203 protein-coding genes, 9 tRNA genes, 1 rRNA gene, 1 other RNA gene, 3 pseudogenes, 1 CRISPR repeat array and 1 riboswitch (1 of these 219 cut by a window edge) are annotated in these 230,686 nt (G+C 51.9%); of the genes and pseudogenes, 164 read left to right on the top strand and 53 right to left on the bottom strand.

The annotated features are described in order from the left end of the window. The 15 genes from FRY98_RS18015 to FRY98_RS18085 all read left to right on the top strand — a co-directional run. Nucleotides 1-91: ribosomal RNA gene (locus tag FRY98_RS18015) — 23S ribosomal RNA — on the top strand; the annotation flags it as partial. Nucleotides 92-159: 68 nt separating this feature from the next. After that, nucleotides 160-251, top strand: a tRNA-Ser gene (locus FRY98_RS18020). 18 nt (nucleotides 252-269) lie between these two features. Further along, nucleotides 270-346: transfer RNA gene (locus tag FRY98_RS18025), tRNA-Met, on the top strand. 7 nt (nucleotides 347-353) lie between these two features. Beyond that, nucleotides 354-429: transfer RNA gene (locus FRY98_RS18030), tRNA-Val, on the top strand. 22 nt (nucleotides 430-451) lie between these two features. Further along, nucleotides 452-527: transfer RNA gene (locus FRY98_RS18035), tRNA-Thr, on the top strand. A gap of 13 nt (nucleotides 528-540) precedes the next feature. Then, a tRNA-Asp gene (locus tag FRY98_RS18040) sits at nucleotides 541-617 on the top strand. Nucleotides 618-697: 80 nt separating this feature from the next. Then, a tRNA-Phe gene (locus FRY98_RS18045) sits at nucleotides 698-770 on the top strand. A gap of 12 nt (nucleotides 771-782) precedes the next feature. Then, nucleotides 783-868: transfer RNA gene (locus tag FRY98_RS18050), tRNA-Tyr, on the top strand. A gap of 6 nt (nucleotides 869-874) precedes the next feature. Beyond that, nucleotides 875-947 (top strand) — tRNA-Lys (locus FRY98_RS18055). Nucleotides 948-1,059: 112 nt separating this feature from the next. Further along, a complete protein-coding gene (locus tag FRY98_RS18060; RefSeq protein ID WP_148454603.1) occupies nucleotides 1,060-2,169 on the top strand; it encodes a PucR family transcriptional regulator in 1,110 nt (369 codons plus the stop codon). Nucleotides 2,170-2,291: 122 nt separating this feature from the next. Continuing rightward, a complete protein-coding gene (locus tag FRY98_RS18065; protein ID WP_148454605.1) occupies nucleotides 2,292-3,410 on the top strand; it encodes an ABC transporter ATP-binding protein in 1,119 nt (372 codons plus the stop codon). 236 nt (nucleotides 3,411-3,646) lie between these two features. Further along, nucleotides 3,647-4,588: an HPr(Ser) kinase/phosphatase gene (gene hprK, locus FRY98_RS18070; protein ID WP_148454607.1), complete on the top strand. Its 942-nt coding sequence runs from the start codon at nucleotides 3,647-3,649 to the stop codon at nucleotides 4,586-4,588. Nucleotides 4,589-4,599: 11 nt separating this feature from the next. After that, nucleotides 4,600-5,634: a prolipoprotein diacylglyceryl transferase gene (lgt, locus tag FRY98_RS18075; protein ID WP_148454609.1), complete on the top strand. Its 1,035-nt coding sequence runs from the start codon at nucleotides 4,600-4,602 to the stop codon at nucleotides 5,632-5,634. 19 nt (nucleotides 5,635-5,653) lie between these two features. After that, entirely contained in the window at nucleotides 5,654-6,310 is a 657-nt protein-coding gene (gene ppaX / locus FRY98_RS18080; RefSeq protein WP_148454611.1) for a pyrophosphatase PpaX, read from the top strand. After that, complete coding sequence (locus FRY98_RS18085) at nucleotides 6,307-6,828, top strand: acyltransferase (protein WP_211373328.1); 522 nt, start codon at nucleotides 6,307-6,309, stop codon at nucleotides 6,826-6,828. The genes ppaX and FRY98_RS18085 overlap by 4 nt, the downstream gene beginning before the upstream one ends. Before the next feature lie 68 nt (nucleotides 6,829-6,896). On the opposite strand, the gene FRY98_RS18090 is transcribed toward FRY98_RS18085, so the two are convergent. Continuing rightward, nucleotides 6,897-8,288: a DUF4179 domain-containing protein gene (locus tag FRY98_RS18090; protein ID WP_148454615.1), complete on the bottom strand. Its 1,392-nt coding sequence runs from the start codon at nucleotides 8,286-8,288 to the stop codon at nucleotides 6,897-6,899. Next, nucleotides 8,281-8,805 (bottom strand): sigma-70 family RNA polymerase sigma factor, encoded by a 525-nt coding sequence (locus FRY98_RS18095; RefSeq protein ID WP_148454617.1) that lies wholly within the window; start codon nucleotides 8,803-8,805, stop codon nucleotides 8,281-8,283. Before FRY98_RS18095 ends, FRY98_RS18090 begins: the two co-directional genes overlap by 8 nt. A gap of 314 nt (nucleotides 8,806-9,119) precedes the next feature. Here FRY98_RS18095 and FRY98_RS18100 point away from each other — a divergent pair, with 314 nt between their 5' ends. Beyond that, nucleotides 9,120-10,337 (top strand): acyltransferase, encoded by a 1,218-nt coding sequence (locus FRY98_RS18100; protein WP_249043455.1) that lies wholly within the window; start codon nucleotides 9,120-9,122, stop codon nucleotides 10,335-10,337. Between the two features lie 73 nt (nucleotides 10,338-10,410). Here the strand turns inward: FRY98_RS18100 and FRY98_RS18105 are convergent, their stop codons facing one another. Then, nucleotides 10,411-12,453: a methyl-accepting chemotaxis protein gene (locus FRY98_RS18105; RefSeq protein ID WP_148454621.1), complete on the bottom strand. Its 2,043-nt coding sequence runs from the start codon at nucleotides 12,451-12,453 to the stop codon at nucleotides 10,411-10,413. Nucleotides 12,454-13,283: 830 nt separating this feature from the next. On the opposite strand from FRY98_RS18105, the gene FRY98_RS18110 reads away from it, so the two are divergent. The 11 genes from FRY98_RS18110 (at nucleotide 13,284) to trxB (ending at nucleotide 25,135) form a co-directional block, all read left to right on the top strand. Then, nucleotides 13,284-14,489, top strand: a complete 1,206-nt coding sequence (locus FRY98_RS18110) for an ATP phosphoribosyltransferase regulatory subunit (protein WP_148454623.1) — start codon at nucleotides 13,284-13,286, stop codon at nucleotides 14,487-14,489. A gap of 290 nt (nucleotides 14,490-14,779) precedes the next feature. After that, entirely contained in the window at nucleotides 14,780-15,415 is a 636-nt protein-coding gene (gene hisG / locus FRY98_RS18115) for an ATP phosphoribosyltransferase (protein WP_148454625.1), read from the top strand. A 38-nt stretch (nucleotides 15,416-15,453) separates the two neighbouring features. Then, nucleotides 15,454-16,764 carry a histidinol dehydrogenase gene (hisD, locus tag FRY98_RS18120; protein ID WP_148454628.1) on the top strand — a complete coding sequence of 437 codons (1,311 nt, stop codon included), beginning with the start codon at nucleotides 15,454-15,456 and terminating at the stop codon, nucleotides 16,762-16,764. Next, nucleotides 16,751-17,380 (top strand): imidazoleglycerol-phosphate dehydratase HisB, encoded by a 630-nt coding sequence (hisB, locus tag FRY98_RS18125; RefSeq protein WP_148454630.1) that lies wholly within the window; start codon nucleotides 16,751-16,753, stop codon nucleotides 17,378-17,380. Before hisD ends, hisB begins: the two co-directional genes overlap by 14 nt. Further along, a complete protein-coding gene (hisH, locus tag FRY98_RS18130) occupies nucleotides 17,381-18,061 on the top strand; it encodes an imidazole glycerol phosphate synthase subunit HisH (RefSeq protein WP_148454632.1) in 681 nt (226 codons plus the stop codon). It begins immediately after the preceding gene. Nucleotides 18,062-18,378: 317 nt separating this feature from the next. Continuing rightward, nucleotides 18,379-19,122 carry a 1-(5-phosphoribosyl)-5-[(5-phosphoribosylamino)methylideneamino]imidazole-4-carboxamide isomerase gene (hisA, locus tag FRY98_RS18135; RefSeq protein ID WP_148454634.1) on the top strand — a complete coding sequence of 248 codons (744 nt, stop codon included), beginning with the start codon at nucleotides 18,379-18,381 and terminating at the stop codon, nucleotides 19,120-19,122. A gap of 18 nt (nucleotides 19,123-19,140) precedes the next feature. Beyond that, on the top strand, nucleotides 19,141-19,899 hold the full coding sequence (hisF, locus tag FRY98_RS18140) for an imidazole glycerol phosphate synthase subunit HisF (protein ID WP_148454636.1): 759 nt from the start codon (nucleotides 19,141-19,143) through the stop codon (nucleotides 19,897-19,899). Beyond that, on the top strand, nucleotides 19,896-20,636 hold the full coding sequence (gene hisIE / locus FRY98_RS18145; protein ID WP_148454638.1) for a bifunctional phosphoribosyl-AMP cyclohydrolase/phosphoribosyl-ATP diphosphatase HisIE: 741 nt from the start codon (nucleotides 19,896-19,898) through the stop codon (nucleotides 20,634-20,636). Before hisF ends, hisIE begins: the two co-directional genes overlap by 4 nt. Before the next feature lie 15 nt (nucleotides 20,637-20,651). Beyond that, on the top strand, nucleotides 20,652-21,476 hold the full coding sequence (gene hisJ / locus FRY98_RS18150; RefSeq protein ID WP_148454640.1) for a histidinol-phosphatase HisJ: 825 nt from the start codon (nucleotides 20,652-20,654) through the stop codon (nucleotides 21,474-21,476). 857 nt (nucleotides 21,477-22,333) lie between these two features. Continuing rightward, nucleotides 22,334-24,046 (top strand): tetratricopeptide repeat protein, encoded by a 1,713-nt coding sequence (locus tag FRY98_RS18155; protein WP_148455836.1) that lies wholly within the window; start codon nucleotides 22,334-22,336, stop codon nucleotides 24,044-24,046. A 132-nt stretch (nucleotides 24,047-24,178) separates the two neighbouring features. Next, entirely contained in the window at nucleotides 24,179-25,135 is a 957-nt protein-coding gene (gene trxB, locus FRY98_RS18160; RefSeq protein ID WP_148454642.1) for a thioredoxin-disulfide reductase, read from the top strand. Nucleotides 25,136-25,198: 63 nt separating this feature from the next. Here the strand turns inward: trxB and FRY98_RS18165 are convergent, their stop codons facing one another. The 9 genes from FRY98_RS18165 to FRY98_RS18205 all read right to left on the bottom strand — a co-directional run bounded on the left by FRY98_RS18165 (nucleotide 25,199) and on the right by FRY98_RS18205 (nucleotide 33,644). Beyond that, nucleotides 25,199-25,801 (bottom strand): response regulator transcription factor, encoded by a 603-nt coding sequence (locus tag FRY98_RS18165; protein ID WP_148454644.1) that lies wholly within the window; start codon nucleotides 25,799-25,801, stop codon nucleotides 25,199-25,201. After that, the gene (locus tag FRY98_RS18170) at nucleotides 25,798-26,964 is read right to left on the bottom strand and encodes a sensor histidine kinase (RefSeq protein WP_249043456.1); all 1,167 of its coding nucleotides are present in this window, start codon (nucleotides 26,962-26,964) and stop codon (nucleotides 25,798-25,800) included. The genes FRY98_RS18165 and FRY98_RS18170 overlap by 4 nt, the downstream gene beginning before the upstream one ends. Nucleotides 26,965-26,966: 2 nt before the next feature. After that, the gene (locus FRY98_RS18175; RefSeq protein WP_148454646.1) at nucleotides 26,967-27,704 is read right to left on the bottom strand and encodes an ABC transporter permease; all 738 of its coding nucleotides are present in this window, start codon (nucleotides 27,702-27,704) and stop codon (nucleotides 26,967-26,969) included. Between the two features lie 2 nt (nucleotides 27,705-27,706). Next, on the bottom strand, nucleotides 27,707-28,615 hold the full coding sequence (locus FRY98_RS18180; RefSeq protein ID WP_148454648.1) for an ABC transporter ATP-binding protein: 909 nt from the start codon (nucleotides 28,613-28,615) through the stop codon (nucleotides 27,707-27,709). A 186-nt stretch (nucleotides 28,616-28,801) separates the two neighbouring features. Continuing rightward, the gene (locus tag FRY98_RS18185) at nucleotides 28,802-29,536 is read right to left on the bottom strand and encodes an ABC transporter permease (RefSeq protein ID WP_148454650.1); all 735 of its coding nucleotides are present in this window, start codon (nucleotides 29,534-29,536) and stop codon (nucleotides 28,802-28,804) included. Further along, the gene (locus FRY98_RS18190; protein ID WP_148454652.1) at nucleotides 29,537-30,250 is read right to left on the bottom strand and encodes an ABC transporter permease; all 714 of its coding nucleotides are present in this window, start codon (nucleotides 30,248-30,250) and stop codon (nucleotides 29,537-29,539) included. Then, nucleotides 30,247-31,161: an ABC transporter ATP-binding protein gene (locus FRY98_RS18195; RefSeq protein WP_148454654.1), complete on the bottom strand. Its 915-nt coding sequence runs from the start codon at nucleotides 31,159-31,161 to the stop codon at nucleotides 30,247-30,249. The genes FRY98_RS18190 and FRY98_RS18195 overlap by 4 nt, the downstream gene beginning before the upstream one ends. 384 nt (nucleotides 31,162-31,545) lie before the next feature. After that, on the bottom strand, nucleotides 31,546-32,967 hold the full coding sequence (locus tag FRY98_RS18200; RefSeq protein ID WP_148454656.1) for a sensor histidine kinase: 1,422 nt from the start codon (nucleotides 32,965-32,967) through the stop codon (nucleotides 31,546-31,548). After that, entirely contained in the window at nucleotides 32,964-33,644 is a 681-nt protein-coding gene (locus tag FRY98_RS18205; protein WP_148454659.1) for a response regulator transcription factor, read from the bottom strand. Before FRY98_RS18205 ends, FRY98_RS18200 begins: the two co-directional genes overlap by 4 nt. Nucleotides 33,645-34,099: 455 nt before the next feature. Here FRY98_RS18205 and FRY98_RS18210 point away from each other — a divergent pair, with 455 nt between their 5' ends. The 16 genes from FRY98_RS18210 (at nucleotide 34,100) to FRY98_RS18285 (ending at nucleotide 51,460) form a co-directional block, all read left to right on the top strand. Then, nucleotides 34,100-35,380 carry a DUF438 domain-containing protein gene (locus tag FRY98_RS18210; RefSeq protein ID WP_148454661.1) on the top strand — a complete coding sequence of 427 codons (1,281 nt, stop codon included), beginning with the start codon at nucleotides 34,100-34,102 and terminating at the stop codon, nucleotides 35,378-35,380. A 216-nt stretch (nucleotides 35,381-35,596) separates the two neighbouring features. Further along, the gene (locus FRY98_RS18215) at nucleotides 35,597-36,547 is read left to right on the top strand and encodes an ROK family glucokinase (RefSeq protein ID WP_148454663.1); all 951 of its coding nucleotides are present in this window, start codon (nucleotides 35,597-35,599) and stop codon (nucleotides 36,545-36,547) included. 70 nt (nucleotides 36,548-36,617) lie between these two features. Then, nucleotides 36,618-37,511, top strand: coding sequence for an RNase adapter RapZ (gene rapZ / locus FRY98_RS18220; protein WP_148454665.1), 894 nt, complete (start codon nucleotides 36,618-36,620; stop codon nucleotides 37,509-37,511). A 78-nt stretch (nucleotides 37,512-37,589) separates the two neighbouring features. Further along, on the top strand, nucleotides 37,590-38,534 hold the full coding sequence (locus FRY98_RS18225) for a gluconeogenesis factor YvcK family protein (protein ID WP_148455840.1): 945 nt from the start codon (nucleotides 37,590-37,592) through the stop codon (nucleotides 38,532-38,534). A 5-nt stretch (nucleotides 38,535-38,539) separates the two neighbouring features. Further along, entirely contained in the window at nucleotides 38,540-39,469 is a 930-nt protein-coding gene (gene whiA / locus FRY98_RS18230) for a DNA-binding protein WhiA (RefSeq protein ID WP_148454667.1), read from the top strand. A 107-nt stretch (nucleotides 39,470-39,576) separates the two neighbouring features. Continuing rightward, complete coding sequence (locus FRY98_RS18235) at nucleotides 39,577-39,846, top strand: HPr family phosphocarrier protein (RefSeq protein ID WP_114497387.1); 270 nt, start codon at nucleotides 39,577-39,579, stop codon at nucleotides 39,844-39,846. Between the two features lie 785 nt (nucleotides 39,847-40,631). Beyond that, the gene (locus FRY98_RS18240; protein ID WP_148454669.1) at nucleotides 40,632-41,387 is read left to right on the top strand and encodes an SIMPL domain-containing protein; all 756 of its coding nucleotides are present in this window, start codon (nucleotides 40,632-40,634) and stop codon (nucleotides 41,385-41,387) included. A 264-nt stretch (nucleotides 41,388-41,651) separates the two neighbouring features. Next, complete coding sequence (locus tag FRY98_RS18245) at nucleotides 41,652-42,620, top strand: ABC transporter ATP-binding protein (protein WP_148454671.1); 969 nt, start codon at nucleotides 41,652-41,654, stop codon at nucleotides 42,618-42,620. After that, the gene (locus tag FRY98_RS18250) at nucleotides 42,617-43,465 is read left to right on the top strand and encodes an ABC transporter permease (protein ID WP_148454673.1); all 849 of its coding nucleotides are present in this window, start codon (nucleotides 42,617-42,619) and stop codon (nucleotides 43,463-43,465) included. The genes FRY98_RS18245 and FRY98_RS18250 overlap by 4 nt, the downstream gene beginning before the upstream one ends. Then, nucleotides 43,465-44,271, top strand: coding sequence for an ABC transporter permease (locus FRY98_RS18255; RefSeq protein WP_148454675.1), 807 nt, complete (start codon nucleotides 43,465-43,467; stop codon nucleotides 44,269-44,271). Before FRY98_RS18250 ends, FRY98_RS18255 begins: the two co-directional genes overlap by 1 nt. 70 nt (nucleotides 44,272-44,341) lie before the next feature. Then, a complete protein-coding gene (locus FRY98_RS18260; protein ID WP_276508705.1) occupies nucleotides 44,342-45,391 on the top strand; it encodes an ABC transporter substrate-binding protein in 1,050 nt (349 codons plus the stop codon). Nucleotides 45,392-45,557: 166 nt separating this feature from the next. Continuing rightward, entirely contained in the window at nucleotides 45,558-46,535 is a 978-nt protein-coding gene (locus FRY98_RS18265) for an MTP-1 family protein (protein WP_148454677.1), read from the top strand. Nucleotides 46,536-46,794: 259 nt separating this feature from the next. Then, on the top strand, nucleotides 46,795-47,838 hold the full coding sequence (locus FRY98_RS18270; protein ID WP_148454679.1) for a nucleotidyltransferase family protein: 1,044 nt from the start codon (nucleotides 46,795-46,797) through the stop codon (nucleotides 47,836-47,838). Continuing rightward, nucleotides 47,835-48,998, top strand: coding sequence for a glycosyltransferase family 4 protein (locus FRY98_RS18275; protein ID WP_148454681.1), 1,164 nt, complete (start codon nucleotides 47,835-47,837; stop codon nucleotides 48,996-48,998). Before FRY98_RS18270 ends, FRY98_RS18275 begins: the two co-directional genes overlap by 4 nt. A 24-nt stretch (nucleotides 48,999-49,022) precedes the next feature. After that, nucleotides 49,023-50,219, top strand: a complete 1,197-nt coding sequence (locus FRY98_RS18280; protein ID WP_249043457.1) for a glycosyl transferase — start codon at nucleotides 49,023-49,025, stop codon at nucleotides 50,217-50,219. Between the two features lie 140 nt (nucleotides 50,220-50,359). Beyond that, nucleotides 50,360-51,460: a PdaC/SigV domain-containing protein gene (locus tag FRY98_RS18285; protein WP_148454683.1), complete on the top strand. Its 1,101-nt coding sequence runs from the start codon at nucleotides 50,360-50,362 to the stop codon at nucleotides 51,458-51,460. A 410-nt stretch (nucleotides 51,461-51,870) separates the two neighbouring features. On the opposite strand, the gene ade is transcribed toward FRY98_RS18285, so the two are convergent. From ade to FRY98_RS18300, 3 genes are all read right to left on the bottom strand, one after another. Beyond that, nucleotides 51,871-53,670 carry an adenine deaminase gene (gene ade, locus FRY98_RS18290; protein ID WP_148454685.1) on the bottom strand — a complete coding sequence of 600 codons (1,800 nt, stop codon included), beginning with the start codon at nucleotides 53,668-53,670 and terminating at the stop codon, nucleotides 51,871-51,873. A gap of 133 nt (nucleotides 53,671-53,803) precedes the next feature. Next, the gene (clpP, locus tag FRY98_RS18295) at nucleotides 53,804-54,400 is read right to left on the bottom strand and encodes an ATP-dependent Clp endopeptidase proteolytic subunit ClpP (RefSeq protein ID WP_148454687.1); all 597 of its coding nucleotides are present in this window, start codon (nucleotides 54,398-54,400) and stop codon (nucleotides 53,804-53,806) included. A gap of 293 nt (nucleotides 54,401-54,693) precedes the next feature. After that, a tRNA-Arg gene (locus FRY98_RS18300) sits at nucleotides 54,694-54,768 on the bottom strand. A gap of 350 nt (nucleotides 54,769-55,118) precedes the next feature. Between FRY98_RS18300 and FRY98_RS18305 the strand changes: the two genes are divergently transcribed. From FRY98_RS18305 to FRY98_RS18375, 15 genes are all read left to right on the top strand, one after another. Further along, a complete protein-coding gene (locus FRY98_RS18305) occupies nucleotides 55,119-56,084 on the top strand; it encodes a glycosyl hydrolase (protein WP_148454689.1) in 966 nt (321 codons plus the stop codon). An 88-nt stretch (nucleotides 56,085-56,172) separates the two neighbouring features. Then, complete coding sequence (locus FRY98_RS18310) at nucleotides 56,173-57,975, top strand: sensor histidine kinase (RefSeq protein ID WP_148454691.1); 1,803 nt, start codon at nucleotides 56,173-56,175, stop codon at nucleotides 57,973-57,975. Continuing rightward, nucleotides 57,953-59,500 (top strand): response regulator transcription factor, encoded by a 1,548-nt coding sequence (locus FRY98_RS18315; protein ID WP_170287122.1) that lies wholly within the window; start codon nucleotides 57,953-57,955, stop codon nucleotides 59,498-59,500. The genes FRY98_RS18310 and FRY98_RS18315 overlap by 23 nt, the downstream gene beginning before the upstream one ends. 175 nt (nucleotides 59,501-59,675) lie before the next feature. Beyond that, nucleotides 59,676-60,623, top strand: a complete 948-nt coding sequence (locus tag FRY98_RS18320) for a glycosyl hydrolase (protein WP_148454695.1) — start codon at nucleotides 59,676-59,678, stop codon at nucleotides 60,621-60,623. A 150-nt stretch (nucleotides 60,624-60,773) separates the two neighbouring features. Next, nucleotides 60,774-61,733 (top strand): ABC transporter permease, encoded by a 960-nt coding sequence (locus FRY98_RS18325; protein WP_148454697.1) that lies wholly within the window; start codon nucleotides 60,774-60,776, stop codon nucleotides 61,731-61,733. 17 nt (nucleotides 61,734-61,750) lie between these two features. Next, complete coding sequence (locus FRY98_RS18330) at nucleotides 61,751-62,689, top strand: carbohydrate ABC transporter permease (RefSeq protein WP_148454699.1); 939 nt, start codon at nucleotides 61,751-61,753, stop codon at nucleotides 62,687-62,689. Nucleotides 62,690-62,739: 50 nt separating this feature from the next. Next, entirely contained in the window at nucleotides 62,740-64,446 is a 1,707-nt protein-coding gene (locus FRY98_RS18335; protein WP_148454701.1) for an ABC transporter substrate-binding protein, read from the top strand. Between the two features lie 367 nt (nucleotides 64,447-64,813). Beyond that, on the top strand, nucleotides 64,814-65,878 hold the full coding sequence (locus FRY98_RS18340) for a sugar-binding transcriptional regulator (RefSeq protein ID WP_148454703.1): 1,065 nt from the start codon (nucleotides 64,814-64,816) through the stop codon (nucleotides 65,876-65,878). Nucleotides 65,879-65,966: 88 nt separating this feature from the next. Further along, entirely contained in the window at nucleotides 65,967-66,977 is a 1,011-nt protein-coding gene (gene gap / locus FRY98_RS18345) for a type I glyceraldehyde-3-phosphate dehydrogenase (protein ID WP_148454705.1), read from the top strand. A 238-nt stretch (nucleotides 66,978-67,215) separates the two neighbouring features. Next, nucleotides 67,216-68,397 (top strand): phosphoglycerate kinase, encoded by a 1,182-nt coding sequence (locus FRY98_RS18350; RefSeq protein WP_148454707.1) that lies wholly within the window; start codon nucleotides 67,216-67,218, stop codon nucleotides 68,395-68,397. A 45-nt stretch (nucleotides 68,398-68,442) separates the two neighbouring features. Continuing rightward, complete coding sequence (gene tpiA, locus FRY98_RS18355; RefSeq protein WP_148454709.1) at nucleotides 68,443-69,195, top strand: triose-phosphate isomerase; 753 nt, start codon at nucleotides 68,443-68,445, stop codon at nucleotides 69,193-69,195. A gap of 1 nt (nucleotide 69,196) precedes the next feature. After that, on the top strand, nucleotides 69,197-70,744 hold the full coding sequence (gpmI, locus tag FRY98_RS18360) for a 2,3-bisphosphoglycerate-independent phosphoglycerate mutase (RefSeq protein WP_148454711.1): 1,548 nt from the start codon (nucleotides 69,197-69,199) through the stop codon (nucleotides 70,742-70,744). A 66-nt stretch (nucleotides 70,745-70,810) separates the two neighbouring features. Continuing rightward, nucleotides 70,811-72,100: a phosphopyruvate hydratase gene (gene eno / locus FRY98_RS18365; protein ID WP_148454713.1), complete on the top strand. Its 1,290-nt coding sequence runs from the start codon at nucleotides 70,811-70,813 to the stop codon at nucleotides 72,098-72,100. A 240-nt stretch (nucleotides 72,101-72,340) separates the two neighbouring features. Continuing rightward, nucleotides 72,341-72,697, top strand: coding sequence for a hypothetical protein (locus tag FRY98_RS18370; RefSeq protein WP_148454715.1), 357 nt, complete (start codon nucleotides 72,341-72,343; stop codon nucleotides 72,695-72,697). A gap of 165 nt (nucleotides 72,698-72,862) precedes the next feature. After that, the gene (locus FRY98_RS18375; RefSeq protein WP_148454717.1) at nucleotides 72,863-73,144 is read left to right on the top strand and encodes a hypothetical protein; all 282 of its coding nucleotides are present in this window, start codon (nucleotides 72,863-72,865) and stop codon (nucleotides 73,142-73,144) included. Between the two features lie 168 nt (nucleotides 73,145-73,312). Here the strand turns inward: FRY98_RS18375 and FRY98_RS18385 are convergent, their stop codons facing one another. The 5 genes from FRY98_RS18385 to FRY98_RS18405 form a co-directional block, all read right to left on the bottom strand. Then, nucleotides 73,313-75,706, bottom strand: a complete 2,394-nt coding sequence (locus FRY98_RS18385) for an FAD-dependent oxidoreductase (protein WP_249043458.1) — start codon at nucleotides 75,704-75,706, stop codon at nucleotides 73,313-73,315. A 30-nt stretch (nucleotides 75,707-75,736) separates the two neighbouring features. Next, a complete protein-coding gene (locus FRY98_RS18390) occupies nucleotides 75,737-76,564 on the bottom strand; it encodes a carbohydrate ABC transporter permease (protein WP_148454719.1) in 828 nt (275 codons plus the stop codon). 16 nt (nucleotides 76,565-76,580) lie between these two features. Next, nucleotides 76,581-77,462 (bottom strand): carbohydrate ABC transporter permease, encoded by an 882-nt coding sequence (locus tag FRY98_RS18395; RefSeq protein WP_148454721.1) that lies wholly within the window; start codon nucleotides 77,460-77,462, stop codon nucleotides 76,581-76,583. A 130-nt stretch (nucleotides 77,463-77,592) separates the two neighbouring features. Then, a complete protein-coding gene (locus FRY98_RS18400) occupies nucleotides 77,593-78,405 on the bottom strand; it encodes a response regulator (RefSeq protein WP_148454723.1) in 813 nt (270 codons plus the stop codon). Between the two features lie 17 nt (nucleotides 78,406-78,422). Then, nucleotides 78,423-80,216, bottom strand: coding sequence for a cache domain-containing sensor histidine kinase (locus FRY98_RS18405; protein WP_148454725.1), 1,794 nt, complete (start codon nucleotides 80,214-80,216; stop codon nucleotides 78,423-78,425). Nucleotides 80,217-80,427: 211 nt separating this feature from the next. Here FRY98_RS18405 and FRY98_RS18410 point away from each other — a divergent pair, with 211 nt between their 5' ends. Continuing rightward, complete coding sequence (locus FRY98_RS18410) at nucleotides 80,428-81,291, top strand: phosphotransferase (protein ID WP_225038638.1); 864 nt, start codon at nucleotides 80,428-80,430, stop codon at nucleotides 81,289-81,291. Between the two features lie 164 nt (nucleotides 81,292-81,455). Beyond that, entirely contained in the window at nucleotides 81,456-82,532 is a 1,077-nt protein-coding gene (locus tag FRY98_RS18415) for an acyl-CoA dehydrogenase family protein (protein WP_148454727.1), read from the top strand. Between the two features lie 110 nt (nucleotides 82,533-82,642). On the opposite strand, the gene FRY98_RS18420 is transcribed toward FRY98_RS18415, so the two are convergent. From FRY98_RS18420 to FRY98_RS18445, 6 genes are all read right to left on the bottom strand, one after another. Then, a complete protein-coding gene (locus FRY98_RS18420; protein WP_148454729.1) occupies nucleotides 82,643-82,885 on the bottom strand; it encodes a hypothetical protein in 243 nt (80 codons plus the stop codon). Further along, complete coding sequence (locus FRY98_RS18425; protein ID WP_148455844.1) at nucleotides 82,837-83,103, bottom strand: sigma factor-like helix-turn-helix DNA-binding protein; 267 nt, start codon at nucleotides 83,101-83,103, stop codon at nucleotides 82,837-82,839. Before FRY98_RS18425 ends, FRY98_RS18420 begins: the two co-directional genes overlap by 49 nt. 277 nt (nucleotides 83,104-83,380) lie before the next feature. Continuing rightward, nucleotides 83,381-84,037, bottom strand: coding sequence for a formylglycine-generating enzyme family protein (locus FRY98_RS18430; RefSeq protein WP_148455846.1), 657 nt, complete (start codon nucleotides 84,035-84,037; stop codon nucleotides 83,381-83,383). 127 nt (nucleotides 84,038-84,164) lie between these two features. After that, nucleotides 84,165-85,205 (bottom strand): GDSL-type esterase/lipase family protein, encoded by a 1,041-nt coding sequence (locus FRY98_RS18435; protein WP_148454731.1) that lies wholly within the window; start codon nucleotides 85,203-85,205, stop codon nucleotides 84,165-84,167. Nucleotides 85,206-85,297: 92 nt separating this feature from the next. After that, entirely contained in the window at nucleotides 85,298-86,638 is a 1,341-nt protein-coding gene (locus FRY98_RS18440; protein ID WP_249043459.1) for an ABC transporter substrate-binding protein, read from the bottom strand. 584 nt (nucleotides 86,639-87,222) lie between these two features. Next, nucleotides 87,223-88,242, bottom strand: a complete 1,020-nt coding sequence (locus FRY98_RS18445; RefSeq protein ID WP_148454733.1) for a LacI family DNA-binding transcriptional regulator — start codon at nucleotides 88,240-88,242, stop codon at nucleotides 87,223-87,225. A gap of 248 nt (nucleotides 88,243-88,490) precedes the next feature. Here FRY98_RS18445 and FRY98_RS18450 point away from each other — a divergent pair, with 248 nt between their 5' ends. Genes FRY98_RS18450 through FRY98_RS18470 form a run of 5 tightly spaced genes read left to right on the top strand, consistent with a single transcriptional unit; the run spans nucleotide 88,491 to nucleotide 93,605 of the window. After that, nucleotides 88,491-89,822, top strand: coding sequence for an ABC transporter substrate-binding protein (locus FRY98_RS18450; RefSeq protein ID WP_148454735.1), 1,332 nt, complete (start codon nucleotides 88,491-88,493; stop codon nucleotides 89,820-89,822). Between the two features lie 14 nt (nucleotides 89,823-89,836). Next, nucleotides 89,837-90,712 carry a carbohydrate ABC transporter permease gene (locus tag FRY98_RS18455; protein WP_148454737.1) on the top strand — a complete coding sequence of 292 codons (876 nt, stop codon included), beginning with the start codon at nucleotides 89,837-89,839 and terminating at the stop codon, nucleotides 90,710-90,712. Continuing rightward, nucleotides 90,699-91,538 carry a carbohydrate ABC transporter permease gene (locus FRY98_RS18460; RefSeq protein ID WP_148454739.1) on the top strand — a complete coding sequence of 280 codons (840 nt, stop codon included), beginning with the start codon at nucleotides 90,699-90,701 and terminating at the stop codon, nucleotides 91,536-91,538. The genes FRY98_RS18455 and FRY98_RS18460 overlap by 14 nt, the downstream gene beginning before the upstream one ends. Nucleotides 91,539-91,563: 25 nt before the next feature. Next, nucleotides 91,564-92,541 carry a DUF1861 family protein gene (locus FRY98_RS18465; RefSeq protein ID WP_211373329.1) on the top strand — a complete coding sequence of 326 codons (978 nt, stop codon included), beginning with the start codon at nucleotides 91,564-91,566 and terminating at the stop codon, nucleotides 92,539-92,541. Nucleotides 92,542-92,543: 2 nt separating this feature from the next. After that, the gene (locus tag FRY98_RS18470) at nucleotides 92,544-93,605 is read left to right on the top strand and encodes a BtaManbiosPhlase (RefSeq protein WP_148454741.1); all 1,062 of its coding nucleotides are present in this window, start codon (nucleotides 92,544-92,546) and stop codon (nucleotides 93,603-93,605) included. A 56-nt stretch (nucleotides 93,606-93,661) separates the two neighbouring features. On the opposite strand, the gene FRY98_RS18475 is transcribed toward FRY98_RS18470, so the two are convergent. Next, nucleotides 93,662-94,702: a hypothetical protein gene (locus tag FRY98_RS18475; protein ID WP_148454743.1), complete on the bottom strand. Its 1,041-nt coding sequence runs from the start codon at nucleotides 94,700-94,702 to the stop codon at nucleotides 93,662-93,664. Between the two features lie 249 nt (nucleotides 94,703-94,951). Here FRY98_RS18475 and FRY98_RS29320 point away from each other — a divergent pair, with 249 nt between their 5' ends. Both FRY98_RS29320 and FRY98_RS18490 read left to right on the top strand, forming a co-directional pair. Further along, nucleotides 94,952-95,596: an ASCH domain-containing protein gene (locus FRY98_RS29320; protein ID WP_338114606.1), complete on the top strand. Its 645-nt coding sequence runs from the start codon at nucleotides 94,952-94,954 to the stop codon at nucleotides 95,594-95,596. A gap of 1,007 nt (nucleotides 95,597-96,603) precedes the next feature. Next, nucleotides 96,604-98,268 carry a glycoside hydrolase family 13 protein gene (locus FRY98_RS18490; protein ID WP_148454745.1) on the top strand — a complete coding sequence of 555 codons (1,665 nt, stop codon included), beginning with the start codon at nucleotides 96,604-96,606 and terminating at the stop codon, nucleotides 98,266-98,268. A gap of 57 nt (nucleotides 98,269-98,325) precedes the next feature. On the opposite strand, the gene FRY98_RS18495 is transcribed toward FRY98_RS18490, so the two are convergent. Then, complete coding sequence (locus FRY98_RS18495) at nucleotides 98,326-100,353, bottom strand: methyl-accepting chemotaxis protein (RefSeq protein WP_148454747.1); 2,028 nt, start codon at nucleotides 100,351-100,353, stop codon at nucleotides 98,326-98,328. 250 nt (nucleotides 100,354-100,603) lie between these two features. Between FRY98_RS18495 and secG the strand changes: the two genes are divergently transcribed. The 17 genes from secG (at nucleotide 100,604) to FRY98_RS29000 (ending at nucleotide 122,159) form a co-directional block, all read left to right on the top strand. Further along, on the top strand, nucleotides 100,604-100,837 hold the full coding sequence (gene secG, locus FRY98_RS18500; protein ID WP_148454749.1) for a preprotein translocase subunit SecG: 234 nt from the start codon (nucleotides 100,604-100,606) through the stop codon (nucleotides 100,835-100,837). Between the two features lie 276 nt (nucleotides 100,838-101,113). After that, a complete protein-coding gene (locus tag FRY98_RS18505; protein ID WP_148454751.1) occupies nucleotides 101,114-102,841 on the top strand; it encodes an ABC transporter ATP-binding protein in 1,728 nt (575 codons plus the stop codon). 171 nt (nucleotides 102,842-103,012) lie between these two features. Then, entirely contained in the window at nucleotides 103,013-103,141 is a 129-nt protein-coding gene (locus tag FRY98_RS29210) for a hypothetical protein (protein ID WP_263639022.1), read from the top strand. Between the two features lie 211 nt (nucleotides 103,142-103,352). Next, a complete protein-coding gene (locus tag FRY98_RS18510) occupies nucleotides 103,353-104,687 on the top strand; it encodes a radical SAM/SPASM domain-containing protein (RefSeq protein WP_170287123.1) in 1,335 nt (444 codons plus the stop codon). Nucleotides 104,688-104,711: 24 nt separating this feature from the next. Further along, nucleotides 104,712-106,019, top strand: coding sequence for a radical SAM/SPASM domain-containing protein (locus tag FRY98_RS18515; protein WP_211373330.1), 1,308 nt, complete (start codon nucleotides 104,712-104,714; stop codon nucleotides 106,017-106,019). Between the two features lie 22 nt (nucleotides 106,020-106,041). After that, on the top strand, nucleotides 106,042-107,496 hold the full coding sequence (locus FRY98_RS18520) for a radical SAM/SPASM domain-containing protein (RefSeq protein WP_170287124.1): 1,455 nt from the start codon (nucleotides 106,042-106,044) through the stop codon (nucleotides 107,494-107,496). A 5-nt stretch (nucleotides 107,497-107,501) separates the two neighbouring features. Further along, nucleotides 107,502-108,866: a radical SAM/SPASM domain-containing protein gene (locus FRY98_RS18525; protein WP_170287125.1), complete on the top strand. Its 1,365-nt coding sequence runs from the start codon at nucleotides 107,502-107,504 to the stop codon at nucleotides 108,864-108,866. A gap of 3 nt (nucleotides 108,867-108,869) precedes the next feature. Next, complete coding sequence (locus FRY98_RS18530; RefSeq protein ID WP_148454761.1) at nucleotides 108,870-109,817, top strand: radical SAM protein; 948 nt, start codon at nucleotides 108,870-108,872, stop codon at nucleotides 109,815-109,817. Then, the gene (locus tag FRY98_RS18535) at nucleotides 109,814-112,594 is read left to right on the top strand and encodes an insulinase family protein (RefSeq protein WP_148454763.1); all 2,781 of its coding nucleotides are present in this window, start codon (nucleotides 109,814-109,816) and stop codon (nucleotides 112,592-112,594) included. The genes FRY98_RS18530 and FRY98_RS18535 overlap by 4 nt, the downstream gene beginning before the upstream one ends. A 42-nt stretch (nucleotides 112,595-112,636) precedes the next feature. Next, on the top strand, nucleotides 112,637-113,335 hold the full coding sequence (locus tag FRY98_RS18540) for a response regulator transcription factor (RefSeq protein ID WP_148454765.1): 699 nt from the start codon (nucleotides 112,637-112,639) through the stop codon (nucleotides 113,333-113,335). A 10-nt stretch (nucleotides 113,336-113,345) separates the two neighbouring features. Then, nucleotides 113,346-114,596, top strand: a complete 1,251-nt coding sequence (locus FRY98_RS18545; protein WP_148454767.1) for a HAMP domain-containing sensor histidine kinase — start codon at nucleotides 113,346-113,348, stop codon at nucleotides 114,594-114,596. A 95-nt stretch (nucleotides 114,597-114,691) separates the two neighbouring features. Next, entirely contained in the window at nucleotides 114,692-115,375 is a 684-nt protein-coding gene (locus FRY98_RS18550) for an ABC transporter ATP-binding protein (RefSeq protein ID WP_148455853.1), read from the top strand. Continuing rightward, the gene (locus FRY98_RS18555; RefSeq protein ID WP_148454769.1) at nucleotides 115,372-117,738 is read left to right on the top strand and encodes an ABC transporter permease; all 2,367 of its coding nucleotides are present in this window, start codon (nucleotides 115,372-115,374) and stop codon (nucleotides 117,736-117,738) included. The genes FRY98_RS18550 and FRY98_RS18555 overlap by 4 nt, the downstream gene beginning before the upstream one ends. A 190-nt stretch (nucleotides 117,739-117,928) precedes the next feature. Then, entirely contained in the window at nucleotides 117,929-120,562 is a 2,634-nt protein-coding gene (gene rnr / locus FRY98_RS18560) for a ribonuclease R (protein ID WP_148455855.1), read from the top strand. 268 nt (nucleotides 120,563-120,830) lie between these two features. Next, nucleotides 120,831-121,511, top strand: coding sequence for a response regulator transcription factor (locus tag FRY98_RS18565; protein WP_148454771.1), 681 nt, complete (start codon nucleotides 120,831-120,833; stop codon nucleotides 121,509-121,511). A 265-nt stretch (nucleotides 121,512-121,776) separates the two neighbouring features. Beyond that, nucleotides 121,777-121,962: a histidine kinase dimerization/phospho-acceptor domain-containing protein gene (locus tag FRY98_RS28995; RefSeq protein WP_249043460.1), complete on the top strand. Its 186-nt coding sequence runs from the start codon at nucleotides 121,777-121,779 to the stop codon at nucleotides 121,960-121,962. After that, nucleotides 121,902-122,159, top strand: a complete 258-nt coding sequence (locus tag FRY98_RS29000; protein ID WP_249043461.1) for a histidine kinase — start codon at nucleotides 121,902-121,904, stop codon at nucleotides 122,157-122,159. The genes FRY98_RS28995 and FRY98_RS29000 overlap by 61 nt, the downstream gene beginning before the upstream one ends. Nucleotides 122,160-122,940: 781 nt before the next feature. Here the strand turns inward: FRY98_RS29000 and FRY98_RS18575 are convergent. From FRY98_RS18575 to FRY98_RS18590, 4 genes are all read right to left on the bottom strand, one after another. Continuing rightward, the gene (locus tag FRY98_RS18575; RefSeq protein ID WP_148454773.1) at nucleotides 122,941-123,753 is read right to left on the bottom strand and encodes a PHP domain-containing protein; all 813 of its coding nucleotides are present in this window, start codon (nucleotides 123,751-123,753) and stop codon (nucleotides 122,941-122,943) included. A 590-nt stretch (nucleotides 123,754-124,343) separates the two neighbouring features. Next, complete coding sequence (locus tag FRY98_RS18580; protein ID WP_148454775.1) at nucleotides 124,344-125,153, bottom strand: energy-coupling factor transporter transmembrane component T family protein; 810 nt, start codon at nucleotides 125,151-125,153, stop codon at nucleotides 124,344-124,346. Further along, nucleotides 125,128-127,113 carry an ABC transporter ATP-binding protein gene (locus FRY98_RS18585; RefSeq protein WP_420819708.1) on the bottom strand — a complete coding sequence of 662 codons (1,986 nt, stop codon included), beginning with the start codon at nucleotides 127,111-127,113 and terminating at the stop codon, nucleotides 125,128-125,130. The genes FRY98_RS18580 and FRY98_RS18585 overlap by 26 nt, the downstream gene beginning before the upstream one ends. Continuing rightward, nucleotides 127,106-127,993: a DUF8171 family membrane protein gene (locus FRY98_RS18590; protein ID WP_148454777.1), complete on the bottom strand. Its 888-nt coding sequence runs from the start codon at nucleotides 127,991-127,993 to the stop codon at nucleotides 127,106-127,108. The genes FRY98_RS18585 and FRY98_RS18590 overlap by 8 nt, the downstream gene beginning before the upstream one ends. A 193-nt stretch (nucleotides 127,994-128,186) precedes the next feature. Between FRY98_RS18590 and FRY98_RS18595 the strand changes: the two genes are divergently transcribed. Then, nucleotides 128,187-129,056 carry a MurR/RpiR family transcriptional regulator gene (locus tag FRY98_RS18595; RefSeq protein WP_249043462.1) on the top strand — a complete coding sequence of 290 codons (870 nt, stop codon included), beginning with the start codon at nucleotides 128,187-128,189 and terminating at the stop codon, nucleotides 129,054-129,056. Between the two features lie 23 nt (nucleotides 129,057-129,079). Here FRY98_RS18595 and FRY98_RS18600 read toward each other — a convergent pair whose 3' ends face one another. After that, nucleotides 129,080-129,478, bottom strand: a complete 399-nt coding sequence (locus FRY98_RS18600; protein ID WP_148454779.1) for a hypothetical protein — start codon at nucleotides 129,476-129,478, stop codon at nucleotides 129,080-129,082. 98 nt (nucleotides 129,479-129,576) lie between these two features. Between FRY98_RS18600 and FRY98_RS28470 the strand changes: the two genes are divergently transcribed. From FRY98_RS28470 to ssrA, 4 genes are all read left to right on the top strand, one after another. Further along, nucleotides 129,577-129,741 carry a hypothetical protein gene (locus tag FRY98_RS28470; RefSeq protein WP_170287126.1) on the top strand — a complete coding sequence of 55 codons (165 nt, stop codon included), beginning with the start codon at nucleotides 129,577-129,579 and terminating at the stop codon, nucleotides 129,739-129,741. Then, nucleotides 129,738-130,547, top strand: coding sequence for an ABC transporter permease subunit (locus FRY98_RS18605; RefSeq protein ID WP_148454781.1), 810 nt, complete (start codon nucleotides 129,738-129,740; stop codon nucleotides 130,545-130,547). Before FRY98_RS28470 ends, FRY98_RS18605 begins: the two co-directional genes overlap by 4 nt. Nucleotides 130,548-130,661: 114 nt before the next feature. Beyond that, on the top strand, nucleotides 130,662-131,141 hold the full coding sequence (gene smpB / locus FRY98_RS18610) for an SsrA-binding protein SmpB (RefSeq protein WP_148454783.1): 480 nt from the start codon (nucleotides 130,662-130,664) through the stop codon (nucleotides 131,139-131,141). A gap of 251 nt (nucleotides 131,142-131,392) precedes the next feature. Further along, nucleotides 131,393-131,756, top strand: a transfer-messenger RNA (tmRNA) gene (ssrA, locus tag FRY98_RS18615). A 97-nt stretch (nucleotides 131,757-131,853) separates the two neighbouring features. On the opposite strand, the gene FRY98_RS18620 is transcribed toward ssrA, so the two are convergent. Then, nucleotides 131,854-132,255, bottom strand: a complete 402-nt coding sequence (locus FRY98_RS18620; RefSeq protein WP_148454785.1) for a type II toxin-antitoxin system death-on-curing family toxin — start codon at nucleotides 132,253-132,255, stop codon at nucleotides 131,854-131,856. Beyond that, nucleotides 132,252-132,515, bottom strand: a complete 264-nt coding sequence (locus FRY98_RS18625; RefSeq protein ID WP_148454787.1) for an AbrB/MazE/SpoVT family DNA-binding domain-containing protein — start codon at nucleotides 132,513-132,515, stop codon at nucleotides 132,252-132,254. Before FRY98_RS18625 ends, FRY98_RS18620 begins: the two co-directional genes overlap by 4 nt. 164 nt (nucleotides 132,516-132,679) lie before the next feature. On the opposite strand from FRY98_RS18625, the gene FRY98_RS18630 reads away from it, so the two are divergent. Then, nucleotides 132,680-132,883: a hypothetical protein gene (locus FRY98_RS18630; protein WP_148454789.1), complete on the top strand. Its 204-nt coding sequence runs from the start codon at nucleotides 132,680-132,682 to the stop codon at nucleotides 132,881-132,883. Nucleotides 132,884-133,073: 190 nt separating this feature from the next. Here FRY98_RS18630 and FRY98_RS18635 read toward each other — a convergent pair whose 3' ends face one another. The 3 genes from FRY98_RS18635 to FRY98_RS18645 all read right to left on the bottom strand — a co-directional run bounded on the left by FRY98_RS18635 (nucleotide 133,074) and on the right by FRY98_RS18645 (nucleotide 135,987). Next, nucleotides 133,074-134,318 carry a serine hydrolase domain-containing protein gene (locus tag FRY98_RS18635; RefSeq protein WP_420819709.1) on the bottom strand — a complete coding sequence of 415 codons (1,245 nt, stop codon included), beginning with the start codon at nucleotides 134,316-134,318 and terminating at the stop codon, nucleotides 133,074-133,076. A gap of 133 nt (nucleotides 134,319-134,451) precedes the next feature. Further along, entirely contained in the window at nucleotides 134,452-135,117 is a 666-nt protein-coding gene (locus FRY98_RS18640) for a TetR/AcrR family transcriptional regulator (protein ID WP_148454791.1), read from the bottom strand. A 120-nt stretch (nucleotides 135,118-135,237) separates the two neighbouring features. Continuing rightward, a complete protein-coding gene (locus FRY98_RS18645; RefSeq protein WP_148454793.1) occupies nucleotides 135,238-135,987 on the bottom strand; it encodes an NADPH-dependent oxidoreductase in 750 nt (249 codons plus the stop codon). Between the two features lie 155 nt (nucleotides 135,988-136,142). Here FRY98_RS18645 and FRY98_RS18650 point away from each other — a divergent pair, with 155 nt between their 5' ends. The 11 genes from FRY98_RS18650 (at nucleotide 136,143) to FRY98_RS18695 (ending at nucleotide 142,248) form a co-directional block, all read left to right on the top strand. After that, nucleotides 136,143-136,646, top strand: coding sequence for a MarR family transcriptional regulator (locus tag FRY98_RS18650; protein ID WP_148454795.1), 504 nt, complete (start codon nucleotides 136,143-136,145; stop codon nucleotides 136,644-136,646). Between the two features lie 131 nt (nucleotides 136,647-136,777). Next, complete coding sequence (locus FRY98_RS18655) at nucleotides 136,778-137,362, top strand: TetR/AcrR family transcriptional regulator (RefSeq protein WP_148454797.1); 585 nt, start codon at nucleotides 136,778-136,780, stop codon at nucleotides 137,360-137,362. Nucleotides 137,363-137,395: 33 nt separating this feature from the next. Further along, a riboswitch (guanidine-I (ykkC/yxkD leader) is annotated at nucleotides 137,396-137,491 on the top strand. A gap of 103 nt (nucleotides 137,492-137,594) precedes the next feature. Further along, nucleotides 137,595-137,936 (top strand): DMT family transporter, encoded by a 342-nt coding sequence (locus FRY98_RS18660; protein ID WP_148454799.1) that lies wholly within the window; start codon nucleotides 137,595-137,597, stop codon nucleotides 137,934-137,936. Then, nucleotides 137,933-138,247, top strand: coding sequence for a DMT family transporter (locus tag FRY98_RS18665; protein ID WP_148454801.1), 315 nt, complete (start codon nucleotides 137,933-137,935; stop codon nucleotides 138,245-138,247). Before FRY98_RS18660 ends, FRY98_RS18665 begins: the two co-directional genes overlap by 4 nt. 170 nt (nucleotides 138,248-138,417) lie before the next feature. Further along, entirely contained in the window at nucleotides 138,418-138,537 is a 120-nt protein-coding gene (locus FRY98_RS29005; RefSeq protein WP_276508706.1) for a putative holin-like toxin, read from the top strand. Between the two features lie 286 nt (nucleotides 138,538-138,823). After that, complete coding sequence (locus FRY98_RS18670; RefSeq protein ID WP_148454803.1) at nucleotides 138,824-139,615, top strand: sensor domain-containing protein; 792 nt, start codon at nucleotides 138,824-138,826, stop codon at nucleotides 139,613-139,615. Nucleotides 139,616-139,887: 272 nt separating this feature from the next. Further along, entirely contained in the window at nucleotides 139,888-140,523 is a 636-nt protein-coding gene (gene hxlA / locus FRY98_RS18675) for a 3-hexulose-6-phosphate synthase (RefSeq protein ID WP_148454805.1), read from the top strand. A gap of 6 nt (nucleotides 140,524-140,529) precedes the next feature. Then, the gene (gene hxlB / locus FRY98_RS18680) at nucleotides 140,530-141,087 is read left to right on the top strand and encodes a 6-phospho-3-hexuloisomerase (RefSeq protein ID WP_148454807.1); all 558 of its coding nucleotides are present in this window, start codon (nucleotides 140,530-140,532) and stop codon (nucleotides 141,085-141,087) included. Between the two features lie 131 nt (nucleotides 141,088-141,218). Continuing rightward, the gene (locus tag FRY98_RS18685) at nucleotides 141,219-141,587 is read left to right on the top strand and encodes a winged helix-turn-helix transcriptional regulator (protein ID WP_148454809.1); all 369 of its coding nucleotides are present in this window, start codon (nucleotides 141,219-141,221) and stop codon (nucleotides 141,585-141,587) included. 166 nt (nucleotides 141,588-141,753) lie between these two features. Continuing rightward, a complete protein-coding gene (locus FRY98_RS18690; protein ID WP_148454811.1) occupies nucleotides 141,754-141,954 on the top strand; it encodes a cold-shock protein in 201 nt (66 codons plus the stop codon). A 51-nt stretch (nucleotides 141,955-142,005) separates the two neighbouring features. Next, nucleotides 142,006-142,248, top strand: coding sequence for a cold-shock protein (locus FRY98_RS18695; protein ID WP_412066988.1), 243 nt, complete (start codon nucleotides 142,006-142,008; stop codon nucleotides 142,246-142,248). Between the two features lie 104 nt (nucleotides 142,249-142,352). On the opposite strand, the gene FRY98_RS18700 is transcribed toward FRY98_RS18695, so the two are convergent. Next, nucleotides 142,353-144,680 carry an ABC transporter permease gene (locus FRY98_RS18700; protein ID WP_148454813.1) on the bottom strand — a complete coding sequence of 776 codons (2,328 nt, stop codon included), beginning with the start codon at nucleotides 144,678-144,680 and terminating at the stop codon, nucleotides 142,353-142,355. A gap of 2 nt (nucleotides 144,681-144,682) precedes the next feature. Next, nucleotides 144,683-145,387, bottom strand: a complete 705-nt coding sequence (locus tag FRY98_RS18705; protein WP_148454816.1) for an ABC transporter ATP-binding protein — start codon at nucleotides 145,385-145,387, stop codon at nucleotides 144,683-144,685. Nucleotides 145,388-145,789: 402 nt separating this feature from the next. Between FRY98_RS18705 and FRY98_RS18710 the strand changes: the two genes are divergently transcribed. Further along, nucleotides 145,790-146,554, top strand: a complete 765-nt coding sequence (locus tag FRY98_RS18710; RefSeq protein ID WP_148454818.1) for an SDR family oxidoreductase — start codon at nucleotides 145,790-145,792, stop codon at nucleotides 146,552-146,554. A 561-nt stretch (nucleotides 146,555-147,115) separates the two neighbouring features. On the opposite strand, the gene FRY98_RS18720 is transcribed toward FRY98_RS18710, so the two are convergent. Beyond that, a complete protein-coding gene (locus FRY98_RS18720) occupies nucleotides 147,116-147,421 on the bottom strand; it encodes a hypothetical protein (RefSeq protein ID WP_148454822.1) in 306 nt (101 codons plus the stop codon). Between the two features lie 354 nt (nucleotides 147,422-147,775). Between FRY98_RS18720 and FRY98_RS18725 the strand changes: the two genes are divergently transcribed. From FRY98_RS18725 to FRY98_RS18830, 12 genes are all read left to right on the top strand, one after another. Next, on the top strand, nucleotides 147,776-148,612 hold the full coding sequence (locus FRY98_RS18725) for a YitT family protein (RefSeq protein ID WP_148454824.1): 837 nt from the start codon (nucleotides 147,776-147,778) through the stop codon (nucleotides 148,610-148,612). 1,895 nt (nucleotides 148,613-150,507) lie between these two features. Further along, nucleotides 150,508-152,436 carry an S-layer homology domain-containing protein gene (locus tag FRY98_RS18730; RefSeq protein ID WP_170287127.1) on the top strand — a complete coding sequence of 643 codons (1,929 nt, stop codon included), beginning with the start codon at nucleotides 150,508-150,510 and terminating at the stop codon, nucleotides 152,434-152,436. A gap of 36 nt (nucleotides 152,437-152,472) precedes the next feature. Beyond that, a complete protein-coding gene (locus FRY98_RS29010) occupies nucleotides 152,473-159,999 on the top strand; it encodes a polymorphic toxin-type HINT domain-containing protein (protein WP_249043463.1) in 7,527 nt (2,508 codons plus the stop codon). Nucleotides 160,000-160,013: 14 nt separating this feature from the next. Then, the gene (locus FRY98_RS28675; RefSeq protein WP_249043464.1) at nucleotides 160,014-160,523 is read left to right on the top strand and encodes a hypothetical protein; all 510 of its coding nucleotides are present in this window, start codon (nucleotides 160,014-160,016) and stop codon (nucleotides 160,521-160,523) included. A gap of 356 nt (nucleotides 160,524-160,879) precedes the next feature. Beyond that, nucleotides 160,880-161,137 (top strand): hypothetical protein, encoded by a 258-nt coding sequence (locus FRY98_RS18795; RefSeq protein ID WP_148454828.1) that lies wholly within the window; start codon nucleotides 160,880-160,882, stop codon nucleotides 161,135-161,137. A 230-nt stretch (nucleotides 161,138-161,367) separates the two neighbouring features. After that, a complete protein-coding gene (locus tag FRY98_RS29325; RefSeq protein ID WP_338114617.1) occupies nucleotides 161,368-162,132 on the top strand; it encodes a polymorphic toxin-type HINT domain-containing protein in 765 nt (254 codons plus the stop codon). Nucleotides 162,133-162,157: 25 nt separating this feature from the next. Then, the gene (locus tag FRY98_RS18805) at nucleotides 162,158-162,508 is read left to right on the top strand and encodes a hypothetical protein (RefSeq protein ID WP_148454830.1); all 351 of its coding nucleotides are present in this window, start codon (nucleotides 162,158-162,160) and stop codon (nucleotides 162,506-162,508) included. 855 nt (nucleotides 162,509-163,363) lie between these two features. After that, a complete protein-coding gene (locus tag FRY98_RS18810) occupies nucleotides 163,364-163,870 on the top strand; it encodes a hypothetical protein (protein WP_148454833.1) in 507 nt (168 codons plus the stop codon). 1,635 nt (nucleotides 163,871-165,505) lie between these two features. Further along, entirely contained in the window at nucleotides 165,506-165,730 is a 225-nt protein-coding gene (locus FRY98_RS18815) for a hypothetical protein (protein ID WP_148454835.1), read from the top strand. A 188-nt stretch (nucleotides 165,731-165,918) separates the two neighbouring features. Further along, on the top strand, nucleotides 165,919-166,428 hold the full coding sequence (locus FRY98_RS18820; RefSeq protein WP_148454837.1) for a hypothetical protein: 510 nt from the start codon (nucleotides 165,919-165,921) through the stop codon (nucleotides 166,426-166,428). 371 nt (nucleotides 166,429-166,799) lie between these two features. Beyond that, the gene (locus FRY98_RS18825) at nucleotides 166,800-167,183 is read left to right on the top strand and encodes a hypothetical protein (RefSeq protein ID WP_148454839.1); all 384 of its coding nucleotides are present in this window, start codon (nucleotides 166,800-166,802) and stop codon (nucleotides 167,181-167,183) included. Between the two features lie 40 nt (nucleotides 167,184-167,223). Further along, nucleotides 167,224-167,559 (top strand): DUF3969 family protein, encoded by a 336-nt coding sequence (locus FRY98_RS18830; protein WP_148454841.1) that lies wholly within the window; start codon nucleotides 167,224-167,226, stop codon nucleotides 167,557-167,559. Nucleotides 167,560-168,708: 1,149 nt separating this feature from the next. Here the strand turns inward: FRY98_RS18830 and FRY98_RS18835 are convergent. Then, nucleotides 168,709-169,905, bottom strand: a complete 1,197-nt coding sequence (locus FRY98_RS18835) for an acyltransferase family protein (protein WP_148454844.1) — start codon at nucleotides 169,903-169,905, stop codon at nucleotides 168,709-168,711. 886 nt (nucleotides 169,906-170,791) lie between these two features. Here FRY98_RS18835 and FRY98_RS18840 point away from each other — a divergent pair. The 4 genes from FRY98_RS18840 (at nucleotide 170,792) to FRY98_RS18855 (ending at nucleotide 174,872) form a co-directional block, all read left to right on the top strand. Then, on the top strand, nucleotides 170,792-172,372 hold the full coding sequence (locus tag FRY98_RS18840; RefSeq protein WP_148454846.1) for a limonene hydroxylase: 1,581 nt from the start codon (nucleotides 170,792-170,794) through the stop codon (nucleotides 172,370-172,372). Between the two features lie 230 nt (nucleotides 172,373-172,602). Beyond that, nucleotides 172,603-173,829, top strand: a complete 1,227-nt coding sequence (locus FRY98_RS18845; RefSeq protein ID WP_148454847.1) for an RtcB family protein — start codon at nucleotides 172,603-172,605, stop codon at nucleotides 173,827-173,829. Between the two features lie 153 nt (nucleotides 173,830-173,982). After that, on the top strand, nucleotides 173,983-174,393 hold the full coding sequence (locus tag FRY98_RS18850; protein WP_148454849.1) for a DUF1259 domain-containing protein: 411 nt from the start codon (nucleotides 173,983-173,985) through the stop codon (nucleotides 174,391-174,393). Nucleotides 174,394-174,452: 59 nt separating this feature from the next. Further along, nucleotides 174,453-174,872, top strand: coding sequence for a DUF1259 domain-containing protein (locus FRY98_RS18855; RefSeq protein WP_148454851.1), 420 nt, complete (start codon nucleotides 174,453-174,455; stop codon nucleotides 174,870-174,872). 198 nt (nucleotides 174,873-175,070) lie between these two features. Here the strand turns inward: FRY98_RS18855 and FRY98_RS18860 are convergent, their stop codons facing one another. Next, nucleotides 175,071-175,976 carry an AraC family transcriptional regulator gene (locus FRY98_RS18860; protein WP_148454853.1) on the bottom strand — a complete coding sequence of 302 codons (906 nt, stop codon included), beginning with the start codon at nucleotides 175,974-175,976 and terminating at the stop codon, nucleotides 175,071-175,073. 209 nt (nucleotides 175,977-176,185) lie between these two features. On the opposite strand from FRY98_RS18860, the gene FRY98_RS18865 reads away from it, so the two are divergent. Genes FRY98_RS18865 through FRY98_RS18895 form a run of 7 tightly spaced genes read left to right on the top strand, consistent with a single transcriptional unit; the run spans nucleotide 176,186 to nucleotide 182,744 of the window. Further along, the gene (locus tag FRY98_RS18865) at nucleotides 176,186-177,370 is read left to right on the top strand and encodes an acyl-CoA dehydrogenase family protein (RefSeq protein WP_148454855.1); all 1,185 of its coding nucleotides are present in this window, start codon (nucleotides 176,186-176,188) and stop codon (nucleotides 177,368-177,370) included. Then, complete coding sequence (locus tag FRY98_RS18870) at nucleotides 177,363-178,325, top strand: methionine ABC transporter ATP-binding protein (RefSeq protein ID WP_148454857.1); 963 nt, start codon at nucleotides 177,363-177,365, stop codon at nucleotides 178,323-178,325. Before FRY98_RS18865 ends, FRY98_RS18870 begins: the two co-directional genes overlap by 8 nt. 1 nt (nucleotide 178,326) lies before the next feature. Continuing rightward, nucleotides 178,327-178,989 carry a methionine ABC transporter permease gene (locus FRY98_RS18875; protein WP_211373332.1) on the top strand — a complete coding sequence of 221 codons (663 nt, stop codon included), beginning with the start codon at nucleotides 178,327-178,329 and terminating at the stop codon, nucleotides 178,987-178,989. Nucleotides 178,990-179,030: 41 nt separating this feature from the next. Beyond that, nucleotides 179,031-179,900: a MetQ/NlpA family ABC transporter substrate-binding protein gene (locus FRY98_RS18880; protein WP_170287128.1), complete on the top strand. Its 870-nt coding sequence runs from the start codon at nucleotides 179,031-179,033 to the stop codon at nucleotides 179,898-179,900. Nucleotides 179,901-179,947: 47 nt separating this feature from the next. Further along, nucleotides 179,948-180,307 carry a tautomerase family protein gene (locus FRY98_RS18885; RefSeq protein ID WP_148454861.1) on the top strand — a complete coding sequence of 120 codons (360 nt, stop codon included), beginning with the start codon at nucleotides 179,948-179,950 and terminating at the stop codon, nucleotides 180,305-180,307. A 17-nt stretch (nucleotides 180,308-180,324) separates the two neighbouring features. Continuing rightward, nucleotides 180,325-181,329: an aldo/keto reductase gene (locus FRY98_RS18890; protein ID WP_170287129.1), complete on the top strand. Its 1,005-nt coding sequence runs from the start codon at nucleotides 180,325-180,327 to the stop codon at nucleotides 181,327-181,329. After that, complete coding sequence (locus tag FRY98_RS18895) at nucleotides 181,326-182,744, top strand: Sapep family Mn(2+)-dependent dipeptidase (RefSeq protein ID WP_148454865.1); 1,419 nt, start codon at nucleotides 181,326-181,328, stop codon at nucleotides 182,742-182,744. The genes FRY98_RS18890 and FRY98_RS18895 overlap by 4 nt, the downstream gene beginning before the upstream one ends. 119 nt (nucleotides 182,745-182,863) lie before the next feature. Here FRY98_RS18895 and FRY98_RS18900 read toward each other — a convergent pair whose 3' ends face one another. Beyond that, nucleotides 182,864-183,412 carry a hypothetical protein gene (locus tag FRY98_RS18900; RefSeq protein ID WP_148454867.1) on the bottom strand — a complete coding sequence of 183 codons (549 nt, stop codon included), beginning with the start codon at nucleotides 183,410-183,412 and terminating at the stop codon, nucleotides 182,864-182,866. Nucleotides 183,413-183,771: 359 nt separating this feature from the next. Between FRY98_RS18900 and cas3 the strand changes: the two genes are divergently transcribed. The 15 genes and pseudogenes from cas3 to FRY98_RS18965 all read left to right on the top strand — a co-directional run bounded on the left by cas3 (nucleotide 183,772) and on the right by FRY98_RS18965 (nucleotide 203,849). Then, a complete protein-coding gene (cas3, locus tag FRY98_RS18905; RefSeq protein WP_148454869.1) occupies nucleotides 183,772-186,039 on the top strand; it encodes a CRISPR-associated helicase Cas3' in 2,268 nt (755 codons plus the stop codon). 2 nt (nucleotides 186,040-186,041) lie between these two features. Beyond that, nucleotides 186,042-186,731, top strand: a complete 690-nt coding sequence (gene cas5c / locus FRY98_RS18910) for a type I-C CRISPR-associated protein Cas5c (protein WP_148454871.1) — start codon at nucleotides 186,042-186,044, stop codon at nucleotides 186,729-186,731. Next, nucleotides 186,728-188,563: a type I-C CRISPR-associated protein Cas8c/Csd1 gene (gene cas8c / locus FRY98_RS18915; protein WP_148454873.1), complete on the top strand. Its 1,836-nt coding sequence runs from the start codon at nucleotides 186,728-186,730 to the stop codon at nucleotides 188,561-188,563. The genes cas5c and cas8c overlap by 4 nt, the downstream gene beginning before the upstream one ends. A gap of 55 nt (nucleotides 188,564-188,618) precedes the next feature. Then, nucleotides 188,619-189,476, top strand: a complete 858-nt coding sequence (gene cas7c, locus FRY98_RS18920) for a type I-C CRISPR-associated protein Cas7/Csd2 (protein WP_148454875.1) — start codon at nucleotides 188,619-188,621, stop codon at nucleotides 189,474-189,476. A gap of 362 nt (nucleotides 189,477-189,838) precedes the next feature. Further along, a CRISPR array of direct repeats spans nucleotides 189,839-190,198; the repeat unit is 29 nt; unit sequence GTCGCACCCCATGTGGGTGTGTGGATTGA. Nucleotides 190,199-190,366: 168 nt separating this feature from the next. Then, complete coding sequence (locus FRY98_RS18925; RefSeq protein WP_148454877.1) at nucleotides 190,367-191,305, top strand: 5'-nucleotidase; 939 nt, start codon at nucleotides 190,367-190,369, stop codon at nucleotides 191,303-191,305. 93 nt (nucleotides 191,306-191,398) lie between these two features. Then, nucleotides 191,399-191,559: pseudogene (locus tag FRY98_RS29460) on the top strand (RtcB family protein); the annotation flags it as partial. A 449-nt stretch (nucleotides 191,560-192,008) separates the two neighbouring features. Further along, nucleotides 192,009-193,538: pseudogene (locus tag FRY98_RS29465) on the top strand (P-loop ATPase, Sll1717 family); the annotation flags it as partial. A gap of 96 nt (nucleotides 193,539-193,634) precedes the next feature. Further along, a pseudogene (locus FRY98_RS29015) lies at nucleotides 193,635-193,868 on the top strand (cold shock domain-containing protein); the annotation flags it as partial. Nucleotides 193,869-194,908: 1,040 nt separating this feature from the next. After that, nucleotides 194,909-195,772, top strand: coding sequence for a ParA family protein (locus FRY98_RS18935; protein WP_148454879.1), 864 nt, complete (start codon nucleotides 194,909-194,911; stop codon nucleotides 195,770-195,772). Beyond that, a complete protein-coding gene (locus tag FRY98_RS18940) occupies nucleotides 195,762-196,175 on the top strand; it encodes a hypothetical protein (RefSeq protein WP_148454881.1) in 414 nt (137 codons plus the stop codon). The genes FRY98_RS18935 and FRY98_RS18940 overlap by 11 nt, the downstream gene beginning before the upstream one ends. Nucleotides 196,176-196,181: 6 nt before the next feature. Continuing rightward, nucleotides 196,182-196,868: a hypothetical protein gene (locus FRY98_RS18945; RefSeq protein WP_148454883.1), complete on the top strand. Its 687-nt coding sequence runs from the start codon at nucleotides 196,182-196,184 to the stop codon at nucleotides 196,866-196,868. Nucleotides 196,869-197,188: 320 nt separating this feature from the next. Continuing rightward, a complete protein-coding gene (locus FRY98_RS18950) occupies nucleotides 197,189-199,411 on the top strand; it encodes an MrcB family domain-containing protein (protein ID WP_148454885.1) in 2,223 nt (740 codons plus the stop codon). Further along, nucleotides 199,383-201,758, top strand: a complete 2,376-nt coding sequence (locus tag FRY98_RS18955) for a DUF2357 domain-containing protein (protein ID WP_148454888.1) — start codon at nucleotides 199,383-199,385, stop codon at nucleotides 201,756-201,758. Before FRY98_RS18950 ends, FRY98_RS18955 begins: the two co-directional genes overlap by 29 nt. A gap of 199 nt (nucleotides 201,759-201,957) precedes the next feature. Then, nucleotides 201,958-202,797, top strand: coding sequence for a copper amine oxidase N-terminal domain-containing protein (locus FRY98_RS18960; protein ID WP_148454890.1), 840 nt, complete (start codon nucleotides 201,958-201,960; stop codon nucleotides 202,795-202,797). 209 nt (nucleotides 202,798-203,006) lie between these two features. Beyond that, nucleotides 203,007-203,849: a copper amine oxidase N-terminal domain-containing protein gene (locus FRY98_RS18965; protein ID WP_148454892.1), complete on the top strand. Its 843-nt coding sequence runs from the start codon at nucleotides 203,007-203,009 to the stop codon at nucleotides 203,847-203,849. Nucleotides 203,850-204,135: 286 nt separating this feature from the next. Here FRY98_RS18965 and FRY98_RS18970 read toward each other — a convergent pair whose 3' ends face one another. After that, complete coding sequence (locus tag FRY98_RS18970) at nucleotides 204,136-204,351, bottom strand: helix-turn-helix domain-containing protein (protein ID WP_148454894.1); 216 nt, start codon at nucleotides 204,349-204,351, stop codon at nucleotides 204,136-204,138. A gap of 108 nt (nucleotides 204,352-204,459) precedes the next feature. Here FRY98_RS18970 and FRY98_RS18975 point away from each other — a divergent pair, with 108 nt between their 5' ends. From FRY98_RS18975 to FRY98_RS18990, 4 genes are all read left to right on the top strand, one after another. Further along, nucleotides 204,460-204,735, top strand: a complete 276-nt coding sequence (locus FRY98_RS18975; RefSeq protein WP_148454896.1) for a DUF6809 family protein — start codon at nucleotides 204,460-204,462, stop codon at nucleotides 204,733-204,735. A 247-nt stretch (nucleotides 204,736-204,982) separates the two neighbouring features. Beyond that, the gene (locus FRY98_RS18980) at nucleotides 204,983-205,456 is read left to right on the top strand and encodes a DUF2975 domain-containing protein (protein WP_148454898.1); all 474 of its coding nucleotides are present in this window, start codon (nucleotides 204,983-204,985) and stop codon (nucleotides 205,454-205,456) included. Nucleotides 205,457-205,465: 9 nt separating this feature from the next. Further along, nucleotides 205,466-205,741: a helix-turn-helix domain-containing protein gene (locus FRY98_RS18985; protein ID WP_148454900.1), complete on the top strand. Its 276-nt coding sequence runs from the start codon at nucleotides 205,466-205,468 to the stop codon at nucleotides 205,739-205,741. After that, nucleotides 205,704-206,228, top strand: a complete 525-nt coding sequence (locus tag FRY98_RS18990) for a hypothetical protein (RefSeq protein WP_148454903.1) — start codon at nucleotides 205,704-205,706, stop codon at nucleotides 206,226-206,228. The genes FRY98_RS18985 and FRY98_RS18990 overlap by 38 nt, the downstream gene beginning before the upstream one ends. A gap of 19 nt (nucleotides 206,229-206,247) precedes the next feature. Here the strand turns inward: FRY98_RS18990 and FRY98_RS18995 are convergent, their stop codons facing one another. After that, nucleotides 206,248-206,715 (bottom strand): hypothetical protein, encoded by a 468-nt coding sequence (locus FRY98_RS18995; RefSeq protein WP_148454905.1) that lies wholly within the window; start codon nucleotides 206,713-206,715, stop codon nucleotides 206,248-206,250. Between the two features lie 40 nt (nucleotides 206,716-206,755). Between FRY98_RS18995 and FRY98_RS19000 the strand changes: the two genes are divergently transcribed. Further along, nucleotides 206,756-207,301 (top strand): TetR/AcrR family transcriptional regulator, encoded by a 546-nt coding sequence (locus FRY98_RS19000; RefSeq protein ID WP_148454907.1) that lies wholly within the window; start codon nucleotides 206,756-206,758, stop codon nucleotides 207,299-207,301. Between the two features lie 28 nt (nucleotides 207,302-207,329). Here FRY98_RS19000 and FRY98_RS19005 read toward each other — a convergent pair whose 3' ends face one another. Further along, a complete protein-coding gene (locus FRY98_RS19005) occupies nucleotides 207,330-207,707 on the bottom strand; it encodes a hypothetical protein (protein ID WP_148454909.1) in 378 nt (125 codons plus the stop codon). Nucleotides 207,708-207,901: 194 nt separating this feature from the next. Here FRY98_RS19005 and FRY98_RS19010 point away from each other — a divergent pair, with 194 nt between their 5' ends. The 11 genes from FRY98_RS19010 to FRY98_RS19065 all read left to right on the top strand — a co-directional run bounded on the left by FRY98_RS19010 (nucleotide 207,902) and on the right by FRY98_RS19065 (nucleotide 219,377). Continuing rightward, nucleotides 207,902-208,483 (top strand): TetR/AcrR family transcriptional regulator, encoded by a 582-nt coding sequence (locus tag FRY98_RS19010; RefSeq protein ID WP_148454910.1) that lies wholly within the window; start codon nucleotides 207,902-207,904, stop codon nucleotides 208,481-208,483. 1 nt (nucleotide 208,484) lies between these two features. After that, nucleotides 208,485-209,225, top strand: a complete 741-nt coding sequence (locus FRY98_RS19015) for a CPBP family intramembrane glutamic endopeptidase (RefSeq protein ID WP_148454913.1) — start codon at nucleotides 208,485-208,487, stop codon at nucleotides 209,223-209,225. Between the two features lie 76 nt (nucleotides 209,226-209,301). Beyond that, the gene (locus FRY98_RS19020; protein WP_148454915.1) at nucleotides 209,302-210,144 is read left to right on the top strand and encodes an aldo/keto reductase; all 843 of its coding nucleotides are present in this window, start codon (nucleotides 209,302-209,304) and stop codon (nucleotides 210,142-210,144) included. A 491-nt stretch (nucleotides 210,145-210,635) separates the two neighbouring features. Next, nucleotides 210,636-211,718 carry an SGNH/GDSL hydrolase family protein gene (locus FRY98_RS19025; protein ID WP_148454917.1) on the top strand — a complete coding sequence of 361 codons (1,083 nt, stop codon included), beginning with the start codon at nucleotides 210,636-210,638 and terminating at the stop codon, nucleotides 211,716-211,718. Nucleotides 211,719-211,905: 187 nt separating this feature from the next. Next, entirely contained in the window at nucleotides 211,906-214,182 is a 2,277-nt protein-coding gene (locus tag FRY98_RS19030; protein ID WP_148454919.1) for a hypothetical protein, read from the top strand. An 18-nt stretch (nucleotides 214,183-214,200) separates the two neighbouring features. Then, the gene (locus tag FRY98_RS19035; protein ID WP_148454920.1) at nucleotides 214,201-214,812 is read left to right on the top strand and encodes a pentapeptide repeat-containing protein; all 612 of its coding nucleotides are present in this window, start codon (nucleotides 214,201-214,203) and stop codon (nucleotides 214,810-214,812) included. A gap of 246 nt (nucleotides 214,813-215,058) precedes the next feature. Next, entirely contained in the window at nucleotides 215,059-215,190 is a 132-nt protein-coding gene (locus FRY98_RS29470) for a deaminase domain-containing protein (protein ID WP_148455872.1), read from the top strand. A 5-nt stretch (nucleotides 215,191-215,195) separates the two neighbouring features. Then, a complete protein-coding gene (locus FRY98_RS19045) occupies nucleotides 215,196-215,549 on the top strand; it encodes an Imm3 family immunity protein (RefSeq protein WP_148454923.1) in 354 nt (117 codons plus the stop codon). Between the two features lie 1,401 nt (nucleotides 215,550-216,950). Continuing rightward, nucleotides 216,951-217,472, top strand: coding sequence for a hypothetical protein (locus FRY98_RS19055; RefSeq protein ID WP_148454925.1), 522 nt, complete (start codon nucleotides 216,951-216,953; stop codon nucleotides 217,470-217,472). A gap of 110 nt (nucleotides 217,473-217,582) precedes the next feature. Continuing rightward, nucleotides 217,583-217,738, top strand: a complete 156-nt coding sequence (locus FRY98_RS28480; protein WP_170287130.1) for a hypothetical protein — start codon at nucleotides 217,583-217,585, stop codon at nucleotides 217,736-217,738. A 1,138-nt stretch (nucleotides 217,739-218,876) separates the two neighbouring features. After that, the gene (locus FRY98_RS19065) at nucleotides 218,877-219,377 is read left to right on the top strand and encodes a hypothetical protein (protein ID WP_148454927.1); all 501 of its coding nucleotides are present in this window, start codon (nucleotides 218,877-218,879) and stop codon (nucleotides 219,375-219,377) included. A gap of 196 nt (nucleotides 219,378-219,573) precedes the next feature. Here FRY98_RS19065 and FRY98_RS19070 read toward each other — a convergent pair whose 3' ends face one another. Both FRY98_RS19070 and FRY98_RS19075 read right to left on the bottom strand, forming a co-directional pair. Further along, nucleotides 219,574-221,007, bottom strand: coding sequence for a hypothetical protein (locus FRY98_RS19070; protein WP_249043465.1), 1,434 nt, complete (start codon nucleotides 221,005-221,007; stop codon nucleotides 219,574-219,576). A gap of 55 nt (nucleotides 221,008-221,062) precedes the next feature. Further along, nucleotides 221,063-221,617, bottom strand: coding sequence for a histidine phosphatase family protein (locus FRY98_RS19075; protein ID WP_170287131.1), 555 nt, complete (start codon nucleotides 221,615-221,617; stop codon nucleotides 221,063-221,065). A 168-nt stretch (nucleotides 221,618-221,785) separates the two neighbouring features. Here FRY98_RS19075 and FRY98_RS19080 point away from each other — a divergent pair, with 168 nt between their 5' ends. Further along, nucleotides 221,786-222,874, top strand: a complete 1,089-nt coding sequence (locus FRY98_RS19080; protein ID WP_148454931.1) for a hypothetical protein — start codon at nucleotides 221,786-221,788, stop codon at nucleotides 222,872-222,874. A gap of 97 nt (nucleotides 222,875-222,971) precedes the next feature. Beyond that, complete coding sequence (gene hemH, locus FRY98_RS19085; protein WP_211373333.1) at nucleotides 222,972-223,988, top strand: ferrochelatase; 1,017 nt, start codon at nucleotides 222,972-222,974, stop codon at nucleotides 223,986-223,988. 94 nt (nucleotides 223,989-224,082) lie between these two features. On the opposite strand, the gene FRY98_RS19090 is transcribed toward hemH, so the two are convergent. Further along, nucleotides 224,083-224,466 (bottom strand): RidA family protein, encoded by a 384-nt coding sequence (locus tag FRY98_RS19090; RefSeq protein WP_148454935.1) that lies wholly within the window; start codon nucleotides 224,464-224,466, stop codon nucleotides 224,083-224,085. 256 nt (nucleotides 224,467-224,722) lie between these two features. Continuing rightward, nucleotides 224,723-225,388 (bottom strand): DUF2306 domain-containing protein, encoded by a 666-nt coding sequence (locus FRY98_RS19095; RefSeq protein ID WP_148454937.1) that lies wholly within the window; start codon nucleotides 225,386-225,388, stop codon nucleotides 224,723-224,725. Between the two features lie 320 nt (nucleotides 225,389-225,708). Here FRY98_RS19095 and FRY98_RS19100 point away from each other — a divergent pair, with 320 nt between their 5' ends. Continuing rightward, a complete protein-coding gene (locus tag FRY98_RS19100; protein WP_148454939.1) occupies nucleotides 225,709-225,825 on the top strand; it encodes a putative holin-like toxin in 117 nt (38 codons plus the stop codon). Between the two features lie 172 nt (nucleotides 225,826-225,997). Here the strand turns inward: FRY98_RS19100 and FRY98_RS19105 are convergent, their stop codons facing one another. Further along, nucleotides 225,998-226,375 (bottom strand): DUF1634 domain-containing protein, encoded by a 378-nt coding sequence (locus tag FRY98_RS19105; RefSeq protein ID WP_148454941.1) that lies wholly within the window; start codon nucleotides 226,373-226,375, stop codon nucleotides 225,998-226,000. 1 nt (nucleotide 226,376) lies between these two features. After that, entirely contained in the window at nucleotides 226,377-227,183 is an 807-nt protein-coding gene (locus tag FRY98_RS19110) for a sulfite exporter TauE/SafE family protein (RefSeq protein ID WP_420819711.1), read from the bottom strand. A 401-nt stretch (nucleotides 227,184-227,584) separates the two neighbouring features. Here FRY98_RS19110 and FRY98_RS19115 point away from each other — a divergent pair, with 401 nt between their 5' ends. From FRY98_RS19115 to FRY98_RS19135, 5 genes are all read left to right on the top strand, one after another. After that, nucleotides 227,585-228,403 (top strand): acetoacetate decarboxylase family protein, encoded by an 819-nt coding sequence (locus FRY98_RS19115; protein WP_148454945.1) that lies wholly within the window; start codon nucleotides 227,585-227,587, stop codon nucleotides 228,401-228,403. Beyond that, nucleotides 228,400-229,167, top strand: coding sequence for an SDR family NAD(P)-dependent oxidoreductase (locus tag FRY98_RS19120; protein WP_148454947.1), 768 nt, complete (start codon nucleotides 228,400-228,402; stop codon nucleotides 229,165-229,167). Before FRY98_RS19115 ends, FRY98_RS19120 begins: the two co-directional genes overlap by 4 nt. A gap of 55 nt (nucleotides 229,168-229,222) precedes the next feature. Further along, nucleotides 229,223-229,606, top strand: a complete 384-nt coding sequence (locus FRY98_RS19125) for a YmaF family protein (protein WP_148454949.1) — start codon at nucleotides 229,223-229,225, stop codon at nucleotides 229,604-229,606. Between the two features lie 169 nt (nucleotides 229,607-229,775). Beyond that, a complete protein-coding gene (locus FRY98_RS19130) occupies nucleotides 229,776-229,994 on the top strand; it encodes a hypothetical protein (RefSeq protein WP_148454951.1) in 219 nt (72 codons plus the stop codon). A gap of 493 nt (nucleotides 229,995-230,487) precedes the next feature. Next, nucleotides 230,488-230,686, top strand: partial view of a bifunctional transcriptional activator/DNA repair enzyme AdaA gene (locus FRY98_RS19135; protein ID WP_148454953.1) — the start only. 854 nt of this gene lie beyond the right edge of the window; the window shows 199 of its 1,053 coding nt (coding positions 1-199); its start codon is at nucleotides 230,488-230,490; its stop codon lies off the right edge, out of view.

Consider the following 230,686-nt stretch of genomic DNA (forward strand, 5'->3'; position numbering starts at 1 on the left):
CCCCTTGAAGACGACGAGGTTGATAGGCCTGAGGTGGAAGTGCAGCAATGTATGGAGCTGACAGGTACTAATCGGTCGAGGGCTTATCCAAAAACAACTAAAATGCAAATTTGTTTCGTATCCAGTTTTCAAGGATTAACGCCTTGAATTTATGGCTTTGGAGAGATACCCAAGTGGCTATAAGGGGACCCTCTGCTAAGGGGTTAGACTGCGTAAGCGGTGCGAGGGTTCGAATCCCTCTCTCTCCGCCATTTGAATAAATTTAATATGGCGGCGTAGCTCAGCTGGCTAGAGCGTACGGTTCATACCCGTGAGGTCGGGGGTTCGATCCCCTCCGCCGCTACCATATTTCCGGAGGCTTAGCTCAGCTGGGAGAGCATCTGCCTTACAAGCAGAGGGTCGGGGGTTCGATCCCCTCAGCCTCCACCATGATTGATTCACAACTTGATATGCCGGTGTAGCTCAATTGGTAGAGCAACTGACTTGTAATCAGTAGGTTGGGGGTTCAAGTCCTCTCGCCGGCACCATTTTCACCAGCGCGGAGCCGTGGTGTAGAGGCCTAACATGCCTGCCTGTCACGCAGGAGACCGCGGGTTCGAATCCCGTCGGCTCCGCCATTTATTACAACTTCTATATTTCCACAGCAAAGTGGGAAAGTTACCAACTTAACCGCTTTATTTTTTTGCCAATTTCATATGGCTCGGTAGCTCAGTCGGTAGAGCAGAGGACTGAAAATCCTCGTGTCGGCGGTTCGATTCCGTCCCGAGCCACCTTTTAAGCTTGGAGGCTTAGCGAAGTGGCCAAACGCAGCAGACTGTAAATCTGTTCTCTTACGAGTTCGGTGGTTCGAATCCATCAGCCTCCACCAGATTTTGAGCCATTAGCTCAGTTGGTAGAGCACCTGACTTTTAATCAGGGTGTCGAAGGTTCGAGTCCTTCATGGCTCATGCCGAATGATCGTCAATCGAAAGATTGGCGGTCTTTTTTATGTTTTGAGGTCATTTATTTTGTTGTGATACAATAATATAAAATCTTTAAATTGGATAGGAAAGGCACTCCATGACAAATACCAACTGGCTGAAGCAACAAATAGAGCAGATTCTCGAGGCTCCCCTCTTAATAACGGAAATGGAGCTCGGTGCGTGGAATGAAATGACGAAGACGTCGGGTCAACCCGATTCGGCTGTAGTACGGGAGGATGGGAAGCTGCTGGGCTTATGGAAAAGCGGCACATCCACCGTCGAACTGCTTGAAGTGGAGACTGCGGCGCTTTCGGAGCGGGAACTTCGGCTGATCGAACTATTGTTGTCATACGCACGGGATGGACGGGAGCCAAAATCTTCAGGGCATTCCAGACGAGAGGATGAAGCTCGTAGTGTGGAAATGGGGGATTGGCTCCAAAATCAAATCGACCGCGGGGACTTGGATTGTCCGGTTCCGGATAACATGGGCTTAAAATCGCGCCTGCAAGGGACGATGCTCCCTTTTTTGCTAAGCGCGGAGAGCAGTTCGGGAGGCGGTATCCAGTTCGCTAAACTGAATAAGCTGCTTCGCAGTTATTTTGGCGGGGAGATCGTGCTTCTTCCGCTTAAAGAGGATTGGCTGATCCTGGTTGATGAAGGGATTCTACAGGACTTTCGCGAGGAAAGCGAACCAGGACAGGAAGCGGAACGGGACCTGCTGGATGCGTTGTGCCAAGGGCTGTATGAACTGATTACGAATGAATGGGTTGGCGGAGGCCTTCAATTGGCTGCGGGCGATCCGTTTACCGGAGACCGGTATATGGCTGCAGTGGCGGTGTCTTTACGCGAAACCCTTCAGCTTGGCCGGGTGTTTTACGTCACGGAGCATATCTATTTTCCCTGGAAGCTTCGCTTGGAGCGGCTGATTTACAGCATTCCCGACAACCAGCGTTCGAAATTTGTAGAGGAGATCGGACGTCACTCGGAACTTTTAAAAGATGAAGAGACGAGAGCGACGCTGCAGACCTTTTTTAAAATGGATTGCAATGTCAGTGAAACGGCGAAACGGTTATATATCCACCGTAATACGCTTTTGTATCGGATCGATAAGTTCAAACAAGAGACCGGGCTTGACGTACGGAGCTTTCAGGACGCGGTTTTGGTCAAGCTGGGTTTGTTATTGTACAAATTGACAAAAAGGGCGTAGGATTTTTGTGCAGTTTGTGTATAGCGCTTTCTTGCCCAGGGAGGTAAGATAGAAACATGAATTGAATTCGATTTCATTTTTGCATATCTCTTTAATATTCATTTTATTAGGAGGCTAACAATATGGCAGGCGTACGCTTAGAACACATTTACAAGAAATACCCGGGTGCTGATAAAGCAACTGTAATCGACGTTAACTTGGATATCGCGGATAAGGAGTTCCTCGTACTGGTAGGTCCATCCGGTTGCGGTAAGTCGACAACGCTTCGGATGATTGCAGGTCTGGAAGAAATCTCCGAAGGTAAATTGTACATCGGGGACCGCGTCGTGAACGACGTAGCTCCGAAAGACCGCGATATCGCGATGGTATTCCAATCCTACGCTTTGTATCCGCATATGAACGTATACCAAAACATGGCGTTCGGTCTGAAATTGCGCAAAGTGAAAAAGGAAGAAATCGATCAACGCGTTCGTGAGGCCGCTAAGATTCTCGATATCGAGCACTTGCTTGATCGTAAACCAAAGGCGCTTTCCGGTGGTCAGCGTCAACGGGTTGCCTTGGGCCGCGCGATCGTCCGCGATCCTCAAGTCTTCCTCATGGACGAACCGCTCTCGAACTTGGATGCCAAGCTGCGCGGTCAAATGCGCGCCGAAATCACGAAGCTGGTTAAACGTCTTGAAACGACTTGTATCTACGTAACGCATGACCAAACCGAGGCCATGACGATGGGTGACCGGATCGTCGTTATGCAAGACGGTATCATTCAACAAGCGGCTTCTCCGGAAGAACTGTACAACCAACCGCAAAATATTTTCGTTGCCGGATTCATCGGATCCCCGACGATGAACTTTATCAACGGTAAGATCGTTGAGCAAAACGGTGCCGTATACTTCCAAGCCGACAACATGAAGGTGGAAGTACCGCAAGGGAAAGCCGTAACTCTGAAAGAAAAAGGCTATGTGAACGGGAAGGAAGTCATCATGGGCGTGCGTCCGGAAGACATTCATGAAGAGCCGATTTTCCTGGAAGGTTCCCCGAACACGGTATTTAACGCTACGGTAGACGTAACCGAGAACCTCGGTCACGAAATGCTGTTATACTTGAACAGCTCCTCTCCGTTGATCGCTCGCGTAGACGGACGTTCCAATACGCGTGAAGGCGACAACGTGAAATTGGCAATCGATATGAACAAAATTCATATCTTTGATAAGGAATCCGAATTGAACGTATTCTTCTCTTAATTGATAAGAGTTACGAACGGTACAGAGCCGCCCCGAATTGGGGCGGTTTTTTTATGCGGGTGCGGAGCCGCGATTGATTTACGGAGGAATTTCCTTTACGATGAATACAATGACAGCGAGAAGTAAAAGGTTGCGGTTTTTCTTTACATATTATTGCAGGCCGACTTCGGAAAAGAGCTGACTTCTCGGAAGTTAGCTATGGACTACCGTAGGCCATTTGGGAAAGGAAGAGCAGCATGGCTAAAAAAGTAAAAGTATCCGAATTGGTAAATCAATTCGGCCTGGAGGTTGTGTCCGGCGAACAGGGGCTGAAACGGTCCATTACGGTTGACGACCTCTATCGTCCGGGATTGGAGATGGCCGGTTATTTCGAATATCATCCGCCGGAGCGGGTACAGATTCTGGGGAAAACCGAGCTGGCGTTCTATGAGATGCTTCCGCTGGCGGAACGAAAGGACCGGATGGAGCGCCTTTGCAGCAGTGAGGAGACGCCCTGCATTATCGTGACGAGATCCTGGGAGGTTCCGCAAGAGTTGGTCGACATCAGCTCGGAGAAGAATATCCCGGTATTGCGCAGCAGCATGGCGACCACGATCCTGTCCAGCCGGATTACCAGCTTCCTGGAGCGGAAGCTGGCGCCGACCGCAACGATCCATGGGGTACTCGTGGACGTGTACGGGGTCGGCATGCTGATTACCGGCAGCAGCGGGATCGGAAAGAGCGAGACGGCGCTGGAGCTGGTCAAACGCGGCCATCGCCTCATTGCCGACGATGCGGTGGAAATCCGCCAGACGTCCGATAACCAGCTCCATGGGACAGCGCCGGAATTAATCCGGCATCTGCTGGAAATCCGCGGCGTCGGCATCATCAACGTCATGACGTTGTTCGGGGCGGGCGCCATACGAAACAATAAGCGAATCACGCTCGTGGTACGCCTGGAAGCCTGGCAGCAAGAGAAGCAATACGACCGGCTGGGCCTTGATGAGGAGACTACGCGGATTATCGATACCGACGTACCGCTGGTAACGATCCCTGTCCGCCCGGGACGTAACTTGGCCGTCATTATTGAAGTTGCCGCCATGAACTTCCGCTTGAAGCGGATGGGTTATAACGCCGCGCTGCAGTTTACGACAAAGCTGACGGAGACGATTGCGGAAGATATGGACGATTTGGATTAGGAGCGTGAATGATGGGCACCTTGCTATTAAACCCGATTGCTTTTTCGATCGGTGGATTGGACGTACATTGGTATGGTTTGATTTTGGGAGCCGGCGCCCTGATGGGGCTGCTGCTCGCGATCCGGGAAGGGAAGCGGTTCAACATTCCGCAGGAGTTCTTTATGGACTTGCTGCTGCTGGGCGTTCCTTCGGCCATTATCGGTGCAAGAATTTATTTCGTCGCGTTTAAGTGGGAAGACTATAAAAATAATCTGCTGGATATTTTCAAGATCTGGAACGGAGGTATCGCCATTTATGGCGCTTTAATCGGGGCCATCATTTGCGCGGTGATCTTCGTACGGAGGCGCGGCTACAACTTCTGGCGGATTGCCGACATCTGTGCGCCTGGGCTCATCATCGGCCAAATGATCGGACGTTGGGGCAACTTTGTCAATCAGGAGGCCTATGGCGGGCCGACGACGGAAGCCTTTTTAAGGGATCATCTTCATCTCCCTTCGTTTATCGTGAATCAGATGAACGTGGCGGGCACGTTCCATCATCCGACGTTTTTGTATGAATCGCTATGGAATCTGGTCGGCTTGCTCCTTCTCTTCGTGCTGCGGAGACAGAAGTTTTTGCGAGCTGGGGAATTGTTCTTTTCCTACTTCATCTGGTATTCCATCGGCCGTTTCTTTATCGAAGCGCTCAGAACGGACAGCCTGGCGTTCCAGGGGGCGTCCTGGCTCGCTTCTTTCATCAACGGGCTGTGGGCACCGATGACCTGGTTCGGATTTGAACAAGGGTATCTTGCTCCGACCTACGGAAACGTAAGAATTTCGCAGTTGCTGGCCCTTTTGATTATCGCAGCCGCCATCGTGCTGATTATTGTACGTCGCAGAACGGTGAAAGACCTCCCGCGATACGGTGATCCCATCGTATCGACCCGCAGCCGCGAGGTAGAGAGTCTGGCGTCGGCTGCGCCTTCGGAGCAATCCGCGGAGGGATTGAACACGAAAGAAGAGCACACCCCGAACGAACCGGAGAAATCTCAGGCACCCAAGGAGTAGATAAAGGAGAAACCACCGCATGATAAACACCATACTATTCGATCTTGACGGGACGATCATCGATACTAATGATCTAATCATAAACACGTTTTTGCACGTACTGGAACAGCACTTCCCTCAGCAGAAATATACGAGAGAACAAATCATTCCCCACATGGGATTGACACTGGAGCAGCAGATGCAGACCTTCTCCGGCAGGGAGGAGGTCACGGACCTGGTGGCGGACTACCGTACGTATAACAACCTGCATCACGATACGCTGATCCGTGAATTTCCCCGGGTCAAGGAAGTGATTGCCGAGCTGCACGAGCGCGGCATCACCATGGGGATCGTGACGACGAAAATCAAGCCTACCACGATTCGGGCACTGGACTACTTCGGGCTAAAAGAGTATATGTCCACCATCGTCACCGTCCAGGACGTAACGCATCCCAAGCCACATCCGGAGCCGGTCTTAACCGCGCTTCGCAACCTGGGCGCCGATCCGGCCAAGACGCTGATGGTGGGCGACAGTGCCGCCGATATTCAGTCCGCGAAAGCGGCGGGCGTAAAAGCCGCCGGGGTGGCCTGGTCTCTGAAGGGCGTGGACGTGCTTCAGCAATACAATCCCGATTATATCCTCGAGGATATGACGGACCTGTACGGCGTATTGGGATGGGAGCCTGTGAACAAGTGAGGAAGGTCACGCGGTATCCGGTGGAAGGGCCGAACGCATTGTGGCAGTTATACCGGACAGTGAGCCCGTGGAAGGGCGTTAAAAACTTTATTTTTATCCAGATTAGCCGGTATTGTCCGGTCCTCTCCTGGAAAAACTGGATCTACCGCCGCATGCTTGGCATGAAGGTAGGGGAGCATACCGCCTTCGGCCTGATGGTGATGGTGGATGTGTTTTTTCCGGAGCTGATCACGATTGGTCGGAACTCGGTTATCGGGTACAACACGACCATTCTCGCCCATGAGTACTTGATCAAGGAGTACCGGCTGGGCGAAGTGCGGATCGGTGATGAGGTGCTCATCGGAGCGAATACAACGATCCTGCCCGGAGTTACGATCGGGGACGGAGCGGTGGTCGCCGCCGGTTCGGTGGTCCACAAAGATGTGGCCCCCGGTACGTTTGTGGGGGGAAATCCATTGCGGGTGATTGAACGCAAGAGCCCGGAAGGCGGAAGCCAAGGGAATGGCGAGGAAACCTAGCATGTCAAAAAGAAGGGGCTGTCTCCCCGGTAGATGATCTACCGGTTGGAGGCAGCCCTTTTTGCGTATTATTTGAGCTTGATGCGGAATTCTATGGGTTGTTGAGTGATATGGTCAGTATAGATAGTATAGGGAAAAGTTAAAGGCTGGGAATACTCTTGCGAACTTATTGTAATCGAGCTGTCTTCTTTCGAAAAAGAGCCTTCTTGTATGCTATATTCTTTGCCGCTTTGGTCCGTGAAATTGCCCTTGAAGGAAATTGAAGACTCCGGATTCTGCTTGGTGATCGGGTGTTGTATATGCAATTCGGTTTTATCTTTGGTGCGTTTGATTTCTTTTAGCCGCATCGGGGAGTTGGGACCGAGTGTCTGTTTTTCGGTATCGATGATCAGTTTCCCTTTTTCCGCGGTATTGCCAGTAATCCCCGTAGCCCGCAGCGTTACCTCGGAGTAATCTTTATAGTAAAGAGTATCAAAACGTATAGCCGACAGCGAGCGGGCTTCACTACTTAACAGTTCTGATTTGCTATCGCGGGGGACTAGAAAGTATTGAAACTGATCTTTCCGGGTCTCGCCCAGGTATAATTTGGCATCCTGCAGGTCAGCTACGCCCTCCTTTTTTAGCTTCGAAGTTGCTTTAAACTCCAAGGTGGTGCTAAGCGGATTTAGGACCGCTCGGGTTAGCTTGAGTTGATGCTCCCCGATTTGTACGGTTTGATTGACGGGTACGGATTTTTCCAAGCTGGAGAACTTGTTCTCGTCTATTTGGATAGGTATTTTTAAGCTTAGCTTTTTGGAGGAAGAACCGAAGTCGAGTTCCAATTCCTCCGAAAACAACATCTGACTCGGGGTATTTTTAAATTGCAGGGTGTAATAATAAGACTTACTCGGTTTATTTTGATCCTGAAGGCTTAGGTTAGAACCAAATGTTGAACTACCGTACTTTTCATCTAGTAAACCGCCATTTAGATTAGTGAAATTCTCCTGTATACTCCGTATCTTCCCGGTGTTATTCAAATTCTCGGCGTTCACGAAAATAATCATCGTTCGGTTATCCGCCAACACCCCGTCCACCGTCAGACGATACCCGTCCTTTTCGGTGGCTTTATTAATGGGCTGATACAGGCCGTTTTCCGCAGCCTTTTTCATAGCCTCGGACATCATCGACAGCACGCGCTCCGGAATGGAGGACGCTGGCGAATTCCCCATGACCGTTATTGAGCCCGGATCAGCCGGCGGCCAAAGCTGCCATCCGAACAAAACAGCCAAACCGCAGGTCAGAACACCGGCTGCGAAGGCGACACGCAGCCGCAGACCGACCTGACGTTTTCTCGCCTTGCCCAGCGCCAATCCCTGACGGATCGCCGTCTCCAGTTTCTGATCGCTGATCCGCTCTTCCGCATGGCGGACATCCTCCAACATTTGCGGCAAGTCCCACTCCTTTTTTTGATGCTCAGCCATAATACACCTCACCTCCCCAAGTCATTTGCCCCCGAAGCTGCTTCAGTCCTTTGTGTAGCCAGGTTTTCATGGTTCCTTCCGGTTTGTCGAGAATCCGCGCTATCTCCGTAAGGGTCATGTCTTGATAATATTTTAAAGTCAACACATGCCTGTATTTCGGCTTTAGCCGCTCCAGAGCGATCTCCAGATCCAGCTTATGAACGCTGACCATTTCTCCCGAGGCCGGCAGCGTCAATGCCGTTAACGGCAGCGTGCGCTTTCTCCGCTTCTGTTCGTCGATGCACATGTGGATCAGTATGCGGATCAACCAGGGGATAAAGGCGTCCGGTTCCTTAAGCTGCCGGCATTTTAGCCAGGCTTTGCAGACCGTCTCCTGGACGGCGTCCAAAGCATCGGACTCGTTCCTCAAGTAGCTGAACGCGATGCCGTAAAGTTTTCTTTTTTGCGAGGATACCAGATAGTAAAAGGCGGTTTCATCGCCCTGGCATGCGGCAGCGGCCCATTCTCGTTCTTCCATGCCTGCGGGCTCCTTCCCGTAAGTAAATAATAATACAGCTCAAGCTCAGGGAATTTACCGGCCGGTAATTGTCATCCCTAACTATAAAGACGCCTGGTACTCCAGAACGGTTTTACTTAAATAGATTTCCTTATTTGGGGATCAAAGGTATGATGGAAGAGAGCAATCTGGCAAAATTGCGGAAGCGGGGCTGTTTTCAGGTTCAATTCAGCTTGAAAGGGTAACTTAATGATATTCACTTATGTCTTTTCGTGCGTTCGGCGCGAAGTGGAGAAGGTCATATCAGGAAACCTATGCAGACTGGAGTTGATCACGTGCAACTGCAAGCGAAAGAAAGGCTGCCTCAGCTCGATCTCTTTCGGGCCTTTGCGATTTTCAGTGTCATTCAGGTCCACGCCACTTCCTATGCCGCGGGGTGGCAGGCGCTGGAGGCGCCGGGTTTTTACTTCTATAACTGGATGAACATATTTTTTAGAATCGGTACCAGCTCGTTTATCTTCTTGAGCAGCTTCGTCCTCTTCTACAACTATTATGATAAACCGGTGAACCAAAGCTTGATCGGGCGTTTTTACAAAAAGCGGTTGACCTATATTATCCTACCTTATATTCTTGTATCCTTCTGTTATTTTCTCGTGGTTGTCTGGATTCAAAGGGACTTCCTCAACCAGTCTGTTGCGCAGCTATTGCAATCTTTAGTGGTGAAACTGCTGACGGGGACGGCTTATACGCACTTGTATTTTATTTTTATCAGCATTCAGTTTTATATCTTATTTCCGTTATTGCTGGGATTGGTGCAGTGGATGAGGAACAGGAATTGGCCGGCATTCTGGATCTTTCCGGCGGGTCTGGCGGTTCAGTGGGCCTTTTTCTTCTGGAACAAATATCACCTCGAACTGCCGAACAAAGGAAGCTATGCGCCGTCCTATATGTCGTTCTACATGCTAGGGGCTGTAGTGGCGATCTATTTCGAGCCGATCAAAGCCTGGCTGACAACGGCATGGAATCAGGCTACCTCCCGGCAAAAAATCGGAACCGTCCTGCTATGGGGCAGTTGGCTGATCCTGTCCTTTGTCGATGTTCAGCTGTACTACGCGTTCAGAACCGGAGCGTACGCGGCGGGAACGACCACGTTTGAACTGGTGTGGAACGCACACCTGCTGCTCTCGGCGCTGGTGCTGATGAAGGCGGCATTTCTGATGCACCGCAAGGGCACGAAGTTCTGGGTCAGAGCTTTGACCCGGCTGGGCGAATTGTCTTTCGCCATTTACCTGTTTCATCCGGTGGTGCTGCTGGTCTATCGGATGTTTCGCAATCGGCTCGCGGGGGACCAAATCGCGGTCGCTTATTTCTTTTTTATCCTGGGCGGTTCGGCCTGCGCGTTGTTCCTGTCCTGGATTTTCGTTCAGGTCTGTTTTAAAAGACTGCCTTTCGCTTCGGTGTTTCTGGGCAGCGTCCCCGGTTCCTTGAAGCGGAGGAAGGAACAACCGCTTCAGGACACCGCTTCTTCCGCATCCGTAAATGTGAATATGTAGGCTCATTCCAATAACAAAGGGGTGCTGATTAAACCGTTACGCACGGTTCGATCGGCACCCCTGTTACTTGCGGTTACACTTTAAACTTGCTTACGGTTTCCTGCAGCTCTTCCGCCATTTTGCTTAATAAAGCGGAAGATGCGCTGATCTCCTGCATGGAAGCCAGCTGCTCTTCCGTGCTGGCGGCGACTTGTTCGATGCTGGCCGCGGTATCCTCGGAAATCATGGCTACCGCTTCCACGGATTTCAGCACTTTCACCGAATCGGCAACCATCGCTTCCGCCGCGTGGGAAACCTGCTCGATTTCGCGGGTGACTTCGGTGATGGAATCCAGGATGTGCCCGAAAGCCACTCCCGCGGAATCCGCCATGTTGACGCCCCGCAATACCTCTTGAATCACCTGTTCCATGCTGGCGGCCGTCACCTGGGTGTCCCGCTGAATCGCGGCCACCGATTCGGTAATATGGCTGGCGGAGCTGCCGGATTGGTCGGCGAGCTTTTTGATTTCGGAGGCGACCACGGCAAATCCTTTGCCCTGTTCGCCGGCGCGCGCCGCTTCAATGGACGCGTTCAGTGCCAGCAGATGAGTCTGGTTGGCAATTTCCGTAATCATTTGCGTGAAGCTGTCGATTTCTTTGGACCGTTCACCCAGACTGGATACTTCCTGAGCCAGCTTTCTCACGGTTTCGCCGATCGCTTTCATCTGATCGACAACGGATTGCACACTGCCGTTTCCTTCCTCGGCGGTCTGCTGCGTGTGCTCCACGGATTGGACGACCTCATGCGTACTATTGGAGATTTCCTGCATTTGAGCAGCCATACGATTAATGTCATCCCGGGAGCTGCCGATTTCCGTCACCTGCTGGCCGGTGCCGATCGCGACCATTTGCGCGGTCTCCGCCACCTGCTTGCCGGAGGCCGTGATTTGGTCGGAGCTGGCGGTCAGCTCTTCCGCGGAGGCCGCAAGCTGCATGGAATTATTGTTAACCTTGTAGAGCAGAGAGCGCAGTGAAGCGGCCATGGTATTAAAATTATGACCCAAAATCCCCAGCTCATCGTTCCGTTTGATCTGAATATCCTGCGTGAGATCCCCTTCGCTGATCGCCAGGGAAGCCCGGCTGATTTGACGGAGGGGCTTCAGGATGGAATAGATGATCAAGAAGATGAACACGGCGCCCACAAGGATAGAAACGAGAAGGACGAGAACCGTCGATTTAAGGATCGGAGACGCTTGCGCCGCAACCTCGGACTGATACAGGGTTCCGACGATTTTCCATCCGGTCGACGCGTTGGTGGAGAAAATCATCCTTTTCTCTTCTTTGTCGACTTTATAATCGAGGCGTCCGCTTTCATTTTTGTATATGTTCTCAATAATGGGGCTGTTCTCTGCGGAAGAACCGACCTCACTAGTGGGATGATAGACGAATTTCTTATCCTGATCGAGCAGGAAGACGTAGCCTTCGGACCCGATTTTCACGCTTTTCGTCACTAATGACAGTTTCTCGATGGCGACGGACATGGCCACTACACCTTGCCCGTCCGGGATAGCTTTAGCCAAAGTAACGACCTGATTTCCCGTTGCCGCGGAAGGATAAGGGGAGGTGACGATAACCTTACCTTTCTCCGCTAAAGCCTGCTTATACCAGCCCCGTTCGGTGGGTTTATAGTCCGCCGCCATTTTGGTGGCGTCCGAAGAGTCCATATATAAACCCTGGCTCGTTCCGACAAACACCATCTCCGTGTCGGTGTCGGCGTTTTTGGTGATTTGCAGCTGTTTTTTTACACTGTCGCTAGCGCCCAGGTTCGATTGGGTTCCCTGCTCGATCGTGGACAAGTCCACATTATGCGACAGAACCTCGACTTCTTTCTTCTTCGAATCAAAATATTCATTCAGCAGCGCGTCCAGGAGCCGTACATTCTCCTCAGCGGTCTGGGCCATCTGCTCATCCACGTTCTGCTTGGCCGTATTGTAGGAAACCGTGGACAGCAGGATGGTAGGAACGATAAGGAGGACCGCGAAAGCTCCAATCAGCTTGTTTTTGATGGAGAAAAAAACGACTTTGGTAGCGGATGTTGTCTGACTTTCCGTGATGCGCTTGTTCCGTAGTGTTGTCATCGCTCGCGAGCACTCCTCTAAAAAAGATATAATTACGGATATAATCGACAAAAGTCGACATTTTTTTTATAGTTTTTAAATTTTTTCAGATGAAAATTTTGTTTCATGAACCATAGCTCGCAGGAACTAATCCTTCACCAGAGTGCCTCAATCTTCTGAGTGCGTTGTCCATGTTGCTCAGTCCCGTCGTCCTCTCGCATTGTCCTTCCAAATTAACGGGATTTTCTCCCGTTAATTTCGCCCCATGGGTGGGGCCTCGCCCAATTAGCTGGATTTTCTCCCGCTAATTCAGCCTATTTTGGCAGATCCGGCCCGATCGCGGCAAATTAGCGGGACTATTTCCAGGTAATTTTCGCTCCTGGCCATTTGCGCGTCATTTAACGGGAGGTTTTCCCGTTAAATTCGTCGCCTGGGCGCCTAGCCATTGCTAACCATGGTCCAAGTGGGGCCAACCATGGCAACGATGGCAACCATGCCAACTATGGCCCAATCATGGCCGTGTCCGACCGCAAGGTTAGGCCCAGGTCCTCGCCGAGACAAACACTGTCAAAGCTCAAACTTGCCGCTTTCTTCTACCGTAACTACACACCGCAGGCAGATCATATTACTCAACTAACTCCGATGCGGAACATGTAATTCCTACTAAAGGAAGGGTAAAATAAGAAGTAATGATGAACGAGATTCGGCCGGGGAGAGCGTTGACGGTTCGGGAACAAATATGTTACGATATGGCATAATCTTTAGTTTGGTAGTATGGTAGCACTTTAATATATTAAAGTAATCATCCGAGTCATTACATGAATTGAGCCATTATAGATGAGGTGAGCGTGTTGTCGAAACCGAAAGGCTTTGAAAAACCGGCAGGCGTCCGCGACTATTTGCCCTTTGCGGCCGAGAAGCTGCGAGCGATCGAGCGGAGCGTCCTGGATTGCATGGCCGGGTGGGGGTATCGTCAAATCATGACGCCGACCATGGAGTATTACGATACGGTGGGCGTGGCCAGTTCCACCTCCGACCGGAAGCTGTTCAAGCTGTTGAACAATAGAGGGACGACCATAGTCCTCCGCTCGGATATGACCGCTCCGATCGCCCGGGTGGTCTCCTCCATGCTGAAGGAAGAGCCGCTGCCGCTGCGCCTGTCTTACCACGCCAATGTGTTTCGGGCGATTGAGGAAGAGGCGGGCAGGGAAGCCGAGTTCTTTCAGACCGGCGTCGAGCTGGTGGGGGACGATTCGCCGGAGGCGGATGCCGAGGTCGTCGCTTTGGCCGTGGCTTCTCTCAAAGCGGCCGGCGTCAAGTCGTTTAAAATCGCGCTGGGCCATGTCGGCTTTCTGAACGGCCTGCTGGAAGAGGCGATTCCCGGACGGGAAGAAGACCGGGAAATCCTGAAAGAGGGGCTGCTGCACCGCGACTACGTCGGCTATCGGGAAACGCTGGCCGGCTTGGCCTTATCGGAGCGGCAGCGCGAGGAGCTTGAGGGCATTCTCCGCCTGCGCGGCGGCAAGGAGATCTGCAAGCAGGCGCTCGAGCTCAGCGGTAACGCGCTGGCCCGGGAAGCGGTGCAGCATCTCAGCGCGGTATGGGACGCGCTGGAGGACTACGGTGTAGCGCCGCAGCATGTCATGATCGATTTGACGATGATCGGCGACTTTTCCTACTACACCGGGATGACGTTTGAGGGGTATGCCGCCGAGCTCGGCTTCCCCGTCTGCAGCGGCGGACGCTACGATAATCTGCTGCAGCAGTTCGGGCGACCGGCTCCGGCGACCGGCTTCGCGCTCAAGACGAGCCGGATTCTCGACGGCGTTGAGGGGATTGACGTCGTCCGCGAGCTGCCGCTGCTGCTACAGTACGACGCGGCCAACCGGAAGCGGGCTTTCGCCGAAGCGGAGCGGCTGCGCGACGAGGGACGCAGCGTGATCCTGCGCCGCGTGGAAGGGCCGGCCGAGAAGCTCGGCGAAACGGTCGCCAAGGAGATCAAGAGCGGACCGCTGGGCCCGGCATACGGGGAGATCCGAACGTATACGAGTTTTTAGGCAGCCGAACTCTATTCGTCAAATAACGGGAAAACCTCCTGTTATTTTGTCTTTGAGTAGGCGTGGCGTAACAATAACGGGAAAACTTCCAGCTAATTCTTCCGTTCTAAGCGATTATCCCGACGGAAGGGCAAATTAGCGGTAGGTGTTCCTGCTAAATATGGCGTGCGGGGGATTTTAGCCGGAATTAACGGGAGTTATTCCCGTTAAGAGAGAGGCTCGCTCACTCAGAAGCGGGTCCAAACGGGCGATCGGCCCCGTTGCAGCCGGAGGGAGGCTCAGGTCAGGAGATGAGCGAAATTATCAAAGTGGCGATGCCCAAGGGGCGTATCTATAAAAAAGCGTCGGCCCTGTTTCGCGAGGCCGGGATTCAGATTCCGACCGATGTGGACGAGTCGCGCAAGCTGGTGGTTCCGCTGCCGGAAATCGGCATGGAGTTTATTTTGGCGAAGCCGGTGGATGTGCCGACTTACGTGGAGTACGGTGTGGCGGACATCGGCATCGTCGGCAAGGACGTGCTGATGGAGGAGAGCCGGGACGTTTACGAACTGCTGGATCTCGGCATCGCCCGCTGCCGGATGTCGGTCATCGCGCTGCCGGCTTGGAAGCCGGGGATCCACCAGCGCGTGGCCACCAAGTACCCGAACGTGGCTTCGCAGTATTTTCGCGAGCGGGGACAGCAGGTGGAGGTCATCAAGCTGAACGGTTCCATCGAGCTGGCGCCGTTGATCGGCTTGGCCGACCGGATCGTCGATATGGTGGAGACCGGGCAGACGCTTCGCGAGAACGGACTGGTGGAGTTGGAGAGCATGTTCGAGATCACGAGCCGACTGGTCGCCAACCGGGTCAGTTACCGGATGAAAAACGCGGAGATTCAAGCGGTTTGCGATGCGCTGGCCAAAGCGATCACCGCTAAGAACGTTTAAGGTTCAGGGACGGATTGAAAGCCGGGGAGGACTTTAGAATGAAAATAGTGAAAGCACAGGATTTTGATCTTCGTCGTGAGGTGGAGTATGGAACGGCGGAGCAGAACGAGGCGGTCCGGGCCATCGTACGGGATGTGAAAAAAGAAGGCGACGCCGCGCTGCTCCGTTACACGGAGAAGTTCGACGGGGTGCGTCTGGAGGCCTCCGGGCTTCGGGTGACGCAGGAGGAGCTTCAAGCCGCTTACGATCAGGTGGGGGCTGCTTTTGTCGAGGCGATCCGGGCCGCGGCGGTGAATATCCGGGCGTTTCATAACAGGCAGAAGCGCAACTCGTGGATGGATTTACAGCCGGACGGCAGCCTGCTCGGCCAAATACTCCGCCCGCTTAAACGGGTCGGCGTGTACGTGCCCGGCGGCAAGGCGGCGTATCCTTCCTCGGTGCTCATGAACGTGATCCCGGCGCAGGTGGCCGGCGTGCCGGAGATCGTGATGGTCACGCCGCCGGCGACCGGCGGGACGGAAGGGATCGACCCGTACATTCTCGTCGCCGCGGCGGAAGCCGGCGTCCACGAAATCTACCGGGTCGGCGGGGCCCAGGCCATCGCGGCTTTGGCTTATGGCACGGCCTCGATCGCCCCGGTCGATAAAATCTGCGGACCGGGGAACATCTTCGTCGCGCTGGCGAAGCGCGAGGTGTACGGCGCCGTCGACATCGACAGCATCGCCGGGCCGAGCGAAATCGCCGTGCTGGCGGACGACAGCGCCGATCCCGCCTACGTCGCGGCGGATCTGCTCTCGCAGGCCGAGCACGACGAGATGGCGTCGGCGATTCTCGTAACGCCGTCCGAGGCGTTTGCGCAGGCCTGCCGCGCGGAGGTGGAGCGCCAGCTGGCGGAGCTGCCGCGGCGGGACATCGCTGCCGCGTCCGTACGCGACTATGGCGCGGTCATCCTCGTCGATTCCATCGAAGAGGGGATCGGCGTCATCAATCGGCTCGCGCCGGAGCACTTCGAGCTGATCGTGGAGGACCCGATGGCTTATCTCGGCTTGGTCGAGAACGCCGGGGCGATTTTCCTCGGACCGTACAGCTCGGAGCCGGTGGGGGATTATTTTGCCGGACCGAATCATATTATTCCGACGAACGGCACGGCGCGGTTCTCCTCGCCGGTCGATGTGGACGATTTTATCAAAAAATCGAGCCTGATCTACTACAGCAAGGAGGCGCTGCTGCAAAACGGCGCCACGATCATGGAACTCGCCCGGCGCGAAGGGCTGGAAGGGCACGCCCGGGCGATAGAAATCCGGCTGCGTAAAGAAGGAAAGGCGGGGGTAAACGATGACAACCAATAACGGGAACAGCGTCAACCAGGCGGGAGCCGGGGAGCGCCGCGCGGAAATCAGCCGCAAAACGAACGAGACGGATATCCGGCTGCAATTCGCGGTGGACGGCACGGGGAAGTCCGAGCTGGAAACGGATGTGCCGTTCTTGAACCATATGCTGGACTTGTTTACGAAGCACGGCCATTTTGATTTGTCTGTGCAGGCGCGAGGCGACATTGAGATCGACGATCATCACACGGTCGAGGATATCGGCATCTGCCTCGGGCAGTGCCTGCGGGAAGCGCTCGGCGACAAGCGGGGCATCAAGCGCTATGCGAGCGTGTTTATCCCGATGGACGAAGCGCTCGCGCAGGTCGTCATCGACGTCAGCAACCGGCCGCACTTTGAATACCGCGCCGAGTATCCCTCGGACCGGGTCGGCAGCTTCGATGTGCAGCTCGTCCATGAGTTCCTCTGGAAGCTGGCGCTGGAAGCGCGGATCACGCTGCACGTCATCGTCCATTACGGACAGAACACGCATCATATGATCGAAGCTGTGTTCAAGGCGCTCGGACGGGCTATCGACGAGGCGACAAGCCTGGATCCCCGCGTGACGGGCGTGCCGTCGACGAAGGGAGTGCTGTAGGTGACGATCGCCATTGTCGACTACGGGATGGGCAATTTGCACAGCGTCAGCAAGGCGGTGGAGCGCCTCGGTTTTGAGGGGCTCGTTACGGGCGACGCGGATGCCATCCTCGGCGCGGACGGCGTAGTGCTGCCGGGCGTCGGCGCCTTCGGCGACGCGATGGAGCACCTGCGCGCCTCGGGCCTGGACGGCATGGTGCGGCAGGCAGCCGCGGCGGGGGTGCCCCTGCTCGGCATCTGCCTCGGCATGCAGCTGCTCTTCGGCGAGAGCGAAGAGCATGGGCGCAACGCAGGCCTCGGCCTACTGCCGGGCCGGGCGGTGCGCTTTGCCGGCGGCAGTGCCGGCGCCGACGCCGAAGGCGGCGTTCGCGGCGGCCTGAAGGTGCCGCACATGGGCTGGAACCGGCTGGAGTTCCTGCAGCCGGACAATCCGCTCCTGGCGGGCCTGGAGGAGGGACACGTGTACTTCGTCCACTCCTACCACGTGCTCCCGGAGCGGAAGGAAGACCTGCTCGCCGTAACGGATTACGGTCACCCGGTCACGGCCATCGTGGGCCGGGGTAACGTGTACGGCATGCAGTTCCACCCCGAGAAGAGCGGTGAGCTCGGGATGGGACTGCTGCGCAACTTCCTGGCGCTGGCGGAACGTGCGGGGGTGGAAGGCGACCGGCGGTTAGGCTAATAGACATCAGGCGATGAAAATTAACGGGACTACTTCCCGTTAATTTGACGCTGCCAGAGTTGCAAAGGCGATTACCTGGAAAAGTTCCCGCTAATCGGCCTGAATTTAGGGTTTTCCAAGCTTGGGTCGCAAAATAGATGGAGTTTCTCCAGCTAATCGGTATGAAAGGGACTTAGGCGATCATTTTAATGGGAGGTTTTCCTGTTAAATCAGTTTTAGCTACATCAGCGACATCAGTTATATTAGTTTCGATTAGTTGCATCAATTTGCACTATAACTTATAGATGTATATTTACTAGATAGCGGGAGGAACCGACATGTCTTCATTCGTGATATATCCGGCCATCGACATCCGGGGCGGGAAATGCGTACGCTTGGTACAGGGGGATTATGCCCGCGAGACGGTATACAATGAAAATCCGGTTGAGGTGGCCCGTTCCTGGGAGGCGCAGGGCGGCTCCTTTATTCACCTGGTCGATCTGGACGGGGCCAAAGCGGGGCATCCGGTGAACGACGCGTTGATCGGCGAGATCGCCCGCCGTGTGCAGGTGCCGGTACAGGTCGGCGGCGGCCTGCGGACGCTGGCCGATGTCGAGCGGCTGTTGGGGCTCGGCGTCAGCCGGGTCATTATCGGCACCGCGGCGATCGAGGACCGCGCGTTTACCGAAGCGGTGCTCGGCACATACGGCGACAAGGTCGCCATCGGAATCGACGCGCGGAACGGTTTTGTGGCGACGCGCGGCTGGCTGGAGACGTCCGAGGTTCAGGCCGAGGTGTTGGCCAAGGAGCTGGCGGCCAAAGGGGCGGAGACGTTTATTTTTACCGACATCTCCCGGGACGGCATGATGCAGGGACCGAACGTGGAAGCGATCCGTTCGTTGGCGCAGGCTTCCGGACGTACCGTGATCGCCTCCGGCGGCGTGACCGTCCAGGATGATTTGTTGAAGCTGGCGGCTTACGCGGATCAGGGGATCGGCGGCGCGATTGTCGGCAAGGCGCTCTACACGGGCAGCATCGATCTGGCTGAGGCCATCGCCGCGATTTCGGGCGGCGTGAACTAGAAAAAGGAGTGGAAAGCTATGCTGGCAAAGCGAATTATCCCGTGCCTGGACGTCAAGGACGGGCGGGTCGTCAAAGGCGTGAACTTCGTCAATCTCCGCGATGCCGGCGATCCGGTCGAACTGGCCGCGCTGTATGACCGGGAGGGAGCCGACGAAATCGTGTTCCTCGATATCTCGGCTTCCAATGAAGGCCGGGCTACGATGATCGAGGTCGTCCGGCAGACCGCCGGGGAAATCGCCATTCCGTTTACGGTCGGCGGCGGGATCTCCCAGGTGGACGACATGAAGCGCATCCTGCGGGCCGGAGCCGACAAAATCGGCATTAACACGGCGGCGGTGCTGAATCCGCAGCTGATCTCGGACGGGGCCCGGCGCTTCGGTTCCCAGTGCATCGTCGTGGCGGTGGACGCCAAGTTCAACCCCGAGTGGGGAGAATGGGAAGTCTACACGCACGGCGGGCGGAAGGCGTCCGGCATCAAAGCGCTGGAATGGGTTAAGGAAGCTGAATCGCGGGGCGCGGGCGAGATCCTGCTGACCAGCATGGATGCCGACGGGACGAAGGACGGCTTCGATCTGCCGCTGACGCGGGAGGTCAGCCGGTCCGTGACGATTCCGGTGATCGCCTCGGGCGGGGCCGGGAAGCCGGACGATTTTTACGAGGTATTTACGGAAGGACTGGCTGATGCGGCGCTGGCGGCGACGATTTTTCACTATAAGGAGATCGCGGTGCCGGATTTGAAGCGGGATTTGAAGTCCAGAGGGGTGGAAATACGATGACGGAACAACAAGGATTGCGGCTGATGGTGCCGTTGGAGGAGCTGGAGCAAGCGATCAAGTGGGACGCGGACGGACTCGTGCCGGCGATCGTGCAGGATGCGGAGAGCCGGGACGTGTTGATGATGGCCTATATGAACCGGGAGTCGCTGCGAAAGTCGGTGGAAACGGGGCAAACCTGGTTCTGGAGCCGCTCCCGCTCCGAGCTGTGGAACAAAGGAGCTACGTCGGGAAACACCCAGCACATCCGCGCGTTGCGGTTTGACTGCGACGGGGATACGCTGCTTGTTGAAGTCGACCGGAGAGGCCCGGCGTGCCATACCGGGGAGGACAACTGCTTCTACCGCACGGCGGCGGTTGGAGAGGCATACCGGGGGACGACGGGCTACACGATATTCGAACCGGCGGCTCCACAAACGGAGCGCGGCGGGGATGATAGTGCCCGGTTCACGGTGTTGGCCGAACTGGAACGCCTGATCGCCGAGCGATACGCGGAGCGGCCGGAAGGCGCGTACACGACGTATTTGTTCGAGAAGGGCCTGGATAAAATTTTGAAAAAAGTCGGCGAAGAGACCGCCGAATCGATCATCGCCGCGAAGAACGGAGACAACGACGAGCTGCGGTACGAGGTCAGCGACTTGATCTATCACCTGCTCGTGCTGCTGCGCCAGCGCCAATTGCCGTTGGACGACATCATGCGGGAACTGGAGCGCCGCCATGAACGGCCGCGCCGGGATTAGGCGGGTGATGGGCGCATGCTGATCGACTACCATACGCACCACGCCCGCTGCGGGCATGCCGTCGGCTCGCTTGAGGAGTACGTGCGGCGGGGGATCGAGATCGGACTTTCGCAGATCGGGTTGTCCGACCACATGCCGCTGCTGCATGTCGATCCGGCGGCTTACTACCCGGAAATGGCCATGCCGATGGAAGAACTTCCCCGCTATGTGGAGGAGGCTTTCGCTCTGAAAGAGAAGTACCAGGGTCAAATCGACGTCCGGGTCGGCCTGGAAGGCGACTACATTGAAGGCTGGGAAAAACAGATCGAGTCCATCGTCCGTGCGTATCCTTGGGATTACGTGATCGGATCGGTGCATTTTCTCGGCGAGTGGGACGTATCCGACTTCCGTCAGGTTCACCACTGGGAAGGGCAGGATGTGTTCGCCGTTTACGAGCGGTACTATGACGCGGTGGCGAAGGCCGCCGCGACAGGGTTCTATGACATCATGGGCCACCTGGATGTCATCAAGCGCTTCGGCCACCGGCCGGACGCCGCCCGTCAGGCGGAGACGGAGGCGCTGGAGCGCCGGGCTCTGGAAGCGGTACGGGCGGCCGGTGTGGCGATGGAGCTGAACGCCTCCGGGCTGTCGAAGCCGGTGGCGGAGATGTTCCCGAGCCGCCGGGTGCTTGCGACCGCGATCGAGATGGGCATCCCGCTCACGGTAGGGTCGGACGCGCACGATCCGATGAAGCTGAGCGAGCATCTGGACAAGGCCAGAGCGCTTCTTCATGAACTCGGCGTACGAGAGCTGGCCACGTTTGAGAAGCGCAGCCGCAAAATGATTCCATTGACGCTGTAGACCGACCGGCGGTAGGCTCAAATAACTCTGCGCCTCATGTTAGATGAAGGACGATTCACCCGTCCCTAACGTGGGGCGTTTCTTTTTAGGGTTTGGGTCTGCTCGAACAGGGCCCGGTGCCGAGAATAGCCTGCCTGGTCTCCGACTTAGCGGTCTTTAGGGGCGCTATTATGTCGAATTTGGCTCTTCGGTGTGAAATAGAGGTCATTTGGGTCCTTATTTTTAGAGAAAGTCCGGCAAAAACCGGATTTTTGAGCTCGCACCAGGGAAATAGGGCCCTTTTTAGCCGCTATTCTTCCCGAAAAAGCGAATCTGGGCGAAATAGCAGCCCAAAACGCCGCTATTATAGCGGACGGCCAAAGAAAGTTGCGGACCGTCGCACTATGTCAGGTTTAAGTGCAACGCCAGTGCTGATTTGGGGTCCGCCCAAGGGAAATAAGGACCTTTTTGACCCCTATTATGCCCGTGGTTTCCGGTCCGGTTCACCTACCCTCTTTTACCTCCGTCTAAAGATACGTTTAATTACCCAAATGGCGAAGGCGGCCAAGGCTACCAGGAACCCTAGGGAGATCAGCGTATTTTCCCAAACAAACGACATGGTTAAAAAACCCCCTCTTCTTTAGTGCAATACCCATATTATACCACCTCTTCCTTCCGGTATCTTCTCCCACATTCCCGAACTGGCTGCTTATCCTGCAAAAACCGTTATTTTCTCCCCGTTTTTTCCGTGGGAGGACAGCTTTCACTATGGTATACTGTGAGTTGAAAAGAAGAATTGAAGTAAGAATAGGGAGGTGCCTTGTTTGAAAGAAAATAGAGAGCTGAAGGGGAAGCGGGATAATGTACTGCCGATCTCGATGGATGCGGGCTTTTTCTTCGAGCGGGCTGTCTCTTCATTGGACCGTTACCACTACGACAAGGCATTAAAGTATTTTCGCAAAGCTGTAGAGTATGAACCGAACAATCCGGTAAACCATTGCAATATGGCGGGGATTTTGTCGGAAATGGGGGACTATGAGGCATCCAACGCCGCACTGTCCGTCGTTCTGGAGGAAATCGACCCGAATATGACGGAATGTTATTTTTATATGGCAAATAACTATGCGAATATGGAAATGTTTGAAGCGGCGGAAGAAGCGCTGGTTACGTATTTGGAGAAAGACGCCAGCGGGCAGTTTTTGACGGAGGCGGAAGAGATGATGGAGCTGCTCCAGTATGAGCTGGAGCGTCCGACGAAGCTGAAGAGCATCAAGGCGATGGAGGGCGTCGTCGAGCATGACCGGGCCCGCGAGCTGCTGGAGGAGGGCAAATTCGCCCAGGCGGTGAAGCTGCTGGAGGAGATCGTCCGGAAGCATCCGGATTTCCATGCGGCCCATAACAATCTCGCTCTGGGCTACTACTATCTCGGCCGGTTTCAAAAGGCGATGGATACCATTGAAGAGGTGCTGGACAAAGAACCCGGGAATCTGCACGGGCTTTGCAATCTGGCGATATTTTATCAGCACGCCGGGGAAATGGGCGCAATGCTGGAGCTGGGAGAGCGCCTGCGCAAAATCGTCCCGTTTCACCAGGAACATGTGTTTAAACTGGCGACAACGATGGGGATTTTGGGCCAGCACGAGGCGGCTTATACGCACTTCAAACGGCTGCTGCGGGATGAAACGATGGAGCGTGATCCTTCGTTGTACCATTACGCGGCGGTCGCGGCGTACCAAATCGGACGCATTGACGAAGCCAAGCGGCTGTGGCGGCAGGTCCATAAGCTGGATCCGGCCAGCGGCGTTGCCGATTATTATTTAAAAGCGATGGAATTCCAAGACGAAGCGGGTCAAGGCCCCGAGTCCGATCCCTCGGAGAATCGGCAATCCGGGCCCCTTACGGTTAGCTATCATTATCATCTTCCTTTTGAAGAGCAGTTTAAGCAATGGGACACTTCACCGGAGAGCTTGGCGGCCGAAATTACGGAAAATCCGCTGGTGCGGTCCTCCTTTTTCTGGGCGCTGCGGCACGGCGACTACAAAACGAAGCTGCAGGTCATTCAGGCGTTCAGCCTGATTGCGGACCGGGAAGTGGAGGAGGCGTTAAAGGCCTTCTTACTCGAGCCGGAGGAGGACTCCTATTTGAAGGAGATCGCCTTGTTCGTCCTTCGCAATCTGGGTGTGGATAACCCGCTTCCGGTCATCTCCGGGGAGCAGACGAAACTGGTCGATCCCAGTCGGGTAGCTTCAAATCTGCCCGTATGGAAGAGCGAATGGCAGGCCGTCGTCGATCTGGCGATGGGGCACATGAAACGCCGCTTCGATCTCCAGCAGCAGCATGATCTGGAGACGTTGTGGGCGGAGTTTCTAACTCTAGTCTACCCGGAAACCCCGGCGATTACGCATATCGAGGGATGGGCCGCGGCGCTGGAATATTTGACGGCCAAAATCCATCGCCGACCGGTAACTTATGAAGCGGTGGCGGAGCGTTACGGTATTTCGGCCTCGACGGCGCGCCGTTATACCCGGCGGATCGATGAGGTTTGCGGGGTCAAGAAGAAGATGGAGTCGATTTTCCCCTCCGTTCAATAGATACGGCCCGGCAAGCGGGTAAAGGGGGGCCAACTTGGGTAAAACTTAGTATAAGTGTGGGTTCTTGCAGCAGAGTTTAGACTTAAGCGGAACAGCTAATATGCGAGTTACATATTCAAGGAGGAGGCAATCATGTACAAATCGATTGTGATCGGAACCGGCCCCGCGGGGCTTACGGCGGCCATCTATCTGGCCCGCGCGAATCTGAAGCCGCTGGTCATCGAAGGAATTCAGCCGGGCGGTCAATTGACGACAACGACGGAAGTGGAGAATTTTCCGGGATTCACCGATGGTATTCAAGGCCCGGTTCTGATGGATAACATGCGCAAGCAAGCCGAGCGTTTCGGTGCGGAGTTTCGGAGCGGCTGGGTGGAGCAGGTGGACTTTTCGAACCGCCCGTTTAAAATCCGGATGGAGGGCGGCGATACGCTGGAGGCCGAAACTATTATTATCTCGACCGGGGCGTCGGCCAAGTATCTGGGTATCCCGGGCGAGCAAGAGAATGTGGGCCGCGGAGTAAGTACTTGCGCCACATGCGACGGCTTTTTCTTCCGCGGGAAAAAAATCGTCGTGGTCGGGGGCGGTGATTCGGCGATGGAGGAAGCGAGCTTCCTGACGCGCTTTGCTTCCAGCGTCACGCTGGTGCATCGGCGCGAGGAGCTGCGGGCCTCCAAGATCATGCAGGACCGCGCCCGCGGCAACGAGAAGGTCCAGTGGGCGCTCAACCGCACGCCGATCGCCGTCGTCACGGACGAGAACGGGACGGTCAAAGGCCTGCAGGTCCGCAACAACGTTACGAACCAGGAGGAACTGGTGGAGGCGGACGGGGTGTTCGTGGCCATCGGGCATACGCCGAACACGAAGTTCCTGGGGGATGCGATCCGGACCGACGAACAGGGCTACATCGTCGTAAAGCCGGGGACGACGGAAACGAACATCCCCGGGGTGTTTGCCTGCGGCGACGTTCAGGATACCCGCTATCGCCAAGCGATCACGGCCGCAGGTTCGGGCTGTATGGCGGCGATGGATTGCGAGAAGTACCTGGAAGGCAGCATGGTACATGACTGGAGCGAAACGCTGAACAAGTAAGACCCGATAGAACGAATAAAGCCTCCTTCCGGTTGCCCGGTACGGAGGCTTTATTCGTTATGCTCAAATCCACCCTTTCTCCTCCGCCAGCCGGACGGCTTCGATCCGGCTTTTGACATCCAGTTTGTTCAATGTTTCGGAGATATAGTTGCGGACGGTCCCGTAGGACAGGTGGAGCTGGAGGGCGATTTCCCCGGCGCTGCGCCCTTCGGCGGCGAGCCGGAGGATGTCCTGCTCCCGCGGAGTGAGCGGATTCTCCTCTCGCAGGCTGCCGAACACGAGCTCGGGCGACACTTCCAGATGCCCCGCCATCACCCGGCGAATCGCTTCGGCCAGCTTGTCGCTGGACTCGTCCTTGAGCAGATAGCCGTTTACTCCCGCTTTGGCCGCACGCTCAAAATACCCCGGCCGGGCAAACGTGGTCAGTATAATGATGCGGCATGGCGAGCCCGCGGCCTTCAGCCGCTCGGCGACATCCAGCCCGCTCATTCGCGGCATTTCGATGTCCATCAGGCAGACATCGGGCCGCAGCCGCTCGATCAGCTCCCAGGCTTCGGCCCCGTCAGCCGCCTGTCCGATGACCTCCAGGTCGTCCTCGAGATCGAGCAGGGACGCGAGCGCCCCCCGCAGCAGGCGCTGATCTTCCGCGATGACGATACGGATCATACGGTTTCACCTTCCTTCCGGTCTTTCACAATAAGCGGCACGCTAATACGCAGCAGGGTCCCTCGGGAAGGCCCCGACTCCACCGTCAGCGAGCCTTCGATCAGGGAAAGTCGCTCCGCCATGCCCTTCAAGCCATTCCCCGGGCGCAGAGCTCCGGTCAGGGCACTCTCCCGTTCGGATGGCAGCCCGATCCCGTCATCCTCGACGGAGAGCAGCACCACCGCGTCGGTGATGTCGATCGTCACGCGGCAGCGGCTGGCTTCGCTATGCTTCACGATATTGGTCACCGCTTCCTTAAGACACATGGCGAGGATGTTCTGCGTCAAATCGGACAGGCCCTCAAGCCCGGCGTCCCCTTCCACCCGTAGGGAGATATCGGCCGAACGCAGCATTTCCTGCGCCTCCGCTATCCCTTCCGCCACCGAGATGGCGCGCATATCGGAGACCAGCTCCCTGACCTGGCGCAGCGCCGCGCGGGAGGTCCGTTGAATTTCAAGGGCTTCCGTCTGGGCTCGTTCCGGGTCCTTGACCACAAGCTTCTCAACCAGTTGGCTCTTCAACGTAATGAGCGACAGCGTATGGCCGAGCGTATCGTGCAGGTCCCGGGCGATACGCATCCGTTCCTCGCGTTTGACCAGCTCTTTGATTTGCAGGTTGGCCTCTGCCAGCTCGCGTTCCAGACTCTGCTTGCGGGCCATGGAACGGATGCCGAACGGCGAGGCCAGCATTAGAGTGAAGAACGGCACCGTCATTATGAAATCGTCCGCCGTCATCCCACGAGCCGAAATCAGCATCGGTACGATCTCAACGACCGCAAACGCCCCCATAGCGACATTGAACTGCCGGTGATCGGTGTACCATCCGATAAAATTGGCCGTAAAGAAACCCATGTACAAATTATAGGGCGTATAGAACAAGGACAGCGCGGCGATTAAAGCCAGCTGCAGAGCGAGCCAGAGGGAGAAGGCTTTTCCGGTGACCGTATAAAGCTGGCGGTAAGTCACGATAAACAGGGCGATCATGGCGTAGCCGAGGACCAATTTCAAGCCGGTCTCATGCCGGATGTTGAAAAGGGGCAGCGCAATATAAATCAGCCACATGTAAGGAAACAGGCCGTATTTTCTCGGAAACAGCTGAAACTTCCCGACAGGGTTATTTTGCAAAACTATACCACTTCCTGTTTTTTTCGAATATACGTGGATAGTACCATAAACAGGAGAAAATAGCCCAGCAAAATCAGCACATTCCTCCACTCCGGCGCCTGTCCGCGAATGATTTCCCAGGCTCCGTTGCCGTAGTTGTACGAAGGAAGCCATTTGCCGATCAGCTGCATAAACTTGGGGAGGATCTCGATCGGCATCCACATGCCGCCCAGCACGGCCAATGCCAGATAGACCCCATTGCTGACGCCGCTGGCCGTATCGGCCCGCTTCATCGTTCCGATCAGCGTCCCGATCGCCAGGAACGGCAGCGAACCGGCGAGAATCCACAGTCCGCAGGAAATCCAGGTCAGCGCGGGCAGCGAGACGCCGTTAATCAGGCAGCCGGCCGCAAAAATAAAAAGAATGGATATCAAATGCATACAAGTTTGGCCGATCATTTTGCCGAGAAAATAAATCCATCCCGGGAGCGGAGTCACCCGCATGAACGTCGTCCATCCTTGGGACCGCTCCTGCACCAGCCGGATGCCCAGCGTCATGATCGCCGAACCCATTACGCTGAAGGTCGTCATCGACATGAGATAGTGCGCCGCCCATTCCGCGGGCTCCCCGTTTCCGGCATTCACCACCCGGGTGAAAATGAAATAAAACATCACGGGCATCAGCAGGGACCAGAAAATATAGTAGGGGTTGCGAAATACGCGCAGCAACTCGGCTTTGCATTGGCTTAAAAGCAGCTTCATCGTTATTTGGCCTCCTTCAGGTTTAATGTCAATTGTTCAAAAGCCTCGTCCAGACGCCCCTGCTCGGTTCGAATATCCCGTACTCCGAGGTTCTGAGCGAATAGAGCCGCCAGCGTCACATCCGTATCCTCCGTGGCCAGATAAATCCGCCCGTCCTTGTCGTAGCACTCCGATACCATCGGCAGCCGGCGAAGTTTCTCCCGGAGATCGGGCCCTTCGTCCCGCGGCAAAACCGATACGGCCCGCTTGACGATCCGGGACTTGATTTCTTCCGGCGTGCCGTCCGCCACGATACTTCCCTGGTGGAACAGCAGGATCCGATCGGCATTATCGTCGGCTTCCTGAAGGTAATGCGTCGTAAAAATCACCGTTTTTCCCAGAGCGGCGAGTTCCCGTACCCGGTCCCAGAAACGGCGGCGGGCCGAGATGTCCAGCCCCACGGTGGGCTCATCGAAAAAGAGCAAATCCGGGTTCCCGGCCATGGCGAGGGCGAAGCCGAGATTGCGTTTCTGGCCGCCGGAGAGCTTCTCCGCAAACCGCTTCAAATCGCCTTCCGCAAGCCCGGTGAGCCGCACCAAAGTTTCCATATCAAGCGGGTTCGGGTAATAGCTGCGCACGAGTTCCAATACTTCCTTCACCCGGAGCCGGTCCATGACGCTGACCTCCTGCAGCATGGCCCCGGTTCTTTCGCGGACCGTCCGGTCTTTCGGCGGTTTGCCGAACAGCCGGATAGTGCCCTCCGTGGGCTCCAGCAGGCCGAGCATCATGGAGATGGCCGTGGTTTTTCCGGCGCCGTTTGGCCCCAATATGGCGATGATGTCGCCTTTATCGATGCGGAAGGAGATGCGGTTGACCGCTTTTTTGTCTTTAAACGTCTTGCTGACCTGGTTTACTTCTAGTATCGATTCCATGGGTACGCCTCCGTTGATTGTTCTTGATTCCCTTGATTTCAATGTACAGGACGGAGGAGGTAAGCGTTAGTTAGGAGTGTCAGGTTAGGAGGGTGACAATTGTCACGAAAAAAACCGTTCGTCTCCGCAGCCTTTTCGGGGCTTATCGGTACGAACGGTTTTGATCTTTCCGGCGGTCCTAGATCGCTAAATCTCTTTGCGGCGGAAATAAATCAGGCCGGCGGCAAAGAAGAGGATGAAACTGCCGAGCACGGTGATCATCAGATTTTCCAGCGGCAGGTTGAATGCCCCGTAGCTCTCCATGCCTTTCGGCATCATGGCGAGAACGGGCTGGGCCCAGGGATAGAACGGGCCGTAGGTGCTGGAGTTGACGATCAGCATGTTCGGAATCGTCAGGGACACGTTGATGGCCAGCGGAGCCGCGAAGCTTGCCCAGGTCAACGAGACGCCAAGCTGCAGCGCGACCAGCGGCAGGCAGGCGATCCAGCCGCCGAGCTGACTGCCGATCAGCATGCTCCAAGGAATCGGGGCGTCAAAGCCCTGAATCTTGCCCGCCACCAGGATCGCGGCCAGGAAGATCAATTGGCAGACGGCCAGCAGGCCGGCCACGACGGAGAACTTGGCCAGATAGACGGAAGTGCGGGAAACCGGAAGAACGAGAAGCTGTTTCCAGCCGCCTCCGGTATGCTCGTAACGGCACAAGAAAGCCGGGAGCAGACCGGAGATTATAGGCAGGAACAACATACCGTGGAGGATGGACATCGTTCCGGCGATCACCGTCCACGGATCGGTTCCCTCCGGCGGATTGGAGAGCACGCCGATCAGGATCGAGAGGACGGGACTCGCCAGCAGAACCAGCCAAATCCGCGATTTCGACATTTTTAGGCGTTCCGACGACAGGACGCGAAAAAAGGTGACCATCTAATCCACATCCTTTCGGTTAAAATGCATCAGACCCATGAACATGATCAGGAAGCCGGTGACGACTCCCGCTCCGATAAACCATTCCGCATGGGGTCCTTCGTAACTAAAGCGCGGCCAATTGAGCGGAAAGAATTCCGACAGCTGGGAGGCGAAGGGCGAGATCAGCGCCAGGGCGACGCCGAGCGAGACCGGCAGCGATTGATTGCGGAACGTCAAGGACAACCACAGCTGGAGCGCCAATAATGGCAGGGCGCCCAGAAAGGGAAGAAAGCCGACTTTCACCAAAGTTTCGACGGGAATGTCCGTGCCGAAACCGAGCGCCAAACCGAGGAGCGCGGTTCCGATCGGCAGCAGCAGGCACGAAACCGTCAGCAGCAAAAAGCAAAGCGTAAACTTGGCGCTGAACACCGCCGTCCGCGAGATCGGCAGCGCGAGCAGCTGCTTCCAGGAGCTCGTCTGATGCTCGACGTTGGCGACGAGCGAGCTGACCAGCGTGACGCCCAGGTAGAGGGCGATGGGGACGAAGTCAGCCACATTATCGATCAGCCCTTCCCAAAGGTGACCCGCATACTGTCCTTTCAGATAATCCAGCCGCAGCCCGAAGTTCAGCGCCTGCATCGCCACCAGCCCGATCGGGGCCAGGAAAATCAAAAACCAGATCCCCTTGCGCCGGATTTTCAGAAAGTCGGAGGACAACGAGCGCAACATCATGGCCGGCTCCCCTCCCCGATCACCTGCATAAAGATGTCTTCCAGCGATTTCTTGTTCTGCTCGACCCGGTAAATGTCATGCCCGTTTTCGACAAGCCTTTTCACGAGCAGGGCGACCTGCGGATCCTTCATCCCCGGGAAGACGAGCGTCCCCTCCTTCAGGGTCCCCGAGGCCCCCATATCGCGGGCCAGCCACAGCGCCGAGTCCGGTTCCGAAACCACGAGTTCCATATCGTGCGAGGCCTGAAGCTTGAGATTGTGGATCGTGTCCTGGAACACCATGCGCCCTTCGCGGATGATGCCGACCCGGTTGGCCATTTGCTCGACTTCGCCGAGCAGGTGGCTCGAGACGAGGACGGTAATGCCGTATTGACTTGGCATGCTTTTGATCAGCTCGCGAATCTCATGAATCCCGGCGGGATCCAGTCCGTTGGTCGGCTCGTCAAGAATGAGCAGATCCGGGCTGCCGAGCAGGGAGGCCGCGATGCCGAGCCGCTGCTTCATACCGAGCGAGTAGCCTTTCACCGGGCGGCGGGCTTCGCCGCTCAGCGAGACGATTTCCAGCACCTCGTCGATGCGGGACTTCGGCGTCCCCAGAATCCGGCGGATCGCTTCCAGATTGTCGATGGCGTTCAGATGGCCGTAGTAGGACGGATATTCTACCAGGGAGCCGATGCGGCGCAGGATCTCCAGCTTCTCCTTGCGGAGATCGCGACCGAATATCCGAATCGAGCCCTCACTGGGCTGGATCAAGCCGAGCAGCATGCGGATGGTCGTGGTTTTCCCCGCGCCGTTCGGGCCGAGAAACCCGTAAATGTCGCCCTTGGCGATCTCCAGGTTCAGATGATCGACGGCATAACGCCCTTTGTATTTTTTCGATAAGTCTTCCGTTTGAATAATCATTTCACTCACGTGGTATCACCTCGGTAACTATCATAGCTGCCGAAGGTTAAGAGTGAAGGGGGGCCGAGTTTAAGTTTTGGTTAAGATTCGAGGGACAGGCGCTCCATCAGCCAATCTTGATAATAGCGATCAAATTCCTGCAAATCTGCATGCTTTTTTCTAGTTCGGGGCCGAAAATTCAAAATCCCTGCGATTCTGCAGGAATTTTCGACGAAACCGACTCGCTTCTCTAAAATCGCTAGAAATAGCTGCAGATTTGCATCTTTTTTCGCATTCGCGCGGAGATCGGCCTAAATACCTGCAGATTTGCATCTTTTTGAGTTGGAAGGTGGGTGGAAGTGCGGCACGGGAAAAAAGCCTGCGAATTCTCGCAGGCTTTTACTCGCCAGGCATTTACTTTACGAGCGGGCTTGGGGCCGCCGTAAAGATATAGGTTCGCGTGCCGCGCTCCGCCGTTGACTCCGTTTCCCGGCACAGATTCATCTCCCGCAGCAGCAGATCGACGATCTGCAGGCCGAGGCCGGCTCCCTTGGAGGGGGAGACGGCGCCAAGGCCGGGGCCGCGGTCGGCGATGACCAGCGCGGGCTTGCCGTGCCGCTCCGCCAGCGAGATGCCGACGTACCCGCCGGAGCGGGCGTGCCGGACCAGGTTCTGGAACAGGTTGTCGAGCACGCGGCGAAAGCCCTGCTCGTCAACGTTCCAGATCAGCGGTTCGTCCGGCAGGTCGATGTCGGCTTCGATGCCCGCCTTTTCCCACAGCGGGTACCAGGCGGCGGCGCTGACGCGGACGATGCGGAGGACGTCCCGATCCTCCGGGTTCAGAGCATACCTGCCGCTGGAGAGCAGGTTGTAGGAGAGAAGATGGTCGATCAGCGTGCCGAGATCCTTGATTTTGACTTCCATCAGCGCCAGGACTTCGCGGCCCTGCTCGGACAGCGGTTCCTTGCGGAACGAGTAAAGCTGTCCGCCAAGCACCGTCAGCGGAGTACGCAAATCATGCGACAGGTTGCCGATCAGGTTCTTGCGGAGCTCCTCCTCCTCCCGCTCCCGCTGCCGGCTCTGGCCAAGCTCGTCGACCATCCGGTTAAACGCCTGTTCCAGGCGGCCGATCTCATCCGGGCGGCCCTCGGCGATCCGTACCGGCAGCCCGTTAGGTCCCGTCCGGGCCATCCCCGTTTCAAGGCGAAGCAGACGGGTCCGGATATCCCGGAAGAACAAGTAGGAAATCAGGATGAAAAACGCAAACATCATGAACATAAACAACCCGTAAAAGCGGGAGTCCCCGTTTCGCTCGGTCGACGATTTGTACATATGGGCCCGAGGGAGCTCAAAGACCATAAAGCCTTGGTTCCCCGGACTTTTCTTGGAACCGATAAAAGCCACGATTGTAAAAGGATCGCCGTTGACGGCCCTTTTCATATAAGCTATCGCGTCCTCCGCCGACCACTTGGCCGGCAGACCGCTCCGTTCAGGCAGCTGGAGGCGGGTCTGACCCGCGCTGTCGACCCAGAACAGGGAGGCGTCGGGGTATTCCCGCTTCAGCTGCCGGAGCCTTTCATCAATCGCTTGCGGGGCTTTTCCCCCTAGAGCCTGGGCTTCTCCGTGCCACATGGTTTCCAGATCCAGCCCCGACCCGTAATCGCGCACCGTTTCCGCGGTCCCGGGAGCCGGAGGGAAAAGCAGCCGATTAACGCCCCAGGAAGCCGCAAAGCTGACGGGAATCAGGATCGGGACGAGAACGAGGGCAAACCCGATGATGATCAGATAACGGGACAGCAGGGAGTTCCGGAACTTGGTTTTGACGTAAGGCTTCATGCCCGCACCCGGTACCCGATCCCCCGGATCGTCTCAATGATTTCCGGCGACGCCGGGTCCCGTTCCAGCTTCTCCCGCAGATGGCGGATGTGGACCATCAGGGTTTTGTCGCCGTCCAGATAAGGTTCTCCCCAGACCGACTCGAAGATTTGCTCCTTGGTCATGATCTGGCCGAGATGGCGCAGCAAGTATTGAAAAATGTGAAACTGCTTGCCGGTCAGCACGATTTCCTCGCCGCTCTCCCGGTTCTTGATGATGTTCTCCTTCTCGTAGATCAGCAGATGGCCGAGCTGGAGCGGTTCGGCGGAAGGGGCCCCGCTGCGCCGCAGCAGTACCTCGACCCGGGCGGCCAGCTCGTCCGGATGAAACGGCTTCGTGAGGTAGTCATCGGCGAACTGCAGTCCCTGCAGCTTGTCGTCGATGGAGGTCCGGGCGGAGAGCATCAGGATCGGGAGGCCGGGATATTGTTTCTTCAGCCGCTGACCGACCGTGAACCCGTCCAGACCGGGCAGCATGACATCCAAGATGGCCAACTGGCATGAGGCGGCCTCGTCGACTGCCCGATCCCCGTTGGTCAGCCAGATGACGCCGTACCCGCGTTCCCGCAGGTCTTGATGCACCCAGTCCCCGATTTCTTTTTCATCTTCAATATATAGAATCGTCTTCTCATGGATCATCCGAGATCATTCCTTTCCGACTCTATTGTGGCAAATTCATAGAAAAAAAGAAACTCCGACGACTATATAAATTGAACGAGGAGTCCGCGTAGGCAGCGGCTGAATTAAATGAATATCTCCCGTTAATTCGGTGTCTATCCGGAAGTAGAGGTCATTTAGCTGGAATATTTCCCGCTAATTTCTTCTGAAAAGCGTGTCTCAGCGGTTGGACCGCAAAATAAATGGAGTTTTTCCATCTAAATCGGACTCAAGGACCAAGTTTGAAAAATTAGCGGGAGGTTTTCCCGTTAATGCATACATAGCAACCCGGCAAAAACCAAGTGATTCTAATCACAAGCCGAGCGGTTCGGCTGTGCTATTTTCGTAGTGAGAATTGTTATCAGTTAATTGAATCAGGCCCGTAACTGTCGGGTGGATCTGGCCATATGGATTTTAAATCACGAGGAGGATGAACGATGAGCGAGCTGATCAACAACCGGGAGCACGCTGTGCCGGAGCAGACCCGGCGCCAGGCTTTGTTGAAGGAAATAATCAAGGAGCTGCACGGGGGCAAGAGCGTGGACGAAGTGAAGGCCCGTTTCGAAGAAGCGGTGGGCGATGTCACGGTGGCGGAAATATCCGCCATGGAGCATGCGCTGATGGAGGAGGAGGGCATTCCGGTGGAGGAGGTTCAGCGGCTGTGCTCCGTGCATACGGCCATTTTTAAAGGCTCGATTGAAGAGATCCACCGTTCGTCCAGACCGGAGGAGCAGCCGGGACACCCGGTGCACACCTTCAAGCTGGAAAACCGCGAAATTGAGAAACTGGTGAATTTCAAACTGAGTTTGCATCTGGACAAATTCCGCAAAGAGGACGGCGAGGAGATCGTCTTCAAGTTGATCGAGGACCTGAACCTCCTGTTGGACTTGGATAAGCATTACAGCCGGAAGGAGAATCTTCTTTTTCCCTATCTCGAAAAGTATGGAATCTACGGGCCGACCAAGGTCATGTGGGGCGTGGATGACGCGATCCGGGCCATGATCAAGGAAGTTAAGGCCAACCTGATGTCCTACAACGGAGACAAGGAGATGATGTGTACCGATGTGGAGCGGATCATTCAGGAAGTCAACGCGATGATCTTCAAGGAAGAGAACATTCTGCTGCCGATGGCCCTGGAAAAGCTGACGGAGGACGAGTGGTTGAAAATCGCCCGGGAGAGCGACCAAATCGGCTTCTGCCTGACCGCCCCCGAGCGGGAATGGGTGCCGGAACGGGTTCCGTTGCCGGGGGCGGACGCGCCGGATGGGACCGGGCTGGCCGAAGGCGAAGCCGAAGCTGCGGCTGAGGCTCCCCGGGGCTTCGTCAAGTTCGAGACCGGCGTTCTTTCGGTAGAGCAGCTGGAAGCCGTGATGAACCACCTGCCGGTTGACCTGACGTTCATCGACGAGAACGATGTGGTGCGGTATTTCTCGCACGGCAAGGAGCGGATTTTCGCCCGCACGAAAGCAGTGATCGGCCGGACGGTGCAGAACTGCCACCCGCCGCAGAGCGTCCATGTCGTCAATGAGCTGCTGGCCGACTTCAAATCCGGCAAAAAGGATGCCGAAGATTTCTGGATTCCGTTTAAGGACAAATTTGTCTACATCCGTTACTTCGCGGTCCGCGCCGCGGACGGCCGCTACCTCGGCACGCTGGAGTTTACCCAGAACATCGCGCCGATCCGGGCGCTGGAAGGACAGAAGCGGATCTTGTCCTGAAGTTCCGAAATGACCGCCTTGGTCCCGCTGGATGCGGGTGCCGGGGCGGTTTCTTTTTCCTCTGGATGTGATAGTTGTCATATTGCTCGAAAGCCTTGTCCCTGCTGGATTCTTGGAGTCCCTCCCTTCTCTTGACCGAATGGGAGGGTTCGCTTATAGTGGGTACGTAGGTATATTACAATTCGTTATTATTTATAGAAAAAGGTGGCTTGTACAATGTCTGAAAAAATCTACATTGGTGTTGACCTGGGCGGAACCGCGATCAAAGTCGGCATCTGCAATGAGGAGGGCCAGCTTCTTCATACCTATGAAGGGCCTACCGAATCGGATAAAGGTGGGGAAGCGATCGTCAGCAACATCGAGCGTTACGTCCGTCTGATTGTGGAGGAATCCCCTTTCGAGTGGGAGCAAGTGGCTGGCGTCGGCGCCGGAGTGGCCGGCTTTACGAACGTGCGCGACGGGATCATTATTTTGGCGCCGAATGTAGGTTTGAAGGATTTCCCGATCCGTGAACTCCTGGAGAAACGGTTGGGCAAGCCGATTAAAATAGACAATGACGCCAATGTGGCGGCTTTGGGCGAAGCCTGGGGCGGCGCGGGGAAAGGCATCGACAACTGCGTATGCTATACGCTCGGAACGGGTGTCGGCGGCGGCATTATTATCGAAGGCAAAATCTATCAAGGTTTCTCGGGACTCGCGGGAGAACTCGGACATATGCATGTGGTGCCCGATCTGGAAGCGATTCAATGCGGCTGCGGCCAAATGGGCTGCCTTGAGACCGTTTCCTCCGCAACCGGGATTATCCGCATGGCCAAAGACGCTGTAGCGCGCGGCGAGCGAACATCCCTCTCGCTGGTCGAGAACATTATGGCGAAGGACGTCTTCGACGCGGCGAAGGCCGGCGACGAGCTCGCGGTTCGCATCGTAAGCCGGGCCGCTTTCTATCTCGGGAAATCGCTGGCCTCGGTGGCCGTGGTGTTGAATCCCGAGCTGTTCATTATCGGCGGCGGCGTTTCGAAAGCCGGGGACATTCTCTTCAACGAAATCCGCAGCGTCTTCGCGAAGCATGCGCCCGAACCGGTTCAAAAGGGCGTACAGATCGTTCCGGCCACGCTGGGCAACGACGCCGGAATGGTCGGCGCGGCGGGTCTGTTCCTTCGTTCCTGATAGCGATTCGAATCTTTAGTATAATATAATATATATAGAGGATTAGGAGAAATTGCGAGGAGGGAAAAGGATGCCGGAAAAAGAAGGTTCCCCGGTCGCCAATCTGTTGATTATCACGGGCATGTCCGGTGCCGGTAAGTCGCTGGCCGTACGCAGCCTGGAAGATCTCGGTTTTTTCTGCGTTGACAATTTACCCCCGGTGCTTATCCCGAAGTTTGCCGAACTGATCGAACAGTCCAAAGGGAAGATCGCCAAGGTGGCGCTGGTCATCGATCTGCGCGGCCGGGAATTCTTCACGGCCTTGTCGGAATCGCTGGCTTATATCCGCGACCATTTTACGATCAAGAGCGAAATTCTGTTCCTGGATGCCACCGACGCCATTTTGGTGCAGCGTTACAAAGAAAGCCGCCGACGCCACCCGCTCGCTCCGGAGGGCATGCCGCTCGACGGCATCCGCCTGGAGCGCAAAATGTTGGAAGAACTCAAAATGTCGGCCACGCAGGTGATCGACACGAGCAACATGAAGCCTGCGCAGTTGAAGGAGAAAATTATTTCCCGGTTCTCCCACCTGGAGAGCAGCAACTTATCCGTTAATATTACCTCGTTCGGATTTAAATACGGCATACCGATCGACGCGGACCTAGTGTTCGACGTCCGGTTTTTACCGAACCCGCATTATATCGAGCAGCTTCGTCCGCACACCGGACAAGACAGCGATGTATATGATTATGTTATGAAGTGGCCGGAAACCCAGGCTTTCCTGACCAAGCTGTTGGATATGCTGCACTTTCTGCTGCCTCAATATCATAAAGAGGGAAAAAGCCAGGTCATCATCGGCATCGGCTGTACCGGCGGCAAACACCGCTCGGTCGCCATCGCCGAATATTTGGGCCGGATGCTCGGAACCAGCGAAACGGAGACGGTTCGCGTCAGCCACCGGGACGAAGGCCGGGACCGGCATTAAGGGCCGCTTAGAAAATCAAGAGGTGAGTCAGAAGTGATCAATCGGGCCAAGGAAGAAAGAGTGCCGCGGATCGTCGTGATGGGCGGGGGAACCGGCTTATCCGTGATGCTTCGCGGATTGAAAGAAAGACCGCTCGATATCACGGCCATTGTTACCGTAGCGGACGATGGGGGCAGTTCCGGCATTCTGCGCAGCGAGCTGCAAATGCCGCCTCCGGGAGATATCCGCAATGTGTTGACCGCGTTGGCGGATGTGGAGCCGCTCCTGTCGGATATGCTAAGCTACAGGTTTGCTTCGGGGTCGGGCCTCGCGGGGCACAGCCTCGGCAACCTGATTCTCGCCGCGATTACCGATATATCCGGCGATTTCGTCACCGCCGTGCGGGAGCTGAGCCGCGTGTTCGCCGTCCGGGGACGGGTACTCCCCGCCGCGGGGCAGGCGGTCGTGCTTCACGCGGAGATGGACGACGGGACGATCATCACCGGGGAGTCCAAGATCCCCGAGGCCGGCGGCAAGATCAAGCGGATCTTTCTGGAGCCGGAGGAAGTGGAACCGCTCCCCGAAGCGGTCGATGCGATCCGTGAGGCCGATGCGATTCTGATCGGGCCCGGGAGTTTGTACACGAGCATCATTCCGAATCTGCTCGTGCCGAAACTGGCCGAAGCGGTGTTGGAGAACGAGAAGGCGATTAAAATTTTCGTCTGCAACGTCATGACGCAGCCGGGAGAGACCGACGATTATACGGTCAGCGACCATTTGCAGGCCGTATATGAGCATGTGGGGCATCATTTATTTGATTATGTCATTGTGAACGATGGAGAAATTCCGACCCAGGTTCAGGATTTCTATGCCGAAAAAGGCGCCAAGCCCGTTCAGGTCGACTGGGATGTGGTTACGGGCCGCGGCTATAAGGTGATTGCCGATACGCTGGTTTTATTCCGGCGATATTTGAGGCATGATGCGGACAAATTAAGCCATCATATTTATCAGTTGGTGCAGAACTGGATTTTACGAAAGAGGTGAGTCCCTTGTCGTTTGCGGCGCAAACCAAAAAAGAATTGACCATGGTCGAAGCCGATTCCTGCTGCGAGCAGGCGGAGTTGTCCGCCCTGATCCGGATGAACGGATCGGTACAGGTTTCGAACAAAAAGGTCATTTTGGATATATCGACGGAAAACGCCGCGATAGCAAGGCGGATCTATTCATTGCTGAAGAAGCATTTTCAAATTCATACGGAACTGTTGGTCCGTAAGAAGATGCGGCTCAAGAAGAACAACGTCTATATTGTTCGGATTCCGGGCCGGGTGCAGGAGATTTTGAAGGATCTGCGGATTGTCTCGGAGGGATTTATTTTCACGCCCGGGATTAATCCGGAGCTAACCCGGAAAAACTGTTGTAAGCGGGCTTATCTTCGGGGTGCCTTCCTGGCGGGGGGCTCGGTCAATAATCCGGAGGGATCGTCTTACCACCTTGAGATTTCGTCGATGTATGAGGAGCACTGCAAATCGCTGGTCGATCTGGCGAACGAGTTCCATTTGAACGCCCGCTGCATCGAACGGAAGAAAGGTTTTATTTTTTATATCAAAGAAGGCGAGAAAATCATCGAGCTGCTTAACATTATCGGAGCCCACCAGGCGTTGTTCAAATTTGAGGACGTACGGATTATGCGCGACATGCGCAATTCCGTGAACCGGATCGTGAACTGCGAAACGGCCAATTTGAACAAGACGATCGGGGCGGCGGTCCGGCAAATCGATAACATCAAGCTGCTGCAGAAGGAAGTGGGCCTCGAAAACCTGCCTGACAAGCTGCGCGAGGTGGCCGAGGTCCGGCTCGCCCATCCGGATATGAACCTGAAGGAAGTCGGGGAGCTGCTGAAGGGAACGGTCAGTAAGTCCGGCGTGAACCATCGGCTGCGCAAAATCGACGAGCTGGCGGAAAAAATTCGCGGGAGCTAAAGTTGTTTTGCTAGTGTGCCGCGGGCTGTGTATGCTATAATGATATAAATTATAATTGTTCACAATTGTGGGCACGTGATCGAAATTGTATTAGGGGGTAAGGTTTGATGATCAAAAACCCGGTAACCGTTCGTCTGAAAACGGGTCTTCACGCCCGGCCGGCGGCGCTTTTCGTTCAGGAAGCGAATAAATACTCGTCCGAAATTTTCGTCGAGAAAGACGATAAAAAAGTGAATGCCAAAAGTATTATGGGGATTATGAGCCTTGCCATCAGCACAGGCACCGAAATTTACATCAGCGCGGAAGGTGCGGATGCCGAGCAGGCTGCAAACGCTTTAATCAATCTGGTCAGCAAAGAGGAATTGGAGAACCAATAAACCTGGTGGACCGGGTTCAGAGAAAGACAAGAGATGATTCCGTTCGGATGAACGGGATCATTTTTTTTGGGCTTTAGCCAGTTGAGCTCTCGAAGCGTGCGAAACAAAAACCGCCTGCTATGCGGGTGGTGTAGTGATGCTTCCAACTCCAAAAAGATGCAAATCTGCAGGTATTTGTAGCGATTTTAGAGAAACGAGCCGATTTCGTCGAAAATTCCTGCAGATTTGCACTGGCCTTGCATTAAGCCTGACATGGTGTTGCCACCCCCGCAATCTCACTTTCCGCCCGTTATAATAGCGGCGTATTGGGCTGCTATTTCGCCCAAATTCGCTTTTTCGGGGAAAATAGCGGCTAAAAAGGGCCTTATTTCGCTGGTGCGAGTCCAAAAATCAGTTTTCGGCCCGCTTTTCCCTAAAATAAGGTCCCAAATGACCTCTATTTCTCATCGAAGGGACAAATTCGACAAAATAACGCCTCAAAAAGCTCTTATCCACCCGCCCGGCTTCTAAGGGAGGCGATTACGGCCATTAGACCCTTCGGGTTAATCGAATGGAGTGAGCCACATTAGTTGGTTATGGGGAAGATTAGCTGGAGAAAATCCCGCTAATAAGCGGGAAGAGGGGGATCGGCCAAAATATCAGGATTCATTCCTGTGCATGCGGGTAACGCAGGTGGATGGGGCAGACTGATAAAGAAAAAGGCTATAAACTTTTTTACACACCTGCAACATTTGATCTTGCCCTGCGTTTAGAAGTTAAAATACCACTCAAATGGAGGGTCTATGATGAAAACCTGGATGAAACCTGTTGGCGCGGTGCTGGTGGCCGGAACGATGCTTGTCGGAGGAACGTTTTTAAGCGGTTCGCTAAATTCCGCGGCTTCGGTATATGCGGCGGAGAACGATCTGCTGCGAAATGTGATTAATGTGGTGGGCAGCGGGGAAATTTCCGTGAAGCCGGATATCGCGTATTTGTCGTTCGGCGTTGAAACCCAGGCGGACACGGCGAAGGAAGCGCAGAGCACCAATGCGGCGAAGATCGCCAAACTGACCACCCTGCTGAAGGATACCTGGAAGATTGACGCGAAAGACATCCAAACCGGACAGTTTTATGTACAGCCGAATTATAGCTATAACGAAAAAGAAGGGCAAAAGGTCAAAGGTTACATCGCCCAGCATACGTTAAATGTGACTTACCGGGATTTGAGCAAAGTCGGACAGCTGCTCGACGCGGCTTCCCAGGCGGGAGCGAACCGGATCGACAACATCCGTTTCAGCGCGGAGAATCCCGATCAATATCAAGCCCAAGTGATCGAGAAGGCGATGGCGAATGCGGATATGAAGGCTTCCGCGATCGCCAAGGCGGTTAAACGCCAACTGGGCGTCGTGGTGAGCGTGACTCAATCCGGAGGAGGCGAAATGCCGATCTATATGCAGAAAGAAATGGCTCAAGCCACTGCCGATTCCGGCGCATCGACTTCCATCGAGCCGGGCGAAGTTACGTTGAAGACGACGCTGAGCGTCACGTATGAAATGAAGTAAGCGGTTTGTGACCCGGGCTCCCTGAATAGGGGACCCGGTTTATTTTTTTCTGCCGAAGTTGTGACATTTCTTCAGCGAAATCCCCGGCCCATCCCGCGCCGCTGCAAGAAAAGTGTTGTAACCCGCGCCAAAACAAGGTATAGTGAATATGCAAAAAATGAATTGATCGACCTGCTAAAGCCATACCAATGGATATGGCTTTTTTTTCTTAGTGAGGTAGGTTTCATTGATAAAATCACACCACTAAAAGGAGTTGATGCATAAATGATTGAACTGTCCGGAGTGGAGAAGCACTTTCAGGGACAAGTCGTTGTGCATCCGCTTTCGCTCACCATTAAGGAAGGGGAATTCCTGACCTTGCTGGGCCCGAGCGGCTGCGGCAAGACGACGATTCTGCGGATGATCGCCGGATTCGAGCAACCGACCAAAGGGAAGATCCTGCTGGACGGCGCCGATCTGACGAGCCTGCCCCCGAATCGGCGGGATTTGAACCTCGTTTTTCAGCATTACGCCTTGTTTCCGCATATGACGGTAGAGGACAATATCGCCTTCGGGCTAAAAATGAAGAAGCTCCCGGCTAAAGAGCAGCAGGCGCGTGTGGAGGAAGCGGTCGCCATGACGCAGCTGACCCCGCTTGTCAAGAGATACCCGCATCAGCTGTCGGGGGGGCAGCAGCAGCGGGTCGCGATCGCTCGGGCGATTGCCAACAAACCGAAAGTACTGTTGCTGGACGAGCCGCTCGGCGCACTCGATCTGCAGCTGCGCAAAAACCTGCAGTCCGAGCTGAAGCATTTGCAGCGCAGCCTCGGGATTACTTTTGTATACGTCACTCACGATCAGGAAGAAGCGATGATGCTGTCCGACCGGATCGTGATCATGAACGGCGGCAAGGTCGAACAGATCGGCACGCCGCGGGAAATTTACGCTAAACCGACGACCCTGTTCTCCGCTACATTCGTGGGTGAGAATAACATTTTCTCACAGGATGGGCGGCTGTTTGCCGTGCGTCCGGAGAAGCTGGTTGCCGTTCGCGGAACGGAAGGGGCGAAGCGGACGGGGGAAGTGCTTGACGTCCTCTATCTGGGGAGCATACATAAGCTGATCGTTCAGCTGGATGACGAACCCATGACCGTTTCCATCGCGTTTGATTTTACCGATGACCGTCCGTGGAACGTTGGGGAAAAGGTGGGCGTGGCCTGGAATTCCGAGGATGAGGTGGTTATCGGGTCATGAAGAAATCAAGCCTGGGCCTGATGCCGGTCCTCCTGTGGCTGAGCCTGTTTCTGGTCGTTCCGATGCTGATCGTGATAGGGATTTCTTTTATGGGCCGGGACGAGCTCGGCAATGTGGTGTTCGATTTCAATTTGGACGCCTACGCCACGTTTTTTGATCCTCTGTATTTGGGGATCTACTGGGATACGATTGTTCTATCGGTCTTAACGACGATATTATGTCTTCTGCTCAGCTATCCGCTGGCTTACTACATCGCCAATGCCGGTCCGAAAATGCAGACCTGGGGCTTGGCGCTGATTACGATTCCGTTCTGGATCAATTTCCTGATCCGGACCTATGCTTGGGTGCTGCTGCTCCGGACGCAAGGCGTGGTCAACAATCTGCTCATCGATCTCGGCTTTATTCAGGAGCCGCTGCAGATGCTCTATACGAAAGGCGCCGTGCTTCTGGGGATGGTTTATACGTTTATCCCGTTTATGGTGCTTCCGATCTACGTGGCGCTGGAACAGATGGACAAGAAGCTGCTGGAGGCGGCCAGCGATTTGGGAGCCACCGGTTGGAAGGCTTTCTGGCATATTACCCTGCCGCAAACCCGCTCGGGGATCATGACCGGCGCCGTGCTGGTGTACGTTTCCACGACGGGCATGTTTGTGGTTACCGATATTTTGGGCGGGGCCAAATCGGCGATGATCAGCAATATTATTCAGAGTCAGTTTCTGGGAGCCCGAAATTGGCCGTTCGGCTCGGCGTTGTCGGTCATTTTCGTCATCACCTCGCTGATTCTGATCGGTTTGTTCAATAAGGCCATGACGGCCAGGCATTTAAAGGTGAAGGGGGGACGCTGATGAAAAGTAAGAGTCATCCGCTGCTCGGGATTCATTCCCTGCTGGTCATGATTTTTATTTATGTGCCTATCGCCATCATTATCGTCTATTCCTTCAACAGTTCCCGGCTGGCCGCGGACTGGAGCGGTTTTACGTTCGAATGGTATACGTCGCTGTTCAGCAACCGGCATGTCATGGAGGCCCTCTCCAATACGCTGACCGTAGGGGTGGTTTCGACTCTTGTTTCGACTCTGCTCGGCACGATGGCGGCGTTGTCGATGCGGAAAGTAAGCCGCAGAATGAAAGCCGGGATGGGCGGCCTGCTGTATTTGCCGATTATTATCCCCGATATCATTATGGGTTTGTCCCTGCTGGTGCTTTTTACCCAGTTTCACATTCCGCTCGGTAAACTGACGATTATCATCGCACATATTACATTCTGTATATCCTATGTGTTTGTCATTATTACCACGCGGTTATCGGGCATGGGCGGGCAATTGGAGGAAGCGGCCCAGGACTTGGGGGCGAACGGCTGGCAGATTTTCCGCCATGTGACGCTGCCTCAAATTATGCCGGGGATCATATCCGGAGCGCTGATCGCTTTCACGATGTCGCTGGACGATTTTATGGTCAGCTTTTTTGTCAGCGGTCCGAATTCGACGACGCTGCCGATTTATATTTACGGGCAGGTTAAACGGGGTATTTCCCCGGAAATTAACGCGCTATGTACGATTTTGATCCTGGTGAGCATAACCTTGATTTTTCTGGCCCAGTTCGTGTTGAATAGAGGCAAAGGGCAAAAGAAGCAATCGGTTCTTCCGTTCTAGGCGGAAGGGGATAGAGAATATAGTGAAACTAATTCGCCGAAATGGCGGGGATCAGAGAGGAGATCGAGAATTGAAAAAAATGAAGTGGGCCGGCCTGGTGCTGGCGGTAACGATGGGGCTTGCGGTTTTATCCGGTTGCGGCGGTTCTTCCAAGGAAACGCTGAACATTTACAGCTGGGCGGATAACTTCGACGCGGACGTACTCGCCGCCTTCGAGAAGGAATACAATGTCAAAATCAATTACGATGTGTTCGCCAATAACGAGGACCTGCTGGCCAAAATTAAAGCGGGCGGCGGCGGATATGATTTGATCCAGCCTTCCGACTATATGGTCGCTACGATGATCAAGCAGGATTTGTTGTCTCCGCTCAACAAAGACAATATTCCGAATTTCGCGAACATTGACGAAGCCTTCAAAAATCCGTCGTTCGACCCGGATAACAAGTACTCGATCGTCTATACCTCCGGCGTCACGGGAATCGCCTACAACAAGAAGTATGTCAAAGAGGAAATCGACAGCTGGGAAGATCTGTGGAATCCGGCATACAAAGGAAAGGTGCTTCTGCTCGACGACAACCGCGAAGTGATCGGCATGGCTTTGAAGAAGGCCGGCAAATCCAACAGCTCCACGGATGAAGCCGAAATTACCGCGGCGGTGGAGGACCTGAAGACCCTGCTGCCGAACGTATTGGCTTTTGATACCGACAATATCAAGCAAAAAATGATTCAAGAAGAAGGCTGGATCGGCACCGTATGGTCCGGTGATGCTTCATTTATCGCCAAGGATAATCCGGATGTGGCTTACATCGTCCCGAAAGAGGGCGGAACGATCTGGTCCGATAACTATGCGATTCCGAAGGGCGCCAAAAATCAGGAGCTGGCGGAGAAATTTATCAACTTTATGCTGGAGCCGGAGAACAGCGCCAAAAACTACGAATCGATCGGATACAGCGATCCGAATACAAAAGCACATGAGTTCCACAGTGAGGAATACAACAACGATAAAATGATTAATCTGTCGCCGGAGGAGTTGTCCCGGACCGAATGGCTGGGCGATGTAGGCGATAAACTGCAAATTTACGACCGCTTCTGGACCGAACTGAAGAGCGGCCGGGAATAAGCGGAAACTTGTAAAAAAAGCGTGGAAACACGCTTTTTTTATTTGTCCGGAAACGGGTACTGTAAGGGTGGGAAAGAGCTTGATTTTTGCCGTCGACCTGAAAATAATGAAATTCGGAAGCTAGTATTCAGATCGACGCTGTTCACAGGAAAGGAGACTTCTTGAGATGGGAATGGGTAAACGAGAAGTGTTGACATGCGACTTGCTGCTTCAGGAATTCCATGTGAAACAGGTACCGGTGCTGGACCGGAAGAAGCTGACCTTTTCAGAAGTGGATGGAAAAGACGTGTACAACATTACCGCCCCATTCGAGGATGAAGGAGAACAGGTTGTGGCCGGACGCGTGGAATCCCGGGACAGCGAGCAGTCGGAAGTGCTGTTCTTCACCGAGAAGGAAGGAGTCTGGGTGCCCCGTAGGGACCGGCCGGTTTTGAACATGCAGGATCCGTTTGTGTCGAAAATTGGTGACGAAGTGGTCGTGGGCGGCGTGCAAACCTTCCCCGATCCGGTTCATCAGGACAGACTGCTTTGGAGAACCGTGCTTTATAGGGGACGGTGCCTCCGCGAGCTGCGGCACTTTTTCGTCGGTCCCGACGGAATGAAGGATATCCGGCTGGTAGAACTGAAGAACGGCGAAATCGGGGTGTTTACAAGGCCCCAAGGAGCCAAGGGAGGCCGAGGGAAAATTGGTTTTTTCCGCGTGTCCTCGCTGGAAGAGCTTCGGGTGGATTTGATTCTGGACGCCCCGCTGTTGGAGGAACAATTTGCCGATGGAGAGTGGGGCGGTGTCAATGAGGCGAGAATGTTGTCGAACGGTCTTGTCGGCGTGCTGGGTCATATCGCCCGTTTTGATGAAGAAGGGAACCGGCACTATTACCCCATGGTGTTTGCCTTCGATCCCGAGTCCGGGAAATATTCGGATATCGAACTCATTGCGGTACGCGCCAATTTTGAACCGGGGCCGGCCAAGCGGGAGGACTTGAGGGATGTAGTGTTCAGCGGGGGGTTGGTGCGTTTTGAAGACGGCAACGCAGCCCTCTATGCCGGCATCAGTGATGCGGAGGCGCATTATATCATCATCCCGGATCCTTTCCTGGCCTATGAGGGCGTAAATCGGAGAAAGAAGAAGAAAGATGGCAATTAGCCCTGGTTATTGGGTGCTAATATAACATATTGCCAAAAGATGGACCTTGAAAGAGCATAAAAAATTGGATATTTGTATTAATAGCAGTCTCCTTAAGTGAGTGCTAACAACGGTTAGCCGAGCGAACGGGGACGTTGTCATAGCAAGAAGCCGACAAATGACTGAAGTTTTTTCCGCTCATGATGACCATGATCGAAAAAAGGTTCACCATGTGCCGGCTTCTTTTTTGTGACTCAAAAACGAAATGGAGGTTGAACCGATGAAAGCGTTGCTGTTGGCCGGGGGGCTTGGCACACGTTTGCGGCCGTTGACCGAACAACTGCCAAAGCCGATGGCTCTAGTTGGGAATCGACCATGGATCGAGCATTTGATTGTGCAGCTGAGAGATCAAGGAATCCGGAAATTTGTTCTGGCGCTGAAACACTATCCCGAGCTGATCCGCCGACATTTGGGGGACGGCAGCCGGTATGGGGTTACGATCGACTATGTGATCGAGCAGGAAGCGCTCGGAACCGCCGGGGCGATCAAAAATGCCGAGCCGCTGCTGGACGAGCGTTTTCTGGTGTTTAATGCCGACATTGTGCAGCATATCGACGTTAAGCCGCTGCTGCGGTTTCACCAGGAAAGCGGGGCGACCGTGACCATCGGTTTGATGGAGGTGGAAGAACCTTCCGCTTTTGGCGTCGTCGAGCTTTCGGACCGCGGCGAAATCCGCCGTTTTGTCGAAAAACCGAAACCGGGCGAAACGACATCGAAACGGGTAAACGCCGGAATCTATGTCATGAATAAAGAGGCCCTTGCTTACATTCCGCCGGGGCGTGAGGTGTCCATCGAACGCGAAACGTTCCCGAGTCTGATCGAGCAGGGGGCGGGACTATACGGCTTTCCGCTGCAAGGGTATTGGCTCGATATCGGAACGCGGGAACGCTACCGCAAGGTTCACTGGGATTTGCTGGACCGGAAATTAAAGCTGATGATACACGGACAGGAGCAAAATAAAGGGATATGGGTCGGAAAAGACGTCCGTATCGGCGACGGCGCGCTCCTGATTCCTCCGGTCATCCTCGGCGACGGGGTACGCATTGGCGACAAAGCGATCATCGGACCGTATACCGTGATCGGGGAGGGGTGCCATATAGCGGCACGGGCCCGTTTGTCCGAGACGATTTTGTGGGATGGATGTATCGTGAAGGAAGGCGCACAACTGTATCAGTGCGTTTTCGGGTACGACTCCGAAATCGAAGCCGGGCATATCCTCTACGAAGCCTACGCCCAACGCATGAAGGAGGAGGTATCGGTATGATTCGCATCGCGCACATCGGCACCTATGTCCCGCAGAAATGCGGAATCGCCACTTATACGCATCACTTGCGGCAAAGCATTAACGGCGCCAAGGGCTGGAGGGGAACGGACGAAGTGTTTGCCGTCAAGCCGGGCGCCAGCCTGCAGCGGGATCCCGACTCCAGGATTCACGAGGTGGAAAAAGAAGACCGCCACGCTTACCGCAAGCTCGCGGAACGGCTCAATCGGAGCGATATCGCCGTTGTTTCGCTGCAGCATGAATTCGGGATTTTCGGCGGGGAAGCGGGGGAGTACGTGCTCGATCTTGTGGATCACCTCGAAAAGCCGCTCGCGGTTACGTTTCATACCGTGTTTGAGAAGCCGGAGGAGCCCTATCTCCGGATTCAAAAGAGGATTGCGGAGCGCAGTGACGTCATCCTGGTCATGAACCGTCTGGCTGCGGACTATTTGCATGGGGCGCTGGGGGTTCCGAGGGAGAAAATTCGCTGTGTGCCTCACGGTACCCCTGAGCCGGTTCCGTCGATGCGGGACTTCACCCGCGGCAAGCTGGGCTGGAACGGCCGGAAGGTGCTGATGACCTTCGGTCTGCTGAGCCGGGGGAAAGGACTCGAAACGGTACTCCAGGCGCTGCCGGAGGTTGTCCGGCAAGTGCCCGAGGCGCTTTACGCGATTGTGGGGCAGACGCATCCCGAAGTCCGCAAATGGGAAGGCGAATCCTATCGCGAGGAGCTTCAGGCGCTGATTCGAGAACTGAAGCTCGAGGATCATGTCGTTATGATCGACCGCTATTTGGAGGAGCAGGAGCTGGCTGCCATGCTGACGGCCTGCGATCTGTACGTGACCCCGTATCCGGGGATGCAGCAGATTACGAGCGGGACGCTGGCCTACGCGGTTGGCTTGGGCCGGCCGGTCTTGAGTACACCGTACGCTTACGCCAAGGACCTGCTGCAAGATCTGCCCGACACCCTGGTTCCCCCCGGTGTGGCGGAGGCTTGGGCCGGGCGGATTACAGCCGTCTTATCCGATCCGAAGGAAGCGGAGCGGCTTGAGCGGGAAATCGGGCGAATCGGAGCGGATATGCACTGGCCGAAGGTCGGCAAGCTTCATCTGAAGCTGTTCAATGAGCTGGCCACGGAACGAACGGCCAAACAGGCGAACTGAAGCGAACTAAAGGAGGAACCGGCTGTGAATCCAATCGAGATTAGCTGCCGCCATTTGGAGAGGATGACCGATGATACGGGACTGCTGGAACATGCCTTGGGCGCGGTACCCCGTCGCAAGGAAGGCTATACTACCGATGACAATGCCCGGGCGTTATGGGCCTGCTCGGCGATCCACCGCCTCGGGTTCGGCGGGGAGAAGAACGACGGCACGTGGTTAAGGCTGGCCGACATTTACCTTGAATTTTTGTTGTGGGCGCAAAAGGACGACGGGACCTTCCATAACAATATAGCCTACGATCGTCGGCCCGAGCCGGAAACGCCCTCCGATGACTGCTACGGTCGTGCGTTTTGGGCCGCTGCCGCCGCGTGGGCGTACCTGCGGGACGATACCCGGCGCCTGGCGGCCGAGGCGATACTGCTTCGGGCGGCGCCGCGCACGGCCGAACTGAAGTACCCGCGAGGATGGGCCTATTCGCTGGCCGCCTACTCGCTGCTCTTAACGGAACAGCGGCCTCCGGTACAGATGGACCGTGCCGGATTTCTGAAGAAGCTCCAGGCCCGGGAACAGGTGAACCGGCTGGAACGCCTGCTGCTGGACACCTATTCCAGGGAGGCCACGGTCGATTGGCACTGGTTTGAACCGGAGGTCACCTATGGCAACGGAGTGCTGCCTTGGGCGCTGTTCGCGGCTTACCCGGCTAGCGGAAGCGAAACCACCCGGCGGGTGGCCCGGGAATCCCTAGATTTCCTGGCGGAGAAAATGACCGCGCCGGAAGGCTGGATTCGCCCCGTAGGCAACCGGGGCTGGGCCTCGCGGGCTCACGCCAGCCAGTGGGACCAGCAGCCGCTGGAGGTCATGAAGCTGGCGCTCGCCGCCCGCGAGGCGTACCGGGTGGAACGCCGATCCGAAGACGCGGAGCTGGTCCGCCGCTGCCGGGCCTGGTTCCTCGGCGAGAACGACCTCGGACGGCCGCTCGCCGATCCCGCCGAAGGGAGCTGCTGCGACGGTTTGACGCCGAGCGGGCCGAACCAGAACCGTGGCGCGGAATCGACGCTCTCGTATCTGCTGACCGAGTGTTTGTACCACGAGATTTGCGCGGAGGGGATGACCGGACCGGATTTGGAGAGAGAAGGAGAAGGAGGAGGGAACTCCGAAACGGCAAAAAGGGCAGAGAGGACGGTAACGGAAGAGAGGGCGGTAACGGAAGCCCTCGGTTAATGGGTGAAGCCTCTTGGAGCGGCTGCCTCTCGATAAAAAGGGCTGTTAACGCTAGGTTTCCGGGCCGGGAAGGGAGAAGCATGTTTTTCGCCATACGGGGAAATAATTGGGGTAACTCCGAGAAGAGGTGAGCTTACCGAATGAACAAGTTTACAAAAATCACGGGTACCCTGATTGCAGCGTTGGTCTTGGTTGCGCAGTGCGGCCCATTAGCCCCGGATGCTTCGGCCCTCCCGGCCTGGCGCTCCATCGGCGTCCGGTTGCCGCAGGGACAGCAGCCGGCTGTCCAGGAAGGACAGCCTGTGAAGATTACCCGGCAAGGAAAGAGCCTAAAGCAGCAGGGGCTGCAAGGGCGTGAGGATGTACTGGTCCCGTTGGAACTGATCCGGAAGGGGCTGAAAGTGAAGGTTACACAGGACCCCGGCGCCAATACGTATACCTTAAAAAAGCAAAACATGACCGTCACGCTTCAGCCCTCCGATACGGGCGCCAAGGCGATCGTGAACGGCAGTACGCAGGTGCTTCCTTATGAATGGAAGGTGGTAAACGGGGAGCCCTACGTATCGGTGAAAGTGCTGACCGATCATCTGGGATTTACTTCTTCCCGGAAGGAAGCGGGGAAAACGCTGGACCTGGTACCGCACCGTCTGAACGACATCCGGATTGAAACGCGGACGATCGAGAAGAACATCCCGGAAGCCTCGATCAAAGTGGAATATCCGCAGGTCGGCGGGCTTCGCAGCAAGGAGGCGGAGAGGAAGATCAACGCCCTGCTGCAGTCGAGAGCGGAAAACTTCGTTCAAGCCTCCTTGAAGGAAGCGAAGGAGAATCAACCGTCGCCGAACGGCAGCCCTTACGAATACTTGGGGAACTACACCGTGACCTATAATCGGGGCGGGCTGCTGAGCATCCTGGAGCAGACGTACGCCTATACGGGGGGAGCCCACGGGATCAGCTTCCGGGAAGGCCTGACGTTCCGTCTGAGCGACGGCAAGCTGCTGACCCTGGACGAAGTCCTCCGGGCGAACCCCGGTTTCCGCAGCATCGTCAATCCGGCCATCGCCAAGCAGCTTCAGGCGACCGAAGGGTATTTCGGCGGGTTCGAAACGATCGGGAACAATCCCGACTTTTATTTGAAGGAGAACGGGGTGGTCATCTTTTTCCAACTTTATGACTACTTGCCGTATGTGTTCGGCTTCCCCGAGTTCTATTTCTCCTTTCCGGAACTGGGGATCAGATAAAGTATATGCGCATAATAAAAGCCTGCCGGCTGGCAGGCTTTTTGTTATGAAAGAGCCGGTGGAAGAAGAACAAGAACGGGCCGATCCCGGCCGCGGCTAGCCTCCCCCCTTGAAGCCAGGCAAGTTCATAAGGGCCGGACGGGTGGATAAGGGCCATTTGCGGCGTTATTTTGTCGAATTTGTGCCTTTGGTGGGAAATAGCGGTCTTTTGGGGCCTTAATTTATGGAAAAGCGGGCCAAAACCTGATTTTGGGGCCCGTATCAGTGAAATAAGGGCCTTTTTGGCCGCTATTTTTCCCGAAAACGCAATTCGGGTCGAAATAACGGCCCAAAAGGCCGTTATCTCGGCGGACGGCTGGAGAAGCTGCGGGTACCTGACCCAGTTCACCACGCCGCCGCCTTTGCCCCTCTTAATCCGCGATTTCGACGGGAATCAGCTTGAACTGCTCCACATCCGCCAAGCCGCGGTTCGTGATCCGCAATTCGGGGATGACCGGCAGCGCGATCAGCGAAAAAGTCATAAATGGCGCGTTCAGCGGACTGCCCAGCGTCCGCCAGGCTTCCTCCAGCGCCTGGACCTGTTCGACGACGACCTCTAGCGGCTGGTCGGACATTAGTCCGGCGATCGCCATCGGAACGGCCGCCAGCACCTGGCCGTCCAGAACGGCGATCATGCCGCCGCCCAGGCGGGCGAGCTCATTGGCGGCAAAGGCCATATCCTCCGGGTCGGCGCCCATGACCAGGAGGTTATGGCTGTCGTGCGCCACGGTCGAGGCGACGGCGCCGCGTTTCAGGCCGAAGCCTTGAGCGAAGGCCAGCGAGATCTCGCCGCTGCCGCGGTGGCGGTCAACGCAGGCAAGCGTGAGCACATCCTGCTCCAGACTGGGGCGGATGAAGCCGTCTTCGACGGCCAAGCGCGCCTCGGCCCGGGCCGTGCGCGCGCTGTTCTCGATGACCCGGATCACCTGGACCCGGGTCTCGGCCGCGCCGCGCTTCGCGCTCGGCAGCGCAAAATCCCGCGCTTCCAGCGGCCGCGCGAGGTGCACCGACCGGCGGGCCGCTTCCGGATACGCGTATTCCGGAAAGTCCTGCCGCAGCCGGCCGCCGTCGTACACCACCGAACCGTCCGCAATGACGGTGGACGGTTCCATGCGCTCAAGGCTGCCGATCAGCAGCAGATCGGCGCATTTGCCCGGCGCGATGCCGCCGACGTCCCCGTCGACCCGGAAGTAACGCGCCGTGTTGATCGTCCCCATCTGGATGGCGGTCACCGGATCGACGCCCTCCTCGATGGCCCGGCGGACGACATGGTTCATATGCCCCTTCTCGATCAGGGTCTGCGGGTACACGTCGTCCGTGACCAGCATGATGTTGCCGGGGGAGACATGGTCTTCGGTCACGACCTTGATCACTTCCTTCACATCATGCCAGGCCGATCCTTCACGGATCATCAGATGCATGCCCAACTGCAGCTTGAGCAGCCCTTGCTCCTTCGTGACGGTCTCGTGGCAGGAGGTCACCCCGGCGGCGATATAAGCCTGGAGAAGCGGCTCCTCCTCGCTCGGAAAATGCCCGGTGACCGCCTTGCCGGCCCGGATCGTGGCCGCGATCTCGCCGGTCATTTTGGGATCGCCGTATACCACGCCCGGGAAGTTCATGACCTCGCCTAGACCGGCGACGCCATCCCAGGTCATCCCGTCTTCAATATCGGCGACATCCAGGCCCGACCCGGCGTCCTCCAAATGATCCGTGGCCGGAACGCAGGACGGGAAGGTCGTATATACCTTGAGGGGCAGACCCTGGCCTTCCTCATGCATCCAGCGGACGCCTTCCGCTCCGAAGACGTTGGCGATTTCATGCGGATCCATAAACACGCCCGTCGTCCCTTTGGCTAAGGCCGCCTTGGCGAATTCGGTGACCGAGAGCATCGTGCTCTCGACATGCATATGGCCGTCCAGGAGCCCGGGAACGATGAACCGTCCCGCCGCATCGACGACCGCCGTCCGCTCGCCGATCGTATGAGCGGCGTCGCCGACGTAAGCGATTCTTCCGAAGGCGATCGCGACGTCCGTGTTCGCCTGGAGCTTCCCCGTATAAACGTTGACCAGGGTTCCGTTCTTCACGACCAGGTCGGCTTTTCGGGCACCCGCGGCCACCTCGGCCAGCTGACGGCTCACTTCGGTTAACTTGCTTCTCTTGACTGTGTTCATTCCCTTCACTCCTTGCTGGGTAGCTGCTAAAAGTATGTACCTATTCTTCCACCGAATTCGCGGAAAAGCAAGAAAAAGACCGCCTCGCCGAGCATAAAAGCTCGTGAGGCAGTCTTGTGTATGGCAAATAGGATTATACGCCCTGAGGGGTCACTTTCTCGATGACACGGTCGATCAAGCCGTATTCCTTGGCTTCGGCGGCGCTCATGAAGTAGTCGCGGTCCGTATCTTTTTCGATCCGTTCCAGCGGTTGCCCGGTCCGTTCGGCCAAAATTTTGTTCAGCTTATCGCGCATTTTCAGAATGCGGCGGGCCCGGATTTCGATGTCCGTGGCCTGACCTTCCGCACCGCCAAGCGGCTGGTGAATCATAATTTCACTGTTAGGCAGCGCGTATCGTTTGCCCGGCGCACCGGCATTCAGCAGGAAAGCGCCCATGGAAGCCGCGAGGCCCACGCAAATCGTGGAAACGTCGGACTTAATGTACTGCATCGTATCGAAAATGGCCATACCGGCTGTGATGGAGCCGCCCGGGCTATTAATGTAAAGATGGATGTCTTTCCCCGGATCTTCCGCGTCCAGAAACAGCATCTGGGCAATAATGGAGTTGGCGACGACGTCATTCACCTGGGAGCCCAGGAAAATGATGCGGTCCTTCAACAATCTCGAGTAAATGTCGTAAGCGCGTTCGCCGCGGTTACTTTGTTCAACGACCATAGGAATATAACTCACCGATAAAACCTCCTTATTTGATGGTTCAAGTTTAATAAATTCAACCTATTGCCGACTCAAGCCTCGTCAGGGCCCGCCGAGTCCCGTTTGCACGGGGATCCGGTCCGTTAAAAAACCGCGAATTCCGCACTGCCTTCGTCTTGAGCCCATCGGTTCAATCAATTCAAGAATTGACGGAATCGATGAATATTAACCTCATCATAAACAATTTCAAACAGAAAGTCAAAGAAAGTCAAACTCTAGGTAATAAAAAAGCCCAAACTCAGGGCGGGAATACTTCTTAATTAAGTAAATGGCGCGCCCGCGAGGAATCGAACCTCGATCTCAGGCTCCGGAGGCCTACGTCATATCCATTGGACCACGGGCGCACATATGAAAAGCAACAAAACTTATTATAGGACATTGATTTAAAGATTGCAAGTTCAATTTTGAGTTGTTTAAAGATACCAATAACACCCTGGGGAAATAGGTTGTTCTACGAACCGACGAGGAGGGGAGATGCAAACGAACAAGCCTGACATCAAAGATTTCGATAACAAATGCGGCCGAAACCTTACTTTTTGTTAGGATTCACTATGCTTGCTTTTATTATATGGTTCTTGACCAACGCTTTCATTGAAGGTATATTTGTTTTGTTAATAATAACAAAATTAAATAACAAAACAAAACAGTGTTATTGGCGACCAAAAATCGAAATACGAGGAAGGATGGACTTGCCATGTCTCAAGCGGTTCCCTGCAATCCAAACGCAACCGAGGAAGTGAAAGCGCTATTAAATTATTTGAGCGAGCTGTCCGGCCATGGAATTATTACGGGTCAGCACACGCAAACCACAACACAGGAGGAATTGCGTTACATCCAAGAGGCGACGGGAAAGCTTCCAGCCCTTTGCGGTTTTGAACTTTTAAGTTACTCCCCGAACATTAACTACGAATTGAGCGGCGAGGAGTGCCTGCTTGAGGTCAGGGAGAACGAAAATACGCTGCACAACGCCTGGGATTGGGTGACCCGTAAAAAAGGACTGCTCACGTTTACCTGGCATTGGTTCTCTCCGCTCGGCGGGAAGGATAAGAGCTTCTATGCGGAACATACCGATTTTGATGCTTCGCGGGCGATCGTGGAAGGGACGGCCGAGCATAAGGCGTTGTTGTCGGATATGGATGTTATAGCGGAACTCCTGAAGGAATTCCGCGACAAACGGATTCCGATTTTGTGGCGTCCTTTTCACGAAGCGGAAGGAGAGTGGTTCTGGTGGGGCAGCAAAGGCCCGGAGGTGGCAAAACAACTCTACCTGATCATGTTTGATCGGTACACTCGCTTCCATGGGCTGAACAATCTGATCTGGGTGTGGAATTCGCCGCTGCCGGAAGGATATGTCGGGGACGACAAGGTGGATATTATCTCCAGGGACTTGTATCCGCCGGCCCATCAACATACCGACCTTCGAAAAGAGTACGAGGAGCTGGCACGCATTACGCCGACGAAGAAACTGGCGGCGCTCGGGGAAATCGGCTCCATCCCCAGTGTGCCCGCGCTCGCGGAATCGCGCATTCCGTGGTTGTGGTTCATGACCTGGTCCAACGATTTCGGCAAGACGGAATTGTTTACGACAAAGGAAGAACTGCGCCGGGCATATCATCACGAATATGCCGTTACACTGGATCGGCTGCCCAAGCTGTATTGATCCGTCTAGAAAGCCGGCTTCACCCTAAAACAGCCCCTTGTCTTAAAAGGGGCCGTTTGTGCATTCATGAAATTTAAGGGGCGGGGGCATGAATTTTGTCAGATTATTCAACGACATCAAGCTGAGAAATAAATTGTCACTGACCTTTATCACGGTGGCGGTTATTCCGCTGCTGGTCAGCGGGGTGTTTTTTACCGGAAAACTGCGCGACATCATGATCAGGGATGCCTTCAAGCAGGCGGCGGACAATGTGGAACGCGTACGGAAGCGGACCGAGGAAGTCATCAAGGTTCCGCTGGATATCTCGTATCAGCTGTCCAACGACAGCCGGATGAAATCCGTGGTGAATCGCAGCTACGACAGCTATATCGAGGTGATTCAGACTTACCGCCAATATACGGATATCCGGGATTACGTAAGGCTGTATGAGGAGGTGAGCGCCATCCGGCTGTATACGCCTAACCCGACGATGCTGAACAACTGGGAATTCATGCAGCCGAGCGCCGAAACGGCGCGGGCGGAATGGTACAAGGCGGCCCTGGATAAGAAAGGGCTGGCCGGTTGGGGATTCATTCAGGATGAGCGGGATCAGAAATACTACCTCAGTATTGTGCGAAAAATCAGCCTGGACGCCCCCGGCGAGGACAGCGTGCTTGTCATCAATGTCAATACCGCCCTGCTCGACTCCACCCTATCCCAGGAGCCGTTTCTGACCATGATCGTCGACGATCACAACCGGATCGTCGCGGCCAACCGGCCGAATCTGTACGGCAAGAATCTCGCCGAAGTCCACGCCGATCACAGCATGCTGACGCAAAGCGAAGGGAGTTTTGATGCGGTGATGGACGGGAAGGCGTCCAAAGTCGTCATCGCCCGTTTAATTCCGCCGAGCAGTTGGAACGGATTGCGAGTGATTTCCGTGTTTGCCGAATCGGATATCTTTCGTGATGTCAATGGCGTGATTCGGCTGGCCGCTTTGGTCATCGGAGGCTGTCTCATCATCGCCGTTCTGCTCGTTCAGGCTTCGGCGTCCCTTATCACGCGGAGACTGCTGCGTTTAAGCAAGCACATGTCCAAAGTCGGAACAGGTTCCTGGGATGCTTATCTGGATTTGGACGGCAAGGATGAGATTGGCCAACTTTCCCACCGGTTCAACGCGTTGGTCGGCAGGCTTGGCCAACTCATGGGGGAGGTGGAGGAGACCAACCGGCAGAAACGAATGCTGGAGCAAAGGCAGAGCGAGATCAAGTTTAAAATGCTGGCCAGCCAGATCAACCCCCATTTCCTGTTCAATACGCTGGAATCGATCCGGATGGAGGCGCATCTGCGGGGTGAGGAGGGAATCGCGCAGGCGATCTGGCAGCTCAGCGCCTTGATTCGCAGCAGTTTGGAAGTCGGCAACGGAAAAATACCGCTTTCCAAGGAGATCGATATGGTTCGCTGTTATTTGGAACTGCAAAAATTCCGCTATGAGGACCGGCTCCAATATAAGCTGGAAATCGGACCGGGTTTGGGGGAGGTTGAAGTCCTGCCCTTGATCATTCAGCCTTTGGTGGAGAACTCCATTGTTCACGGGTTGGACCAGAAGGAGGATGGCCCAACCTCCATCGCTATACGGATGAACCCTAGCGAAGACGGCGGAGTGCTCGTGGAAATTTCCGACGATGGGGCCGGAATTACGCCGGAGAAGCTGGAGAGCTTACAGAGGAAATTGCAGGAACCGGAGGAAGCCGGACAGCGGATCGGGCTGCGTAACGTGCATGACCGGCTAAGGCTGACCTATGGCGAAAGTTCGGGACTTTCCATGGAAAGTCAAGAGGGCAAGGGAACCCGAATCACATTTTGCATACCTAAGGAGGGGGGATCGCATGTTCTCCGTGATGATTGTTGATGACGAGCCCAAGCAGCGCCTTGGCTTACAAACGCTGATCCCGTGGAAGGAACTGGGCTATGAAGTAACGGATACCGCGGCCAGCGGAAAAGAAGCGCTTCGTTCTCTTGAGCTAAAGGTTCCCGATTTGATCGTGGTTGATATCCGCATGCCCGGGATGGACGGATTACAGTTGCTGCAGGAGATTCGTCAGCGGGGATGGGATGTGCATGCGGTCATCCTTAGTGGGTACGCCGACTTTGAATATGCCCGCCGAGCGCTGCAATACGGCGTTGAGGGATACTTGCTCAAACCCGTAAACAAAGAGGAAATGGCGTCCCTTCTCAAGAAGCTTCACGCCCGGCTTGCCGCGGCACAACTGGATAAGCAGGTGCAACTGAAGACGTATACCCGGGAATGGCTGGTGTACTCTCTGTTGTCGGGCACGCTTGCTGCGGAAGACGGGGATCTCGGCATCTTATCAGGCTCGCTCAATCTTGACTGGCCGAAATATCAGGTTGTCCTGTTGGGATTTCCGGGGATCCGGTCGGAGGAGGATGACCGAATCGGCCGCTTCCGGGAGCGGCTAAACAAGGCCTACGCGTCGGACGGCCGCAGCGTCGTTCTAACCTATGCTGCGTATATTGTCCTGCTTCTGGGAAGCTTGCCGGCGGGCGATTTCGAACGGGCCCGCTTTTACCGGGAAACGCACCTGCTGGCGGAAGAGCTGCGCGGCGAGATGACTGCTGCGGCAGGTGAACCGGTTTATGCGCTGCGCGATCTTCCGGAGTCGTTTCAGAGCGCCCGTGCGCTGCTGGATCGCAGCTTTTTCTATGACAGGGGGAGGCTGCTTACCCCGGAGGCTCCGATCAGTTACGCTTCGGTCGATACAGGCGGGGATTTACCGGACCGAGAGGAGTTGGCCTTTCGCCTTTCCTTTTCCGTCGACGTGGGGCAAGCGGAGGCGATTCAGTCGCTTCTGGACGAAACCGCGGCGCGGATGGTCGGCGGGGGAGCGGGAGAGGCGGAGATCCGCGAACACTTTTTTTATCTGGCGAACGAAGTGGCCCGCAAGGTGCCTCCCCGTCTTTGGGCGGAAGCCGGGGAGGCGGGAGGACCGACCCCCTTTTTGTCGGGGATCGGCGGCCAGCGGACGATCCGGGAACTCGTCGGCTATGTGGCCGGCATGCTGGAGAAATTGGCCCATTGCGCCGATTACACCAGCCGGGACAACGAAATCAGGCGAATGCTCGACTATATCGATCGGCATTACAACGAAAACCTGAAGCTGGAGACGCTATCGGAAGTGTTCAACTACAGCAGCTCTTATCTGGGCCAGCTTTTTAAGAGCGAGACGGGGGAATATTTCAACAGCTACCTGGACAGGGTTCGGATCGAAAAAGCGAAACAACTGCTGGCGCAGGGCATGAAGGTGTACGAAGTGGCCGAGAAGGTCGGCTATGCCAACGTGAACTATTTTCATCACAAATTTAAAAAGCTGGTGGGTCAGTCGCCATCGTCTTATCAAAAGAACCGCCATTTTTGAAAATCGCCGGAGGTTTCTGAAATGAATGCGGATTTTGGAATGAAAACCGGCGGAATTCGCGGGATGGGCTCCGGGTTCCGAGATACCTTATGCTTGAAGCGCTAAGGGAGGGAAATCACGAAAGAAGTGAAAGCGGTGCCAATCATACAAGTGTAAGAGAGGGGAAATCCAGAAGATGAGTAGAATGCAAAAACCTTTTGCACGGGCTGCGAAACGGAGGAAAACGAGCTTTATTATTGGCGTGATCTTGTTGTTCTTGTTGGGGGCGATGGAGTATACCGCCGGTTCGGCAACAGCCGATTCCTCGGCCGGGAAGACTTTCGCCAAACCGACGAAGGCCATAACCGTTTCTTATAAGGATGCGGTGTTGGAGGGGTATGGAATCGAGAAGCGGGGGCGCGTCCCGGAAGCGAAAGATACGTTGTATGACGGCGAAGGCTATATTTCCTTTTTTTTCGAGGAGGTTGCAAACGCTGCCAAGCCGATTGGCAGCGCCACATTTACGGTAAATGTCCCCGAGGCGGGCCTGTATAAACTGAGCGTGGGGTACTATCTTCCCCAAGGGAACGGCGACAAGGTGACAGCCATCCGGGTCAATGGCGCGGGAGCCGGGGAGCTGACGCTCGATGCGCCGCCTGCAGGCACGGTCCGGGCCGAAAAAACGATCACCAAAGTCATGCTGAACGCCGGAAGCAACACCGTCACCATTTTGCGGGGATGGGGTTACTACGGCATTGAACATATCAAGCTCGAACCGGCGGATCCCCCCGTACCGGGCCCTAAGAAAGCCACCGATATTCTGACCAATCCGGACGCGACGCCCGAAGCCAGAGCGCTGATGAACTACATGCTGAACCAGTATGGGCGGAAGATCATTTCCGGGCAGCATACGCTGGAGGATGCGGAGTGGATCCGGCAGCAGACCGGCAAATCCCCGGCGATTTTATCCGGGGACTTGATGGATTACTCGCCTTCCCGCGTCGAAAAGGGCGCCGCGTCCACCGAAATCGAGAAGATGATTCAATGGTATGAACGCGGAGGCATTGTGTCTTTGTGCTGGCACTGGAATGCGCCGAAGGGGATAGGAACGGATTCCCCTGACGACGTCATGAGCGTGAGATGATCGTCAGGGGACTTCGATTTTTTCTTTTGCAAATCAATGATTATTTCTGAAAGAATCGTAAATTTTAGGATGAATTTATGCGGAATCCGCGTTATGTCGCCAGGCGGGCGTTTGCTTTATGATGATTGCTGAGAGGGGGGAAACCAATAGATGAAAGCGATAACAGCAAGAGGCCGAACCGATATGGGGCCCATGAAAAAGACACAGAGATGGAAGGTGTTCAAAAACCAGAAGTACCTGTATCTGATGTCGATTCCTTTTGTCCTCTGGGTGTTCGTATTTCAATATTTGCCGCTATGGGGCTGGACGATGGCCTTTCAGAATTATAAGCCCGGCAAGGGTTTTCTGGAGCAAAAATGGGTCGGACTGGAGCATTTTCAAATGCTGTTTCGGGACGATCACTTCTACCTGGTGCTTAGAAACACGCTGGCCATGAGCTTTATGGGACTGGTGGCGGGCTTCGTGTTCCCGGTGTTCTTCGCCTTGCTGCTTAACGAGGTGCGGATTCAGTTTTTCAAGCGTTTTGTGCAAACGGTGTCGTATCTCCCGCACTTCGTATCCTGGGTCGTGGCGGCGGGGATCGTCACCAAAATGCTGTCAACCGATGGCGGTGTCGTTAACTCGTTGCTGCTGGGTCTTCATATCATCGACGAGCCCATCCCGTTTATGTCCAATGGCCACCTGTTTTGGGGGATTGTGACCGGGGCGGACGTCTGGAAGGAAACGGGCTGGAACGCCATTATTTATTTGGCGGCCATCTCCGGCATCGGGCCGGAATTATACGAGGCGGCCCGGGTGGATGGCGCAAGCCGGTTGAAGCAAATCTGGCATATCACGCTGCCGGGCATTCGTTCGACGATCATCGTCCTGCTGATCATGTCGATCGGCCACTTGATCGGAATCGGGTTCGAGAAGCAGTTCCTGCTCGGCAATCATATGGTGAGCGATTATTCCGAGGTGCTTGATCTATACGCGCTGAATTACGGCTTGTCCATGGGGCGCTATTCTTTCGGAACTGCCATCAATATTTTTAACTCCGTGATCAGTGTGGTATTGCTGTTTGTCGCAAACGGCATGTTCAAGAAATTCGCCAATGAAAGCATCATGTGATAAGGAGGACATCTGACATGGAAACAGCCGGTTCCTCTATTGCCGAAATCCGTGCCAAAGGGTCGAAGCGGGCCGCGAGGCCCCTTCAGGATTGGATTTTCGACGCGGTGGTATATGTGCTGATCGCGGTGATTACAATCGTTACCCTATACCCGTTTCTGAATGTACTAGCTATTTCTTTTAACGATTCCGTAGATACCGTCCGGGGCGGAATTACGATATTCCCGCGGGAATTCACACTGGAAAATTACAAGTTGATCTTCAGCTATACCGGACTGATTACCGGATTTAAAATTTCGGTGCTTCGGACGGTTGTCGGTACGCTGGCGGGTCTGGTCAGCGGTTCGATGGTCGCCTATACGCTGGCCCGGAGGGATTTTCAAGGGAGACGGTTTGTATCGGTATTTCTGGCGATCACGATGTACGTGTCCGGAGGCCTGATCCCGGGGTTCATCCTGATCCGAAACCTGGACCTGATCAATACGTTCGCCGTCTATATTCTGCCCGGACTCGTAAGCGCCTTCAATATTTTCGTCATCCGGTCGTTCATCGACGGGATTCCTTACGCGCTTCAAGAATCGGCCAAACTGGACGGGGCGAACGACTTTACGATTTACTGGCGGGTCATCCTTCCGCTCTGCAAGCCCGCGTTGGCTACGGTCGCCTTGTTTCTGGCGGTCGGGCAGTGGAACTCCTGGTTCGATACTTACCTGTTCAACGGTTCCAACGATAGTCTGACCACGCTGCAGTATGAACTGATGAAAGTGCTGCAAAGCACCACGACGAACGCCAACAACGTCAGGGGCGACAATATGAACCAACTGATGGCCCAGGTGTCGCCGGATTCCGTGAAAATGGCGATCACGATTGTCGCAACCGTTCCGATTCTCATCGTGTACCCGTTTTTGCAGAAATACTTCGTCAAAGGGATGACGCTAGGCGCTGTGAAAAGCTGAGTCAAAGACTTGTTCAAACCTAATTATTGAAAAAGGAAGTGGAAGCGACTATGAAGATGCATTCCAAACGGACGGCCGTTTCTTTACTGGCAGCCGCGCTCTTGTTAGGCCAACTCGTCGGCTGCAGCGGGGGCTCCAAATCAGGTGAAGGCCATGGGGCCAACCCGGCCGGCAGCGGGTCCGGAGCGGGGCCGGTTACGCTGACCTATTTTTCCGAAGACGCAAGCTCCAACTGGAACAACATGCAGGACCGGATCGGGAAGGTCATTACGGAAAAAACCGGTGTCACTCTGGATGCCGAATTTGCCGTAGGCGATCCCGTACAAAAGGTATCGATCATGGCGGCGACCGGAGAGGTTCCGGATCTGATCGCCGCGAAGGCGGACCTGGGCAAATTGGTTGACGTCGGCGCGGTTCTGGACCTGACCGATTTGATCGAGGAGCATGCCCCGAACATCAAAAAAATGTTGGGCGACAAAATGGTCCGCGCCAAATACAGTCTGGAGGACCCGGCGATCTATGCGATTCCGACCTGGTCCGCGGTCGACGAGCGCAAGCTCAAACCGGATTACGGGTTCCAATTGCAGCACCGGGTCGTCAAAGAAGCAGGTTACCCGGAAATCCGTACGGTCCAGGATTACGAGAAGGTCATTAAGGATTATTTGGCCAAACATCCGACGGATGAGAACGGCAACAAAAATATCGGGTTAACGCTCAATGCGGATGATTGGCATATGTATCAGGTGACGAATATGGGCTTCTTTACGACAGGCGCGCCGGATGACGGCGAATACTTCGTCGACCAGGAGACCTTTGACGTGACTTACCATTTCCGCCGCCCGGAGGAACGGGAGTATTTCCGCTGGCTTAATCACATGAATGATATCGGACTGCTGGATAAGGAGAGTTTTGTGCAGAAGACGGACCAGTTCAAAGCCAAGGTCGCTTCCGGCCGGGTGCTCGGTCTGATCGATCCGGCATGGGACTATGGCGAGGCGCAGCAGGCTCTGAAGTCGGCCGGGAAATTCGACCAGACCTACGGCCACTATCCGGTTACGATGTCCAAGGAGTACAAGGATACCAGCTTCTGGCCGGCCGGCTTTGATGGCGGCTACGGAATAGCGATTTCCAGCAAGTGCAAGGACCCTGTCAAGGCGATCAAGTTTCTGGATTACTTGGCCTCGGAAGAAGGGCAAATTCTTATAAATTGGGGTATTGAAGGAACGGACTACATCGTTAAAGACGGCAAAAGAATCGTACCCCCGGAAGTCCAGCAAAAAATGGACAAGGAGGGCAACACTTATTTGAAGGAATCCGGGCTCGGGCTGTATTGGAACCTTACGGTCCACTACGGAGACGGGATCAAGGACTCCACCGGGAATTACTTCACCAAGAACAACAACGAGTTATTGGCCGCTACTTACAGCGAACCGGAGAAGGAAGCGCTGGCGGCCTACAAGATCGAACATTGGCGGGATCTGTTCCCGAAAGAGGAGGAATTCCCGGAAAGAAAAGCGGGGGCCGCTTACAACATCGCCCTGCCTAGCGACAATATAGCCAATATTCTGGGTGCGAAAATGAAGGATGTTACGTGGAAGCGGATTCCGGAAGCGATTATGGCCAAACCGGAACAGTTCGACAAAATCTGGGACGATTATATGGCGGAATTGGAAAAGGCCGGTGTGGAAGAGATGGAAGAGGCTTACGGCCAATTCGTCAAAGACAGAGTTAAGCTGTGGAACGGTGAAAGCAAATAGTATCTAACTAATATTAGAGGCATTACTTGATTCATTCCCCTGGAATAGGTTTAATGAGGGGGGAGGGGGATGAGCACCCCTCCCTTTTTTAGCGTCTCGCCGCCGAAGTCATCGGCTTAAGAAATATGTAGAACATAGTCTCCTTTTGCAGAGAATAGATCAAAAGTCTATTACCGTCGAAAGGAGATTTTTTTTGTCCGTACGGCCCGATGAATAAGCGGGTGGAAGATTGTCAATTATACGGACGTCAGGCTTGCAACCGATGAAGAAATTGGTTAAAATATTAGTGGGACTTAAAAAGTTAACCCGGGACATTTTAAGGCCAAGGAGAAGGAGAGAGAAGACGAAGCTTGCAGGAGTGGAAAGCATGCGAACTATTTTAGAAATGCAAAAGCAGCTTCTTCCTGATCTCATGGAAATTCTCAAGAAAAGGTACACCATTCTTCACCAGATCTTGTTGTCGGATGTGGTCGGCCGCAGAACGCTTGCGGTGTCCCTGAACATGACGGAACGAGTGTTGCGGGCCGAGACGGATCTCCTGAAGGCTCAGGGCCTGATTGAAATCGAGAATATAGGCATGAGAATCAGTGATTCGGGCAGAAAACTGCTGGAGGATCTGGAGCCGGTAGTGAAGGAAATCTTCGGATTGTCCGAGTTGGAAGAAAGAATCCGAGAAGCCTTCGGACTTCGCAAAGTGGTGATTGTTCCCGGCGACAGCGAAGCCTCCCCGCTGACCAAGAAAGAGCTTGGCCGAGCGGGAGCCAAAGCGCTGCTCGGCGTTATGCGCAGCGAGGACGTTGTTGCGGTGACCGGAGGCACTACGATTGCCGAAGTCGCGGAGCAATTGAGTCCCCCGACGGGCTTGTCGCTCAAGCAGAGCTGGTTCGTACCGGCGCGGGGCGGACTGGGGGAAAGCCTGGAAATCCAGGCGAACACCATTGCTTCCGGCATGGCCAAACGGGTCGGAGCGGGCTACCGTCTGCTGCATGTGCCCGATTTGCTCGGCAAGGAAGCGTATGAATCGCTGGTGGGCGACCCGAACATCCAGGACATCGTGGAGATGATCCGCAAAGCGCGGATCGTGGTTCATGGCATCGGAGATGCTATGGAGATGGCGCGGCGCCGCAAGCTGGAGGAGTCGATGGTACAGGAACTGCAGAACGAGGGCGCGCTCGCGGAATCATTCGGTTACTATTTTAATGAGGATGGCGTCGTTGTTCACAAAATGCTGACCCTGGGTCTCCGCCTGGAAGATATCCGACGGACCGAAACGGTCATCGGCATCGCGGGCGGCAGAAGCAAAGCGAAGGCGATCCTGGCGGTACTGCTGTTCGGACAGGAGGATATCCTTGTCACGGACGAAGCCGCGGCCGAGGATATCGTGAAGGAACTCGAGCGAGTCAAGAGTTTGAACAAGAACACGGAACTATAAACCAAGCGAATTGCTGAACCTGTTTACTCATGACGGGTACTTCACCCGTCTTGAATAATAAAAAAAAGAACACTGGGAGGATCTATTCATGAGTGTAAAAGTTGGTATTAACGGTTTTGGACGTATCGGACGCCTGGCTTTCCGCCGTATTCAAAACGTGGAAGGCATCGAAGTAGTAGCAATCAATGACCTGACAGACGCTAAAATGTTGGCTCATTTGTTGAAATATGACACGACTCAAGGCAAATTCGACGGCGAAGTTGAAGTGCATGACGGCTTCTTCAAAGTCAACGGCAAAGAAGTTAAAGTACTGGCAAACCGCAACCCTGAAGAACTTCCTTGGGGCGAGTTGGGCGTAGACATCGTTCTGGAGTGCACAGGCTTCTTCACAACGAAAGAAAAAGCCGAGCTACACCTGAAAGGCGGAGCGAAGAAAGTCGTTATCTCCGCACCAGCTACCGGCGACATGAAAACGGTCGTTTACAACGTAAACCATGAAATCCTTGACGGTACGGAAACCGTTATTTCCGGTGCTTCTTGTACTACTAACTGCTTGGCTCCTATGGCTAAAGTCCTTCAAGACAAATTCGGCATCGTTGAAGGCTTGATGACTACGATCCATGCTTACACCGGCGACCAAAACACGCTGGATGCTCCTCATGCGAAAGGCGATTTCCGTCGCGCTCGTGCAGCTGCTGAGAACATCATCCCTAACACAACGGGTGCCGCTAAAGCGATCGGTCTGGTTATTCCGGAACTGCAAGGCAAACTGGACGGAGCTGCACAACGCGTGCCTGTACCGACTGGTTCCTTGACTGAGCTCGTTACAGTTCTTGAGAAGAAAGTAACCGCAGCTGAAGTTAACGAAGCTATGAAGGCGGCTTCCGATCCAGAAACTTACGGCTACACCGAAGACGAAATCGTATCTTCGGACATCAAGGGCATGACTTTCGGTTCCCTGTTCGACGCTACGCAAACTAAAGTATTGACCGTCGGCGACAAACAACTGGTTAAAACCGTTGCTTGGTACGACAACGAAATGTCCTACACCGCTCAATTGGTTCGTACTTTGGAATACTTCGCAAAAAAAGTTAAGTAATTCCCGATTTCTTTGATAATCACGCCAAAGAGGAGCAACCTGTGTAAGGGACTCCTCTTTGGTTCATGAATTTTTGTTTTACCGACATTCACACACACCTTTTATAGAATATATAGAGAAGCAATACCGCTTAGGAGAGAAATCAAGAGTCGAAGTAGTATAGCCGGAAGTGCGCAGCGCGACTGACTGTGCCGAGTGCATCAAAGCGCCGCGCTTACCTATTAGGAGGAACGTGGAGATGAACAAGAAAAGTGTACGTGATGTGGAAGTAACCGGCAAACGCGTGTTTGTCCGCGTGGATTTCAATGTGCCGATGCAAGACGGCCAAATTACCGACGATACCCGGATTCGCGAAACGCTGCCGACGATCAAGTATCTGATCGAAAACGGCGCGAAAGTGATTTTGGCAAGCCACCTGGGCCGTCCGAAAGGCCAAGTGAACGAGGATATGCGTTTGACGCTTCCTGCGAAACGCCTCGGCGAACTGCTTGGCAAGGAAGTGGCCAAGGCCGATGAAGCGATCGGCGATGCCGTAAAAGCGAAAGTAGCCGCTATGAACAATGGCGACGTGCTCGTGCTTGAAAACGTCCGTTTCTATCCGGGCGAAGAAAAGAATGATCCGGAACTGGCCAAACAATTCGCGGAACTGGCCGATCTGTTCGTGAACGACGCTTTCGGCGCCGCTCACCGCGCTCATGCTTCCACGGAAGGCATCGCGCACTACTTGCCTGCGGTATCCGGTTTGTTGATGGAGAAGGAACTTTCCGTTCTCGGCAAAGCGCTGTCGAATCCGGACCGTCCTTTTACGGCCATCATCGGCGGTTCCAAGGTCAAAGACAAAATCGACGTTATCGACAACCTGCTTAACATTGCGGACAACGTGTTGATCGGCGGCGGATTGACTTATACCTTCTTCAAGGCTCAAGGCTATGAAATCGGTCAATCGCTGTTGGACGATAGCAAGCTTGACGTCGCTCTCGGTTTTATCGAAAAAGCGAAAAAGCTGGGCAAGAACTTCGTGCTTCCGGTTGACGTTGTGATCGCTGATGACTTCAGCGCCAATGCAAACCACAGAGTGGCCGACATCGACAGCATCCCGGCCGACTGGGAAGGCGTGGACATCGGACCGAAAACCCGCGCGAAATATGCCGAAATCATCAAGAACTCCAAGCTGGTCGTTTGGAACGGACCGATGGGCGTGTTCGAAATCGATATTTTCGCGAACGGTACCAAAGAAGTGGCTGAAGCTTGCGCCACAACCCAGGGCTACACCATCATCGGCGGCGGTGATTCCGCGGCTGCGGCCGAGAAATTCAAGCTGGCCGACAAAATGGACCACATCTCCACCGGCGGCGGCGCATCCCTCGAATTTATGGAAGGCAAAGCGCTTCCGGGCGTCGTGGCTCTGAACGATAAATAAGAAAGTATGAACGAGCTACCTTCGGGTACGGAAGGAGTGAACTGCATGAGAACACCGATCATCGCCGGAAACTGGAAGATGTTCAAAACGGTTTCCGAAGCAAAAGCTTTCTTTGAAGCAGTGAAAGGGAAAGCGGAAGTAGCGGGCGTGGAGAGCGTCATTTGCGCTCCATTCACCAATCTTCCGGCCTTGGTGGAAGCCGCCAAAGGCACGTCGATCAAAATCGGCGCCCAAAACCTGCATTTTGAAGACGAAGGAGCATTCACCGGGGAAATCAGCGGCGGAATGCTGAAAGAACTGGGCGTGGACTATGTCATTATCGGGCATTCCGAGCGCCGCGCTTATTTTGGCGAAACCGACGAAATTGTCAACAAAAAAGTACATGCCGCATTCAAGCACGGTTTGACACCGATTCCGTGCGTTGGCGAGAAGCTGGAAGAACGCGAAGCGGGACAAACGAAAGCGGTCGTGAAGGTGCAAACCGAAGCGGCGCTGAAAGGATTGTCCGCGGAGCAAGCCGCACAGGTCGTCATTGCATATGAACCGATCTGGGCGATCGGCACCGGCAAATCCTCGACTTCGCAGGATGCCAACGAAGTTATCGCTTACATCCGCAGCTTGGTGAAAGACCTGTACAGCGCGGAAGTGGCCGATAAAATCCGTATTCAGTACGGCGGCAGCGTGAAACCGGAAAACGTGAAAGAATATATGGGCCAAAGCGACATCGACGGCGCTCTTGTGGGCGGTGCCAGTCTGCAGCCGGCTTCTTATATCCAATTGGTTGAGGGGGCAAAGTAAGATGGCCACTCCAAAACCTGTAGCATTGATTATCATGGACGGCTTCGGACTTCGGAACACGGTGGAAGGCAACGCGGTCGCACAAGCGAACAAGCCGAATTATGACCGCTATCTGAAGCAGTATCCGAATACGACCCTGACGGCTTGCGGCGAAGCGGTGGGCTTGCCGGAAGGCCAAATGGGGAACTCCGAAGTAGGACACTTGAACATCGGCGCCGGACGGATCGTTTATCAGGACCTGACCCGGATCTCCAAATCGATTCGCGAGGGCGAGTTCTTCCAGAACGAAACGCTGGTGAACGCGGTTCGCAGCGCCAAGTCCAAAGGCAAGAAACTGCACCTGTACGGGCTTCTTTCCGACGGCGGCGTGCACAGCCACATCGACCATATGTTCGCGATGCTCGACCTTGCCAAGAAAGAAGATATGCAGGAAGTGTATATCCACGCTTTCCTGGATGGCCGGGACGTGGCGCCGGACAGCGCGAAGGGCTTTATCGAGCGCCTGATCGCCAAGATCGAAGAAGTCGGCGTCGGTAAAATCGCGACGGTTCAAGGCCGTTACTATGCGATGGACCGCGACAAACGCTGGGATCGCGTCGAGAAATCGTACCGGGCCATGGTTTATGGCGAAGGTCCGAGATACACCGACCCGATCACCGCGGTAACGGAATCGTACGAGAAATCGGTGTTCGACGAGTTCGTCATGCCGACTGTTATCGTAGACGGACATGACCAGCCGATCGCGCTGGTGGAAAGCGGCGATTCCGTCGTATTCCTGAACTTCCGTCCCGACCGGGCGATTCAGCTGTCGAACGTGTTCACGAACAAAGACTTCCAAGGTTTTGACCGCGGACCGAAATTCCCTAAGGATCTGCACTTTGTGTGCTTGACGCTGTTTGCGGAAACGGTGGAAGGCTATGTCGCTTACAAGCCGAAGGATCTCGACAACACGTTTGGCGAAGTGCTCGTGCAGCACGGCAAGAAGCAGCTTCGCATCGCGGAGACGGAAAAGTATCCGCACGTCACCTTCTTTTTCAGCGGCGGTCGCGACGTTGAGCTTCCGGGCGAAACCCGCGTCCTGATCAACTCGCCTAAAGTGGCGACGTATGACCTGAAGCCGGAGATGAGCGCTTATGAAGTGGCCGAAGCTTGCGTGAAGGAAATTGAAGCCGACAAGCATGACGCCATTATCCTGAACTTCGCCAATCCGGACATGGTCGGACACTCCGGCATGCTGGAGCCGACGAAGAAGGCGGTCGAAGTGACCGACGAGTGCGTAGGCAAAGTGGTCGACGCCGTCAAGGCCAAAGGCGGGGTCGTCGTGATCATCGCCGACCACGGCAACGCGGACATGGTGTTCGACGAGAACGGCCGTCCGTTTACCGCGCACACGACCAACCCGGTTCCGTTTATCGTCACCGACGAGAACTTGATTCTCCGCGAAAGCGGCATTTTGGCCGACGTGGCGCCGACGCTCCTCGATCTGATGGGGCTGCCGCAGCCGCCGGAAATGACCGGACAATCGATGATCGCTGGCCGCAAGGCATAGGTTTTTGATATATTGAGTAATGGAAGACATACCCACAAAAATCGAACATTAAAGGAGACTATACACATGACAATTATCTCTGACGTATACGCTCGCGAAGTCCTCGACTCCCGCGGTAACCCGACAGTAGAAGTTGAAGTATACCTGGAATCCGGCGCGATCGGACGCGCGATCGTTCCTTCCGGCGCTTCCACAGGCGCTCACGAGGCGGTTGAGCTTCGCGACGACGACAAATCCCGTTACCTCGGCAAAGGCGTTCTGAAAGCCGTTGAGAACGTAAACGAAATCATCGCTCCTGAAGTAATCGGGATGGACGCCCTGGACCAACTGGGCATCGACAAACTGATGATCGCTTTGGACGGCACGCCAAACAAAGGCAAACTTGGCGCTAACGCCATCCTGGCCGTTTCCATGGCCGTAGCCCGCGCGGCTGCTGACGCTTTGGACCTGCCGCTGTACGTGTACCTCGGCGGATTCAACGCCAAACAACTGCCGGTTCCAATGATGAACATCGTCAACGGCGGCGCACATGCCGACAACAACGTTGACGTGCAAGAGTTCATGGTTCTGCCGGTTGGCGCTCCTACCTTCAAGGAAGCTCTCCGCACAGGCGCTGAAATCTTCCACAACCTGAAATCCGTACTTAAGGCTAAAGGCCTGAACACCGCGGTTGGCGACGAAGGCGGCTTCGCTCCGAACTTCACTTCCAACGAAGACGCTTTGTCCTCGATCATGGAAGCTATCGAGAAAGCCGGCTACAAACCAGGCGTTGACGTATTCCTGGGGATGGACGTCGCTTCCACCGAGTTCTTCAAAGACGGCAAATACCACCTGGAAGGCGAAGGAAAATCCTTCACTCCGGCTGAGTTCGTAGACCTGCTCGCTTCTTGGGTCGACAAATATCCGATCATCACGATCGAAGACGGTTGCTCCGAAGACGACTGGGAAGGTTGGAAATTGCTCACCGAGAAACTGGGCAGCAAGATCCAGCTCGTGGGCGACGACTTGTTCGTAACCAACACCGAGCGTCTTGAAAAAGGCATCAAAGACGGCATCGGCAACTCGATCCTGATCAAAGTAAACCAAATCGGTACGTTGACTGAAACGTTCGACGCAATCGAAATGGCTAAACGCGCAGGTTACACTGCGGTAGTATCCCACCGTTCCGGTGAATCCGAAGACAGCACCATCGCTGACATCGCGGTTGCTACCAATGCCGGCCAAATCAAAACCGGTGCGCCTTCCCGTACCGACCGTATTGCGAAGTACAACCAATTGCTCCGCATCGAAGATCAATTGGGCGAACTGGCTCAATACAACGGCTTGAAATCCTTCTACAACCTGAAGCATTCTTAATCGAGCGTAAGAGAGACCTGCCAGCATGAAGCTGGCGGGTCTTTTTTTGTGTCTTCTGCTTCTAAGCCTTCCCGCCCATTTCCGCCCCCCTACTAGTCACGCCGCCCGTTCTCCTAACCCGCCGATAAAACACTTTTCTCCACTAACTAATCTCCTACTTTCGCATGTACCATCCCAAGTCAATGCAGGGTACAATGGTAAAAAATTTAGACTTTTACTTTTGGAAGCGGGGTGGGAATTTTGGGACGCCTGTTTTTGGCGGTGATGGTTTTGTTCTCATGCTTTGTCGCGGGTTGCTCCGATCGGGCCGCTACAGGCAGTGGGGACTGGGCATATTCCTTCGTCCGGTGGCAGGGGGACAGTTATCGCGTTACGGAGGAAAGCGTGTCCGCGGCGGAAATCGGGAAGAAGCTGGGCGAGGTGGAGCGTTTCTCGGATGACGAGAACTTCTCGGCCTCCGGCAGGTCGACCTGGTCTAACGCCTATCCGGCCGGGACCGAGTTTTTTGAAATTAGCGGCCATTCCAGTAACGATGCGATCGCGGTTAAGGTAGAGAAGGACGCGGAGACGGCGTACGTGAAGTTGGTACGGAAATGAGGAATGGACTGGGGCCGTCTCGTCGCCCAGTCGATTTCTCGGGCTCCCCGCCGAAAATAGCGGCCTAATTGGCCGCTATTTCTCCTGATTTGTGCCAATTAGGCTTCGGGGCGGAAAAACTCGAGCAAATTTGCCGGCGGTCAACTCCGTTTTGAGGTAGTGGAGGTGAATAAGGGTCTTTTAAGGCGCTATTTTGTCGAATTTGGCTCTTCTGAACCGAATAGCGGCTTTTTAGGCGCTTATTTTTGGAAAAAAGCGGCCAAAACCCTGATTTGGGGTCCGCTCAAGGTAAATAAGGCCCTTTTTGACCGCTATTATGCCCGAAGAGCCGAATCAGGCCAAAATAACGGCCCAAAAGGCCGTTATTTTGGCAGTCGGCAACAGTCGGCAAGAGAAGCTGCGGGTATCAGGCCTAGTTCACCACGCGTCGCCAAAATCGGCGAATAAGTCTCATAAAGGCCGGCATGGTTAGAACCGATGTCAGTTTTAATGCGCACGTAAGCGGTCATGAAAAGGCCCTGTTTCTTTGTTCGGGTCCCAACGGCGCCTGCACACTACGGCCTGCACCTAACGTCCGCCTCCGCACTATCGCTGCCTCCTGCACACTACCGCCGCCTACCCATAGACCCGGATCTCGATGACCTCCGCGTAAGCCGAGCCATGGGTCTCTTTAATGACCAGCCGGACGGCCGCCGCGGTCAAAGGGAGGGCAAGCGTGTGGACCCGTTTCCGCCGGCGGTTGCCCGTTTCGCGGAGCATGGGGATCCAGCTTCCGTCGTCCGCCAGGACCTCGATCCGGTAGCTTTTGACCAGCTCCGGGATGACTTCGAAGGGTGTCCGGTGATGGTGCAGATTGATCAGGTCCTCGTTCACATCGTCATTGAAGATCAGGTGCAGCTCCCGGATTTCCCGGGGCCGGTCCCAGCTTAGCTCGATCCAGGGAGCAGGCTGCTCCGCCGCGTCCGCCGCCGCCATCGCCATCGCGTCCGCCGGTACCGCTCCCCCCGCCGACACCGCCGCCGACACGCCCGCCGTCATGGCTCCCCCCGCCGTCAGCGCCGCCGCGTCCGCCGCCATTGCGTCCGCCCCCGTCGCCATCGGCCCGGACAGCCACATATGCGGCCCCCCATACGGGCGCTTGTAGCCGTCGATGACCCGCTCGGGGCGATAGGCCTCCGTCGGGAAGTCCGCCCGCAGGCAGAAAAGCCGGCGCGCGAGCCGCTTCATGCTCCATTCCACGACCGGCTGGGTGTCGTCGTGATCCTCTAAATCTTTGGACACGCCGGACGCTACGCCCCGCTCAAAAGCAAGCAGGCCCGTTACCGACGCGTCCGATAGGTATAATCGGAGCAAGGGATTGCCGCGCACGATGACAAAAGCGTTTTGGCTTTCGTCCGGCATCCAGTCGAGTTCCACCGCGACCCACTGTTTCGGGCCCTCGGCAACCCGCACCGAGGCTCGGTATTCGAGCGCGGCTGGGACGTAATTCTCCGGCCTGCCGGTGCTCCACACCTCGACCGTCATCTCCGTGGGGCCGGCCGCGTCGACGAGCCATTCCAGCTTGCCGCGGAGCCCCGGGTCGGCCGGTAGCAGAACGGCGATGTCGTTCTCCAGCGGGTAGGCCTCCTGCGGAGACTCGACGGCGATCCGCGAGAGATGCGAGGAGGCGCGCACGACCGCCTGCCGGGCCAAATCGCCGGGGTCGCGGTTGGCGAGCCCCAGCACGGAGGCGTCCTGCCGCAGCAGCGTTTGCTGCAGGAGCGGGGTATGGCGCCGGGACAGCTCCCGGGGCGTCATGTCCCGCTCGGCGCACAGCGCGGCCGCCGTTCCGGCGGCTTCCCCCAGGATGGCGCAGGTGGCCATCACCCGGGTGGTGCCGAAGGCGACGTGCGTCGCGCTGATATTCCGCCCGGCGAACAGCAGGTTCGCCACGTTGGCGGAATAGAGGCTGCGGAACGGGATGTGGTAGTTGCCGTCCGCGTGCATATGCTTGGAGCCGCTGGCCTCGGCGTACATCCCCTGCGGCGGATGCAGGTCGATGGACCAGCCCCCGAAGGCGACCTGGTCGTCAAAACGCTGCTGGGCGATAATGTCGTTTTGCGTCAGGACATAATCTCCCGTAAATCGCCGATATTCGCGCTTGCCCGGCTGGGAGCCGACCCATTCCAACGTCAGGCGGTCCGCGTCGAACCTCCCCGAATTTTTGATGTAATCCCAGATGCCGTAGATCACGGCCCACAGCTCATCGCGGATCCGCTCGTTATCGTGGACCGTGTCCAGTTCGCCGCCCCACTCGATCCACCAATAATGGCAGCCGGAGTCCCCGCTGCGGATGATCCGCTTCATCGGAATCGGCGTTCGGGTAATATCCTTGGCGAACGAAGGCGGTACGAATTTGACGGGATGCCCCGCGTCCTTCGTGTAGAAGAGCAGCGTGCTGCCCAGCGTAATCTCATCGGCTTCCTCGGGCGCCCACGCCTCCCCGAATTCATGCCGGGCTTCCCGGCCGATCCGGTAACGCGCTCCCGCCAGGAACCCGACGAGCCCGTCGCCCGTACAATCGAGAAACATCGGGCTCTCGAAAGTGATCCGCCGCTCCGATCCCATCATCCAGCCGGTCACCGACCGGATTCGCCGCTCTTCCTCCGGTCCTTCCGCTTCGACTTCGTGCACGTCGGTATTCAGATATAGCGAGATGTTCGGCTCGGCCCGCACCGTCTCCAGGACGACCAGATCCCATAGATACGGGTTGCCGTCGGGGTTGCGGTACTGGTTCTCAAGGAACATTTCGCCCATAATTCCCGTCTCCCGGGCGTACCGGTTAATCCCGTGCGCGGTCGCTCCGCAGACCCATACCCGCACCTCGCTGCTGGAGTTGCCGCCCAGCACCCCGCGGTTGTGGACCAGGGCGACTTTCCGTCCGAGCCGGGCCGCCGCCACGGCGGCGCAAACGCCCGCCAGCCCTCCGCCGACCACGGTGATATCGTTACGAACCTTTTCCAATTTCATGTTCCAAAGCACTCCCTTCCGAAATTAGGTTCAACCCTTAACCGCCGAGCTGGCCACGCCTTCGATGATGTATTTCTGTCCGATCAGGAAGACGAGGATCATGGGAATGATCCCGGCGGTGGCCGCGGCCATCATGCCGTTATAGTCGACGTTGTTTTCAAGAATGAAATTCTGCAGACCGAGCGGAACGGTGAACAGATCCTGGTCGATCAGAAACACGAGCGCGTTTTCGTAGTCGTTCCAATGCCAGGAGAAGTCGATGATCGCCAGCGTAGCCAATGAAGGTTTGGCCATCGGCAGAATGATCCGCGAGAAGATGCGGAAATGCCCGGCTCCGTCCAAAAAGGCGGCCTCGGAAATTTCATAAGGCACCGACAGGAAAAACTGCCGCATCATAAACACGCCGAAAATGGTAAACATCCCCGGAAGAATCAGTGCCCAATGGGTGTTGTAAATGCCGGCCCAGTCGAACATGATGAATTTGGGCACAAACAGAACCTGGGGCGGGACCATCATCATGGACAAGTAAATCAGGAACAGCGCGTTCCGGCCTTTAAATTCGATCCGAGCGAAGCCGTATGCGGCCAAGGCGGAGAGCAGCACGGCCCCGGCCGTACCGAGGAGCGCTACTTTTAACGAATTCAAGTAATAATGCACGAAGCTGTTCGGTCCCGTCCATATTTTCAGGTGATGCTCCCAGTGGAAATCGGCGGGAATCCAGCGGATCGGGTAATGGAACACCTCCGCCGGCGTTTTGAACGAAGTGCTGATCATCCATAGGAAAGGAACGATCATGACGATGCTGAAGAACAACATAAGCAACGTGAGAACGATTTTTTGCACCAGGGCTCTAGTCATTGTCGGTTTTCCCTCCTTAATAGTGGACCCAGCGTTTTTGTCCCATCCATTGGGCCGCGGTGAACAGCAGGATGATGAGGAACAAAGCCCAGGAGATGGCGGAGGCGTAGCCCATTTCGTAATAACGGAAGGCGTTCTGGTAGATGAACAGCGAGAGTACGGTCGTGCTGTTGCCCGGTCCGCCCTGCGTAATCGCCTGGATAATACCGAACTGCTTGATCGACATAATCAATCCGGTGATCAGCAGCAGGAAGGTCGTCGGGCTGACGAGCGGCCACAGGATGGTGCGGACCGTTTGCCAAGTGCGGGCTCCGTCGATTTTGGCGGCTTCCAGCAGTTCGCCGGACACTTCCTGCAGGGCGGCCAGATAGATGATCATGTTGTACCCGAGCATAAACCAGATCCAGATAATATCGATGGCGTACATGGACGTGTCCATCGTGGACAGCCAGCCCGGAGGATTGGCGACGCCCAGTGAGCGAAGAATACCGTTGATGGGCCCGTTGTTCGGGTGGAAAAGCAGCATCCAGACAAAGGCGACGGCCACCCCGCTTGTAATGTAGGGCATGAAATACAAGGCGCGCAGCGTCTTTTTGAGAAAAACCGAGCGGTTGAGCACGACGGCGACGACGAAAGCGAGGCCGATGGACAGCGGAACCGACAGCAGGAACAACAGCGTGTTCCCGATGGCGGTATAGAAGACCTCATCCTGCAGCATGCGCCGAATATTGGCCATTCCGATGAAATTCGTATCCGGGTTCATAAACTTGTAGTCGGTGAACATGAGGTAAAAAGAATACGCGGCAGGAACAATAAAGAACAGCAGCACTCCCAGCATATTAGGCCCGATAAAAAGATAGCCGAGATATTGCTGCCGTTTCATCCAGGATGTTTTCACAAAAGCCCCACTCCCTCTAAACTTGATCTCCCCTAAAGCTTACCAGCGGGACCGGAAGGGCATAAGAAACAAAACCACCGACTTCATGCGACAGAAATACGCATTTGGGGCGGCGGTCGGGTAAGGCGGTTTACAGTTTTGTTCTATCGTCCGTTTTGTTCAATTGTCGGTATCTGCTGGGCGTGTGCGAGGTCAGCCGTTTGAAAATCTTAATGAAGTAATTGTCGTTCATGAACCCGACCCGGTGGCCGATTTCATGCACGGGCAGGTCGGTCTCGATCAGGTAACGGATGGCTTGATTGACCCGGACTTGATGCAGGTAATGGATGAGCGTGTGGCCGGTTTTCTTTTTAAAAAGCGTGCTGACGTAGTTTTCCCCCATCATTACGTATTGGGACATGGACTTGACCGTGATATCCTGCGCGAAGTTGGCGTGGATGTATTGCAGGATTTTCTGGATTTCCGGATGGGTGGTCACATTCTCTTGCAGCAGGGGCGGCAGTTGCGGCCGGGATGGCGTCCCATTTGCCGGGCTCGCGGCCGGCCGGTTTCCCTGAACCCGATCCTTTTGCAATTCGGCGCTGATCTTCCGCAGCGTCTCCCGCAGCGAGTTCACGCTCATCGACAGCTTCAAAATATAGTTCGATGCGCCGTATTCCATCGCCTGGCGGACGTACTCGAAGTCGCTCATGCAGGTCAGCATGACGAAACGGGAGCCGTATCCTTCTTCCCGGCTGCGTTTTAACAGCTCGACCCCGTCCATCTCCGGCATGATAATGTCCGTCAGGACCAGATCGGGCGGTTCCCGGCGGATCATCTCCAACGCTTCCGCGCCGTTGCCGGCCTCCCCGGACACCGTGAACCCGAGTTCCTCCCAGGCGATAATTTCCCGCACGGATTCCCGCACGAACACTTCATCTTCTACGAGCAGTACATTCCACATGAATATTCCTCCCGGTATTAGGAATGCCCTTGGGCTTGATTCCATGGCTCATGGGCGTAAGGGGGCGAGAGCAGCAGCGGAAACGATAAGCGGACGGTCGCGCCTTGATCAGAAGAACAAATCTCCATTGCACCTTTCTCTTTAAAAAGAAGACGCAATCGCTCCCGGATGTTCCCGAGTCCGATGCCCGGTCGCCTGCGGGCTCCCTTGGCGGCTTGCGCTTTTTCCATGCCGACGCCGTTGTCCGCGATTTCCACCGTCAGTTGATCCGGCGTTTCTTGATAGACCCTGATTTGAATTCGCCCCGAACCGGGCCGCGGGCTTAACCCGTGGATAATCGCGTTCTCGACCAGCGGCTGCAAGCTGAGTTTCGGAACGAGCGCATACCGGACAGTGTCCTCGTAGTCATATGTCACCTCGAACTTGTCGCGGTACCTCACCTGTTGAATGTGGACGTAAGCCTGGACCAGTTCCATTTCGTCCTGCAGATGGATCAGATCTTTATCCGTATTCAGACTGGCTTCCAGGAGCTTGCCCAAGGACAGCGTGATGTTCGTAATCTCCTCATTCCGGTGGCGGATGGAGATCCATTTAATCGTATTGAGCGTATTCAGCAAAAAATGAGGATTGGTTTGCGCCAGCAGCATCTGAAAATGCACGGCTTCCTTCTGCCGTTCCTCGGCCTTCAGCCGCCGGATCAGCTCGTTCGTATCGTCCAGCATCGTGTTGAAGGTCCGGGTCAAGTCCAGGATCTCGCCGCTGAATTTATGCTCCGGCAGACGGATTTTTAAATTTTTCTGCACGACGGCCTTCATTTTATTTTGCAAATGGGACAGCGGGCGGGTGATCGTCGCCGAAATAAGGAAGGTCATCACCAGGAACACGCCCATCAGCAAAAAGAAAGTGAGAAAATATTGCCGCTTCAAATCCTCGATCTCGATGAACAGCACGGAAAGAGGGATGCGATTGACGATGTACCAGTCCAAGGATTCCACATAAATGTAGTTGATCAGGGAATTGGACGGCTTATCGATAAAATATTTCTGCTCCGGCCGGTCGGAAATGCGGGACAAGACGCTGTGGGACAGCCGGCTATCCTGCGCCGACCGGGAAATCGTGTCCCCCGCGCTCGTCACCAGAAAATACTCCTGCTGGAGCGCCGACTGTTTCTGCGCCGACTGAAACCAGGAGGAGTAGTCGATGCTGATGCGGGCCAGGCCGTAGGGCGTCTTTTGCGCATCCTCCAAATAAGCATAGACCGACAGCAGGTACGGGCTGGTCGAAATATCCCGGAGGACGTAGTTTTCGTCGTTAGGCACCCAGCGGTAAGAGCCCCCGTTCATGGAATCCCGGGCAAATCCCGGATTGTCCCTCAGGGACCGGTAATCCAGCACGGCTCTGGGCGAATAGGAAGTGTATACGTTTTCATTTAAGTCCAGAAGCGTAAAGTACACGGAGGGATTGTACAGGAAAAAGCTGTTGTTCAAATTGTTGAATATACTCTCGATCATCCTCTTGTTCTCCAGCGGGTTGCGCTGTTCGGGATGACTCAGCACGGTTTTTACGGTGCTGTCCTGTTGCAGAAAAATCAGCGTTTTGAAGGCGACGCTGATCTGTTCCTCCAGCGTCCGGTACATCTGCTCCAACTGATAATGACTCTGCTGGCTGATTTTTTGCTGCACGAGCAGTTCGATCCGCTGATAGTTATATAAATTCAAAGCGCAAAAGGGAAGCAGAATCAAAAACACAAACGCGGCGAACAAGCGGTACTTCAGCTTTTGGGGAATCAGAAAACGGATGGCTTGTGGCATCTCGGGTACCGCCTCCCTTGAGGTGGGTGTTTTTTTTTCAATTATAGCATAGGGAGAAAAGGGCGGAGGGCCTTGGGGTAAATTGCGTTGTTTTGTAGAGAAACAAAGATTTGTTCTATTGATGGGAGCGATTTTAGGAGTGATTTACAAAAGGCGGGGTGTCGCCTAAGATGGAAATTAGTACATTGCACCACTGCGTGAGGTGAATCGGGTGGATTCAACGGGATCGGAAGAACAGATTTGGGAAGACATTGAGAATAGTCTTCGCCGCCGTTTCGGAATCGAGGTGTTCGAGCGCACGCCGATCCGGCGGGGATGGTTAAATCTAAAATGGAAAGTGAGTACGGATGCGGGACAGCTTCTGATCAAACAGTACAACAGGGAGCGGTTTAAACTTTATAAGTCGGAGGAATTGCTCCGGGCTTTCTCGCAGCAGATCAGGCTAAGGGAGAGCGGGCTGCCATGCCCCCGGTTGCTGTCGGACCGCGGGGAGGTATTTGTGACCAGCGAGGACGGCGAACGCTTTCTGGTGATGGAGTTTTGCGAGGGAAGTTTGGTTCTGCCCGGCCGAGTCGGTGAGCGGCAGATTCATGATTTGGGCCTCGTCACGGCCCGGATGCATCACTTGCTGAACGACGGGACGCTGGGTGCGAAGGCAAGCCCGCAGTTCGTTCCGCCGAGCTGTGAGGAGCGAATGGGCCATTGGCGGTCCCTAAGGCAGACGGCAGCGGCGGCGGGGGATGATCGGCTTGTGGGGGAGGTCGAGACCCAACTCCGGGCGACGGAGGTGGCGGACATCGATCGGTTTGCGGGCGCGGCTATGGGATGGGCGCACCGGGACTTGTGGGTGGACAACCTGTTGTTTTTTGAGGACCGGGTGGCGGCTGTGCTTGATTTCGACAGGTTGAATTACGATTACCCGGCGCTTGATGCGGCCCGGGCGGTGATCTCCTGCGCTCTGGACGATCAGGGGCGGTTGGATGCTTTTCTCGCACGGGCTTTCATGGCAGGGTATACGGAAGAACGGCATGCGGCCTCAGGGTTCCTGACCCAGGCTTTGCAGCTGTTGTGGTAGATGGAAGGCGTGCGGTGGATACATGCGGAGATGGACAGGGAGAGAGACACGACCGTCCGGTTTGCCAAGGAAATGGAGTGGTTGGCTCACCATGTAACGGATCTGCCGGCGATGCTTGAAGGTTTGTAATGGACTCGCGATTATATACGGAGGAGGAACTAGGGATGATCACGGAGGAAATGGCACGCGCCTGTTCGGCGGAGATGGAGCGGACGAGAAGGCTGGACCCCGGTCTGCTGGAGGCGGTTCATGAGCTGGGTTGGTTCAAACTGTTTGTGCCGGAGGAGCTGGGCGGAAGGATGCTGGCTCTGCCGGAAGCGCTGGAGGTGTTTGAGGAAGCCGCCCGGCTGGACGGGAATTTGGGTTGGCTGGTGACGATCGGATCGGGCGGCGGTATGTTTGCGGCCTATATGGAGCCGGAGGTGGCGCGGGAGTTGTTCTCTCCCCGGGCGGCCGTGGTCGCCGGCAGCGGAGCCCCCTCGGGCGTGGCCCGCAAGATCGAAGGCGGCTATACCGTGACCGGCTCCTGGAAATACTGCAGCGGGTCTTCCTATGCGACGCTGTTTACGGCAAACTGCCGTATCGCCTATGGAGAGGCCGAGGCGGACGAGGAAGCTCCGATCCGTTCGTTTGTGTTTTTGCCGGAGCAGGTGGAGATCGTTCCGGATTGGAACGCCTTTGGCCTGAGGGCGACGGAATCCCATACGATGAGGGTGGACCGGATTTTCGTGCCGGAAGAGCGGACTTTTGATCTTGGGGAGCAAAAGGGTTTCCGGGATTACGCCATCTACCGCTACCCGTTTCTTCCGTTTGCGGAGACGTCGTTTGCGGCGATGGCTTTGGGTCTGGCGCGTCATTTCCTGGACGAGGCGTCCGGCCTGGCGGAAGCGAACAAGGCGGGATGGGAGGCTGCCCAAGCGCATCGCTATCCGTTCGTCCGCCAGCGGACCGACCGGATGGAGACGGAATGGGCCCAGGCCCGCGATACGTTCTACCGTGCGGTCCGCGAGTCCTGGGACCAGGTGGAGCACGGCGGTACGCTGACGGAAGAAGCCCAGCGGCTGGTCGGACAAATCAGCAAGCAAGCCGCCCGCACGGCCGTCGGCTGCGCCGGGGAACTATTCCCGTACCTGGGGATGCACGCCGTGATGGAGGACACGACCATCAACCGGATCTGGCGGGATCTGCACACCGTTGCGCATCATGTGTTGCTGGTTTCTTTTGAGGAGGAGAAAGGGTAACATTAGTAAACGCGTTGGATAAAGTGAACGGGGCCAGGGACATAGGGGAAGTCGGCGGAAGCCGACTTTTTCTACATTTTCAAGAACCGCAAACGGAAGATAGGGAGAGTTTAGAATTCCCCTTCATTGAATTCGGAAACCTCGGCATTCAGAACATACTCGAGGAACTCCAGCGTTATCTCCGATACGGCATCCTCCTCGGGTAAATAAATAAATTTACTGATACGCAAAATATCTGTCTTGAATACTTCTACGAGTTTCAACATGGCTTCCGTATCCCGCTGTTTGGCGGATTGAAGCAGCTTTAGTAATTCGCGGTCCGAGATAAAAGTTGGATCATTTTTTTCTTGCATTTACTCACCGCCTGTTGACTAATATTCAGATGCTGTGCGACTTCTTCTTCGGTTAGATGCTGAAAGTACAGTTTCTCTATAACAAATTTCCCTCTGGGAGGTAATTTATCGACGAGATCTCTAACCAGAATTTTCTCTTCGGATGAGCGAGTATAGTAAGGAGAAGGATATTGGCTATTCTCATAGAGAGGGCGTTCTCTATATCTAATTTTTTTCATACGGTACTGTATTCGCCAGCCGATGCGATAAATCTCGCTTCTGTATTGCTCGTAAACGGTACTATACTGCTTTTCCAAAGTAACCCCTCCTCTGCGAAAGTTATTTATTTATATATTGGGTAATAATTAGGCTATTTTACAACCGAAGGACGAAAAAACAGGAACGTATGTTCTTATTATACCAATATTTTTCGTTTTAATACAGAGGGATACAAAAAAAGAAGAGTACGAATACTCCTCTCACAATTAGAAAATCCCGTCGTATAGAAGCGCCGGTTTAGCACCGCTTAACTGCCGGCCGGGCCAAACGGAACCCTAGGTCGTCGATTTTAAAAGTCGGATGGCTGCGGCGACGGCAGGTTGCTCCGCAACCCCGGGCTTCCTCCGCCCAACTGCCCCCGCGAAAAATCCGGTACGTGCCGTACACCTCTTTATCATAAATATCCCAGCACCACTCCCAGACATTACCCAGCATATCATATAGTCCCCAAGGGTTGGGATCTTTTTGCCCGACTTCATGGGGCGCCCCCTGTGAGTTTTCGCTATACCAGGCAATCCGGTCCAACTCGTCGTATTGATATCCCGTGGTCCCCGCTTTGCATGCATACTGCCACTCAGCTTCGGTAGGAAGCCGATAGCCCTCGGCCGTCCAATCGCAATCGACGGTTTCTCCATCCTCGCCGAAGGAATAGCACTCGCTCAACCCAGCCGCCCGGGACATCATATTGCAAAAAGATACCGCCTCATGCCAGGAGATGTTGACCATCGGCTTTTGGCTGCTAGCCGCATCAACGGGCGGACCGCCGACAACAGCTCGGTACAATGCCTGGGTCACTGGGTAGCTGGCCAGAAGAAAAGACTCAACTTCTACGTTCCAGCGCCGCTGAATCCGGTCGTCCCGGAGTTGGACTTCACCCTTGGGAATAAGCGCCATAGGGATATCCTCCGATTTAAATTCAAATGATGACAATAATTCTCCTCCTAATTTTTCGTCCTGATTTTACCAATTCTACCTCGCCTCCTCCCTTTGGGCAATCCAAAAATATGCAATCCATAAGCGCCTATTTTTTTGGGGTGGGCAGCAAAGGGCGCATCACCGAGGCGAGGCGCTCGCCGATTTGGATCATGCCGCTGCTGGCCGGGTGTAGGAGGTCATGGGACAGGCCGCGCCAATCGTCCAGCAGCTCGCCGCCGTTCGCATACCTGACCTGCGGAAACCCGCAGCGCTGTACGACGTCCCAAAGCGCCGCCCGATACTCGCCGCTGGTGGAGCGCACCTCGCGCTCCGGCCAAGTCCAGCCGAGGTCGGCGTAGCTCGGGAACAAGCCGATGCAAACTAGCGGTTTGCCGGGATGCGCGGCGGCGATCGTCCGGATCATCGCCGCGGCTTGGTCGGCAAACCGGTCGGCCGGGATGCCTTGATTGAGCATATTGACGGAGATGCACAACGTCGCGATGTCCCAATCGCCTCTGGCGGCAATATGCTCCGCGATCGCCTGCTCGCAATGAGCGGAGCCCGGCATGCCGAGGTTTAAAGCGTCCAAGCCGAGGCGCCAGGCCGTTTGCGCGACATAGGTCACCTCGGGCGAGGAAGCCGCGATCCCGAAGGTGATCGAGGTCCCGTAGGCCAGGTAGCGGAGGGCGGGCTGTTCGTGAGGAGCGGGGGGCCGGAGTCCCTCGCCTTCAAGGCCGAGCAGGTGGACCTCGTGGCCGTGTACGAGGATCCGCCAGATCGGGCCGAAGGAAGGACGAGGGACCCCTTCGGACCACGGGGACCTGAATTGAAATCCGGGCTCCGGTCCCTCATCCGCGATTTCAATCGTTGTCGGCGTTTCCCCGATTTGGCGGCTCTCCACCTCATAATCCCCGTAAAACACCTTAACCTGACTGACGCCGCCAAAGCTGGCCAACGTAATCGCCGCGGTTCCCGTTTCCAGCCCGAAGCGGATCTCCAGCAGGGCGGCCCGGCGGATTTGTTCGCGTCCTTTTTCGAGCAATCCGGCTCTGACGGACTCCGGTACGCGCTGCATCAGCAGCCCGGGTCGCCCTTCCACACGAACCAGTTCCTCTACATTGTGCAGTTCCACTTGTTCATGGATCATAGCTACTCCCTCACTTTCCGTTTTGAAATCAGCCGTGGAAAAGGGGCCGCCGCGGAAACGACGACCCCTAAGCAAGCTTGCAAGCCTCTAACTTATTTGTTTTGCTTCAAAAAGTCGTTATGCCGCGTCACCATGGCCTGAATCGTCTGGTCCAGGGACTGGGCGCCGAGGAAGAACTTTTCGTATTCCTGGGCCCGCATATCCATGACCTCCTGCGGCAAGCTTCGCACATAAGTCGGCGTTTTGTCCTCGAACATAACGTACATGAGCGATTCGAGGTCATAGGTGTCCTTTTTGTCGCCGAGCAGGCTGGTCAGCGCATCCTCCTGGTTGGCGTCCTTGGAGGCCGGCAGCCGTCCGCCCGCCGCCATCGGCGCCATGCCGCCGTCGGCATACCATTTCAGGAATTCCCACGCCTCCGCCTGGTGCTTGGATTTGGCGTTAATCGAAATGTAATCGCCGAGACCGCCGCGCGTGACATAATTGTCAGCGCTGTCCGCCAGCCGCGGCACCTGGGCGAAGGCGATTTTAAAATCGCGCGGGAAGTCGGTGAAGTTGTTCGAACTGCGCAGCAGCCAGGCCCCGATATTGAGCATCGGCACCTCCCCGCTGAGGAAGACCTGCTCCACCGGCATTTTGGAGGTCAACTGTTCCCCGAGCGGCGGCGTGGTCTTGTCTTCTTTCATCATGATATCGAGCGTTTCCAGCCACTTTTTGACGAGCGGGTGATCCAAATTGGAGGTGCCGTCAGGCTTGGTGTACCCTTCCTGCGACAAGACGGAATCGATCGGGTCGACGAACGGCTCCATGTTCTGAATAAATCCGTAGTTCGACCCGGCTTTCAGCTTCTTGGCGTATTCGCGCAGCTCGTCCCAGGTCCAGTCCTTGGGAACCGGCAGGCCTGCGGCGTCCAGCGCATCCTTGTTCAGCGCGATGAAGAACGGGCTCTTCGTGGTCGGCATCCCGTAATACTTCCCGTCGATCTTCCAGCTTTCCGCGTCGGCCCCCATTTTCTCGTCGATATTGTAGTCGCTGAACTGGCTCAAATCGAGGGCGAGGTTCGACTCCACCCGTTTGGATGCCTGGGAAATCGAGTAATTGACGAACAAATCGACATCCTGTCCGGTGATCATCGCTGTATCGAGCTTGAGGTTCCCGTCGTCGTCATTGACGAAGCGAACGTACTCGACCTGGATATCGGGATGCTCTTTATTCCACGCGTCGATGACCTGCTGCGGCCCCGCTTCCGGCGGAACGCCGCCCCACATTTTTAACGTGACCGTGTTCCCCGTCTTGGCGTTCCCGTCGGCCTGTTCCCCGGCTTTCCCGGACGTATTGCCGCCGCTGCCGTCCCCTCCGCCCGAGCATCCCGCCAGTAAGCCCATGATGAGAACCAAGGCGGTCCATCCCGCGACCCAACCTTTCTTTTTCAAAAGCGCCAACCTCCCTGAGTTAATCCATAATTTCGTTGATGGACCAAGGATACCAGACCGGAAAAACCGCCAGAAGGAACAAAAACGCGAAGTCCATGGAACATATCTATGTAAAGGGAAAGGGAGTGGAATAAATCGTTCTATTGGGGAAAAAGTAGGGCTGCGGATGGGGAGGTTGGGAGGCGGGGAAAGTGAGGGGGGCTTGAGGCATTAACGGGAATTTTGCCCGTTAATGCTGCCAATTTCGCCCCTGGCGGGGCAATTAGCTGGAATTTCTCCAGCTAATCCGCGCCAACAGGGGCGAAAAGGGCTTGGCGGTCCGAATTAACGGGAGGAAATCCCGGTAAATATGGACCGCCGGCGGGTTTGGCCGAATTAACGGGAGGAAATCCCGTTAATTCGGCAGGCCGTCCGGGCCGGCGCTGGCCGGCGCGCGGCCCCGCCCCGACCCGGGCGCGCCAAGCGGCCCGGCTAGCGGCCCGCGCGGTGCCGGGCCCCGGTGGCAGCCCGGCGCTCGCCGGCGTCCCGCAGCCCCGCCCGGGTTCGCCCGCCTGCGGCCGGCGCGCGCCGTACCGCCCGCGCCCTCAAGCCTCCGGCGCGGCGGCGGTGGACTCGCGGACCAGGAGCTTCGTCGGCAGCAGGAGCTCCGTGTAGGGCTCGCCCGGCTCCTGGATCCGCTTGAACAGCTGTTCGACGGCTTTGACGCCGAACAGCTTCAGATCGACGTCCAGCGTCGTGGTCGGCGGCGTCGACAGACGGGAGAGGTAGCCGTTGTCAAAGCTGACGATCGACACATCGGCGGGAATCTGGTAGCCGAGCTGCTGGAGCGCGGCGTTCAGGAAGAAACCGAGGCCGTCGTTGACGCAGAACCAGGCCGTCGGCTGCTCGTCCAGGGATTGAACCCGGCTCATGACGCTGCCGGCGTCCTCGGCCGTATCGGTGCAGAGCCAGCTGTCCCGCGTTGTAATGCCGAAATCCCGCATGGCTAAATTGAAGCCTTCCAGGCGCTCGTAATAACTGGGCGAGATGGAAATATCGCCGAGAAAGCCGATGCGGGTGTGGCCAAGCTCCACCAGGTGCCGAATCGCCTCGTATGCGCTGAAACGGTTATTCGTCAGGATGCAGTCCGCTTGAATGCGCGGGTGGTGGTGGTCGATCAGCACGGTGGGAATTTTGGTGTCAATGACCTTGTTGATGTAATCCGTTGTAATGTGGGAAAGGACCATCACGCCGTCCACGTCATCCTCCATTAAAAAAGAAGGGAGCGCCAGCGAATCCGCCGCTTCCCGGGTGACCGACTGGATCAGCAGACGCTTTCCGTATTTCGCGGCTTCCTGTTCGATCGTCAGGTAAATTTCACCGAAAAAGTTTTTCTGGGAAAACGCGAATTCGGAGGCGATCAGGGCAATCGCGCCTTTGCTGTCCGTGACCGCCTTCTTCTTTTTGCCCAAGGTATATACGTATCCCATCTCATCTGCAGCCCGCATAATTTTTCTGCGGGTTTCCTCACTCACGCCATCCTTTCCGGACAGGGCCTGAGACACCGAGTTTTTCGAGAGGTTCAGACGATCCGCGATATCCTGCATCGTGACTTTCGACTTCATATCAACATTCCTTTCTTTCTTGACAATAAGCGGCGCGACAAACAACACCCAGCTAATTCCTGCTTAAATTGTAACGTTACAAATTAAATAAGTAAAGCTGAATTATCGATAAAAATTTATACATTTCATTGCGAAGTCACTTGACAGGTTGGGGAATTAGGTTAATAATCAGTGATATAAACGCTTACATTTAACATTACTTTTTAATCTGTAACCTTACGAAACTCAAAACTTAGGAGGTCTATCGGATGAAAAAGAGATATCCAGTTCTGCTCGCCCTCTCCTTGGCGATCACTCTGCTTTCCGCCTGTTCTACCGGACAAGGCGCAAAATCTGCGGCCGGAGATGACGGAAAGGGCGCAAGCGGTAAAGTGACGATCGAATTTTGGGCCGCCCCGAACCCGACGCAGCAAGCGTTCTGGCAGGAGATGGCCAAAGCTTACGAAGCGGAGAACGGAAACGTAAAAATCAACGTCAGCGCCATCAAGGAATCGCCGAGTTCCGAGGCGAGCATTCAGGCGGCGATTGCCGGCGGCAGCGCCCCGACGATCTCCGAAAATATCAACCGCGGCTTCGCCGCCCAATTGGCAAACAGCAAGGCGCTCGTTCCGCTGGAGACGCTGCCCGGCTATGACGAGGTCCTTTCGTCCCGCCATATGAAGGATACGATCGAGCCGTGGAAGTTCGCGGACGGTCATCAATATGTGCTGCCGATTTACTCCAATGCGATGCTGTTCGGCTGGCGCAGCGATATTTTGCAGGAACTCGGGTACGCCGAACCGCCGAAAACCTACAGCGAAGTGTTGGAACTGACGGGCAAGCTCAAAGCCAAATACCCGGACAAATATTTGTGGGCGAAAGCGGATCTCGCCGATCCGACGGCTTGGAAGAGATGGTTCGACTTCTTCATGCTATACAACGCGGCGTCGGGGGGCAACAAATTTGTGGAAGGCTCGAGCTTTATCGGCGATGAGAAGGCCGGGGTCGCCACGCTGCAATTTTTGGACGACCTGCGCCAAGCGAAAGGCCTGCTGGCCCAAAACGTCACCGATCCGTTTGAAACCGGCGTGAGCGTGTTTACCGATCTGGGTCCGTGGACCTTCACCAACTGGGCCGAAAAATTCCCGGAGATGAAATACGGGGAGAACTTCACGCTGTCGATGCCGCCGGTGCCGGACGGTCTGGACCCGGGAGCTTCCAAAACGTTCGCCGACACGAAAGGGCTTGTGATTTACGCGTCCGCCTCCAAAGAACAGCAGGAAGCGGCCATGAATTTCATCAAATGGGTGTATTCCAGTCCGGAGAACGACGCCAAATGGTTTGAACAGACGAAGCTGCCGCCGGCCCGGGACGACTTGTCCACGAACGAATCGTTCAAGGCGATTTTGGACGCAAGCCCCGAATTGAAGCCGTATGCGGAGAACGTGCCGAACGCCGTCCCGCCGATGGACAATCCGAAATTTAACGAATTGCAGACGTTCATCGGGCAGGAAGCCCTGAACAAAGTGGTCCGCGGGGAAATCGACCCTCAAACCGGATGGAGCAATCTGAAGAAAGCGATTGAAGGAGAACTTCAATAAAGGGGTCTTCCAACATGAATCAAAACAACCCACGGTTGGGCTGGCTTTTCACCAGCCCCTACCTGATTTATTCCCTGGTCTTTTTCCTGGGACCGTTAATCTGGTCTTTCTATTTGGCCTTTACCAATTGGGACCTGATCGCGCCGACTTATGAGTTCGTCGGGTTCGACAACTTTCTGAAGGCGCTGAAATCCCCCGGCGTACAGTCGGCCTTCTGGGTCACCTACAAATTTATGATCGTCTTCGTGCCGCTGGTCATTGTCATGTCCATGGCGGTGGCGGTGCTTGTGCACGGGCTGCCGAAGTTCCGCAGCGTCTTTCTGATCGGATTCTTCCTGCCGTATCTGTCATCCGGCGTTGTATCCTCGCTGATCGTCAAGGGGTTCCTCTCTTACAACAGCCCGCTGAACGAAACGCTGCGGCGCCTGGGCGTCGACATCAACTGGCTGGGAAGCCCCTGGGCCGCCCTGCTCGTTGTTGGCGCGATCATGGCTTGGAAATTCACCGGGTATTACGCTTTGATTCTTACTTCCGGGCTGGCCGGCATCGACAAGGAAGTCTATGAAGCCGCAGCCATCGACGGCGTGTCGAACCGGCAGCGTTTTTGGAAAATCACCCTGCCGCTGATGTACCCCGCCATTTACACGACGCTGATTTTGGCGTTTGGTGTCACGTTCGGGATTTTCACCGAGGTGTACCAGTTGACGGGCGGCGGTCCGAATTACGCGACCAACACCTGGCAGATGGAAATTTTCAGTCAGGCGTTCAAAAACCTGCAGGCCGGATATGCGTCCGCGATTGCTTTGTTGGCTTCGCTCGCCACGTTTATTTCGATATTTATCATCCGAAAGCTGCTGGAAGTTTGGGGGAAACGCAATGGTTGGGTCTAATCGCAACAGAAAAATCCGATTGTCGGTCCGCTACGCCATAGCGGTCGTGCTTCTGCTGGTGATGGTGTATCCGTACCTTTACATGGTGTTGAACTCCCTGGCCGACTGGAGTCAGGTCGACCGCAAGCTGATCCCGGACGCGTTTACGCTCAAATCGTACCAATGGCTGTTTCTCGGCGGGGAGACCGGGGTGACCCGGCCCTGGATCGGCTCGTTCCTCAACAGTATCGTCGTGTCGCTGTTGTCGACCGCGCTGATGATGGCCTTTGGCGTCATGGTCGCCTACGCGCTCTCCAAGCTGAGATTCCGCGGCCGCGACACGGTGAACAATTTCATATTGTTCCATATGTTTTTTCCGGCGATCATCCTGCTCATTCCGAGCTTTCTCATCGTGCAGAAGCTGGGCTGGTACGACACGTACTGGGCGCTCATCATCCCGAAAGGCGTCAGCCTGTGGGCGGTCTTTATGTACACGAACTTCTTCAAGGCCGTGCCCGACGCGTTTATCGAGGCGGCCAAGCTGGACGGGGCCCGGGACTTTCAAATCCTGTACAAAATTATGCTTCCGATGTCCAAATCGATCACCAGCGTGATCTTCCTGTTCCTTCTGATGGAACGCTGGACCGAATTGCTGTGGGACATGATCATGGTGCGGAGCGACCATATGTTGACCTTGAACGTGCTGCTCTCCCAAATGTTCGGTCCTTACGGAACTTATCCGGGGCCGCTTTACGCGGGATCCGTTCTGCTCTCCTTGCCGATCATTATCTTGTTTATTCTTTTCGGCAAGAAGTTCCAGGAAGGCATGCAGTTTACTTTAAAATAGAGAATTTGTCCGCTTAGGAAGGAGAATGGAGATATTGACCTACTTGGAGAATACCGGCGTCAAAACCTGCCAGGTGCTGCTGGAGCAGTTCAAAAGCCGGGATGCCCGCATCCGGGACCCGAAAAAGCTGGAGTTTGCCGGCGTTGGCGGCAGGGACGTTTACAACATTACCGCGCCGTTTGAGGCGGGGGGCGTAACCGTCATCGCCGGCCGGGTGGAATCCCGGGACAGCGAGCAGTCGGAGTTGATGTTTTTTGTGGAGCGGGAGGGACGCTACACGCCGCTGGAGGGAGCTCCGGTCCTGAGGTTGCAGGATCCGTTCCATACCCGGATCGGCGGCGAGCTCGTCATCGGGGGCGTGGAGGTGTTTCCGCACCCCGAGGATGCGGAGAAGCTGGGCTGGCGGACCGTCATCTACAAAGGCCCGCGGCTGGAGGAGCTGCAGCCGCTATTCCACGGGCCGGACGGCATGAAGGATCTCCGCCTGGTGGAGCTTGCCGACGGCTCGATCGGTGTATTTACCCGCCCGCAGGGAGCTAAAGGGGGGAGAGGCAAAATCGGCTTCTTCCGGTTGAGCTCCCTGGACGAACTGACGGTGGAGAGCGTGGAAGCGGCGCCCTTGCTGCCCGGCCAATTCACCGACGAAGAGTGGGGCGGCGCGAATGAAATCCACCGGCTCTCCGGCGGGCTTCTCGGCGTGCTGGGCCATATCGCCTGCTATGACGAGCGCGGCGACCGCCATTACTACCCGATGGCCTTCGCGTTCGATCCGCATAGCGGAACCGCTTCGGACATCGAGCTGATCGCCATCCGCGAGCAGTTCCTTCCCGGTCCGGCCAAACGGGCCGACCTGCGGGATGTCGTGTTCAGCGGCGGACTGGTGCGCCTGCAGGACGGGAGGGCGGTTTTGTACGCGGGTATCGGCGATGCGGAAGCCCAGAGCGTACAGATCAACGACCCGTTCGCCCGCTTTGAATTTTTGCCTGCAAGGAAGGTGGAGTAGCCATGAAGATTTACCGGTACGAGGAAAATCCTTTGATCGTTCCCGCACAGGTTCCGGCCTATCATGAAGGCTTTGAGGTCATCGGCGCCTTCAATGCGGGAATCGCCAAATACGGAGAGGAAATCCTGATGCTCTTAAGGGTCGCCGAACGGCCGGTCAGCGAAGATCCCCGGGTCGTTAAGGCCCCGGTATACCTTCCGGAAACCGGCAAGTTGGACCTGATCGAGTTTAACACCGACGATGAACGCTATGATTTCTCCGACCCCCGGGTGATTCGAAACAAGGCGCAGAGCGGAAGCTTCGAATATCTGACTTCGCTGTCCTACATCCGGATTGCCCGCAGCCGGGACGGCCGGCGTTTTACGATCGATGACGCGCCGTTCATCTATCCGTCGGGCCCGCTGGAGACGTTCGGGATCGAGGACCCGCGGGTGACGCAAATCGGCGACACGTACTACATCTACTTCTCGGCGGTGTCCCCCGTCGGCATCGGCGAAGCGCTGGTATCGACGACGGATTTCGTCACGACCCGGCATCACGGCATGATTTTCGGGCCGGACAACAAGGACGTGCTGATTTTTCCGGAGAAAATCGGCGGCAAATACTATGCCCTGCACCGTCCGACCACGAAAAGCACGGGAAATCCGGAGATCTGGATCGCCGAGTCGGATAACCTGGTATACTGGGGCAATCACAAGCATTTGCTCGGCCTTCGTCCCGGCAGGTGGGATAGCGGCCGCATCGGCGGAGGCGCGGTTCCGATCCGTACGGAAAAAGGCTGGCTCGAGCTGTATCACGGCGCGACGCCCGATCACCGTTACTGCATGGGAGCGGTGCTGCTCGACCTGAATGACCCGTCGAAAGTCATCGCCCGATCCGGCCATCCGATCATGGAGCCGGAAGCGCCTTACGAGCAAAACGGCTTTTTCGGCGACGTCGTATTCTCCTGCGGTGCGCTAGTGGAGGGGGACACCATCAAGATGTACTACGGTGTGGCCGACACCTCCATGGCCTGCGCGGAGCTTAGCCTGCGGGAAGTGTTGGACAGCTTGGAATACGTGTGAGACAAAAAAAGGAGGAATGGCGCGCTTGAGGTGCCGTTCCTCCTTTTTATCGAATATTAGGGCTGCTGCGCGGTCGTTCCCTGGCTGGCAGCTGGCGCTTTTTCCGCGGAAGGGTTCGTCGAGTTGCCCGCCTGAGATCCCGCCGAAGTTCCCGTTGATCCCTCTACCGGGGCCAGCAGCAGCGGTTCCCAGGTGAGGCCTTCGCCGGTCAGTTTTTTGCGCTGGTCCGAGATGGCTTGCAGGGTGTTGTTCCGCTGGTTTTCCAATTGTCTGATCGTATCCTGGTAGAGCGCTTCAACCTTCTGCTGCACGGATTGGGAAGTCGAAGCGATTTGTTGTTTATACGTGGCCGAATCCTGAGAAATTTGTGCCGTGTATTGGGCAAACAGCTTGGCGTATTGCTTCTGGGCGTTGGCCTTGCTGATTCTCCCGCGCGAATAGGCATAGATCGGGCTGGAAATGTAGCTGGTGCTGGAACTCTTCATCAACGCGTACATCGGGCTGGACAAGTAGGTGTCCGTCACCGTTTTATGCAGGCCGTAAGCCGGGCTGGATAAAGAATTGATGTTGGTCGCCTTTTTGTACTCGTACATATAACTGCTTAGCGAGTTTTCGTTGAGCTCGCGGGCGAAAAGCCCCATCGTGCTGCTGAGCGAATGGCGGTTGGCCGCCCGGACATAGACTCCCATTTGGCTGCTTAGCGAATTCGGGTTGATCTCGCGTTCATACTGCCGCAATTCGAACCTTAGGTCATCGTTGTTCTCGTACTGCGGCTTAAGCTCCGCCAAATCGGCTGCAAGCTTCTCGTTCCATTTCTTCTGGTCTTCCAAAACGATCCGCTCCAGCTCCGCAAGCCGGTCGTTTTGGCTCTTGTAATATGTATTGTAGTCCTTGATCAGCTTCGTCATATAGGTGTTGTAGGAAGCATTTACGGTCGAGTTGTAGTTTTTGTACTTGGTCCATACCGCATTGATCCACTTGCTGTCGGCGGCTTGGGCGGAACCCGCCGGGAGGAAAGCGACCATCACCAGCAGAAAGCTTAAAGCCAGCATTAAGCCTTTTCTTATGAATCCTTTACGTTGATCATTTCTTCCCATAGATTGTTGTTACCCTCCATATGATGTGATTTATGTAATATACGAATTAAGGGTATTTTATCCAAATGCGCGGCAGGTTCCAATAGTCCATGATGTCTACGGAACTTTTGGACTATGTTTTCGGGGGGAGCAGGGAAAAAGACATACGACATTCAGCGGCGAAGGATTTTTGTTATTTTCGGCCTCCCGGTATACATTTAGTAGAGTAGGAAGAACGAGAAGGTCGGGAAGGTGACGGGAGGGGTGCACATGCGCTGTATCACGATACGCCAGCCGTGGGCGACGCTTATCGCCATTGGCGAAAAGCGCCTGGAAACGCGGGGCTGGAAAACGAACTACCGCGGAGAGTTGGCGATTCATGCCGGAAAGCGGGTAGATCTGGCGGCCTGCCTGGCGGAGCCGGTGCGTTCGCTTCTGGCGGCGTCCGGTTACACCGCGGCCAACCTGCCGACCGGCGCGGTGGTGGCGATCGCCCGGTTGGCCGGCTGCCACCCGGTGGTGGCCAACGACGGGGAGACGGCCGTGTTGAACGTCCGGGAGGGCGGAAGTGGCGGACGCGGGGAAGTTGGCGAACGCGGCAAAGCTGGCCGAGGCGGAGATGGCGGAGATGGCAGAAATGGTGGGAGTGGCAGAAATGGCGTGGGGAGTGGGGATGGCGGGGATAGTGGAAATGGTGGGGATGGCGGGGATAGTGAGGATGGCAGAGATTGTAGAGACCGCGAAGACCGCGAAGACCGCGAGAACCGCGCTTTAGTTGTAACCGGGCAAGAGTATCGGTTCGGTGACTTTGCGCTGGGGCGATACGGCTGGGAGCTGGTCGAAGTGCGAAAGCTGCCGGAGCCGGTCCCCGCTGCGGGGAAGCAGGGATTGTGGAACTGGGAGGCCCGGTGGTAGGTTGATTTCCGCTGTCGTTCCGCTGTAGCCAATCAGTTCTAACGGAACTTGAACAGCTGTAACGGAACTTCAAAAATTCTAACGGAAATAGTAGCCGCTATTTCTGCCAAACGGGTCGATTTCAGATTTTAACGGAAATAATAGCAGCTATTATAGTAATAATCAGCAATTTTAGTGCTAAAAGTGGGAAATAGGCGCTATGGCGTCCGTTAGAATTCGGGAAGAGCTATTTTTCGTAAAATAGCGGCTATTATTTCCGTTAGAAAGTGAGCCCTATCCTCTCAAGTCACATTGACAACGGGGGAAGGGTGTTTTATAGTTTAGGTAAACGTTTACGCCACAATATTTCGCATCCCACGCATCCTTTATATCCATTGGAGGGATAGGAGGCTAAAAGGGACGCTTTGTTGGTATTGCTCAACTCGGTTAGCTAGACAGCGGCCTTGGGAAATCTCAAATAACCCCATAAACGTAAGAGTACGCTCGATGGTTAGAGGCTGAAGCCGGATTGGCGGGGAACATCAGGGTCGGCCGCGAATTCGCGGCGATGCTGGGTCGGGCACAACTCATGAACTTAACGTAAACGTTTACGTTAACTGGATGTTGGCAAATGGCGGGCTCCACGTTATAAGACGGCACTACCGCCGCCGACATGCTGCACGATCCGGACGTCCGTACGGCCGCCGACGGCACGGTTACAACCTGTATGACGATACGACCGCCGACGGCACGGCCACCGCCCGTATGACGGCAGGGTAGTGCGACCGCAGGACAACAGTATGGCGACAGCACGGTTACCACCTGTATGACGAGACGGCCGCCAACGGCACGGTTACCACCTGTATGACGATACGACCGCCAACGGTACGATTGCCGCCCGCATGACGGCAGGATCGAGCGACCGCATCGCGATCGCATAAAAGTGACCAGCAACAGCAACTGGATAAAGGCTGCAAAAGGTAATAATAAGATAAAACGAACGCATCTGCGAGAGGAGTCGAAGCGAAATGGTGAAGAAATGGTGGAAAGAAAGCGTTGTGTATCAAATCTATCCCCGCAGTTTTATGGACAGCAATGGGGATGGGATCGGGGATTTGCGCGGGATTATCTCCAAGCTGGATTACCTCAAGCTGTTGGGGGTCGATGTGGTTTGGCTGTGTCCGGTTTACGAATCGCCGAACGACGATAACGGATACGATATCAGCGACTACCAAGGCGTTATGGGCGAATTCGGCACGATGGCGGATTGGGAGGAGCTGCTTGCCGGGCTGCATGAGAGAGGGATGAAGCTCATCATGGACCTTGTCGTGAACCACAGCTCCGACGAGCATGCCTGGTTCGTGGAGTCGCGCAAGTCCAAGGACAACGCGTATCGCGACTACTATATCTGGCGCCCGGGCAAAGAAGGCCGCGAGCCCAATGATTGGCTCTCTTTCTTCAGCGGGCCGGCCTGGCAGTACGATGCGCAGACGGACGAATATTATCTGCATCTTTTCTCGACCAAGCAGCCGGATCTGAACTGGGAGAATCCGAAGGTCCGGCGCGAAGTGTACGACATGATGACCTGGTGGCTGGACAAAGGGATCGACGGCTTCCGGATGGATGTCATCAACCTGATCTCCAAAGTGCCGGGGCTACCGGACACGGCTGACGGATCGGGGGGCGGCGAGCATTATATCAATGGGCCGCGGGTTCATGAATTTTTGCAGGAGATGAACCGGGAAGTGCTGTCCAAGTACGACATCATGACGGTGGGCGAAACGATCGACGTCTCGCCGGAGGACGCGGTTCTATTTGCGGGCGATGACCGCGGAGAACTGAATATGGTGTTCCAGTTCGAACTGATGGGCATCGATTCGGGGCCGAGCGGTAAATGGGAGGTTCTGCCCTGGAAGCTGACCAAGTTCAAAGAGATCGTCAGCCGCTGGCAGACCCGGCTCCATGGCAAGGCTTGGAACAGCATTTACCTGAACAATCACGATCAACCCCGCCTGCTATCGCGATTCGGGCACGACGGCGAGCATCATAACGTTTCCGCCAAAATGCTGGCCACCTTACTGCACACGCTCCAAGGGACCCCGTACATTTACCAGGGGGAAGAAATCGGGATGACCAACGTACGATTTGAGACGATCGAGGAATACAAGGATATCGAAACGCTCAATATGTACCGGGAGTATCTCGACAAAGGCCACGCGTCGGAAGATATTCTGAAGTCGATCTACGCCAAAGGGCGCGATAACGCCCGGACACCGATGCAGTGGAACGGGGAAGAGCAAGCCGGATTCACCACCGGTACGCCGTGGATCGCCGTGAACCCGAACTACAAAGAAATCAACGTGGAGCGGGCGCTGAACGACCCGAACTCCGTCCTGCATTACTACCGGAATTTAATCGAGCTGCGGAAAAAGCACGAGATCATCGTATACGGTGATTATAAGCTGCTGAATGCGGAGGATGAGCAAGTATATGCTTTTGTCCGTACTTTGAATAAGGAACGCCTGCTGGTTATCTTGAACTTTTATGAAAAACCGGCGGAGTTCGCGCTAAGCGAACGTATTGCGCATGAAACCCGGGAAGTGCTGATCAGCAACTACGAGGTGTCCGCCGAAGAGGACTTCCACCAATTGACTCTGCGTCCTTATGAGGCACGGGTTTACAAATTGTTTTAAGCAAAAAGCAGTCTATCCTCACTCTAGGATAGGCTGCTTTTGTTTTTACACATAGGATTAGGATTTAAAAACCTGAATCTGTTCCTTCAAGTCGTTCATCATCACATTGAGGTTCTGCGCCGCGCTCTCGATCCCTTCCATAATTGCCGACTGTTCCGTGGAGGATTGCGCTACCGAGAGGGCGCTCTCCGCCGATTGTTGCGCCACCGTCAGCATTTCGCCCATGGTGGCGGCAATCTCCTCGGTGCCGGCCGAGATTTGCTCGGTCGTCGCCGAAACATCCTGCATTTGCGTGGAGACTTGACGGATCGATTGGCGGATGTGGTCAAACGAGTCCCCGACCTTTTTCATTCGGTCTATTCCGTTATAAATATCGGTGATGTTGTTTCTCATGGATCCCGTTACCTGAGCACTGGAATGTTGGATGAACTGAATCAACTCGACGATATGTGAAATAGACTGGCTGGTCTGCTCCGCCAGCTTCTTAACCTCCCCGGCAACGACCGAGAATCCGCGCCCATGCTCTCCGGCACGCGCGGCTTCAATGGAAGCATTTAAGGATAGGAGCGCGGTTTGATTGGAAATGTCGGAAATGACATCGACAATCTGTTCGATTTCCTTGGAGCGATTGACGAATTGTTCGACATCCGCCGCGGTTTGGTCCGCCGATTGACGAATGATGTTCATCTGCTCAATGGCGGACTGAATTTCGACAAAACCGAATTCGACTTCGCTCGACACCGTTTCGGCTTGCTCCGATATCGTACCGGCCGCCTCGGCAATCTTCTGAACGCCGATAGCCATTTCTTCCGTGGACCGGGCCGACTGCTCCGCACCTTGGACTTGGGACGCGGATCCGTTCGCCATATGTTGAATATCCGTCTGGATATTCATGGCGGCTTGCGCCGACTTGCGGGATGCGGCTGCAAGTTCATCCGAGGAGGTGGCGACCCGGCCGACGGTCTGATGGATTTGCTGCACCATACCGGATAACGAATCGATCATTAAATTGATATTCTCGCTCATCCGGCCGATTTCATCTCGGGATTTAACGGTGACCCGCTCATCCAGATGCCCTTCGGCAACTCTTTTGACGACGTGGGAGGCGGCAAGGAGCGGCTTCACCACCAGCTTGGCCAAAATTACGGATACGATGACCACGAGCGCCATAACGGCAACGACCAGGACAATGGACAGCGTCCGGGCTTGATAAACCTCAGCCATGATCTCGCTCTTCGGAACGGTAATGACCATTTTCCATTGGGTAGTAGGAACGGTTCCAAAGTAAGCGATCATCTCTTTGCCTGAGTCGTCCTTGTAAGTGATTGAACCTTCGTTTTGGCCCAAAATACGCTCGGCGGCCAGCTTTTCTCCGGAGCTTTTGGCGTAATCCTTCATATTCTTGCCGAAGCGTTCCGCATCCGGGTAACTATAGTAGACGCCGGTATCCGAAACGAAATAGCCTAAGCCGGTTTTGCCGAGGTGAATGCTGTTGCTCTGCTCTGTGAGGATGTCGGGCGTGACCGAGAAGGCGACTCCGCCGAGGAACTCGCCGCTTTTATCGTTAATCGGCACAACCACCGGGATGATGTATTTGTTCAACGGTTCGAGATAGGACATCTCGGCAATAGCCGGGGCCTTGGTTTGTTTGGCTCTCACAAAATAATCGCTCTTCGACATGTCCGCCGTCATGTTCTGCATATTCGTGAGTGTACCGCCTTGATCAATCAGGCTATAGCCCTCCGATTGGGTATCGCTTTGTTCCAAAATATTTAATATCGGAAAAATCGTGTCAGCCTGGACATGTTGAAATTGAGAATTTTGTTTGATTAATTCCTCCACGGCCGAAATTTTGGACTGCATCCATTCGTCAATTTTCGAGATGTTGAGCTCCAACGTTTTTTGCGCCATTTTCTCGGCGTTGTCCTTCGTTTCCCGGCCGAAATAGTCGATTAGGAACGTGTTGGCGGCAAGTAGGGGCAGGAGGGAAACCGCGAGAATGATGATTAGCAATTTGGTTTGAAAAGGCATACCTCTCCCCTTAACGGCAAATCGGGCCTGAGCTGGGATTTTGCTTGTGGACATAAACTGACCTCCATGAGTCTTGTGAATTATATAACTAATGGTATCATGAAAAAATAGGGTATATTTGGTACAATCGTGAGAAACTTAAAGGTCCTATTTTCGGCAATTTCCAGCAAATAATGACAAAAGGCATTGAATTTTTCAAAACTTAGTTACTTGTCTAGCGGAGTTGTTAATCATGGTAGGGTGTGATAAAATATAAATACTGTGTTTTATATAGTATGTATTCCCACTTAGGAGGTGGATTTGGATGAATATGTTTTTGGAAGTGCTGCTCGTTATTTTCTCCATCGGTCTGATTGCGGTCGTTCTGCTGCAAAAAGGGAAGAGCGCAGGTCTTTCCGGTGCCATCTCCGGAGGAGCGGAACATCTTTTCGGCAAGACCAAGGCACGCGGCATGGAGCTCGTATTGGAACGGGTAACCGTCGGATTGGCGGTAGGCTTTTTCGTACTATCGATCGTCGTAGCCGTTGTCGCCAATTAATGAATTAAAGATGAGATCAGGGCCTCGTTTCCGTCAGGAAGCGGGGCTTTTTTGTGCGTGGTAAAAGGCGAAGGCTCGGAACGGTCAATGGGGATCATCGGAAAGGCGTCCCTGCCGTGATGTGACGCATGCCTGATGTATCCTGTGAGGATAAAAAAGGCAATTTTGTTAAAATACTTGTTCTTGTTATAACAACTGCATTAATCTAAGGAAGAAGGAAAATACAGGGAATTCATTTAACCTCTCCAAATTCAAACAGATAGCGGGGTTGTTGTGATGAATAAGATTTCGAGAAAAATCTTTATCCTGATTAAGCCATATCTGGGCCTCGAACTGCTCGGTCTGCTGTTGACCGTCCTCTACACGCTGTGTGTTTTTGCCACTCCCCTGGCTTCCCGGTATCTGATCGACGATGTGCTGCCCAACCGCTCCCGGGAAGGACTGCTCGCGGGCATCGGCATATTTGTAGCGGTGATGGCTTGTCAGCCGACATTGGGCTTCGCGAAGGATTACCTGTTTCGAACCATCACCGAGAAAATTACCTATGATTTGCGGACCAAATTGTACGGCAGTGTACTGCGGGCTCCGATGACCTTTTTCGATACGGCGAAAGGTGGGGAAGTGGTCTCCCGTATCGTCAATGATGGCATAGGGGTCAGCAAGTTTATCGGCAGCATTTTCATTTCTTTGATAAAGGATGTATTCATGATTGTTATGATTTTGGCCGGCATGTTTATGATGTCTGCCCGGATCAGCCTGCTGATTCTCGGGGTCTATGCGCTGTTTTTTGCCCTGAAGTTCACTGTCAAGCACAAATTCAGAAAAATCTCCCTGGATATTCAGCAAAATAACGACGCCATGTGTGTGGCCGTATCGCAAACGGTCGCTTCCATTGCCACGATCAAGACGTTTCTCTCCGAAAGTTACTTTCTCTCCCGTTTTGACCTCATCTTAAGCAAAAGTTTGAATGACAACCGGCGTTACGCCCTGTATATCACTCTGGTGAATAACCTGTCTTCTTTGCTGATGGTCGTGTGTCTGTCGATTACGTACGGCTATGGCACCTGGCTGGTCATGAGCACGAACTTGACCCTTGGGGCCGTCATCAGTCTGAGCATCTATATCCAGCAGCTTATCAGCCCCGTTAATGAGCTAATCAACAGCTATATTGAATATCAGCGGATCGTTCCTATCCTCGACCGGATCGCCGAGTATGACGAGCTGCCCGCCGAGGATTGGGGAGATGGACGGCCGGTCGGTCCAATCGCCGATATCCGGTTCAAAGACGTACATTTTGCCTATGGGAACAGCAAGATTTTGAACGGAGTGTGTTTCCATCTGCCCGGTCGGGGCAAGTTTGCCTTTATAGGCCCTTCCGGCGGCGGAAAAAGCACCCTGATCAAGCTTATCCTTGGCCTTTACGCCCCGCAACGCGGGGAGATCATCATTAACTCGCGGGATATCGGACATATCGGCGTAGCCCGGCTAAGAGAGCAAATCGGCTATATATCGCAAGAAATCGATTTATATAACGTGAGTATTCTGGACAATATCCGGTGTGGAGATGCAGATATCGCAGACGAAGCGATAAAGGAGGCATGCCGAAAATTAAAGCTCGATGCGAAAATCGCCTCGCTCGATCAGGGCTACCATACGATCATCAATGAGCGCATCAATCTGTCCGGCGGAGAAAGACAACGGGTGGCCATAGCCCGAATTTTGGTCAGAAATCCGTCTCTTTATATTTTTGACGAGCCTACTTCGGCTCTGGATCCGGAGAATGAACGGATCATCACGGAGCTGCTCGATGAGATTGCGGAGGATCGGGTGGTTATCGTAATCGCCCATCGACTGTATACAATTGAGAACGCCGACAGATTATTTTATCTGGAAGACGGGCATCTCACCGAATTCGCCGATTATTGGGAATTCACCCGATATCACACCGCCGCAATCCGTTCAAACGTCCCGACAAACGAGAGAGGAGAAAATGTAATAATATAACTTTATATCAAAAAAATAGTATAAAAGGGTTGAAATAGTAGACTAAGTTTGGTAATATTTGTTTGTGAAAGTTATTTCTTTCACTGGCCAGAAGAGATAGATAACTTTCCATGTCGCTCTGTCGAACAACTTGCTTCAATCGTTCCAAAAATCAAAGGAGGAGAAATGATCATGAAAGAAAACGCGCTGATCAAACCGATTAACGAGGAAATCAACGAGGACAAGAACGAATGGATTTTGTGCGGCTCTGATGATGTCTGTGATGATTGTGTAGGCGTTTGTGATCCGACTTATCATTAATTCAAGCAGATCGTTTCCACTTTTTTTGGCAAAATGAGCAGTTGTTTTTTTTGATGGACGGCTTCAATCGGTGATGACAACCCGCCGGTTGAAGCCGGTTCCCATAATACGGGTTAGGGAGGGAAGCCGGACAACGGCAGCCCATATGATAAATACCATGGATTCTGAGGTATGCACTCTGCATAACTACAGCGGGACCAGGTATATTTTTATGCCTGAATTGACGGCTTTGTTCGAACACTCCGACCTGCTGTTTGAGCTGGCCCATCGGCTGGACGGTTCTGACGCCGAGAAGGCGTGCCGTGAACTGGGCGGCCGTTATTCGGAGGAGCTGGTCCGCGGACAGTTGGAGTTGTTGCGGCAGTGGGCGGCGAAAATGGACAGGAAGCGGCGGAAACAAGCGGCACAGTACGGCAAGGTTTCCCCGGAAGCTTGGGCGGGAGGAAAGGTACTGAATTCCCTGTGGATGAACATTTCGCATGATTGCAACCTGCGATGCGTTTACTGCTATGGCAGCGGTGGGGCCTACGGAGGCCGGAGAAAGCTGATGACGGTCGAGTCGGCCAAACGAATTATCGATTACTGGTATGCCCGGGCGGACAAGGATGCGGACGAGTACAGGATCGTCTTTTTCGGCGGGGAGCCCTTGATGAACAAGCGGGTGCTGATGTTCTCCGTCGGTTATATTAACGGCATGCTCGGCGACCGGGCGAATGTCAGCTACGCCATGACCACGAACGGGACGATTCTGGACGATGAGCTACTTCGGCTGTTTGCCGACAATGATTTCCGCATTACGATCAGTCTTGACGGGGACAAGGAGATCCAGGACCGATCGAGGCCGTTTGCGTCCGGCAAAGGCAGCAGCTTCGACAGGATCGGCAAGTCGGTCGAGCGCCTGGGAGGAAGCGGTCTGCCGATTACGGCCCGATTGACCCTGGTTCACGAGCATGTTCCGAAGCTGGCCGAGTCGGTGCACAGTCTGTGGGATTTGGGCATCAGCAATGTCAACTTTGATTTGGTTTCCTCCACCGACGACAGATTCAGGGTTACCGCGGAGGATCTTCAGCTCCTGAAACCGCAATTGGAGCGATTGGCCCGGGAGGTGTACGACAACCTCGTCCACCGGCGGAAACGATACGTCGGCACTTTGACCAAATACGCGAAAGCGATGCATAACCACCAGTATAACAGTTGTGTTTTTTACGCCAAAAACAGCTTGATGGTCGGGCCCGACGGGGAGATTTACAAATGCCACAGGTTGATTGAAGACCCGAAGTTTCACTACGGAAACATCCATACGGATATCGATTGGGGCAGGTACGATAACGACAAACCGGAACCTCCCGCATGCTCTGCGTGCTGGGCACGGCATCTGTGCGTGGGATGCTCGCAAGTGAATTGGGTGTACCGCAACGATTTGAATACTCCCTATGACATTTCCTGCGAGTTTACCCGCATGGTCATCTGGGAGAATTTAAAGCTCTATGCTACTTTGCATGAGAAGGAACCTCAGCTATTTAAGTTGGCGTACCGGATGGGCTAATCGCCGAGAAGGGGGATGGACAGCGTGCTTGAGACGATCCGTGTGAAGGATAAATCGTATCTCTTCTTCCGCCACTCGCTGATGATGTTTGCGTGCGGACCCGAGGTCGAGGATGCCGTGGAACGGCTGAAACGGGGAGCCGCGGAAGAGGACGGCAATGCGGCGCTGCTTCGCGGCTATGCCCAGCGCGATGCCGAAGCCAAGCGGCGGATCGAAGCCGCTCAGGCGGATTACATGGACCGGGATTTGAACATTGCGGGCTGCGATATCAATGTGTTTTACGGCTGCAATCTGAACTGCAAATATTGCTTTGCCGAAGGCGGCAGCCATGGCAAGCGGGGGGCGATGACCCGGGAGCGGGCGAGAGAGGTCGTCGATTATGTGCTGGATCACGCGGGCGACAACGACCAGCTCAAGGTCACGATCATCGGCGGAGAACCGCTGATGAACCTGAAGGTGTTCGAGGAGGTCGCCAGCTACGGAACCCGGGAAGCCGGGAAACGGAACAAGACGGTGCGCTTCGCCACAACCACCAACGGCACCTTGCTCACGGAGCGGGCGCTGGAGCTGCTTCATCAATACGATGTGGCTTATATCATCAGTCTGGACAGTCACGACCGGGCCACGAATGACTTCCTGCGAGGGGACAGAAGCGGGGGGAGCGCCTATGACGCGATTATGAAGCGTTGGGATGCGTTGGATGAGCGCGAGATCATTCGCATTAATGTTACCGTAACCCCTTACAATATGAACCTGTCCGAAATCGCCCGGCATCTGTTCGCGCGAGGCGTCAATTACATTCACTTCACCGAGGTCAAAAGCGATCGCAAGGACATGTGCTTCACTCCCGAACAAATCGAGGAGCTGAAACGGGAATACGATCAGCTCGCGGATTTGCTGCTCGATAAGTTGATCTCCGGCGAACGGGTAGGCTGCTATCCGCTGCTGAAGGACTTGAACAAGCTTCATACCCGCAGACCGGTGCTCCAGGTTTGCAGCACGCTCAACCGCAGGGTCGCCTTTTCTCCGGACGGAAAAATTTATCCGTGCGACATGTTGATGTGGGACGACTATTGCCTAGGGGATACCGAGCAGGGGGCCGACCCGGCCAGCATTAACGGTCTGAAGCAAAGGCTGGCGGATGAAGGGGAATGCGACGGTTGCTGGGCCCGGTATTTATGCGGAGGCGAATGTCTGGCGGACAAGCTCTGGGACAACCGGGAGCAGCGCGCTTTGCGATGCGAGCTGAAACGCCATATCTTTTCGCTCAAATTATACATCTATGACGCACTTGTCCACCAGGCGGAAGGTTTTGAGTTCAGCAAATACTGAAGCTTTAAGGAGGAGGATCCCTGTGAGAACGGAACAAGCCGTTGCCGGCCCCGAAGGCCGGGCTGCGACGCTGGCGAGTCCTTTTTTGACTTTCACCGAGAGTGGAGAGTATTTCGTATTTGACGGAAGCAGCGGGGTAATGTCCCGAATCGGCAAGCTGGTTTACGATATTTTGAATCTCTCTCCCATTTACGACATTTACGGGGAAGAGGATCTGGTTAAGCTGAGAGAATTGCTAACCCCCAAATATGCGGAAGCAGAAATCGACGAGGCTGTCGGGGCGATTCAAGATTTTAACCGGCAGGGTTTTTTGGAACATAAACACAAAATCTACGAGCTGTTCGATGAAAAATACGAAAGCGCCCAAAACGGGTATTTTGGCGGTTGTTTATGGCTGAATTTGTCCCATGACTGCAACTTGAGATGTACCTACTGTTTCGGCAACGGCGGCGATTACGGGCACAGCCGCATGCTGATGACCCGGGAAACCGCCAAGGCGTGCATCGATTATTGGTACGCTCATTTGAATAGAGACCAAAAGCTGTTTGATGTCGCTTTTTTCGGTGGGGAACCTTTGATGAATCAGGAGGTTCTTTTTTTCGCAGTCGAATACATCAACCAGTTGATGTCCGGTCATAGCGGCCGGGTGCGGTACAACATTACGACCAACGGAACGATCCTGAATGACAAGCTGCTGCGGTTGTTCAAGGACAACGACTTTCTTGTGAGCATCAGTATCGACGGCATCGAGAAGATACATAACAGGAACCGGCCCTTCGCCAGCGGGCGGGGCAGCTTTGGTCGCATTCTGCAAAATATAGCGGAGCTCAAACGCGAGTTCTCGCCGCTATCCTCGCAGATTACGGTCCGCAAGCGGGACATCCCCTTTTTGACGCCATCGGTGGAGATGCTGTGGGAGGCCGGGGTCAACCGGGTGCATTCCAATTTGGTGTTTCATGAGGACGAAATCTACGAATATGAAGATTTTGCCGAATATGAGCAGCAGATCGGCAGGCTCGCGGCGATGACCTTCGCCAATATTATGGACGACAAGCCTTATACCTATCATGGCTTAGTCAGACTTGCGGGCAGGATTCATAAGAAGAAGTTCTCCGATTCCTGCTTCCTTTGGCAGAACGGGGCCTTTATATTCACGCCGGAAGGGGATGCGTATCGATGTTACAGGTACATCGGCAATCCCGAGTACAAACTGGGAAGCATCCAAGATTCCGGGTTGGCGCTGCTGGATAACCGCTTCAAAAAGGAACGCGTTTCCAAGTGCTCCGCATGCTGGGCCCAGCTTTACTGCGGGGACGGCTGCGCTTACGAGAACGAGATTTACACCGGCGATCCGGAAGTCCCGGCCGAAGCCTGGTGTGCCAAAACGAAAATCATGTTGAAACAGAGTTTGAAGTTCTACGCCCGCATGCAGGTGGAATGTCCCGAAAAAGCCAAGCAATATTTCAATTGGAGCTGATCGCCATGCATGATCCGAAATATTTTCCTTTTACGACGGACGGGCAATATTATCTGTACGATACAGACACGGGGATGGTTTACGGCGCCAACAGACTGGTTCACGACGCCGTGCGGCTGATGAACACGGGCCTGGATGAGGGGGCGACGAGGAGTGTACTCGCTGCGGAAGGGGATGATCTCCGGGAAATCGAAGAATGCCTTGGCGTGCTGTCTCAGCTGTCCGCGACCGGCACCGCGCCGGCAGCGCCGCGAAGCCTTCAGGTGCGGAAGCCCAAGAGCGTGAGCAAGGATGACTGGTTTGCCGGGAAGGCGCTGACGAAACTGTGGCTGTCCCTAACCGAGGGCTGCAATATGCAGTGCGCGTATTGTTTCGGCGGCTACGGGCTGCGGAACAAAGTGATGATGTCGGAGGAGACCGCGAAAGCGTGCATTGACTATTTTTTCAAATACGCGGCACGGCAAGCGGATAAGTATAATGTGAATTTTTTTGGCGGAGAGCCGCTGCTCAACAAGAAGACGTTTCTTTATGCCGTCGACTACATCAACGGGAAGGCCCGGGAGGCGGGGAAGAGCATTCATTACATCATTACCACCAACGGGACCCTTCTGGACGAGGATATTTTGCGGGCGCTGGCAGAAAACCGGATGTACGTCAACATCAGCATCGACGGGGGAGAATATACGCATAACTTGCACCGCAGGTTCGGCAGCGGCGGCGGGACATTCCGGACCATCGCGAAAAATTTGGCGGCCATTCGCGGCCGGGGATATCACAATCTGATCGCCAGAATGACGTTGACGAAACAGGGCGTATACTCCCTGAGGGAGGATGTCGAGTTCCTTTGGCGGATGGGGTTTAATCATGTTTTTGTCGACCCGGTCAAATCCGACTCGCCCGAGCTTGCGCTCGATCCGTCTTCGCTGCGGGAGTTGCGGAGACAGTTCGACGGGTTGCTGGAGCAGATGAAGGAAGAAGAGCGCCAAGGGAACTCGAAAATTATCCGCTCGATTACCGATCTGTACGAGTCGATCGACAACAGGTCGCTGAAAGGTGAATGCACCTATTTCAATGCGTTCTCTCTGCAGTTCACGCCGGAAGGGGAAGTATACAAGTGCAGTTTTACGGAGCGGCAGGCAGAGGAGCGTGCCGGAAACGTAAGGGACGGTATTGATTGGGAAAGGTTTCAGCGGAAATATGCGCCCGAGGAGAAATGCCTTGGCTGCTGGGCCAGACGGTTGTGCGGAGGCGGCTGTTATTTGGACCGGGACGATCCCGTGATGTGCGAGTACGCGAAGTTGATCACGGAATATGGTCTGAAATATTATTCGTTCAAGAAAAAACGCAAGGTTCAGCTTAAGGAGGGGTAACGGATGTCTTATTATATGCTGGCGTTGCTATACACCTACAATTGCTGTGCGTCCTGCGACATATGCACTTATTACTGCGCTCCGAAGCGGGAAGAGAAGATGGAACTGGAGGAGGCGATGCGCTACGTCCGGGAAGGCAAGGAGCTGGGCATGCGAATGCTGGGTGTGGCCGGCGGAGAGCCGCTGCTCTACCTGGACGAAATTCTCGAGCTCTCCAGCTACGCTAATGGCCTGGGCATGAATATCACCTTGACCAGCAATGGCTATTGGGGGAGTTCCTTCGACCGGGCTTATGTCATCTTGGATGCGCTGCGAAACGTCGGGGTCAGACATATCAAGATCAGCTCCGACGAGTTCCACGGCCGGTACATTCCTTACGAGAATATCGCCAATGTGTTGAATGCGGCCAAGGAGCTGCAAGTGAAGATCGTGCTCGGCTGCACCTCGTTGAAGAACAGTTCCCGTCTGAAAGGGCTGCTGGAGCATATTCAGGATGCCGCCACCGGGGTGATCCTGATGGAACAGACCTGCTATCCGATCGGCCGCGCGCGGGAGATGTTCAGGAAAGAGGATTTTATCCGCGAAAACCGGGCCATGACTTCCTGCCGGGACAGCGGCATGCTGATCGTCACTCCGGAGGGGAACGTCTACCCCTGCGGGTCCATGTGTTCGAACGTTCCCGGCCGGCTCACGGGTTCGCTCGCCGAGCAATCCATGGCTTCGCTCATCGAACGGGCGGAACAGGACCGGCATAACCGTTTTATCCGCAAGCACGGCGTCCAGCCCTACTACGATTACATCAAAGAGCATAACATACCGATTCCTCTGGAAGAGAATCTGGTGGATACTTGCCACGCCTGCTACGAACTGTTTCGGGATGAACGCTGGCTGCCCGAGCTGGACAAAGTGGTGGAACGGCTGGAATCGGCCTATGGAGCCGCAAGGGGATGAATATGAATTTTCGGCTGATAGAGCAGACCGGCCTGAACCAGGTCGGCGTTGAAGTGGAGGGGCGAGCATTCCGGCACGAAAGCGGGATGACCCTCCTGCTGTTTCATGACAGCCATAGCACCGAAATCGCCGTAAATATAACGGTGGGGACTCCGGCCATCGATCACAAGGGAGCCTCCCATATCGTCGAGCATTGCATTGCCGCCGAGCCTCCCGAGGGGCTGCGGGGGCTCCGGCGGTATGCCGCCACCTATCAGGATAAAACCAGTTACGAGTTTATTCTGAAGCAGGGGGAGCTCGAGCAAATCCGGCTCGTATTGAAAGGCATCTTCACCCCCGCTTTTAAGGCCGACAAAGCGATCTTTCTACGCGAGGGATGGCGGGCCGAAGAGCATCAAGGACGCCGGTTTGTTCGGGGCGTCGTGCTGAACGAGGTGAGGGACTTGCTATCGTCCCCGATTTATCGGCTGATTCAGCTAGCTCCTTTTACGCTATACCCTAATTCGGTGCATGGTAATATCGCCGGCGGGTTACCCGCGGAAATCGTCAAGGTGACTTATGAAGAAGTGGTCGGGTATCACGAGACGTATTACGTCCCTGAACGGTGCTGCATGTATATCTACGGCAACCTGGATTACGACGGGGTATTGGAAGCGGTAGACCGCTTTTTCACGGAAGGTTTTCGGCACGCCGCCAACGCCTCCGCTGTCTCCGCCGTCTCCAGCGTATCCGACCCGGTCTCTTGCCGGCCGATTCCATATTATGAAGGCCGCTATCCGGCCGTCCACGAATCCGTAAGCGGGCATGATTTTATCGGCGTCAATTACCCGTTGGTCAAGCCCCAAACCCAGGGGGAGTACAATGCTTACTACTGGCTGGAAAGGCGATTGACCGAAGCGGCGACGGACGACTTGGCGGCCGATTGTCCCGGCAAGATATGCAAAGCCGTCTTCAAAAACTCGCTGCTCCGCCCCTATCTTGCGCTCATGTACGGTTTCTGTCCGGGCGAGGCCCGCGAGGAGGCCGTCCGATATTCATCCGCGCTGCTCGATCGCATCGGCCCGGAGGCGGGACGCACGGACATCCCCAATTACATCGCCCGGCTAATCGACCGGGGCAGAGGCCGGGCCGGCTTGCTAAAGCTGGGACATTATCTCATGGAGGCGCATTTCGGCGGGTTGCCCGCCTTCGCTTACATCCGGGAAAGCGCGGAGCGGACGGACCGCCAACGCTGGAGCGCGCTTTTCGAAACGCAGTTTCGCGCTTCCCGCTGTGCGGTCGTCTGCCTTAAACCGGGTCGGGATGCCCATGGCGGCGAAACTGCTGCCACCGAGCCGCCGGCTGCCGCCGCTACGGTTTCGCCGAGCAGTGTTCCCGCCCCCGCGGATGCCGCTCCGCAACCCCTGCGAACCGTCGCTCCCCCGTTTCCTTTGTCCGTCCAATTTCCCTCCTGCCTTTCAAATGAACCCCCTGAGCGTCCGCCGGAATGCGAGCCAATGGTCATAGCCGGAATTGCCGGCTACATGTATACCCAACTGGAAGGAGGACATTATGGTCATCTTTATTTTGAGATCAGCGACTTAAAGGCCGGTCAATGGGCGTGGGCCACTATTTTGGCGCGCTCGATGAACCTGTGGTTATCCGCTCACGGTTTCGGGGAAGAAATCCGGGTAAGCTGCACCACCTGCCAGGACGAGGAACGAGCGAAAGCAAGGTCCTTTCTGCGGGTGAGCCTTTCCGGAGACTCGCTGAGCCGGTTCGACCGGTTGTTGCACGAATGCCGCCGCATGATGGACTCCCCCTCCCTACTGGCGGACGGCCTGCGGCTGGAAAGAGAGCTGAGTATCATGAAAGCCAACCTGGACCTTACCCTGATGACCGATGTCAGAAGTTTAATCCTGCTGCGGGCCTTATCGTACACGTCCGGCTGCAGCCATCAAAAAGACGCGCTAAGGGGCATTGCGTTCTACCGCAGCCTTTCCGCCTTATTGCGGGAGGCCGGCGGACCGTATTTGATCGCCCGGCGTCTCGCCGAAATCGCAGCCGTAGTCTTCACCCGTTCCCGGCTCATTGTCAGCGTGTATACGCGCGATCTACGGAGCGTTTTGCAACCGATCGAGCGGATGGTGCGCTCCCTCGATCCAGGTTGTGCCTGGCCCTCGGGAATGGAGTTTAAGGCGCTGCACGGACGGCGCGAGGGCTTTATTTCCGCCAGTCCCACCCAACAAATGGTGTTGTGCTCGGACCTGACGGGAAGCGGCCTGAAGGCTTCGCCGCGACTAAAAGCTTTATGCGGACTAGTTAATGATCATTACCTTCTTCCTGTATTGCGTCAACGATTGGACGTGTACGCTTGCGAAATGAGCGTCATCGAGAATCACCTGCTCCTCGCCGCCATGAAGGCCCCCCATCTGGAGCCGACCCTGGAGGCGTTTCGCAGTACGGGGAAGTATATACGGACGAACCTAGCGGCAATCAGGAACGCCCTGACGGATTACGCCCGGCTCCATCACGGAAGGACACAGCCTATGCGAAGCACACCTTGGAATGACCTGGAGACCGTAAAACAGTTAACTTCCCCGGGGAACCGGGAGGAGCGATCGTCCGCCTTCGCAGGAAGAGCGGATGACACCGCCGAAGAGGAAGAACTTCTCCGGGTTGCAGATCTGGCGGACAAGGTGGCCGAAGCTGGAAGCTATTGTATAATTGGAAATAGCAAGGAGGTAAAAAATAACAGCCGCTTGTTCTCGTCGATCGACGAGCTGCTGATCCCATAGGGACGGGCAAGGTAGGCATTTTGGTACAAGGGTAGGGTGTCTATGAAAAAAATACTGCTGGTGGAGGACGATCTGAGTCTGATCGAGGGTTTGCGTTATTTTCTGGAGAAGCAAGGGTACGAGGTAACCGTGACTCGCGGGGTGGCCGAAGCGGAAGCGTGTATCGCGGCTGGTTCGTTTGACATGGTGTTACTCGATGTTATGCTGCCGGATGGCAGCGGCTTCGAATTGTGTCGCGAAATTCGGAGAATTTCGGAGGTGCCGGTTATATTTTTGACGGCTTTGGATGAGGAAGCCAATGTCGTGATGGGGCTCGATCTCGGCGGAGACGACTATATGACCAAACCGCTGAAACTGAATGAGCTGATCTCGCGAATGAATGCGGCCTGGCGGCGCTCCGGGCCGGGCTCCGAGCCTCCGTCGGAACAGGAAGCTATCTTGAAAAGCAACGGAATCACGGTCAAGCTGCTGGAGGGGCGCGCGATCAAGGACGGAACCGACCTGGACCTGACGGCGGCTGAGTACCGCCTGCTCTGCCTGTTTATGCGCAACCCGAAGCTCGTGTTGACCAGGGAGCAGATGATGGAGAGGCTGTGGGGCAGCCGCGACAGCTACGTGGACGACAACACCCTGGCAGTTTATATCAGCAGGCTGCGCGAGAAGATCGAGGATGACCCGAAGAATCCGGAATTTTTAACTACGATCAGGGGGATGGGATACCGATGGAATGTCATGAAGTAAAGGAACGGCCATGGACGTACTGAACAACAAAGGCGTCAAGCCGGTGCTGCTGACGTTGGTGCTGGTGTGGGCAGCGGGTTTGCTGGCGGGACAATGGCTGGTTTACGGTCAGTCCACCGGGATTCAGCGGGTATTTACGGAGCGGGACGCCGAACTGGCCGGGCGGATCACGCGGGCTTATCCCGGCTTGACCGGCGCGGAAATCGCATCGCTGTTCACCGCAGCGGCGGGGGCGGAGGATGCCGAGGCCGGGAGGGCGATTCTCGCGGACGCCGGCTACACGGCTGGCACGCCGATGCGGCTGTTTCCGGCCGTCTGGTCATCATACCGCCTTCATGCGCTCGGAGCCGGCCTGACCTGGGCGATTGCCGGCGTGCTCGCCATGCTTGCGGTGCTGCGTTTTCTCCAGCGTTTGTACCGGACGATCGACCGGTATCAGGAAGAAGTGCACCGCATCATGAACGGGGGAAGGTCGACCCGGATCGACGATACCCAGGAGGGGAGCTTGTCCAGGTTGGCCGGGGCGATCAACACGATGATAGCCTCCCTCCAGACCCATCTTTATAAGGAACAGCAGAGCCGCTTGTTCTTGAAAGACACGATGACGCATATTTCCCATCAGCTCAAGACCCCGCTGTCCGCGCTGTTTATGTACAACGAAATCATGCAGGGAGAATTGGTGGACAATCCCACGGTGATCCGGTTTCTCGACAAAAGCGGACAGGAATTGGAGCGGATGCAGCGGTTGATTGCGAATTTGTTGAAAATGGCCCGGCTGGACGCTCGTATTATTGAGCTGCAAATGCGGGCGGTCCGGTTAAACGAGCTGATCTGCAGGGCGGCGGGCAGCCTGGAGACCCGGCTGGAGCGAGAGCGGAAGCGGCTCGATCTTGAAAGTGCCGGACAGGTCACCTATACCTGCGATCCCGAGTGGTTACTGGAGGCCGTCAGCAATCTGTTGACCAATGCGATCGACCATTCCGCCCCGGGCGGCGTAATCACCGCGCGCCTTGCCGAAACGCCGCTGCTGGTGGAGATCGAGGTAGCCGACCGCGGAGAAGGGGTGCATCCTGATGACGCCAATTTTCTGTTCAAGCCGTTTTATCGCAGCCGTTTTTCGCAGGACAAGCAGGGCATCGGCATCGGTCTTAGTCTGGCCAAGACGATCATCGAGATGCACGGCGGATTTATTTCACTGGACAGTAAGCCCGGACAAGGCGCGAAATTTACGATCCATCTCCCGAAGCTTACGAATTTGTAAGCGGAATTTCATCGGCCGGTAAGCTCCCGCGTTTAACATGATGGGGCAGGCGCAAGTTCTTATCTTAACCAATCATAGACCGGGGGATAGCCATGATGGAAATTTTAAAAGCAAACGGGTTAAGTAAAACGTACGGTCAAGGGGAAACCCGTGTCGAAGCGCTCAAAAACGCTTCGTTCTCGATCAACAAGGGGGAGTTTGTATCCATTGTCGGGCCGTCCGGATCGGGAAAGAGCACGCTCCTGAACTTGCTGGGGGCGCTTGATTTCCCCAGCGCGGGGAGCGTGGTTCTGGACGGCAGGGAAGTGTTCCGGATGAAGGAGAAGGAGCTTTCCGTCTTTCGCAGACGCAATATCGGGTTCGTGTTCCAGGCGTTTAACCTCGTACCCGAGTTAAACGTGGAGGAGAACATGACGCTGCCGCTGCTGCTGGACCACAAGAAGCCCGATGCCGATTATTTGACGGAACTTCTCAACCTGCTGGGGCTCGCCGAACGCAGGCATCACTTGCCCAGCCAGCTCTCGGGCGGACAGCAGCAGCGGGTGGCGATCGGCCGGGCTTTGGCGGCGAAGCCGAAGATCATTTTGGCCGACGAACCGACGGGAAATCTCGATACAAGAAACAGCAAGGATGTCATCAAGCTGATGAGGTTGTCGGTGGAGCGGTACAACCAGACGCTGGTGATGATTACGCATAACCCGGGCTTCGCCTCCGTCGCCGACCGGGTGCTGAACGTGGAGGATGGCATCGTGACCGAACTGGGGGGCGATAGCCAATGAAGAGCTATTTGGGGCTGGTGCGAAAGTACTTATCGGCGCACCCGCGAAAAACCCGGCTGACGGTGGCGAGCGTGGCCATCTCGGTCGCGCTGGTGACGGGGATTTTTTCCATGCTCGATGTGGCGCTGAAATTCGAAAAAACCCAGGTGATTCATGACTTCGGCAACTATCATTTGGGGATCGAGGCACCCACGGCTAAGGAGATTGAGGGCGTATCGGCCCGGCTCGACGTGGAGCGAACGGGAAGATGGTTCGGGCTGAAGGAGGGAACGGTGAAAGGGGTGGACAGCGAATTCGGAGCGATTGACGAACAGTTCGCCGAAAATATGAATGTCCGCCTGCTGGAAGGTCGCTTTCCGGTCAAGCCCAATGAGATCATGATCGAACAGTGGGCGTCCGATCCGCTGTTTCTGAATGCTGGGCTGAACGACAAGGTACAGGTGGCCCTGTCCGGCCTGAAGGAAACGGAATTCTTGGTGAGCGGGGTTTATCGTGACCTTAGCAGCCGCAAGGCTTCGGGCTCGCCCGGGGTCCTGTTGTCCGCCGCGGCGGCGGAGACCATCGCTGGCGGAGAGAAGAAAGTGACCCTGCTGGTCGAATTCAAGGATGGGGTCAATGTGAACAACGCCGCCAAAGATATCATACACCGCCTCGGTATTCCCAAGGATCGGGTCGGATTTAACACGCGGCTGCTGGCGGTAACCGGCCAGGGCGGCAGCGATATGGTCATGAGTTTGTACGCCACCGGCGCGGTTTTGTTCTTTATTGTACTGATCGCCGGGGTTGTCATGATCTACAATATCTTCAATATTTCGGTCATGGACCGCGTGCGGCAGTTCGGTCTTCTAAGATGTATCGGGGCGTCGGCGTCCCAGATCCGTAAGCTGGTCCGGCGGGAGGGGCTGAGGATCACGCTGATGGCCATTCCGCTCGGGGTGCTGGCCGGGATGCTCATTACATTTGCGTGTTCGGCGATATTGAAGTTCTATAATGACGAGCTGTTTGCGGACATCCCGCTGTTCAGCGTAAGCGTATTGGGGATCGCCGCCGGGGTGGTCGTCGGTTTCCTGACGGTCTACATCGCTTCCCTGCTGCCGGCCCGAAAGGCATCCCGCATTTCCCCCGTCAACGCCGTGACCGGAAGCGAGGAATTCAAACCGCGCAAACGCCGGAAACGGGGTCTGCTGACACGGATGTTCCGCGCGGAGTTGGCGCTGGGGGTCAATAATGTCATGATGAAGAAAAAGACACTGGTATTAATGGCTTCTTCCATCGCCATCAGCATCGTGTTGTTCCTGGGTTTTCAGGTTTTGGTTGATTTTATGCATACGAGCATAAAGACGACCAAACCTTACACGCCGGATATTTCCCTAACGGCCAAGGAAGGCGTGATCGGCAAAGAGACGTATGACGCTTTGACGGACATGGACGGGATCAAGCATGTCTACGGGCGGATGATGGGGTATGCGGAAGCGGATTTCGATAACCGAAAACCGACGGAGGGCCCCCAGAGATCGTGGCTCATTTCCTACGATCAAACCCAGTTGAGCTGGGCCAGGGACGATCTTGTCGACGGGGTGTTGTCGGAAGCGAAAATGGACGAAGAGAACGGCGTCATTGCAGTGGTATCCATATTCAGCAAAAACCGAAAAACCGAGGCGTTAAATCTCAAGGTTGGAGATGAAGTCAAAATAAACACGCCGCAAGGGGTTCAGTCATTAAAGGTGACGGGCGTGCTGCGGACGGTTCCGTTCAGTTCGTCCGAAACCGTGTCGGCCGCGTTCATAACCACGGAGAAGCAGTTTCCGAAGCTGACCGGACAGTCCGGGTACAGGGCGATCGATGTCCAACTGAACGGGCGGGAGGAGACTCGGACCGTGGATAAGATCAAAAGGCTGGTAACGCCGGATGTGGAGTACCTGGACAGCCGGCAGCGAAACGCCGAGAACGATCAGACATTCATGACGATGGCCGTGTTTATTTACGGATTCGTTGCGGTGATCGGCCTAATCAGCGTGTTGAACATTGTGAATACCATGAATACAAGCGTGGCCCAAAAAATACGTTATTTCGGCGTGATGCGGGCGGTGGGTATGTCCGGCGGGCAATTGAGCCGGATGGTGCTCACGGAGGCGGCCGTCTACTCGCTGTCCGGGACCTTGGCGGGTCTGGTGCTCGGCGTGCTGCTGCAGAGGGCGTTAATTCACGGCGTGTTATCCGATCTTCATTTGATTTGGAGATTCCCTGCAGGGCAAATGTTACTGATCTTCTTCATTATCCTGGGTGTCACGGTGTTGTCGGTGATCGGGCCGTTAAAGCGTATTAAGCAAATGAGCGTTTCCGAAGTGGTAAGTTCATTATAACGAACAGGCTCCCCCGTTATTACAGACGGGCGAGCCTGTTCGTCGTTTGCGGATTCCCGGATAAACGGATGCCGGATGTGAAATTCGTGTATACTAAGGGTATATACGTATATAGGAAGTTCTTGGATTGTACGAATATAAAACATCCGGGCTTAAAGGACAAGCCGGTTTGAGGTGAAATTATTTGAATTTGATTACAGAGGCAGAGCTGCTCGCATTTATGCGGGAGACGGCGTATAAACCGATGACCTATCAGGAGTTGGAGGAGCATTTTCAGATTACGGATGCTTCCGAGTTCAAGGAATTCCTGAAGATGCTGAATCGGCTCGAGCAGGAAGGGCAAATCATCCTGACCCGGACGAACCGCTACGGCGTGCCGGAGCGGATGGATCTGGTCCGGGGACGGCTTCAGGCCCACGCGAAAGGCTTCGCGTTCCTGATCCCCGATGACCGGGAGCATCCCGACGTTTATATTCACGCAAACGATTTGAAGAGCGCGATGAACGGCGATACGGTCCTGGTGCGGATCAGTTCCAAGAGCGCGGGCGGCGGCAAGCTCGAGGGCGAGGTTGTGCGGATCGTAAAACGGGCGATCACCCAGGTGGTCGGGGTGTTCCAGCACAACGAGACCTACGGGTTCGTGATTCCGGACGACAAGCGGATCAACCGGGACATCTTTGTGCCGCAGGAGGCTTTTGGCGGCGCCGTGGACGGGGAGAAGGTCGTCGCCCGGATCGTTAATTATCCGGAAGGCCGCTCCGCCGCGGAGGGTGAAGTCATCGAGATCCTCGGACATAAGGATGACCCGGGCGTCGATATTTTGTCGATCATCCGCAAGCACCAACTGCCGGAGGCGTTCCCCGACGAAGTCATGGCGGAGGCGCAGCAGGCGCCCGACGTGATCGAGGAGGCGGAAATCGCCAAGCAGGGGCGGCGCGATCTTCGCGAGAAAATCATCGTGACGATCGACGGCGAAGACGCCAAGGATCTCGATGACGCGGTCAACGTGGAGCGGCTGCCGAACGGGCATATCCGGCTGGGCGTCCATATAGCGGACGTCGGCTACTATGTGCGCGAAGGCTCCAAGCTGGACCAGGAGGCGTACAACCGCGGCTGCAGCGTGTATCTGGTCGACCGGGTCATTCCAATGCTGCCGCACCGGCTGTCGAACGGTATCTGTTCGCTGAATCCGAAGGTGGACCGCTTTACGCTGTCTTGCGAAATGGAATTCAACGACCAGATGAAGGTCGTGAAGCATGATATTTTTACGAGCGTGATTCGCACGACGGAGCGGATGACCTATACCAATGTGCGCAAAATCCTCCAAGAAGAGGATCCCGAAGTAACGGAGCGTTACAGCCATCTGGTTGAGACGTTCCAGCTTATGCGCGAGCTGGCCTTGAAGCTGCGGGCCAACCGGATGCGCCGGGGCGCCGTCGACTTCGACTTTGAAGAGTCGAAGGTCATCGTGGACGAAAACGGCAAGCCGGTCGATATCGTGAAGCGCGAGCGTTCGATCGCGGAGCAGATTATCGAGGAGTTCATGCTGGCGGCGAACGAAACGGTGGCGGAGCATTTTCACTGGTTGAAGGTGCCGTTCATCTACCGGATTCACGAAGATCCCGACCAGGAGAAGCTGATGAACTTTATGGCTTTCGTAGCCAACTTCGGCTACACCGTCAAGGGCGGGAAAGGCAATAAGGTGCATCCTCGGGCCCTGCAGACGCTGCTGGAGGATATCCACGGCACGAAGGAGCAGACGGTCATCAGCACGATGATGCTCCGTTCCATGAGACAGGCGAAGTACGATGCCGAGAGCACTGGCCACTTCGGCCTGGCGGCGGAGTTCTACACGCATTTCACGTCGCCGATCCGCCGGTACCCGGACCTTGTGATCCACCGGATCATCCGGGAGGTCATCGAACACGGCGGAGCCCTGCCGGAGCAGCGGATGGAGTATCTCGCCAGCCGCATGCAGGAAATCGCGCAGCAATCGTCGGAGCGGGAGCGGGTGGCCGTGGAGGCCGAGCGGGATACGGAACAGCTCAAAAAAGCGGAGTTCATGCTGGATAAGGTCGGGGAAGAATTCCCCGGTATTATCAGCAGCGTAACGAGCTTCGGGATGTTCATCGAGCTGGAGAACACGGTTGAGGGGCTCATCCGTCTCAGCACGATGACGGATGATTATTACCACTTCCATGAGCAGCATATGGCCTTGATCGGCGAGCGGACGTCGCGGATCTTCCGGATCGGCGACGAGGTGAAAATCCGCGTAGCCCGCGTCAATATGGACGACCACACGATCGACTTCGAGTTGGTCGACATGAAGCCGCGCCGCCGGGAAGGCGGAAACGGCGGCGCCGGGTTTGAGGGCGCGGCCGGGCGCGGCGGCAAGCGGGGCAAGGGCAAGGGCGGCGGCGGTGCCGGTGCCGGCAAGCCCGGGAAAGGCGCCGCGATGGTGGCGGCGCCTGGAGGCGGCGGCAAACGCGGCAAGCGCGCCGCCCGCGGCGGAAGCGACACGGCCGGGGGCGGCGGGGCCGCTCCGGCCGTGAGCTTCGGGTTTGGCTCCGGCAAGGGCGGCTACGCCGCCGGGCCGGCCTCGCTGAGCCGCGACTCCGGAGGCTATCGCTCCTCAGGAGAAGGCAGCGGCTCAGGATCGGGCTCGCGGCGCAAAAAGACGTCCGCGAGCGGCATCTTCATCGGCGCGGGCGGCGCTGGCGCCGACGAGGGCGGAGCGTCCCCGCGCAAGAAGCGGGGCGGCAAAGGAAAGAGCAAGGGCGGCGGTAACGGAACCGCGGCATTCGTCCGCAAGAAGAAAAAGTAAGGCAAACACAGGCCGGGGACTCCGTCATCATTGCGGAGCCTCCGGCCTTTGATGTATCACAGGTTTTTATCCCTCCCCGTATCTTCAGATTTTCTTTAGATCTATCCCCGTAAAATCCTTAGATTTTTTCGTTACTATTTTTTCAACCAGAAACAAAACGAAGAGAAAACAGGATCAGGTATAATGGGGTGTAGTCGTTGTATACACCTGTCGTAAAAAGGATACGCTTTAACTGGACTGCGGCGGGATCCAAAGGAGGTACCGTATCATGAACACCGTACTTGTCGTAGACGACGATTCAGAGATTCGGGATGTCATCCACGTATATTTGCGAAATGAAGGATACCATGTCATAGAGGCTGCGGATGGCCTGGAAGCGCTGAATGTCATTAAAAAAACGCCCGTTCATCTGGTCATCCTGGACGTCATGATGCCGCGAATGGATGGGATTAAGGCGTGCATTCAAATTAGGGAAATCTCGAACACTCCCATTATCATGCTATCGGCCAAGGAAGAGGATATGGACAAAATTACGGGTCTTATGACCGGAGCGGACGATTACATGATAAAACCCTTTAATCCGTTGGAATTGCTCGCTCGAGTAAAAGCGCAATTACGGCGGCAGTCCTTAATGGGAAAGGAAGAATTCAATTCTCTCATCATTATCAAAGATTTAATTATTGATAAGGCCAAGCATTCCGTTACTTTAAAAGGAAACCACATATCACTGACCCCTTTGGAGTTCTCCATTCTGGAGTTGCTGGCAAGCCACCCCGGCCAGGTATTTAGCTCCGAAAAGATTTACGAAAGCGTGTGGAGAGAGCCGTATGGATATTCGGACAATACAGTAATGGTTCACATTCGTAATTTGCGGGAGAAAATAGAAGAATCTCCAAGGGACCCGAATTACATCAAAACAGTCTGGGGAGTGGGCTATAAAATTGACTGAGCGATTTTTCAAACAAAGAAGAAAAAAAGCATCCGGTTACATATCTTATCCCACTTCGTTTTAAGTTCCCTGATTGCGATTTTTACCACATCCACAGTCTCCAGGGTTTTCTTCATGCTCGATCGTGAAAAATTCGAATTATACATGCCCTATCTTATGACTCCGCTGTTTATCGCCATCTTTATTTTATCTTTCTATACATTGACCCGGCGAATTTCAAAGATTTGGTTACTTTAGAGCGGGGTCACGGGCATTTTCCCATGACTTGCGTACGCCGCTTACAAGTATTATCGGCTATATAGAGCTCTTAAGAACCAACTCGTTCCGAAATGAAGAGGAATATACGCGGTTTGTTCAAAACACTTATAACAAGGTGGTTCATCTAAAAAAATGCTCGATGATCTGTTTGAATATACCCGGCTTACTTCGGTCGAAACCCGGTTGGATCTGAAGAAGATCGATATATTCCAGCTTCTCGATCAATTGCTTTTTGAGTTTGAACCGATCGCTCAAGAAAGCGGCATCCATATTATCGAGTTGCATGGCGGAACCTTAACCCTCCATCATACAAACAACCTATTTAAATTTACACTTACTTTGCCGCTCGAAGGAGCCCCGGCATCGGCCAACCCGGTCTGGGATCCGTGATATTATGCAAGTTTCCGCTTGTGATATATATCTGTTTGTCCACATTTAGATGGACACTTTCTAGATTTGTCCTCGAGGGAGAGACCGTGATGGACTGTTCGTACTAGAAGAAGATGGCTAACCGCATCTTACAAAAAAACATGGGTGCTCGCTTTTCGAGAGTGATCACCCATGTTTTTTATTTGGGCTTTAGCCAGTTGAGCTCGCGAGGCGTGCGAAAGAAAAAACACCTGCTATGCGGGTGGTGTAGTGATGCTTATAGCAAAAACCACCTGGTCGTTATAATACGAGTGTTCAAGCTACGATGTATACCGAAAGGAAAAGGTGGCTTAATGGCTAATGGAAGTGATATGTCACATACAAAGAGGCGCCTAGTGTGCTTGCTTCCAAACTTCCAGCTCCAAAAAGATGCAAATCTGCAGGTATTTAAGCCGATCCCCGAGGGGAAAACGAAAAAAGATGCAAATCTGCAGGAATTTCCAGCGATTTTATAGAAACGAGCCGGTTTCGTCGAAAAGTCCTGCAGATTTGCAGGAATTTGGAAATTTTGAGTCCAAACAGGAAAAAAGCATGCAGATATGCAGGAATTCTATGTTACCAAGGTTGTCTGACAGGGCACTAGTGATAATCGCCCCCCCTTCAGGGGGAGGCAAAAGCGGCAACGGCATAGTAGCTTGAACGTAGTGAAAGCTAGCGCCTTTAGACACGAGCCGGTAATAATGGCTTATAGTCTTAGAGCAAACCACCCGTTCTCACGGGTAGTTTTGATTTTAACCTATGCTTAGGCTCCCTGCGGAGAGGACTCGCCGATGGCAACCGCCGGGGCGGGACTTTCGGTTTCCAATTGGGCCAGGCGCTTCAGGAGTTTTTTGAGCATGACGGAGGCCTTGACCTGCAGGGGGAGGCTGTCGGCGACATGGATGTCATAGGCTCCGCTGGCGATGGCCTGCTTAAGTTCAGCTACGCTGCCGCACGGATGGTTTAGCTCGTTGAACACGCTGCCGTACTGCAGGCACTGGTGGGTGTCGCTGCCCGCGGTCACCGGCTTGCCGAGTGCGGCCGCAAAACGCTCGACCCGCTCGCGGTTGGCCTCGCTGCCGTATTCGTACATGTCCTTGGCGTTCAGGTCGAAGGCGTCAAGGCGCCGGAGTTCGGCGGGATCCAAGTGATGAAGCGGCGTGGATGCGCGGAACGGATGCGCCCCGATTTTGAGCAGCGGATAGGCCTCGGCTAAGGTCAGAAGGTCGGCAAAAGGGATGAAGCGGCCTTTTTCCGTGTAGGGCTCGAGGTGTCGCCGGGCTTCCAAAATATGCTCTTTACGCCCGATCAGCAGGATGTGGCCGGTCTCGCGGATATCCACTTCCATTCCGGGGAAGATTTTCAGGGAGCCGGCTTCATAATACTCCCCGTTGTAAGGGTACATCCGATCCAGATTTTCGTAGACCTCGAAAAAACGGCGTGTGTTGAAATGTTCGGTCAAGGCTACGGCGTCCAGCCCGTTCGCTACCGCTTCGCGGATCATTTCTTCGTAATAGGCGGTTGAGAAATCGCTCGCCTTGGACAGTTTGGCGTGAGTATGCAGGTCGATTCGCATGAATTAACACTCCTTAGGTGAGGTTGATTAGTTTTTTTCTCTCTGCTGCTTTCGGGGTCCGCTTTGCTCGGGTTGCCTTTTGGAACAAGTATTCTTTAGGGCGATTTTTTCCCTGATAGGGGCCTTGCGGGCACTGGCGTTACACTAAACCTGATAGGGTGCTGCCTTATCCGCAATCTCTCTTAAAGGCAGCTATGATAGCGGCGTTTTGGGCTGCTATTTCGTCCGGATTCGCTTTTTGGGGAAAAATAGCGGCTAAAAAGGGCCTTATTTCTCTGGTGCGAGCCCAAAAATCGGTTTTCGGCCCACTTTTCCCTAAAATAAGGCCCCAAATGACCGCTATTTCTCATCGAAGAGCCAAATTCGACAAAATAGCGCCGCAAATGGCCCTTATTTACTCGCCCGGCTTCAAAGAGAGGTGGTTACGGGCCGCTATTTTGTTTTCAAAGTCCTGGATGGCCATGATAACGGTCTTTTCGGCCGTTATTGGCCAGGTCGAGCCGAGAGCCGGACCGGGTTGCGGGCCAAGGGTCTGAGATAGGGACAGGGGCCGGCCCGGAAAGCGGCGGGACTAGCCCCCCCCCTCTGGCCTACCCGAACCAGAACAGCACCGCCACGTACGCGGCCGAGCCGGACAGGAACAGTACGTCCCGGGTTTGGAAACGGAGGTGCGAGAGCTTCAGTTTTTTGGCGGCCGGGTTTTTGAGGCCGTAGGAGAAGCCGCGCGTCTCCAGGGCTTCCACGGTGGTGCGGGACCGCTTGGCGGTGGCCAGCATCAGCGGGAAGAAGGCGTAGACCAGCAGCTTCAAATAGTAGGCACCCTTGCGCCAGTACAGCAGCCCCGGATGTTCGGGGGCTTTGCCGCGCAGCCGGTAGGACAGCAGCACATTGCGGAACTCCTCGAACAGCACGGGGAGAATCCGGTAGCCGTAGGACAGGCTGAACGAAAAGGCGGCGGGGACGCCGAGCGCGAGCAGGCCGTCGCTGATTTTTTCCGGGTCCATGCCGGAGAAGACGGTGATGCTGGCCAGGGACACGACCGACAACTTGAGCGTCAGTTTCAGCAGCGGCAGGGCGGAGGAGATATCTCCGCCAAAAAACAGCGAGATCACAAACAGCCAGCCCACCTGCCCGATCAGGCCGAGGCAGAGGACGAAGATGATGAACGGCGTGACGCGCGACAGGATCGTCGTGACGACCATAAACAGGCACATGCCGGCCAGGACGAGCAGGCTGTTGACGAACCAGGGCATGATGGCGAAAAAAAGGTACCAGATCAGCAGTCCCCGCGGATCGAGCCGGGACAGGGAGGCGTGGCCGCTGCCGTACGCCGTGTTCATCAGTTCGAGCTGGATCCGGTCCAGCGACAGCTTGTTAAACCAGTTGCGGACGAGCTCCATGGGAAGGGGCCTCCTTTTCTGCGAGTATGCGGTGCAAGCGGTCCGCCAGCTCTTGCGGTGCGGCGCACGGCGGCCGAAGCCCGAGCCCGGCCGAGAGCTCCATGCTCTGCGTCAGGGCCAGGCCGGCGCGGCGGATCAGCTCGGGGTCGGCGAACACCTCGGCCGCTGTCCCGTCGGCCGCCACGCGTCCCTCGTGCAGGACGATGACGCGCGTGGCCCAACCGGCGACGAGCTGCATGTCATGCGTGGCGATGAGGACGGTGCGCACATGCCGCTCCAGCTCCCGCAGCGTGCCGAGCAGCTCCTCGCGGGTGGCCAGGTCGAGGTTGGCCGTCGGCTCGTCGAGCAGCATCACCGCGGGGCGGACGGCCGCGCCGATCGCGAGCGAGACGCGGCGCTGCTGCCCGCCGCTGAGCAGGCGGGCGTCGCGGTCCTGCAGCTCTTCCAGGCGGAAGCTGCGGAGCATGGTTTCCACGGTGGCCCCGGCGTCGGGGTAACCGCGTTTTTTGAGGCAGTACGCGACTTCTTTGCGTACGCTGTCTTCAATAAACATGTCTTCGGGATTCTGAAAGACGAAGGCGACATGTTTGGACAGTTCCTCGACGGACGTGCTGCGCGTGTCGAGGCCAAGGACATCGACGGAGCCGCCGGACGGCCTGGCGATCCCCGCGATTAGGCGCAGCAGGGAGGATTTGCCGGCGCCGTTGTTGCCGACCAGCGCGACGCGTTCGCCCTCGGCGATGTCCAGGGTCAGGCCGCGAAGAACGGTGTGCTCCGCTTTGCGGAGCGTCCGGTAGTTGAGCGCGGCCTGGCTCAGGCGGATCACCGCCGCGGGCGGGCGCTGGTCCGGTTTGGGCTCGGCGGGCCCGCCGACGGGATTGCGGGCCGTGGGGGCCGCGCTGATCGCGTCGCGTACGACGGTGGCATCGATCGCATCGATCGCATCAGCCGCATCGGCCGCATCGATGGTGCCGATAGCCCCGAATGTGCCTGCTTCTGTCGACCCGATATCCCGGGTATCCCCGGTTGCGCGGCTCCTATCGTCCGCTTCGCCTATCGGCCCCTCCAGCAGGCCGCCGAAATGGCGCAGCGCCTCTCCGGTGGTCACCGGGTAGAGGGGCTGCGCGGCCGTGCCCCGCAGCGCCGCCAACCGGGCCGCGGCCTGGGTCGCCTCAGGCGGCTGGATGCCGAGGCGCGCCAGATCGTCGAGGCGGTTGAGCGCCTCGGTGACCGGCAGCTTCCACAGCACGCGGCCCTGCTCCATCAGGCAGACGTCCCGGCAGTAATCGGCGATAAACTCCGTATGATGCTCGATGACGATGACCGTCTTGCCGTGGATGCGGTTAAGCCGCCGCAGCACTTCATAGACCTGGCGCGCATGCCGGGGATCGAGCTGGGACACCGGCTCGTCGACGACGAGGATGTCCGGCTCGAGCGCCAGGGCGCCGGCCAGGGCGAGGAGATGTTTCTGCCCGCCGCTGAGCTCCCAGATGAAGCGGGAGGCCAGCGGGGCGAGGCCGCACAGATCCAGCGCGCGGAGGGCCCGCTCCCGGTAATCCGGGAGCCCGTAATTCAGCGGCGCGAAGCAGGCCTCGTCCAGCACGGTGGGCCGGACGAGCTGGTTCTCGAAGTCCTGGTAGACATAGCCGACTTTGCGGGAGAGCTCGGCGACGCTTTGGCCTTGGGACGGGACGCCGCCCAACTTCACTTCCCCCTCGAAATCTCCCGAGTAATAATGCGGGATCAGCCCGTTAAACAGCTTGCACAGCGTCGATTTGCCGCAGCCGTTGCCGCCGATGATGGCGGTGAAGCTGCCGGGGGCGACGCTCAAGTTCGCTCCGTTCAGCACCGGCTGCTCGGAGCCGGGATAGGTAAACGACACGCCGATGATTTCAATGGCCGGGGATTCGGTTTTTTCGGGCATGGCGCTTGCCGGAAGAGACCGATGTTCATTAGGCATGAGGCACGCCTCCGGTGTCGCCGGCTTGGGCGGCGGCGCGGGCTTTTTTGGCGCGCATCGCCAGGAGTACGATGATCGCAACGACGGCCGCCGCGCCGATGCTCAGCCAGATCGCGCCGTCGCCCAGCTGTTCGGCGAAGCCGCTGTCCCACTCCCCGAAATTCCAGTCCGTTTCGGACAGGGATTCGGCGCCGAAGGCGACCAAAGCAAGCAGGGTGCCCGTCAGGACCAGCTTGGGTGACACGACACCGGCTGCTTCGTATCGGGTGCTTTTTTCGCGGGGCTTGATGCCGAGCAGGGGTTCTATTTTTCCATAGAGTCGGGGTACCAGATACAGCGTCGGAAGCAGGGCGAACAAAATCCCGGAAAACAGCACGTCATTCAGAAAGCTCACGCCTTCGACGAGCACGACGCTCTCGGCCAGGCCGGGCACGGCTTCGAATTCTTCCACGCCGATCCAGACTTTGCCGATGTCGACCAGGCTGCTGCACAGCTGATGGATGATGACGCCCGTCATGACGGCGATCCCGACCTGGGTGCGGTTTTGCGGATTGCGGACGATGCGGCCCGCGACGTACATGGCGAACGAGAAGGTGAGGAATTTCTCCAGCTCGCCGAGACCGCCGAACTGCCCGAGCATCAGCTCGCCGAAAATGACTTCGCCCAACGCCGCGCCGACGGCCGCATAGAACGGATGGAACAGCATGCACAGCGTCAATGGGATAAAGGCAAAGTATTCGACGGACAGTTCGATCGGACCCAACTGCAGGGAAGGGATCAGCTCGGTGAACATGTTGGACAAGCCGTACAGGGACATGGACAGCACGAAGATCATCATTTTTTGCGATGAGGTCAGGGTGTAGAGCGACTTGCGGCTCATGGGGGGGACGCCTCCTTGGACTTGAATTTGTTCTTAAGTGTAGAGGAGGAGTATTAAAAGAATAGCGGCATTGTGTCAACGAGGTGTAATAATTTTTACATAATGAAAACAGTGAAAAAAAACTTACATAACAAAGCTCTGCTAAGCTGGGGAAAGAACATGGGAAAAAGAACGCGGAGAGGAATGAATCGTCATGAACCGAATCGCCATGGATCTGAATCGGAAACCCGGATTTCCCGATAAAAAAAAGTTCTCGCCCGGGCAGTTGAAAATCGCCGATTTCATCGAGCGCAACCCGGAAGAGGTGCTGTTTATGACGGAGCAGGAGATCGCCGACAGGCTGGGGACCAGCATTGCCACGGTTTCGCGGTTTTGGCGGGCGGCGGGCTACGAGAACGGCAAGGAGTTCAAGCTGAAGCTGCGCTCCGCTTTCGATACGACGCCGGCGCTGAAGTTGGAGACGACGATCTCGAAGCTCGACCCTTCCAGTCTGCCGTTAAAAATGCTGGAGCAGGCCACGATGCACTTGCGCGAAACGGCGGAAAAAACGGAGCCGGAAGAGCTTCAGCGCGCCGCCTCCTTAATGGCCGGGGCCCGGCGGATTTACGTCTATGCTCCCGGTCCGTCGGTGGCTTTGGGCGAGCTCTTGTCTTACCGGCTGTCGCGCTTCGGCATGTCGGTGCGGATGATGGCGGCCAGCGGGCATGAGGTGCTGGAATCGCTTGCGCATGTGCAGCGGGACGATGTGGTGGTGCTGTTTCATTTTACGCGGTTGCTGCCCGAAACCGAGGTGATCCTGGACTGCGTGAAGCGGACCAACTGCTCCGCTGTGATGATTACGGACCGGGAGGAGTTTCGATACGGCGTGCCGGTGGATGCGGCTTTTTACGTCAGCCGGGGGGAGATGGGAGAGTTCCACTCTATGGTAACCCCGCTGCTGCTGGTGGAGGAGATGATCCTGAGCATCGGCCTGCTGAACCGGGACAAGGTATTGTCCAAGTTGGAAGTTTTGGGCGAGCTGCGCAAGCGTTACGCCGACAAGCTGCCGCGCGGGAAGGTTTGAGCCGGTTCTAGCATCGTTTATGCTTACGGCTTTCCGCAAATCCCGTAGAAGAACAGATGCACCATCCCTTCCAAAAACCCGTTCAAATCCCCGCTATGCTGGGCCATCTCCAGGATGGTTTCATACTGGTTCATATAGAGCTGAATGAAGGCCAGCACGTGCTCCACCGCGACATTGGGGGAGATTTCGCCGCTGGCTTTTCCCTCTTCCAGGATGCGGATCATGACTGGGATGGCGATCTCCTGGTACAGATTTTCGATATACTGGGCCAGTTCCCGATCGTCGAGAATGAGTTCCTTCATCAGGCCGGGAGGGAGCTCGCGGTAAGCCTCTTTTTCCATAAAAATAATATGTTCGATCTTCTCCCGCAGCGTATGCTCTCCGTTCATGTAGTCCTCAAACTCGCGGATCGCGTTGTCCACGAATTGGATGAATACTTCGCGCAGCAGGGCTTCTTTGCTCCCGAAATAGACCTTCGAGCGCCCGGAGGACGCGGAAGCGTTCTTGGGCCGGCTTGTCGGTGGAATCCCGGGAAGGCCCGCGGGGTCGGGTCGCGGTCCAGGGCGACTACGACCGGTTCATGGCGGAGACGGCGAAGTACCGGGTGCGCAATATCGATATTTTTACACAGAACCTGGAGGACATCTTCATGAATTATTATGACCGGAAGGGGACGGAACTATGAATATCGTGCTGTACAAACAGATGCTGAAGGTTTATATGAAGAGCTTTACGAATTACGCGGTGGGCTCCGCTTTCTATATCTTGCTGATGTTCTGGCTGTACCCCGGCATTGCGAAAAATACCGGCGCCATCGACCAACTGGTGAATTCCATGCCGGAAGGGGTGGGCCGGGCGTTCGGGTTAAGCGGATTCGGCACGGCGGAATCGTTCATTTCGGGCGAGTATTACGGCCTGATTCTGATCCTGCTGCTGGCGATCGTGTGCGTGCAGTTGTCCACGCAGTTGATGGCGAAGCTGGTGGATCAAGGGGGCATGGCCTATCTGCTGTCTACGCCGACGACGCGGGCGAAGGTGGCCTTGATGCAGGCGGCCGTGCTGACGACCGGGCTGTTCCTGATCCTGGCGGTGACGACGCTGGCCGGGTTTGCGGGGAGCGCGTGGTTTTTGCGAGGAGATTATCCGCTGGATACGTCGCGTTTCACGGTATTGAACGCGGGGGCGTTCCTGTTGTTTTTTGCGATCGGGGGGATTGCGTTCCTGGTGTCGGCGCTGTCGAATGACGAGAAAAAGGCGGCAGGCTTGTCGGGCCTGATCACCTTCGGCTTCTTCAGCCTGGATCTGGTCGGCAAGTTCAGCGAAGATTTGGAGTGGCTGCGGTATTTTACGATTTTTACGCTGTATAAGCCAAGTGAGATCATCAACGGGACGGTGGATTTGAGCTCCAGCTTTAGTGTGCTGGCCGCCGTGGGCCTGATCGCGTTCGCTTTGGCCGTCGCGCTGTTCCGAAAACGGGATTTGCCCTTGTAAATCAAGGGCGTTCCTTGATTTTAGGCGGCGGAGTTGCTACAATTAAAGTCTGGCACGATGATGCGATATCGTGAAAGGTTAATTATCGTTGAGGGATGATGAGGAGGATGAACCATGGCGAAGAAAAATGACGGCAAGGTGCTGGCCCAGAACAAAAAAGCTTCCCATGACTATTTCATCGAGGATACGTACGAAGCGGGCATGGTGCTGACCGGGACCGAGATCAAGTCGATCCGGAACGCCCGGGTGAACATCGGCGACGCGTTCGCGACGATCCGAAACGGCGAAATTCACATCCACAACATGCACATCAGCCCGTTTGAGCAAGGGAACCGACACAACCCGACCGATCCAACCCGGACGCGCAAGCTGTTGATGCACAAAGCGCAGATCAACAAGCTGCTGGGCTTGTCCAAGCAGGAAGGGTACTCAATCGTGCCGCTGAAGATCTACATCAAGAACGGCTACGCCAAGCTGCTCCTCGGCCTCGGTAAAGGGAAGAAGCAGTACGACAAGCGCGACGCCGCCGCCAAACGCGATGCCCAGCGCGACATTCAGCGCGTGCTGCGGGAGAAGCAGAAGGTGGCGCGGTAAGAGCAAGGCCGAAAGTGAGTGCGGGAGTATCGTCAGCGGAGTGTACTTTTGCCAGACGTACCAGCAACTTATGAAGCAGAGTATTGCAGAGTATGATATACTAATTGATGTAAGCAGCGTATTGCTGTTTATATAATAAGTAAGGAAATACCGTCATTAAATGATGACGGAAGCAAGGTTTGGTTTTATTGCTCCTTTGCTTGAAGCTGACCGATTGAACCGGGACGGCGGACCGCAGGACTTTTTATTGCGGGGGCGTTTTTGGATTCGACGGGGGTAGATCGAGCATGGGTAGCGGGTAGTGGGGACGCGTCCGCTTTATCAACGCTAAAGCCAATTAAACGGCAAACAAAACAACAACTTAGCTTTCGCAGCTTAATAACCTGCGTGCTAGCTCTATCTCTGCATCGCCCATGTGCCGGGAATAGGGCCCAACTTTAGTGGGATACGCTGTCTAGTCTCCGCCTGCGGCTAGCTGAAGAAGACAATCAGGCTGACCCGAAGGGAATCCGGTGACGGGGAGTCTCTAGGGTGACATCAAAACTGTCACTACACCCGTAGAAGCCTATGTGGCGTTGCCTTCGGACAGGGGTTCGACTCCCCTCGCCTCCATATGTAGCACGAGAAAAAGCGACCTTAATCGGTCGCTTTTTGCTGTAAAGTTATGTTTATACAGATAAGAAGAACAGCCTTTTATTCTTGAAGATAACTTTCATGTGACGAATAGACAGTGGTCTTTAATAATTGAAGCCATCTCTTGAAAATGAAAACGATGATTGACCATATCTACAGTAAAATCCTCGGCTTTTTTTGCATCCATTTTAAAGTGTAGACCATTATACCGCAAGAATATTACCAATGCTGTAAAAGCAGTTCGTTTATTTGCATTATGGAATGGATGATTTTGACCCAGTGATTCAAATAAAGCCGCCGCTTTCTCGAAGATCGTAGGATAAGCTTCATCGCCAAATACAGAAGTTTGAGGTCGATGGACTGCTGATTCAAGCAATCCCGGTTCTTTAACTCCTAATAGTTCACCTGGACTGTAACGTTGTATCATTGCAACATTAATGGCTATGACTTCTTGAACAGATAAAAATCGAGTTGAAGTCATCTATCTTTGAGACCTTTCAGTGTTTGATCATATGCCTCAATAACATCTGACAAAGTACTCATGAAGTCTGGACTAACTCCTTCTGGTAATGAAACTTTTGTTGATTTCTTAATAATAATTTCTCCGGATTCCGGATTAACATCTATGTTGACGATATCGCCTTGATCCAGTCCAATTTGCTTCAAAGCGTCCGTCATGGTTATGCCTAAGCTGTTTCCGAATTTGGTCACTTTTCGTTCCATTTCAAACATCCTATTCATAGAAATTCCCTCCTTATCATCATATTCAATCGTTATAACAATTATACAGTTATAAAGGTTAATCTCAACCTGTTTGCTAGCCCTATTTTTGCTTCGACCATGTGGCTTTTTTATTGTGTATAATAAACAACAATGAACAGTAAGCATTGAGGGAGGTCCATGTTATGGCAGTAGATCGGGAACAGCTTCAGAATATCCTTAAGAAGGCCAATCAGCGTGCTCGTCAACAAGCCAAGCAATCCGGAGCATCCCTTTACTATATAAAAAACAACAGACGTATTCGCGAAGATGCGAGTGGCAATAAATTCGAAATCTTTTTCGATTCCCAAGGAAAACGATGGAGCGGGAGTATCGGGAATAAGGGATAAAGTAAGCAATTAGTATACTAAAATTTAATACACTCTATTGTAGGCGAACGAGGTACAAAAATCAGACAGTGAGTAACTTTCTACTCACTGTCTGATTCTTTTTACGACCATTGACGACGGTTAGCCGCCAGGCAACTGCCTATTGATTGACACGGGCTGAGGCCTGGCGAGTAAGGCCAGGCCTGTGGTCTTAATCTTCGATTGCCTGATAAACCAGGGTCCAGAAGTCGTGGATAAGATGCGCCGGGTCCGGGGTGGACATCCCCATCTGCGTGAGCAGGATGCCGGTGAGCTGTTTGTCCGGGTCGGCGTACGCCGTGGTGCCGCTCCCGCCGTCCCAGCCGAATTGACCGACGGAAGCATAGTCGCCGAGGTAGGTGCGTACGGCCATCCCGAAGCCCCAGCCGCCGTGCTGCCCTTGGCCATACGATAAATGGACGTTATTTTTGGCCAAGTCGTCTCGGAATGCTTGTTGTTCGGGCGTGAGGCGGTTTGTGGTCATCAACTGAACGGCGGGCCGGGACAGGATTCGTTTGGTACCGTGCATCCCTTGGTTCAGCAGCATTTGTAAAAACGCGTGATAGTCGTCGACGGTCGAGAGCAGCCCGCCGCCCCCCGCTTCGAACGCGGGAGGCTTGCTGTAGCGTCCCCCTGCGGCTTCATCCCAGACGATGAACTCTCCGGTCTGCGGATCGAGCATGTAGGCAGGGGGTAGCCGGTCAATTTTGTCTTCGGGCACGTAGAAGCCGGTACCTTTCATCCCGAGCGGGTCAAGGATACGTTCGCGCAGGAACGTCCCGAAAGTCTGACCCGTGACTCGGGCAACGAGCACGCCAAGCACTTCGTTGCTGAGGTGGTACTGCCATCGCTCTCCGGGCTGGTAGCTCAGCGGGAGGGTACCCAGACGCCGCATCCACTCATCCGGCTCGGGCAACTCCTGCCCTGGCGCGTCATTTAATCCATTCTCGAAGACTGCGTTGAGGATCGGGGAGCCCATCAACGTCAGATCTATGCCGAGCCCGAAGGTAGAGGTCAGCAGGTCCCGCACGGTGATGGGCCGCCGGGCCGGTACGGTTTCGTCCAGCGGGCCGTCGGGTCGTTTCAACACCCGGCGGTCGGCGAGTTCGGGCAGCCATTTGTCTACGGGGTCGTCCAGATGCAGCTTGCATTCGTCGAGCAGGACCATCACCGCCGCCGCCCCGACCATCTTCGAAGTGGACGCCATCCGGAAGATCGTGTCCCGGCGCATTGGCGCGCCGCCATTATGGAGCATCGTGCCGATCGCTTCAACATGCGTCTCGCCGTTCCGGCTGATGAGGGCGACGAGCCCTGGAATTTTCCCTGAATCGACATGCCTTGTCAGCACGTCGCGCATTTTCCGCAGCCCTGTTTTGGAGAAGCCGCCTTTGCTCGGTTTCATTGCATTCTCATTCATTTGATTTCCCTCACTTTACTTTTTTTTATCAATATAATTACGTTTTCTAACAAACGGCTAGAAACTGGATTCATCATTCATACCAACCGATGGTATGTATAAGTTTAAAAATATACTGCCTTTCGGCAGTTTTTTAGTTATCATCATTGACTTCTCTAGCTGACAAACGAAACAGTTCCTCGTAGCGTTGAAGCATTTCATCATCAAACAGGTCAAGCCCCAGGCCTTTCAAGATTTCGTCGAAAAATTTTACCTTGCGCAGCATCATTTCGGGCGAAGCTTGGATAACCGCCGGGTTGAGCCACAGGTTGGTGAGAATCAACAACACTTCGCTAAGCTCCCTAGGATAGTCGGTTTGGATCGAGCCGTCCCGCATCCCTTGTTCGATGATGGGCTGGATATAGACGGGTATGGCTTTTTCGATCAAGTGCTCGATCTGGGCCGCCAGCAGCTTCGGATTTCGCAAAAGATTCGGTGCCGCCGACGCCATTTCGTTCTGAGCGGGATTGCTGAGCGAGACGCGGGAAATTTTACGGAGCTTCTCCAGGCCATTCAACTCCTTGTCGTCCCGGACGCTGGACAGCATCCCGTCAACGCCTTTGAATAAATGGTCGATGACGGCCTGCATGATCTCTTCCTTCGATTTGAAGTGATGATAAATAGCCCCTTTGGTCAGCCCGCCCAATCCATTGATGATATCCTGAATGGAGGTCTGCTCGTAACCTTTCTGGATGAACAGATTAAGAGCCACGGTTAGGATTTGGTTGGTTGTTTCTTCCGGATATTTATTTCTGGCCATTTGCTCTTTCCTTTCATACATACGGTTGGTATGTATTGAATATAGCCGATCCCCTCGTTGATGTCAATCTCCAAAATCCACAACCGAGACCGGTTGTGGATTTGGATTTTTTCGAAGCAGTTACCTCAAATCAAACCCTTTACTTCTTACGTATTCCGTATAACCACCCAACGGCAGATCTTTATCCAGCATGGCGACGAACTTGCCGGACCAGCTAGCCTTTTGCTTGTTGTTCGTACGCGCGGCGTAGTATTGCTCTATTTCCCGGTCATAGCTGTCGATTTTTGCTTTAAGCTCGGGGTCGGGATCATACCGGTTTTCAAAAAACACCGCTGACCGCGGCAACCGCGGTTTCTGCTCGGGGAACTCGTCGGGAACGCCTACTGCAAGGCCGACCAAAGGAATGACGAAATCCGGCAGGCCCAGCCATTCGTCCAGCTCAGGTAGTGCCTCGTTGATTCCGCCGATCATCACGGCTCCGAGTCCCATCGATTCGGCCGCGACATTGGCATTTTGCGAGGCAAGCGCGGCACCCAGCACCGCGGTTTGATAAAAATAGGAGAAACTCAGGCCTTGGCCCATTTTCTCCTGATGGTTTGGCCCGGCGGCCAACTTGATCCGATGAAGGTCGGCACAAAATATAAAAAAGTAGCCGGACTCTGCAATCGGCGGATTGTTGGAATGTACCGCGATCTTCTTCCGCAGTTCCTGATCGGTAACGCCGATGATCGAGAACGGCTGCATATGCGCCGAAGACGGGGCCATCTGGGCGGCATCGACAATGGCTTCGATTTGTTCGCCGGTCAACGGGGTATTTTTAAACTTTCGGATGGAGCGATGCTGGCGGATGACTTGCATGACTTCATTCATTTTGGTTTCCTCCAAATGGATGGTTTTTAAAAGCTGTATGAATACCGCATTTAAATGGTTTCCATGGAAACCATAGTAACAGGAAGAAGAATCGTTGTCAAATGGTATCCGCGGAAACCATGGTATAATAAAAAGAAAAAAGGTAGGCTCGCCTTATGCCTCATATGAATGATAATTTGCTTCAACTCAAAAACCGCATTGAAAAGTCATTGTACCGGATTCTCATCAGCGAAAACGACGAGAACCAGGATCGGCTTTGGCTCATGGAGCACATCTCCGACGACCGGCTAAAAGGGCTGTTGCCCCACCTATCCATCTCGGGTCTGCACGTTTTGGACGTTATCGATACGCATGAACGCATTAAAGGCGTCGATATCGCCCGCGAGATGGGGATAACGAAAGGCGCCGTCTCCAAAATTACCCGCAAATTACTGGATCAGGGTCTGATCCGGAAAACCCAGCTGCCGGATAACCTGAAGGAAATTTACTTTTCGGTGACTCCGCTTGGCGCCGAGTTGGCCGAACTGCATCGGTTATTTCACCAACAGCAGGATCAGAAAGCGATGGAATTATTGACAAGTTACGACGCAATGTCGTTGGAAACCGTAGCGGTCTTTTTGGAGAAGCTGGCTAATCTGCGTCAGAATCGGAAGCCCTAGGCCGGCACGAATGCGAAAGGCGACCTTTAATGGTCGCTTTTTTTGCGTAGCTTCAATAGGGATCGGTTGCATTTTCTCATTCGATATGCTAAACTAACTACCGATCGTTAGTTATGCGATGGAGGGATTGCATGACGGCAAAAAAAATTATGGAAACAGCACTGCACCATTTTGCACAAAACGGCTATGAAGGTGCCTCGCTTCGCGATATTTCGGCCGCAGTGGGGATTAAAAAACCATCCATCTATAACCACTTCAAGGGCAAGGACGAATTGTTCATGGCCGTTTACCAGGATGTGGCCGCGAAGGAACTTAGCTTTGCTGAAGCGTATCTGACACCCGATAGTAAATCGACTTTTAAAACTCAACTATACGATTTTTTAATTCAGTATATGGAGCGTTACGAGAGTGAAGAGGAGACAAAATTCTTCTTGAGAATGTCTTTTTTCCCTCCGACCCATCTGAGAATGGAATCCATGAAGTTGAGTATGGGGTATATCGATAAAATGACCGACTTAGCCAAAATTCTCTTCACATCGGCTGCAAATCGCGGATCCATCCGCTTAAACGTGTCGATTGAACAGGCTACAGGCGCGTACATGGCGATTCTGGACAGTGTATTTGTTGAAATGCTTTACGGTGATAAGGAGCGCGCAAGGAAAAGGCTTGAAGCATCGTGGCATGTCTTTTGGCAGGGAATTAGATCGGGAGATTGAAACAAAACGTATTGTCTTGTACCCAATAGAATAGGTTAGGTTTTCTAGGGTTCCGCAGCTATTCTGGTCTGGTCCGAGAGAAAACCCGCAGCTTGCGCTGTGACACGGAGGGATAAAAGCCTGGGAGATCACTGTTGAACAAACAGTAATTTCCTCGGGCTTTTTTTGTGTATTGTCCAATTTAGCAAGGGCACCATAAAATAACTTTTTTTAAACAAGGAGTGTGAAAGGCATGAATAAAACCTGGTTGTCTGTCATTATTGCCGCATTATTTGAGGTGGGATGGGTCATTGGACTGAAACACGCCAGTGGAGTGTTGGAATGGGCGGCTACCGTGGCGGCTATCATCATAAGTTTTACATTAATGATCAGGGCTTCCCGCTTCCTTCCTGTGGGGACCGTTTACGCGGTCTTCGTTGGGTTGGGGACCGCCGGTACCGTCCTGGCGGACATTATTCTCTTTGGGTCCTCTGTTCAACCCGTAAAACTAATCCTGGTCGGCGTTCTCTTGTTAGGTGTAATTGGTCTCAAAATGCTGAGTAAGAAACAAGAAGGGGAGGCGAGTCATTCATGAGCTGGATGTATCTTATCATGGCGGGAATTTTTGAAATGACCGGGGTTCTTATGATGAATAAATTAAATAAAGATCGCAATGCGGTCTCGTTTCTGTTATTGGTTGCGGGATTTGGCTTGAGCTTTTTGTTTCTGTCATTGGCCATGCAGACCCTGCCGATGGGAACGGCTTATGCGGTATGGACCGGAATTGGCGCCTCCGGAGGAGCCGTCCTCGGGATGATCTTTTACGGGGAACCCAGAAACTTCTTAAGAATTTTATTTATAGCTATGGTTCTCGGTTCTGCCGTAGGGCTAAAGTTAGTTAGCTGAACTAGGTTCTACAAAAAATGAGGGTGAGGGTGCGTAAAAACATAATTATATTTGCGTACTTAGGCCTTTTGCAGCAGTTTCACAGCCATATTTCCAAATTCTGTTATAATAAAGTTTGTACATGAAACTGGCTTAATAGGCGGTCGGCTAAATCTCCCGGAAGGGAGGTGATGCTTGTGGAGATTAAAGACGCTTTGACGATCATGATCAGTTTTAGTGGGCTCATTATTGCACTGCTAACGCTCGTTGTGGCTATCGTCGTAGCGATTAATCAGAACACAAAGAAATAGACCGCCCCCCTGCAAAGGATGCGGTCTATTTCGATCGTAACACCTTAGCACAGCCGACCGCTCTTTAAAGCGGTAAGTGTACATGGAGCCGTGTATCCAGCACGGCTCTTAATTATTTTTATCATAGCATACCTGAAACTATACCTCAATGCGGTTATTCGTCCGTTTCCTAGTCTAAGGTCTAGGTTGAGACACCCCCTAAGACGGTTATGTCACGCAAATAAGGCGGATATAATGAACTTATATTTCTGAGCGTGATATATAAGGCTAAAAGGAGTGTTTGAATTTGAAGGCAGTGGAAAAGACGGACATAGCGCGGGCAGGCAAGGTGAAATGGGTGCTTTTTAATCCCAAAACCTATGCGACGATTCTCTATTTATTGCTATCGCTCCCATTAGGGGTGATTTATTTTACCATAATGGTAACTGGACTCGCACTATCCATCGCTTTAACCCCCCTATTTATCGGAATACCGCTGTTTTTTGGGGTAGCCAAGCTGTTGAATGGGATTGTGAATTTTGAGCAAAGCATGATTAGACAAATTTTAGGCTTACCTGCTCCTTCCGTTTCGTATGCCTCCAATCCGCCGTCTGAACCCGGGAAGAACTGGTTTATGCGCATGGTGAGAGGTTTTGACGGGGGGCTCTTCATTCGGAATCTGCTGCTCGTATTACTAAGATTCGTAACAGGTATTGTATTCTTTGTTATTATGGTAACGGCGATTTCACTGGGACTAGGGTTTATCGCACTCCCCGCCGTGCATATCATTTTAATGAATGAAATGAAGCTGGATATTTTAGAAAATAGCTTGTTCAGTTATTTCCATATTGATTGGACGTATAATCAGCAATATTTGCTTTACGTAGGCGTGGGTCTTGTCCTTTTCTGGGTCGCCCTGCGCATTGTGAACGGGCTGATGCAAATTCAGCGCAGAATCATGTATGTGGATGAGCCTTACCAGCGGCCGTCCGCACCCATGGAAGCTCAAATGCAGGAGCCTGTTCAGCCGCCATATTTTGAGTACACAGAGGATCTGTCCCCTCAAGGGTTGATGCAGCCGGCGCATAGAGAGCTTTAAGATAGCCGGGCCGTGGTTCGCGTCCATAGGTAAGACCAGTGAGCATGCTCTTAAAGGGCATACTCACTTTTTTTGTGCCGATTTCGGAGCTTGCTTCCCTGAGGCGGACCCGCCGATATGAACCGCAAGCATAATCGATACGTTTCCCCATTGGTTACGTCGAAGTAACTTTGTTACGAGATAGTGCCTACTTACGTAATCGCACCGATGCCCTTACAATGAGTTTGTGTTTTATGAAACCAAATTCGAAGGACGAAGGAGAGACTCGATTTATGGAACTTCAACTGGCACTGGATCTTGTGGATATAGCGGGAGCAAAGGATATCATAAATGAAGTAGCGGATTATATAGACATCGTGGAAATTGGAACCCCCGTGGTCATTAATGAAGGCTTGAGAGCCGTCAAGGAAGTGAAGCAGGCGTTCCCTTCCCTTCGGGTGTTAGCGGATTTAAAAATCATGGATGCGGGTGGCTACGAAGTCATGAAAGCCTCTGAAGCTGGAGCCGATATCATTACGGTATTAGGGGTTTCGGATGATTCCACGATTCGCGGGGCTGTAAAAGAAGCCAAGAAACAGAACACAAAAGTCATGGTCGATATGATTAACGTTAAAAACATAGAAGAGCGTGCTAAGGAGATTGACCAAATGGACGTTGATTATATCTGCGTACATTCCGGTTATGACCATCAGGCCGCGGGGATAAGCTCATTTGAGGATCTGCTTAAAATCAAGCGGGTAGTCTCCCACGCCAAGACGGCCATCGCAGGCGGCATTAAGCTCGCCACCTTGCCTCAGGTTATTGACGCCGGTCCTGATCTGGTCATTGTCGGGGGAGGCATCACCTCCGCGCAGGATAACAAGCGGGCTGTTGCGGCAGAAATGAAGCAGCTTGTCAGCCAAGCGTAGGGCAAAATGAGTACGATCGTATATGCCTCGAGTATTGTAGAGGAGCTTCGGCGGGCCGTTGATAAAATCTCAGTAAATGAGGCCGAACATCTCGTTAATTTGATTTTAAAGGCGGAAAAGGTGTTTGTGGCGGGGGCGGGCCGGTCGGGCTTGATGGGACGTGCGTTCGCCATGCGCCTCATGCATCTCGGTATTCAAGCCTATGTGGTCGGCGAAACCGTGACACCGGGCATTGGCCCTGGAGATTTATTGATTATCGGGTCGGGGTCGGGTGAGACACAGAGCCTCATAGGGATGGCAAACAAAGCCAAACATATCGGAGCGACGGTAGCCCTGGTTACGGTTCATCCGAATTCCACACTTGGACGTTTGTCTGTTACTGTGCAGCTGCCCGGTTCGGCAAAAGATTCCGAGGATAGAGAGTCTACCGCCTCCATTCAACCGATGGCTTCTCTGTTTGAACAAATGTTAATTATTTTATTGGATGCTGTCGTTCTTCGGCTGATGGATCAGATGGGAAAAAACGCGGGTCAAATGTTCGGTAGACACGCCAATTTGGAATAGCCCGTCACAGCGCCGGACAAGATAAAAAGAGCGGATAAATACGGGTTCCGTTTGGAGCTGTCCAGAAGGGCTGATTGACAGACCTTTTGGACAGTTTTATATTTTTAAGAACAAGAATGGAGGTGATGGGGGTGGCGACGGAAATTAAAGATCGTATCAACCTGTCGGAAATTAACTGCGAGAAAGAACTTACCCTTGCCGTGATCGGCGGCAAATGGAAGCTGATTATTTTATGGCACTTAGGACATGAAGGAACGAAACGCTTCGGTGAGTTGAACAAGCTAATTCCCCATATCACTAAAAAAATGCTGACCAACCAATTGCGGGAGTTAGAAGACGACCAGCTCATATCAAGGAAAGTATACTCGGAGGTCCCGCCAAGAGTAGAATACTCGCTTACGGAATACGGGATTTCCTTAATGCCTGTCTTGCAAATGATGTACGAATGGGGAAAGAACTACGGAGAGAGCGTGGTATGGAAAAAGCAATATCCAAAGTAAAAGTTGCAAATCAATTCCAGCTGTGCTATATTTATTTTATTAGAATTTCGACCTGGATCACATATTGTAGAGGGTTATGATTTTGATGTGTAACCTTGTACAATATGTGATTTTTTTTTGAAATTTGAAGGATCATGTAAAAATAAAAATATGGAGGTAATTCACCATGGAAAAAGGAACAGTAAAGTGGTTTAATGCAGACAAAGGTTTTGGTTTTATCGAGGTTGAAGGCGGGGACGACGTGTTTGTACACTTCAGCGCCATTACAGGCGACGGTTTCAAATCGCTGGACGAAGGTCAACGTGTTGAGTTTAATGTAGTACAAGGCAATCGAGGCCCACAGGCCGAGAATGTTGTTAAACTGTAAAGCTGCCTGTCAGAAAGTCCCAAACATCGTGTTGGGGCTTTTTTTTCGCTCATGATTCCAGAAGAGAAAGAGGGATGCTGCTTGTACTATTCACGGAAAAGACCGTTGATGGATCTTCCAGAAGAAATGACAGCGATATGGTCATGCACAAATGTAAAGTGCAATGGATGGATGAGGGATAACTTTGTTTTTTTAATTCAACCGATATGCGGCCAATGCAATTCCTTGATGGAAAAGAGTGAAAAAATGCTGCCTATTCTAGCTAATACAAGTCCTAATCAGACGAAGAATTGAATAGATTGAGGAAATCAGAGCTTTTCCGACTCATCGGAAAAGCTCTTTTGCATCTAAACGCTAAAATTGCGGGGCATGCCGTACTGTTAGCCGCTGTATCATCGCTATTCCACACTTTTTAACGATTCCATCATATGGATGCGTGATACTTTTCTCCGAAGCAGCAGGTTGGCGAGAAGGGTGAGCACGAAGGCGACCATAACGGCTGTCAGCATCGCGACCGGATGGAGTTGGTCGGGGATTTGCTGATGAGTGCTCGACAAGGCCTTGACAACAATGGTATACATATAGCCGCCGACCGGCAACGCTACAATGGCCGCAAAGGTGGTGAGCAGGATGTTCTCCAAAAAGATAAGTCGGTTTATTTTACGTTGGGGATAACCTAGTACCTTAAGCGTGGCCAGTTCACGGTTTCTTTCATAAATATTTATGGAAGAAATCGTGTAGATGGCACCAAAAGAGAGAACGGCGGCACAAATGATGAACATGATAAAGATAAAACTGTTTTGACTCATAATATATTGAGCCGATTTTTTTAGATCATTCTTATCCGCGATGGTATCCACCTGTTGCTCTTGTTCAAAGAAGTTGCGTACGCTGAGAAGATCTGTCGCATTATTGGCCTCCACTAGAAGTGAGGTCGGACGGAAGTCGATGCCAAGGCTCTTTAAATAAGTCGGTGTAACGTAGAACGACGGGTACGAGTATTGGTTAGAGATGTGTAAAACCTTCATGTCCACTGTTTTGTCAGCCAGCTCCGGTGCTGTGAACTTCATCCTGATGACATCCCCTTCGGCAATTCGGTAGTGTTCCGCGTAGGATTTAGGTACCACCACGCCATGGTCTTCCAAAGTGATGGGGGTGTCATTTTCGTCGAAGAAACGAATAAGCCGGTTTTCTTTTTCCGTAACGACTAACGTGGCATTTTCGCGGTCATCGCCTTTGATGAATTCCACGGGAAAGGTGGATAAATCGTAACTGTTCTTTATGCCGGCAGGCAGCCATGATGGATCCGGAGCAGCCCCCCTCGTATAATCGACTCTTAAATCGTAGGTATTTACTTCTTCAACCTGGGCAGCTACTTTTTGCAGGGCCGTTTGAGTGCCGAAAGCGGTAATCAATAAAACGGTGCTCGCCACAACCCCGACTGAGCTTGCCAACGCTTTAGGTTTATTTAGAAATATATTTCTGAAAATGAGTTTATAGCTGTAAGAAATACGGTTCCACAATCCCGGAATTCTCTCGATGAGCAGCGGTCTTGTCATCTTCTTAGGCGGTTTGGGGCGCATTAACTGTGATGCCCGTTCATGGAGTATGACCCTGCCGCTCAAGTAACAGGACAGGATTCCGAAAGCACTGGAGAAGAGAATGGGAGGAATCACGGAGAACCAGGATAAGGTGAAAGTAATGCCGGGCAGCGAATAAGCCCTTGCATTCGACGCCGCTATTAAGGGAATAAGCACTACGGAAGCCAGGACAACGCCGAGAAGGGAGCCCAAGATCCCCGCCAGCACCGGATATCCCATGTAATGCAGCAGAATATTTCTGTTTTTTACACCCAACGCCTTCATAATCCCTACTTGAGTTCGTTGTGAATCTATAATTCGCGACATGGTAAGGAATAGGATCATCGCTTCAATGATAAAGAAGACCAACGGGATGACCTTGCTCATCATTTTATTATTGTGAATCGTTTGTTGTAGTTGAGTATAGCTGAACGTCCGCTCTTTGCTAATTTGGTTTAAGTAGGGGAGGCCTTTGGACTTCTCCTCAATGGATTGGCCTAATTGGCCGAGATCGTAGCCTTCCTGCGCATCAATCAAAAGCTCGTTATAGTAAAATCCGTCTGCGATAACAGGTATGGCCTTTTCGGCTATGTAAGCTACGCCGTAGTTTTTATGGTCCTGAGTACTGTTTTTTTTGGCATATTCCACGTTCTCGCCCAAGCCGCTGACGGTAAACGTCCATTTTTTTTCACCGGTACTTACGTGGATGGGATCACCGACTTGAAGCTGATGTTCTTTGGCATAATGGGAATCAATCAAGATTTCATTTGCTCCGGATGGGAACTTGCCCTCAATCATCGTGGGGGTATTTATTTCAGGATTTGGAGGGATGGTGTGGATTCTTAAGGAGGCTTGGCTATCTTTAAAATCTTGCGTGGCATCCAGGGTGTAACGTCCTTCTATTTTGTTTATACCTTTGAGTTCGCTTAAGCCGTCCACGTCCTGATCGGAAATTTGGCTGTAGTAGACATTCAAGTCGCTTAGGTTATGTTCTTGAAAATAAACCTTCGTATAGGCGCCAAGATGCTCGCTTAGGGTCGTCAACCCCGCATAGAAAAAGGCACCCACCGCGATAATTAAAACAAAGGCGATAAATTGCCCCGTAGATTGCTTAATATCCCGTAATGATTTTATCAACAACCTCATGATTACCACTCAATCCCTTCGACACTCTGTTTTTCGTGATTCAAAGTGATGCTTTCGATTCTCCCGCTTTTCACTTTAATAATTTTGTCCGCCATGGGCGCAATCGCGGAATTATGGGTGACCAAGACGACGCACTTCTTTGTCTCCTGGTTTAAGTCTTGAAGCAGCTTTAGGACAGACTTGCCCGTGACATAATCCAAAGCGCCGGTGGGTTCATCGCAGAGTAGAAGTAAGGGGTTTTTGGCAACCGCCCTCGCTATGGCCACTCTTTGTTGTTCTCCGCCGGAGAGCTGGGAAGGGAAGTTTTTGATGCGGTCCTGTAAGCCGACTTGATCTAAAATATCTTTTGGATCGAGGGGGTTCTTGCACACTTCCGTAGCGAACTCCACGTTTTCCAGGGCATTTAAATTCGGAATGAGGTTGTAGAATTGAAAGACAAAACCGATTTTCTCCGCTCGATAGGCGGTTAATTTCTTTTCGCTGAATCCCGTGATTTCTTGATCGCCTACAAACACTTGACCTGAGCTGGCGGTATCCATCCCGCCAAGGATGTTTAATATTGTACTTTTTCCGGCGCCGCTGGCCCCCAAAACAACGACAAACTCGCCCTCCGAGATGGAGAAATCAACACCGGCAAGGGCCTGGATGTTCACTTCTCCGATTTGGTATTCCTTCGTGACGTTTTTGAATTCGATGAGTTTCCGCACTTCTTACATCTCCTCCTAGGGTGGGTTGATTTTTCTTGATTGTAGGCGATTCCACGCGGGGAAGAAACGGACTTGGGACAGTTTTACGGCTGGGCTTAGGTCGGGGATGAGGCTGGTCCGAAGAATGAGGGAATGTAGGATGATACAGCCGGTTCATAGGGTGCTTTAAGTGTGAAAGCCCGCTCATTGAGCGGGCTATCGACTTTATTCAGAAGAATATGGGTTCGGGTTGAGGTATCCTTCGCCGATTAGGTTAAAGCTTCGAATGGCCCCCTCTTCATTAAGATTAAACGACAACATGCACAACAACTTATCCTGGCGGGAATGGAAGCGCAACATCGCGAAATGCCGGGTGTGGTACAACAAAAGGGGAACAACACACTATATCAAGGGGTGGAGAACATGGGAAAACTGTTCAGCAAGGTGGCGATCGTCACCGGCGGCAGCCGCGGCATCGGCCGGGCGATCGCGCTGCGGCTTGGACGAGAAGGAGCCGCGGTCGCCGTGCATTATTCGGCCAGTCGAGACGCAGCGGAGGAAGTTGTAGGAGAGATCCAGCGCAGCGGGGGTAGCGCTTTTGCCGTTGGCGCCGATCTTAGCACGCTGGAGGGAATACGGGCGCTTTTTGACGGTGTGGAACAAGAGCTCCACACACGGTTCGGCTCGACAGGAATCGATATTCTGGTCAACAATGCGGGGATCGGTCTGACTACAACCCTCGAGGCTACGAAAGAGGAAGACTTTGATTACCTGATGTCGCTGAATGTAAAGGCGCCGTTTTTCATGATCCAGCAGGCGCTGCCCCATCTCCGAAAGGATGGACGTATCATTCAGATTTCGTCGGCCGTTACCCGCATGTCTCTGCCGGCCATACCGGCGTACAGCATGTCGAAGGCAGCCGTCAACGGACTGACGCTTTCGCTGGCCAATCAACTCGGTCCGCGTGGAATTACGATCAATGCCATTGCGCCGGGGTTCGTAGCGACCGACATGAACGCGGGCATGCTGCAGGATCCCGAAAGCCGGCAGTTCGGCGCCAATTTCTCGATTTTCGGAAGGTGGGGAGAACCGGGGGATATTGCGGATATCGCGGCATTTCTCGCATCGCCGGAGGGCGGTTGGATTACGGGTCAGGTCATCGACGCCAGCGGCGGTTCGCATTTATAGAAAACTAAAGCAATCATTTGGTGGGGAACAGATGGAACAGGACGAGGCTGCCGTGAACTTGACGGCGGCCTCTTTAACGTGAATTTGGAGGATGATCATCGACTAATGCCCCGGTAGACAACTTGATAATTAACATAGAATTCGTTAAAGAAACCCGCATCCCGCTTTTGTTGGCTGGTGCATCTATCTACACTAAGTAAGGGGAGAGCGTTGGGTCGCTATTTTCTTCTCTAAAAACATGTAAATGACACAATGCTCCTTAAATCGACCCCAGTATACACCCACATTCGACCGGTCCACCTAAAACCGGAAACGGATGTACGCCCTACAAAGGTTGGGAAGAACCAGAATGCGTTCCCATTCCTCAGCCACACATAGGTGTTGCGGAATAGACAACCGGCAATGGCACCGGGGTCGACGGCGAATGTTGAAGCAGCGGGTTGTTGTGGGGTGAATTGTGGAGGGGGAGAGGATGGTGGCTGCTGTGTTCCTTGTGGTCCTTGAGGCGGCATAAATGACATAAGATTTCACTCCTTATTAGAGGATTAGGCTTAATCAGGCCTATAATAGTGAAATGGCGAGTAAGTTGAACAGCACTAGGGGTAAAACGTAATCACTTTGGAAACCGGGAACAAAGCCTCGACTAGTCGAATGACTCGGTAACCTTAAGTATAAAATTCCCCTTTCGCAGTGGATAAGTAACCCTTCAAAAACATCTCCATCCACGGTCTCCACTCGAACAGGCTTATTAACATGGTTTTTACTGATGTTTGCTATATGATCTTGGATGGATTTTAGGTTCTGCCTAGTAGTTGGATCCATCCGATATAGTGTTTGTTCTTGCTGTCCCTGCTGTTGCAAGCTCATCGTCGTGACCTCCAATTTAGATTCATTCATTTTCTCCATCCTATGCAGGGGCCTATAGGTCAGTGACTATGCGTGAAAAAAGCCGCCCTGAAGGTGGCTCGCCATTGAATAGATCCGGGTATAGAACGGGTGGTATTGAGGGATTCCCCCTCTAACGCTGCACGTTCTTTGCGCTGTATAATTTTGTCGATGCAGTCCTTTTCTATGTGAATTGGATAGCGAATTAAAGTGTCAAAGTTATATTGACTTTATAGAAGTAAGTGGATACGATGATCTGGTTGTAAGTGTGCTGTAACCCCAGAGTCGGCGAATCCCGTCCGGCGATTTATCGGAGGAGAGAGGATCAGAGTAGTGATGAAAAAGAAAGTTGCGGATATCGCATTGATCATTGTGGGGGCCTTTTTATTTGCGCTGGCCGTCAATCTGTTTGTCATTCCGAATGAGTTTGGCGAGGGGGGCGTTACAGGGGTCACCATTATTCTGTACTATTTGTTTCAGTGGTCGCCCTCGTTAGTTAATATAGTGATTAATGGCTTGCTGTTGATTGTCGGCTACAGATTTCTGGATCGGCAGACGACGGTGTATACAGTGATTGCGGTTGCTTTTAACTCGCTGTTTCTGCACTTCACGGAGAACTGGAGGATCGATTCGCACGAGCCGGTCATTAATGCGATCTTTGCCGGTGTGCTGGTGGGGATCGGAATCGGCCTGATCGTACGGGTCGGGGGAACGACGGCGGGAACCGTGATTCTGGCCCGGATCGCCAATAAATATCTCGACTGGAATATCAGCTATGCGTTGTTGTTTTTTGATCTGATCGTGGCTTTTTCCTCCTACTTTATTATTGGTGCGGAAAAACTGATGCTGACGATCGTCATTTTATATGTGGGTACGAAAGTGATGGACTTCATCATTGAGGGGCTGAATCCCAAAAAGGCCGTTACTATCATTTCGGAGAAACAAAACGACATCGCCGAGATGGTCATTACCCAAATGGACCGTGGAGTTACAGTTCTGTCCGGCCATGGATACTATACGAAAAATCCGAAGGAGGTTCTATACATCGTCATCAGCAAGCAAGAAGTATCGACGCTTAAAAAGATTGTTAGATCCATCGACAAAGCCGCGTTTCTCACCATCCACGATGTGCGGGATGTGTTTGGAGAAGGGTTCCTGGATATTTCGAAGTAGGAGCATGGTTATTCAATATGGGGTCGAGGACGTTGAGCCGGCAAAAGAGTATGGTGGGATATATCGCCAATGGGCGATTCCGGCCAATTCTCAAGTAATCATGCAGGCGTTAAGGCTTTCTAAAAAAGGAGATTTATATTATTTTGGGAATAGGGTGAAATCTAGACCTTCTTAAATATAGGTGTCGACCTTAAAGGAGAACGCACGAATGGGTGCGAATATGAAGCGAACATGCTTTTCCTGGGGGATTCGCACCAAGGGAATTACTTTATTTTACATAAAAGTTAGTTTATTTTATGTGAAAGAGAAGAAGATCTGCTGATTAGAAAGCCTGTTTTTACAGTATTTTCATTTTGTAGCTTATTCTATGTTAAAAATCGGGGTCGCACCCTTTGCGGGTGCGTGGATTGAAATTTGTTAGTGCTGATAAAGTCCACTGCAAGGTTTCCGTCGCACCCTTTGCGGGTGCGTGGATTGAAATCGGCTGTACCTCGAAAATCTGCTCCTGGCATGTTATCCGTCGCACCCTATGCGGGTGCGTGGATTGAAATTGAGTGGCCCAAGATAACGAGTGTCGATACTTCTAGTCGAACCCTATGCGGGTGCGTGGATTGAAATAAAGATCAAATTGATTCGTTTGTTAAGAACCAAATGTCGCACCCTATGCGGGGCGTGGATTGAAATCCACTCAATTGAACTGGAGGGAAACGTCATTGATCGTCGCACCCTATGCGGGTGCGTGGATTGAAATTTAACCGTTACGCCATATTCGCCGCGAATTTGACGAGTCGCACCCTATGCGGGTGCGTGGATTGAAATATGTATGCTTTGGCATCTGTCGCCCCTTCAACAAAATCGCACCCCTACTCGGGTGCGACTGAAATGTACAATAACAGCATGAGACTGTCCACATAGGGGCAGAACATGGCCTCCTGATCCGCATGGCGCGGAAAGGAGGCCATTTATTTTTCCGTGCTTGGAATGAAGCTATCAGCCCGGTAACCCTTCCATCTGCAAACGGTTCAGGCGAAGAAGCAGCATTCTCCGGCCGGGGTTTGGTCTTAATGGTGGAATCCACTGCTCCATCAGACAACCTTGTTTTACATAGAATTCCTGCACAATTATATTTTTTCTGTTGGATCAAAATTTCCAGACTCCTGCAATTCTCGGTCAACATCCTATCCTTTTCGTCGGAGCCCGCCTCCCTTTGATAGCCGGGCGGGTGGATAAGAGCCATTTGCGCCGCTATTTTGTCGAATTCGCCCTTTCGGTGTGAAATAGGGGTCCTTTAAGGCCTTATTTTTGGGAAAAGCGGGCCGAAACCCGATTTTGGGACCTACATCAGAACAATAAGGCCCTTTTTGGCCCCTATTTTTCCCGCGAAAGTGAATCTGACCGAAATAACAGCCCAAAACGCCGCTATTGCAACGGGCGGCGGCAAGAGAGATTGTGGGTAGGCAGCACGATGTCAGGTTTAATGCAACGTCGGTGCTTTTTTTTGGGCCGCTATGATTCTCGTGGGGCCGAATCGGGTCGAGATAGCGGACCAAAAGGCCGCTAATGCAGTGTGCGGCCAGGGAAGCTTTCTCCTACTGCATTGGTTGATGATGTATTAGTCAACTGGGTATTATTTACTACCAACCATAGACAACCCTTCATTTCCAATTAATGCTTCCGATATATATATAAGACATAGGACGCAGGAATTAGGAACTATGTCTTATATAGATGGGAGGTATTGCGAAAGCATGGGTGAACACGCAACAAAAAGAGGACCCCGACGCTGGAGGAGGACAGGCCTGCTTTGGGCTGCAATTTGCCTCGCGGGAAGCTTCGGCGGGTCTACCGCGGCCCCGGCTAAAGCTGCGGGAGAAGGTACGGTCCCGGTGGGTGCAATGAGCCAGTCCGACTCCAGCGTGTCCGGGGGAACCGTCGTCTGGCTGAATACGGCGGCGGATGGAGAGCGGCAGATTTACGCCCGCGACCAAACGACCGGTGAGATCAAGGCGCTCACCACCCGGAACACGGCGAAGGATGTGCCTTATATCAACGGGACGACGATCGTTTGGGCGGATAAAGGGGAACAAGACCCGTCGTCCGCCAATTGGGACATTTACAGCTACGACCTGACCACGGGGGTGGAACGGAAACTGAACAACAAGGCCGGGGAATATGCCCATCCTTCCGTAAGCGGGAATGGCGTCGTCTGGGCGGATAACCAGAAATACGGCCGGATGATTTATCATGATACCGCCAACGGGGCTGAAGCCTCGCTCGGCGAAGGGCGCTATCCGGTGCTGACCCAAGGGAGGGTCGTATATCAAAATGCCCGTGACGGCGGACTCAGCATGATTGAGCTGAGCAGCGGCGTGAAGCGTCCCCTGGTCAGTCTGGGAGGAGGCCATTACGTCGATTGGTTTGTGACGAACGGCGAGTACGTGCTTTTTAAACAAAAGAACGGCCAGCTCGAAAGCAAGTATGGGATGGTTTCCCTTCAGAACCGGCTGTCCGATCCGCAGGATCTGACGGAGATGAGCGCCAAGGCCGAAGAATATGCCTTTATGTCGATGGGAGACACGCAGGCGGTCTTCATGATGAACGAAGGCGGGCAGGCGGTGTTGAAGGGGGTAGACCTGGCATCGGCCAAAGTATACTCGCTGGGTGAAGCCGGATCCGGCAAAAAATACATAGGTTTTAGCGGCGACCGCCTTTTCTACACCGTGACGGATGGTTCGCTGGGTTCACTAGATTTAAGCAAAAATAGCACCGGACCGGTGACGGGCGGGGGATCTTCGTCGTCTTCAGGTTCAACCGGATCCCACTCAGGTGCGCAGAACGACGGAAATAAGGCCGCACTAGCTTCGGCCAAATTTGTCGTGGGCGCCGAAGGCGGGACGCTCAGCCTCACGGATGGCCGGGTCAAGCTGGAGGTGGCCTCGGGGACTTTTGCCAAGGAGACGGAAGTGACGGTGTCCGAGGTGGACAAAGCGGGCTATCCGTTGAAAGACGAGAAAGGACGCACGCTGGAAGCGGCTGAAGCGGTATGGAATATTCAGGCCGCCGCCGAATTCGGCAAAAAAGCGCAGCTTGCCCTCGCGTACGACAATGAGGCTTATTGGACGGACCATCGCGAGAAGCTGGGCATTTACCGGTACGATGATTCGCTCGGGTATTGGACTTATGTTGGCGGAAGCACCGGCGAACATAATGGACGTTACGTCCGTACCCCGATCGGTTCGTCCGGCACGTATGCTGTACTTTTGCGGAAGGTGAGCTTCAATGATGTGAATGCCGGCCATTGGGCCGTGAAGGAAGTGGAAGTGCTGGCCGCCCGCGGCATCGTGGACGGTACGGGCACGGATACTTATGCGCCTAAGGACATTTTGACCCGCGCCCAGTTCAGCAAGATGCTGGCCGGCGCGCTTGGCATTCCGCCGATCATCCCGGCGCAGCCGACCTTCCGGGACGTCGCTTCCGGCAAATGGAGCTACGGCTGGGTGGAAGCCGCCGCCGCCGCAGGCATAGTGGAAGGCGATCAAGGAATGTTCCGGCCGGAAGACGCGCTCAGCCGGGAACAAATGATGGCGATGCTGGTCCGTGCCGCCAAAGACCGCCTTGGCGAAAGCCAGGCTCAAGGCCAAGGACTGGACCGGTTTAAGGATCGTGAGAGCATCAGCGCATGGGCCTTGCCGCTCGTGGAGCAAGCGGTATCGTTGCGGCTCGTGGAGGGCAGCGGCGACGCCATAAACGCCCGCGCCACCACCACGAGAGCGGAAGCCGCCGTAGTCATCTATAGATTGCTGGAGCGGATCGGACAATTGTAATTTCATAGATTTTATGGAATGGAGAGATACAGGTCAATGAATGTAGTGAAGAACTTATTCCAATCATGGCGCGCAGTCCGGTCCAAAGCCGTGCTGATGAGCATGCTGGTCCTCGTACTGCTGGTGACCTCGGTTCCCTGGGTTCCCGGCATGAATATCCCAACGGCGAGCGCCTCGACCAACCTGCGCATCTCGCCGAGCGAGATCAACACGGACCTGGGCGAAAAGACCGTCATCAGCTTCAGCTTCAGCGCCGCGGATAGCGGTAAGGCGGAGCATGAAGTCAACATTAATTTGTGTACGCCCGGCACCAACGGAGGGCCGCCCAAACTCGGTCAGTTGATTGCGAGCGGCAAATACCGCACCAAGAATGCGCAAGGCGAGTATATCGTGCACGAAGTGGAGTGGGACGGGAAAATCGGGGGTGTCCCCCTGCCGGAAGGAAAATACTATATCGCCGTATCTCCGGCCGACTATAACGGAATCGGCGTGTATTACGGTCAGATCGGCAGTTTCGAGATCGTGAACGGCACCCGGCCGAAGCCGCCGGCTTCGATCATGCTGGAAGCGGGCGCTTCCGGATCGACGGTGGTCAAGGGGACGGCCGAAGCCGGAGCAACGGTCAGCCTGGAAATGCGCGACGCAAGCGGCAAGCTGGTGGACAGCCAGACCGGAATTGCGGTGAATGGGCAGGGGCAGTGGAGCAAGGCGGTGAATCTGCCCGCCGGTCAACTGCTTCAAATCGCCGCCCGCAGCCACCGGGGCGGACAAGATTCCAGCTATTCCGAGATCAAGGAAGTGCTGCGCTACACGGTGCCGGGTTTCCCGGTCACCTGGCGGGCACTGGCCGGTTATTACTACAAGGCGGATTCCTCGGCTTCCGTTCATGCTAAGGCACAGGAGATTGCGGCCTGGAACGGGCTGGGTCCCGTTAAAGAGGACGACAACGTGTCCGGTTCGTCGATCCTGCTGATTAATCCGCAAACGGCCGGGCAAATCACCCAGGCGGATTTGGCGCAGTTTACGGCTGAAGCGATCCAAAAGCGGCTGCGCATCGTCAATCCATCCTGGAGCGGAGTGGTGGAGCCGGCGCGCGGGGATTTTGCCTATTCCACCGATGTGCTTGAATTGCAGGAGCTCATGCCGCTGAGCTTCGGCTTATCTTATCTAAGCCGTGACCCGTACACCGGGGCGAGCGGCTTGGGCTGGCACCATTCCTATGAATGGCGCCTCACGCCGATCGATGGGAAGCAAGAGTTGATGCAGCCGGACGGAGCGCGCTTTGAATTTGTTCCGTTGGCGGGCGGCAAGTATTTAACTCCGGCGGGAACGGACTGGATTTTGGAGCAAAACGGAAGCGGACATGTCCTCAAGACGCCGCAGGGCCTCAGCTACCAGTTTGACGGTAACGGACAGCTGGCTTCCATCCGGGATTTGAACGGCAATGAGATTGCACTAACGTATCAAAATGAGCTTTTGCAAAGCGTAACGACGGACAGAGCGTCCCTCACATTAAGCTATAACGGAAGCGGGCAACTGGAATCGGTCACCGATCATACGGGCCGGAAGCTGGGATACGGGTATGACGGCGCCGGAGATTTGGTTTCTTTTACCGATGTGGACGGTTCGGTGACGAAGTTCGGCTATGACGGGAACCATCATGTGGTGTCGGTAACGGACCCGGCCCAAACGGCGGTCATGAGCGTGACGTATGACCCGCATCAACGGGTGACGAGCCTTACCGATTTCTATGGCGCGACGGAGACGGCGGAATATAGCGGGAAAGTCGCTCCGGTGGTGCGCGAAGAGGAGGAGCCGCAGCAGCCGACCGGTCCGGTGTCGATCGACCCGAACAACGGGCGGGATATTCCGGAATCGGACATCGTGATTTTGTCGGGAACGATGCACAATTTGCGCAATGCTCCTCCTTACAAAATCGTAGAGGGTTTGAAGCCTGCCATTACGAGCTATCTGGACGGTTTGACGGCAGGCATACAGAACAAGGCGGATGCGTTTGAAGCGGCGGCGGGCTCGGGAACCGCAGGGGACATCGACGCCGTGAAGAAGAAAATTTCCGCCGCAAGCGGCGGAAGCGGTCCGGTGATCGTCCGGGCAGGGCAGCTGAATGTGGAAGAAAGCGTGACTTTCGGCAGCTCGAGCAAGCCGGTGATTTTGATCGCGGACGGAATCAACACGAATCAGGATATCACTGTCACCATTTACGGCACGCTGATTTTGAAGCAGGGGCTTAACGCCAATACCAAGCTGAAGCTGAACGCTTATCAAGTGGGCGGGGCTTACGGAAACATTTGGGCGACCGGTACGATTCACTTGAACAATGATTCGGCGGTAAAAGTCGACGATACGCTGTATGCGGGAGTTTTGACGTATAACAGCGGCCAGTTGACGGTGGACGCGCAGACTGTGATCGTCCGGGGCGACTTGTCGATCAATACGAAAGTCATCATGAACATCGCCAAGGAGATGACGCTGGGCGGAATTGTCTCCAACAACCAGCTTGCCGATTTGAACATCCCGGGCGGCGATTTGTTCGTCCGCGACAATGTCCATGTCAACAATCAAATGTCCGTCGTCGCGGGCGGGGTGTTCGCCATCGGCGGCGATATGGTGCCGAACCAGACGCCGAAAGTTCGCGTCGGCGTCGGGAGCGGCAAGACGATTTTGACATATCCTGAAACGCCGTCTATGGTCACAGCGGACGGGATGAGTCGTGCGAAGGCTGCAACTGCAAGTACAGCGACTGCCACGTCTGCCGGCGTTTCGGCCGCGCTCCTGACGGTCGGCGAAACGAAGCGTACGGATGCGCTCGGCCATGCGACGACTTACGTCTGGGGAGACCGGTTTTTGCTGTCCGATTTGCGGCTGCCGGACGGTTCCAACTGGCAGTATGAGTATGACGCGGGTCACCGCTTGGCCGCCGTCACCGACGGCAACGGCTATAAAACCACGGCAAACTACGATTTCCGGGGCAACAAGGTGCTGGTCGCCGACGGAAACCGGCAGTCTACGGTGATCCGGTATAATGATTTGAACCTTCCGGTGGAGGTTGCGGACCCGCTCGGCCAAGCCGTGAAGTATACCTATGATGCGTCAGGCAATATGACCGCTGAAGAGGATGCGCTCGGCCATCGTGTCGAGATCGACAGAGATAACCGCGGCGTGCCGACGCAAGTGACGGACAAGCGCGGGAAAACAACCCGGTATACGCTTGACGCGGCCGGATTTGTGGAATCGGTGACCGATCCGTCCGGGTATGTTTTGGAGATCGAGCGAGACGAGCTTCACCGCGTTACGTCAACCCGGGATAGTGAAGGAACGATTGAAGAAGTCATTTATGACGCTAAAGATCGGCTCCAGTCCAGCAAGGACGCGCTGCAGCAACGGGCGGAATGGACGTATGATCACAACGGTAATCTTTTGACTTACAAGGATGAGGCCGGTTCGGAAACGTCCTATGGCTATGAGGTATACCGAATGGCGTCGGTAACCAACCCGCTCGGTCATCTTAGCGAAAACGTGTACGATGCGACCGGAAATGTCGTGGAGGAGAGCGACGGGAACGGCGGTGTCAACCGTTATGAATACGACGGCATGGGCCGGGTCGCCAAAATGACGGATGCCGACGGCAACAGCACTGCCTACACGTATGACGGCAATGGCAATGTGGCCGCCATCACGGATGCCGAAGGCAATACGACGGAGTACACGTATAATCCGCTTGGCCAGGTTTTAACGATCAAGGATGAACTTGGAGCGGTAAAACAGTATAAATACGACGCAGCGGGAAGGCTTATCAAAGAAACCGATGCGCTTGGCAACAGCACTTGGTACAACTATGACGCGGCCGGCCGAATGATCGAGAAGACGGATGCTTTGGGTTACATCACCCAATATGCGTATGACGCCGCCGGGAATCGGGTGGAGACCACGCTGCCGGACGGCAGTACCTGGACGACCCAATATGATGAGCGCGGGTTGGAAAGCGGAACGGTCGATCCTTTGTCCCGTGCAACCTCCGCCGTACGAGACGGCCGCGGGCGGTTAACCTCGTACACGGACGCCGAAGGAAACGCTACGTCCTACGAATATGACGCGCTTGACCGTACGACCTTGATCCGTAATGCGTTAGGGTATGAAACCAGATATACTTACAACGCGCTCGGACAAGTGGCGGAACTGACGGATGCCAAAGGACAAACGACGAAATTCAGCTATGACGCGTTGGGGCGGCTGACCGAAGTTACCGACGCGGCAGGCGGCACATCGTCCTATACTTACGATGCGCTGGGCAACCTGCTGACCAAGACGAACCCGCTGGGCGCGGTTACAAGCTACAGTTACAATAAACGCGGATTGGTGGAAAGCACGGTTAACCCGCTGCAGGAAGCTACGTCCATGACTTATGACGGCAACGGCAGCGTAAAATCGGTCATCGCTCCCGACCATACGACAACACAGTACGAGTATGACCGTCGGAACCGGTTAACCGAAATCCGGTACGGGGACGGTCAGCAAGTCACATTCGGCTATGACCTTGCCAATCGCCGTTTGACGATGGATGACGCTACAGGTCAGACCCGGTATAACTACGATGCGTTGGGCCGTCTGACGGAAATGATCGACCCGCGCGGCCGCAACGTCCGCTATGAGTGGACGACAACAGGCCAGCGCAGCCGGATCATTTACCCGGACAACACCTCCGTGGTCTATGACTATGACAAGGCGGGCCAGATCACCCAGGTTACGGACGGCCAAGGCCAGAAGACCGGCTATGGCTATAACTTAAACGGCCAGATCACCAGCCGGACCTTGCCGGGCGGGGAGACGAGCAGCTATCAATACGATCCGCTCGGCCAACTGGTCGGAATCGAGCACCGCAACGCCGGAGGACAACTGCTGGAGCAACTGAAATATGTGTATGATCCGGCAGGCAACATCACCCGCAAGGAACGGCAGGAGCAAGGCAAAGATGAAGACCGGCCGCAGGATGAGCCAAAGCCGGCGGACATTGAGGATTACACGTACGATGCCTTGAACCGGTTAATCGAAGTTCAGAATAGGAACGGTTCGACCGTATCCTACACTTATGACGCGGCAGGCAACCGTCTTAAGAAGACGCAGACCGTTCAGGGCGTGCCGCAAGTGGAGAGTTATACGTACGATCTGGCCAACAAACTGACCCGCTGGGAAAAAGGGACCGACTTCAAAGACTACACGTATGACTTACGCGGCAACCTGCTGCAGGTAGAGGGAGTCGATAGCGCCGCGGCGATGATGCGCCTCGCTTCCAAGAGTGTGCAGCAGGATGTTTATGGTAATGGTGACACGGACCCGCTGCTCCCGGCGGATATCACGGGAAAACCGGACGTGTTGGATACCGTAAATCCATTGGCGGACGCGTTAGTTGACCCGTTCGCGGGAGGCGAGACGAACCGGGGCGATTTGAACCCGGACGGAACAAGCCCGGTACATCCAAATCAGGCGGACTCTTATCCGAAGTTGTTGGATCTAACCCCTATCGATCCTGCTTCCATCGATCCGTCGCTGGTGGATCCGACACAGGCCGACTCGACTGAGATGGATCCGGCTCCTTTGGAACCTGATCAGTCCGGCGTAACGGACCAAGTCTACGGACCGGATGTTTTTGACCCGATGACGGCTGCCGCGCTTGCAGGACCCGGCGTACTGGAGACGTATACGTGGGATGCGGCAAACCGCTTGATCGGTCACATCAACCCGGCGGGCGACCAGTCGGCATACCGGTATGACGGGGACAACAACCGGGTATACATGGGCATATCCGTCGGAACCGGCAGCCGGCAAGACCGTTATCCATCCGGCCATCCGGCAGGATCGCGTGGCGGCTGGGAACCGCAATTCAAGAAGCAGCAGAGCGAAGTCTATTTCACCTACGACTTGACCAGTCCATGGCCGGAGCCTTTGTATGCGACAGATACCAGCGGCACGAAATGGGAGCAATCTTACGTTTACGGAGCAGCCGGGGAACGGCTCAGCATGAGCTATCTGCCGAGTGCGGACGGCAAAACCGATTGGGAGCCAACTCCTGGGGCAAGTGGAGCCGCACCGAACACGGCGCCTGAAACTTTGTACTATCTGAACGATATGCTGGGCAGCCCGCTAGCCTTGCTGAACCGAAGTGGAGAGGTAGCGCTTCGCTATCATTACGACGAGTTCGGCACACCGAAAGAACCGGAGAAGTTCGACCTGAACTATCCGGGACCGGACAACCTGTTCGGCTACACGGGGCTCGGCTATGATGCCGCGGGCGGTCTTTCTTTCGCGCGGGCGAGATATTTTAACCCGAGTCTTGGACGATTTGTGAGTCAGGATACGTATGAAGGGGATATAAACAATCCACAGACCTTGAACTTGTATACGTATGTGGAGAATAATCCGCTGATTTATACGGATCCGAGCGGACATTTCAAATTTGAACCTTATCATGTCCAGGAACTGAAACTCTTACTGGCCGAAGCCAGGGAGAAATCGAATTTCAGCAAGAAAAATGAAAATTATCAGCTCTACAAGGACTTCATTTGGAATCGCTACAACTTCGAATCCTATATGGATGAAAACCAGTACAGCTACCTATACGGTCTGCTAACCGGGACAAGCGCCTATAAGAACAGTGCCGGAAATGCGGATTGGGCGAAGGAGCAGTTGGCAAGTGCGTTTTTTGATTCGAAAGTAGCTGAATATTCCGCTGCACTGGGCATGGGATTGGCTGGTGGCATGGCTACCAGGGGGATGGTTCAGAGTAGTCCAGTCAAGTCTACACCGGGTAAGAATAATCTGCGCGGGAAGACGCCTAAGGCTCCGGCAAAGTCCGGATGCAACTGTTTTGTCGGAGGCACCAAAGTTCTGACGGACGAAGGGGAGAAGCCGATCGAGGAGATTGAGGTAGGGGATAAGGTTCTTGCTAAGGATGATGTGACTGGAGAACAGGCTTACAAGGTGGTTACCGCCCTTCATCGCAATGAGAAAGATACAACTTATAAGTTATCGGTGGGTAGTCAGATTATTGAGACAACTGATAATCACCCATTTTGGGTTGATGGCAAGGGATGGGTGCTTGCTGTTGATTTGAAGGTGGGCGATGAGTTAGTACAAAGTAACGAAAAACATCTAAAGATTGACAACATAGAAATTGTACATCACGATGAGAAGGTAAAGGTATACAATTTTACTGTTGTTGATTTCCACACGTATTTTGTAAGTGATTTGGGAATATGGGTTCATAATATTGGTGGATGTGATTTTGCTGATGTCAGCAAGTATAAAAAATGGACTGGTGTTGGTTCACAAAAAGACTGGTTAAAAGAACAAAGATTTAAGGAAGGAAGACAGTATAAAACTGATATTCTTAAAACAGATGTTTTCGATAGAGATGGCAACAAGGTTGGGGAAATCCACTACTTCCAAAAGGATGTCATTGACCCTAACAAGTATGTTCCTTCTCATTTCCATTATATTGACCCTAAGACTGGGAAGACTACGTCGGAACATTATTATTTTGATTGAATAGGGTGATGTGATTGAAGATTGTCTTTAAGCCGTCTTACGGTATGATTAAACATAGTGAAACGAATGAGAATCTAGCTCTTATTCTTAGTTTGTTGGTAGCAGAGAACTCAACCTTGCTCTTTTCTTTTTATGAAAGAAATATGCATTTATGTGATGCAAGTAAGCAAAAATTTATCATTGATAGGTGCGTATTCGTAAATTCTGAATGGGTTCTGCCTTGGGCGGAAACTATACCGCACTGGGATGAATCGAATATGCCACCCAAAATAATTTGGTTCTCAGCTACAGAAAAAGAAGATATATTGCAAGCAATCGAAATTGATAATCTGTTTAGATGTGTAGTTATTGAACGGGGAGGAGAGTTCAAGCAGTATTCAAACGTTCTTTTTCATCAGGAATATTATTCTTCAACTGATGAAGAGGACTATGACTATTATTTAGGTTTTACTAATAAACAAGATTTCCTCGACAATGCTCTACCTAACATTAAAGAGAGATTCAAAGTATCTGTAACGGAGTAGCCAAATTGAAAAGCCTTGAGGATGGTCATCCTCAAGGCTTTTCTTTACCCCTATCTAATGCCGAATGAATTGGGCTTCGCGTTCCTGAAGAACTTAACTCTCATCAAATTCGTATGAAATTTTGATATATTTATGAGTTGTTCCTGCTTATTGGTACTTATGCAGTAAAATTTAAAAAATAGTTTAGCTCACTACCATAATATAAAGTAAAACCCTGCTGTGGGGTTTCTCGTTTCGTTGTTGCCTGGGTAACACCTACAATTCTAGAGCACGCTTATGGGATACATCACTTTACTGTATCAGGTTACGAAGCTTGTTCCCATCCTCTTGAAACAGTAAATTAATGGAGGCATTAAATGAAAAAAAATTCTGTGTACTGTATTGATAATTCTGATCGTACTGAAGTGGAGTCTAGCCATAGAGGTTATCGTGATGACATTTTTGTATGTGTCGATGGCCAAATTTTCAATGTAATAATTTACGATATTGTTAGACTACAACAGGATTTTGAAACAAGAATTCAAGAGGAGCAATATTTTGATATCGAGCCTAATATTGTCCTGGTCAGAGAAGTAAAAAGAGAAAATATAATTTTTACATTGGAAAAATTATAGGAGGATGATTACTTTGGAAAAATAAAGCCGGTGGATAGGCAACAAATTGAAGAGTTAGATACTGGAGAAATCTTTATTAAACATGAGTTTTGGGGGAACAGAAAATTAATAAAAATAAACTAACTTAGGTTTTACTGGGCAAGCCTCAGTTAAGTAGACTTAAAAAAACACTTAGGCTGCAAACTGGCGTCGGCAATCTTACCGGCGTCAGTTTATTTAATTTGTTGTGGTTGCGGAGAACGAGGAGTCACTATTTTGTCGGAGGCACCAAAGTTCTGACGGACGAAGGGGAGAAGCCGATCGAGGAGATCGAGGTAGGGGATAAGGTTCTTGCTAAGGATGAGAATACCCCTGCAGGAGAATTGGCTTACAAAGAAGTAACGGGTTTATACCGCAACCAACGTGATGATATTATTAAATTACATGTTGGGGAACAAATCATCGAGACGACCGACAACCATCCGTTCTGGGTGGAAGGCAAAGGATGGGTCCTCGCCGATGAACTTCAAATAGGCGACAAACTCCAAAAGGCTGATGGAAGTAACCTGACGATTGACAAGGTTGAATTCGTTAAGCTAGATGACCCCGTTACGGTTTATAACTTTACGGTAGCGGACTACCATACGTATTATGTAACGGACTTGGGTATATGGGTGCATAATACGGATTGTATTCCTTGGTCGTCAAAAGGTGTAGGAAACGCCGCTAACCAGTTAGCTAAGGGGGCTAAAGAGGTTACTGTGGGGAGCAGGTCAGAGGCAGAAGAACTGTTCCTAAGACTTTATCAGGGAAAAGGATATAAAAATACAACAGGAATGTCTGCAAAAGAGGCGAAGGATTTTCACGGAAAGAAAAATACGTATCATTGGGATGATGAAGTCGGCTCAGACGGTAGAGTTACTGGGCATGGTCCAGGAAACGCGCATGGAGATATGCCTCATCTTCAGATTCATGATGAGAATGGAAAGGTAATTAGAATCTTCTTTAAAAAATAGCCTGAGGGAAGTGAATTCACTGGTCATGTTAAAGTTTGATACTAAACAAATTAATAATCTTATCGCAGGAAACACTTTAGCATTGGAAATACCCTCTTCTTCTGAAGAGAGGCGAGCGTTTGTGGTCGTTAGTGCAGTCGAGGGAGGAGGGAAGCTAAACACGTCAGACACTTCTAAAATGAAGTATTGGCTTCGAAAATATGAAGTATCTAATGAGTATCTTGAGAACGATTGGGATGTCTCAGATGATGAACTTATCAATTCAATTCATATTATAGACATATTAGGGCTTGAGAATCTTGAAAAGGAATTGTCAAAATATCTATCTGACATCTCAAAGATGGATGTCGAATGGAAGTGTGACAATCCAATATAACTTTGTTAGACCTTGGGGGCAATCCTCAAGGTCTTTCTTTGTACTCCCATTCCCCACCGAATAATATCGGGCGGCGCCACCCGAAGGAGCTTAACCTCATCATATCCGTATGTATATTTTGATATATTTCGGGGTTCTTATTGTTACTTATGCAGTAGATTTTGAAAAGTAGGGGATAAAGCTCTTGCTAAAGATGAGAGTACCCCTGCAGGAGAATTGCATTATGAAATCAAAATTGTAGGTAAGTTTGGTCTTTACAAAATTCGTAAAAAGTCACATTAAAAAAGGAGTTGTTTAGCTATTTTTAAAATAGAGCAATTGAAGGAAGTAATTGATAGATGGGAAGTTGAAAAAAAAACGAAGGAGCATTTCTTAGTAAGTTTTAAAAATTATGAGGTTGAGCAGGAGTATGAGTTTCGCTCATATTTTGGGGATTATGAACAAAGATATTTGGACTATTATATAAATAAAATTACAATTGAGTTCAAGAATTTCCCGGAGTTTGACTATAATCATTTAGTTTCCCACCTATGGATTGAATACAAGGGGAAAATACTGGGGGAGTATACTTTGTTGTTCTCGTTTGATGGGGAAATCTATGATAGTAATTTAGTGATGTTCTAAATGAAAAGGGGCTAACCCTAATATGCTCCCCATACGGTAGGCAGGTGAGATATTAAAAACTGTTAGTGTAAGGGGAGTTTTTTTATGCCGACAGTCCATATAAATAAATTACATGTTGGGGAGCGCACTACAGAAGTTAGGCAAAAATCCCGATATCCAAAGTTCATAAAGGTAAGTCCTTTGATACCACTTGGAAAATAGGAGATTACGCTGATTGAGAGAGGAGATCATATGCCATACGATTTTAATGTTTTGGTTGTTAATCAAAGGGAGAAAACTAGATTGCCGTTCACTTCAGCAATATCTGTATTAAATGAAATTGATGATGAGGATGGAAGGAGATACCATACAATTTATCCATTCATGACACAAACCTCTGGAATATGGTATTCACTTATTAAAGAGGATGATGGGGTGGTATATGCCTCATTTTGCGAAACTCATTTTGAGCATGTCCAAGATGAAACGGTACTTCCGTATTGGATAAAAGATGAAGACGTTAAGTATCAGTTGACACCTCTAATAATCAAAAAAGATGATGAAGAGGATGTAAGAAGAATTATTTCTTATCTTATTGAGCAGTCCCCAATAAAAACGGTAATGCTCTTAGCAAGGTATCAGAGTGAAGACAAAGAAATAATAAGTGGTGTTATGTCTCTAAATGGGGGAGTATATTCAAATTCAAACCCATCGCAATCGGCAAAGGAATATATCCCAGCTCGCTCAAACCAAAGTTAAATATATTGGTCTTTATGTAGAGCAAAGCGAAGATGTAGTGGCCGTTGCAGGATGCAAGTATCTCAAGACCATCAATATTTATCGCTCAAAAGAGAACGACTTCTCGTCATGGAGTAAAGTCACAGCAGATACAATCTCGTTCAAGAGCTGCAAATTTGCAGAGTTAGGGAATATGGCAAAAATCTCGGCATTATATAATTTGAGTGTACTGGGGTGATCAGCTCTACAAGGACTTCTCTGGGATCGCTACAACTTCGAATCCTATATGGATGAAAACCAGTACAGCTACTTATACGGTCTGCTGACCGGGCCGAGCGCCTATAAGAACAGTGCCGAAAATGCGGATTGGGCGAAGGAACAGCCTTGTAACTGGGGTAATAACAGCACATTACAGGACCATTATAATCGGCATGGTAGAAGTGTTGGGGCGACAGATGCAAATGATTATGCACAGAAGGCTAACGACTTTTATAATAATAGAAGTCGATATCAAGTTAAAACAGATACGGATGGTGCTAATAGAGTGTATGAACCGGCAACTAATACATTCGGCTCATATAACGCTAATGGGACTACGAAAACATTCTATAAACCGACTGGTGGGCAGGCTTATTGGAATAGGCAGCCAGGAAATTGATGGGGGATTTTATGAAGCATATTTGTTTAGTGTGCAATTATCAGAATCTGTATGAAGCACCTTATGACCATAGAGGTGTACCATCTGACGAAATATGTCCTTGCTGCGGATTTCAATACGGCTTTGATGATGATGGTTTATGCAATAATATGGATTCCTATCGAAAGTGGGGAGATGATTGGATAAAAAATGGTTGTATTTGGTTTTCGGAAGGCAGGAAACCTCCTGTAAATTGGAATCCTGCTGCACAATTAAGTAAAAGAATATAAGCAACAAACAAGGCCTTGGGGTGGAAATCCTCAAGGTCTATTATTTATCCCAACCCAGTGTCGAATGAAGCGTGCGGCTTATTGTTGGAGTTGAGCGTCCATATGGGAACGTGCTGTCTTTGAATCGCCACGCTATCCTGATAATAGCAGCATATCAGCGGCGTGGTTTTCACGAGGAGTGGGGGTTATCTGTGCTTCACTAAAAGACCTGATATTGTTCCTTCGGAAGATCAGCAATAACGAGCGATGTGAGAATCACATCCGAGACATCATGCATAAGCTAGACTTCGACGTAACCGCTTCGCAATTATGGCGGAAGTCGGAGATATAAGCCGTTTTAGGAGCGCTGACAAGGGCTTACGCCAAGCCAAAAGAGTAGCGGTGGCAGGGGCAAAGACTAACCAACGGCAAGGAAATCGAGCACTGAACAAGTGGGGTGGTAAAAATACTTTACCGAACTGGAACGCTGTAACCAAGATGTTAGAAAATCAAGGCGGATTTAGTAGTCTGCCATATCAGTGAGGTGGCGAATGGCAGTATTAAGAAGTAAAAGAGGCGATGTCAGTTTTGAGCTGGATTTCCTAAAAGACTCCTTTCTTTAAGGTTGATAAAGGTAAACCGGATGTAGAAAATTGGCTACCTATCATTTACAAAGCAGTAGCATTTGAGGAGTCGTATTCGGTAATTTCCGGTATCAACCCAACCCTGAACTAATTTGAAATTAAGAATATGTTAGAAAAGTTTAAACAGGTAATTAGCTTAAAAAGCACCGGGGCTAACTTTAATAGAGTAGAGATTTCTACTTATGAATTTTATTACGAAATAGAATTATTTGACCCAAACGAAGAGGATGAAGTAGGAGTAACAATTTGGTTGTTTGAAGCAACAAGGACAAATGGTGAATTAAATGGATTTGAAGGGGATTCAGATTTTACATTTCTCTTGAAACGTTGACTTCCTTTACCAATCTGCTCGAGCAAGAGGTAAATGGTATATTATGAAAATTATCAGCTCTTCATTTGGGACTGCTATAACTTCGAATCCTATTTGGATGAAAACCAGTACAGCTAAATAATATAAACCAGGAACTACAGAACTAATGAATGAACCATATTTATTTTCAGCCATAGGAGAATATAGAAATGAATGATAAGGATTATTTTTATATTAAGGATATAAGCAAAGTAGGTGGTAAATGGATATCAGAGATATTATTATCGTTTAGGGATGATAATGATATCATCTACTTTGCTTGTATTGAGGAAATCCTGGCTTATTTACCAGAAGAGAAAAAAGAGTTTATATTATCAAACCATTATTGTAAAAGCGATAAGTGGATTTTTCAGACAAGGCCTTCCAATTTAAAACCAGTAAATTTAATTTGGTTTCAGGTCCTGGACCGCGAATCAATTATCAAAGCATTGAGCCTTGATTCACTTTTTAGGTGTATTGTTTTGGAAAAAGGCCAGTCTCTAGAAAATGCGTCATACACTTTATATGTTCTTGAAGATGAATACTCACAAGAATTGTGTATTGAGGCTAATTCAAAAGAACATTTTTTATCATGTGTCTTGCCTAAAATAAAAGGTTTTAATAAGTCTCTTAAGGTTTTGGGCTGGGATAAGAGGAATTCTGAGTTAATAACTTTATAACTTTATTAAGGCTGATGCATTTATTCAAAAAGACCTTGGGGGCGTCAATCCTCAAGGTCCTCTTTTTACCCCTAGCCTGTGCCGAATGAATTGGGCGGCAAGTGATTAAATGGGAGTAGTTGAAAGCAGTTGCCACTTTCTTAATTTCTAACTAACGAATGTACAGAAATAATTATTAATAACCATGATAGACTTTATCCATTTTTTTAGAGTTGTCTTGAATTACTTCGCTCCGAAACGCAAATTCAACAGTTATACTATGATATTGAGTAATAGCATTGACGGCGAGTTTTCGGATGAGTAATTTGGTATGTGTTAAAACGGGATTGAGTGTGGTTTTCTTGATTGAATAATAGGAAGGGGAGGGAAAGATGTTGCTTTACATTGATATGCAATGTTTGGCGAGATTAAATCAAGCAGGCTTTATTAAACCCTGCCAAGGTGGCGGTCCTTCTCCATATGATTTTTACGATTATAATGGAAATGAGTGGTCTTTAGGCGGCCAATTGACGAATGAAAGTACTGTACTGGCTCCGCAGGAAGTCTATAAACAAGGGACACGGTTACCAACCATCACGGATTTAATGAACTGGCTAGAAATTGAAGGCTTCGTGTTTTCGATTACATATAACGGCAATGGTTACAGAGTGATAGCACAAGATGAGAGTGGAAAGAAATATAAAGGGAAGGGCGGCACTTTACCGTATGCCTTAACTTCAATCATTGAAAAATTGCTACTAAATCGAAAGGCGTAATAGGGGACCAAGACTTCAAGGTCTTTTTAGGAGGGGTACATTGAGTTTACATATTGAATTGAAGCATTCGGACGAAGTTCAGAAGTTTCTATGTATTTTAAATCTTGGCATGCTTGATTCCTTGCTTGAAGGGGCATTAACGTTTGAGGATGCATATGCGTATCTATACCGTCCTTATGTAGCACAACTTCTAAATAATGCCAACAGGGAAATAATTGAATTGTTTGAAGAATTATGTATGTTGGAGGACATCCGAGATCTAGCTCCCGAAAAGCTACAAGATGCACTAAAACTGAAAAAGAGAGAAACATTAGATTTACTTAAAGGTTTGTCCAGTATATCCCCGAAGTATTGGCTCAACAAATTCGACGATTGATTAAATAGACCTTTTGGCTTTGTCTTGGGATTTCACGTAGTTAAAAAAAGGCCAGATAGAGTGAATACGCAGCAAAAGAAACTGAAGGTGTACTCAGTGGATTGGGGGACTGATAGATATAGACTTTGCTTATCGAGTAACAAAATATGACCCTAATAACCGAAATAATATCGGAATCTATTGTGGCGATGATTGGACTTCAATATCGGATGTTGGGAGAGTTTACCAGGGGGAGTTATTCACTATTGAGGAGTATCTTCGTGTTGAGAATCTGTACGTTTGCGCTATAAAAAAAATTATGGAGTATAATCATATTCCGTACCTAGAGATTGAATCATTTGACAAGTGGGAGGATTGCCTAGAAACGGGACGATTTTCGGATTATTATACTGCCGAGATGGAAAACGTATATGTAACTATTCGAGAAGGTGATATTGTGAAGTCACCTAACATTGAGCATCTTATTCGGTTAATACTAAGGGAGAACATTTGGTGTAAGTTCAAATATTCTTCTGATTTTTATCTTCATTTTGGGTACGATTATTATATGTACCTTGGTGGTTCTAGGGATTGTACAAAGGTTATTAAAGATATTGCTAACATCGGTTTGTATGTTGAACCCTACGAGTCACCGTATTGGGATGAAGAATAATTCACTTTCCGTGAGGTTGCTATTCCTCAAGGCATTTTTCAAACGTTGACGAATGATTCAGGCCAGCCTCAAGGCCTTTCTCGGACGGCAGCAAAAAGCTAGATTTACGAACGCTTAAGACTTTTACCGGAGTTGAAGTATTAATTATCAATAGCTGCACCCAAGAGCTGAATCTGACCGAAATCGGAGAGTTAACCTCCGTCAAGCACATCGATTTTATTTTTTGCCATGTGCAGGTGGGTTTGGTCCAATTGAAGGAGTACTTTCCGAAGCTGGAATCCTTGCATATCTCAGGGATGAAGAAGGATTATGGTTTGCAGTTAAAACAGTTAAATCCTGATGTTCGGATCACAAGCAGGTCGTTTGAGCTTTAGTTCAATAACCTTCTGGAAGCTTGTATTCAAAAGACAAGTGATCTATGCAAAAGAGACCTTGAAGAACGATTCTTCAAGGTCTCTTTTTTTATCCAGCGGCAACGTATCTAAGCTACCTTCACTTCACTGTGCCAAGTTACGAAATTCGTTCCCTTCCTCCATCGGCCTCCTCCGCGGTTTCCGCTTGAACAAACGACTGCTCCATCTACCTAGAAGCTTAACCGTGGTGTCATCTATATAGCGATACATGAGGTGGCTTACACCGAAGATGACGATCAGCGTCACTGACATCACAATAGCCAGATCGGCTCCGTAGGACAAGCTGCTGGATAATCGCATGAACAGATAACTTCCAAAAGAACAAATGATAGTAAAGTGTACGAGATACATCGAGAATGATATTTTGCCCAAATAGGCAAATGGTTTGCTGCTGAACAGGGCCTGCATCCATTTTGAATTGAGCGCGGCCAGCAGGATGAAGAACGATCCGACGACATGATAGAATACAAAAAACGAGAATCCCGACGCGTTCCAGACCAGGATGGAATAAACCGTATCGTCAGGAGCGACGTAAGGATAGGATCCTACGTAAATGCCCGCGACGACCAGCAGCAGATTGACCCAAGGACGGTTGATCAGCTCGAGCCAATTGCGGCCGCTATTATGCAGATCGCTAAGCAGTAAGCCTAGGACGAACCCCAGATAATAAGAGTCCAGGAAGAAGTAAATCAAAATCGGATAGGCGATATAACGAATCCAGTGCTTACCCATCAGGAGCAGGAAGCCGAAAATCAGAAACGACCCGAATAACTCGTACGTCATCGTCCAAAGGACCGGATTATATTGACTCCCGTATGTGAAGAACGTATGGAAAAGCCCTTCTTTGAGCATGGCCCAAATGTTAGGGTCGGCGGCAAAAGGATCGCGCATGGAAGACTGCGTGATTGGTTTGATACTGTTGAAATAACCGAACCCGAAACGCATCAGAGCAAAGGCAAATATAACGGAAACAAATGCCGGAATCGCTAACCGAAGGTACCTTCGTGCAGCACTGGAATAGATAATCGAGTTCTCCTTGTCCCGAAAAAAACGATAACTTAGCACATACCCGCTTAAGATAAAGAACAATGTCACCGAAAAATTTCCATTAAACAGCAGGTTGATCGGCGTTTTGGCAGCCGGTGCTTCAAAAGCGAAATGCACGATATCCGCGTTACCTTCAAAAACGGAAGGCAAGAAGACTTGGAAGAAGTGGGAAAGCACCACGATAAACGCGGCCGCTCCCCGGATTCCTTCCAAATAAATGACTTTTTGTTTCAAAAGATGGTCCACCTCTCTTATGCCAGTAGGGCACTGCCGCTTGGCGGCTGACGAATAACGTAATAACCCCAGTCTACATGCTAGCATATTTCGAGAACAATCGACAAAATTGTATTTACTGACCAGCGTGATGATATGCAATTAAATGTTTGGTTTGAATTAAAGGGAATTCTTCCCGTTAATTTGGTACGAATGCGGCTGCAGAGGCGAATTAGCTGGAAAATCTCCCGTTAATTTGCCTGGAAATTGTGTATATCGGCATAGGGCCGCGAAATAGATGGAGTTTTTCCAGCTAAATTTGATCCAAAAGCCAAAGGCGGGATATTAACAGGAAATTTTCCCGTTAATTAATTTGTAGACTCCGGCGGTGGGACTTTATATCTACAATTAGTTCAACCTATATAGCTTGATTTCCCTAGCTTTTGAAAAGTGCCAGTCTGTAACCCCCAAATGTAATCAGGGCGTAGACAATACCATAGATCACCCAAGCATCCACATTCACTTTAAGGGTCTGAAAGTCAGTAGCTATGAAAATAAGAGGCAACAACAAAGCGATAATTAACCCCAAATAGATTACTCCACGGAAGCGCGCAGAACATGCTCCGATCAAGATGGCCAGAATAGGACAGATTAGGAATGATGGTAAAAGGGGATTCAGCCCCGGAAACAACCAATAGATCGTGGTAATCCCTCCTATAAAAGCAGTTTCATCCAAGTATACCATTTTGCGAGCCTATTATCGGCATAATGAAGATCCCCTTCGTAATACTTTCACCATGTTCCTTCCGACCGGATTGAGCGATGATAGGATCTGTGAGAAACACGGACTTATGGGCTGGGCTTTCGGTCCATGCTAAATCAGGTTAGAAAAAAAGGTGATGCAAACATGGTGATTTTCTTGGATAAAGCGGTTCGTCCTCTGTGGGAGGGCAAGACTTCCATCTACACGTACATTCGTAATCAGGGGGAGGCCGTAGACGGTTCTCTGCCGGATGATGAGGAGTTTTGGGCAGGCAGTAAATTCAGATGGGTCGCGGGGGGCCTGGATGGAGCTTTGGGGCATCATGCCATGCCGAGTGAAAAGAAGGAGAAGGCGCAGGAACTGGCCCGGCGGCTGGCGAAGCATTCCCGAAAGCCGAAAAACGCCACCCGTAAGCTGCTGTATGCGGAGCTGGTGGAGACGGATATCCGCGGTATGATCGACGATATTTTGGCGGAGGTGCGCCAGATGCCCGGGATCCGGCCGGGTGCCGTATTTGATGAGGCGGTCTGGCTGGCGGAGCATGGGGCGCATCGGAACGCCGTTAAATTCGGCATCGCTTTGCTGGGTCTTTTTCAGAACGAAGATGTGAAGGATTTGCTCCTGACGTTGGGGAGACACGATGAGTTTACGCTATATGCCGCGGTGGCGATCCAAAATGGGATGGAGGACAGCAACGAGGTGCTTTTTGAGCTGGCTAAGCAGGTTCATGGCTGGGGAAAAATCCACCTGGTGGAGCGGTTGGAGCCGGCAAGCGAGGAAATCCGGGACTGGCTGCTGCGCCAGGGCTGCCAAAACAGCGTCATGAACGAGTATTTGGCCTGTATCTGCGCCCGGAACGGCGGACTGCACGAGGCGCTCGCGGCCGATCGGGTCGATGCCGCCTTGTTCGACGGGGCGACCGACATCATCGAAGCGTTGCTGAGCGGCGGGCCGGCGGAGGACATCGATGATTATGAGCATGCGCCGCAGGTGCTGTCCGACTATGTCAGACTGGCCCGGGAAATGAGTACCACCGTGCGGCATTTGTCCGTTATGCTCGGGATTTGCGACTTTTTGGCGTTGGCGGACGCGGAGGACAAGTGGGCGGCGCGGATGTCGGCGGGATGGACCGATCGGCTGCGGGCGGACCTTCAGGAGGCGGCTCAATCCATTGCGGACGACAGCAAGTGGGCGAGCCTTGTGATCGATGCCGTCCGTTCTGGCGGCACGTCGGAACGTTATTATGGGGCCGCTTGCGCGGAGAAGCTGGGTATCGAGGTTTGGGATATTTTTTATGAGCAGCTTGCCGCCAATCCGCTGCAGGACTATCATTTCTATCAACTGATGAAATCGGATAATCCGGAGCGGATTCGGAAGCTGGTCGAGTTCGCGGTCCAACACCTCCCCCTCGAGCAAATCGCCACGGGGCCGGCCGACGAGATGGGGCTGGGCGAGAAATATGCGGCCCACAGCTGTCTGGATCATATTTTGCAGCGTTTGGACCAGTATGAGGGACTCGGCGGAGAATTGATTCTTACCGGACTGAACAGCCCCGTGGTCCGAAACCGGAACATGGCGCTTCGGGCGCTGGAGGGTTGGAGCGTGGCTTCCTGGGGAGAGCGGCTGGTGAAGGCCGTGATTCACTTGTCACAGACGGAACCTGACGACTCGGTCAAGGAAAGTCTGCATCAGCTGCGGGAGGCCAAAGGGATCTATATAAGTTGAACTTAAGAATTACCAATAGGCAAGAGTGTGAAATGATTCTGGAGAAGCGGAGCGTTCGCCTTTGTGACCGGATTTCTACCTTATAAATTTAATTAGGAAAACCGGGAGCAACAGCGATCGGAAGAACATTTCACACGGCTGCCTTACGGGTAAATCAATAGTTCAACTTATATAGAATCGGGGAATGCACTCGTATTATTTTCACATTATTGTAGGAGTTGAAAGAGCGAATGGCTTATTTAGAGATCGACGGTGTGCGGGTCTGGGGAAATCCGGACGCCGGGGCGCTGGCTCAAGCGAAAACGTGCGCGGCAACCGGCCACGTGGTTCAAACGTTGCTGATGGCGGACCATCATAAAGGGTACAGTCAGCCGATCGGCGGGGTGGTGGTCTATGACGGGCAAATCTCCCCTTCCGGCGTTGGCTATGATATTGCGTGCGGAAATAAGGCGGTGCGAACGAATTTGTTCGCCAAAGACATCCAGCCGACATTGTCGAAACTGATGGATGAAATCGCCCGGAAAATTTCCTTCGGGATGGGGCGTGTGAATCAGGAGAGGGTGGACCATCCGCTTTTTGATGACCCCGATTGGGCGGTGTACAAGGCGATTGGCAAGCAGGAGCACGACAAGCTGAAGGGGTTGGCGCAAAGCCAGCTCGGCACGGTCGGCAGCGGCAACCACTTTGTGGACTTGCTGGAGGAAAAGGGGACCGGACGCTTGTGGATCGCCAATCATTTCGGGAGCCGGGGGTTCGGACATAAAACGGCAAGCGGCTTCATCAACCTGGCCGCCGGGAGAGAGTTCCTCGCCAGCGCGCCGGGCGAGAAAATGGATCAGCCGCCGGTGCTGCTGGATTTGAGCAGTGAAGTCGGCGATATGTATTATCGGGCGATGAAGCTGGCCGGACGGTACGCTTACGCGGGAAGGGACTATGTGATCGGGCAAGTGTTGGCCATCCTGGGAGCGGAAGCGGACCTGGAAGTGCATAACCATCATAACTATGCCTGGAAAGAGACGCATCACGGAAAAGAAGTCGTCGTCGTCCGTAAAGGAGCGACCCCGTCCGCACCCGGCCAAATGGGCTTCATCGGCGGCAGTATGGGGGATATCTCCGTGATCGTGAAGGGGAAGGACAGCCTGGAGAACCGGGACGCCTACTACAGCACCGTGCACGGAGCGGGACGAATCATGAGCCGGACCCAGGCGGCCGGCAAAATGAACTGGAAGACGCGCACCCGCAGCGGCGGCCAAATCAGCACCGAGCAAATGCTGGCGGCCGTCCGGGATTTCGGCGTGGAGCTGCGCGGCGCGGGCACGGACGAGAGCCCTTTTGTGTACCGCAAGCTCCAGGAAGTGCTGGACGCGCATGCGGAAACGATCGAGGTGATGCACGTGCTGAAACCGATCGGCGTTTGCATGGCCGGAGCGGATGAGTTTGATCCGTATAAGGATTGAGGGGTTTTGCCTCAGCCTAGAAGACCACATCCTCATGAGGGTGTGGTCTTTTTTGGGTCCGCCCGATTTTATTGCGATTTACTGGGTATCCGCCTTGTTCGCTTTTCCGCTTTAGTCATAGGATGTTGTGAAATCGATTAAAGGAGGATTTACATGGCAAAGGTAAGCCCACAATTTAAGCGGCTGTGCGCCCAATTCGGTAAGATCCTGGGAGGCGAGTCCGAAATTGAAGAAGGCCCGGTTTGTTTTGTCACACGGATGACGAATCTGAGCGAGACGATTCTGGGTAGAAGAACGCGTTCTCCTTTGGTTCAAATGCAAATGTTTTCGTTCGAGTCGCTGGATAAGTCGGGCCGCGCGCTTTGTTTGGGCGAGACGGCCGTGCATCAGAATCAGGTGAATCGCCTGATTTCGAATCTCCGCAAACGGGGGATCAAGGTAACCGCCCTTCATAATCACTGGCTGAACGAGAATCCGCGCTTAATGTATATGCACTGGGAAGCCATTGAGAATCCCGTCGTTTTCGCCAGAAAAACCAAGGAATCGATCTCATTTCTGGGCTGATGCGGACCGGTAGTGCAGTTGCATTTTAATACTATGACTTGAAAGGATGAACCCGACTGATGGAACAAGTGAAAGCAAGCCCTCGTTTTAGAAGATTATGTAACCAATTCTCCACGATTTTAGGCGGAACGGAGCATGAAATCACCAAAGGCCCGGTTTGTTTTGTAAGCCGAAACAGAAAAATAAATGCGACCATTCTGGGGAGAAAAACCACGTCCCCATTGATCCGCTATCAGCTGTTCTCGTTCGAATCGCTGGACAGTTCAGGGCGCGCACTTTGTTTAGGGGAAACGGCCCTCTTCCAGGATCAGGTCAACCGATTGCTGACGAACCTCCGCAATAACGGAATTAAAGTCACGGCGGTGCACAATCACTGGCTGTTCGAGAAACCGCGGCTCATGTATGTCCACTGGGAGTCGATCGATAAACCGCTTGATTTCGCCAAAAAAGTAAAGCGTTCTATTGCTTTCTTGGGCTAGCATGGAGGTCCAAATGTAGGATAGCGTGAATGCGCGACGGCGAATTGTGGAGTTGGCCTACCACGAGTCGCCTACATAGGTGGTCGGTGTTTTTTTGCGCGGATCGAAGGACGGACATAAAGAAAAAGACCGAGGACCGGGCAGCCTTCGGCCTGAGGTATGCCAGGTCCATCCGCAGGGGGCGGACCTACATGAATTCTAGCGCAGGTTCATTTTGTCATTTCGCAATACATGCCAGTTCGCGGCGGCACGATATTCGGCGGGGGAAATGCCGGTATTTTTCTTGAAAGCTTTTGAAAATGAGAAAATATCGACATACCCGACGGACGGAGCGATGGCGGCAAGGCTTAAATCCGTAGTTTCGAGCAGTTTTTTTGCGGCATTGATCCGGATGTTCTGCAAGTATTTTAACGGCGTGATTCCATAGGCTGTTTTGAATTTTCTTGAAAAATAAGAACGCTCGATCCCCACATACCTCGCGATGGTTTCGATGCTTATATCCTCCGAATAATGCAGTTCCATGTGTTCCCGCCCCCGCTCCAGCCATTCGTCCGAGCAGTCGATATTGCGGATTTCGTCCGGAACATGCCGGGACAGCGAGCGGAACAGCTGAAGGAAGGTGCTTAAGCGCATCAGATCCCGGTCGCGATCTCCCGTGTTTTCCGCTTGTACGATGAGTTCGCGAAGATGCGATAGCGCTGACGAGGTGTATCCGTTGACCTTGAAAGGCGTGCAGCGTTTGATCCCGATTCTTTCCAGCAATTGAACCGACTGCGATCCCTCGAAGGTCAGGCGTATATAGTGCATGGGATCGCACTCGAAACTGAAATATTCATGGGGGACTTGGGGGAACACGCCGAATAAATCGTTCTCTTTTAGCTGGTATTTTTTACCCTTTTGGATAAATATCCCTTTGCCGTCCAGGATGAAAATCAGGTTGTAATGCGGCTCGATGCGCGGACTCTTGAAAGCGGGACGACGGAACTTGGCTTCGCTGATCCCGATCCTGATCGGCCAGGCGCCGCTCGATTTTTCGAAGGATGTCGGAGTAAAGAAATACTTGTTTGGTACATTGAGGATATGTTCATCACCTTTTGTCGACATATGAAATACACCTCCCGAGTGAGATTCAAGTATGACTTTTGCCTTATTATAAGATGAACTTTCGCTTAAAACCAAGTAAATATATATGAATAATAAAAATAAGTCACATTTGGACAATGCGTGAATCGCTTTTGGACATTCAATTTCGGAATCCCGGCTGTTATAGTTTTAAAAAAAGTTCAACCAACGCATATAAGGGGGTGCAGCCAATGCCGTTAGAACGGCAGCAACTGGGAATCACAGACAAACAGCAGGAATGGCTTGCCCGATTGGATGCCATATTGGAACAGCACGCGGCGGGGACCGAAAAGGCGGATGCCGAAAACGACTTGAATTACGGGTTGATCTCCGATTTGAAAAGAATCGGTTACCCGGCCTTGGCGGTGCCGTCCGATTTTGGGGGCGGGGGCATTTCTTTGACCGATTTCCTCGCGTTCCAGGAGCGCATCGCGCAAGCCGATGGCGCTACAGCGCTGGCGATCGGTTGGCATATGAGCACCGTGCTGCAGTTGGGAGCCGTTTGCCCCTGGAGGGCAGCGGATTTTGAAGCGCTGTGCGGGGAGATCCTTGCCAGCGGCGCTCTGATCAACCGGGCCGACTCGGAAGGGGCAACCGGAAGCCCTTCGCGCGGCGGAGTTCCGCAAACTACGGCACAGCGCACGCCGGACGGATATACCATTACCGGGACGAAGCGATTTACTTCGCTTGCGCCCGTTCTGGATTATTTCATCGTCTCGGCCTTCGAACCGGAAACGGGAGGAGTATCCGATTTTCTGATCCCGAAAGGGACGCAGGGATTGTCCATTGACCGAACCTGGAATACGGTCGGCATGAGGGGGACGGGCAGTCACGATTTGGTGCTGCGGGATGTGAACGTGCCGTTTGCCGCTAAGGTCATTGAAAGGAACCATTCCAGGGTGTTCCAGCCTAATCCGTACATTTTGTTTATTCCGGCGGTATATCTGGGGATTGCCGAAGCGGCACGAGATGAAGCCGTGCGGTTTGCCCGAAGCTATCAGCCGAACAGCTTGAAGCATCCGATCGCGAGTCTTCCGAATATTCAGCAAACGTTGGGGCAGATCGAGCTGGAAATTTTGTCGGCCAGACACTTTTTATATTCGGTCGCCAGGCAATACGAGAATCAGGAGTTTGATTCCGTACAGGGGTGGGACGGTGATTTTGGCGCCGTCAAAATATTGGTGGTCCAGAACACGCTGTCGGTCGTTGACAAAGCGATGCGGATCGTCGGCATCCACGGCTTGTCGTTATCGCATCCGCTGCAACGGATGTATCGCGACGTCCGGTTCGGGCTTCATAATCCGCCGATGGAGGACGCGGTTCTAAGACAACTCGCCGTTCGGGTACTCGAAGGCAAGGGGAATGTCCATGATTGAAATTAAAAATCTATCCAAAACGTATGACGGAAAGCCGCCGGTGCTTCAAGGCATCCAACTCCGGATCGAAGCCGGAGATATTTACGGCCTGGTCGGCATCAGCGGGGCCGGTAAGTCCACTCTGCTGCGGTGTATCAACGGCCTTGAGGGGTTTGACTCCGGCTCGGTGACGGTCGACGGCACCGATATTCAAACGTTAAATAAGAAGCAGCTTCGGCTGCTTCGAAGCCGGATCGGCATGGTCTTTCAACAATTCAGCTTGCTGGAGCGAAAGACCGTGTATGAAAATATACGGTTTCCGGTCAAATGCCTGCACTATAAAGTCAAAGACTTGGACCAAAAAATTCGCGAGGTCCTGGAATTGGTGGAGCTTTCGGACAAGATTCACGCGCTTCCGCGAAGTTTGAGCGGAGGGCAGAAGCAAAGGGTAGCGATTGCGCGCGCCTTGATCACGAATCCGAAAATTCTGCTGTGCGACGAGGCTACCTCCGCGCTGGATCCGAACATCACGCAGTCGATTTTGGCCTTATTGCGAAAAATCAATCAGGAGCTCGGCATTACGATCGTCGTCGTTACGCACCAGATGTCCGTCGTGAAGCAGATCTGTAACCGAATGGGGGTACTGAGCGAAGGAAAGCTGAAGGTGGCCGGCGACGTGCAGGATATATTCCTGAACAAACGGGACATGCTGGATGATTTTATGGGCGAAGAGAGCAACGGCAGCCGCCCGGAGCGGCAAACCCATCTGGAAATCATTCAGCGGGTTGGCGAAAACGAGGATATCCTCTCGGATCTTGCGATTCAGTCGGGAGTGAAATTTGAGGTGGTTTGGGGAGGCCTCAACAAGTACCGCGATACGGTAGCCGGATCATTTACGATCCGGGTCAGCGATGAAGACTTCCCCGTTGTCGAACGGCACTTGCACAATCGCGGCGTGGAATGGAGGAAGATATAGGATGTATGAGTATGACTGGCAGACCATGCTGATGAAAATCATATTGCCGGGCCTGCGCGAAACGATCTTCATGCTGGTGGGTTCGTTCGTCGCCAGCGTCATTTTTGGATTTCTTCTGTCGCTGGTCCTGATTACGACCGATCCGAAAGGACTTCGCCCGAACCGGGCCATTTATGAGACGATCAGCGTCGTGATCAACGTCCTCCGCTCCATTCCGTTCGTCATTCTTATCATCGCCATCATCCCTCTGACGCGTCTGATCTGCGGTACGTCGATCGGGATCGGGCCCGCAATTTTTTCCATTGCCGTAGCGGGGTCGCCCTTGATCGCCAGATTGCTTGAAAACTGCTTCAAGGAAATCAATCCGAGTTTGGTCGAGGCCGCGAAATCGTTCGGCGCTTCGGACTGGCAGATTACGTACCATGTGATCGTGAAGGAGTCCATTCCGCTTGTCGTCTCACAAATGACGTTTGCCGTCGTTTCGATCCTGGGATTTACGGCGATCGCCGGAACGGTCGGATCGGGCGGATTGGGGGCTGTCGCGTTAACCTACGGCTACCAGAACTTCAACGATCAGATCATGTACAGCACCTTGTTGATTCTGATTCTGATCGTCGAAATTTTGCAAATTTCAGGAAATGTACTCTATAAGAAAATCAAATGAATGAATCTCCAACTACAACCCGATGGAAAGGAATCGACCCGATGAAAAAACATACAACAATTATTCTGCTTGTCACAGCTTTGATATGGAGCGCTGTTCTGGTCGGCTGCTCCAATAGCGGCACGAAGAACGCGGCGGCGTCTTCTTCCGGTGAAGCTTCCTCCGGCCAGGAATCGAATAAGCCGGATCACAAGAAAATCGTCATTGGCCTCCTTGCGCGAGAGCAACCGGATGTTCAATTTGTGGCCGACAAGCTGAAGGCGGAGGGGTATGACATCGAAACAAAGGTATTCAACGACAACATCGCCCTGAATACGGCTACCGAGGATGGCAGCCTGGACGCCAACTTTTTTCAGAATAAGCCTTACCTGAAAAGCTTCAACGAAAGCAAAAACACGCACCTGGCGGCGTATGGCCCGGAAATCTTCACTACGCCTGTCCTGTTCGTCTCGAAGAAATATAAATCCATCGATGAGCTTCCTGAGGGAGCCAAGATAGGTATCGCCAACGATTCGGTGAACCGGGCAAGGGAACTGCAATTGCTTGACGCCAATGGGCTCGTCAAATTGAAAGAGGGCGTCGACCTGCCGACCCTGCTGGACATTGAGGAGAATCCGAAAAAGCTGAATTTTGTGGAGACGGACCCTCGAAACCGCGTCGGTATTTTCCCGGACCTGGATGCGATGACGGCGCCTTCGATTACGGTCTATCAAATGAACGATCCGGAAGTGGTGAAGTTGTTCGAGGAAACGAAGGAAGTCTACAGCAATTACGGCGGCATTGTTTTCGTCGTGAAAGAAGGATATGAGAATACGGAGTGGCTGGACAAAGCGATTGCCCTCATGACGTCGCAAGAATACGCCGACTGGCTGCTGGAAACCTATCACGGGGTTAAGCAACCGCTGAACTAACAGACGTGCACGCATCATCCAACAATAACACTCAGGAGGAATAGAAAATGGCAACTGTAATTGGCGTTTCCAATACGGAATTGGCGGGAGAGCAACTGGAACAATTTATCGAGGTGATCGGCAGCGCGGTAACCACTTCGCTGGGGCTCCCGGATCATTTGAAGAGCGTGTCGCTTCATCAGCTTCCCAAGGCCTACGCTACGAAAAGGTCGTACGAGGAAATCACCTTCTTCGTGTATACGGCTCCCAAACCGGTCGAAGCGAAGCGGGCGCTGGTCCAAAACATTCAGGCGGCGGCGGACGCGTTTTTTTCGGGGAGTTCTTATACGACGATCGTCATCGTTAAAGAACATGCTGACGAAAACGTCGGCGTGGGCGGTGTTCTCCGATTGGACAAGCAGGCTTAAGGAAGGGGGCGTTTCGATTGGAATATAGGGAGATTGGGCGTTCCGGCATCAAGGCTTCCGCGGTCACCTTGGGAGCATGGGGGATAGGCGGAGGTTTTCAGTTTCCGGATACCGACGACAACGAGTCGATCCGCACGATACACGCCGCGCTGGACGCGGGAGTCAATATTATCGATACGGCGCCCGTATACGGTTTCGGGCATAGCGAGGAAGTTGTAGGCAAAGCGATTCAGGGAAGACGCGACCGGACCATCCTCTCGACCAAATGCGGGTTATGGTGGGGCGATGAGGAAGGGAGTTATCGTTTTACTTGGGACGGCCACCGGGTAAAACGCAATCTCAGTCCCCGCACCATCCGTGTGGAGGTGGAAGAGAGTTTAAGACGGCTGAATACCGACTATATCGATATCTATTATACGCATAATCCGGCGATCGAGCCGTTTCTGACGCCGATCGAAGAAACGATTGGAGTCTTGACGGATTTGAAAAAGGAAGGCAAGATCCGGGCGATCGGGGCTTCCAACTGCGAGCCGCATCACATCAACAGTTATTTGGAGCTCGGTGAAATCTCTATGGTACAGCGGCGCTACCACATGCTGTCGCGTGAAGTAGAGGCGGAAATCCTGCCGCTTTGCCAAGCCAACGGCATCGGCTTTCACGCCTATTCCCCGCTGGCCAATGGGCTGCTGACAGGAAAATACGACAGGAATTATAAGGCGCCGGAAGGCAGCTCCCGTGCAGGCGATCCCTTGTGGGGACCGGAACTGTACCCCGCCGTGTTGGAATTTGTGGACGGTTTGGGGGATATCGCCACGGGGCTGAATTGCAGCCGTGCCAGCCTGGCGGTCGCCTATTTGCTGGCCAAAGGGGAGCATATTAACGTTATTTTCGGAGCCCGCAAAGAAAAGCACCTTCAGGATCATCTGCGCGGTGCCGAGCTCAAGCTGTCCGGCGAACTCGTAACGGAAATCGACCGCCGCATCGACGCCTTCTACGCTCATGCACAGGGGATCGCAAGATGACCGGGCCTCATGAAGCCGTTACCGACGCCCTCGTGGACGAGTGGATTCTTGCTCATCAGGCGGAGATGCTCGAAGCGATGAAACGTTTGGTGCGCATCCGTAGTGTGGGGGAAGGCTTCTTCCCCGAACAAGCCCATCCGTTCGGCGAAGGCTGTGCGCAGGCGGTGGATCTGACGCGCGAACTGATCACGCTGGCCGGCCTTCAGGCCAAAGAGCATGACTATTACGGCATTTCCGCGGTTTATCCGGGGGATAGCGAGCGTACGATCAGTTTTTTCTCCCATCTCGACGTTGTGCCGGAAGGCAGCGGCTGGTCTTTTGACCCCTATGATCCGTTTGTAAAGGATGGATACCTGTTCGGCCGGGGTGCTGCGGACAATAAAGGGGCCGTGATCGGCGTGCTTTATGTCTTGAAATTCCTGCGAGACCATAACCTCCGGTTGAACCATACGATAACCGCGTTTTTGGGGTGCAACGAAGAGTCCGGCATGCGCGATGTCGAGCATTATTTGCGGTCGGATACGCCTTCCTTTTCGGTGGTGTCCGATGGTTTCTTCCCGCTGGGGAACGGGGAAAAAGGCATATTGACCGCGGACTTTGTCGCGGATGTATCCGGCAGCAATTTGCTGTCGTTCACGGCCGGCGAATTATCGAATGTCGTTCCCCATTCGGCTTCGGCGGTCATCCAGGGCTTCCCGGCTTTGGAGGTGCAGGCCGCGCTCGGCGATGACTTTGCGGTCACGGAATCCGCGGACGGACTTTTAGTCCGGACGGAGGGGATAGGAGGGCATGCGGCTTTTCCGGAAGGGACGATCAACCCGATCCCCAAGCTGGCGCGGGCGCTGCTGGAATGCGGATTGTTGACGGGGAAGGCCAGGACGGCGGCCGCCTTTATCGCCTCCGCCTTTGCCGACTATTACGGCCACGGACTTCATGTGGATGCCGAAGACGAAGTATCGGGGAAAACGACGCATACGACAGGCCTTGTCCGTTTAACGGAGGGCAAACTGGTCGTTAACGTCAACCTCCGGTATCCGGTATCGGCCAATGCTCAGACATTGATCGATCGTATGCGGGAGAAAGGGGCGGCGTATGGATTTTCGTTAGCGAATATCGAGGATAACCCGCCTTTCTATATTCCCGAAACAGACCCGATCGTCCGCAGCCTCGCCGATTTGGCCAATCAACGGCTGAAGACCGACCTGCCGACCTATGTCATGGGAGGCGCCACGCACGCGCGCAAACTCCCCCATGCCGTCTCGTTCGGCCCCAGCCGCTCCGATATCGGAAATCCCTTCCCCGCCGGAAGAGGGAAGCCCCATCAGCCGGATGAAGCCCTGCGGTTGCAGGATATTTGGGACAGTATCAAGATCTATATCCATGCTGTGCTTTTGTTGGATAAGATGGTCGATTGAATGAAGAGAGCCCTTTCCGCGCGGTTGGATAACCGGTGGGAAGGGCTTTTTTTGCTGATGGGGAGGAAGTAGTGGGCCTCATGTTAGGAACAAGCAGGAATACAATGAAAGTTTAAGCATCACTCCAAAATAACCGTTCGGTCACCATTTAAGGTGTGGAAAATAACCGTAGTTTCATTAACCCAAGTAGGACTTTTAACATTAAGCACTTCAAGATCACCCTTCTCCCGAGAATCCCGAATCATGATTTCCAAATCCATACCATCCAGTTTCTTGACGATCAACCCCATGAAAGAGCTTTTGTAAAATTCATAAAAATAGGTAGTTTCCCCTAAAGTAGCCGATCGGTGAGCAATCGTAAGCCTTTCTTGGCCTAGTGGGGAACGAATAGAATCATGCTGCCAAGACACTACAGAATTCAAGATAAAAATCCAAACGAAATATATACCCAGCACAAAAGCAAGGATGGAAGGCAAAATATACATCCACCACTTACCGAAACGAAAGGCAATATACATTAAAAAGCCTACATTTAATAGCAGCGGAATAAAATACCCCGTTCCTTTAAATAAAATAAATTCATAACTATGGGAATACACAAAATATAAAAAAATATCGAAAACTACTAAAAGTACAGCGGCAATCAACAGGTAGTTATTTTTCCTCATAAGTTGATGCTCCCTTTTGAAGCAGTCCTAGAATACCCCATACCATAGTCTCCTACTCTCCAATGGAGGAAATATTATACATTGATTATAACGTGAATTATTTATTTTTGTTGCTCACTGGAGAGGAAGACGAGGGAGATGGGGGTGTGCCTAAGTCTGAGATTGTTAAGGTGGAGCGGATGGATGATGTAAAGGACGGGGCATCCAGATACGACTGAACGCCGAGAAACTTGTCCGAGAATTGGACTTCTTGGGGGATTCGTTGCGGCCATAGGGGTTAAAATTGCTTTCATACTTAAAGGACACCGATGAGGTGTCTTTTTGCATTTTGTTGAAAGTTTTGTTAATTCGAGGGTTGTATGTCATACAAATCAGGCAGGATTTTCCTGAAATTTGTCGAACATAAACCTTTAGTACTAGAGCTTAAGGCATGGGAGATTTTAAATATGATTTATGCACATTCCAAACGTGATCCCCTCACCAAAGAGCTGTTACCCAAGTCAGAGTGGCATTCGCTTGATCGGCATCACCAAGATACTGCGGATTTGGCAGCCGAATTCTCCGGCTATTTCGGTTGCTCCAGCCTTGGACGAATACTTGGCCAGAACCACGACTACGGCAAAGCTACTCCGGATTTCCAGATGAGATTGAATGGTGCGCCCGCGCCCGTTGATCACAAGACGGCGGGGACATTGCTGGTATACCGACACTATCCTTTTCCTTACGGCTTAATGTTGGCCTATGCCATTTATGGCCATCATGGGAGTTTGCCGAATCATATTTCTGTCGGGACTCAAACGGGGCTTGATCAGGTATTGAAGCACGATTTCCAGAGTATCGACAGTGCTGTCCCATTTCTTCCGGAGCTTGAGTTATCTTCGATTCCAATGAGCGGCAACAACCCGGGTATGGAGCTCTCTCTATGGATTCGTATGTTACATTCCGCATTAATTGATGCGGATTACCTTGATGCAGAACGTTATTTTCAGCCATTGAAGGCCGAATTACGCAACAGTTTTCCTTCCCTTACGGAACTGCATGCTCAATTTCATCCTAAATTGCAAGAGTTACTTAACAAACCTCAAGATAGCAAAATGGCACGAGCAAGGCGTTATGTACTTGATAGTTGCCTGCTGGCCGGAACTGGATCTACAGGCTTGTATACATTGACCGCTCCGACAGGGAGCGGGAAAACATGGGCTTCGCTTGCTTTTGCTTTGAAGCATGCCGAACAACATGCGAATATGAGACGTATTATCGTGGCTTTGCCGTTTACCTCTTTAATTGAACAAACAGCGGGACTTTTCCGGGAAGTATTCGGAGAAGGCGCTGTGCTGGAACATCATAGCAATGTAAGTTATTTACCGGACTCTGAAAGTGAGTTCAGTGCGAAACAACTTGCCAGTGAGAATTGGGAAGCAAGTTTGATTGTGACTACACATGTACAACTGTTTGAAAGTATATTTTCAGCGAAGCCTTCCAAGGCGCGTAAGCTGCATCGTCTGGCAGGAAGCATTATTATATTGGACGAGGCTCAGACGCTTCCAGCCGATCTGCTGAAACCTTCGCTTGCCGCATTGAAATGTCTCTGTGATAACTATGGAGTAACGGTGCTGTTTTGTACCGCGACGCAGCTTGCACTCCAGCCTGAATGGCTAAGTGGGGCCGTACCAACTGAAATTATCAACGATTCTACAAGTCTATATCGCAAGCTTACACGGGTATCGATTTCGACGATCGGTAAAAAAACAAATGCGGAGCTGTTTGAACGATTAAATTCTCATCCACGGGCATTGTGCATCGTCAATTCCAGGAAACAAGCCCGTGCTTTATACGAACAGTTTCCGGATAAAGAAGGCGTTTTTCATCTCAGCGGGCTTATGTGTGCACAGCACCGGTCACAGATTTTGCGAGCGATTGCGGAAAGATTAAAGAAGGAGGAAGTACGCTGTATTGTAATTTCAACAAGCTTGATTGAAGCTGGCGTTGATCTCGATTTTCCAGTTGTCTATCGAGAGATTGCGGGAGTTGATTCTATCGCCCAAGCAGCCGGCCGGTGCAACCGGGAAGGTCATTCGGAGCTAGGACTTGTATTTCTCTTCGAGTCTATTGATTATCCACTTCGCGACGGTTGGTTTAAGACACGGGCTCAACTTACACTAACGGTACTGCGTTTATATCCTAATCTTTTAGAGCCCGAAGCAATCCGCTACTATTTTGAATTGGCCCACGGGATGGGGAGAAATCTGGATGTCCACAACATAATTAGTGATCTGGATGCCGGAGCCAAACAATGCTCCTTCCAATTCCGGGAAATCTCCGAGAAGTATAAATTTATTGAGACAGAGATGGTTCCGATCGTAATTCCTTATGATTGCAGAGCCGTTATGCTGTTGAATGAACTCAAAACTTCCCTGTACCCCGTAAGATTCAACCGTGAGCTACAGAGATATACTGTTTCGGTGTATCGGAATCAATTTGAGCGTCTACGAGAAGCAAGTAGAATAGGCACGCTTCATGACACGATTCATTACCTGACTTCCATGAAGGGAGGGATTGATGGAGAAATTCATGATCTCTACAGTAATAAGTCAGGGCTGAGCATTTGGCAAAGAGAGGAGAAATAGCGATGGGATATGGAATAACCCTTCGGGTGAACGGAGATTATGCATTGTTTACTAGGCCCGAAATGAAGGCGGAGCGGGTCAGCTATGACGTGATGACACCTTCGGCTGCCCGTGGGATTTTGGAAGCGATTCTTTGGAAACCCGCGATTAGATGGGTGGTAGACAGCATTACCGTGTTAAATCGGATCGAGTTTGAATCCATACGTCGAAACGAGCTAGGTTCAAAAATCCCTCCGCGAAATGTAGCTATGGCTATGGCCGGAGCAGCTATCGATCTGCATCAATACACAACTTCCGACCGGCAACAACGTGCATCGCTTCTGCTGAAGAATGTTGATTATTTGATCGAAGCCCATTTTGAGATGGTTCCCCAGAAGGTGGGAGAGTCGGATACACCGGGAAAATTCTATAACATGTTTCTGCGGCGTGCGCGTGGAGGACAGTGTTTTCACAATCCTTATTTGGGCTGTCGTGAGTTTGCGGCAAGCTTCAAACTGATGGAACATGAGGAGGTGCGCCCGGACAGCTATTATGCCGAAGAAGCGGAGATAGATCTAGGCTGGATGCTATGGGACATTGAATATGGGGAAGAGCTACTGAAAAAGAAACCCGTATATACTTATGAACCGAAATTTTTCCGGGCCTGCATGCGTCATGGAGTCATTGAAATTCCAGATGAGGTGCGCCTATGATATTGCAAGCATTATGCGAGTACTATGATCGAATGGTGCGAGAGAATCCGGCGAGGATCGCCGAGCCGGGCTACGCGGTTACTCCGGTATCGAAGTGCATCGTGATCGACCATGAAGGCAATTTGATACAGGTTATAGACCGGATGGAGGAACGGGAGATTACAGGAAAGAACGGAAAGAAAGAAAAAAAACTTTTTCCTCAACGCGTCATAACGCCACAGCAGCCCAAACGAAGCGGTAGCCGGCCGCAACCTGCTTTTTTGTGCGAGAACGCGAATTTTATTTTTGGAATATACGGTGATCAAGCGGGAGCGAAGTATCGTTTTGAAGCTAGCGGGGATTTGCACGAGGAGATTCTGGGGCGGTTGGATGACGATGGGGCGAGGGCGGTTGTTGCATTTTTTCGTAAACGCAAGCTTGGCTCCATCGATTACGGTGCAGTGGATACAACAGGTCTAAGTGACGGTGGCAACGTGGTGTTTATGCTTTTGGGTGATGTGGTAGGTTATGTTCACTACCGACCCAAGATCAAGGAGGCATGGGACGCCTATAGATTGAGTAAACAAGCAGATGCTTCATTCGGGCAGTGTCTGGTAACCGGAGAAGTAGGGCCGATTGCCCGTATTCATGGTAATTTGGACGGTTTCGGACAAGACAAGCCGACATTAGTAGGCTTTAACCAGGACAGTTTCGTCTCTTATCGTAAGGAAAAGGGGGATAATGCTCCCGTATCGGAAACGGCAGCTTTTAAATATGTAACGGCGCTTAATATGCTGATTGGAGACCGAAGCCATAGCCGCAATATTCATGGAGAAAAAATGTTGTTTTGGGCAGAAAAATCGCTACCGGTGGAAGAAAACGCGGTTGCGCTCCTTCTGGGAGGCGGATCATTGGAGCCGGAAACCCAGAGAGATGAAGTAACTAGTCGAAGACTAGCGTCGGTAATGGAGCATTTGTATAAAGGTACACGCGCGGAAAAATTGGACCTAGCTGTGGATACTCGGATGTTTGTTTTGAGCATCTCAACAAACAAAACACGTGTCGTCATCCGTCACTTTTATGTGGATACCGTCGGCAGAATAATTGAACGTCTTCAACAACATCATGCGGATATTTACGTGGAAGGGGCGGAATGGGATCCGGAATACCCCTCCTTATCCAAGATTTTGACTGAGACAGCGGTTCGCCGGGAAAGCAAAAATGTACCCGCTCCATATGCGGCTTCTATAATGCGTAGTATCGTCAGCAACACCCCATATCCGAACAGTCTTTATATGGCAATGCTTGGCCGTATTCGGGCGGAAGCAGGAACGAACGCTCAGGCGGCGATTAATCGGACCAGAATTGGTGTTATCAAAGGCTGCTTGAACAGGCTGGCCAAGAAATCAGGTAAAAAGGAGTGGATCGGAGTGAATCTGGAGGATACACTAGCATCGCAATCGCAAACGCTGGCTTATACGCTAGGGCGTATTTTTGCTATTCTGAATCAAGCCCAATATGAGGCGTTATCCAAGGTCAATGCTTCAATTGTAGACAAATATTTAAACGCGGCTCTGGCAAGTCCTCGGCAGGTTTTTCCTTCATTGCTTGCCAATGCGCAAAATCATTTTAGCAAACTAGCCAAAGCAAACAGGTATTATACACATCAATTGCTCCGTGAAGTGATGCTTGATATCTCGCCAACAGGCTTTCCCCAAACGCTCAATGCAGAAGGACAGGGACAGTTCATGGTCGGGTTTTATCACCAGCAGCAAGCTTTTTTCAAACGGAAGGACAAGGGGACAGGAGAGCCCTCTATAAATGATATCGAGCAGGAGAAGTCGGAGCAGTAAATTGAAGTACAGAGTGTCACTAAAATCTACTAATCTCACAAGAGGAGGAAGAAATATGAGCGAACTGTTGAAAAACAGATATGAATTTGTACTGTATTACGACGTGGAAAACGGGAATCCGAACGGAGATCCTGACGCTGGAAATATGCCTCGGGTTGATCCACAGACTGGGCACGGTATCGTCACGGATGTCAGCTTGAAACGCAAAGTACGCAACTATATACAGTATTCCCGTGAAGGAGAAGAAGGATTTGATATTTACGTCAGCGAGGGTGCTGTTCTGAACAATAAACAGAAAGAGGCTTATGAAGCAACAGGGCTTACCACAAAAGATAATAAGGACGATAAAATAACGGCTCAAGCATATATGTGCCAAAGATTTTTTGACGTTCGGACTTTTGGAGCAGTGATGGACACCGGGGATTTCAAATGTGGACAGGTCCGCGGCCCCGTACAGTTGTGCTTTTCCAAAAGCGAAGATCCTATTCTTCCGCAAGAAGTTACGATAACGCGTATGGCATCTACGACGGAGAAAGAGAAGGCTTCGGAGAATCGGACTATGGGGAGAAAATATGTCGTCCCTTATGCTTTATACAGAGTAGAAGGGTTCATTTCGGCTAAATTTGCACAGAAAACAGGATTTACAGAAGATGACCTCGATATTTTCTTTGAGGCATTGAAATTGATGTTTGATCATGATCATTCGGCAGCGAGAGGGAAGATGTCCGCGCGTAAATTATTCGTCTTCAAACATGAAACCGAATTGGGCAATGCTCCCGCAGCTACGCTCTTTGATCTCATTAAAGCCCGCTTGCTGGATGAGAGCGCACCTCCAAGAGAATTCAATCATTATGAAATAACCATAGATAAGGGGAATGTGCCTGCCGGTGTTGAATTAATTGAGATGGTGTAGACTTCTACAAGGTTTATCTGTTACTTTCTAAGGGTAGTTATGCGGGAGTGAATTGGGTTTAATAGCCCTTTGCTATTTAGAGGAAAACAATAATTTTATATTTGGAAGAACACAAAGATCTCTATATCGGCTAACTCCAATATTCTTTTATAAAACAGAGGCGAAAATGAAGTGCCAACATGGTGCGAACCCCAAGCTCCCATGAAATCCCCGGGGCTTTCGCACCTCAGATTTTGTTGAAAAAAGGTGTTATTTATAGGGGGGAGAAAAGGTCAGTAATTAGTTCATGCTTTTTTAGCATAAATCGTAGTATGAAAAGATAAGACCTATGCCTTTATTGGATCAATTTTGCTTTTTTCGCCGTCGCACCCCATGTGGGTGTGTGGATTGAAATCGGATCCGGTCCGAGTCCCGACATACCATAATCCCGTCGCACCCCATGTGGGTGTGTGGATTGAAATGCTAATTTCAAGCATAACTGGTTCCACATGTCAAGTCGCACCCCATGTGGGTGTGTGGATTGAAATTACCACGTATTTAATAGATTTGACTAGGGGGTTTGTCGCACCCCATGTGGGTGTGTGGATTGAGATATCGATTCGATTTTTGAAGGGCCCATACAGTTTTGTCGCACCCCATGTGGGTGTGTGGATTGAAATCGTCGCTGGACGCGTGGAAAGCGGTGTTTCGATTGTCGCACCCCATGTGGGTGTGTGGATTGAAATCGGCGTCCAACAACCCAGTACTAGTTGGAATTGATTTAGCTGCGTAATTAGTAAGTACCTTGTCGATAATAATGGTAGGAGTCCTCCGTTGATTAAAAATAAACTTACAATTCATGTCAAAAGGTTCTGTGATATACTATCCAAAACAACTACGTAGGGGATCATATGCCGTTTCCGATAGATGAAAAGTTTGTTGTCGCTGTTGCCTCAAGTGCTCTTTTTGACCTCGAGGAATCTGATCATGTTTTCAGGGAGAAAGGAGAGGAGGAGTACCGAAAATATCAGCATGAGCACGAACAAGTTGTATTGGAACCCGGGGTTGCTTTTCCACTGATAAAGCGGCTATTAGCGATTAATAGCCAAGATCCGAGTGAGCAGCCGGTCGAGGTAGTGCTGTTGTCAAGAAATGACCCGGATACTGGACTTCGTGTGTTTAAGTCAATTGAACACTATGGTCTTTCGATTTCTCGGGCTGCTTTTGTGGCGGGGTCCAATCCGTATGTTTATATGGAGGCTTTTAATGCATCGCTGTTTCTTTCCGCTAATCCGAGTGATGTCAGAGAAGCTTTAAACAATGGACTTCCTGCTGCACAGGTATTCCCAACTAAGTTTATCGATGACGATGATGAGATCGAATTGCGAATTGCTTTTGACTTTGATGGAATTATTGCCGATGATTCGTCAGAAAATATATTTCAACAACTTGGAATGCAGGGTTTCCATGAGAATGAGAAAAAAAGGGCTAATGAGGCGCTTCCGCCGGGTCCGTTAAATAAATTTATTAGAGAAGTTGCGCGATTACAGCAGCGGGAATGGGAGAAAAAACAAAACGACGCATCCTATATTCCCCGGATTAGAGTAGCCATTGCTACGGCTAGAAATGCACCGGCTCATGAACGTGTTGTAACTACCTTGAGGAGTTTGGGAATACGGGTTGACGAGGCATTCTTCTTAGGAGGAATTGATAAAGGGAGAGTAATGAAGGTGTTCCGGCCCCATATCTTTTTTGATGACCAAGTCAGTCACATTGAGGGCGTATCAAGTATCTCACCTTCCGCCCACGTGCCTTTTGGTGTTACAAATCTAAGGAGCAGTAAAGACTGAGCGCTATTATGGCGCTCTTTTTGTTTGGGTACATGAAGAGGTGTCACCCTGCTCTATTTTTACTACTGTTGTGTTAAAATGGAAGGAAATCCCTACTACAGCACCATCACCGGAGCGGGGCGAATGAACTGACCCAAACGGCCGGAAAAATGAACTGGAAAACGCGCACGTGAAAACATGAGGTTATGTATGTGCTGAAACCGATTGGCGTTTGTATGGCCAGAGCGAATGAATTTGATCCGTATAAGGATTGAGGTGTTTGCCTCAGGCCTATAACCACATCCTCATGAGGGTGTGGTTTTTTGACCGCCTGATTTTTTTGCGATTCACTTGTTCCCTTTTCCACTATGGTCATAGGATGTTGTGAAATCAATTAAAGGAGGATTTACATGGCAAAGGTAAGCCCGCAATTCAAACGGCTGTACGCCCAATTCGGAAAGATCCTGGGAGGCGAGTCCGAAAACGAAGATGGACTGGTTTGTTTTGTCACCGGTAGTGGGGGGATATAGCAAGACAAAGGTATTGGGCCAATAGTGGTGCAAACCCCAAATAACCCTTTGACACCAGTTGTATAATATGGGAATATTGAACTATATAAAATCTAACATATGGAAAAGATTGGCGAGTTATTGTCTGTTTTATATAGGGTGCTTAGAGCCCATCTATTTTGTCATTGCAACGGACTATAATTAGGAGGGTAATAATGAGAGTAGAACTAAAAGATTTGTATTTAGGCAAATTAGATGCGAAAAACGAGCTGCTGGATAATACAGAAGAGGAGAAGGGAGTATTTGTTGATTCATTTTTAATTCCTAACAACTTATTAATAGAAGATTACTTAAAAGGTTTAAAGTATTACGTTTCCGGATTAAAGGGAACGGGGAAAACTGCTCTACTACGTTATTTAGCAATTAAGGCAGAAGAACAAGGGTTCAATACTTCGTTTGTGTTGTTTAAAAGCAATTTTAGTGAACAAGATAGAAAGGATTTTTTAAATGTTGTCCGTTCAGCTACAATAGTGGAGAAGAATAATAGTTACGCTGATGCTGAAGATGACTTTGAGGAAATATGGAGATGGTTTTTACATAGGCATATTGTCAAATACATAATTCAAAATAAACTTGATTTTTATGAGGATAATAAGGAATGGGCGAAGTATGTAGCATGTGTTACTGCTCCCAAAACTGATGAAGGAGAGTCTGGTATTTTTAGGTTGTTTCCAAAACTTAAGCGTGGCAGCGTAGAAATAAATGTTGGTGTAGAGGCTTTAAACACAAAACTTGGCTTGGAATTTGATTGGGAGGACAGTAGTAATTCTAGAGTAAAATTCAGCAGCTTAGTTAAGCAAGCCGACACATTGTTTGAAAAGTTAACCGGGAAAGGGAAGAAGTTCTACATACTAATCGATGAACTAGAGCTCTCTCTTGGATCATCTGAACAGTATTCAAGGGATATCAGACTTATAAGAGACTTGATTCTTGCTATAGAAAAACTGAACCGCATTAGTCGACAAAATCAGCTAGGAATAACTCTTATTGGAGCAATACGAACTGAGGTCGTTACTGCCGTTAAATCGGCAGGAAAAGAGATTAATAAATTGATTTTCGATTTCGGTACCAGGATAGTATGGCATCAATCAGGAGATGACATTAATAAACATCCTATTTTACAAATATTGATTAAGAGGATTGCTGCATCGGAAAAAAAGAATCATTTGACACTAGACCAGTCATCTAATGCCATATGGTCAAGATATTTTCCGGAAAGAATAAACGGTAGAGATGCACCGAGATATATACTCCATCAGACATGGTATAGACCGAGAGATATAATCAGATTGTTAGGGTTGGCTAAGGCAACTTATCCTGAGAGCACTACGTTTTCTCAACAAGTCTTTGATGGAACTCGTTTGCAGTACTCAACTGATTGTTGGTCAGAACTAGTAGAAGAATTAACGGCTAAATATTCTAATGACCATATAGATGCTATTCGAAGAATTTTCACAGGAATTCCTAGTAGTTTCAACTATAGATTTTTGTTAGAAAGAGTAGTAGAAATACGAAAAATTTACAGTGATGTTGATGATTTATTGAGCAAGTATAAGCTTGATATTATTTTGACTGATGCTTATAAAGTGGGGATAATCGGGAATATGGACAAGAAAGCGAGGTTCTCCTTCAGGGGGCAGGATGACATTCTTTTGGAGAAGAAAATGATGATACATTACGCTTTGTGGCCAATCCTCTCAATCGAATCTGGTTCTGGAATGGGAACTGGTCGGCGAGGTGAACATAATTGGCCTGTCGACGAGAATGGCAATAAACAGTACGGCAAAGTTAAATGGTTTGATGACAAAAAGGGGTATGGGTTTATTGAAAATAAACACGGTGGTGATATTTTTGTTCATTTTAGCGAAATTAGCGGTAATGGTTATAAGACATTAACAGAAGGGCAGAATGTTAGATATTCTATCAAACACAACGATCGCGGTGATTATGCTGCTGACGTTCAGAAGTTAGAAGAGCCAAAGGTTAGTGAGGAGGTGTCTACCTTATTAAGGTAAAGGTAGTTAAACTATAAGGATACAATAGCACATTCCTTTCGCAGTTTAATAGCTATGTAATAAATATATCTGAATAACCTAGTTGTTTTTGCCTTCGGGGGGAATTTCCATCTTATTTTATGCAAACCTGCTCGCTTGAGTGGGTTTTTCTTATTAAATGGAATTGTAGATTGCAGTCTAAATGTAGCTCGAAATTGTAAGATTCGGAGTAAACCTATTAATTCTCACATTTCCTTTACAGGCTGCCAGAAAGTCTCGACAGCCTCTTTTTGCTTGTTGAATCTCGTTAAGTATGACAATTCACTACGTTAATAGCGCTAGTATAGTTGCTTACTCACGAACAGATCGTGTTATTAGTGCTGAGATCTATCCTGGAAAAACAACCGAGTTACTATTTCACTTCAGTTGATTTTGGCATTAATTGTCCACCGGAGATTCCATTTCAAACAAGAACTGGTTGTGAAGTGGATGTTTACTTACGAAACCCCAAGACAGTTGTGCCCGCCTGGGAAAACAGCAGCCTAACTGACGTGATGACCACCGAAAGGGCAAAAGGCAGTATGCCATAAGCCCAAAACTTGCAAACAAAGTCTATGCTTTCATAAGCAACTATTCCCGAGAAGAAGGTGTTGACTCATTTCTGTAAAGAAACGGTCGAGCGAGCTTCGCGGACGTCAAAGAACTTTAGGGGAGGCTACTTGTCGTTTGCACGGGTTGGCTAACGTCCGAGAAATCTTTCCTTACCGACTTAGTGTAGAACGTGGAAAAAGATTCAGTTAATCTTGACTGGAAAATAGGGGGACCTCTTTAACTTGGTTTAAAGCACAATGCGAATAAAAAAAGAAGTCCAATGTCTAAAAGGCGTTGGATTTCTCGATAAATATGAAAAGAAAGATTTAACCATTCTCCATGGTTCAGTCTCTAGTAACTGGGATTAGAGAAATTTCTCGAATATTGTTTGAGTTCAGAGGAAAATCCTAGAAAACTGTCGAAGTCTATCGTATGGTCGTAATTAAATAAAAAGAGAAAGAGGATATTTTATGGATAAAAGAGGTTCAGTTATCTCATTCTTAAATATGAAGGGCGGGGTAGGTAAAACAACTCTTTGTAAAGAGATGGCGCTTTTTCTATCTGAATTTGGTGAAGATAAGAAAAAAATATTAGTAATTGATATAGATCCGCAATCTAACTGTACACAATCCTTTTTTGAAAAATATAACATTATGCAAATAGATGATTCTCTATTTGAAAAAGATAAACTTCCTTCAATTAGCAAAGTCTTCTCAAGTTCAGTTACTAGGCAATCGAACCTTGATGAGGTTATTATTAAACTAACGGATACGCTTCATCTGCTTCCGGGAGATTTAGACACTGTTTTTATGGAACGTGAAACCTCTACAGGTGCAGCAGAACAGAAATTGTTAAATTTCATTTTAGAAAACAAACTTAAGGAAAAGTATGACTACATATTTATTGACTGTCCTCCGACTTATTCATTTTATACAGTTTCAGCTTTATTAAGTTCAGATTATTATTTTGTTCCTGTTAAGCCGGACGCATATTCAGTTTTAGGGCTAGATTTATTAGAACGAGTAGTACGAGAGTTGAAAAACGGATACCGCATCTTCTTTCAGCAAAAGCCAATTACAAATTTAGGTGTAATATTTACTATGGTAGGTGGTACTTCTATTCAAGGATTTAGACGTAATATTGATTCGATTAAAAAAAGCTTTGCAGACAAAGATATTTATTTTTTCAGAAATGAGTTCCGCAAAATAGATAGGTTGGCTACTGGTAAACTCTCCACCTTTATAGTTGACAGAGATGATAGCCTCCTACTTGATGATGTTCGTAGTATATGTATGGAGTTTGAGGAAAGAGTGGTGGGGTTGGGTGAGAGTTAATGAAGAAATTATTTATAAGAAAATTGATGGCCTGAGACGGATAAAGAATCCCGAGTTGATAAGGTTTGAGCTATTTTCTATTTTAACGTCGCTCCTTCTTTCAAAAAACGAGTTTAAAAACAATACAGAGATTGTTTCATTTTTATCTAGTTTAAATATAGAGTTTAAAGAATATGTATTTAAAAGTCGTACATTAATATTAGCCAGAGTATTAAGGACCGTTGAAAATCTAGATGAGAGTGCGCTTGAGTTGTATACAAATATACTAGAAAATATGCTAAAAAGAAAAATTGAGAAATTTGAAGAAGAGAAGAGTAAGGAAATAAAGCAACAAACTGATAAGAGCAGATCAATCAATTACTTTGAAGAAATATTAAAAAAATATTCAAGAAATAGGGACTAAAATTTAATGAGAACCAGTCAAGAGAAGCAACGTTATATAGATTTTACAAAAAAGTATTTCCCCAATACTTTGTTATTAAAAAATGAGGATATTTTAGGTGTACTATTCTCTAGAGTACATGAGAATTCAGTTGTTACATCTATATTTGAAAAGTATATAACTTGCAATAAGGTCGCAAATGAGTTTTTAATATATTACAGAAAGAACTTTAACAAACTTCTTGTAACCTACCCTTTAAATGAGGCTCAAGCAATATATTCTAATGTTCGCTTAATAACAGAGAGTCTCTTGAAATTTTTATTCTCAATTAATAACCCTCTAGACGTGGAAATAGTTAAGAAGACTAAGTTTAGAACTTTAAAAGAAGAGTTGATAAAGACAGGATTGAATCAAAGTGCTTTAAATGTATTGTTTTCTTTATATGGACGGTACTCCAATTATATTCATGATAAAGAAGACGCTGACTCAAAGAATATAGATTTTTTAGAAATTTTAATCACAACTAAAAATAAGTATCTCACAGGCATTGTTGACGATTTAATTTTACTATTAGATAGTTATTATGCTTTAGTGTGTATTACTTTTCAAATAACACCAAGTCACTTTTCAGCTTCTGATAATTTAAGGTTGATTCATAACTTGTCTTCAAAACGATACAAAAAATTTTGTGATTCTTTATACACTAGTAGTTAGAAGGGAGGCGGGAGCCGGATAAAAGAAACCGCTTCTTTTTAAATTATTTTAAGAAAAAAATTGCAAGCCAACAAAATTTTGAATAAAAAGTAAATGGACCTTACAATGAGGATGAGTATACAATTTCCACATAAATTGAATTAATTATCTATATAAGTCACCACTGCTAAAACGGTTCCTACTACCAACTGCCCGTCTTAGATTTCTTAAGAAAATAGAGACATGAAATACGGACATACGAACAAAAAAATGAAAACACAACTAGGAAAACTCTCTTGCCCTGCTACATAATATACTATCACTATCCCGGAGGACAAAGCATGTCACTTCCAGTCGAACTTTCTTCTATTTTTCGTTCAAAGCAAAAGTCCTACAAAATGGTGCTTGTGCTAGCAATGATTGAGACCTGGCAGGAAACGCACGACAAAATGCTCGAACTTGATGATGTGGCGAGACGGTTTCTGACCTATTACCAATATAGAGAGACTCAAAATCTTGTTGTGGACCCACCACCGCCGAAGGTTACAGATCGGTGGGAGTTCATGAATATTCCACAAGTAAAATCCTTACTCGAAACTCCAATAGAAGCGCTTCGTTCGATTGTTGTTAAACAATCGGGTGGGGCCTTTTTGACATTTGCGGATTCAGTATGGTCGCAGGGGGAAGAAGTGTTGTCTGAGCTTCAAAATTATGCAAATCGAGAATTAGACTTGTATCATAGTCAGCTTGGATCTAAGCAAGGATCGGGCTTCTCTCTTAAAGAAAGCTTAGACCGTATCTTACATACATACCATGAGGCTAAGTCTGAACCCTTTGCTAATCATCCGTTAGGTGCTCTATTCAGAAGAAAACTACCAGAACAGCTTCGATCGCTTCCTTTTGTTTCTGAGCACATTCGAATTCAAGGATCGGTGGGGAAGGGTAATTGGGCGGGGGTGCCATGGATAGCACTCATGGATACGCGAATTACGAAGTCAACACAGTACGGGGAATATGTTGTTTATCTATTTGCGGAGGACATGAGCGCGGTTTACTTGACTTTTAACCAGGGAGTCACGAAACCAAAAACTGATCTAGGAAAAAGGGAAGGTTATGCTTTCTTAGAACAAAAGGTAATTGAACTAAGAGAAAGCCTGGATTTTGAGGGTTTTTCTACAGATGAAGATATCCATCTCACTTCAGCCGGTTTGGGTCGTGACTACCAAGTATCTACTGCTGCTTATACGCGGTATGATGCGTCTAATATTCCAAGCGACGATCAATTAATTGCAGATTTAGAACAACTGATGACGACTTATAAGGAGTACGTCGATCGGAAGCTCCAAACAGATCAGGTAGATGATCCAGAATACCCTGTGGAAACGGCGGAAGAGATCATGGATGATGAGGTAGTTCGCGAGCGTCTTGATAGTATCAAAACGTACATTAAACATAAAGGTTTCGCATACCCACCCGGATTAATCGAAAACTTCTACCTCTCCCTCAAAACCAAACCTTTCGTCATCCTAGCGGGCGTGTCGGGAACAGGGAAAACGAAGCTGATCAAGCTTTTTGCTGAGGCGATGGGAGCCACTGCACAGAATGGTCAGTTTACGCTGATCCCTGTCCGTCCAGACTGGAGCGATCCATCCGACCTGATCGGTTATAGTGATTTGTCGGGCAAATTCCGTCCAGGCCGCGTTACCGAAGTGTTGCTGGAGGCGTCCCAAAACTCGAGCAAACCCTACTTCATCTGCCTTGATGAAATGAACTTAGCTCGAGTGGAGCACTACTTCAGCGATATCCTCAGTATTCTGGAGACACAGGAATGGAAGGATGGTCGTATTACAACTGCTCCAATCATTCACGGCAATTCACTTGTGCAGGATGAGGATCAGGCGGTGTACGGCAATTTGTCGATTCCTGAAAATGTGTATTTGATCGGAACGGTCAATATGGACGAGACGACACATCCTTTTAGCAAAAAGGTGCTTGACCGGGCGAATACGATAGAATTCAATGATATCTTTTTAGCTCAATTTCCTGATGAGGACCCAGATTCAGAGCTAAGTCCAGAGCCTACTTCAAATCAGTTCCTAAGAAGCGATTATCTCCAACTTGTCGATGCCTATCATGCCGAATCGAAGGCACTCATCACGAAGACAACGGATGTACTAGTGCAAATCAATCGTATTCTAGAGGAGATCCATGCCCATGTCGGGTTTCGGATTCGGGATGCGGTATGTTTTTATATGCTCTATAATGAGCGGTTCGGGTTATTTTCAGAAGAAGAGGCGTTTGATCATCAGTTGCTTCAAAAAATACTGCCACGCATTCAAGGCAGCAGCACATCCATCCGGAGGGTTCTCCTGAATTTGATGCGGGAGTGTGTGGGCTCCTCTTTTATCGTCAATGACTATATGGAGGATGTAGCTTTATTGTTCGAGGGCCGCAAGCTCAGTGATCTGTTAAATCAGGCCAAGTATCCGCTGAGTGCAAGGAAAATCGCTTCGATGTTACGGAGGCTTGAAGAAGATGGATTCACCTCTTACTGGTTATCGTAATGCACCGGTTGAGCTGTTGCGAATCGAGAGCAATCTTTTTAATTTATATATTCAAGGGAAGCCGTTTCATCCGACCGTTGAGACTTTGCAGCTCCATCGTCAGGAGGGGGATGTGTGGGCGGATGCCCATTTTCATGTTGAGGTCCCCGCTTCTAGGGTAGAGATTCGTTCAGTTCAAGTGTTTTCTCACCAGACGATGGGCCTCCAAGCATGGAATCATGGCGATCAGGCAGAGCCCATGTTTTATGAAACGCAAAGCTATGAACTCGTCGTGGAAAAGAAGCAGGATCTACCGATTGTCTTTTTTCATGAGAATCTTCACCTTCGGCAGGCTGTAAAACCCTTGGGCAATAGGATTTTGTCGGGTGTGCTTAACTTTCAAAACGAAGTAGGCTTGACGGAACTTGAGCTTCGCCTGCATGGGGAGGTAATCTTTAAGCTCCAACTGGAAGTGTTTCCGTCAAAAATGGACTATAAGCACGATTATGAAGTGATTTTGCGGGAGGTTAATGAGCAGATTTATAATCTGTCTTTTGACTTTCTTCGCAAGACGTTTCACTTAACGGGATTAAGGGAGACTCGGCATCAGAGTGTGACGGAGTTTTTTACGATATTGCAGCAGGTTTTTGGGCAGCTAACCCAAGGCATTGATCGCATCAAAAATGCACCTCACTACAAAATGCGACGCGAATCTCATCTTGTGGAAGCGTCGAGGGCGAAGCAGGTAGGGAAGGAGAATATTGCTTTTTTGCGCAAAAGGCCGGAGCTTTTTGTTCCGGGGCAGCAGCAACCTACCCATGTGCTTGAAACCAGACGATATATGGACTTTGATACGACGGAAAATCGGTTTATTCGCTGGGCATTGCTACGCATCACCTCGAAGTTAAAGGAACTCAGAACGAACGTAGCGAAGAAGGGGAGTCCAGATCCCGTATTACTAAAAAAAGTTGACGTGATGAGTTCGCAGTTACAGCGGCTTTTGCAGCAGGACTTTTTACAAGTGGGGGATATGAGGCAGGTTTCGTTGACGCTCGTCTTGCAGATGGCTCCAGGTTACCGGGAGGTATATCGGATTTATCTTTTGCTGATGAAGGGCCTATCCATTCAAGGGGATTTGTTCCGGTTATCTATGAAGGACTTGGCGCAGTTGTATGAGTACTGGTGTTTCCTGAAAATCCACGAGTTAATGCAGCGAAAATATGAGCTGGTTAGCCAGGATTTGATTAAGGTGGATCGTAATGGTCTTTTTGTGACGCTGGAGCGTGGGCAGAAGGCGAAGATCGTTTATCGAAATTCGCGGAATGGCGAGGTTTTTACTCTCTACTATAATTCCTTGCCTAAGGGAGACACCACTTCTACGTTGGCGCAGAGGCCGGATAATGTGCTGACGTTGAAAAAGAATGACGCGGCGATCGAGTATAAGTATATTTTTGATGCAAAATACCGCTTAAATCCTGCTTATGAAGGGACCCCTTACTGGAGGAAATATCAACAGCCTGGGCCAGAGGAAGAGGATATTAACACGATGCATCGGTATCGGGATGCGATTGTGTACAAGGATCAGCGGAACGGGGAGTTCGAGCGGAGTATGTTTGGAGCGTATGTGCTTTTTCCGTATCCGGATGAGGTGAAATTTAGGGAGCATCCTTTTTATAAAAGCATTCAGCTAGTTAACATTGGGGCGATTCCGTTTCTGCCGAATGCTACAAATCTCATGGAACAGCTTCTTGACGAGATGATCCAAGACAGCCCGGAAAAAGCCTACGAACGTTCCACCCGCCCCCGCGGGACGAAGGAGTATTATTACAACAAGTTTGCCGGCAAAAATGTTCTTGTCGGTTCACTAAGGGGGCCATCCCAACTGGACATGGCTTTGAAGCATCGTTTCTACCATATGCCGCTTAAGAATATCGCGGACCACAAGCTTCTCACCCAAATCGAATACATCGCGATGTGTCAGTCGCGCAAAAAGTTTCAAGGACAAGGGGACACGGGGATCCAGTGGTTCGGCCGGGTTCAGGATTGGAAGGTAGTTCGGAGACGAGAGATCACGGAGCGACCCGCTCGCCCCGGAACGGAAGAGGAGCTTTATGTTAAATTTACGATTGAACGTTGGGATCGTCGGGACAAGCCTATTGCTCTAGGAGGACAAGGGATCTATACCTGTCTGTATACAAGCAAGTACATGTTTGATCGGGCTAGCGAGATTGCGGAGCTGAAGCTGGAGAATGAGGAAGATCTGAGGCAATGGCGCGAAGCTCGCAGAATCGGCAAGGTCAAAGTGCGGCTCGATCATGAGAATGTGGATTTGGCGGAATCGGTGGTGGAGATTCGGGTGGAGGAGTAGGGGGGCTCGGCCCTATTTTAAATTCTAAAAATGTCTCCCAAGTTTTTGGGGGACTTTTTTAGCAGCGAGCGATAGAAATTACTGTAATGAAAAGGTATAATATGGATTGGCAGCGAGCATAAATAATACTCCTATTATCTTCGTATGCTCCCATGGAGGAATGGTATGCCGAAATATGTTGAAAAGGGAATGAAGTAGAATGAAAAAGGTTCTCGCAGGAATATTCACTGCAGTGATTCTATTTATTACCGCTTTACCTACATATGCGGCAGACCTGCAAATAAAAGTTGACGGTGTTACGATTTCCTCCGATGTGAAGCCCGAAGTAAAGAACAACCGAACAATGGTGCCTCTGCGAGTGATCAGTGAAAATTTGGGGGCTAGGGTCAACTGGTCGGATTCGAAAATCGTGCTCACAAAAAGTAAGGTGAAGTTAATCTTGCAACTGAATAGCAATACAGCAGTGAAAAACGGTGAAACGGTGCTGCTGGATGCCAAACCATATTTAAAGAATCATCGTACGATGGTTACACTTCGTTTTATTGCAGAAGTGTTTGGCTGCAGGGTCAGTCACAGTAACTCTGCAGTAACTATCGAAACCAAGCCTTTAGTCATTGATGGTGTAAAAGTGAAAACATTGCAAGAAGAAGTACACATGACTATGGGCGGCATAGTAAATCATGTCAATGGAAATGCCTATAATGAAGCAATATATCATGTTTTTGTAGAAAACAAAGGAAAAAAGGTAGAAGAACCTTCTAATTACTCCTGGGTTCTTAATTACCTCGCAACTGGCGACTACTATAAAGCTGGACAATATGACTTTTTAGACCAAAAAGGGAATAGCATAAAGCGTTTTGACATTTATACTAAAGTTCAAACATTTGATGAGGACCAGGATCCCGAGGCTTTAATTTATGAAGCGAATGTAAACCAATGGTATATGTTTAACTACAAAGCAACTCTAGAAATTTTACAGTTAATTGATAAAGCCTCACAGAATGGTTTTCTGACCGAGATCAGCAATAATGTTCCATAAAGGGGACGACAGCTTAATAACCCAAGAAAACGAGGCCGCCAAGAACTTGCCTCCCCAATATCTCCTAAAATCAACAAAGGATGGCCTTTAGATTATTGAAGACCATCCTTTATCCATATCACGCATATGTAGTGCTGTAGTGCAACATTACATCATAGTTTCGTATATAGTTTGGTGAAAAAATATGTTAAAAAAGGAATGAAAATACTATGAAAAAGCTTCTTGTAGGAATATTCACTGCATGGATTTTATCGATTACTGCATTACCTACACATGCGGCAGACATGAAGATAAAAGTTGACGGTGTTACTATTTCCTCCGATGTGAAGCCTGAATTTAAGAACAATCGAACAATGGTACCTCTGCGAGTGATCAGTGAGAATTTGGGGGCTAGGGTCAACTGGTCTGATACAGAAATCGTGCTCAAAAAAAGTAATGTAAATGTAGTCTTGAAATTGAATAGCAATACAGCAATGAAAAATGGTAAAAAGGTGCCGCTTGATGCCAAACCCTATCTAAAGAATAATCGCGTGATGGTTCCACTTCGTTTTATTGCAGAGATGTTTGGTTCCAATGTCGGGTATAGCAATTTTGTAGTTACTGTCGAAAACAAGCCATTAGTCATTGATGGTGTAAAAGTGAAAACATTGCAACATGAATTATACATGACTATGGGCGGCATAGTAAATCGTATCAATGGAAATGCCTATAATGAAGCAATATATAATCTTTTTGTAGAAAACAAAGGAAAGAAGGTCGAAGAACCTGCTGTTTACTCCTCGCATGTAGGTCACCTCGCACCTGGCGACTACTATAAAGCTGGACAGTATGACTTTTTAGACCAAGAAGGGGATAGCATAAAACGTTTTGACATTTATACTAAAGTTCGATCAATGGATGATGTGGACCAGGTTCGCGAGGTTTTAATTTATGAAGCGAATGTAAACCAATGGTATATGTTTAACGACAAAGCACATCGAGAAATTCTAGAGTTAATTGATACAGCCTCAAATAACGGTTTTCTGACCGAGATCAGCAATAATGTTCCATAAAGGGGACGACAGCTTAATAACCCATGAAAACGAGGCCGCCAAGAACATGGCCTCTCCACGATCCCCTAAAACCAACAAAGGATGGTCTTAAAGGATGGTCTTTAGATTATTGAAGAACATCCTTTATCCCTCTCAAATATCATTTCATGGTTCCCATTGTATATTTGAACTGAAGACCTCCCTGTTGATGCCTCATCATGGTCTCCAGAAATGATGTAGTTTCTTTTCACCTTTTCCATGTCTAGTCGATGCCATTTTTCTTGATTGAAAGTTGCATTAGTTTTCATCATTCCTCCACCAAATCAACAATCTCCCGAATATCACTTATATTCAAGGCTTCCGCAATTCTTTCAATATGACTAAAATTGATGCTCTCGCGCTTGCCGTTTGAAAGCTCGCTCAATGCCGCGTGTCTGACGTCGGAACGTCTGGACAACTCCCTGAGGGAAATATTATGTGCTTTCGCTAAGTCCGCGATTTTTACGACAACCTTTTTTCCCATACTCCGTCACCTCGTATCGGTTCATTATGAACTTGACTATACGTATAAGCGTACCGTAGAATAGAATTATTAGTGGTACCTATTCGCGTATCAACGGAGGTGCTTCCCATGCCAATCCTCGAATCCCTATACTACGGCAACCTAATCCCCCATGAAACGGCCGTACCCCAAGATCCGAAGTATCGCCAGATGGGCCGGCAAATATCCGAGTCCATGGAGGCTTGGAAAGGAAAGCTTTCCGACGAGGACTTCAAGGAGCTCGAGGCGTTGCTCGATCTGTACCAACAGATTCAGGGGATGGAGCTGGCGACGTCTTTCTCGCAGGGATTTAGGATCGGGGCGGCGATGGTGTTTGAGGTGTATGCGGAGAGGATGGACACATAGACGAAAAAGCCCCCGTTCGCGAAGAAGAGGACGGCTTCATCCAACGAAGGGGCGAAACTGGCCCGAGGCCTTCTGCATTAAATAGAAAATGCACCCCTTAGGTTCTATCCATGCATCTAAAGGGTGTATTTTTATTGCCTTTTAAGGTATATCGTTAATTATTTAACGTTAATTAATAACTATTTATTGAAAAACGATAAATTCTGTGTATAATCAAATTATCGAATTTCAAGCGAGGTGCTTTTTTGTGAAGCGAGAAACGCTGTTTTTAAAGGCCGTGGTGGTTCTGATCGGACTTCCGGTTCTTGCGTTGTGTATATGGGTGCTGCCTAGGATCGTGGGCGGGGCGGCGCAGTATTTTTCCCCCTATTGGGTGTATCCGGTGTTTATCTTGGTTTACGTCTCGGTGATCCCGTTCTACTTCGCCTTGTTCCAGGCGTTTCGGCTGCTCGGCTATATTGACCGGAATCAGGCTTTCTCGGAGCTGGCGGTCAGCACTTTGAAAAATATCAAATACTGCGCGTTCGCCATCAGCATCCTGTTTGCGGGAAGCGAGCCTTTTCTCTATTTGATGGCCGAGAAAGACGACGCGCCGGGGCTGATTGTGATCGGGTTGGTCATTATTTTTGCCTCGTTCGTGATTGCGGTCTTTGCGGCGGTGCTGCAGAAGCTGTTGAAGAACGCCCTTGATATCAAAGCCGAAAATGACCTCACGGTCTGAGGTGGGCCCATGGCGATTGTAATCAATCTGGATGTCATGCTGGCTAAACGGAAAATGAGTGTAACGGAGCTGTCGGAACGGGTCGGAATCACGATGGTGAACCTTTCGATCCTGAAGAACGGCAAGGCCAAGGCGATCCGCTTCTCCACGCTGGAGGCGATTTGTCAGGCTTTGGATTGTCAGCCCGGCGATATTTTGGAATACCGAGGTGAGGATGTTGAGCGGAGAACCCAGGATCTATCTTCTTTTGACGGATACGGGGACGATGTTAAACCGGATGATTAAGTCTTATACCGGACAACCTTATAATCATGCCTCCATCGCGTTTGATGCCGAATTGAGCGAGGTTTACAGCTTTGGGAGGAAGACGGCCAACAACCCCTTTATAGGGGGATTCGTCCGGGAGAATCTTCACTCCGTCCTGTTTTGGCAGGCGGAATGTGCGATCTATGCTTTAACCGTAAGACGCAGCGAGTATTGGAGGATGTATCGATATATTCAGGAAATTGCCGCGCAAAAAGAGCGCTACCGCTACAATTTCATCGGATTATTTGGCGTGATGCTGCAAAAGCCGATCCCGAGGAAGCACGCTTTCTTCTGCTCCCAGTTCGTGGCCTCTGTGCTGAAGGAGGGGGAGGTCCTTCCTTTTGACAAGGACCCTGCGTTGGTTGAACCCGCCGAGCTGCCCCATTTTGCCGATTTTCAATTGATCTATGAAGGAAGGGTGCAGGATTATCAGGTGAGTCTTGAGAAGAGGTATGCTTATTCTTGAAGGGTCGGGCCGTTCGCGATTACCTCAAGACTCCACGCTGCTTCAGGGCCCTGCAATAAAAATACAACCCGAACGTCATCCCTAAAATCTCGATATCAAAAAGGGATATCCACGGACCCAGCACATGCCACCGCCCCATAAACGCAAATGTAATGCCTTCCAGGCCCAGTATGGACAGGGCCGAAATCAGCGATACCGGCACAGCCCAGCGGGAGCGGAGCAGGAGCAAGATAGGTGCAATCAGCCCGGTAAACACATTCAAGGTCCAGCAAATCAAAGGGACCGCGGGATAATCCGTGAAATAGTCGAAGACCGCTGCACCATAGTTTTTGGCGCTGTAATAGGCCTCGTTATGTCCAAGCATCATGAAATAATCGTAAATGCCGTTGGCATAGACGAACAAAAAGAATAACCCCGTGAGCCAGAGATGCCAGGGGGCCCTCGTACGTTGGACCGCAGTCTCCCATTTTGCATTCGTCCTGTTCATAAGTTCCTCCATGATCTTCACCATCCGAAGCGGCTGTATTGTGTCACAGTTTTGCAAAGATCAAACCCATCCGTCATCGATCACCTCGAAAAATATGCTCGCCCAAGGGCTGATCGAACTTTTGCGAGAGGAAGCCTATAAAGACATTACGGTTACGAAGTTATGCGACTGTGCCCAAATCGCTAGGCGGACATTTTACCGGAATTTTGACACGATTGAGGACGTTCTTGTCTACGCGATTGCCGGGATCATGGACGAGTTTGTCCAAGAGCTCAACGCCCACGTGTATGAGGATCTTCAGGCCGTGGCCACGGTCTATTTTACCTTTTGGGAGAGGCATACCCGGCTGCTGTTGCTACTTAGCAAAAATAACTTGATCCACATTGTTTTTGCGCAATATATTCACTATCTGCACCGGTTCCCGAAAACCTTATGGCTGAACGGCGAGATTCCTCCGGATGAGGAGAGTTTCGCGGTAAGACTTGCCTACTTGTCCGGGGGCTTATGGAGTGTGCTGACGTACTGGATTTCCTCCGGCTGCAAACAGACTCCGGGCGAACTCGCCGGCCTCATTGGCGGGGAATAACGAATGCTCACACACCGGTGCTGGTGTGTCAGGGCTTGGACTTTCGGAAATCACTTCTTATCTCCTGAACTTCTTTCTCCGTAAGTTGCTGGGCATGATAGATCGCTTCAAGCTGTTTTTCTATGTTTTTCAATTGGAGCTGGGTTTCCAGGTGGGTTTTTTGGGCCGCTTTTTGCGCTTTGGTGTTATCCACTAATACGCAAATGGTAACGCCCGCACTGAAGATCGTCAGGCCCCGGGCTAATTGATCCACATTCAGTTGGTTTAATGACATCAGGCAGTCGGCCACCCCGGCCCCGATCAGGATTCCTCCGATGATCATCACCGTGTTCAAAACCCACTTTTTCTCCGTTAACGTGTTCATATCCGATTTACCGCTTATCCAGTTTGATAGCTTGCGCCTCATGGTGTGCTCCTTCCTCGCTTTCGTGAAAACTCCATCAGAAGACATTCGACAAAAAGAGACACTTTTCCTTTGCGGCACGATCAGACAAGATATAGCTCAAATTCATTTCGAAAAAAGCGGTTGATTAAATAACGTTTATAATATAACATTCGTTATATAACGAGAGTTACTTATTTATCAAGGAGGAATTTCATATGCCCCCCAAGCCGAAGGTAACGCGGGACATCGTTTTGGAAGCGGCGCTAGGGCTGTTACGCGAAGAGGGAATGGATGCCGTCAACGCGCGCAACGTTGCGAAGAAGCTGGGCACTTCCACACAGCCGATCTTCAGCCATTTTGCTTCGATGGAGGAATTGAGGGAAGCGATCTGCGCTTATGCCGAACACTTTTACAATACGGCGATGCTGGAGGCGATGCAGGGCGGCGGCAACGGGTTTTTGGAGATGGGTCTCGCTTATATCCGGTTTGCGCGCACGGAAAAAAAGCTGTTCCAGCTTCTGTTCATGTCCAGCCGGCTTCAACAGGAGAAGGTGTCCGATATTGCGGGCTCCACCGAGGGCGACGACCAGGTGATTGCGATGATCGGAAGTATGACCGGTCTTTCGGCGGATCGAGCGCGCAAATTATATTCCGGGATCTGGTTTACAACGCACGGCATTGCCTCACTGGTCGCAACCAATGGCAGCACGATGGACGACACGGAGGCGCGAGCCGTATTGGGCAGCGTATTTAAAGGTTTGTTAGCTGTACTCCAAAAAGAAGGCGAGGCGCTTTAACATGTCCACGAATTTTATTCGCAAGCATCCTTACATCGCCGCACTCATCGCGGCACTGATCTGCACCTTTCTGACCGCTGTCGGCTCCGCGGCGGCTCAGATCGCCGAATTGGCGGAGGTTCCCGCTTATCTCGTCATGACGGCGTCCATGATCCTCTCCGTTTTGGCGGGAATGTGGTTGCTGCGCCGTTCCGGACTTTCGGCCAAAGAGGCCGGTTTCCGCAGCCCGACTTCCGGCACGGTGCGCTCCATTTGGTTTTGCGTGCCGCTGCTGCTGATGGAGGTGATTCCGTTTGTGGCTTACGGGCCCGCATTTACCCGTCAGGGAGCGGAATACGCGGTGTTGGCTCTGTTCACTATCGTGGTGGGATTCAACGAAGAGCTTTATTTTCGGGGGCTGGTCTTCTCCTTCCTGACGGGAAAAAGCCGCAAGCAAGCCGTGATCGGCTCGGCTGTCATCTTTGGCGTGCTGCATGCAGCAAACGCCCTGAGCGGAACAAATCCGGCCGAAGTGCTGCTGCAGATCGCCTTTGCTTTTTTCGCGGGTCTTGTGCTTGCCCTCATCGTCAGTATTACCCGCAGCCTTTGGATCGGCATTGTGTGGCATACGGTACATAATTTTCTCTCCTTCAGCACGGAAGTGGCCTTCGACCGGACGGCGCTGGCCGTGTTGTCGGCCCAGGTCTTGATTTTGCTGATCTTCACGATCGGTTTATGGAAACGCGGAACGGAGGCGGCCTGAACGGGTAATAACTTTTGAACATCGTTTATAATAGAAGGAGTTAAGATTCCATTACTTCTGTAAGGAGGTTGTTCAAATGAATCGGAAGATCCCGGAACATACGTTGAACGATGGCTTAAAGGTCCCCGCGATCGGGCTCGGCACGTATAGCCTGAAGGGGGAAGAGGGCGTGAAAGCGATGGCCGCCGCGATGGATGCGGGGTATCGGTTGATTGACTCGGCTTTTAACTATGAGAACGAGGGGGCTGTCGGGAAGGCAGTCCAGCGGAGTTCCGTTCCCCGGGAAGAGCTGTTGATTTGTTCCAAGCTGCCGGGACGCCGCCACGCCTACAAAGAGGCGCTCGCGACCATCGAGGAATCGCTGTACCGGGCCGGCCTGGATTACTATGACCTCTATCTGATCCATTGGCCTAATCCCAAGACGGATCGGTACGTGGAAGCTTGGCAGGCGATGATCGAGGCCCGGAAGCGCGGCTATATCCGGTCGATCGGGGTCAGCAACTTCCTTCCCGAGCATTTGGAGCGCCTGATTCAAGAAACCGGCGTAACGCCGAGCATGAATCAGGTGGAGCTACATCCGTTTTTCGACCAGAGCGAACAGCGGCGGAAGCATGGCGAGCTTGGCATCGTGACGGAATCTTGGAGCCCATTGGGGCGCGGGAATGATATTGTGGAGCACGAGAAAATCGTCCGGATCGGACAAGCCCACGGAAAAACGGGGGCCCAGGTAATTTTGCGCTGGCACACCCAGCTCGGGGCGATTCCGATTCCGAAATCAGGCTCCCTGCAGCATCAGCAGGCGAATCTGGATATTTTCGATTTCGAGCTGTCGGCGGAAGAGATGGACGTCATCTCGTCCTTCAGCCGCGAAGACGGGCGGTTATGGGGACAAGATCCGGGCGAGTACGAGGAGTTTTGATCCTAGGACTAACTAAACTCGAAAGAGTATGAGAAGTCCTTGACGGAGAGGATCCGGAAGAATTTTTTTCGGGTCCTTCTTTGGATGTTATGATGAAAAAGGGTTTGGTTCGAATTAACGGGAATTCTTCCCGTTAATTTGGTACGTATGCGCTTGCAGAGGCGAATTAGCTGGAAAACCTCCCGTTATTTCGCCTGAAATGGTCTATATCGGCAATAGGGCCGCGAAATAGATGGAGCTTTTCCAGCTAAATCCGACCGAGGGGCCAAGAGCGGTAGTTTAACGGGATATTTTCCCGTTAATGATGTAGACTCCGACGGCGGGACTTTACAGGGGGCATCGAATTGCATCCGGAACAATCCGAGAAAAAGTATGTGATCATGAGCGAGAATTTAATAAAATGGTATCGTGCACATCATTTTGACGACCTATAGAGCAAATTAAATCGGTATACAGCCACGGTCTAAAATAGAGGGGGAAGGTTCAATAATATGAGCACCAATGTCGGGGGCGTTCAATCGTTTAAAGCCACGGGGAAGCATGTCAAAAGGCTCGGACGGACTTATGAGTACAACGATGCGCTATGGCTGGCTTTGTCCGGGGGAGGCGTAGAATTCACTTTTTATGGCAAAAAAGCGGAAGTGACGATCCAGGGCGATAATATCGCGTCAGGCGAGGAGAATCTGGCTCGAATCGGTATCGAGGTAAATGGAGAGCGGGTTGTCGATGATCTGGTGAATCAACCCTTGAAAACGTATACCTTTTTCCAAAGTGATGTGGAGCGGCAGGTTACGGTAAGGATCGCGAAGCTGTCGGAGGCGGCGATGTCCACGGTGGGGATTCGGGAGATTGCGGTGGAAGCTGCAGAGGGGATCAAGCCCACCCCGGAACAGGCGCGAAAAATCGAGTTTATCGGCGATTCGATCACCTGCGGCTATGGCGTGGATGATGAGCGGGTGGAGTCGGTTTTTTCCACGGCGACGGAAGATGTGACGAAAACCTACGCTTATCAAACCGCCCAGGCCCTTCAGGCGGACTACAGCATGGTATCGTATAGCGGGTATGGAATTATCTCGGGCTTTACGGATAACGATCAAAAACTGCTGACGCATCTTTTGCCGGATTATTACGACTTGGTGGCCAAGTCCGAGGGGCGATTGGACGGCGTTTTGAATCCTGCATCGCTTCGCTGGGATTTCCGGCAGTTTGTCCCCGATCTGATCGTCATTAACCTTGGAACGAATGATGAGACCTACGCGAAGGACGATGCCGACAGACAGGCGGAATACGCCGGACAATACGTCGAATTCCTGAAACGGGTCAGGGCTCGGAATGCGGGCGCGACGATTCTTTGTACGCTCGGGATCATGGGGGACCGGTTGTATCCCAAGGTGGAACAAGCGGTTCGCGAGTACACGAAACAAACGGGAGATCCCAACATTTCCACAATGAAGTTTGACGTGCAGTCGGCGGAGGATGGATACACCGTCAACTATCATCCCTCGCATGCGACGCATACCAAAGCGGCGAAAAAGCTGGTGACCTACATAAGAGACCTCATGAACTGGGAATGAGCTGAGTCGCCTCCCCTCGAAGGGCCTGTGTACGGTCGGTTGCCGGACTTAGGCGTTTAGGCGCCGCGTTATAACCCATTATACCTATTCCCGCCCCAACCCGCCGGCACTTTATTCCTATTCCTTCCAATACAGGTTTTTGGTAAAATATCCTGAATTCGGATTATGGAATGTTGAGGCGAGTGGGATGCAAAAAACGGATACCCAAAAGGTGGAACAGTTATCAAGCGATTTGAGCCGGTTGAGGCAGAACTTGGAGCATGCATTAATCCATATGTCCGGAAAGTTAAGCAGCCTGATCAGTCAGGTGGAAACTTCCTATCCTGAACCCTCGGTCCGCGACGCGGTGCGTGAAGTGACGGCACAGCTTAGCGAGATGATGAGGTTGGCGAAGCAGTTGGATGATCGGCTGTACGACAAGGTGCGAGCGCTGGGCGAGGCGGCTAGCGCGTATATGCAAACGGAACGCGAAGTCTTTGCGCTCGCGCAGGCGAAGCGGGGGGCCGCCTTTACGTTAAAAAGCTTTGCGCTAGGTTTGGCAAGCCGCTTCGATCAGCATAGCCGGAACAATGTGGCCGAAGGGCGGAACACCCCGCTATCCTTGCTGCAGACTTTGAAGGGAGCGCTCCTGGAGGTCCGGGACATTTCCCTGAAGGGGCGTTTAAGCCCGGCCCAAGCCGACAAGCGCATCGGGTCCCTGCTGGACATGCTGGATTACGGCTCCCCCGAAGCGCAGCGGTGGGCGCGGGGAGAACTGGAGCACATCGCCGGAGCGCTTGAGGGAATCGCCCGCGACAAGTCGGCCTATCGCATTTATGAAACCTATCAGAATGAGAAGTACATGGCGTACATACATAAACGGATGGAGCAGCAGCGCAGCCGATTGGCCGGTCTGGGCGTAGCGGAGGAGTGGTACGGCGAAGGGAGGAGTTTGTCCTCTTTTTATAAAGGTTCGCCGTTAAACGCCTGTGACTATAACCCGCTAAAAAATGATTTCTCCCGCATGCCCGTGGAAACCGAATTGAGATTTGTCATCGCGGCCGGGTTGTATAACCCCGCGTATCGGAAGTGGGCTGCCCTGCATTATCCTCAAATTGAGGCGGCGGTACGTAAGGGAGTCGAGCAGCGCAAGCGGATAGAGCAGATTCTGGAGCAATACAATAAAGAAGCTTCGGCCAAGGATATCCGCAAAATGCAGGAATATCTGAAAAAGATGAATCTCTACCATGGAGAGATTACCGGAAAATACAATCAGGAGTTTCTAGTCGCTGTTGCGGGCTACCAGCATATCGGTAATACCGTTAGCTCCGTGGCTGCCGTCCGGCGGGACATGTTTCATTTAGACCGCTATCAGTTCGAGGTAAACGGGAAAATCACGCAGGAACTGCTGGATTTGGCGGCTGCGGAAAGAGGGCTGGGCATCTGGAATAACCCGGATGTGAAAGCCGGCGGTCTCGCGGCTTCCATGACGCTAGTAGGGGTAGGCGATGGGATTGCCAGCCAGCTCCTCACCGATACATGGGATACGATCCAATTCGGGCATAAGACGAACCCCGTAACCCTCCAATACTGGACGGAAACCGTTCCCGCGTATTACGATTTTGGTAAAGCGGTTTATAGCGGCGATATGACTTTCGAAGACATCAAGGCTGCGATTGGCGAGGCGGCGGCCGCGGAATTTGTCGTACCGTTTCGGGATATCCGGGAGCTGTACGATAAAGTCCTGTGCGGGAAGGCCTCCTACGAGGAAAGTCAGCGTTTTGGGCGGGCGCTGGCCAAAGCGGTGGAAGTTGCCGCCCTGGTTAAGGCGGCGGCCCAGGCCGGCGCGAAAGTCTCCTCCAAAGTAACCAAACAGGTGGACAAAACATTGTCCCAACTCGAGGAACCCCTGAAACCTCCAACCCTGAACCCGGAGCGTACCGACGATTTAACGGCGCCGAAGGTGGATGACCTTGGACCGCAGCGGGAGAGGGAGCTTGGGGATGGTCGGGGGGCGGGGGAAGTTCGTAAGCTAAATCTATATGATGAATCTGGTAAATATACCGGAGGGAGAACACCGGAGGAATTAGCTGATTTAGCATATGATCCACATAAAAAGAAAACTACAGAGGGCTCTGAAATCGAACGAGAAGTGATTCTTGAATTAGAAGAGGAAGGAGTAATAAAGAGAGCAATTAGAGACACAATTGGCCAAGGTGATTATATCGACGAAGTAACAGGACTTAATTATGATATAAAGAGCTTCCAATCATACCCTTTGGATAATCAAGGAAATAAAATCACTAATCCGAGAGCAGGAGCATTTAAATTATCTAATGCAATGCAAGATATTAAAAAAGAGTTTGATGTAAACGGCATGGATTTTGTTATCATAAACACAAGAAAGATAGAAGAAGAGCATGTAAGGCAATTGATAGATGCTTTAAAGAGTGAAGGATTGTACGACAAGATTATTTGGAAATAAAGAGGTGTGTTGTAGTCAATGATTAAAATATCTCAAAGCGAATTGGATGAAAAGTTTGCTAAACATATGAATTATATTAATACAAAAGGAGAAGAAGGGGAAAAGATAATACTAGATCATGTTGACTTTTCTGATCTATCATTCAATGGAGTTACTTTTATAGACGTCCAAATTACAAGTTCATTATTTAAAAATAACGTTTTTGAGAATACCGAATTTTTCGATTGCCTATTGTGTGATTGCAAGTTTGATAATGTAGCTTTTAATAATATTAACATGGTTAAAGCAAATCTCTCGTATAGTAAATTTGTTCAATGTAGTTTTCAAGGTTCACAAATTTGGAGATGTCAGACTAATGAAACGGAGTATATAAACAGTAATTTTTGTAATTGTAAATTGTACGATTGTTTTGCTTATTCATGTTTAGATGGTATCACCTTTAATGATATAGATTTTGAAAAATTGAATTTCTATTGTGCGTCGGTAAAAAATCTAAGTTTTATTAATATTCAAAATTTTGATGAAAAAAAAGTAGGTAATAATTTAAATATAGGAAACTTTGATGAAGAAAAAATAATAAAGAACGATGAAGCTATCTTTCATTTAAAGTCTCAATCTGTTTGGCTATAAACATTCATTATAGGTTTTTATTATTAAATTGTTACGCTGTAAGCAGCGCAAATTCGATCCTCATGGAGTGTTAGGCTCTATGCGAAGAATGATTGCTTTTACATTTAACAGATCGGTTATGGGAAGGTATTACCATAAATCGATCTGTTTTCTGTTATGCCGACTTTTCACTGCCTAGTTGAAATTACTATAAAATCTGGCGTACAGACAATCTAAAAGCTACACTTTAGAAAAAGTAACTTTGGTATAGCTGAAGTTAACACTGACCGTGAGCCTTGTGCGAGCTGTAGTCCGATAATCGAACAATTTAAAGCGAAGTACCCTGATATCGAGGTGTTTGTGTACTTTGTAAAGAGCAAAAAAGATAATGGAAGGTGAATTGAATGTTTGAAAAAATTACTTACGAGAAATTAATGGAGTATGTTCCAAATGATTTTGATAAGTTTGTATCCGACGGTTTATCTTCAATTCAAGCTGTTTCAAGGTTAATCAACGAGTATGAAAACCAAACAGATGACTATGAGGATGTCAGGTGGATGTTTACAGTTTTACTAGCCGAGATAGGTATAAAGCACGATTGTTTGAGAGATGAGATTAAATTAGAGGCACTTAGTATTATAAACGATAAGAAATTAGTGGATTATTGGAAAGAAGAAGGGATAAATGATGCAGAAGTATTCAACAGAGTTTTACATTTAGAAAAAGTAAAAAATATCATTATAGAGTTTGGGTCTTAAATCAAGTAAGGGGCTGTCAACATTTTTGTGTTAGCCCATTTATAACCAGTAACTAGATTGTACAACCAATAAACTAAACATTTATTGATATGTAGTGTGAGGTGGCTTGGCTAAATGAAACTAAAAGGAACTAAGACAGAACAAGATCTATTTTATAGGACATACACCTGAGCAAGGAGAAGACCTCTATAGGATTCTCATTAATACTGATACTATTGCCCTGCTTGAGTTGGATCGATATAACCAAGATACTAAGCCTAATGTTGGCAAAGTATCTGTGCGAGAATACATCAAAGGATTAAATAAAATAGATCAAATTAAAATGTCTGTTGCTCTAGATTTAGCACAAAGGGATTTAGAATAATTGGGATGGTACAGTGATGCATCCAGGTATAAAACCGGGGGGCGTTGAGCATCTAGAATTGTACCGTCATTAAAAGAGAAATGAACGGTGGTACACTTGATGTGAAAATGATTTTAGCAGTGTTGAAATTATGCAGGTGTAGATCCTGTTATAGCATGGAGGCAATGAAAAGTTGAGTGACTTATTAGAATTAAAAAATATTGAAATTAAAGAATATTGCGCTGCTCGATAAAAAACGGGTATAACAAAATTCATGGGAGAAAAAGGGTAAAGAAAGAAGATTTAAAATACTTGAATATGATATTGAAATCGAATATGTTGAGTCGCCATATATCGGTATTGACATATGGTCTGATGAAATTGATGTAGATTTATTCTGCTTAATTACCCAAAGTTATAAATCTGATGATTTTTATACAAGGCATACACTCTAACGTTTAACTAACGTGCCAACAGATAAAGGGTGGTTATACTTGGCGAGCATCATGGTCTTGTACAACCGCAAAATCGTAGGTTTTCACATAACACGGATTGAGGATACTTTCTGGGAGTATTTTTAAGAAGAAAGGAAACTGAGTATGGTTAATCCTAAATTTAAACAATGGTTGAGGCTATCAGCAGTAGTTCAAGAGACCGTTCCTGATGTCCCTAAGATTAACTGTCCGAGCTGCTCCAGTTCAAATATTAGTTTTGAATATATTGGAGATAGTGAAAGGAGGCAGGGGTTTTTTTTATTATGGTGTAATCATTGTTTGGAAGGAATTCATATTTCAAGGATTCAGATTCCTGAAACCGCAAATGTAATCCCATTTAATGGACCAGCCGAACAAATAGCACACATACCCTATTTCACAAAGATTACTCCGTAAGCTATTCTTTGAGACGGGGTTACAACTCCAGCAACGCGTACATACAACCAACAAACCAAATAAATTAAAGTTGCCAATGAACCCACAGTGTTGAGTATGGGGATCTGGATTCAAGAAATCGCGGAAATGCTGAATTGGCTAAAGTGGTTGAAAAGAGGAAGAGTGAGAATGGATTTTGATATTTGTGAAATTCGAGAGTACTATGATTCTGAATTACGAGACTATGATTACAACGAATTGGTGGGTCTTGGTATAAGTCATGATGATGCTGAATTTATGGTATCTATTGGAGTACCAGAGAATTATGATGATTTTGTATTCTATGGAAGTGATACTTTTAAAATAACATTAATTAAAGGTGTAGAATTTATAAATATTGGCCATTATTCCTGTTACGGTATACTTGCCCCGAATGCACTTTACTTAAAAAGAGGTAGTAATGGACTTTTTATTAATTCATCCCATCATAAGCCGCCAATTTATATGCTAAATAAAAACTTGAGAACATTTTTTTTGTTTGAACTAATAAAGAATGAATTAGCTATGAGAATGAAGCAAGAAAGTGAATATAGTGAACAAAAATATGCACGAGAGCTACGCAAGCTGTATGAGCAAATCGATCCCGTAGCAATGAAGGATCTTGATGGATACTGGTCACATCTAATAGAAGACTATGAAACTGGATTGTGAAACTGCAGAGGGATGTGCCAGAAATTGGATTCCAATTGGAAGGATCTTCGAGGGATCGGCGCCTATTATGAGTTACCGAAAGTAAAAGGAAACAATTGAAGAAGGCTATTATGGCGTTACGTTATTTAAGTATTGAAAGCAAAAGAGGGAATCCAATGATTGAGCTCTTGAAGGATTTTTGGGGCTGTGATTTTTTTAAGTATGGTGAAGATGAGTTGGGGGGATTCGGTTTTGTTCTTCCATCAGCTATTTTATACGGAGCTTAGAAAAGTTGAGGACATAGATGATGATGAGCAGTGTGAAAAGTTTGGGAACATGATGCGAGAGGAATTTGAAAGAATCGACTCTGCAGCAATGTTAGACAAAGAGAGTACGTGGTCAAGAGTTGTAGAGGAGTATGAAAATTGCTCTATTTAATTGTAGGTCTCAATTAATCAAGTCACTAGGACTCTGTGATTCAACCAACAAGATACCTATCCCACAATTATGGATATCCCCCCCAAAAAAGAATCTCCTTCAAATAAATTCAAAGTAGATCGGACTGATCCATGGGTGAAGTTATATCTAGCGCCCCATTAGACGACCTGGATAACATGAAATTCCTGCATATCTGCATGTTTTTTTCTTGTTCGCACCCAAAATTTCAAAATACCTGCAAATCTGCAGGAATTTTCGGCGAAACTGGCTCATTTCTCTAAAACCGTTAGAAATACCTGCAGATTTGCATCTTTTTTCGAAATCCATAGGGGATCAGCTTAAAATACCTGCAGATTTGCCTCTTTTTGGAATTGGAAGGGTTGGAAAGTACGCTGGAACCTTACTCGCCGTGGCCGTAGGCTACATGCGATTTAGATGTCCGTTGGCGTGGGATGCGTAACTCATCGAGCAACGAATTCTCGTTTTCTCCTACTACGATGGCTGAAGAGATACTAGTTAGCAGAAGGAGCGATGTACTAACAGGTTATATAAAAACAGGAGGATTCAAATTAATGATTGAAGAGAAACATCATCAAAATACGAAGTGGTATTTGAGTGGAGATTTAAAAATACGTCAACAGGATTTTAAAGTGGAGATTTAAAAATACGTCAACAGGATTTTAAAGATGGAAGAACCGGAGTTTGGGTTACGATACATAATTTTAATGTTTGTTTTACAATGGTCATGTATGATTTTTTGGAATGGTGTCGGGAGCTGGATCTAGATTTAGAAGTTGATAAGAGTTGGAATAATCATAGGGGTTTTGTGTTTGATACTAAGGATCAGGTGTTGGTCAGGTCAGAAATATTAAGGTTCATAGATATATACATTTTAAAGCCTAGTGAAGCTGGTGAGAAATTTACTGATGACGAGTGGTACTCATAATATAACCCAAGTTCTTAGAACGTCCCGGAGGTATACCTAAAATGGATTTTTCATTAAATATTGGTTTTGATTTGCCTAAAGAAGGATTGGGGAAGTTGCTCTACAATATGATGTTCGAGGTATTATTTGTAGAATTAATTGATTACGAGGCGGAAGTATGGGATCACTCTTATGGTCAAGAAGTAAGTGTCGGGTGCACCTATTTTTCAATGAGCATTGATTTAGAAGATGAGGATGATTATATGGAGCGTTATCGGCAGGCCAATCTCGAGGCGTATGGGGTCGATACGAATGTTTTTATTAGTATTCAATTTAAATCGTACATCTTTGAGATCGGATGGGTAAAATTTCTCGAAGTCATTGAAAAGCTGTTGCGCTTAAACAATCTGGATTTGCTTGTTTTGGACGACACCTCGTATCCTTTATTCAAAAGAGTTCAAGGGCGTTTGCTGATAAATAATCATTTAGATTATCGGACATGGTTTGTGACAAAGGAAAACCTGGCGCTGTTGAATTATCCTTATGAAGAGGAGGCTTTCTAGAGAGGGTGAGTCATATCCATTCGCAAAATGGATTCGGCCTGTTCCTCACGGGCATCATCGCTGACCATCTTCCTTCAATGTCTCTATCCTACTTTTCCTCCGTTGTTTATTCACCTATACAAAAAAACCAGCCTAAGCTGGTTTTTTCTTCACCTGACAGCATCGAGGCTAGAGCAGGATCTCCTTTTCTCCGATGCTACACATAAAGCTGCACATCCTTCTGCGCTTCAATGACGGGAATATATGCGAAGTGTCTGAAAATATCCCCAGGGTGCGGGACGATCAACGGGCCCCACGAAGGGTTGGCATCATGCATCATTTTCAGCAGGGTGACCATCCGTTGGAAGACGATTTCCGGATTCGCGTTTTTGGATAGAGCTTCTGTAACGGCGGCCGCGATGACATGCGCCGCATAGAAGCCATCTCTATATAGAGTGGGAAGCGGCGTGCCCGTGGTTTGTAATAAAGAGCGTAAAGCAAGGGTGATTTGCTCATCCCGGTCTCTCCAGTTTTGAATCTGGCTGAGGCTGGTATGCTCCAGGCTTCTGAGCTTGGTCTTCATGATCGTTTCCGCCACAATCCGGGCCGATTCCCTGGCTGCGTTCGCGTCGACGGCGCGATTCTCCAGGCGAATCGAGGCCAGGTCTTTGTCGGCTTCCGCGAGAATCACGCGCTGCCACTCCTGGGCCCCGGAGAACTCCAAAAGACCGGTCGCATAGGCTCCCAAATACCCCCTTAGAATGTCGGCGGGGTGGGGGTCATCGGTCGGCCCGATGTTTCTAAGCGCCGCTTTTCCCGTAAACGCGGCATTCATCCCCCGAAAATAACCGACCAGCCCGATGGCGGCCGCGGGTCCGGCGTTTAATACGCCGAGCACGTCCGATGCGGTTTCGTCGATTCGGGACGCCCAATAATCGGGCAGATTGTGGCCGACGTTAGCCCGGTTCAGTTCATTCCAAACCGTCTGTGAAAGTTCCTCCAGCAAGCCGATATCCGCATGAAGAATGTCGTGGCCGCATACCTCATGAGGCAGGCTGGGCCAGGAGAGGACCCCGGCATTGGCGTGGATGGGCGGCAGGCTGACGATGGCGGCTTGCAGGTCAAAGACCGAAGTGGCGTCGACCGGCCAGGTGTAGGGACCGCTTTCCGGGCTTCCCCATTTCACAAGCGCCGGAATGACGCTTAGGTCCGGCGGCTTCACGCCTACACGGTCGGCGGCGCTCAGGAATCCGTCGTACAGGTCGCTGACGACCTCTTGAAAAGCATCCGTAGCCAGCGGGAAATAACCTTCGCCGTGCTGAAGAATGGCTTGGGCGATATCCAGCATCAATCGGGCGTTGGAATTCCGTTCGGGATCGCGGATCAGAATGTCTACGAAGCCCCGCGGCCCCAGCTCGTCCAATTTTCGCAGGAAGGGCTTGACCGCCGTTTCCTGATAAAGCTTGGGCAGCTTGTCCTTGACCGCTTCCAATCGGCCCCGAAGCTCGTGAAAGTCGGTTGGCGGCTCAGGGGACTGAAGCGGGGTCAAAACCGCTCTTCTCACATCTTCGATGCAAACCGCCAAATTGGAAATGTCCACCGTATTTACGGCGATCCGGTTCGTCACATTTTTATTGTATAACTCTTGCAAATCAATACCTCCTTTTCGTTCATTGGGAATCGGAAGTATTTTTTACCAAGAGACTTTACAATATGCGTTTCACATGATGGCGGCCATCGTTGTTGTGAGTGATGGAATAAGCCGCGGAGTTTGCGAGCGCCATCATCTGGTCGAATGAAAAAGCGGGCTCATACTGCCGGATCAACAACGCCATCGTAATCCGGTGGGTAATGAGCAGGAATCCTTCATGGAGACCCAACAATTCCCGGGTCAGTTCAAGCACCCTTGAGGCCGCTTCCCGGTTGGATTCCCCGTTAGGGAACCTCAAATCCATATTTTCATCATGCTTGCGCAATTCGTCCAGCAGGACGCTCCGGTCCTCAGGGGCATTGCCCAAATTGCGCTCCACCAATCGCGGGTCCGTTATCATTTCCTTTTCCAATCTCCGTGCCAAAAGAACGGCGGTTTGTCCCGCACGCATGTAAGGGCTGGCAACGATCCGGCTAAAGTCGGTGAGACCTTGTTGAATCAGTAAATCTACCAAGTGCTCCACTTGTTCGATTCCTTTAAGCGTCAATGGAGCTTCGGGTTCGTTGCCGGAAGCTTCACCATGGCGAATTACATAGAAAGTTTGGGACACGATCGACACTCCTTCAGCGGGAAAATAACTTTTTCTAAAGATTCGTAGTATGTACCAATGGATAAATGAGTATCCGGTTATAGGAATTGCAATAAGAATACTATTGGATGGTTTGTCATTATTTGCTATTATGTCGTTATTACAATCGTGAATCAGGAGGCCTATTTTATGACATTTAGAAAAAGCATTTTAACAGTCTCGTTATTGATGTTGGCCAGTCTTTTGTTATTACCCGGGCTCTCTTCCGCTGCGCCTAAAGCCTTCTCGAAAGGTATCTTTGAGGAGGAAAGCAACATATACCGAGTAAACGACCAGAAAGTTGTCGCTAAAGTAGGGAATGAGGTCGAGTTGATTGACCTTGTTCAAGGGAAGCTTGTTAAGACATTAAGTACCGATCAAAAGGTCTTGGACATAAGTATTTTAAACCAACCTACGAAGATTATCATTTTAACTTCTACCCGTACCCATAAAATCCAAAAGCACATTTTTAATGATCAGGGTGTTGAATTAAGTCAGGTTCAATACCCGCTGACCCTCCCCAAAGACGCACAAGTGAAATGGTCAGCTCCCGCGAACAAAGTAAATGAACGGTTGATGGTGAGACAAGGAAATCATTTTTCTCTCTACGAAAGTACCGGGAAAGCGCCTATCCTTAAATTTGATGCTACTGTGGACAAAGGAATCTATGAATATATGAATATCGTGGATTGGGATTTTGACAAATTCCCGTATTTAGTCATTAAGTATTCGGGTGAACGAACGATGGCGATTGACTATATGGTCAAAATTTTTAACTTGAATAATAAACAAGCTATAGATGTAGGGAATCTGGAGACCGACACCCATTTGAAAATAAATCAGCAAAATAGGCTGGAACTATGGAATTCCTATACTTACTCCGACATCACGCCTCCTAATGCGGTTCAACCTGACCCGCTTAAAGAGCAAACTTTTCACGCGTTGTACAGTTTAGAAACCGGTAAACCTCTTCTATCCAACCAATCGAAATTTGATCAGGTAACCGGCCAACCTTCCGGATGGGAGACGCAGGTGGTAGGGCAGTATGTATTCGTTCAAGACTTAAGTACACGTGCATGGAGTTTGTATCAATCGAACGGAACCCTATTAGCTGCCCAAAAGAGTGGGCTGGAGGCGGAGGCGAAATTTTTAAATTACAACAGCAGGAATCAAACGGCCTACTTTTTAGTTTCCGATGGTAAATCGTCGGCCCTCCGGCTTAAGCCGGTGAAACTTTAACAATAAGCTCAATGGGTTATTTGTGAGCAAACGAATAGCCTGAGAGGCCCGGATGGTGGAAAATAAGGCAAAATACGATACGAAGGAGTTGTTGTCTTTGCCAACCCATCCATCGATCGGTGTTATTCTGGCCCAAATTGGAACGCCGGCTAGGCCTGATGCGAAGGCGGTGCGCTCTTATTTGCGGCGATTTTTGTCGGACCGGAGAATCGTTGACCGGAGTCCCTGGCTGTGGCAGCCGATCCTCCAGGGAATTATCCTTCGGACGCGGCCCCGAAAGTCGGCCCGATTGTACCGGCAAATTTGGACGGAGGAGGGGTCCCCGTTGTTGGTGCACTCCTTCCGCCAACAATCCGCTTTACAGGACAGATTGGGGCCGAAGTTTCAAGTGGAGCTGGGATTGGCATACAGTGAACATAGCATAGAGCGGGCCATGCTGCGCATGGAGCAAGCGGGAATCGGTCGCGTTCTCGTGGTCCCGCTGTTTCCCCAGTATTCTTCAACGACAACGGCTTCCGTCTATGATCAGGCCTGTTTTGCCGCGCTTGGCCGTACGGGTTCCAAGGCGCCGACCCTTAAGCGGCATGTTCCGACGCTCCGATTTGTAGAGCCCTATTATAAGGACCCGGGATATATTACTGCGATGAAGGCGCACTTGCTCCGCCATATGGAGCGGTTGAATCGGGAGCCGGATCGGGTCGTGCTGTCTTTTCACGGAATTCCGAAGCGTTATGCGGACACAGGAGATCCTTACCCCGAACATTGCATGGAGACGGCGCGGCTGCTCGCTGAAGCGATGGGCTGGCGGGAGAACCGGTGGCAGGTGGCGTTTCAATCCCGGTTCGGCCCGGAGGCGTGGGTGGGACCTTCCACGGACGACGTGATCGGAAGTTTGGCGGAACGCGGAGTCGCCCATCTTCTGATCTTTGCCCCCGGCTTTGCGGCCGATTGCTTGGAGACGCTGCATGAGCTGGATATCGAAGGGCGGGATCACTTTTGTGCTTCCGGCGGGCGGACTGAACAGTTTCATTACGCCCCCTGCCTGAATGACCAGCCGGAATGGCTGGATTTCTTGGCGGGATTGGTTGAGCGGAATGTCGGGGGATGGGAGTGACTGGGGTGACGTGAAAATCACCGCAATCATAGCGGCCGCACTTTTTCCGAAAAGTACGACCGCTTCCCCCGCACAACCCTTGGGGCTGGATGAGTTAGTCTGTGTGTGCTATAGCGCTGATTTCGATCAACTGCTCGGGGAACGCCAGGTAGGTTACCCCGATGAGACTGCCGGCCGGCCGGTGTTGTCCCATGTATTCCTTAAACAGCCGGATAACCGGCTCGGCATGCGCCTCCGCGTTGGTCAGATAAACCTCCACATAAGCGAGGTTCGCTCGGTTTACGCCGAATTCCCTCAGCACGCGATCAAGGTTCTCTAGGGTTTGTCTCGTTTGGGCCTCGATGTCGCCCTCGCCAACGAAGACTCCTTTCGTATCGTGGGCAAATTGCCCCGAAATGTAGATCGTTCCGTTGACGCTATAGCCCTGGGAGATGCCGTGATCCCAAAGGTCGTGATTGTACGTTTTTACTTGCGCCATTTTATTCGCTCCTTTTATCTGAAATTAAGCTCAGTATAAAAGGGGAGCACAGACAAAAGAAGTACGCACTTTTGGGATAGCTACTTTCAGAAAGGATAGTGCGGATGCGGAGAAAGGCTGATGATAAAGGGTTTTTGGAGGGGATGGGATGAAAAATGTTTTTGAAGCGGACCATCACCGGAAGGCTTCATTGACCTTTCGATTAGAATAGGAGTTGCAGGATGAAGACCACCTATCCAGGTGGTCTTTCCGCATTTTAATGTGGGATGGATGCGACGAAACTCTTGTTTGACAGGAAACGGGCAATGATCCATTCGGCGAAGATCAGATTGGGAATCCAGCAGAGCCAGGCGATCGCGCGGTAATAAGTGTTAAAGTCTTTGAATCCAAATAAAAGCATGCATATCGGCAGGTAGATTCGCAGTGTCACCGCTGCCAAGGTTAGGGCGTAATTGCGGAGCATCCACCGCTCGTGGCGCTGCGGATCGCGTTTCACCACAATAGATTGAAGCGCCATGATCAGGGTGTAGATCCAGGATAGCGACAATAACAGGAAGGCCAGGGTCGAAATCCAGCCGCCTGTGGCTTTGAAAGCCACGAAGATACCAAACAACCCCGAAAAGAGAACGCAACCACTATACACTTTGCCGATGATGCGATGCCATCCTATGTGTTTTTTTCTGAAGGATGCAATGAACTGGAACCAGCCGGTCGCCAAAGCGATAATCCCGGTAGCGATGTGTAGGTAGAGCAGTATGTAGTAGATGTTGGACAAGTGTATATGTTGGCTGATTTTGTTTATAATGAGCCCTGCCGAGGAGGCCCCCATTATAAAATATTGAATCCCTAAATATGTACTTACGCCCAAAGCAAGCACTGCCGTGATAATGATCCAAGTGCGCATGGATTGTGTTCGAAACATGAGTTTCCTCCTAGTGTCGTTTTAAGTTTACCGGCGTTTATGATTATAACGGAAACCACCCCGGCAGGAACTGGACCCCAGGTGGGGGGAACGCCAGTCGGAGGGTTGGTTTCCTTGTTAAAGAGCTTATTCGAATCATAGTTTTAAGGCAAAGTTGTTTAGTCAGCTTGTCTGAGGCAATCTTAACTAAGCAGGATGACTACAACAAATTAGTTGATCGCACAACCCAAAGAAGTCACAGATGGGTCCTGTATGTTATAATTTGGATGTACAACTCATTGGCTAATAAGGGCGGTCGGCTAGTCTCCCGAGGGGAGGTGATGCCTGTGGAGGTAAAGGACGCTTTGACACTGATGGTTGATTTCGGAATGTTCATTATCGGACTTCTGACGTTGATCGTTGGAATCATTGCGCTGACCCAAAGCAAAAAGAAATAGACCGCCCACAGGAAGGTTCGGTCTATTTCTGTTCCAGCTTTCCGCAGCCGGCCGCTCTTAAAAGCGGTGTTGTGCAGAGGGATCGTGTTAGCCGCACGATCCCTTATTTCTATTCTTATCTTATCATACCCCGTTTTAGTCCTCAATCCAACCTATATTTACGCTCTTCGCCTCAACCGGCTTTGCCGAGCAGGAAGCTGGCGATCAGAATGACGAAGACGACCGCGGTGATGAGGACAAAGCGGTAGTCTTTTTCCGCCCAAAAGACAAACAGCGAAACGAACACGCGAAATACCGGGGTCAAGATCAGCAGGAGCAGTCCCGTCTGAATGATGGCGACTGATTTCATGGCCAACAATCCTGTCACGATGTCCCCGAAGTTGGTAGGGAAGGTATCTCCCGGATAGCCGCTGTCTCCCGTCACCAAGAACAGCACCAGGCCGGTGATGATGACCGCGGCCGCCACGAGGACGCCGATTCGCAGCATTTTGCTGATCACGAGTTCCACCGCGAAGGCGCGTTGATTTTCTGCCGGATGGCCTTCGTTCATGTTAACCCCTCCATCCCTGATAGATCATTTGGCAGGCGATATACACCATGACCGGAACGAACAGCTTGCGTATGGTTTTGCTTTTCAGACGCTGCATGATTCGCGACCCGACGGTCGCTCCGACGAGAACGCCCAGCGCTACCGGAGCGGAAATGACCGGAATGATGTCTCCGCGCAGCAAATAAATGCCCGCGCTGGCCGCCGCCGTGACCCCCATCATAAAATTGCTGGTGGCCGTGGACACTTTCAGCGGCATTTTCATAAACACGTCCATCGCCATCACTTTAAAGCTGCCGCTGCCGATGCCCAGTAAGCCGGAAACGACGCCCGCTCCGTACATGACGCCGAAACCTTCGTAAACCCGGTCGACGTTATAGGCCACGTTCTTGCCGACCGCCTTGTCGTAATACTCTCCCTGCAGTCCAAGCTTCTCCGCGACGGGATGAAGCGGGACGCCCACCGGGATTTCTTCCTTGCCCTTTTTGATCATGGCGTAGGCCGAATAAAGCAGCAGCAGCGCAAAGATGAAATATAAAAACTGCGGCGCGATCAGCGCCCCGAGAAAGGCGCCCGTTATGGCCCCTACGGTTGTGGCGATTTCCAGAAACATGCCGACCCTTAAATTGGTGATCCGGTCGCGCAGGTACGCCACGGCCGAACCGCTTGACGTGGCGATGACGGAGATAATGCTCGCTCCAATCGCATGATTGATGTCGACGCCAAACAGCAGCGTGAGCGCAGGCGTAACGATAATGCCTCCCCCGAGCCCCAGAATCGATCCCACGATTCCCGCCAATATGGCGATCATAAAAATTTCGATGACGGTTGTAGTCAAAAACTGCATCCCCTTTCTTCGTGCGATAAGCAGAAAAGTCATGATTTCACAGGCTTTTCTGCCAATTGCAAAAATAACGGCCCGTTCCTTTCAACAGTTTCCAAGTATAACACTTTACATTTCGGACTTCACCCTGAAATTCCGAAAAGATCTGCCGATTTTTTGAAGAGCGGGCAACCGCATGAAACGTCTCCGCGTTAGTCTAACCCCTATTCCGCGTTTCATTGAAATATACAATTTCCAAACACTGTATATTTTTTAAACAATCGTTCCCAATTGTACATATACTTTGTCATTTATTTACAGTATTCTGAAATCGCATCGGCGTCTTGGCAGTTTCGATTGAATCCGTGAAAAGCAAAGGAGGCACTAGGATGGGAAGTTTTGTGAAAGACCCGAAGGCGATTAGGAAGTTCCAGGAACGGCGGAAAACTTTTTATGCGGCGGAGGTTCTCACGGTTTATTGGGAGACCCGGCGGGAAATCGTTGAACGAATCCTTCCGGTACCCTTAAAAGCGGCGCAGCGGCCGCTGGTCCATGCTTTCGTCGCGCATTACCCCAGAACCAGCTTCTCGCTTCCTTACCGGGAAGCGGCGTTATTCGTACTCGCCGACTATCGTGGGGAGCTTGGAACCTATTGCTTATCCATGCTCGTGGATGATGATATGGCGATGGGGCTCGGAAGGGAGATCTGCGGGTTCCCCAAGAAAATCGCGAGTATGGAGTTGAGCAAGAACGGGAATCTCGTCGAAGGAACGGTGAGGCGGCATGGAATCGATATTTTTCGGGTTCAGGCGAATTTGGACGGGAAGATGAACGCGACAGACGGACAGAGGATGATTGAGGATTACTATGGCCAGGATTTGGCGGTTTTTAATATAAAATACACCCAGGCGATCGACGGCAGCGGATTTGATTTGAAACCGATGCTGGTCAAACAGCACACGGCGGTGGATGTCCGTACGCGCCGGACGGGGGCCGCCGAGGTCAGCATGGCGGACTCGCCGCATGATCCGTGGGCGGAGTTGGAAGTCGTCAACTTGTTGGGAGGGGTATACACGGTAAGCGATACGGTTCTTTTAAAAGGGACGATGCTTGAGCAGCTGAAACCCGAGGAATTCCTGCCATATTCTTATCTGAGATGGGATTGGTGGGAGCCTGCTCCCGGAGAAGGAGGGCCTGGGACATTATGATGCATCCGTTTGATTTAACCGGCAAATCAGCCATCGTAACCGGCGGTTCCGGCGGGATTGGCTTTGAAATCGCCAGAGCGTTGGCTGCGCAGGGGGCCGATGTGGCTCTGTTGGACAAACGAACGGAATGTCTGGAGGCCCGGGCGGAGGAGATTCGTTCTATGGGAAGTAAGGCGCTCTCCGTCAAATGCGACGTCACGGATGAAGAGGAGGTAAGGGCGGCCGTCAACAGAGTGATCGACAGTTTTTCTAAAATCGACATTCTCGTGAATAACGCGGGTGTTGCCGGGGCCGGTTCGGTCGATCAAGTGGAAGAATCCGCATGGGATGCGGTGGTTGATCCGAATCTGAAGGGCATCTACCTCATGTCCAAGTATGTGGTCAAACATATGAAGGAAAGAAAATATGGGAAGATCATCAACATGGCTTCCGTATGCGGGCTTGTGGGGAGCAAAGCCATTCCCCTTCACGCCTATGCCGCGTCCAAGGGAGCGGTGGTTCAGTTGACGAGAGCTATGGGCGCTTCCTTTGCGCAAGACGGCATCACCGTGAATGCGATCGGTCCAAGCCTGTTTCGAACGGACATGACCGAAGCCGCCCTGTTCAAGGATGATTTTCTAAACCTGTACAACGAGTTGTGCCCCGCGGGGAGACCCGGAAATCCCGAGGAACTGCATGGGGCGGCCCTGTATTTCGCCTCGGAGGCTTCCAGCTATACGACAGGCCAAACCCTGTTCGTGGATGGCGGCTGGTCGGCCGTGTAATCCGTACACAAACGCACCTTCTCTCATATGATGTGGCAAAGAGAGGAGGTGTCGTATGAAAAAAATTCCCGTAAAGGGTTATTTGATGGACCATCATGATGACGACTCAACCCATGCGCATAAGCTGTTTATTACGTCTTGGGACGGCCGACCGGTACACACCCATCCCTTCAAGGGCGTGACCTCCTTCGAAGTCGGCCATCACCACCACTACGCGGGGGTTACGGAACCGGCTCCCAGCGGTGTGCCGCATGTGCATGGGTATTTTGCGGTGACCTCTTTTAACGATGGGCATAAGCATGTCATCCGAGGAAGAACCGGACCGGCCATTCCCTTACCGAACGGCGGCCATGTCCACCGCTTTGAAGGGTATACGACGTTGGATGGACGTATCCCTCATGTACATGCCTACGAGGGCACGACGGGTAACGAATCTTGATCGAAAACATGTAGGCAGCGTCAAAAAGGCCTATTTCCCTTAACTATCCGGGGAAATGGGCTTTTTTGCTTGGTGTGATAAACATCACCGTAATCAAATATAAAATTTTAAATAATAGGGATATCAGCTATAGTGTTATAAGTGATTTATAAAAAGGAGGCATGCGATCATGGCAGTCCAACGTGGCCCCGTGGCGCAGGATTTTATAATTGAGCGTGTGACCGATTTGTTCCCGTGCCGGGTCTTGTGGAGTGAAGGGCGTCCCTGCCTGGAGTATGACCGTCAGGAAGAATTGGACCGGATCGAGGAATACGTCAAAGCCACTTTCGGGGTAGAGCTGCTGGATGTGTTTTTTACTACCGTGGAGAGTCTTCCGCCGGAGCTTTGACCGATGCTGGCTTGGTTTTTTTTGCGGTTGAACGGATAGTTTAATAGAATAGAACATCATTTTCCATAAAACCCGCTCACCGAGCGGTTTTTTGCATCATAGCCCCCGTAAATCAAAGTGCCCAGCACAACTTTCCAACCCCTCCAACTCCAAAAAGATGCAAATCTGCAGGTATTTAGGCCGATTCACGAGCGGATGCGAAAAAAGATGCAAATCTGCAGGCTTTTCTAGCGATTTTAGAGAAACGAGCCGGTTTCGTCGAAAATTCCTGCAGAATCGCAGAAATTTTCAATTTTTTGTCCCAAACAAGAAAAAAACATGCAGATATGCAGGAATTCGATGCGATCCAGGTTCTTTGATGGACACTAGCACCCTGCACAAAAAATCAATGCCCGATTTTCGGCGGAAGCTTTTTTTCGGAAACGTTATAATCGGAGTATATATTGTGAAGGAGTCACCACATCAACAACCGCAAGAAAAAAGGAGGAGCAGGATGATCCCGGCCGACCGGAAACAAGTGTATTATCAGGCGCTGATCGATAAAAAGTCCGAGTATGAAGGAATTTTCTATGTCGGAGTGAAGACAACCGGTGTCTTTTGCCGGCCGACATGTCCGGCGAGGAAACCCAAATTCGAAAATTGCGAATTTTACGAGACGGCCAAGGAAGCCCTGTTGGCCTCATTCCGTCCCT

Origin of the sequence: Paenibacillus faecis (assembly GCF_008084145.1) — a bacterium.
In the GTDB taxonomy this organism is placed as follows: Bacteria; Bacillota; Bacilli; order Paenibacillales; family Paenibacillaceae; genus Fontibacillus; species Fontibacillus faecis.

Excerpts from the sequence above, each read along its gene's own strand:
- hisIE (WP_148454638.1), top strand. The coding sequence starts at position 19,896 with ATGACGGAACAACAAGGATTGCGGCTGATGGTGCCGTTGGAGGAGCTG.
- lgt (WP_148454609.1), top strand. The coding sequence starts at position 4,600 with ATGGGCACCTTGCTATTAAACCCGATTGCTTTTTCGATCGGTGGATTG.
- FRY98_RS29005 (WP_276508706.1), top strand. The coding sequence starts at position 138,418 with ATGCTTGTGGAGATTAAAGACGCTTTGACGATCATGATCAGTTTTAGT.
- FRY98_RS18465 (WP_211373329.1), top strand. The coding sequence starts at position 91,564 with ATGGAGATATTGACCTACTTGGAGAATACCGGCGTCAAAACCTGCCAG.
- FRY98_RS18585 (WP_420819708.1), bottom strand. The coding sequence starts at position 127,113 with ATGCCTAATGAACATCGGTCTCTTCCGGCAAGCGCCATGCCCGAAAAA.
- FRY98_RS18820 (WP_148454837.1), top strand. The coding sequence starts at position 165,919 with ATGAATGATAAGGATTATTTTTATATTAAGGATATAAGCAAAGTAGGT.
- FRY98_RS18625 (WP_148454787.1), bottom strand. The coding sequence starts at position 132,515 with ATGAATAGGATGTTTGAAATGGAACGAAAAGTGACCAAATTCGGAAAC.
- FRY98_RS18430 (WP_148455846.1), bottom strand. The coding sequence starts at position 84,037 with ATGGCGCTTATTCCCAAGGGTGAAGTCCAACTCCGGGACGACCGGATT.
- FRY98_RS18605 (WP_148454781.1), top strand. The coding sequence starts at position 129,738 with ATGAATATCGTGCTGTACAAACAGATGCTGAAGGTTTATATGAAGAGC.
- FRY98_RS18210 (WP_148454661.1), top strand. The coding sequence starts at position 34,100 with ATGAGCGAGCTGATCAACAACCGGGAGCACGCTGTGCCGGAGCAGACC.
- FRY98_RS18445 (WP_148454733.1), bottom strand. The coding sequence starts at position 88,242 with ATGAAGTCGAAAGTCACGATGCAGGATATCGCGGATCGTCTGAACCTC.
- FRY98_RS18475 (WP_148454743.1), bottom strand. The coding sequence starts at position 94,702 with ATGGGAAGAAATGATCAACGTAAAGGATTCATAAGAAAAGGCTTAATG.
- FRY98_RS19100 (WP_148454939.1), top strand. The coding sequence starts at position 225,709 with ATGCCTGTGGAGGTAAAGGACGCTTTGACACTGATGGTTGATTTCGGA.
- FRY98_RS18935 (WP_148454879.1), top strand. The coding sequence starts at position 194,909 with ATGGATAAAAGAGGTTCAGTTATCTCATTCTTAAATATGAAGGGCGGG.
- FRY98_RS18795 (WP_148454828.1), top strand. The coding sequence starts at position 160,880 with ATGAAAAAAAATTCTGTGTACTGTATTGATAATTCTGATCGTACTGAA.
- FRY98_RS18225 (WP_148455840.1), top strand. The coding sequence starts at position 37,590 with ATGGGCGGGGGAACCGGCTTATCCGTGATGCTTCGCGGATTGAAAGAA.
- FRY98_RS18420 (WP_148454729.1), bottom strand. The coding sequence starts at position 82,885 with ATGCAAGAAAAAAATGATCCAACTTTTATCTCGGACCGCGAATTACTA.
- FRY98_RS18580 (WP_148454775.1), bottom strand. The coding sequence starts at position 125,153 with ATGGAGCTCGTCCGCAACTGGTTTAACAAGCTGTCGCTGGACCGGATC.
- hisF (WP_148454636.1), top strand. The coding sequence starts at position 19,141 with ATGCTGGCAAAGCGAATTATCCCGTGCCTGGACGTCAAGGACGGGCGG.
- FRY98_RS19065 (WP_148454927.1), top strand. The coding sequence starts at position 218,877 with ATGGATTTTTCATTAAATATTGGTTTTGATTTGCCTAAAGAAGGATTG.
- FRY98_RS19010 (WP_148454910.1), top strand. The coding sequence starts at position 207,902 with ATGCCCCCCAAGCCGAAGGTAACGCGGGACATCGTTTTGGAAGCGGCG.
- FRY98_RS18060 (WP_148454603.1), top strand. The coding sequence starts at position 1,060 with ATGACAAATACCAACTGGCTGAAGCAACAAATAGAGCAGATTCTCGAG.
- FRY98_RS18335 (WP_148454701.1), top strand. The coding sequence starts at position 62,740 with ATGAAGATGCATTCCAAACGGACGGCCGTTTCTTTACTGGCAGCCGCG.
- hxlA (WP_148454805.1), top strand. The coding sequence starts at position 139,888 with ATGGAACTTCAACTGGCACTGGATCTTGTGGATATAGCGGGAGCAAAG.
- FRY98_RS19105 (WP_148454941.1), bottom strand. The coding sequence starts at position 226,375 with ATGAACGAAGGCCATCCGGCAGAAAATCAACGCGCCTTCGCGGTGGAA.
- FRY98_RS18885 (WP_148454861.1), top strand. The coding sequence starts at position 179,948 with ATGGCAACTGTAATTGGCGTTTCCAATACGGAATTGGCGGGAGAGCAA.
- hprK (WP_148454607.1), top strand. The coding sequence starts at position 3,647 with ATGGCTAAAAAAGTAAAAGTATCCGAATTGGTAAATCAATTCGGCCTG.
- FRY98_RS18845 (WP_148454847.1), top strand. The coding sequence starts at position 172,603 with ATGGCTTATTTAGAGATCGACGGTGTGCGGGTCTGGGGAAATCCGGAC.
- FRY98_RS18595 (WP_249043462.1), top strand. The coding sequence starts at position 128,187 with ATGAACCGAATCGCCATGGATCTGAATCGGAAACCCGGATTTCCCGAT.
- FRY98_RS19115 (WP_148454945.1), top strand. The coding sequence starts at position 227,585 with ATGGGAAGTTTTGTGAAAGACCCGAAGGCGATTAGGAAGTTCCAGGAA.
- FRY98_RS28480 (WP_170287130.1), top strand. The coding sequence starts at position 217,583 with ATGGCGTTACGTTATTTAAGTATTGAAAGCAAAAGAGGGAATCCAATG.
- FRY98_RS29000 (WP_249043461.1), top strand. The coding sequence starts at position 121,902 with ATGCTCGATGATCTGTTTGAATATACCCGGCTTACTTCGGTCGAAACC.
- FRY98_RS19120 (WP_148454947.1), top strand. The coding sequence starts at position 228,400 with ATGATGCATCCGTTTGATTTAACCGGCAAATCAGCCATCGTAACCGGC.
- FRY98_RS18645 (WP_148454793.1), bottom strand. The coding sequence starts at position 135,987 with ATGAATGAAGTCATGCAAGTCATCCGCCAGCATCGCTCCATCCGAAAG.
- FRY98_RS18490 (WP_148454745.1), top strand. The coding sequence starts at position 96,604 with ATGGTGAAGAAATGGTGGAAAGAAAGCGTTGTGTATCAAATCTATCCC.
- FRY98_RS18470 (WP_148454741.1), top strand. The coding sequence starts at position 92,544 with ATGAAGATTTACCGGTACGAGGAAAATCCTTTGATCGTTCCCGCACAG.
- FRY98_RS18590 (WP_148454777.1), bottom strand. The coding sequence starts at position 127,993 with ATGAGCCGCAAGTCGCTCTACACCCTGACCTCATCGCAAAAAATGATG.
- FRY98_RS18995 (WP_148454905.1), bottom strand. The coding sequence starts at position 206,715 with ATGAACAGGACGAATGCAAAATGGGAGACTGCGGTCCAACGTACGAGG.
- FRY98_RS18455 (WP_148454737.1), top strand. The coding sequence starts at position 89,837 with ATGAATCAAAACAACCCACGGTTGGGCTGGCTTTTCACCAGCCCCTAC.
- FRY98_RS18805 (WP_148454830.1), top strand. The coding sequence starts at position 162,158 with ATGTTAAAGTTTGATACTAAACAAATTAATAATCTTATCGCAGGAAAC.
- FRY98_RS18955 (WP_148454888.1), top strand. The coding sequence starts at position 199,383 with ATGGATTCACCTCTTACTGGTTATCGTAATGCACCGGTTGAGCTGTTG.
- FRY98_RS18965 (WP_148454892.1), top strand. The coding sequence starts at position 203,007 with ATGAAAAAGCTTCTTGTAGGAATATTCACTGCATGGATTTTATCGATT.
- FRY98_RS18165 (WP_148454644.1), bottom strand. The coding sequence starts at position 25,801 with ATGATCCGTATCGTCATCGCGGAAGATCAGCGCCTGCTGCGGGGGGCG.
- FRY98_RS18975 (WP_148454896.1), top strand. The coding sequence starts at position 204,460 with ATGCCAATCCTCGAATCCCTATACTACGGCAACCTAATCCCCCATGAA.
- FRY98_RS18540 (WP_148454765.1), top strand. The coding sequence starts at position 112,637 with ATGAAAAAAATACTGCTGGTGGAGGACGATCTGAGTCTGATCGAGGGT.
- FRY98_RS18945 (WP_148454883.1), top strand. The coding sequence starts at position 196,182 with ATGAGAACCAGTCAAGAGAAGCAACGTTATATAGATTTTACAAAAAAG.
- tpiA (WP_148454709.1), top strand. The coding sequence starts at position 68,443 with ATGAGAACACCGATCATCGCCGGAAACTGGAAGATGTTCAAAACGGTT.
- FRY98_RS18555 (WP_148454769.1), top strand. The coding sequence starts at position 115,372 with ATGAAGAGCTATTTGGGGCTGGTGCGAAAGTACTTATCGGCGCACCCG.
- rapZ (WP_148454665.1), top strand. The coding sequence starts at position 36,618 with ATGCCGGAAAAAGAAGGTTCCCCGGTCGCCAATCTGTTGATTATCACG.
- FRY98_RS18205 (WP_148454659.1), bottom strand. The coding sequence starts at position 33,644 with ATGATCCATGAGAAGACGATTCTATATATTGAAGATGAAAAAGAAATC.
- FRY98_RS18855 (WP_148454851.1), top strand. The coding sequence starts at position 174,453 with ATGGAACAAGTGAAAGCAAGCCCTCGTTTTAGAAGATTATGTAACCAA.
- hxlB (WP_148454807.1), top strand. The coding sequence starts at position 140,530 with ATGAGTACGATCGTATATGCCTCGAGTATTGTAGAGGAGCTTCGGCGG.
- FRY98_RS18190 (WP_148454652.1), bottom strand. The coding sequence starts at position 30,250 with ATGATGTTGCGCTCGTTGTCCTCCGACTTTCTGAAAATCCGGCGCAAG.
- FRY98_RS19035 (WP_148454920.1), top strand. The coding sequence starts at position 214,201 with ATGATTAAAATATCTCAAAGCGAATTGGATGAAAAGTTTGCTAAACAT.
- FRY98_RS18450 (WP_148454735.1), top strand. The coding sequence starts at position 88,491 with ATGAAAAAGAGATATCCAGTTCTGCTCGCCCTCTCCTTGGCGATCACT.
- FRY98_RS18105 (WP_148454621.1), bottom strand. The coding sequence starts at position 12,453 with ATGACAACACTACGGAACAAGCGCATCACGGAAAGTCAGACAACATCC.
- FRY98_RS18525 (WP_170287125.1), top strand. The coding sequence starts at position 107,502 with ATGCATGATCCGAAATATTTTCCTTTTACGACGGACGGGCAATATTAT.
- FRY98_RS18495 (WP_148454747.1), bottom strand. The coding sequence starts at position 100,353 with ATGTCCACAAGCAAAATCCCAGCTCAGGCCCGATTTGCCGTTAAGGGG.
- FRY98_RS18700 (WP_148454813.1), bottom strand. The coding sequence starts at position 144,680 with ATGAGGTTGTTGATAAAATCATTACGGGATATTAAGCAATCTACGGGG.
- FRY98_RS18415 (WP_148454727.1), top strand. The coding sequence starts at position 81,456 with ATGATCACGGAGGAAATGGCACGCGCCTGTTCGGCGGAGATGGAGCGG.
- FRY98_RS18245 (WP_148454671.1), top strand. The coding sequence starts at position 41,652 with ATGATTGAACTGTCCGGAGTGGAGAAGCACTTTCAGGGACAAGTCGTT.
- hisD (WP_148454628.1), top strand. The coding sequence starts at position 15,454 with ATGAAAATAGTGAAAGCACAGGATTTTGATCTTCGTCGTGAGGTGGAG.
- FRY98_RS19045 (WP_148454923.1), top strand. The coding sequence starts at position 215,196 with ATGTTTGAAAAAATTACTTACGAGAAATTAATGGAGTATGTTCCAAAT.
- FRY98_RS18350 (WP_148454707.1), top strand. The coding sequence starts at position 67,216 with ATGAACAAGAAAAGTGTACGTGATGTGGAAGTAACCGGCAAACGCGTG.
- FRY98_RS29320 (WP_338114606.1), top strand. The coding sequence starts at position 94,952 with ATGCGCTGTATCACGATACGCCAGCCGTGGGCGACGCTTATCGCCATT.
- FRY98_RS18505 (WP_148454751.1), top strand. The coding sequence starts at position 101,114 with ATGAATAAGATTTCGAGAAAAATCTTTATCCTGATTAAGCCATATCTG.
- trxB (WP_148454642.1), top strand. The coding sequence starts at position 24,179 with ATGTACAAATCGATTGTGATCGGAACCGGCCCCGCGGGGCTTACGGCG.
- FRY98_RS19080 (WP_148454931.1), top strand. The coding sequence starts at position 221,786 with ATGACATTTAGAAAAAGCATTTTAACAGTCTCGTTATTGATGTTGGCC.
- FRY98_RS18180 (WP_148454648.1), bottom strand. The coding sequence starts at position 28,615 with ATGGAATCGATACTAGAAGTAAACCAGGTCAGCAAGACGTTTAAAGAC.
- FRY98_RS18530 (WP_148454761.1), top strand. The coding sequence starts at position 108,870 with ATGTCTTATTATATGCTGGCGTTGCTATACACCTACAATTGCTGTGCG.
- FRY98_RS18850 (WP_148454849.1), top strand. The coding sequence starts at position 173,983 with ATGGCAAAGGTAAGCCCACAATTTAAGCGGCTGTGCGCCCAATTCGGT.
- FRY98_RS18925 (WP_148454877.1), top strand. The coding sequence starts at position 190,367 with ATGCCGTTTCCGATAGATGAAAAGTTTGTTGTCGCTGTTGCCTCAAGT.
- FRY98_RS18950 (WP_148454885.1), top strand. The coding sequence starts at position 197,189 with ATGTCACTTCCAGTCGAACTTTCTTCTATTTTTCGTTCAAAGCAAAAG.
- FRY98_RS18320 (WP_148454695.1), top strand. The coding sequence starts at position 59,676 with ATGAGTAGAATGCAAAAACCTTTTGCACGGGCTGCGAAACGGAGGAAA.
- FRY98_RS18340 (WP_148454703.1), top strand. The coding sequence starts at position 64,814 with ATGCGAACTATTTTAGAAATGCAAAAGCAGCTTCTTCCTGATCTCATG.
- eno (WP_148454713.1), top strand. The coding sequence starts at position 70,811 with ATGACAATTATCTCTGACGTATACGCTCGCGAAGTCCTCGACTCCCGC.
- FRY98_RS18435 (WP_148454731.1), bottom strand. The coding sequence starts at position 85,205 with ATGATCCATGAACAAGTGGAACTGCACAATGTAGAGGAACTGGTTCGT.
- smpB (WP_148454783.1), top strand. The coding sequence starts at position 130,662 with ATGGCGAAGAAAAATGACGGCAAGGTGCTGGCCCAGAACAAAAAAGCT.
- FRY98_RS18960 (WP_148454890.1), top strand. The coding sequence starts at position 201,958 with ATGAAAAAGGTTCTCGCAGGAATATTCACTGCAGTGATTCTATTTATT.
- FRY98_RS18865 (WP_148454855.1), top strand. The coding sequence starts at position 176,186 with ATGCCGTTAGAACGGCAGCAACTGGGAATCACAGACAAACAGCAGGAA.
- FRY98_RS18095 (WP_148454617.1), bottom strand. The coding sequence starts at position 8,805 with ATGGAAGAACGAGAATGGGCCGCTGCCGCATGCCAGGGCGATGAAACC.
- FRY98_RS18650 (WP_148454795.1), top strand. The coding sequence starts at position 136,143 with ATGCCTCATATGAATGATAATTTGCTTCAACTCAAAAACCGCATTGAA.
- FRY98_RS19095 (WP_148454937.1), bottom strand. The coding sequence starts at position 225,388 with ATGTTTCGAACACAATCCATGCGCACTTGGATCATTATCACGGCAGTG.
- FRY98_RS18635 (WP_420819709.1), bottom strand. The coding sequence starts at position 134,318 with ATGAATGAGAATGCAATGAAACCGAGCAAAGGCGGCTTCTCCAAAACA.
- FRY98_RS18185 (WP_148454650.1), bottom strand. The coding sequence starts at position 29,536 with ATGGTCACCTTTTTTCGCGTCCTGTCGTCGGAACGCCTAAAAATGTCG.
- FRY98_RS18725 (WP_148454824.1), top strand. The coding sequence starts at position 147,776 with ATGAAAAAGAAAGTTGCGGATATCGCATTGATCATTGTGGGGGCCTTT.
- FRY98_RS18840 (WP_148454846.1), top strand. The coding sequence starts at position 170,792 with ATGGTGATTTTCTTGGATAAAGCGGTTCGTCCTCTGTGGGAGGGCAAG.
- FRY98_RS18275 (WP_148454681.1), top strand. The coding sequence starts at position 47,835 with ATGATTCGCATCGCGCACATCGGCACCTATGTCCCGCAGAAATGCGGA.
- FRY98_RS18535 (WP_148454763.1), top strand. The coding sequence starts at position 109,814 with ATGAATATGAATTTTCGGCTGATAGAGCAGACCGGCCTGAACCAGGTC.
- FRY98_RS19090 (WP_148454935.1), bottom strand. The coding sequence starts at position 224,466 with ATGGCGCAAGTAAAAACGTACAATCACGACCTTTGGGATCACGGCATC.
- FRY98_RS18510 (WP_170287123.1), top strand. The coding sequence starts at position 103,353 with ATGCCTGAATTGACGGCTTTGTTCGAACACTCCGACCTGCTGTTTGAG.
- cas8c (WP_148454873.1), top strand. The coding sequence starts at position 186,728 with ATGATATTGCAAGCATTATGCGAGTACTATGATCGAATGGTGCGAGAG.
- FRY98_RS18630 (WP_148454789.1), top strand. The coding sequence starts at position 132,680 with ATGGCAGTAGATCGGGAACAGCTTCAGAATATCCTTAAGAAGGCCAAT.
- gpmI (WP_148454711.1), top strand. The coding sequence starts at position 69,197 with ATGGCCACTCCAAAACCTGTAGCATTGATTATCATGGACGGCTTCGGA.
- FRY98_RS19130 (WP_148454951.1), top strand. The coding sequence starts at position 229,776 with ATGGCAGTCCAACGTGGCCCCGTGGCGCAGGATTTTATAATTGAGCGT.
- FRY98_RS29210 (WP_263639022.1), top strand. The coding sequence starts at position 103,013 with ATGAAAGAAAACGCGCTGATCAAACCGATTAACGAGGAAATCAACGAG.
- FRY98_RS18880 (WP_170287128.1), top strand. The coding sequence starts at position 179,031 with ATGAAAAAACATACAACAATTATTCTGCTTGTCACAGCTTTGATATGG.
- FRY98_RS18895 (WP_148454865.1), top strand. The coding sequence starts at position 181,326 with ATGACCGGGCCTCATGAAGCCGTTACCGACGCCCTCGTGGACGAGTGG.
- ppaX (WP_148454611.1), top strand. The coding sequence starts at position 5,654 with ATGATAAACACCATACTATTCGATCTTGACGGGACGATCATCGATACT.
- FRY98_RS19005 (WP_148454909.1), bottom strand. The coding sequence starts at position 207,707 with ATGAGGCGCAAGCTATCAAACTGGATAAGCGGTAAATCGGATATGAAC.
- hisA (WP_148454634.1), top strand. The coding sequence starts at position 18,379 with ATGTCTTCATTCGTGATATATCCGGCCATCGACATCCGGGGCGGGAAA.
- FRY98_RS18620 (WP_148454785.1), bottom strand. The coding sequence starts at position 132,255 with ATGACTTCAACTCGATTTTTATCTGTTCAAGAAGTCATAGCCATTAAT.
- FRY98_RS19125 (WP_148454949.1), top strand. The coding sequence starts at position 229,223 with ATGAAAAAAATTCCCGTAAAGGGTTATTTGATGGACCATCATGATGAC.
- FRY98_RS18710 (WP_148454818.1), top strand. The coding sequence starts at position 145,790 with ATGGGAAAACTGTTCAGCAAGGTGGCGATCGTCACCGGCGGCAGCCGC.
- FRY98_RS18330 (WP_148454699.1), top strand. The coding sequence starts at position 61,751 with ATGGAAACAGCCGGTTCCTCTATTGCCGAAATCCGTGCCAAAGGGTCG.
- FRY98_RS18720 (WP_148454822.1), bottom strand. The coding sequence starts at position 147,421 with ATGAGCTTGCAACAGCAGGGACAGCAAGAACAAACACTATATCGGATG.
- FRY98_RS19015 (WP_148454913.1), top strand. The coding sequence starts at position 208,485 with ATGTCCACGAATTTTATTCGCAAGCATCCTTACATCGCCGCACTCATC.
- FRY98_RS18900 (WP_148454867.1), bottom strand. The coding sequence starts at position 183,412 with ATGAGGAAAAATAACTACCTGTTGATTGCCGCTGTACTTTTAGTAGTT.
- FRY98_RS18460 (WP_148454739.1), top strand. The coding sequence starts at position 90,699 with ATGGTTGGGTCTAATCGCAACAGAAAAATCCGATTGTCGGTCCGCTAC.
- hisB (WP_148454630.1), top strand. The coding sequence starts at position 16,751 with ATGACAACCAATAACGGGAACAGCGTCAACCAGGCGGGAGCCGGGGAG.
- FRY98_RS18265 (WP_148454677.1), top strand. The coding sequence starts at position 45,558 with ATGGGAATGGGTAAACGAGAAGTGTTGACATGCGACTTGCTGCTTCAG.
- FRY98_RS18385 (WP_249043458.1), bottom strand. The coding sequence starts at position 75,706 with ATGAAATTGGAAAAGGTTCGTAACGATATCACCGTGGTCGGCGGAGGG.
- FRY98_RS18090 (WP_148454615.1), bottom strand. The coding sequence starts at position 8,288 with ATGGCTGAGCATCAAAAAAAGGAGTGGGACTTGCCGCAAATGTTGGAG.
- FRY98_RS18545 (WP_148454767.1), top strand. The coding sequence starts at position 113,346 with ATGGACGTACTGAACAACAAAGGCGTCAAGCCGGTGCTGCTGACGTTG.
- FRY98_RS18400 (WP_148454723.1), bottom strand. The coding sequence starts at position 78,405 with ATGTGGAATGTACTGCTCGTAGAAGATGAAGTGTTCGTGCGGGAATCC.
- FRY98_RS18405 (WP_148454725.1), bottom strand. The coding sequence starts at position 80,216 with ATGCCACAAGCCATCCGTTTTCTGATTCCCCAAAAGCTGAAGTACCGC.
- FRY98_RS19110 (WP_420819711.1), bottom strand. The coding sequence starts at position 227,183 with ATGATCGCCATATTGGCGGGAATCGTGGGATCGATTCTGGGGCTCGGG.
- cas3 (WP_148454869.1), top strand. The coding sequence starts at position 183,772 with ATGTCATACAAATCAGGCAGGATTTTCCTGAAATTTGTCGAACATAAA.
- FRY98_RS19020 (WP_148454915.1), top strand. The coding sequence starts at position 209,302 with ATGAATCGGAAGATCCCGGAACATACGTTGAACGATGGCTTAAAGGTC.
- FRY98_RS18655 (WP_148454797.1), top strand. The coding sequence starts at position 136,778 with ATGACGGCAAAAAAAATTATGGAAACAGCACTGCACCATTTTGCACAA.
- cas7c (WP_148454875.1), top strand. The coding sequence starts at position 188,619 with ATGAGCGAACTGTTGAAAAACAGATATGAATTTGTACTGTATTACGAC.
- FRY98_RS18175 (WP_148454646.1), bottom strand. The coding sequence starts at position 27,704 with ATGAAGCTGCTTTTAAGCCAATGCAAAGCCGAGTTGCTGCGCGTATTT.
- FRY98_RS18815 (WP_148454835.1), top strand. The coding sequence starts at position 165,506 with ATGTTAGAAAAGTTTAAACAGGTAATTAGCTTAAAAAGCACCGGGGCT.
- FRY98_RS18250 (WP_148454673.1), top strand. The coding sequence starts at position 42,617 with ATGAAGAAATCAAGCCTGGGCCTGATGCCGGTCCTCCTGTGGCTGAGC.
- FRY98_RS18315 (WP_170287122.1), top strand. The coding sequence starts at position 57,953 with ATGTTCTCCGTGATGATTGTTGATGACGAGCCCAAGCAGCGCCTTGGC.
- FRY98_RS18695 (WP_412066988.1), top strand. The coding sequence starts at position 142,006 with ATGATTCCAGAAGAGAAAGAGGGATGCTGCTTGTACTATTCACGGAAA.
- FRY98_RS18310 (WP_148454691.1), top strand. The coding sequence starts at position 56,173 with ATGAATTTTGTCAGATTATTCAACGACATCAAGCTGAGAAATAAATTG.
- FRY98_RS18270 (WP_148454679.1), top strand. The coding sequence starts at position 46,795 with ATGAAAGCGTTGCTGTTGGCCGGGGGGCTTGGCACACGTTTGCGGCCG.
- FRY98_RS18390 (WP_148454719.1), bottom strand. The coding sequence starts at position 76,564 with ATGACTAGAGCCCTGGTGCAAAAAATCGTTCTCACGTTGCTTATGTTG.
- FRY98_RS18425 (WP_148455844.1), bottom strand. The coding sequence starts at position 83,103 with ATGAAAAAAATTAGATATAGAGAACGCCCTCTCTATGAGAATAGCCAA.
- FRY98_RS18565 (WP_148454771.1), top strand. The coding sequence starts at position 120,831 with ATGAACACCGTACTTGTCGTAGACGACGATTCAGAGATTCGGGATGTC.
- FRY98_RS18065 (WP_148454605.1), top strand. The coding sequence starts at position 2,292 with ATGGCAGGCGTACGCTTAGAACACATTTACAAGAAATACCCGGGTGCT.
- FRY98_RS18215 (WP_148454663.1), top strand. The coding sequence starts at position 35,597 with ATGTCTGAAAAAATCTACATTGGTGTTGACCTGGGCGGAACCGCGATC.
- FRY98_RS29010 (WP_249043463.1), top strand. The coding sequence starts at position 152,473 with ATGAATGTAGTGAAGAACTTATTCCAATCATGGCGCGCAGTCCGGTCC.
- FRY98_RS19055 (WP_148454925.1), top strand. The coding sequence starts at position 216,951 with ATGGATTTTGATATTTGTGAAATTCGAGAGTACTATGATTCTGAATTA.
- FRY98_RS18155 (WP_148455836.1), top strand. The coding sequence starts at position 22,334 with ATGGATGCGGGCTTTTTCTTCGAGCGGGCTGTCTCTTCATTGGACCGT.
- FRY98_RS18690 (WP_148454811.1), top strand. The coding sequence starts at position 141,754 with ATGGAAAAAGGAACAGTAAAGTGGTTTAATGCAGACAAAGGTTTTGGT.
- FRY98_RS18730 (WP_170287127.1), top strand. The coding sequence starts at position 150,508 with ATGAGCCAGTCCGACTCCAGCGTGTCCGGGGGAACCGTCGTCTGGCTG.
- FRY98_RS18255 (WP_148454675.1), top strand. The coding sequence starts at position 43,465 with ATGAAAAGTAAGAGTCATCCGCTGCTCGGGATTCATTCCCTGCTGGTC.
- secG (WP_148454749.1), top strand. The coding sequence starts at position 100,604 with ATGAATATGTTTTTGGAAGTGCTGCTCGTTATTTTCTCCATCGGTCTG.
- FRY98_RS18305 (WP_148454689.1), top strand. The coding sequence starts at position 55,119 with ATGTCTCAAGCGGTTCCCTGCAATCCAAACGCAACCGAGGAAGTGAAA.
- FRY98_RS18970 (WP_148454894.1), bottom strand. The coding sequence starts at position 204,351 with ATGGGAAAAAAGGTTGTCGTAAAAATCGCGGACTTAGCGAAAGCACAT.
- FRY98_RS18200 (WP_148454656.1), bottom strand. The coding sequence starts at position 32,967 with ATGAAGCCTTACGTCAAAACCAAGTTCCGGAACTCCCTGCTGTCCCGT.
- FRY98_RS18660 (WP_148454799.1), top strand. The coding sequence starts at position 137,595 with ATGAATAAAACCTGGTTGTCTGTCATTATTGCCGCATTATTTGAGGTG.
- FRY98_RS18575 (WP_148454773.1), bottom strand. The coding sequence starts at position 123,753 with ATGCGAATCGACCTGCATACTCACGCCAAACTGTCCAAGGCGAGCGAT.
- FRY98_RS18665 (WP_148454801.1), top strand. The coding sequence starts at position 137,933 with ATGAGCTGGATGTATCTTATCATGGCGGGAATTTTTGAAATGACCGGG.
- FRY98_RS18860 (WP_148454853.1), bottom strand. The coding sequence starts at position 175,976 with ATGTCGACAAAAGGTGATGAACATATCCTCAATGTACCAAACAAGTAT.
- cas5c (WP_148454871.1), top strand. The coding sequence starts at position 186,042 with ATGGGATATGGAATAACCCTTCGGGTGAACGGAGATTATGCATTGTTT.
- FRY98_RS18875 (WP_211373332.1), top strand. The coding sequence starts at position 178,327 with ATGTATGAGTATGACTGGCAGACCATGCTGATGAAAATCATATTGCCG.
- gap (WP_148454705.1), top strand. The coding sequence starts at position 65,967 with ATGAGTGTAAAAGTTGGTATTAACGGTTTTGGACGTATCGGACGCCTG.
- FRY98_RS18825 (WP_148454839.1), top strand. The coding sequence starts at position 166,800 with ATGTTGCTTTACATTGATATGCAATGTTTGGCGAGATTAAATCAAGCA.
- FRY98_RS19030 (WP_148454919.1), top strand. The coding sequence starts at position 211,906 with ATGCAAAAAACGGATACCCAAAAGGTGGAACAGTTATCAAGCGATTTG.
- ade (WP_148454685.1), bottom strand. The coding sequence starts at position 53,670 with ATGAACACAGTCAAGAGAAGCAAGTTAACCGAAGTGAGCCGTCAGCTG.
- FRY98_RS18550 (WP_148455853.1), top strand. The coding sequence starts at position 114,692 with ATGGAAATTTTAAAAGCAAACGGGTTAAGTAAAACGTACGGTCAAGGG.
- FRY98_RS19025 (WP_148454917.1), top strand. The coding sequence starts at position 210,636 with ATGAGCACCAATGTCGGGGGCGTTCAATCGTTTAAAGCCACGGGGAAG.
- FRY98_RS18325 (WP_148454697.1), top strand. The coding sequence starts at position 60,774 with ATGAAAGCGATAACAGCAAGAGGCCGAACCGATATGGGGCCCATGAAA.
- FRY98_RS18810 (WP_148454833.1), top strand. The coding sequence starts at position 163,364 with ATGCCATACGATTTTAATGTTTTGGTTGTTAATCAAAGGGAGAAAACT.
- FRY98_RS18240 (WP_148454669.1), top strand. The coding sequence starts at position 40,632 with ATGAAAACCTGGATGAAACCTGTTGGCGCGGTGCTGGTGGCCGGAACG.
- FRY98_RS18285 (WP_148454683.1), top strand. The coding sequence starts at position 50,360 with ATGAACAAGTTTACAAAAATCACGGGTACCCTGATTGCAGCGTTGGTC.
- FRY98_RS18640 (WP_148454791.1), bottom strand. The coding sequence starts at position 135,117 with ATGGCCAGAAATAAATATCCGGAAGAAACAACCAACCAAATCCTAACC.
- hisJ (WP_148454640.1), top strand. The coding sequence starts at position 20,652 with ATGCTGATCGACTACCATACGCACCACGCCCGCTGCGGGCATGCCGTC.
- FRY98_RS18235 (WP_114497387.1), top strand. The coding sequence starts at position 39,577 with ATGATCAAAAACCCGGTAACCGTTCGTCTGAAAACGGGTCTTCACGCC.
- hisG (WP_148454625.1), top strand. The coding sequence starts at position 14,780 with ATGAGCGAAATTATCAAAGTGGCGATGCCCAAGGGGCGTATCTATAAA.
- FRY98_RS18870 (WP_148454857.1), top strand. The coding sequence starts at position 177,363 with ATGATTGAAATTAAAAATCTATCCAAAACGTATGACGGAAAGCCGCCG.
- FRY98_RS18985 (WP_148454900.1), top strand. The coding sequence starts at position 205,466 with ATGGCGATTGTAATCAATCTGGATGTCATGCTGGCTAAACGGAAAATG.